Source organism: Pseudoalteromonas sp. MEBiC 03485, from assembly GCF_004195145.1.
Lineage (GTDB): Bacteria > Pseudomonadota > Gammaproteobacteria > Enterobacterales > Alteromonadaceae > Pseudoalteromonas > Pseudoalteromonas apostichopi.
Genome location: NZ_SGBT01000001.1, coordinates 1178238 through 1408923 on the forward strand (window position 1 = coordinate 1178238; position 230686 = coordinate 1408923).

General features: G+C 40.3%; 200 protein-coding genes, 2 tRNA genes, 1 other RNA gene and 1 pseudogene (2 of these 204 only partly in view). 150 read left to right on the forward strand and 54 right to left on the reverse strand.

All coding sequences use genetic code 11. From position 1 onward, the window contains the following. Window positions 1–199: the 5' portion of a transcription elongation factor GreB gene (gene greB / locus EVU92_RS05500; RefSeq protein WP_130050342.1), read on the reverse strand. It extends 284 nt beyond the left edge of the window; only the first 199 of its 483 coding nucleotides appear in the window; it begins with the start codon at window positions 197–199; its stop codon lies off the left edge, out of view. Window positions 200–355: 156 nt separating this feature from the next. On the opposite strand from greB, the gene ompR reads away from it, so the two are divergent. Continuing rightward, a complete protein-coding gene (ompR, locus tag EVU92_RS05505; protein WP_130050343.1) occupies window positions 356–1075 on the forward strand; it encodes a two-component system response regulator OmpR in 720 nt (239 codons plus the stop codon). A gap of 5 nt (window positions 1076–1080) precedes the next feature. Next, the gene (gene envZ, locus EVU92_RS05510; RefSeq protein WP_054562852.1) at window positions 1081–2376 is read left to right on the forward strand and encodes a two-component system sensor histidine kinase EnvZ; all 1296 of its coding nucleotides are present in this window, start codon (window positions 1081–1083) and stop codon (window positions 2374–2376) included. Window positions 2377–2697: 321 nt separating this feature from the next. Here the strand turns inward: envZ and EVU92_RS05515 are convergent, their stop codons facing one another. After that, window positions 2698–3402 carry a 2OG-Fe(II) oxygenase gene (locus EVU92_RS05515; RefSeq protein ID WP_054563475.1) on the reverse strand — a complete coding sequence of 235 codons (705 nt, stop codon included), beginning with the start codon at window positions 3400–3402 and terminating at the stop codon, window positions 2698–2700. A 36-nt stretch (window positions 3403–3438) separates the two neighbouring features. Here EVU92_RS05515 and EVU92_RS05520 point away from each other — a divergent pair, with 36 nt between their 5' ends. From EVU92_RS05520 to EVU92_RS05565, 10 genes are all read left to right on the forward strand, one after another. Continuing rightward, window positions 3439–3837, forward strand: a complete 399-nt coding sequence (locus EVU92_RS05520) for a thioesterase family protein (protein ID WP_130050344.1) — start codon at window positions 3439–3441, stop codon at window positions 3835–3837. Window positions 3838–3919: 82 nt separating this feature from the next. Further along, a complete protein-coding gene (locus EVU92_RS05525) occupies window positions 3920–4498 on the forward strand; it encodes an aminodeoxychorismate/anthranilate synthase component II (RefSeq protein ID WP_130050345.1) in 579 nt (192 codons plus the stop codon). A gap of 48 nt (window positions 4499–4546) precedes the next feature. After that, the gene (locus tag EVU92_RS05530; RefSeq protein WP_130052232.1) at window positions 4547–5707 is read left to right on the forward strand and encodes an HDOD domain-containing protein; all 1161 of its coding nucleotides are present in this window, start codon (window positions 4547–4549) and stop codon (window positions 5705–5707) included. Between the two features lie 369 nt (window positions 5708–6076). After that, complete coding sequence (locus tag EVU92_RS05535) at window positions 6077–7282, forward strand: aspartate aminotransferase family protein (RefSeq protein ID WP_054552417.1); 1206 nt, start codon at window positions 6077–6079, stop codon at window positions 7280–7282. An 80-nt stretch (window positions 7283–7362) separates the two neighbouring features. Then, window positions 7363–8379 (forward strand): arginine N-succinyltransferase, encoded by a 1017-nt coding sequence (gene astA / locus EVU92_RS05540; protein ID WP_130050346.1) that lies wholly within the window; start codon window positions 7363–7365, stop codon window positions 8377–8379. Between the two features lie 18 nt (window positions 8380–8397). Then, complete coding sequence (gene astD / locus EVU92_RS05545) at window positions 8398–9867, forward strand: succinylglutamate-semialdehyde dehydrogenase (RefSeq protein ID WP_130050347.1); 1470 nt, start codon at window positions 8398–8400, stop codon at window positions 9865–9867. A gap of 128 nt (window positions 9868–9995) precedes the next feature. Continuing rightward, entirely contained in the window at window positions 9996–10343 is a 348-nt protein-coding gene (locus EVU92_RS05550; protein WP_054563480.1) for a DUF3802 family protein, read from the forward strand. Between the two features lie 142 nt (window positions 10344–10485). Next, window positions 10486–10899: an OsmC family protein gene (locus EVU92_RS05555; RefSeq protein ID WP_130050348.1), complete on the forward strand. Its 414-nt coding sequence runs from the start codon at window positions 10486–10488 to the stop codon at window positions 10897–10899. A gap of 87 nt (window positions 10900–10986) precedes the next feature. Further along, window positions 10987–11799 carry an adenosylmethionine decarboxylase gene (speD, locus tag EVU92_RS05560; protein ID WP_130050349.1) on the forward strand — a complete coding sequence of 271 codons (813 nt, stop codon included), beginning with the start codon at window positions 10987–10989 and terminating at the stop codon, window positions 11797–11799. 128 nt (window positions 11800–11927) lie between these two features. Then, complete coding sequence (locus EVU92_RS05565) at window positions 11928–13436, forward strand: NAD(P)H-hydrate dehydratase (RefSeq protein WP_130050350.1); 1509 nt, start codon at window positions 11928–11930, stop codon at window positions 13434–13436. 16 nt (window positions 13437–13452) lie between these two features. Here EVU92_RS05565 and EVU92_RS05570 read toward each other — a convergent pair whose 3' ends face one another. Beyond that, on the reverse strand, window positions 13453–13902 hold the full coding sequence (locus EVU92_RS05570) for a response regulator (protein ID WP_130050351.1): 450 nt from the start codon (window positions 13900–13902) through the stop codon (window positions 13453–13455). Window positions 13903–14060: 158 nt separating this feature from the next. On the opposite strand from EVU92_RS05570, the gene EVU92_RS05575 reads away from it, so the two are divergent. Then, window positions 14061–14819 carry a LexA family transcriptional regulator gene (locus EVU92_RS05575; RefSeq protein WP_130050352.1) on the forward strand — a complete coding sequence of 253 codons (759 nt, stop codon included), beginning with the start codon at window positions 14061–14063 and terminating at the stop codon, window positions 14817–14819. A gap of 10 nt (window positions 14820–14829) precedes the next feature. Here EVU92_RS05575 and EVU92_RS05580 read toward each other — a convergent pair whose 3' ends face one another. The 14 genes from EVU92_RS05580 to EVU92_RS05650 form a co-directional block, all read right to left on the reverse strand. Continuing rightward, window positions 14830–17172, reverse strand: a complete 2343-nt coding sequence (locus EVU92_RS05580) for an ATP-binding protein (RefSeq protein WP_130050353.1) — start codon at window positions 17170–17172, stop codon at window positions 14830–14832. Continuing rightward, window positions 17169–17801, reverse strand: a complete 633-nt coding sequence (locus tag EVU92_RS05585; protein WP_130050354.1) for a biliverdin-producing heme oxygenase — start codon at window positions 17799–17801, stop codon at window positions 17169–17171. The genes EVU92_RS05580 and EVU92_RS05585 overlap by 4 nt, the downstream gene beginning before the upstream one ends. Window positions 17802–18147: 346 nt before the next feature. Beyond that, window positions 18148–18501, reverse strand: coding sequence for a hypothetical protein (locus tag EVU92_RS05590; RefSeq protein ID WP_130050355.1), 354 nt, complete (start codon window positions 18499–18501; stop codon window positions 18148–18150). Between the two features lie 75 nt (window positions 18502–18576). After that, window positions 18577–18804, reverse strand: coding sequence for a DUF2188 domain-containing protein (locus EVU92_RS05595; RefSeq protein WP_130050356.1), 228 nt, complete (start codon window positions 18802–18804; stop codon window positions 18577–18579). A 93-nt stretch (window positions 18805–18897) separates the two neighbouring features. Then, window positions 18898–20556, reverse strand: a complete 1659-nt coding sequence (gene ltrA, locus EVU92_RS05600; protein ID WP_130050357.1) for a group II intron reverse transcriptase/maturase — start codon at window positions 20554–20556, stop codon at window positions 18898–18900. Between the two features lie 1152 nt (window positions 20557–21708). Next, window positions 21709–23148 (reverse strand): hypothetical protein, encoded by a 1440-nt coding sequence (locus EVU92_RS05610; RefSeq protein WP_130050358.1) that lies wholly within the window; start codon window positions 23146–23148, stop codon window positions 21709–21711. Continuing rightward, window positions 23148–24584: a restriction endonuclease subunit S gene (locus EVU92_RS05615; protein ID WP_130050359.1), complete on the reverse strand. Its 1437-nt coding sequence runs from the start codon at window positions 24582–24584 to the stop codon at window positions 23148–23150. Before EVU92_RS05615 ends, EVU92_RS05610 begins: the two co-directional genes overlap by 1 nt. After that, on the reverse strand, window positions 24585–26768 hold the full coding sequence (locus EVU92_RS05620) for an N-6 DNA methylase (protein ID WP_130050360.1): 2184 nt from the start codon (window positions 26766–26768) through the stop codon (window positions 24585–24587). Continuing rightward, window positions 26765–26953 carry a helix-turn-helix domain-containing protein gene (locus EVU92_RS05625; RefSeq protein WP_130050361.1) on the reverse strand — a complete coding sequence of 63 codons (189 nt, stop codon included), beginning with the start codon at window positions 26951–26953 and terminating at the stop codon, window positions 26765–26767. Before EVU92_RS05625 ends, EVU92_RS05620 begins: the two co-directional genes overlap by 4 nt. 85 nt (window positions 26954–27038) lie before the next feature. After that, window positions 27039–29093 (reverse strand): AAA family ATPase, encoded by a 2055-nt coding sequence (locus tag EVU92_RS05630; RefSeq protein ID WP_168989997.1) that lies wholly within the window; start codon window positions 29091–29093, stop codon window positions 27039–27041. Continuing rightward, window positions 28988–29608 carry a MobF family relaxase gene (mobF, locus tag EVU92_RS05635; protein WP_130050363.1) on the reverse strand — a complete coding sequence of 207 codons (621 nt, stop codon included), beginning with the start codon at window positions 29606–29608 and terminating at the stop codon, window positions 28988–28990. Before mobF ends, EVU92_RS05630 begins: the two co-directional genes overlap by 106 nt. After that, entirely contained in the window at window positions 29605–31416 is a 1812-nt protein-coding gene (locus tag EVU92_RS05640) for a type IV secretion system DNA-binding domain-containing protein (RefSeq protein WP_130050364.1), read from the reverse strand. Before EVU92_RS05640 ends, mobF begins: the two co-directional genes overlap by 4 nt. Next, complete coding sequence (locus EVU92_RS05645) at window positions 31416–31697, reverse strand: hypothetical protein (RefSeq protein ID WP_130050365.1); 282 nt, start codon at window positions 31695–31697, stop codon at window positions 31416–31418. The genes EVU92_RS05640 and EVU92_RS05645 overlap by 1 nt, the downstream gene beginning before the upstream one ends. A gap of 161 nt (window positions 31698–31858) precedes the next feature. Beyond that, window positions 31859–32215, reverse strand: a complete 357-nt coding sequence (locus EVU92_RS05650) for a hypothetical protein (RefSeq protein ID WP_130050366.1) — start codon at window positions 32213–32215, stop codon at window positions 31859–31861. A 331-nt stretch (window positions 32216–32546) separates the two neighbouring features. Between EVU92_RS05650 and EVU92_RS05660 the strand changes: the two genes are divergently transcribed. Continuing rightward, on the forward strand, window positions 32547–33800 hold the full coding sequence (locus EVU92_RS05660; RefSeq protein ID WP_130050368.1) for a hypothetical protein: 1254 nt from the start codon (window positions 32547–32549) through the stop codon (window positions 33798–33800). A gap of 38 nt (window positions 33801–33838) precedes the next feature. On the opposite strand, the gene EVU92_RS05665 is transcribed toward EVU92_RS05660, so the two are convergent. The 4 genes from EVU92_RS05665 to EVU92_RS05680 form a co-directional block, all read right to left on the reverse strand. Then, entirely contained in the window at window positions 33839–35050 is a 1212-nt protein-coding gene (locus tag EVU92_RS05665; protein WP_130050369.1) for a tyrosine-type recombinase/integrase, read from the reverse strand. A 227-nt stretch (window positions 35051–35277) separates the two neighbouring features. Next, the gene (gene groL, locus EVU92_RS05670) at window positions 35278–36924 is read right to left on the reverse strand and encodes a chaperonin GroEL (protein ID WP_130050370.1); all 1647 of its coding nucleotides are present in this window, start codon (window positions 36922–36924) and stop codon (window positions 35278–35280) included. 51 nt (window positions 36925–36975) lie between these two features. Then, a complete protein-coding gene (locus EVU92_RS05675; RefSeq protein ID WP_063701599.1) occupies window positions 36976–37263 on the reverse strand; it encodes a co-chaperone GroES in 288 nt (95 codons plus the stop codon). Between the two features lie 143 nt (window positions 37264–37406). Next, window positions 37407–37883, reverse strand: coding sequence for an FxsA family protein (locus EVU92_RS05680; protein WP_130050371.1), 477 nt, complete (start codon window positions 37881–37883; stop codon window positions 37407–37409). A 162-nt stretch (window positions 37884–38045) separates the two neighbouring features. Between EVU92_RS05680 and cutA the strand changes: the two genes are divergently transcribed. From cutA to EVU92_RS05755, 15 genes are all read left to right on the forward strand, one after another. Next, complete coding sequence (gene cutA, locus EVU92_RS05685; RefSeq protein ID WP_130050372.1) at window positions 38046–38366, forward strand: divalent-cation tolerance protein CutA; 321 nt, start codon at window positions 38046–38048, stop codon at window positions 38364–38366. After that, window positions 38366–40192: a protein-disulfide reductase DsbD gene (locus EVU92_RS05690; protein WP_130050373.1), complete on the forward strand. Its 1827-nt coding sequence runs from the start codon at window positions 38366–38368 to the stop codon at window positions 40190–40192. Before cutA ends, EVU92_RS05690 begins: the two co-directional genes overlap by 1 nt. A 347-nt stretch (window positions 40193–40539) precedes the next feature. Further along, window positions 40540–40992: a type II 3-dehydroquinate dehydratase gene (gene aroQ / locus EVU92_RS05695; RefSeq protein ID WP_130050374.1), complete on the forward strand. Its 453-nt coding sequence runs from the start codon at window positions 40540–40542 to the stop codon at window positions 40990–40992. Between the two features lie 30 nt (window positions 40993–41022). After that, window positions 41023–41487 (forward strand): acetyl-CoA carboxylase biotin carboxyl carrier protein, encoded by a 465-nt coding sequence (gene accB, locus EVU92_RS05700; protein WP_130050375.1) that lies wholly within the window; start codon window positions 41023–41025, stop codon window positions 41485–41487. Between the two features lie 23 nt (window positions 41488–41510). Beyond that, the gene (gene accC, locus EVU92_RS05705) at window positions 41511–42851 is read left to right on the forward strand and encodes an acetyl-CoA carboxylase biotin carboxylase subunit (protein ID WP_130050376.1); all 1341 of its coding nucleotides are present in this window, start codon (window positions 41511–41513) and stop codon (window positions 42849–42851) included. Between the two features lie 142 nt (window positions 42852–42993). Continuing rightward, window positions 42994–43461 (forward strand): tRNA (adenosine(37)-N6)-threonylcarbamoyltransferase complex ATPase subunit type 1 TsaE, encoded by a 468-nt coding sequence (gene tsaE / locus EVU92_RS05710; RefSeq protein ID WP_130050377.1) that lies wholly within the window; start codon window positions 42994–42996, stop codon window positions 43459–43461. 72 nt (window positions 43462–43533) lie between these two features. Further along, window positions 43534–44841, forward strand: coding sequence for an N-acetylmuramoyl-L-alanine amidase (locus tag EVU92_RS05715; protein ID WP_233786811.1), 1308 nt, complete (start codon window positions 43534–43536; stop codon window positions 44839–44841). A gap of 23 nt (window positions 44842–44864) precedes the next feature. Next, the gene (mutL, locus tag EVU92_RS05720) at window positions 44865–46703 is read left to right on the forward strand and encodes a DNA mismatch repair endonuclease MutL (RefSeq protein WP_130050379.1); all 1839 of its coding nucleotides are present in this window, start codon (window positions 44865–44867) and stop codon (window positions 46701–46703) included. A gap of 15 nt (window positions 46704–46718) precedes the next feature. Then, complete coding sequence (gene miaA, locus EVU92_RS05725; RefSeq protein WP_130050380.1) at window positions 46719–47636, forward strand: tRNA (adenosine(37)-N6)-dimethylallyltransferase MiaA; 918 nt, start codon at window positions 46719–46721, stop codon at window positions 47634–47636. A gap of 80 nt (window positions 47637–47716) precedes the next feature. After that, a complete protein-coding gene (hfq, locus tag EVU92_RS05730; RefSeq protein ID WP_130050381.1) occupies window positions 47717–47980 on the forward strand; it encodes an RNA chaperone Hfq in 264 nt (87 codons plus the stop codon). Between the two features lie 17 nt (window positions 47981–47997). Further along, window positions 47998–49287: a ribosome rescue GTPase HflX gene (gene hflX / locus EVU92_RS05735; protein WP_130050382.1), complete on the forward strand. Its 1290-nt coding sequence runs from the start codon at window positions 47998–48000 to the stop codon at window positions 49285–49287. Between the two features lie 91 nt (window positions 49288–49378). Further along, the gene (gene hflK / locus EVU92_RS05740) at window positions 49379–50545 is read left to right on the forward strand and encodes an FtsH protease activity modulator HflK (RefSeq protein ID WP_130050383.1); all 1167 of its coding nucleotides are present in this window, start codon (window positions 49379–49381) and stop codon (window positions 50543–50545) included. A gap of 5 nt (window positions 50546–50550) precedes the next feature. Beyond that, a complete protein-coding gene (gene hflC / locus EVU92_RS05745) occupies window positions 50551–51429 on the forward strand; it encodes a protease modulator HflC (RefSeq protein ID WP_130050384.1) in 879 nt (292 codons plus the stop codon). Window positions 51430–51654: 225 nt separating this feature from the next. Further along, entirely contained in the window at window positions 51655–52968 is a 1314-nt protein-coding gene (locus EVU92_RS05750) for an adenylosuccinate synthase (RefSeq protein WP_130050385.1), read from the forward strand. 112 nt (window positions 52969–53080) lie between these two features. Beyond that, the gene (locus EVU92_RS05755) at window positions 53081–53689 is read left to right on the forward strand and encodes a tetratricopeptide repeat protein (protein ID WP_130050386.1); all 609 of its coding nucleotides are present in this window, start codon (window positions 53081–53083) and stop codon (window positions 53687–53689) included. A 203-nt stretch (window positions 53690–53892) separates the two neighbouring features. On the opposite strand, the gene EVU92_RS05765 is transcribed toward EVU92_RS05755, so the two are convergent. Beyond that, entirely contained in the window at window positions 53893–55752 is a 1860-nt protein-coding gene (locus tag EVU92_RS05765; protein ID WP_130050387.1) for a sodium:proton antiporter, read from the reverse strand. A 918-nt stretch (window positions 55753–56670) separates the two neighbouring features. On the opposite strand from EVU92_RS05765, the gene proB reads away from it, so the two are divergent. Together proB and EVU92_RS05775 are read left to right on the forward strand one after the other, a co-directional pair. Next, entirely contained in the window at window positions 56671–57777 is a 1107-nt protein-coding gene (gene proB / locus EVU92_RS05770; protein ID WP_130050388.1) for a glutamate 5-kinase, read from the forward strand. Beyond that, window positions 57774–59021 carry a glutamate-5-semialdehyde dehydrogenase gene (locus EVU92_RS05775; RefSeq protein ID WP_130050389.1) on the forward strand — a complete coding sequence of 416 codons (1248 nt, stop codon included), beginning with the start codon at window positions 57774–57776 and terminating at the stop codon, window positions 59019–59021. Before proB ends, EVU92_RS05775 begins: the two co-directional genes overlap by 4 nt. Window positions 59022–59192: 171 nt before the next feature. On the opposite strand, the gene EVU92_RS05780 is transcribed toward EVU92_RS05775, so the two are convergent. After that, window positions 59193–59268, reverse strand: a tRNA-Ala gene (locus EVU92_RS05780). A 166-nt stretch (window positions 59269–59434) separates the two neighbouring features. Here EVU92_RS05780 and EVU92_RS05785 point away from each other — a divergent pair. Next, the gene (locus EVU92_RS05785) at window positions 59435–59821 is read left to right on the forward strand and encodes a hypothetical protein (RefSeq protein ID WP_130050390.1); all 387 of its coding nucleotides are present in this window, start codon (window positions 59435–59437) and stop codon (window positions 59819–59821) included. Beyond that, on the forward strand, window positions 59822–60322 hold the full coding sequence (locus tag EVU92_RS05790; RefSeq protein WP_130050391.1) for a prolyl-tRNA synthetase associated domain-containing protein: 501 nt from the start codon (window positions 59822–59824) through the stop codon (window positions 60320–60322). On the opposite strand, the gene EVU92_RS05795 is transcribed toward EVU92_RS05790, so the two are convergent. Beyond that, window positions 60289–61425, reverse strand: a complete 1137-nt coding sequence (locus EVU92_RS05795; RefSeq protein WP_130050392.1) for an MFS transporter — start codon at window positions 61423–61425, stop codon at window positions 60289–60291. The genes EVU92_RS05790 and EVU92_RS05795 overlap by 34 nt on opposite strands. A gap of 232 nt (window positions 61426–61657) precedes the next feature. Between EVU92_RS05795 and EVU92_RS05800 the strand changes: the two genes are divergently transcribed. The 5 genes from EVU92_RS05800 (at window position 61658) to EVU92_RS05820 (ending at window position 68139) form a co-directional block, all read left to right on the forward strand. Continuing rightward, on the forward strand, window positions 61658–62197 hold the full coding sequence (locus EVU92_RS05800; RefSeq protein WP_130050393.1) for a DUF2058 domain-containing protein: 540 nt from the start codon (window positions 61658–61660) through the stop codon (window positions 62195–62197). Window positions 62198–62300: 103 nt separating this feature from the next. Continuing rightward, entirely contained in the window at window positions 62301–62624 is a 324-nt protein-coding gene (locus EVU92_RS05805; protein WP_130050394.1) for a c-type cytochrome, read from the forward strand. A 128-nt stretch (window positions 62625–62752) separates the two neighbouring features. Beyond that, a complete protein-coding gene (locus EVU92_RS05810) occupies window positions 62753–63520 on the forward strand; it encodes a class II aldolase/adducin family protein (protein ID WP_130050395.1) in 768 nt (255 codons plus the stop codon). Window positions 63521–63529: 9 nt separating this feature from the next. Continuing rightward, window positions 63530–64705: a mandelate racemase/muconate lactonizing enzyme family protein gene (locus EVU92_RS05815; RefSeq protein WP_130050396.1), complete on the forward strand. Its 1176-nt coding sequence runs from the start codon at window positions 63530–63532 to the stop codon at window positions 64703–64705. A 413-nt stretch (window positions 64706–65118) separates the two neighbouring features. After that, window positions 65119–68139: a TonB-dependent receptor gene (locus EVU92_RS05820; protein ID WP_130050397.1), complete on the forward strand. Its 3021-nt coding sequence runs from the start codon at window positions 65119–65121 to the stop codon at window positions 68137–68139. A gap of 81 nt (window positions 68140–68220) precedes the next feature. On the opposite strand, the gene EVU92_RS05825 is transcribed toward EVU92_RS05820, so the two are convergent. From EVU92_RS05825 to EVU92_RS05860, 8 genes are all read right to left on the reverse strand, one after another. Then, complete coding sequence (locus EVU92_RS05825; protein ID WP_205987921.1) at window positions 68221–68592, reverse strand: hypothetical protein; 372 nt, start codon at window positions 68590–68592, stop codon at window positions 68221–68223. 84 nt (window positions 68593–68676) lie between these two features. Then, window positions 68677–69519 carry an amidohydrolase family protein gene (locus tag EVU92_RS05830; RefSeq protein ID WP_130050398.1) on the reverse strand — a complete coding sequence of 281 codons (843 nt, stop codon included), beginning with the start codon at window positions 69517–69519 and terminating at the stop codon, window positions 68677–68679. After that, window positions 69516–70241, reverse strand: coding sequence for an SDR family oxidoreductase (locus EVU92_RS05835; RefSeq protein WP_130052235.1), 726 nt, complete (start codon window positions 70239–70241; stop codon window positions 69516–69518). Before EVU92_RS05835 ends, EVU92_RS05830 begins: the two co-directional genes overlap by 4 nt. A gap of 9 nt (window positions 70242–70250) precedes the next feature. Further along, window positions 70251–70739: a peptidylprolyl isomerase gene (locus EVU92_RS05840; protein WP_130050399.1), complete on the reverse strand. Its 489-nt coding sequence runs from the start codon at window positions 70737–70739 to the stop codon at window positions 70251–70253. Window positions 70740–70803: 64 nt separating this feature from the next. Beyond that, window positions 70804–72297 (reverse strand): LysM peptidoglycan-binding domain-containing protein, encoded by a 1494-nt coding sequence (locus EVU92_RS05845; protein WP_130050400.1) that lies wholly within the window; start codon window positions 72295–72297, stop codon window positions 70804–70806. 28 nt (window positions 72298–72325) lie between these two features. Continuing rightward, window positions 72326–73312 (reverse strand): MBL fold metallo-hydrolase, encoded by a 987-nt coding sequence (locus EVU92_RS05850; protein WP_130050401.1) that lies wholly within the window; start codon window positions 73310–73312, stop codon window positions 72326–72328. 68 nt (window positions 73313–73380) lie between these two features. Beyond that, complete coding sequence (locus tag EVU92_RS05855) at window positions 73381–73668, reverse strand: cell division protein ZapA (RefSeq protein ID WP_130050402.1); 288 nt, start codon at window positions 73666–73668, stop codon at window positions 73381–73383. Beyond that, the gene (locus tag EVU92_RS05860; RefSeq protein ID WP_130050403.1) at window positions 73668–73898 is read right to left on the reverse strand and encodes a DUF904 domain-containing protein; all 231 of its coding nucleotides are present in this window, start codon (window positions 73896–73898) and stop codon (window positions 73668–73670) included. Before EVU92_RS05860 ends, EVU92_RS05855 begins: the two co-directional genes overlap by 1 nt. 239 nt (window positions 73899–74137) lie before the next feature. Between EVU92_RS05860 and rlmJ the strand changes: the two genes are divergently transcribed. Then, on the forward strand, window positions 74138–74977 hold the full coding sequence (rlmJ, locus tag EVU92_RS05865) for a 23S rRNA (adenine(2030)-N(6))-methyltransferase RlmJ (protein ID WP_130050404.1): 840 nt from the start codon (window positions 74138–74140) through the stop codon (window positions 74975–74977). A 56-nt stretch (window positions 74978–75033) separates the two neighbouring features. On the opposite strand, the gene EVU92_RS05870 is transcribed toward rlmJ, so the two are convergent. From EVU92_RS05870 to EVU92_RS05880, 3 genes are all read right to left on the reverse strand, one after another. After that, window positions 75034–75843: an META domain-containing protein gene (locus EVU92_RS05870; RefSeq protein WP_130050405.1), complete on the reverse strand. Its 810-nt coding sequence runs from the start codon at window positions 75841–75843 to the stop codon at window positions 75034–75036. A 157-nt stretch (window positions 75844–76000) separates the two neighbouring features. Then, a complete protein-coding gene (locus EVU92_RS05875; RefSeq protein ID WP_130050406.1) occupies window positions 76001–76567 on the reverse strand; it encodes an alkylphosphonate utilization protein in 567 nt (188 codons plus the stop codon). Between the two features lie 80 nt (window positions 76568–76647). After that, on the reverse strand, window positions 76648–77412 hold the full coding sequence (locus EVU92_RS05880) for a transporter substrate-binding domain-containing protein (protein ID WP_130050407.1): 765 nt from the start codon (window positions 77410–77412) through the stop codon (window positions 76648–76650). Window positions 77413–77516: 104 nt separating this feature from the next. Here EVU92_RS05880 and EVU92_RS05885 point away from each other — a divergent pair, with 104 nt between their 5' ends. The 7 genes from EVU92_RS05885 (at window position 77517) to EVU92_RS05915 (ending at window position 86445) form a co-directional block, all read left to right on the forward strand. Then, window positions 77517–78794 carry an HDOD domain-containing protein gene (locus EVU92_RS05885; protein WP_130050408.1) on the forward strand — a complete coding sequence of 426 codons (1278 nt, stop codon included), beginning with the start codon at window positions 77517–77519 and terminating at the stop codon, window positions 78792–78794. Between the two features lie 54 nt (window positions 78795–78848). Further along, window positions 78849–79463 (forward strand): paraquat-inducible protein A, encoded by a 615-nt coding sequence (locus tag EVU92_RS05890; protein WP_130050409.1) that lies wholly within the window; start codon window positions 78849–78851, stop codon window positions 79461–79463. A gap of 43 nt (window positions 79464–79506) precedes the next feature. Further along, entirely contained in the window at window positions 79507–79869 is a 363-nt protein-coding gene (locus EVU92_RS05895) for a hypothetical protein (protein ID WP_130050410.1), read from the forward strand. A 104-nt stretch (window positions 79870–79973) separates the two neighbouring features. After that, window positions 79974–81296 carry a TolC family protein gene (locus EVU92_RS05900; RefSeq protein ID WP_130050411.1) on the forward strand — a complete coding sequence of 441 codons (1323 nt, stop codon included), beginning with the start codon at window positions 79974–79976 and terminating at the stop codon, window positions 81294–81296. Beyond that, a complete protein-coding gene (locus EVU92_RS05905; protein ID WP_130050412.1) occupies window positions 81289–82746 on the forward strand; it encodes an efflux RND transporter periplasmic adaptor subunit in 1458 nt (485 codons plus the stop codon). The genes EVU92_RS05900 and EVU92_RS05905 overlap by 8 nt, the downstream gene beginning before the upstream one ends. Continuing rightward, window positions 82743–85847, forward strand: coding sequence for an efflux RND transporter permease subunit (locus tag EVU92_RS05910; protein WP_130050413.1), 3105 nt, complete (start codon window positions 82743–82745; stop codon window positions 85845–85847). The genes EVU92_RS05905 and EVU92_RS05910 overlap by 4 nt, the downstream gene beginning before the upstream one ends. 142 nt (window positions 85848–85989) lie before the next feature. Continuing rightward, window positions 85990–86445: a hypothetical protein gene (locus tag EVU92_RS05915; protein ID WP_054563522.1), complete on the forward strand. Its 456-nt coding sequence runs from the start codon at window positions 85990–85992 to the stop codon at window positions 86443–86445. Window positions 86446–86482: 37 nt separating this feature from the next. On the opposite strand, the gene ppx is transcribed toward EVU92_RS05915, so the two are convergent. From ppx to EVU92_RS05935, 3 genes are all read right to left on the reverse strand, one after another. Then, entirely contained in the window at window positions 86483–87970 is a 1488-nt protein-coding gene (gene ppx / locus EVU92_RS05920) for an exopolyphosphatase (protein WP_130050414.1), read from the reverse strand. After that, window positions 87963–90044, reverse strand: a complete 2082-nt coding sequence (gene ppk1, locus EVU92_RS05925; protein ID WP_130050415.1) for a polyphosphate kinase 1 — start codon at window positions 90042–90044, stop codon at window positions 87963–87965. Before ppk1 ends, ppx begins: the two co-directional genes overlap by 8 nt. Before the next feature lie 404 nt (window positions 90045–90448). Continuing rightward, window positions 90449–90955, reverse strand: coding sequence for an ACT domain-containing protein (locus EVU92_RS05935; protein ID WP_130050417.1), 507 nt, complete (start codon window positions 90953–90955; stop codon window positions 90449–90451). A 348-nt stretch (window positions 90956–91303) separates the two neighbouring features. Here EVU92_RS05935 and EVU92_RS05940 point away from each other — a divergent pair, with 348 nt between their 5' ends. The 10 genes from EVU92_RS05940 to EVU92_RS05985 all read left to right on the forward strand — a co-directional run bounded on the left by EVU92_RS05940 (window position 91304) and on the right by EVU92_RS05985 (window position 102129). Continuing rightward, the gene (locus EVU92_RS05940; RefSeq protein WP_130050418.1) at window positions 91304–93538 is read left to right on the forward strand and encodes an ABC transporter permease subunit; all 2235 of its coding nucleotides are present in this window, start codon (window positions 91304–91306) and stop codon (window positions 93536–93538) included. A 15-nt stretch (window positions 93539–93553) separates the two neighbouring features. Next, entirely contained in the window at window positions 93554–95203 is a 1650-nt protein-coding gene (gene pstA, locus EVU92_RS05945) for a phosphate ABC transporter permease PstA (protein ID WP_130050419.1), read from the forward strand. Between the two features lie 26 nt (window positions 95204–95229). Beyond that, window positions 95230–96057 (forward strand): phosphate ABC transporter ATP-binding protein PstB, encoded by an 828-nt coding sequence (pstB, locus tag EVU92_RS05950; protein ID WP_130050420.1) that lies wholly within the window; start codon window positions 95230–95232, stop codon window positions 96055–96057. A gap of 47 nt (window positions 96058–96104) precedes the next feature. Then, a complete protein-coding gene (gene phoU / locus EVU92_RS05955; RefSeq protein WP_130050421.1) occupies window positions 96105–96806 on the forward strand; it encodes a phosphate signaling complex protein PhoU in 702 nt (233 codons plus the stop codon). A gap of 151 nt (window positions 96807–96957) precedes the next feature. Further along, window positions 96958–97635: a TIGR00153 family protein gene (locus EVU92_RS05960; RefSeq protein ID WP_130050422.1), complete on the forward strand. Its 678-nt coding sequence runs from the start codon at window positions 96958–96960 to the stop codon at window positions 97633–97635. 42 nt (window positions 97636–97677) lie between these two features. Continuing rightward, entirely contained in the window at window positions 97678–98946 is a 1269-nt protein-coding gene (locus EVU92_RS05965) for an inorganic phosphate transporter (RefSeq protein ID WP_130050423.1), read from the forward strand. Between the two features lie 76 nt (window positions 98947–99022). After that, on the forward strand, window positions 99023–99952 hold the full coding sequence (locus tag EVU92_RS05970) for a hydrogen peroxide-inducible genes activator (RefSeq protein ID WP_130050424.1): 930 nt from the start codon (window positions 99023–99025) through the stop codon (window positions 99950–99952). 132 nt (window positions 99953–100084) lie between these two features. Next, the gene (locus EVU92_RS05975) at window positions 100085–100627 is read left to right on the forward strand and encodes an RNA polymerase sigma factor (protein ID WP_130050425.1); all 543 of its coding nucleotides are present in this window, start codon (window positions 100085–100087) and stop codon (window positions 100625–100627) included. After that, a complete protein-coding gene (locus tag EVU92_RS05980; RefSeq protein ID WP_130050426.1) occupies window positions 100620–101219 on the forward strand; it encodes a hypothetical protein in 600 nt (199 codons plus the stop codon). The genes EVU92_RS05975 and EVU92_RS05980 overlap by 8 nt, the downstream gene beginning before the upstream one ends. A 1-nt stretch (window position 101220) precedes the next feature. After that, window positions 101221–102129 (forward strand): hypothetical protein, encoded by a 909-nt coding sequence (locus tag EVU92_RS05985; protein WP_130050427.1) that lies wholly within the window; start codon window positions 101221–101223, stop codon window positions 102127–102129. A 29-nt stretch (window positions 102130–102158) separates the two neighbouring features. Here EVU92_RS05985 and EVU92_RS05990 read toward each other — a convergent pair whose 3' ends face one another. Then, on the reverse strand, window positions 102159–102362 hold the full coding sequence (locus EVU92_RS05990) for a hypothetical protein (protein WP_054563535.1): 204 nt from the start codon (window positions 102360–102362) through the stop codon (window positions 102159–102161). Between the two features lie 234 nt (window positions 102363–102596). Further along, window positions 102597–105107 (reverse strand): EAL domain-containing protein, encoded by a 2511-nt coding sequence (locus EVU92_RS05995; protein WP_130050428.1) that lies wholly within the window; start codon window positions 105105–105107, stop codon window positions 102597–102599. A gap of 215 nt (window positions 105108–105322) precedes the next feature. On the opposite strand from EVU92_RS05995, the gene queA reads away from it, so the two are divergent. The 5 genes from queA (at window position 105323) to secF (ending at window position 110826) form a co-directional block, all read left to right on the forward strand. Beyond that, a complete protein-coding gene (gene queA / locus EVU92_RS06000) occupies window positions 105323–106354 on the forward strand; it encodes a tRNA preQ1(34) S-adenosylmethionine ribosyltransferase-isomerase QueA (RefSeq protein ID WP_130050429.1) in 1032 nt (343 codons plus the stop codon). 138 nt (window positions 106355–106492) lie between these two features. Continuing rightward, a complete protein-coding gene (gene tgt, locus EVU92_RS06005; protein ID WP_058583935.1) occupies window positions 106493–107620 on the forward strand; it encodes a tRNA guanosine(34) transglycosylase Tgt in 1128 nt (375 codons plus the stop codon). A 29-nt stretch (window positions 107621–107649) separates the two neighbouring features. Further along, window positions 107650–107988 carry a preprotein translocase subunit YajC gene (yajC, locus tag EVU92_RS06010; protein WP_036973302.1) on the forward strand — a complete coding sequence of 113 codons (339 nt, stop codon included), beginning with the start codon at window positions 107650–107652 and terminating at the stop codon, window positions 107986–107988. Window positions 107989–108010: 22 nt separating this feature from the next. Next, window positions 108011–109870, forward strand: a complete 1860-nt coding sequence (gene secD / locus EVU92_RS06015; RefSeq protein ID WP_130050430.1) for a protein translocase subunit SecD — start codon at window positions 108011–108013, stop codon at window positions 109868–109870. 8 nt (window positions 109871–109878) lie between these two features. After that, window positions 109879–110826 carry a protein translocase subunit SecF gene (secF, locus tag EVU92_RS06020; protein ID WP_130050431.1) on the forward strand — a complete coding sequence of 316 codons (948 nt, stop codon included), beginning with the start codon at window positions 109879–109881 and terminating at the stop codon, window positions 110824–110826. Window positions 110827–110888: 62 nt separating this feature from the next. On the opposite strand, the gene EVU92_RS06025 is transcribed toward secF, so the two are convergent. Both EVU92_RS06025 and EVU92_RS06030 read right to left on the reverse strand, forming a co-directional pair. Continuing rightward, window positions 110889–112385 (reverse strand): mannitol dehydrogenase family protein, encoded by a 1497-nt coding sequence (locus tag EVU92_RS06025; protein WP_130050432.1) that lies wholly within the window; start codon window positions 112383–112385, stop codon window positions 110889–110891. A gap of 17 nt (window positions 112386–112402) precedes the next feature. Further along, on the reverse strand, window positions 112403–114115 hold the full coding sequence (locus tag EVU92_RS06030; protein WP_130050433.1) for a hypothetical protein: 1713 nt from the start codon (window positions 114113–114115) through the stop codon (window positions 112403–112405). A gap of 612 nt (window positions 114116–114727) precedes the next feature. Between EVU92_RS06030 and EVU92_RS06035 the strand changes: the two genes are divergently transcribed. The 5 genes from EVU92_RS06035 to EVU92_RS06055 all read left to right on the forward strand — a co-directional run bounded on the left by EVU92_RS06035 (window position 114728) and on the right by EVU92_RS06055 (window position 120895). Continuing rightward, a complete protein-coding gene (locus EVU92_RS06035) occupies window positions 114728–116077 on the forward strand; it encodes a carbohydrate porin (protein ID WP_168989999.1) in 1350 nt (449 codons plus the stop codon). 392 nt (window positions 116078–116469) lie between these two features. After that, entirely contained in the window at window positions 116470–117426 is a 957-nt protein-coding gene (locus EVU92_RS06040) for a sugar-binding transcriptional regulator (protein WP_130050435.1), read from the forward strand. A 125-nt stretch (window positions 117427–117551) separates the two neighbouring features. Continuing rightward, window positions 117552–118103: a hypothetical protein gene (locus EVU92_RS06045; protein WP_130050436.1), complete on the forward strand. Its 552-nt coding sequence runs from the start codon at window positions 117552–117554 to the stop codon at window positions 118101–118103. Between the two features lie 87 nt (window positions 118104–118190). After that, window positions 118191–119981, forward strand: a complete 1791-nt coding sequence (locus EVU92_RS06050; protein ID WP_130050437.1) for a GGDEF domain-containing protein — start codon at window positions 118191–118193, stop codon at window positions 119979–119981. Window positions 119982–120064: 83 nt separating this feature from the next. Next, entirely contained in the window at window positions 120065–120895 is an 831-nt protein-coding gene (locus tag EVU92_RS06055; protein ID WP_130050438.1) for a transporter substrate-binding domain-containing protein, read from the forward strand. Window positions 120896–120931: 36 nt separating this feature from the next. Here the strand turns inward: EVU92_RS06055 and suhB are convergent, their stop codons facing one another. Next, entirely contained in the window at window positions 120932–121735 is an 804-nt protein-coding gene (gene suhB, locus EVU92_RS06060; protein WP_130050439.1) for an inositol-1-monophosphatase, read from the reverse strand. Window positions 121736–122004: 269 nt separating this feature from the next. On the opposite strand from suhB, the pseudogene EVU92_RS06065 reads away from it, so the two are divergent. From EVU92_RS06065 to EVU92_RS06120, 12 genes and pseudogenes are all read left to right on the forward strand, one after another. After that, window positions 122005–122351: pseudogene (locus EVU92_RS06065) on the forward strand (four helix bundle protein). 149 nt (window positions 122352–122500) lie between these two features. Further along, complete coding sequence (gene trmJ / locus EVU92_RS06070) at window positions 122501–123223, forward strand: tRNA (cytosine(32)/uridine(32)-2'-O)-methyltransferase TrmJ (protein ID WP_130050440.1); 723 nt, start codon at window positions 122501–122503, stop codon at window positions 123221–123223. Window positions 123224–123415: 192 nt separating this feature from the next. Beyond that, the gene (iscR, locus tag EVU92_RS06075; RefSeq protein WP_130050441.1) at window positions 123416–123907 is read left to right on the forward strand and encodes a Fe-S cluster assembly transcriptional regulator IscR; all 492 of its coding nucleotides are present in this window, start codon (window positions 123416–123418) and stop codon (window positions 123905–123907) included. Window positions 123908–123929: 22 nt separating this feature from the next. Next, window positions 123930–125147: an IscS subfamily cysteine desulfurase gene (locus EVU92_RS06080; RefSeq protein WP_036973293.1), complete on the forward strand. Its 1218-nt coding sequence runs from the start codon at window positions 123930–123932 to the stop codon at window positions 125145–125147. A 40-nt stretch (window positions 125148–125187) separates the two neighbouring features. Beyond that, a complete protein-coding gene (gene iscU, locus EVU92_RS06085; protein ID WP_054552501.1) occupies window positions 125188–125571 on the forward strand; it encodes a Fe-S cluster assembly scaffold IscU in 384 nt (127 codons plus the stop codon). An 11-nt stretch (window positions 125572–125582) separates the two neighbouring features. Then, entirely contained in the window at window positions 125583–125906 is a 324-nt protein-coding gene (gene iscA, locus EVU92_RS06090) for an iron-sulfur cluster assembly protein IscA (RefSeq protein WP_054552502.1), read from the forward strand. Window positions 125907–125984: 78 nt separating this feature from the next. Beyond that, on the forward strand, window positions 125985–126512 hold the full coding sequence (hscB, locus tag EVU92_RS06095) for a co-chaperone HscB (protein ID WP_130050442.1): 528 nt from the start codon (window positions 125985–125987) through the stop codon (window positions 126510–126512). Window positions 126513–126559: 47 nt separating this feature from the next. Next, the gene (gene hscA, locus EVU92_RS06100; protein WP_130050443.1) at window positions 126560–128422 is read left to right on the forward strand and encodes a Fe-S protein assembly chaperone HscA; all 1863 of its coding nucleotides are present in this window, start codon (window positions 126560–126562) and stop codon (window positions 128420–128422) included. Window positions 128423–128433: 11 nt separating this feature from the next. Then, window positions 128434–128772: an ISC system 2Fe-2S type ferredoxin gene (fdx, locus tag EVU92_RS06105; protein ID WP_130050444.1), complete on the forward strand. Its 339-nt coding sequence runs from the start codon at window positions 128434–128436 to the stop codon at window positions 128770–128772. Between the two features lie 111 nt (window positions 128773–128883). Next, window positions 128884–130311 (forward strand): NAD-dependent succinate-semialdehyde dehydrogenase, encoded by a 1428-nt coding sequence (locus tag EVU92_RS06110; protein WP_130050445.1) that lies wholly within the window; start codon window positions 128884–128886, stop codon window positions 130309–130311. 530 nt (window positions 130312–130841) lie between these two features. Beyond that, entirely contained in the window at window positions 130842–133490 is a 2649-nt protein-coding gene (locus tag EVU92_RS06115) for a family 20 glycosylhydrolase (RefSeq protein ID WP_130050446.1), read from the forward strand. 548 nt (window positions 133491–134038) lie between these two features. Further along, window positions 134039–135322 (forward strand): sugar MFS transporter, encoded by a 1284-nt coding sequence (locus EVU92_RS06120; protein WP_130050447.1) that lies wholly within the window; start codon window positions 134039–134041, stop codon window positions 135320–135322. 480 nt (window positions 135323–135802) lie between these two features. Here EVU92_RS06120 and EVU92_RS06125 read toward each other — a convergent pair. Further along, window positions 135803–135878 (reverse strand) — tRNA-His (locus tag EVU92_RS06125). 279 nt (window positions 135879–136157) lie between these two features. Here EVU92_RS06125 and EVU92_RS06130 point away from each other — a divergent pair. The 53 genes from EVU92_RS06130 (at window position 136158) to EVU92_RS06390 (ending at window position 196249) form a co-directional block, all read left to right on the forward strand. Continuing rightward, a complete protein-coding gene (locus EVU92_RS06130) occupies window positions 136158–136976 on the forward strand; it encodes a mechanosensitive ion channel domain-containing protein (RefSeq protein WP_054563554.1) in 819 nt (272 codons plus the stop codon). A 36-nt stretch (window positions 136977–137012) separates the two neighbouring features. After that, window positions 137013–137792 carry a DUF481 domain-containing protein gene (locus tag EVU92_RS06135; RefSeq protein WP_130050448.1) on the forward strand — a complete coding sequence of 260 codons (780 nt, stop codon included), beginning with the start codon at window positions 137013–137015 and terminating at the stop codon, window positions 137790–137792. A 107-nt stretch (window positions 137793–137899) separates the two neighbouring features. Next, window positions 137900–140581 (forward strand): SLBB domain-containing protein, encoded by a 2682-nt coding sequence (locus tag EVU92_RS06140; RefSeq protein ID WP_130050449.1) that lies wholly within the window; start codon window positions 137900–137902, stop codon window positions 140579–140581. Window positions 140582–140614: 33 nt separating this feature from the next. Then, window positions 140615–141682, forward strand: a complete 1068-nt coding sequence (wecA, locus tag EVU92_RS06145) for a UDP-N-acetylglucosamine--undecaprenyl-phosphate N-acetylglucosaminephosphotransferase (protein WP_130050450.1) — start codon at window positions 140615–140617, stop codon at window positions 141680–141682. A 20-nt stretch (window positions 141683–141702) separates the two neighbouring features. After that, window positions 141703–142098, forward strand: coding sequence for a type II secretion system major pseudopilin GspG (gene gspG, locus EVU92_RS06150; protein ID WP_130050451.1), 396 nt, complete (start codon window positions 141703–141705; stop codon window positions 142096–142098). Further along, window positions 142098–143747: a GspE/PulE family protein gene (locus EVU92_RS06155; RefSeq protein ID WP_130050452.1), complete on the forward strand. Its 1650-nt coding sequence runs from the start codon at window positions 142098–142100 to the stop codon at window positions 143745–143747. Before gspG ends, EVU92_RS06155 begins: the two co-directional genes overlap by 1 nt. Then, window positions 143747–144949 (forward strand): type II secretion system F family protein, encoded by a 1203-nt coding sequence (locus tag EVU92_RS06160; protein WP_130050453.1) that lies wholly within the window; start codon window positions 143747–143749, stop codon window positions 144947–144949. The genes EVU92_RS06155 and EVU92_RS06160 overlap by 1 nt, the downstream gene beginning before the upstream one ends. Then, complete coding sequence (locus tag EVU92_RS06165) at window positions 144949–145356, forward strand: type II secretion system protein (RefSeq protein ID WP_130050454.1); 408 nt, start codon at window positions 144949–144951, stop codon at window positions 145354–145356. Before EVU92_RS06160 ends, EVU92_RS06165 begins: the two co-directional genes overlap by 1 nt. After that, window positions 145353–145784 (forward strand): type II secretion system protein, encoded by a 432-nt coding sequence (locus EVU92_RS06170; protein WP_130050455.1) that lies wholly within the window; start codon window positions 145353–145355, stop codon window positions 145782–145784. Before EVU92_RS06165 ends, EVU92_RS06170 begins: the two co-directional genes overlap by 4 nt. Next, window positions 145774–146457: a prepilin-type N-terminal cleavage/methylation domain-containing protein gene (locus tag EVU92_RS06175; protein WP_130050456.1), complete on the forward strand. Its 684-nt coding sequence runs from the start codon at window positions 145774–145776 to the stop codon at window positions 146455–146457. Before EVU92_RS06170 ends, EVU92_RS06175 begins: the two co-directional genes overlap by 11 nt. Next, entirely contained in the window at window positions 146454–147311 is an 858-nt protein-coding gene (locus EVU92_RS06180) for a type II secretion system protein GspK (protein ID WP_130050457.1), read from the forward strand. Before EVU92_RS06175 ends, EVU92_RS06180 begins: the two co-directional genes overlap by 4 nt. Window positions 147312–147319: 8 nt before the next feature. Further along, window positions 147320–148459 carry a hypothetical protein gene (locus EVU92_RS21550; protein WP_168990000.1) on the forward strand — a complete coding sequence of 380 codons (1140 nt, stop codon included), beginning with the start codon at window positions 147320–147322 and terminating at the stop codon, window positions 148457–148459. After that, the gene (locus tag EVU92_RS06190) at window positions 148456–149016 is read left to right on the forward strand and encodes a GspMb/PilO family protein (protein WP_130050458.1); all 561 of its coding nucleotides are present in this window, start codon (window positions 148456–148458) and stop codon (window positions 149014–149016) included. Before EVU92_RS21550 ends, EVU92_RS06190 begins: the two co-directional genes overlap by 4 nt. After that, window positions 149016–149513: a hypothetical protein gene (locus tag EVU92_RS06195; RefSeq protein WP_130050459.1), complete on the forward strand. Its 498-nt coding sequence runs from the start codon at window positions 149016–149018 to the stop codon at window positions 149511–149513. The genes EVU92_RS06190 and EVU92_RS06195 overlap by 1 nt, the downstream gene beginning before the upstream one ends. Before the next feature lie 31 nt (window positions 149514–149544). Then, window positions 149545–151620 (forward strand): secretin N-terminal domain-containing protein, encoded by a 2076-nt coding sequence (locus EVU92_RS06200; protein WP_130050460.1) that lies wholly within the window; start codon window positions 149545–149547, stop codon window positions 151618–151620. Window positions 151621–152068: 448 nt separating this feature from the next. Then, window positions 152069–153394 carry a hypothetical protein gene (locus tag EVU92_RS06205; RefSeq protein ID WP_130050461.1) on the forward strand — a complete coding sequence of 442 codons (1326 nt, stop codon included), beginning with the start codon at window positions 152069–152071 and terminating at the stop codon, window positions 153392–153394. Window positions 153395–153561: 167 nt separating this feature from the next. After that, window positions 153562–154665 (forward strand): DegT/DnrJ/EryC1/StrS family aminotransferase, encoded by a 1104-nt coding sequence (locus EVU92_RS06210; RefSeq protein ID WP_130050462.1) that lies wholly within the window; start codon window positions 153562–153564, stop codon window positions 154663–154665. 26 nt (window positions 154666–154691) lie between these two features. Next, window positions 154692–155264, forward strand: coding sequence for an acyltransferase (locus EVU92_RS06215; RefSeq protein WP_130050463.1), 573 nt, complete (start codon window positions 154692–154694; stop codon window positions 155262–155264). A gap of 5 nt (window positions 155265–155269) precedes the next feature. After that, window positions 155270–156316: a TDP-N-acetylfucosamine:lipid II N-acetylfucosaminyltransferase gene (locus EVU92_RS06220; protein ID WP_130050464.1), complete on the forward strand. Its 1047-nt coding sequence runs from the start codon at window positions 155270–155272 to the stop codon at window positions 156314–156316. Window positions 156317–156322: 6 nt separating this feature from the next. Beyond that, on the forward strand, window positions 156323–157741 hold the full coding sequence (locus EVU92_RS06225; RefSeq protein WP_130050465.1) for an MOP flippase family protein: 1419 nt from the start codon (window positions 156323–156325) through the stop codon (window positions 157739–157741). A 1-nt stretch (window position 157742) separates the two neighbouring features. Continuing rightward, complete coding sequence (locus EVU92_RS06230) at window positions 157743–159521, forward strand: asparagine synthase-related protein (RefSeq protein WP_130050466.1); 1779 nt, start codon at window positions 157743–157745, stop codon at window positions 159519–159521. Window positions 159522–159585: 64 nt separating this feature from the next. Further along, window positions 159586–160677 carry a dTDP-glucose 4,6-dehydratase gene (gene rfbB, locus EVU92_RS06235; RefSeq protein WP_130050467.1) on the forward strand — a complete coding sequence of 364 codons (1092 nt, stop codon included), beginning with the start codon at window positions 159586–159588 and terminating at the stop codon, window positions 160675–160677. A 103-nt stretch (window positions 160678–160780) separates the two neighbouring features. Further along, window positions 160781–161701, forward strand: a complete 921-nt coding sequence (gene rfbA / locus EVU92_RS06240) for a glucose-1-phosphate thymidylyltransferase RfbA (RefSeq protein WP_240701300.1) — start codon at window positions 160781–160783, stop codon at window positions 161699–161701. Further along, the gene (locus tag EVU92_RS06245; RefSeq protein WP_130050468.1) at window positions 161698–162639 is read left to right on the forward strand and encodes a Wzz/FepE/Etk N-terminal domain-containing protein; all 942 of its coding nucleotides are present in this window, start codon (window positions 161698–161700) and stop codon (window positions 162637–162639) included. Before rfbA (EVU92_RS06240) ends, EVU92_RS06245 begins: the two co-directional genes overlap by 4 nt. A 22-nt stretch (window positions 162640–162661) precedes the next feature. After that, complete coding sequence (locus EVU92_RS06250; RefSeq protein ID WP_130050469.1) at window positions 162662–163951, forward strand: EpsG family protein; 1290 nt, start codon at window positions 162662–162664, stop codon at window positions 163949–163951. A gap of 27 nt (window positions 163952–163978) precedes the next feature. Further along, complete coding sequence (locus EVU92_RS06255; protein ID WP_130050470.1) at window positions 163979–164920, forward strand: glycosyltransferase family 2 protein; 942 nt, start codon at window positions 163979–163981, stop codon at window positions 164918–164920. A gap of 11 nt (window positions 164921–164931) precedes the next feature. Next, entirely contained in the window at window positions 164932–166434 is a 1503-nt protein-coding gene (locus tag EVU92_RS06260; protein ID WP_130050471.1) for a hypothetical protein, read from the forward strand. Next, window positions 166431–167483, forward strand: a complete 1053-nt coding sequence (locus tag EVU92_RS06265; RefSeq protein ID WP_130050472.1) for a glycosyltransferase family 4 protein — start codon at window positions 166431–166433, stop codon at window positions 167481–167483. Before EVU92_RS06260 ends, EVU92_RS06265 begins: the two co-directional genes overlap by 4 nt. Further along, window positions 167476–168195 (forward strand): WecB/TagA/CpsF family glycosyltransferase, encoded by a 720-nt coding sequence (locus EVU92_RS06270; protein ID WP_130050473.1) that lies wholly within the window; start codon window positions 167476–167478, stop codon window positions 168193–168195. Before EVU92_RS06265 ends, EVU92_RS06270 begins: the two co-directional genes overlap by 8 nt. A 51-nt stretch (window positions 168196–168246) precedes the next feature. Next, window positions 168247–169485, forward strand: a complete 1239-nt coding sequence (gene wecC / locus EVU92_RS06275; protein ID WP_130050474.1) for a UDP-N-acetyl-D-mannosamine dehydrogenase — start codon at window positions 168247–168249, stop codon at window positions 169483–169485. Window positions 169486–169546: 61 nt separating this feature from the next. After that, the gene (gene wecB / locus EVU92_RS06280; protein WP_130050475.1) at window positions 169547–170662 is read left to right on the forward strand and encodes a UDP-N-acetylglucosamine 2-epimerase (non-hydrolyzing); all 1116 of its coding nucleotides are present in this window, start codon (window positions 169547–169549) and stop codon (window positions 170660–170662) included. A gap of 471 nt (window positions 170663–171133) precedes the next feature. Then, window positions 171134–172249, forward strand: coding sequence for a polysaccharide export protein (locus EVU92_RS06285; protein ID WP_130050476.1), 1116 nt, complete (start codon window positions 171134–171136; stop codon window positions 172247–172249). An 8-nt stretch (window positions 172250–172257) separates the two neighbouring features. Continuing rightward, window positions 172258–172692 (forward strand): low molecular weight protein-tyrosine-phosphatase, encoded by a 435-nt coding sequence (locus tag EVU92_RS06290; protein ID WP_130050477.1) that lies wholly within the window; start codon window positions 172258–172260, stop codon window positions 172690–172692. A 13-nt stretch (window positions 172693–172705) separates the two neighbouring features. Continuing rightward, on the forward strand, window positions 172706–174940 hold the full coding sequence (locus tag EVU92_RS06295) for a polysaccharide biosynthesis tyrosine autokinase (protein ID WP_130050478.1): 2235 nt from the start codon (window positions 172706–172708) through the stop codon (window positions 174938–174940). Between the two features lie 202 nt (window positions 174941–175142). After that, window positions 175143–176222: a dTDP-glucose 4,6-dehydratase gene (gene rfbB, locus EVU92_RS06300; protein WP_130050479.1), complete on the forward strand. Its 1080-nt coding sequence runs from the start codon at window positions 175143–175145 to the stop codon at window positions 176220–176222. A 4-nt stretch (window positions 176223–176226) separates the two neighbouring features. Next, on the forward strand, window positions 176227–177096 hold the full coding sequence (rfbA, locus tag EVU92_RS06305; protein WP_130050480.1) for a glucose-1-phosphate thymidylyltransferase RfbA: 870 nt from the start codon (window positions 176227–176229) through the stop codon (window positions 177094–177096). Between the two features lie 2 nt (window positions 177097–177098). Next, window positions 177099–177989: a dTDP-4-dehydrorhamnose reductase gene (gene rfbD / locus EVU92_RS06310; protein WP_130050481.1), complete on the forward strand. Its 891-nt coding sequence runs from the start codon at window positions 177099–177101 to the stop codon at window positions 177987–177989. Further along, window positions 177986–178537 (forward strand): dTDP-4-dehydrorhamnose 3,5-epimerase, encoded by a 552-nt coding sequence (gene rfbC, locus EVU92_RS06315; protein WP_130050482.1) that lies wholly within the window; start codon window positions 177986–177988, stop codon window positions 178535–178537. The genes rfbD and rfbC overlap by 4 nt, the downstream gene beginning before the upstream one ends. Window positions 178538–178546: 9 nt before the next feature. Next, window positions 178547–179722: a hypothetical protein gene (locus tag EVU92_RS06320; RefSeq protein ID WP_130050483.1), complete on the forward strand. Its 1176-nt coding sequence runs from the start codon at window positions 178547–178549 to the stop codon at window positions 179720–179722. Continuing rightward, entirely contained in the window at window positions 179688–180266 is a 579-nt protein-coding gene (locus tag EVU92_RS06325; protein ID WP_168990001.1) for a CatB-related O-acetyltransferase, read from the forward strand. The genes EVU92_RS06320 and EVU92_RS06325 overlap by 35 nt, the downstream gene beginning before the upstream one ends. Continuing rightward, entirely contained in the window at window positions 180241–181464 is a 1224-nt protein-coding gene (locus EVU92_RS06330; protein WP_130050485.1) for a polysaccharide pyruvyl transferase family protein, read from the forward strand. Before EVU92_RS06325 ends, EVU92_RS06330 begins: the two co-directional genes overlap by 26 nt. Beyond that, window positions 181448–182632, forward strand: a complete 1185-nt coding sequence (locus EVU92_RS06335; RefSeq protein WP_168990002.1) for a Coenzyme F420 hydrogenase/dehydrogenase, beta subunit C-terminal domain — start codon at window positions 181448–181450, stop codon at window positions 182630–182632. The genes EVU92_RS06330 and EVU92_RS06335 overlap by 17 nt, the downstream gene beginning before the upstream one ends. Before the next feature lie 2 nt (window positions 182633–182634). Continuing rightward, entirely contained in the window at window positions 182635–183888 is a 1254-nt protein-coding gene (locus tag EVU92_RS06340) for a hypothetical protein (protein ID WP_130050487.1), read from the forward strand. After that, entirely contained in the window at window positions 183866–184939 is a 1074-nt protein-coding gene (locus tag EVU92_RS06345) for a glycosyltransferase family 2 protein (RefSeq protein ID WP_130050488.1), read from the forward strand. Before EVU92_RS06340 ends, EVU92_RS06345 begins: the two co-directional genes overlap by 23 nt. Beyond that, window positions 184932–185825 (forward strand): hypothetical protein, encoded by an 894-nt coding sequence (locus EVU92_RS06350; protein WP_130050489.1) that lies wholly within the window; start codon window positions 184932–184934, stop codon window positions 185823–185825. Before EVU92_RS06345 ends, EVU92_RS06350 begins: the two co-directional genes overlap by 8 nt. Continuing rightward, complete coding sequence (locus EVU92_RS06355) at window positions 185826–187022, forward strand: glycosyltransferase (RefSeq protein WP_130050490.1); 1197 nt, start codon at window positions 185826–185828, stop codon at window positions 187020–187022. Next, the gene (locus tag EVU92_RS06360) at window positions 187019–187795 is read left to right on the forward strand and encodes a glycosyltransferase family 2 protein (protein ID WP_130050491.1); all 777 of its coding nucleotides are present in this window, start codon (window positions 187019–187021) and stop codon (window positions 187793–187795) included. The genes EVU92_RS06355 and EVU92_RS06360 overlap by 4 nt, the downstream gene beginning before the upstream one ends. A gap of 210 nt (window positions 187796–188005) precedes the next feature. Continuing rightward, on the forward strand, window positions 188006–189412 hold the full coding sequence (locus EVU92_RS06365) for a mannose-1-phosphate guanylyltransferase/mannose-6-phosphate isomerase (RefSeq protein ID WP_130050492.1): 1407 nt from the start codon (window positions 188006–188008) through the stop codon (window positions 189410–189412). Between the two features lie 143 nt (window positions 189413–189555). Continuing rightward, complete coding sequence (locus EVU92_RS06370) at window positions 189556–190971, forward strand: phosphomannomutase (protein WP_130050493.1); 1416 nt, start codon at window positions 189556–189558, stop codon at window positions 190969–190971. A gap of 232 nt (window positions 190972–191203) precedes the next feature. After that, complete coding sequence (wecA, locus tag EVU92_RS06375) at window positions 191204–192271, forward strand: UDP-N-acetylglucosamine--undecaprenyl-phosphate N-acetylglucosaminephosphotransferase (RefSeq protein WP_130050494.1); 1068 nt, start codon at window positions 191204–191206, stop codon at window positions 192269–192271. A gap of 188 nt (window positions 192272–192459) precedes the next feature. Then, the gene (locus tag EVU92_RS06380) at window positions 192460–193626 is read left to right on the forward strand and encodes a nucleotide sugar dehydrogenase (protein ID WP_130050495.1); all 1167 of its coding nucleotides are present in this window, start codon (window positions 192460–192462) and stop codon (window positions 193624–193626) included. Between the two features lie 176 nt (window positions 193627–193802). After that, on the forward strand, window positions 193803–194711 hold the full coding sequence (galU, locus tag EVU92_RS06385) for a UTP--glucose-1-phosphate uridylyltransferase GalU (protein WP_130050496.1): 909 nt from the start codon (window positions 193803–193805) through the stop codon (window positions 194709–194711). 1166 nt (window positions 194712–195877) lie between these two features. Next, window positions 195878–196249 carry a GxxExxY protein gene (locus tag EVU92_RS06390; protein WP_130050497.1) on the forward strand — a complete coding sequence of 124 codons (372 nt, stop codon included), beginning with the start codon at window positions 195878–195880 and terminating at the stop codon, window positions 196247–196249. Window positions 196250–196481: 232 nt separating this feature from the next. Here EVU92_RS06390 and EVU92_RS06395 read toward each other — a convergent pair whose 3' ends face one another. Continuing rightward, a complete protein-coding gene (locus tag EVU92_RS06395) occupies window positions 196482–197891 on the reverse strand; it encodes an MBL fold metallo-hydrolase (protein ID WP_130050498.1) in 1410 nt (469 codons plus the stop codon). Between the two features lie 1122 nt (window positions 197892–199013). Here EVU92_RS06395 and EVU92_RS06400 point away from each other — a divergent pair. Continuing rightward, window positions 199014–201104, forward strand: a complete 2091-nt coding sequence (locus tag EVU92_RS06400; RefSeq protein WP_130050499.1) for a YjbH domain-containing protein — start codon at window positions 199014–199016, stop codon at window positions 201102–201104. A 301-nt stretch (window positions 201105–201405) separates the two neighbouring features. Continuing rightward, window positions 201406–203004 carry a hypothetical protein gene (locus EVU92_RS06405; protein WP_130050500.1) on the forward strand — a complete coding sequence of 533 codons (1599 nt, stop codon included), beginning with the start codon at window positions 201406–201408 and terminating at the stop codon, window positions 203002–203004. Window positions 203005–203791: 787 nt separating this feature from the next. Here the strand turns inward: EVU92_RS06405 and EVU92_RS06410 are convergent. Both EVU92_RS06410 and EVU92_RS06415 read right to left on the reverse strand, forming a co-directional pair. After that, window positions 203792–204871: an aminoglycoside phosphotransferase family protein gene (locus EVU92_RS06410; protein WP_130050501.1), complete on the reverse strand. Its 1080-nt coding sequence runs from the start codon at window positions 204869–204871 to the stop codon at window positions 203792–203794. 40 nt (window positions 204872–204911) lie between these two features. Then, window positions 204912–205799, reverse strand: coding sequence for an NTP transferase domain-containing protein (locus EVU92_RS06415; protein WP_130050502.1), 888 nt, complete (start codon window positions 205797–205799; stop codon window positions 204912–204914). Window positions 205800–206084: 285 nt separating this feature from the next. Between EVU92_RS06415 and EVU92_RS06420 the strand changes: the two genes are divergently transcribed. From EVU92_RS06420 to EVU92_RS06440, 5 genes are all read left to right on the forward strand, one after another. After that, window positions 206085–206558: a DUF721 domain-containing protein gene (locus EVU92_RS06420; protein WP_130050503.1), complete on the forward strand. Its 474-nt coding sequence runs from the start codon at window positions 206085–206087 to the stop codon at window positions 206556–206558. 752 nt (window positions 206559–207310) lie between these two features. Beyond that, on the forward strand, window positions 207311–210019 hold the full coding sequence (gene secA / locus EVU92_RS06425) for a preprotein translocase subunit SecA (protein WP_130050504.1): 2709 nt from the start codon (window positions 207311–207313) through the stop codon (window positions 210017–210019). Between the two features lie 62 nt (window positions 210020–210081). Next, window positions 210082–210483: an 8-oxo-dGTP diphosphatase MutT gene (mutT, locus tag EVU92_RS06430; protein ID WP_130050505.1), complete on the forward strand. Its 402-nt coding sequence runs from the start codon at window positions 210082–210084 to the stop codon at window positions 210481–210483. 644 nt (window positions 210484–211127) lie between these two features. Continuing rightward, window positions 211128–213200 carry a M13-type metalloendopeptidase gene (locus EVU92_RS06435; RefSeq protein WP_130050506.1) on the forward strand — a complete coding sequence of 691 codons (2073 nt, stop codon included), beginning with the start codon at window positions 211128–211130 and terminating at the stop codon, window positions 213198–213200. A gap of 387 nt (window positions 213201–213587) precedes the next feature. Beyond that, a complete protein-coding gene (locus tag EVU92_RS06440; protein WP_130050507.1) occupies window positions 213588–214034 on the forward strand; it encodes a transposase in 447 nt (148 codons plus the stop codon). 283 nt (window positions 214035–214317) lie between these two features. Here the strand turns inward: EVU92_RS06440 and yjgA are convergent, their stop codons facing one another. Beyond that, entirely contained in the window at window positions 214318–214839 is a 522-nt protein-coding gene (gene yjgA / locus EVU92_RS06445) for a ribosome biogenesis factor YjgA (RefSeq protein WP_130050508.1), read from the reverse strand. A gap of 137 nt (window positions 214840–214976) precedes the next feature. Between yjgA and pmbA the strand changes: the two genes are divergently transcribed. The 7 genes from pmbA (at window position 214977) to EVU92_RS06480 (ending at window position 221269) form a co-directional block, all read left to right on the forward strand. Next, window positions 214977–216314, forward strand: a complete 1338-nt coding sequence (pmbA, locus tag EVU92_RS06450) for a metalloprotease PmbA (RefSeq protein ID WP_130050509.1) — start codon at window positions 214977–214979, stop codon at window positions 216312–216314. A gap of 129 nt (window positions 216315–216443) precedes the next feature. After that, window positions 216444–216860, forward strand: a complete 417-nt coding sequence (locus tag EVU92_RS06455; protein WP_130050510.1) for a VOC family protein — start codon at window positions 216444–216446, stop codon at window positions 216858–216860. Between the two features lie 673 nt (window positions 216861–217533). Further along, a complete protein-coding gene (gene petA, locus EVU92_RS06460; protein WP_063702692.1) occupies window positions 217534–218124 on the forward strand; it encodes a ubiquinol-cytochrome c reductase iron-sulfur subunit in 591 nt (196 codons plus the stop codon). Beyond that, window positions 218124–219389, forward strand: coding sequence for a cytochrome b N-terminal domain-containing protein (locus tag EVU92_RS06465; protein WP_130050511.1), 1266 nt, complete (start codon window positions 218124–218126; stop codon window positions 219387–219389). The genes petA and EVU92_RS06465 overlap by 1 nt, the downstream gene beginning before the upstream one ends. Continuing rightward, the gene (locus EVU92_RS06470) at window positions 219386–220123 is read left to right on the forward strand and encodes a cytochrome c1 (RefSeq protein ID WP_130050512.1); all 738 of its coding nucleotides are present in this window, start codon (window positions 219386–219388) and stop codon (window positions 220121–220123) included. The genes EVU92_RS06465 and EVU92_RS06470 overlap by 4 nt, the downstream gene beginning before the upstream one ends. A 79-nt stretch (window positions 220124–220202) precedes the next feature. Continuing rightward, a complete protein-coding gene (gene sspA / locus EVU92_RS06475) occupies window positions 220203–220829 on the forward strand; it encodes a stringent starvation protein SspA (RefSeq protein ID WP_054554181.1) in 627 nt (208 codons plus the stop codon). Continuing rightward, a complete protein-coding gene (locus tag EVU92_RS06480; protein ID WP_130050513.1) occupies window positions 220829–221269 on the forward strand; it encodes a ClpXP protease specificity-enhancing factor in 441 nt (146 codons plus the stop codon). The genes sspA and EVU92_RS06480 overlap by 1 nt, the downstream gene beginning before the upstream one ends. Before the next feature lie 64 nt (window positions 221270–221333). Here the strand turns inward: EVU92_RS06480 and dolP are convergent, their stop codons facing one another. From dolP to EVU92_RS06500, 4 genes are read right to left on the reverse strand one after another with little or no spacing between them, the layout of a single operon-like run. Continuing rightward, the gene (gene dolP / locus EVU92_RS06485) at window positions 221334–221900 is read right to left on the reverse strand and encodes a division/outer membrane stress-associated lipid-binding lipoprotein (RefSeq protein WP_130050514.1); all 567 of its coding nucleotides are present in this window, start codon (window positions 221898–221900) and stop codon (window positions 221334–221336) included. Continuing rightward, window positions 221900–222487 (reverse strand): SIS domain-containing protein, encoded by a 588-nt coding sequence (locus EVU92_RS06490; protein WP_130050515.1) that lies wholly within the window; start codon window positions 222485–222487, stop codon window positions 221900–221902. The genes dolP and EVU92_RS06490 overlap by 1 nt, the downstream gene beginning before the upstream one ends. Window positions 222488–222519: 32 nt before the next feature. Next, on the reverse strand, window positions 222520–222891 hold the full coding sequence (locus EVU92_RS06495; protein WP_130050516.1) for a YraN family protein: 372 nt from the start codon (window positions 222889–222891) through the stop codon (window positions 222520–222522). A 39-nt stretch (window positions 222892–222930) separates the two neighbouring features. Then, complete coding sequence (locus EVU92_RS06500; RefSeq protein ID WP_130050517.1) at window positions 222931–224808, reverse strand: penicillin-binding protein activator; 1878 nt, start codon at window positions 224806–224808, stop codon at window positions 222931–222933. 61 nt (window positions 224809–224869) lie between these two features. Here EVU92_RS06500 and rsmI point away from each other — a divergent pair, with 61 nt between their 5' ends. Next, the gene (gene rsmI / locus EVU92_RS06505; protein WP_058585920.1) at window positions 224870–225727 is read left to right on the forward strand and encodes a 16S rRNA (cytidine(1402)-2'-O)-methyltransferase; all 858 of its coding nucleotides are present in this window, start codon (window positions 224870–224872) and stop codon (window positions 225725–225727) included. A 42-nt stretch (window positions 225728–225769) separates the two neighbouring features. Beyond that, an RNA gene (gene rnpB / locus EVU92_RS21535) (RNase P RNA component class A) lies at window positions 225770–226121 on the forward strand. Between the two features lie 134 nt (window positions 226122–226255). Here rnpB and EVU92_RS06515 read toward each other — a convergent pair. Next, on the reverse strand, window positions 226256–227935 hold the full coding sequence (locus EVU92_RS06515; RefSeq protein ID WP_130050518.1) for an MASE1 domain-containing protein: 1680 nt from the start codon (window positions 227933–227935) through the stop codon (window positions 226256–226258). Between the two features lie 17 nt (window positions 227936–227952). After that, a complete protein-coding gene (locus EVU92_RS06520) occupies window positions 227953–228498 on the reverse strand; it encodes a hypothetical protein (protein ID WP_130050519.1) in 546 nt (181 codons plus the stop codon). A gap of 145 nt (window positions 228499–228643) precedes the next feature. Here EVU92_RS06520 and EVU92_RS06525 point away from each other — a divergent pair, with 145 nt between their 5' ends. The 3 genes from EVU92_RS06525 to EVU92_RS06535 form a co-directional block, all read left to right on the forward strand. Then, a complete protein-coding gene (locus tag EVU92_RS06525; RefSeq protein ID WP_130050520.1) occupies window positions 228644–229282 on the forward strand; it encodes a response regulator transcription factor in 639 nt (212 codons plus the stop codon). 185 nt (window positions 229283–229467) lie between these two features. Then, a complete protein-coding gene (locus tag EVU92_RS06530) occupies window positions 229468–229710 on the forward strand; it encodes a DUF465 domain-containing protein (RefSeq protein ID WP_130050521.1) in 243 nt (80 codons plus the stop codon). Between the two features lie 181 nt (window positions 229711–229891). After that, window positions 229892–230686: the beginning of a S46 family peptidase gene (locus EVU92_RS06535; RefSeq protein ID WP_130050522.1), read on the forward strand. 1452 nt of this gene lie beyond the right edge of the window; the window shows 795 of its 2247 coding nt (coding positions 1–795); it begins with the start codon at window positions 229892–229894; its stop codon lies off the right edge, out of view.

The window sequence follows — 230686 nt, forward strand, 5'->3', positions numbered from 1 at the left end:
GAAGATAGCGTACACGGCGATCTATCTGTCGTAAAACACGTTTATTAAACTGATAATCTGCGTTTTCAGAGCGGTCGCCTAAGCTTGCTGCCCAAGTAACAATTTTAGTAATTTCAGGGCGCTTTTCATGCCATAAGTAATCATGTTCTTGTTGTAATTGCTGATACCCCTCTCGGGTTATTAAATTTGTCTTTGCCATTTTTATTTAGCCTAAAAAGAAAACCAGCCGCAAAGTATGCCTTTGTCGAGTCAGATTTTGAAATGTTCAGTAACAATCTAAGCGCGTAATTCGATTTTTATTCTTAACTTTTTCATTTATATTAATAAGTAACATATTACAAAAAGAATGAAAGTTATGGGACACGAAACGACAAAAGTATTGGTTGTTGATGACGATATGCGCTTACGCAGTTTGCTAGAGCGTTACCTTGTAGAACAAGGCTTTATTGTTCGCACAGCAGCAAATTCAGAGCAGATGGATCGCTTGCTGGAGCGTGAAAATTTCCACTTGATTGTATTAGATTTAATGTTACCAGGTGAAGATGGGTTATCAATTTGCCGTCGTTTACGTCAAAAAGAAAATGACATTCCAATTGTAATGCTTACAGCCAAAGGCGATGAAGTTGACCGCATAATCGGTTTAGAGCTAGGTGCTGATGATTACATTCCTAAACCATTCAACCCGCGTGAACTGTTAGCGCGCATTAAAGCAATTTTACGTCGTCGCGCTAAAGAAGTGCCGGGGGCTCCTGCTGCTGAAGAAAACGAAATTAGCTTTGGCGACTTCACGCTAAACCTTGCGACCCGCGAAATGAGCCATGGTGACAAAACAATGTCGTTAACCAGTGGTGAGTTTGCAGTATTAAAAGCATTGGTAACTCATCCTCGTGAACCACTTAGTCGCGATAAACTGATGAACTTAGCGCGTGGTCGTGATTATAGTGCGCTTGAGCGCAGTATCGATGTTCAGGTTTCACGATTACGCCGTATGATTGAAGTCGATGCGGCTAATCCGCGTTATATACAAACAGTATGGGGCTTAGGCTACGTATTTGTGCCAGACGGTGAAAAATAATAGTAATGGGCATGTTTCCACGTAGTGCGTTTGGACAAACAGTATTTTTGGTTGCGGCCTTGCTGTTAATCAATCAAATTGTCTCTTATATCACGGTCAGTTTTTATGTTGTTAAACCAACTATAGAACAAGTAAACCTGATCCTATCTAAACAGGTGAAAACCGTGTTTATTGAATGGGAAGAGGGGGTTGAGGTAAGTAAGGAAGCCTCTGACAAGTTTTTTGAGATCACTGGCATTGAAGTCATGACCCAGCGCCAAGCAATGAGTGAAGGCTTGGCTGAAACTCGTGAATACTCGATGCTATCGCGAAGCATGTCGAAAGAGCTTAACGGCTCTGCACGGGTGCGTATTAGCCAAACAGATCCTCTTGTTTATTGGGTTGAAGCACCGCAAGCACCAGGCTACTGGGTGCGTGTGCCGCTCACTGGATTGCAAGAAAACAACCTAAAGTTCTTAACCTTTTATCTATCAAGTATTGGTTTTTTAAGTGTTCTCGGTGGCTGGTTGTTTGCCCGCCATCTAAATAGACCTTTAAAAGCGCTGCAACAAGCGGCTGTTAAAGTGGGAGTGGGCGACTTTTCTACCAAATTAGAAGAGCAAGGCTCTACTGAAGTCATTGAAGTAACCCGTGCATTTAACCAAATGTCACGGGGTATTGCTGCGCTTGAGAATGACCGTCGATTATTAATGGCAGGCGTTTCTCATGATTTGCGTACGCCGCTTACACGGATTCGTTTAGCGACTGAAATGATGTCGGATGATGAAGATTACCTTCGTGAAGGGATCATTCATGATATTGAAGATATGAACGCCATTATCGACCAATTCATTGAATATTTACGTCACCACAAGCGCGAAGAACTTGAGCTAGAAGACTTAAATGCGATCGTTTCTGAAGTCGTTGAGGCTGAGCAAAAACATCACCGTACTATTACCTTTAAAGAGAATCCAAGCTTAAGCGAAGTGCCAGTAAGTATGGTGGCGATAAAGCGTGTTGTTACTAATATGATTGAAAATGCAATTCGCTATTCAGATGGTGATATAGAGGTCGAAACCCGCGTGAGCAGTAATAAAAAGTTTGCCATGGTAGTAGTTAATGATCACGGCCCGGGGATCCCCGAAAGTGAACTTGAAACTGTATTTGAACCGTTTAAACAAGGTGATGCCGCTCGCGGTAGTGAAGGCAGTGGCTTAGGTCTTGCGATAATTAAACGTATTGTCGATATGCACGGCGGTCGAGTGCAGCTACTTAATCGCCCAGAAGGTGGCCTCAGCGCACAAATCTATTTGCCGTTTTAAAAGTATTTAGCTGTAAGCCTTGAAAGGTGCTGAAGCAATGATGAAATTTAAAGAAAGTAACAAGATAACTATTAAGATAGTTAGCCAGTTTAAAGCCATTTGAATGAGAACAGCTAGTTCATAAAGTGCAAAATGCATGAAATCGGCAATTAAAATTTTATTTTCATAAATTTAGTAGTTACAGAAATTTCCAAGTGAACATAGCCATTACTTGTGCTCTCATTTATCAAAGCAAACAAAAAGCGCGGCATCAAATGCCGCGCTCTTTTAATTTAAAGCTTAAAACTTACAGCTTTTAGCTTAGATTATTATTGCTTACCGTCAGGATTGTGGTTGTCCATAAATTTGTTCTGCGCGGTTGAATAAAACCCACGACGTTAAAATATACTTATCATTTGAAATAGGCTTATTACCACGGTGAGTGTGGGTAAAGTAGCCCGGTGCTACGACCATAGAGCCCTGTTTGGGTGATATTTTTCGTTGTTGATAGTAAAATTCAGTTTCCCCACCTTCCTCTACATCATTTAAATAAAACATAAATAACAGCACGCGATGTAGGGCCTCGTTATGGCCAGCTTGCGGGTATACCTCGCTATGCCAATAAGGGTAGCCACCTTTATTGATATCGTATTTTTGTGCTTGAATTGGACCCATGCGGAAAATTTGCTGCACTAATAGTGGCAACTGTGGTTTACCGACTTCTTCAAAATTGTCTTGTGTTAGGTCAACAGGTTTGCCCGTTTGCGGATGGTAAACCTTTAAACCAAAGGCACCAATCATCATAAAAATATGCTCTTCAAGGTATTTGAAGACGTAACCCGCGGTCGTTTGTTGAATATGCTTTAGTTGCTCAGCGTATTCAGGGTGGTTATTAAGGTATAAATCGCGACTGTCTTTTTTCGCTAGATCGACACCACCTGAGGTAATGCCTTGTTTTAAATGCGGGCTTTGTTCAAATACCGTGATAAAGTTGTCGCAAAATTCTTTGCTGAGGGCGTTTTCGTATACGCGAATAAAGTCCGTCATGAGCTACCTTTAGTTTATATTTTTTATAGGGTTACTATGTTTACTGAAACTATCACACCACGCTTTAGCGAAACAGATGTGCTAGGGCACATCAACAATACCGTACTCCCTGTATGGTTTGAAGCCGCCCGAGCGCCTATTTTCAGGTTTTTTACGCCCGATTTAAACCCTTATGAGTGGAAACTGATCATTGCCAAGGTTGAAGTAAGCTTTGTGGGTGAGTTGTTTTATGGTCACGATGTTACAGTGAAAACCAGTGTTGAGCATGTCGGTTCTAGTTCATTTGTACTTCGCCAAGAAGCTTGGCAGCAAGATAATTGCTGTGCAGTTGGTAAAACGGTATTAGTTCGTTATGACTTTGCAAATAAATGCTCGAAAAAACTTGATGAGCAAGAAAGAGCTGCCCTTACAGCGCATTTAATCGCTGAGAAATAAACCATTTTTTGCCGACATTTATGAGTGCTTGGGGTAAAATGCGCCTTCATTATTTTGACTGAGTAATTTTGGGTTACACGCAATGCTGTTAATGATCGACAATTATGATTCGTTTACATACAACCTAGTGCAATATTTTCAGCGCTTAGACCAAGATGTATTAGTTAAACGAAACGATGAGATTAGCATTGCTGAAATTAAACAGCTTAACCCAGAGCATATCGTACTTTCACCCGGGCCATGTTCACCAAATGAAGCAGGTATTTCTCTGCAAGTGGTTGAACAATTAAAAGGGCAGTTGCCAATTCTTGGTATTTGCTTAGGGCACCAAACTATTGCTCAGGCTCTAGGTGCTGATGTTATTCGTGCCAAGCAAGTGATGCATGGGAAAACCTCGTTAGTTAAGCATACCAATCAAGGTGTGTTTAGCGGTTTGGCTAACCCGCTGACGGTATGCCGATACCACTCTTTAGTGGTGGATAAACAAAGCCTGCCTAGTGACTTCACTATTACCGCATGGACAGAACAAAATTCTGATTTTGATGAAATTATGGGGATCATGCATAATGATTTAGCACTTGAAGGAGTACAATTTCATCCCGAAGCAATTTTGACCCAACAAGGGCTTGAATTACTTGCTAACTTTTTAACTCGCTTCTAACCTTAGGCTAGTGAATTAACAAATATGAACGACAATACGCCTGTGCAAATGACCGAAGAAACCCGACAACAAAGGACTGCGATGGTGCTTAATGAGCGCGCACACGATCTTTTGCTTGGTCACAGTTTTGCACAGCGTCAAATTGGCTTTATTCATACCTTAGAAATTGATTATGGCGAGTCAATGGAGCAGCGTACTCTATTAGAAGTAGAGGTCGCTGCCGAGAAAAAGCGTCAAAAGAGCAGTACAGCTCACCATAAATACCGTGCTCAGGCGAGTAAACAGTTACACCAAGTAATTGAAGCTGCCATGCAAAAGCAGCTTGAAGATATTGATTCAGTTATCCACGAAACTATCGGTATCCAAGACAGTGTACCTGCTATTCTAGATATTCTAGCTGTGCGTTCAGCCTCAGTGGGTCGACTAGAGCCATTAGTTAAAGACTTAAGTTGGTTAGGTCGTGAGCTCGTTGCGTTTGTGAATTTACCTTTTTATCGAAAACAACGTAATAAACACACTTCAGTTCAAGTTGATAATCCATTATTAGCGCTGCGTTACATAGGCTTAGACAATTTAAAGTTTGTGGTGCCAACCTTTGCGGTACGCCATTGGATGCCACACAGCACAGAGCCATTTCCACTACTAAAACGTCGACTTCGTGATAACTCAATGGCATGTGCCATTGCAGCTCAAGAGCTTGCTAAGCTAAATGGTGTAAATGAGGTGCACGCCTTTACCTTAGGTATGCTACTCGATGTGGGTAAAATAGCGCTAGTACGTATATACCTTCGTATTTTCGAATTAGTTTGGCAGCGTCAAGTAACGAAAGCCCGTGATGAGCAAAAGAAAGACTTACACACTGCTTTATTAGAACTAAAACCTGATCCATTATTTTTAAGCACCTTGCTAAATAAGCAGTCGATGAAGGTAACAGCGACCGTGATTGAGCAAATGGACTTTAGATATTTGCCATTTAATGCGGTAATGCAGCAATTAACTACACCCTTAGCTAAAAACGATGAATATTTGCCACTTACTAAGGTGATTTTAAAAGCTCGTTGTTACGCGCAGTATTTAAGTTTAAATGAGCATCAATTGGTCGAAAATGACGAAACTGAACGTTGGTTTACGCACTTCGATTTCACCAAGGAAGAGCTTAATCAGCTAGCAAAATGCAATTTTGATCGCTTTCATATTCAAATTAATTAAAAAAATTGTTAATTTTTTTGCGACTATTCATTCATTGTTTATCAATCTGCAGCGACAAATTTTTTGTCATTAGCCTGTGCTTGGCTCACTAGCCGTACGCCTTTTTATAGTAATTAGACCAAAAAACAGCCTTCAAATAGTTATTCACTATCCATGAAAAAATATCTCAAGCCCTTTATTTTCAAGGGCTACATGAAAGTTTTCTAAGAGACAGGACGAAAATTTTCTGGAATAATGGATGAATGAAAATTGAACCAAAGAGTTATTTTGGTGATTTTGCGCTAAGCTCAATCGGCTAAGTAAAATGGCTTGGTTTGGCTTTAGAGCGCCACCTTGCTCTGTGTGTGCTTACAATTAAGAGGATATAAAATGACAGTCAATCGCGAATTATTTGATCAAGTAATGGTTCCTAACTATGCACCATCAAGTGTTATTCCAGTTCGAGGCGAAGGGTCTCGCGTATGGGACCAAGAAGGTCGCGAATTTATCGATTTTGCTGGTGGTATTGCTGTTAACTGTCTTGGTCATTGTCACCCAGCTCTTGTAAGTGCATTAAAAGAACAAGGCGAAAAAATTTGGCACTTATCAAATGTAATGACTAATGAGCCAGCTCTTCGCTTAGCTAAAAAGCTAACTGACGCAACATTCGCAGAAAAAGTGTATTTTGCTAACTCTGGTGCAGAAGCAAACGAAGCAGCACTTAAACTAGCACGCCGTTTTGCACTTGATAACTTTGGTGAGCAAAAGTCACAAATTATCTCATTTAACAAAGGTTTCCACGGCCGTACATTCTTTACTGTAACGGTAGGCGGTCAAGCTGCATACTCTGATGGTTTCGGTCCTAAACCGGGTGATATCGTTCACTGTGACTACAACGATTTAGCGGCATTTGAAGCGCTTATCTCAGACAACACGTGTGCGGTAATGATGGAGCCTCTGCAAGGTGAAGGCGGTATCATTTCTCCAACCGCTGAGTTTGTTGAAGGTGTTCGTGAGTTATGTACTAAGCATAATGCACTACTAATCTTTGATGAAGTACAAACAGGTGTTGGTCGTACGGGTGAGCTTTATGCTTATCAAGGTCTAAATGTAACGCCAGATATCTTAACGACTGCAAAAGCGTTAGGTGGTGGTTTCCCTATCGGTGCGATGATCACCACAACTGATATTGCTAAGCACTTAAAAGTAGGTACTCATGGCTCTACTTACGGTGGTAACCCACTAGCATGTGCAGTAGCAGAAGCAGCATTCGACACTGTTAATACGCCAGAAGTACTTAATGGCGTTAAAGAAAAGTCAGCGTTATTCCGTGAGTTACTAACTGCGATTAACGAAAAGTACAATGTATTCACTGAAATCCGTGGCGAAGGCCTATTAATTGGTGCTGTAGTAACAGAGCAGTTCAAAGGTCGTGCAAAAGAGTTTTTAGTGGCTGGTACTGCAGAAGGCGTTATGTCTTTAGTTGCTGGCGCTGATGTTGTTCGTTTCACTCCGTCACTTGTAATTCCAGAAGCAGATATCCGCGAAGGTATGGCTCGTTTCGAAAAAGCAGTTGCAAAAGTCGTTAACGGCTAAACGAAACTGTCATTTCAGGGCAAGCTAAGCTTGCCCACATTTCTTAATTTACCGTTATTTATAAGGGAGCAAGCGGACTTATGATGATCCTTCGCCCAATCCAGCAAAGCGATTACCAAGCGTTAGTAAAGATTGCTGATGAGTCAGGCCATGGCTTTACGTCTTTGCCTAATAATGAAGAGTTATTACAAAAGAAAATTGATCATTCTGTCAGCTCATTTGCTAAAGCAGCCCAGCAGCCAGGTGATGAAGGTTACTTGTTTGTTCTTGAAGATAGCGAAACGGGAGAAGTCGTAGGGACTTCGGGTATTGAAGCCGCCGTTGGTTTAGATGATGCTTTTTATCATTATCATTTAAGCAAAGTGATTCATTCATCTCGGACGCTAGACGTGTATAAAGCCGTTGATATTTTAACCCTGTGTAATGATTACACCGGTGCAACAGAGCTGTGCACATTATTCTTAAAAGATGGCTACCGTAAAAACAATAACGGTAAATTGCTTTCAAAAGCGCGCTTTATGTTTATTAACCAACATAGAGAGCGTTTTGCTGATACCGTAATTGCAGAAATGCGTGGTGTGTCAGACGAAAGTGGCGAAAGCCCATTCTGGCAATGGCTAGAAGAGCACTTTTTCTCAATGGACTTTCCAACGGCTGATTACTTGACGGGTATTGGCCAGAAAGTATTCATTGCAGAGTTAATGCCTAAATACCCAATTTACGTTAACTTACTGAGCAAAGATGCACAAGCTGTGATTGGTCAAGTGCATGACAACACACGCCCTGCGATTGAACTATTAAAGAGCGAAGGTTTTACCTTTAATGGTTATGTAGACATTTTTGATGCAGGCCCAACTGTTGAAGCAAAAGTAGATAACATTGCTACAGTAAGAAATGCCCACACGGTTAAAGTTGAAATAGGTGAAAGCCAAGGCGACACCACGGTATTGTTAGCAAATGATAAAATTGCTGATTTTAGAGCAACCGTGACTCAAGTTAGCCTATCATGCGATGCCGAGAGCATCACAATCTCAAGTGAATTAGCAAAAGCACTTCACTTAGAAGCGGGTGATTCAGTATCACTAGCAGAACTATAGAATTCAGGAGACATATTAATGACTCATGCAGCGCAATTTATTAATGGTCAATGGCAAGCAGGCCTTGGTCATACTTTTCAATCTGTAAACCCAGCAAATAATGATGTTATCTGGCAAGCAAATACTGCCACAGCTGAACAAGTAGACGGCGCAATCGCTGCTGCACGCGAAGCGTTTTACAGCTGGGCTGATAAAACATTTGCAGAGCGCTTAGCGATTGTAAAAACATTCGCAGAAACACTTAAAAAGCACAGTGAAGAATTAGCGATTGCTATCGCACAAGAAACGGGTAAACCACTTTGGGAAACACGCACTGAGGCAGGTGCTATGGTGGGTAAAATTGCTATCTCTGAAAAAGCATTTTTAGAGCGTACAGGTGATGTTGAAAACCCAATGCCACAAGGTCGTGCGATGATCCGCCACAAGCCTCATGGTGTTGTAGCTGTGTTTGGCCCTTACAACTTCCCTGGTCACTTACCAAATGGTCACATTGTGCCAGCATTATTAGCAGGCAACACTGTGGTATTTAAACCATCAGAGTTAACGCCAGCGGTTGCTGAATTAACTTTAAAGTTATGGGAAAAAGCGGGTCTTCCTGCGGGTGTAATTAACCTTGTGCAAGGTGAAGTTGAAACCGGTAAAGCGCTTGCTGCGCATAAAGGTATCGACGGGTTATTCTTTACTGGCTCTTCGCGTACTGGCCATATTTTACATGAACAGTTTGCTGGTCAGCCGGGTAAAATCTTAGCGCTAGAAATGGGTGGTAATAACCCGCTTATCGTTACTGATGTTGCTGACACTAAAGCGGCTATCCACGATATTATTCAATCAGCGTTTATCTCTACAGGTCAACGTTGTACCTGCGCGCGTAAGTTATTCTTACCTGCGGGCGAGCAAGGTGATGCCATCTTAGCGGGTCTTATTAAAGCAACTAAAGCTATTAAAGTCGGTGACTACGACGCAGAAGAGCAACCTTTCATCGGGTCAATGATTTCTGCTGCGGCAGCAGCTGGTATGGTCACAGCACAACAGCAACTTGTTGAGCTTGGCGCTGAGGTGTTAGTTGAGCTAACTCACAAAGAGAATACCGGCTTTGTAACACCGGGTATTTTAGAGTGTACAAATGTCGCTAACTTCCCAGACGAAGAGCACTTTGGACCTCTTCTTAAAGTATTCCGCTTTACCGATTTTGATGCCGCTATTGATAAAGCTAATGATACTAGCTTTGGCTTATCAGCTGGTTTGTTGAGTGACAGCGCAGCAGATTACGACCATTTCTTACGTCGTATTCGTGCGGGTATCGTAAACTGGAACAGGCCTATCACAGGTGCATCAAGTGCAGCTCCATTTGGTGGTATTGGAGCATCGGGTAACCACAGAGCAAGCGCATATTATGCCGCTGACTATTGTGCATACCCCGTAGCTTCGGTTGAGCTTGAAAAAGTAGCGATGCCAGCGACATTAAGTCCAGGCTTAAAAATCGATTAGTAATCGTAAATAACTATAAAAAGCAGCTTTGGCTGCTTTTTTTGTATGAGATGCGTGGCAAAGGTAGCAATTAAAAGCGCTTTCTGCTTAAATCTAAAGAGGTAGTTTTTTATTAGGTGTGAAGTCGTATGGTTTTAGATAGGCAAGGGTATGATGATCTTGTCATGTATCTCACTCAAAATTTAGCGCTTTTTGAGAAGCCGGGTCAAATTAAACCAGGAGCTCCAACAGTGTTAGAGCTGATTGAAGACGTGATAGCAGAAAACGTCATGTTACTTTGCGAACAACACACAGAGCTTAATACCGAACAACGCAGCCAAATTGTCCGTGAAGTCGACGGTATTGTATACGACTTACAAGAAGTGCTAAGTAGCGTTACAAATCACACAGTAACCGTTGAACAACATGCCTTTATTGACGAATTTGCCGGATTAGTGAAAAACTTATTCGATAGCGCTGTTGTAGAAAGCGCCTAATTTATAAATAACTACAAAATTCTAGTCTTTCAGCGAGTAGCTTGAAATAAGCTACTCGCTTTCATATAGCTTACCTTTTATCCCTTGCATCTGTGAGTGACTTGCTTACAATCAAACAAAATAACTTTAAGAGATAAAACACATGCAAGCGAATGTAAAATGGGTAGATGGTGATACGTTTATTGGCCTTTCAAATTCAGGTCATAATGTAGTTTTTGATGCAGGTAGTGATAGCGCAGCGCCAAGCCCAATGGAAATGGTCTTAATGTCAGCTGGGTGCTGCTCATCTGTTGATGTTGTTAGTATTTTAAAAAAAGCAAAACAATCATTTTCTGATGTGCAAGTTAAGCTAACAGCAGAGCGTGCTGAGTCAGCTCCTCGCGTGTTTACCAAGATTAATCTACACTTTGTGGTCACTGGTGATAATGTTTCAGAAAAGCACCTTGCTCGTGCCGTTCAATTATCTGCTGAAAAGTATTGCTCTGTAGCCTTAATGCTTGATAAGACAGTAGAAATTACGCATAGTCATGAAGTTGTGCAAGAACAGGTAAAATAACGCTTTTTCCGAGCAGAAAATTCGTATAAAATCCGCGAACTTTTATTTCTGCTGGTGCAGGTTCACTCGTTTTAAGGTTGGTTTAGCATGAATAAACCCTTCGATAAAATTAAGCTTCATGGCTTTAATAACTTAACTAAGAGCTTAAGCTTTAGTATTTACGATATTTGTTACGCAAAGACTGAACAACAGCGTAAGGAATATATCGAATATATCGACGAACAGTACAGTGCTGATCGCCTGACCGATATTTTAGGTGAAGTTGTGGATATTATTGGCGCAAACATTCTAAATGTTTCTCGCCAAGATTATGATCCGCAAGGCGCTAGCGTGACAATCTTGATCTCAGAAGAGCCAATTGAACAGCAAACGACGTATGAAGTTGATGAAGCGCCGGGCCCTCTTCCTGAAACAGTTGTAGCGCACTTAGATAAGAGCCACATCTGTGTTCATACATATCCAGAAGCACACCCTGATGATGGTATTTGTACGTTCCGTGCTGATATCGAAGTATCAACATGTGGCATAATTTCGCCATTAAAAGCGTTAAACTTCTTAATTCACAGCCTTGAGTCTGATGTTGTAACCATTGACTACCGTGTACGTGGTTTTACGCGTGACGTAGATGGTGTTAAACACTATATCGATCACGCAATTAACTCAATTCAGAACTACATGACTGAAGATACTAAAGAAGCGTACCAAATGATGGACGTGAATGTGTATCAAGAGAACTTGTTCCATACTAAGATGATGTTAAAAGAAACTGACCTGAATACTTATTTATTCGGTGTTTCTACAGCGGATTTATCTGAAGAAGAAGAAGAAGTTATCTACTCAAAGCTGACTCGCGAGATGCAAGAAATCTTCTACGGCCGTAACTTGCCAGATACAGAGTAAGTAACCACAAGCTTTAAAGAAACGGCGCGTAATGTAAGTTACGCGCCGTTTTTTATTCCTTAAAGCTGCTCATTGACTACATTAGCCTGTACTTATATGCTGGTTAAAAGGCCAATTTAAGGATAGACATGTCAGTTGTGCTCTCGCAGTCGGTATTTTTAGCAGAACAAGTTCGTGAAAATGAAGGCCCAGCAGCTAAGCGCTCTGGTGTAACTTTATATGAGCTTATGGAGCGAGCAGGGCTGGCTACTTATCAGCAAGCTATCAGCTATTTTCCTAAAGCAAGTACATTCGTTGTATTAGCTGGCGTTGGTAACAATGCGGGTGATGGCTATGTTGTTGCCCGCTTAGCTAAACAAGCGGGTAAGCAGGTTACAGTTATTGCTGGCTTACAAGATAAACCTCTCAAAGGTGATGCGCTGAGTGCTCAGCAAGCTTGGCTCAATGCTGGGGGAGCAATAACAACGGATGTTAGCGCTATTGAACAAGCAGATATCATCATTGACGGTTTGCTCGGTACAGGTATTCAAAGCGAGGTGCGCGAACCTTTCTCAGAGTTGATTAAAGCCGCTAATGAAAGTCAAAAGCCGATTGTTGCCATTGATTTACCATCAGGCATTCATGCAGACACAGGTGTAATACAGGGGATCGCAATAAAAGCGGCACTCACTGTTACCTTTGTGGGTATTAAACAAGGTTTAGTGACAGGACAAGGACGAGCACATGCAGGTAATCTTGAGTTTGCTGACTTAGGTATTGGAGATACCTTTTTAAAACTGACAGCACCCACTGCTGAGCTTATCAATTATCAAAGTCAATCACCGCTCTCTCGACGTGATAATAACAGTCACAAAACTAACCATGGTAAGTTGCTATGTATTGGTGGTAACACAGGGACAGCGGGTGCAATTCGTTTGACCGCAGAAGCCGCTCTTCGGACTGGCGCAGGTATGGTGAAGGTTTATACTCACAGCAGTTCTATTTTGCCAGTCAGTATTGGCCGACCAGAATTAATGGTGACTGATACAAACTTAATTAGTGCATTAGAATGGGCAAGTTGTATCACCATCGGCCCTGGGCTTGGACAAGACACTTGGTCAGAAACAACATTTGAAACTGTCATGCAGTATTGTTTCACTAATAATAAACCTCTGGTGATTGATGCTGATGCACTTAACTTAATGGCTCAGCATGCTTCGTCATTCCCATTAGTTAATACAGTTATAACACCACACCCCGGTGAGGCTGCAAGGTTACTCAATTGTCGCGCAAGCGATATTGAAGAAAATCGCTTTCATGCGGTAAAGCAGCTCGCACATAGCTATACCACTACTTGTGTACTAAAAGGTGCTGGTAGTTTAATTGCTGACACTAACCAAACATGGGTGTGTACAGATGGAAATCCTGCACTTGCGGTTGGCGGCAGTGGCGATGTTTTAACAGGCATCATAGCGGCCCTGATCGCACAGGGGCTTACTCCTCAGCAAGCAGCTTGCTTAGGCGTAACCTTACATGCAAAAGCTGGCGATATTGCCGCAGAGCGTGAAGGCGAAAGAGGCATGTTACCGAGTGATTTGTTTGTCGTTGTAAGGAAGCTGATAAAAGAGTTGGCAAGCAGTGCTGACTTGAGCAGGTAAGGCTAAATATTTCGCCTTAGTCTAAGACTATCCTAGCTTGAACAAGCCAATATTGAGTTAGCATTTTCATTGAATCAACTAAATCATAATAGCTAGAAGGCTTGGTCATAAAGGCGTTAGTACCTAAGCTATAACATTGCTTAATATCAACTTCTGAATCAGAAGTCGTAAAAATTATGATGGGAATATGGCGGTAACGCTCCGATTTTTTTAGTTCGACTAACGCTTCTTTTCCACCCTTTCTTGGCATGTTTAGGTCTAATAAAATAAGGCTTGGTAGAATTTTATTTTTATCGAGTGACTCAAGTAATTGCATGCCGTCATCAACAAATTGAATTTTATTTTCATCGACATTATTTTCAACCAGGGCATCACGGATGAGTTCTTGATCATCGAGGTCATCATCCGCAACTAAAATATAGCTCACAGAGCGTAACTTTTTGATAAATAATTTGTCGTTAAACATTAGCAACTCCTGATTAGCTTATCTTTTTCACGTAGATACTTATAAATAAAACAACAAATTAAATAATTAGTTAATCGAATAGTATATACTTTAGTTAAGTAGGTGTTATATTAACTTGCTTATACCCATAATACAAACATAAGTTTATTAATAACCCAATGACAGTAAATCTTACTAGTACTAATAGAGTGGTAGCTCTTCGCGAAAGTTTGAACCTTTCTCAACAAGAGTTTGCCGATAAAATAGGTATAACTCAGGGGGCTCTATCACAACTGGAGGCTGGCAAGTCGACCCTATCTCTCAGTACTATTATTAAAATCAGCAAAGTGTTTAATGTAGATTGTAACTGGCTTATTTTTGGTATAGAAGGATTTGATGACTCGAGTTTCCAGAGTTATCAAAAAGCCTTAGAGACTTCATTTATTCCACTTGTCAATGAAGAAGCTCAAGCTGGTTATATAGAACAGTGTAGTGATGAAGACTATATTAAAACTCTGGATGTTTATAAAATTCCGGGGTTTGAAAATGGCAATTATCGACTATTCGAAGTTGAAGGCGATAGCATGATGCCAACTATCCGCCCCAGAGAAACGCTGATCACTGAGCAAGTCAAGGATATTAATCAGTTAGAGAATGGTTCAGTTTGTGTTGCTGTCACTAAAGATGGCATTGTCGCAAAACGCCTCTTTAGCCACAAGACAGACCCCGTCAGTTACTTATTTAAGAGTGATAACCCTGAGTACAAAACATATTCAATTCAGGGAAGTGATATCTTAGAAATCTGGCATGTAAAAGCAAAAATAAGTTCTATAACCGATCAAGACTCACATATGCAAAGTCAGCGTTTTGAGTCTATTGAAAATGAAATTAGACAACTTAAAGAGCATATTAATAGAGTTTTACCGCCACAATCGTAGCGGTAAATTACTAAAACTGACTTAGTTTTATTTCTCTTAGTGGTAAGGTGACGTAAAACTGAGAGCCTTCATTGATATTTGCTTCTGCTGTAATTGTCCCATGGTGTCGTTCGACTATTTTCTTACAAATAGCTAAGCCTAACCCTGTTCCTTCGTATGCTTGTTTAGAGTGAACCCGTTCAAAAAGGTTAAATATTCTGTCTTTAAACTCGCTATTAAAACCTATTCCGTTATCAATGACAGCGATAACAAGATGCTCGTCTGTTCGCTCAACTGACTTAATCCCTATAATGGGTGCTTGATGTGGGTGACTAAATTTAAGCGCATTGAGAATTAAGTTTTGAAACAAACGCTGGATTTGTCGTTTGTCGCCATAGATTTCACCAATGTCTTCTATGTGAAACACCGCGTCCTTGTCAGCGATAATTAACTCAAGATCATCAAGAATATCATGAAAAACATCTGATGCTGAAAAGTGACGAAACTCTTCGCCTTTTCGATTGATTCTAGAAAAACTCAATACTCCTTTGATAAGTTTTTGCATTCTTTCGGCAGAATCCATCATACGAGAGATATAAGAAGCGTTTCTTTCTCCAATCTGTTCTTTAGAGTTTTGCAGGCGATCGCCGAACATTTGTATTTTTCGTAAGGGTTCTTGTAAATCATGAGACGCAACAAAAGCAAACCGTTCTAACTCTTGGTTAGACTCTTCAGATTTTCTAAGTGCGATTTCAAGGTCAAGCTCGGCTTGTTGTCGAGTGAGTATTTCCGCTTTTAAAGCGACAGTTCGCTCATTAACTTTAGTTTCTAATAAGTTGTTTAACTTTTTAAGGCGCTCAGATTTTTCAATAACATGATTAACCAAATGATTGCGAAACTTTATAGCGCAAGATATTTCGTTTGCCTTCCAAGGTGAGCATTTATTACGAACATTCTCTTGCCATAAACGAAATGAGCTACGAGGCATAAGGCGGTGACTACCGTCGTCAAGAAATTCGATTATCTTTTCAGGTTTCCCCCCCCAATTTTTTGTTTCAATCACCTCTTTACGAAACCACATAATAAATAGGTTTTCATTAGTAGAAACAGGCATAGCAAGTACGCCGCTTGCAATATTAGCAAACTTACTAAATTCAGCATTTTCATTAGACAAGTGATGGTTATGATACAGCAGTTCATCTTCTAAGTGGTTGCTTTTCAACCACTCAAATAAATGATAAATATCATCATTTGCGGGTACATCCCCGAAACTTTCAATATCTTTTTCTAGCCGCCATGCAACACCATCAGCACTTAGCATGCTAAGTAAAGCAGGAACTTGTTTGCGTAAGCCATCAATGAAAAAGACTTCTTCAGACATATGCTCTGCTATCTCTGCACTGATGGCGGTGGCTTTAGCTTCTTGAATCGCTTCGATTGATTGTGTTTTGAGGGAAATTATATATGAGAGCATCAACCCCATATACTGTGCAACTTGTCGTGCCTCAAAAGGGACAACATGGCTTGAATAGTGGTGACAAGCAATTAACCCCCATAATTTACCAGCAATAATAATACTGATAGACATTGATGCTTTAACACCCATATTGCGTAAATATTGGCAATGAATGGGGGAGACACTTCTGGTTATACACGTGCTTAAATCTACAGGCTTGTCTTGTGGGTAGATAGGTGATACTTCAGCATCCACATCTGCAAGTAACCTTATAGGATTACGCAAATATAAAGCGCGTGCTTGCTTTGGAATATCTGACTCAGGAAAATGCTGGTGTAGAAATGAGTTTAACTCACCTTTTTTGGCTTCTGCTACGACTTGACCATTATATTCATGGTCAAACTGATAGAGCATAACGCGATCAAAACCTGTTAAGTTCCGAACTTCTTCTACTGCTGTGTCGAATGATGAGTTTAGCTCTTTTTTGTCAGCTATTAGGTGAAGAGATTGCTTCATCAAGTAATTCATGGGGTCAATACTTGAGTGCTCTTTCTTTATATCAAACTCAAGTTCAATGAGTAAGTATTCATCGTTACGAGAAATAACACCTTTAATAGAGGTCTCAGGCGATTTACCTTTTAACTCAATCTTGAGTGGGTTAATGGCATGAAAGTCCTTTTGGGCTTTATTTTCCTCTATGATATTAGATGTATTCGCTTCAAAGAAATTAGTTATATGTGAGCCTACTAAGCGATCCTTTTGTGTATTTAAAAGCAATAAAATATTTTCGCTGAAATAGCATATTTTGAGTGTTTCAGGGTCAACAACTAGTAAGTACCCATGCGGTTGTATAGAGCCTGGAATATGAATAGGTTCTTTATGGCAATTGTCTAATGAGACTTTAAATGTATTGCTCAATTTATATCTCCAAGCGCTTGAGAGATTAAGCTAAATGCCTTATTTGCTCCCAATAAAATGTCATCTGCTGAGTTTGGGTTGTCGTTATGATACTGCTTTAGTGCGTGGATAAATTGAGCCCACTTTTGATTCCTAAGTTCACCATAACTATAAAAAAAACGGATCCCTTCAAGCTCATTTATCCAATTATGCTTTTTAAGCGCTTTAAATATGTGACCTCCACCCATGGTGGCTCCCTCCATTACATACATCATTCCAAATGCATGTGATACGTTGCAGATATTTTTTAAATCATCGTGTTTATATAATTTAACAGATGGAGCGTGTTGAGATGTTTGCAAATAAGCAATATCTTGATTTAACCAGCTTAGCTTGCTGCGGCCAACAAGTAGATGTTTTGTGGCACCATAGGTTGATATAGCATCCTCCATAATAGAATAGCTACTATGCATTGCGATTAAAATTTCTAAATACGATTGTTGGGTCATATTTTTATCGAATAATACTGCACCTAGTTGTTTTTCCACACGAGAGTGAAGGAAGTCGGTACTATTTTTTATAAAAGTATGAATATTATTTTGATCGCTATTGCAAGTTATTACAGTGGCGTTTGATAAAGCTGAACCCATTGTTATCCTGAACGTATTTGGAGCATTCTAGTAGTATTCGCACCAGTATATACTTAGGTACAAGTATGTAAAATACAAAATTAAGGGTGATTAGGAAAAGGCAACTATTTATTGCGGGTTCAAATGACTTGTAAAGTTAGAAGGTCTTTGTTTATTTACAGAGCAAGTAAATGAATGCAAAAAACCCAGCCGGAGCTGGGTTTTTTAAGCAAAGTGCTTGGGAGGGATGATGTCGGGTAGCAGCAGTGCATTACTGCACCGCCGCCCCCTAAGAACCGTACGAGCGAGTTTCCCCGCATACGGCTCAAGCCTTTATAAGTCAGTACCTAAATAAAGACCAGCGATTTTAACCGAAATACTTTCCAGCTAAGAAGGCCATAGCCAATGTAAAAAGCCAACCAAAAAACTTGGTTAACTTCATACCTCTGTCTATGTTCTCCCATCTTAGGGCTTTCTTGTACCAAGGTGCATGAGCCTTCTCATATGAAGAGATATACTCATGTCCCTTAGAGGTTATGAATAGCCCTCTGAATTGAGTAAATTCACTTACTGCTGTTCGTGATTTTGCTCTCGCTAAACCTTCATGAACAAGTAACTCTATTACATCGAAATCAACTCCACTATCAGTAGAGTAGATTTCTTCAATAATCATTCCCTTGTCTTTAAGGCTTAATAACGTCTGGTAGTACTTTTCGTCCATTCTCTTCTCTATTTAGCAAAGTAACATGAGTGATAAGACGGCAACTACTTAATGCCGTATTTATAAAACTCAGGGTTAGCTCTTATCTTTGGGTGGACATGGATCATTACCATAAGAATCTCGAGCTCTAATTTTTCCGTCTCGGCCTTTAATGAACAGTTCACTTTCTTGACGTCGAGCAGTTTCGCGCGCAGCATCAATGGCTTCTTTTTGCGTATCGTAGCGTCCTGATAACTTTTCATTACCTTCACCACGAACGCCCCAACCATCATCAGTTTGCACGACCCATTGGTTTTTACCCATGTTATTTGCCTCATATGAAAGAGCGACATTGCTCAAAATTTATATGTGGACATATATACAGTATTTCAAGAGCAAAGGTGAATAATTTTTAAACTACGTATTCACATGCAATTGCCTATGACAATTGGGATGCAACAACACTAAGTTACTTAGCTCATCAGAACCGCCTTTTACCCTTTCCACTATATGATGGATATTCCATCCTGTTTCTTTGGTAATTTTGTGGCGGCACATAACGCAGCATTGCTGCTGCCTGAGCCAGAGCATCAGCACTTTCCTTTTGCCCTGCATTGATTCACGCCAAGCTCGCTCTAAGCGTTGCTCGAAGTATTCCTCAAATGCCAAGTCATAAGGGTTGGCTTCTGCTTTTATCTTAGTATGTCGCTTTATCACCACATCGTTACATGAGAATAGGCGAAGTATTTTCGACTCCTCCCATTCACCGGAAAATACCCAGTTGCGTTTGCCCACTGTTTTAAAGTACTTAGACTTAACCCAGTGAAAGCGACGATTTTTATGTCGCCGTCGGCACCACTTCCAAAGCATTTTCCAAACCCGATAATCAACATAATTAAAGGTTTCCTTGGCAACGATATGTCTGTGATAGTTTGCCCAACCTCTAAGTACAGGGTTGAGCATGTATATCAACAAACCAGCCGTCACCGTTTTATTGCCGCTAATTATGTTTCTGACTTTATGGAGGAACGTTCGCAGGTTCTTTCGGCTTGGCTTAATTAAAAGCTTGCCTTTGTACTTGCGTAAGTTTTGCCCCAAAAAGTCAAACCCTTCATCAATATGGGTTATCACCGTTTTTTCCGGCGAAAGCGTCAGCCCCCGTTTCGCCATAAAGGCTTCAACGAGAGGTTTTACTTCATCTTCCAGCAACTCTTGCGAGATACCAGTAATAATGAAGTCATCTGCATATCGCACATAGTTAACCTTGGTCTTGTAGCTGGCTTTAGTGTTCTTCTTCCCAAAACGGGATTCAAGCACCGTTTCCAAACCATCAAGCGCCATATTGGCCAACACAGGAGAAATAATTCCCCCTTGCGGTGTCCCTGCTTCAGTCGGATTCAGTTTACCGGATTCCATGTAACCGGCTTTCAGCCATTTTCCGAGTACTCGTTTATCCAATGGAATGTTGGCGAGTAACCAGTCATGACTGATGTTATCGAAGCACCCTTTGATGTCCCCCTCTAACACCCATTTGGCAGAATGCTTGCGACTGAGGTTCACAAAACATTGCTCAATCGCATCTGCCGTTGAGCGCATCGGGCGAAAGCCATAGCTATTTCTATCGGCGGTTGTTTCCGACACAGGCTCTAGCGCCAGCAGGTATAAAGCCTGCATAGCTCTGTCGAACATGGTCGGTATCCCAAGCGGTCGACGCTTACTGTTCGCTTTTGGAATATAAACCCGCCTCAACGGTTTGGGCTTATAGCCCTTACGCGTTAATCGAAATAGCGCCAGCCATTTACTCTCAGGTGTACTCCATAACTCCCCATCGACACCGGCAGTCCTTTTGCCTCGATTTTCAGTTACCCGTTTAACCGCCAATGCCTTGGCAGCAAACGAGCGCACCAACATGCGTTGCAGGGCTTTCACCTTGCGCCACTGTTGCTGCTTCGTCGCCTTCGCGATCCGTACTTGTAGCCCTCTCACCTTGCGCTCAACCGAATACCAATCAATGGTATGCCAGCTGTTTGCTTGGTGGGAGAACGCAGGTACATGGAACATACATTTCGTACTCATCTTGCTTTCCTCCATAACCACAGAACGGAGAAAAGCCAAGCCCTTACGGGGATAGCTAATCCCCGCTTGGGTTAATTTGTAAGATGGCTTTACACGCCTTCACACGATTAAAGACCAGTCTGAATTTGGCACTCTTTCGAGTTAGGGCAAAGTTAGAACCCCTATCCGAACCATTACAGTTCAGCCTTCGCTTGGTCAGACATCCTTTACCCGCTTATCCAACAGCGCTCCTTACGGATTGCCTGCCTGTGTTACTGTTACCAGCAATCAGGCGAATAATCGGGCTTACCGAGTTCCATTGCAGTTACACGAGCAACGTAGGTTCTGTCTATCTACCGGTGGTCATAAGACGGCGTAATCCCAGATGTAAAAGGATTAACCGACCACGTACCTTTTGGTCAGAGCGCATCAACAATATTTCGCTCTTTGCGGTTGACGGTATTTATCAACAGTTCACTTACGTTAACCATATTGCCCAGCCTAGCCCCCAGCCAGCTTATTGTTAGCCAACTATGCCCACTCTCACGAGTTAAGACACCGTTTACACAGGGGTACATTGTCAGGAAGCTTTGCACCATGCCGTTACCAGCATCGCACTATCCCTAGGCTACTGTTAGCCGTATAACAGGTCTCTCTACCGAAATGCTGAAACAAAGCGGTGAGACAATAACTACAACAGCTTACGCCGGAGATCGCTCCAGCAGCAAAATTCCAATAAGTCGTGCCAGAAGTGGCAAGCAGACGGGAGTATCCTAGAAGGTTAAAATTGTCGGCAGGCTGACGCCGCCGTTCTTTTTCCCTTTTGCACAAAAGACTATGCTTCTAGATACCTACGTGTTGAGGGCAGCGCAGACATTAACACTTTGCGCCCGTTTTCTTTATGCTGACCGACAATAACGATCAGGCGAACATTCTCTTTCGAGAATGCCGTTGATCGGATTGTGCGATCCGACCAACGGATTTCGACTACTAATTTTTGCAGGTGGGTGAGCAAGTACATAAGTACTTGCTTACGGTGTAGCCTGCTAGGTTAGCGACCTACGCGACTCTCGTCGCACTACATCATGCCGCCCATTAAGGCGGTAAGATATTGATTTAATGGCGTTTATGGGTTGTGTTTAGATGAGGTACCCTTGGTTATACCCCAAGCTATTAAAGGCCATAGTAAATTTTTATTTGCTCTTTCAACTTCAAGCGTAATGAATTAGTGTCATTGACCCTAAGCTGCTTAATTGAAACTAAGTTAAATCCCACATCCTGAGAAGCATTTCCTACAGAACTATTGTGAATCAATATAAAGTTATCGTGATTCAGGCCTTGACCTTTGTTCAAGCCCATCAAATACCCAATTTCATGATAAACGTTCTTATTACCCTTTGATAAGTCTGCAACCAATAAGCCACAGGTTTCAATTAAAGAGAGAATTTCATCATTAATGTCATAGGAATAGCCGGTATTAAATTGGTCTATTCTGATTTCTCTAATACCAATATTTTCATTAAATTCATCATTAATTTCATCTATCGCGTTTTTAATAGCTTCAAAGTTTTGTTGTGTATCATCTGAGAATTGCATGGAAATAAAGACCTCTTTTCTCTTGGATTCAGCTATCTTGTCAAATATTTTGATAAATTCGTCAACTCTCATGTCAGTCAATTCAAAAATATGGTTCTTGACTACCCAATTTGAAAATAGATGAACTTTTTGAGGGGACATATGTTGATAATAGATAAACGCAGATAGCAAACCTGAACTCTTAATTTGGGCTAATTCCGTATTATCGAACAAGCTGTTTACGCTGCTAAGTAATGAAAGAAATTGTCCTGTACCTGATTCCTCTTTTGGGAGAACTTCCTTTTTTAACATCAAGTTAATTGTGTTGACTAAAAATGATCTTAAATTAGGTAGTATGGAACTTTTTAAGTTTGGCAGTAGAGTAAAGTTAATTTGTTTTTTTATTTCTCTGGCAAAGTAGTATTGCCAACCAAATGAAGGATTATTTTGCAGTTCACTAGAAGAAAAGTTCATTTCATCATCAATAATGGATTTCAATGTCTCTTCAGTAGTTAATGGCCTTCCTTTAGAGTTTATATTAAAAAATAATGATTTTTCATTTTTTTCTACAATATCTGAATTGAAAAGGACTATACAGAAAGGAATTTCTTCAGTTAAAACGTTGCTCGTGTTTTGTGCACTTAGCCTATGATTTCCATCAATTCGACCAAATGGAATTAATCCATCAGGAATTGAAATAGTTGCAAGCCCGCTTTTGGTAGGACTTACGAGAATATCATTCACATTTGACTTAAACTTCTCTCCCATAAGAACGTGATTCGTTGGACTTCCGTTTAAGCTCGGTGCAGAATTATCATTGAAGTCAAACTTCAACTCCAATGACAATATAACTTCAGGAAAGAAGACAGCTTCACCTCTGTCATAAAACTGCTCAATATCCCGTAAATGTTCAGGAATAGTGTCTCTTTGATAATCTTTAGGCTCAGAGAGTGCAACAATATCGCTAAAAGTTGCAGTCCCTCTAACAGTTAAAAAACCACCAAATGTATTACTAAGTGTTCCTTTTAAATTTTTCACTACATATCCTTTAAGATCATTTGTTCGACTTCTTTAAATGTTAAGTCCAAAATAGAATCAGCTTCTTTTTTAAGTGCTTTTGCTTTATCTCTTATTCTGTCAATAACACCAACTATCCTGACTTGTTCTGACAATGGGATAAGAGGGATTTTAACATTTTTTAATACGTCATTACTTATTCCTGACTGATTATTCCAATTTGTGCATAAAGTAAAAAATACTTTGTTACGTTGATAGCAATTAAACAAGTGAGAATAAAACCTACCGTCATGATCTTTTTTAAACTTAACTCTAGTAATATGATTAGATGAAAAATAATCTCCCTCTAAATCGAAAAGAATAGTTTTACCTACTAGCTCTTGACTGTTTGTATTGTTAAACAGTAGCTCCCCTTTTTTTAATAAATCTTTTTTATGAGGTTCTAACTTTATTCGATCAATATATACATTTTTATCAAATACAAACTCTCTTTCATTACTGATATTCGTAGGTCGTATTTGGACGATATCCTCCTTGAGAGATGATTGTTCATCTTTACCTGCTGCAAAGCCAGACTGTAGAGATGAAATTACAGAGTTTAGAGTTACAATAGGGTAAGTAGATTTATCTAAAAGAGTGTAGATCCCACCTAAATGATATAAAGGATCAAATCTTCCTTGACTAACTTCACTAAAGTTTTTGAAGTACATTTTGTTCGTATTGGAAGCTTCATTTTGTTCAATAAAAGGTATACCAAGCTCTTTCATTAAAATATCATCTATGCTCTCGATTAATCTGTTAGCCTCTTTTTCTTTGTTCCGAGATTCATCAAGCTTCTTGAAATAATATTCAGAAACTCTCTTCTGGTTTTTTAAGTCAGGTAGAGGCATTTTAATTTTTCTAATATCCTCTAGGTGCAGATCTGGTACACCAGAACCTTTTACGACTCTATGATACTGAAGGTAAGCTAGGTTTGAGTTTAAGAAAATTTCTAAAAAATCTGACAAAACGACTTTCTTTGGTCGTAGGAGTGCAACACTAACAAATAATTGAAATCTTTCGGTGGATTTAACAACGCTTGCGTATCCATATGTTCCAATCTTTGTAAGTAAAACATCTCCATTTTTAGGCTTACATCTTTTATCTAGTTCATCAGCTTCCTGTTCGGAAATAAACTTTGTTTTTTCTAAATTAATAAATGATTTCCTGACATTTTTTACACTTACGAATTTAACCCCACTATTTGTGTATGATGGAGTATGATGAGTACCATCACTTATCAGTGTTGTAATATCTTTCAAGTTAACCAAAGGGAAATCAGCACTCTCTAGCCTATTAATATTTTCCTCGTAAATAGATGAATAGAATTTGGGTTCTAGTCGCTCTCCCGTAACGTGGCTCCATTTAGTTATGAATATATTGCTACATTCTTTTTCAGAGGTTGACCCGAAACTCATTCACGAATCCTCCAATTCAATCGAACTAATAAATTTACGAAGTTCTACTGATATAGGAACTAAGTCATTCCGATTGGTTTCTTTTCCTGTTGAATCAAAACCTATATCTTCAGCAATAGCCATAAAAACAGGATAATCGTGATTCTCAGAGATAGCAGCTTTCCAAAGCTCATCAAATACACTTAGTGTTTTATCTTTTAAAGAATCTAATTGCTCTGCGTACTTTGCGTTTAGCTCTTTTCTCCAAATTTTGAAACTTTCGTCCTCTTTATTACCAGAGTAAGACTTTAATTCTTCCGCCTTTTCTTTATTAATACGCAAATATTCACTATCAAAACCCGAAATCGTCTTAGCTTTTGATCTGATATCACTCTTTAATGTCTTTAATATCTCTCTTTTCTTCGCTGAATACTTTTTAACAATCAGAACAGAACTTTTGACACCAGCTCCATTTGCTGCAAATGCCGTTTGAGGCATACTTACAACAGCTACTAGTCTGAAATCTGCTTCTATTTGATCTCGGACATTTTTGAGTGACGTGTTTGTCAAAATTCCATCAGGAATTACAACGGCCAAGTATCCACCTTCTTGTAAGAAATTAAAATCTTGTTCAATAAAAAGTACCTCTGTTGATTGGTTTGGTCTAAGTGCCGCCTTACTTTTAGGATTCAACCAATCAACTGATTTATTGCCTAGCCTATATTGATGCAGGTACGCTTTTTCGGTTTGTTTAACAACTGAGCCGAATGGTGGATTAGTTATAACAAATTTAAATGACTCTTCTTCAAACCCGCCATTAGTTGTTTTATCTTGAATCGTATCTCCTTGATAGCTTTCATCTAACCCTTTTCGTGAGATAGGTAATAGTCCATCCGAACTAATCACATTTGTATGGCCGTCATCATGAATAATCATATTCATTTTTGCAGTACGAGATATTTGTTCGTTTATTTCTATTCCAAACAGCTTCTTCTCCGCGAAGTCATGCCAAAAATCAAAGTGTGCTTTGTATCCTTTTGGCGTATCTAAATCGTAGTATCCGTCTTCAGCTCTTTTATCGGCTTGTTTTCGAACTTTATCTAAGGCATGTAATAAAAAGCCACCACTGCCACAAGAAGTATCTAGTACCTTATCTTTATTCGTAATAGGAAGAACATCAACGATAAACTTAACAATTGGTCTTGGGGTAAAATATTGGCCAAAATCTCCTCGGAAAAAGCTGCCCATAAAGGTTTCGAATGCTCTTCCTTTACTATCTAAATCAGTTTCGCTTAAATTTATCCCTTCAAGATAACTTACTACCGCTCTGCACTTTTTGGCATTAAGCCTAACTCCTTCTTTGAATACCTCTGGATCTTTTTCTTTTCCCTTTTCATAAAGGCCATGAATACGCTTTAATAATGATTCATTGATCTCTTTTTCTTGTTTTACTTTTTCTTCTTCAGTTTTAGCTAATTCTCCAGACGTAATTATCTGAAAGTCATAAGGCTCTCCACTTCGCCTGTCAGCTCTCTCATCCCAAATTTTACAAAAAATTAATTTATCAAGCTCATCGAATGCTTCTGACGGGTTTAGCTCACCACCTCCCCACAAAGCTTGGTGTGCCTGCTTAAATAAACTTGTTAAATCTGCTTCCGATACCTTTTCTAAGTCTGATAGTTTTTGACCATTTTTTACGCCGCCATTTTTTGCATATTTGAATGGGGATAGTTTAGTTACGCCTTTTTGAGGGATGTCAGTAATTGAATTTCGACTATGGCGATCTTTGTCAACTTGAAAGTATTCGTTCTTTAACTGTGAAGTAACCCAAAGGTATTTTATCGTGCCTGCTAGGGCTTGAGCGTATGAAAGCCCCTGATTGATGGCCTGATCAAACTCCATTTCTGAAACTTCTTGTTTTTTGCACTCCACTATTATGTGAGGCTTGGTGCAAGCATTATCATTATAAACAACAATATCAGCTTCACGCACAGAAGACCCCATGGTTACAGGTACAAAGTTTCGAATTTGCTTAGGTGAGTAATAGTATTCAAAAATTAGAGACAAGTACGCCTCTGCTTGAACTTGCTCCTCTGGATTCTGATAGTTTCTTGATTTATTTTGTTCTGTATATGTAATAGTTTTTTTGTCTTCACTATCAAACTTGATATAGCCTTTAGCTAAACCTTGCTCTATTAAATTCATGATAATTTATCCGTATGATACTTTTGGTTTTCTATCCACTGGTCAAGATCTGTTCTCTTAAACCGCCAACTGCCGCCTACTTTAAATCCCGGCAGCTTACCTTCAGCAGCCAACCGATAAGCAGTTTTTTCTGTCAACTTAAGATATTCAGCCAATTCTTTTAATGTGAGTATTTCGTCAGACATTTGGAATCCCCAATTTTCTTGATGAGTAGATTATGAGAAAATTGGGGAATAAACAAGAATATTACGGATGTAAATTTAGCGCTCTTTACAAATCTGACGATAAGCACAAACCGTGTTCAATGAAGTGTTTGGACTCTTTTTCCTGCATAATATTTTTCTGCTCATCAAGGTATTCTATAGCCATGGTTTTGTGTCGGTTAACCTTCATGTTGCGGGTGAGCCCATCTAACCGTGCGGCCATGTCGGGCCTATCCCCGTTGTCACTGACGCCGCACTGTGCATCCAGCTCTTGGCCATTGACAAAAAACCATGCCCTGTCTTTCGCTCGAGAGCCTGCGACGTAGCTAGCAGCTCTATCCATGGTGGTGCTGTAGTACGTGAAGGTATCTCCATCAATGGTCGCACCTTGGGCACTATACACGGTGGAAGCGTAAGCCTGAACCACATGAAAACGCTTCTCTTCATCACAGTAATCCGATTGCTTAATCCTAACAGTGCGCCCGTCATCTAGCGCAATGGTTAAGCGCACATCGTCTTTTAGCTGTACAACCGCAGTAACGGTGCCTTGCTGGCCATTGGTAAGGTTACGGGTGTAGTCGTTTTTGGTGAGCCGTACCCGCTCCCCGGTGGAGAACGCAAAATGCAGGGTTTGATTGGACACCACACACTCGGTGATGACGTTTTCATTGCCTAATAGCCCGCGCTCTTGATACACAGTTCGCATCAAATCGTTTAATGGCTTTACGTCCTTCCAGCGCTGCGCCATGACCAGCGATTGTTTATCCGGGTTAGCCTTGGTGTAGGCCGCCCACTGATTGACGAGCGCCTCACGGGTATCGTGAGCGGTGTCTTTGATGTGAAGTAAGCCTTTGCCTTGTAGAGTGCCTAATGCGGCTTCTGCATTGCCGCTACGCAAATCATTAACCAGTGTTTTTGCCCAGACCTCACGCTGGCGACGAATGGTGTTGATACGGGCACAGCCTTGCCTCTGACTGAGATAGCGCAAGCTTCCTCCAAACGTAATACTATCAAGCTGTTCTTGCTCTCCCACGAGGACTATTTTTGCGTTGGCTTTGTGGGCGGCGCTCACCAATTCCAGCACATCCGGAGTGGCCATCAGGCCTGCTTCATCCACCACAATCACGGTGTCTTTAAAGCGCTCTGTGTTGCCTTTGCCTAAATCATTGAGCAAGCTTGCCAGTGTCCCACTTTCAATGCCGGTATCATGTTGTAATTGCAGGGCGGCTTTACGTGCCACGGTAGCCCCACGCACGGTCATGCCTTGGGACTCATAGGCCAAGCGCAAGGCTTTCAGTGAGGTACTTTTCCCAGCACCTGCTTTGCCCTGAATAATGCCCAAACTGGACTGACACACCGCGTGCACGGCCTCGTGTTGTTCATCGGATAATGTAAAGCCTTGAGCATGTTGCTGCGCCTCAATGGCCTTATCAATAACAGCGGTATCCAACTTGTAATGGGTGCTCACGTGCATGGCATCAGCGGTGGCAACCAGCGCTTGCTCGATGGCGAGCATGGCTTTAGTGGTATAAATGGGGTTTTGATTGATATCTTTGCCTAAGCTCACCATCGCTTCATCGGTAAGCAGCTCACGCACCGTATCTTCGATGTCCTGCACCGTTGAATGGGTGTACTGGGCTTCCTTAGCAACCTGGGCATAGATATCTTGTAAGCGAAACACCGCTTTGTCCTCAATCAGGCCATTAAGCACGGCAGAGAGCGGCAGCGCTTCGGGGAAGGGTTCGGCTGCAATATCACGAATGTCTGCCACTTTATCAGCGGTAAACCCGCGCTCGTCCATCTCTTTTTCCCACTTGGCAAAGAGCGCCGGTCGGTCGATGGCTTCTTTATAGTCACGGGAGTTTACTGCAATGGTATCGCCGATTTTAGAGCTGGCGTTAGTTACACCCATAGCCTCCATTTGGGCGCGGATGGCATCGGCGCGTTTAGAGAAGAACGCGCACAGCTGTTGACAAATACCTTTGACTTCAAAAGCCGGTTTGTTATCAATGGCCTCTACGGCAAAGCCCAATTCACGCAGGCCATTGGCAAGCTGAGCGCGGTAAATGCCACTGGCGGCTTTTTGCCAAAAAAAAACTGTTTGGATTCCAGCGTACCCCACGTGCCGTCTTGCCTCTCTGCGAGATTCGCAATTAGACAGTGGGTATGAAGCTGGGCGTCCTGTGCCCGTGAGGTTGAATGTTCAAATGTCGCCCCAATCAGCCCGGTGACCCGCTCTAGTGTCTTGCCGCCTTTGCCGCGCCGTGTGGTGGCTGCGTGCTCCTCAATGAAGGTCAGCGCCTGCTCGACCGCCGCTTGTTGGGCGGCCTGAATAGCTTTGCGTACGTCCTCATCAGCGCGCGCCCAAAGTACGGACACTGACTTGGGTGCAGAAAACGTGACATCCCATCCGGGGCGGTGATTATCTCCAGCGTTCTCACAAAGCTTTTCGCCATCAGGACCAAAACCGTTGAAAATGCGCCGGTAATCGACCGTCTCAATGATGGAGCTTAACTTCAGCGCCCGTGCGCCTCGGCCAATCCATTTGCCGGGCGGCTCGCCGCCTTGGGTGTAGTAATCTTCCTTGGCTAACTCTTCATAATATTCAATCGAATTAATGGGGTTGATGGACATCATGCGGCGTTCCTCCTTGCTTTGAGTTTGTCCACGACACGGGAATTCGTGTCGCTGTTTATTTGTGTCGAGGTTTGTTGATCAGACTCAGTGTCTTCGGTCATCAGCTCCGGCCGCTTGCCTATCCACAGGGCAGGACAGTGCTCCTGTTCGCTCGCACGCTGTTTGGGGTACGGCCAGCGCAGCCGGTATACCGCATCATAGGCCGGTAACATGAGATACCCTTCTACGCCTTTCTTGTTTGGCTGGGGCAACTGCACCAAGTCGCTGCTGGTCACCAGCGGTAAGGTTTCCCGGTGCCAGTTGGGGGTTGTGCCATCGCCTTGCCCCGCGCTTGAGTTAAGGCGCTCGACCACACGCTCACCGAACACGTTCGCGGCTTCTTTGCTGGCCTCACCAATTGCACCGACTCGCATACTGATAAACATCGTAAACATATTGAGCATGGCTTCGGCTTCCTCGCCGTCAAAGTCCCGTTTGATTTGGGCAAGGCTTTGGGTACCGGCAATGATGCGCGAGCCTTTGGAGCGTCCTAGCGACATCCATTCGAGCAAAGCGGGATTCTTAGGTAGGTTGCCAAGTTCATCAATGAACAGCCACAACTCACGACCCGGCGTATTGTTGAGCGCCAGTGTGTGACTGGTCATCAGTGCAATGAGCGCATTGCACAGCGGTGCCCCGATGTCCTTGTAGCGCTTGTCTGCTTGAATGATCAGCACGGGTTTGTCGGTGTTATCGTTGACTACCCAATCCCGCAGGCAAAACCCGTTTTTGTAGGACGTTGGCCATGCCTCACTTAAAGTATAAAGCCAGCCAAGGCAGCCAATGAGCTGGGCGAAAAACGACTGGGTGGTTTTACTGCCTTCCACAATAAACCGCGCAGCACGTGGATAATAAGTGGTTAATTGTGCATGCAAGGTGGCCTCATCAAGGCTTAGCATGTTCGCCAGCTCTTGCCAGCCCCAGCGGCGCTGGGTCCGGTTTAAAATCTCAATCATGCCGGTGAATAACATCCGTGCACCTGATGACCACAGCGGGTCGCGGGTTTCACCGGTCATGCGCTCGCTAATAAGCTGAGCAAGGGTTGCATTATATGCATCAGCTTGGATATTCCACGGGGTAGAACGTGTGTCCCATGGCGCGAGCAATACGGTCGTCTCTGGCTTGAAAAACAACCCGGTAAACTCACGTTTTTCATCATAGATAAACGCTCGCTCACCGCGCTCAATCACTTCATTCATCATCGGCGTGAGCACCACGGTTTTCCCAGCACTAGGGGTGCCGATAACGAGCAGGTTGGCCAACTCCCGCATTCGCGAAATACGCATTTTAGGGTGCAGATGCAGGCCATCATAGGGCTTGCCTTCGGGCGGCTTAGCGGCTTTGCGCTTCTCTTGTTTATACACGCGCTTAGCATGGCGAAGTGCTGTAGCAAACCAGTAGCACCTTGGCCCGTCGATATGCCGATAACCATCTATACCTCCGTTCACATAAAAACGCCGTGCAGCCAAAAAGGCCAACAAAGCCGCAAGCGCAAATGTAGCGCTGATATGCCCGACAAAAGCAAGGTGCCAGTCTCGTTCAACTAGCGTTTGCCAGTAACCCTGCCACGGGGCTAGGGACTGGTCAAAGACAAGGCCATTGAGGGCATCTAACCAGTACGAGGCATGCACACCCATGGCAGGCCATGGCATCAGCCATGACCATGTTAAGATGAGCAAGCTGATGAAGGTCGGCACGCCCACAAGGGCGGCCATGAAGCTGATAGTTGCCCAATCTTGGCGACGCAGTGATGCAGGATGTGTACGCATTAGAACTTCACTCCATTGTCTTGCAAGGTCGCAAAGGCGCTCTTGCGTTCATCGGTGTTCAGTCCAAGCAGCGTGCAAAGCATTTCAAATTGTACTTTGCGCTGGCGCTGCTCCATTTTGAGCAAATGCTGTTGCAATTGCTGCTGTTGCTGATAATGTGTCCAAGATCCTCGAATAACATCAGCAATGGCGCAGCCTCTGCGCTCCGCTTCAGTTTGAAGGCGAAGATAATCTTCGTTGGAAAATCGGGCCGTGACGGCCTTGTTTAATATTTTATTCATAATAGAAATCTCTTGTTTCGTGAATAAAGTTGAGGGTTAAAAGCTTTGTGCGCCGTTGCAGCGGTGCACATAGCGGATTCTTTACGGCAGCGCAAAGTACGGTAGCTTAACTGCGATGACGCTGCGCCAACGCAGCCACCGCAGGTGAGTAGCGTTTGTGCTCATAATTTTAAACTTCCACTCCGTACTGATTTATCAATAGCGGTTTTAGCTAATGAGCGGATGTCCTCTGAATATTTGTAATAAAGCGTCATATTTAGAAGACTGAACAATGGGTTAGGGTGTCTATATGCCCACATGTATTGCAAAGCAGCTTTTTGACATACAACAAACATTTTTTCTGTAATTTTATTAGGGGGTACTGTTGCCACTAGCTCGCCATATAAATCTAAAGAAAGTGATTCAAATTCATGTAAATATGACGCCTTAATTGAATCTGGTTCGCTTTCATAAAGCTTTAAAATTGTGTCTTCAATTTCTTTCGGAACAGCCGCGTATTTCATAATAATCATTGCCACTTACTCCACGTCTTCTCTGCTATCTAGCCACTCTTGAACGTCCTCGTAGCGCCACCCAATCGCACGAGGGCCGAGTTGAACTGGTTTGGGGAAAACACCTGAACGACACCAGCGCCAGATGGTACTTTTACTCGCTGGCACATAGTCTCTGACTAACTCGTTATATCTAATGATATTTGTATTACTCATATTCATATCCTCTTGTATGTTTGAATATGAGCTAATTGTGACTCAAGAAACCCGTAAGATAACCATGTAGAGCGAATGCTTTTTTATTGACAAGGAGCAACGCTTGTTGCAGTTTATAGTTGGTAGCAAAAAGGAATTCTGTATGGTGGAAGGTACGACTTTAAACTCAACTGATTTAGTTGAGCAGACAAAAGATGCGTTAGATAACGCTTTAGATCTGTGCAAGCTGAATAATTTGAGATTAACAGTGAGAAAGTCAAAAAATAACTTGTCTCTAGTTGAAGTATTTGAATTAGTAATGCTCGACTACTCGTTCTTTAACGAAATTGAGTATTTACTAAGAAAATACAAATTGCAGCGTATGATTAGCTCGAAAGAGCGCTGTACTTTGGGAAATTTCTTATCAATATGTCGATCACTCACCAATGCCAAGAGAGTCGCACTGTCATTACGATTAGACCTAAAAAATCGAGGATACGAGGAGGATGAGGTGGGATATTTTGATGAATTAATATTCTGCCTTGAGCGAAGCGTAAATATTTCTCGACTCGTAAGCCCAATTAAAAGAACTTCTAACCAACATTTTCAAGAGCATTGTTCTCTTTGTTGGAGATTAGTAGATAAGTACAGATTGATCGACTTCTCAGATTCGGAAAACTATTCTTTATATTACTGTCACGTACATCACCCTTCACTCAATACAAATGAGTACCATAAATTTAGAAACAAGTTGTTTCGCGCCGTCAGACACAGGGGTATAAATGAGGAATTAAGCTTGATAAAAGATATCAAGAGTAAAAAGCTACCCAGAGACAGCGCAGCAAGGCACACCCATCGGCTACTATCGAGTTTTTCTAAAAAACCTAGCATTCCTGTTTTGCGTTCGAAGTTAGAAGAAAAACGGTCTTGGAATGAGTTCACGTTATCGTTCCTTAAAGAGGTTTATATTTTCTTTCCTGCTGTTGAACGAATACTAAATAGAACGTTGCTAAGTAATTACTGCTCTTGGAAAAGTTGGTTTCTAGCTGTGATTAAATTGTTGGGCAACTCTGCTGATTTGGAGGCTTGGAAAGACTGCGGGGATTTTGAACTTCTGGAATCATATGAGCCTCATAAAATCAATGAAAAGTGGGTAGACTCGACAATCGGTTGGATTGCTTTATTGACAATATTCGCCAGATATCAAGCACATCAAAACGTTGTTGCTTTAAAGTTAAAAAAAGGGCGTAAAGCTGGAATCTCCGCCGAGGGTGAAAAACTAAGAGAAAAAATCAGAAACTTAGCGTCTGAACAGATAGAGGAGAAAGACAAAATAAATGCTGCTGAGATCGGCAGAAAAGTGTCTCTTTCACGCGAGCGAGTTTCTGTCTTACTGAAGGAACTAGGTTTAAGATAGCTACTTTTTATATCATACTGCGAGATAACGGATTTTCGTTAGCTACCAGTAGTTACTTCACCGGACAATGATTCAAGAAAATCTGACCAAAACTGCATAAGCTTTTTGCGTTTCGGCAAATGAGCAGCTCTGTTATATGCTCGTGAAGTAGCAGTGCCGGTTAAATGCGCCAGCTGGGTTTCAATTACTTCAGGTTCCCAACCTTTCTCATAAAGTATGGTAGAGGCTGTACTTCTAAACCCATGAGCTGACATTACATCAGCTCCATAGCCTAGCGCTCTTAACCTATTAACTAGGACGTTCTTACTTATTGGCTTACTACTGTCGTTTGTTGAGGGAAAAACAAATGCAGAGTACCGGGTCACTTTGTGGATATCCCTTAGCTGAGCTAGCACGTGCGAGGATATTGGCACTAGATGTTCCCTGCCTCGCTTCATCTGTTCCTCCGGAATTCTTATTAACTTTTCCTCGAAATCTACATAATCCCATTTCAGAAACCTAATTTCCTTCGGCCGCAAGAATAAGCGTGGGATTAACTTCAAAGCTTCAATAGTACAGTATGTTCCTGAATCGTTACTATCAATGTCATATATTAACTTTGCTAACTCTGAAAGGCTTGTAATAGCAGCCCTATGCTGCACCTTTGGAAGAGGGCCGATGATATCTTTCAAAGGCAAATTTTGCGCTGGATTGGATCTGGTCATTCTATGAGAGAGCGCGAAGCCAAAAACTCTGTTTATTACCGACAAAATAGGTGGTGCCTTTTTTGGGGTCTTAGCTTTCGCAAGAGCGAGCATAATCTCAGTAATGTCAGCCTCATCTATCTGATCGATACGCTTTTTAGAGATGCTATTACAATCTTTAGTAAGCCAACGTTTTATTTTGACTGCATTGTCTTCAGTCCATGTACTTTTCTGTTGTTCCCACCATCGTAACGCTACTGAATTGAAGGCCAAATCTTCGGAACCTGCTGACCGCTTCCTTTCCCTACGAACATCCATTGGGTTTATGCCCTGAGCAAGTAAAACACGAGCATCATCGGCAAGCTCTCTGGCCTTAGTAAGACTTATAGTGGGGTACTTTCCGAAAGCCATCTCTTGGTGCTTTCCAGCGTACTTGAATCGAAATCTCCACAATTTTGATCCGCTATTTTTTATTAGTAAAAACAGTCCATTACCGTCAGACTTTTTGATCTGTAACTTACCTTCAGGACAATTTAAGCTCTTAACTTCGAGCGCACTTAAAGCCATTTCACACCTCATACCCCACATCGATATAGGGGTATCTTACCTATGCAAGGCATAAAATCTCAAGGGTTAAAACTTGAATACCCCACTTTTGACCCATGGAAAAGCGCAAGTTTATGAAAATATTTGCAACCAGTTGCAATAAAAAACTTATAAAAAAAGCCCGCAAGTCTTTGCCTTGCGGGCTTATTAGTTTCTTATGAAACTCTATGAAGGCATAGAGCGGATGATTACATCATTCCGCCCATACCACCCATGCCGCCCATGCCGCCCATATCTGGAGCAGCTGGCTCATCTTTCGGGATTTCAGCAACCATTGCTTCAGTTGTGATCATTAGACCTGCGATTGAAGCTGCGTACTGAAGTGCAGAACGCGTTACTTTCGTTGGGTCTAAGATACCCATTTCGATCATGTCGTTGTACTCGCCTGATGCTGCGTTGTAACCGTAGTTACCTTCACCGCCTTTTACTGAGTTAACAACAACTGATGCTTCGTCACCAGCGTTCGTTACGATTTGACGAAGTGGTGCTTCCATTGCACGTAGTGCAACTTTAATACCGTGACTTTGGTCTTCGTTGTCGCCAGCAAGTTCAACAAGTTTGCTTGCTACGCGAACTAGTGCAACACCACCACCTGGTACAACACCTTCTTCAACCGCTGCGCGAGTTGCGTGTAGTGCATCTTCAACGCGGTCTTTTTTCTCTTTCATTTCGATTTCAGTTGCTGCGCCAACTTTGATTACTGCAACACCGCCAGCTAGTTTAGCCATACGCTCTTGTAGTTTCTCTTTATCGTAGTCAGACGTCGCTTCTTCGATTTGTGCTTTGATTTGTGCAACACGACCATTGATGCCGTCTTCTTCGCCTGCACCGTCGATGATTGTTGTATCATCTTTAGTGATTACAACGCGCTTCGCTGTACCCAGGTCTTCGATAGTTGCTTTTTCTAGCTCTAAACCGATTTCTTCAGAAATTACAGTACCACCTGTTAATACAGCGATGTCTTGAAGCATTGCTTTACGACGGTCGCCAAAACCAGGGGCTTTAACTGCAGACACTTTAACGATGCCGCGCATGTTGTTCACTACTAGTGTTGCAAGTGCTTCACCTTCAAGGTCTTCAGCAATGATAAGTAGTGGCTTGCTTGCTTTAGCAACTGCTTCTAGTGTAGGTAGTAGCTCACGGATGTTAGATACTTTTTTGTCTACAAGTAGAATGAATGGGTTGTCTAGCTCTACAGCGCCTTTTTCAGCGTTGTTGATGAAGTATGGAGAAAGGTAACCGCGGTCAAACTGCATACCTTCAACTACGTCTAGCTCGTTTTCTAATGACTGACCTTCTTCAACAGTGATAACGCCTGAGTCACGGCCTACTTTTTCCATTGCTTGTGCAATGATGTCACCGATTTCTTTATCAGAGTTAGCAGAAATAGTACCTACTTGTGCAATTGCTTTAGTGTCTGCACATGGAACAGAAAGTGCTTTAAGCTCTTCAACTGCTGCAGTAACTGCTTTGTCGATACCGCGCTTAAGGTCCATTGGGTTCATACCCGCTGCAACTGCTTTTAAGCCTTCGTTTACGATAGATTGCGCTAATACTGTTGCAGTTGTTGTACCGTCACCTGCAGCGTCATTCGCTTTAGACGCTACTTCTTTAACCATTTGTGCGCCCATGTTTTCGAACTTGTCTTCAAGCTCGATCTCTTTAGCTACAGATACACCGTCTTTAGTGATCACTGGAGCGCCGAATGATTTGTCTAATACAACGTTACGGCCTTTAGGACCTAAAGTTACTTTTACTGCGTTTGCTAAAATGTTTACGCCAGTTAGCATTTTGCCACGTGCGTCACCTGCAAAAAGTACTTCTTTTGCTGCCATGATTTAATTCCTCTTAAATTCTGTAAACGGGTTGCTAAACGAAAAGTAGGATTAGCCTACAATGCCTAGAATGTTATCTTCACGCATGATCAGGTACTCTTGACCTTCGATCTTTTCAACTTTTTCAACATAAGAGCCGAACAGCACAGTGTCACCGGCTTTAACTTCTAACGCTCTTACTTCACCGTTGTCTAAAACACGGCCATTACCAACAGCGATAACTTCTCCGCGAGTTGATTTTTCAGCTGCAGAGCCAGTTAATACAATACCGCCAGCAGACTTAGTTTCTTCTTCTAGACGCTTAACGATGACGCGATCATGTAAAGGACGAATGTTCATTTATTTAGTTCTCCTAACAGTTTCTGAACAGTACAGAAAAAATCTTGTGTTATTGCAGGGGAGTGCTTAGCCACCCGCTGCGTTTCATTGCATTCATTAATGGGGGTGGCTTAAAAAAATCCAAGTACAAAAATTAAAAAATTTTAATCTTTTCGCTCAAATTCACCATCAATAGTTGTCGGTTGGTGGTTTGGCTCTTCGTGAGTTGTTGTTTTACTGTGATATTGGAAGTGTGCAGAGCCTTGATTTGTCTGCGAACTCATGCGCACAGTGGCTTGACTGGCAAGGCCTGCAGCTAGCTTGTTTCGTATTGCTGGGGTGAGTAATAAAAAGCCAAAAAAGTCAGTCATAATCCCCGGAGTCATCAATAAAACACCGGCGATAATCACACATAAACCCGTAAACAATTCTTTGGCAGGCATTTGCCCTTGTGCCATTTGTAACTGCACGTTTTGAATCGCACCTATACCTTGTTGCTTAACTAATTTTGCACCGACAATCGCGGTTACAATCACAAGCGCTATGGTGGCAAAGCCACCGATCACTTCACTCACTTGAATGAGTAATGCAATCTCCACAATCGGCACTAAAATAAATAACAAAAACAAAAATCTAAACATAAGGCTCTCTAAAAAATGTCATTCTCTTTCGAGTCAGTGAAATATAAATAGGGGTGAGCAGGTCATTTTTCAAGGTGGAACCTAGGATCGCCTTGCTCGCTACACATTATAGTTACTATCGGCTACTATGGTGCGACTCACGTAATCAAACAAAGGTTCCTTATGACTACGCATTTTCGACTTATTTTTACTACTTGTGCAAATGAGGATGAAGCCCGTCAGTTGGCACAACATCTAGTTAAAGAAAAGCTAGCGGCTTGTGTGAACATTATGCCTACAATTGAATCTATCTACATGTGGGAAGGCGAGATAACTCAAGCTATAGAAAGTAAGTTACTGATCAAAACTAAGTCAGAAAAAATGAATGAAGTGATCCAAACTATCAAGAAATTGCATAGTTATGAGATACCAGAAATTCAGGTCGTTGATGTTGCTACAGGCAATTTAGCCTATTTTAATTGGATGGATGAGGTACTTAATTAATGCGATCGTTCCTTTTATTACTTTGTGCACTGTGGCTTGTGCCGGCAAGTGCAAGTAATAACAATTTACTTGGAAATCTACTGCAGCCCGCAGAGCAAACATTTCTGCCGGTTGAACAGGCCTTTGTTTTCGATTTTGACCAGCAAGGCAAAACCTTATTTATTGGCTGGGATATTGCGCCTGATTATTACCTTTATAAAAAGAAAGTCGAAATAATCGCTAAAGGCGCTGATATTGAAATACCTGATCTTGGTAAAGGGCAAATTATAGAAGATGAGTTTTTTGGTAAGACAGAGGTCTTCTTTGACTCGTTAAGTGTGGTTACTAAGGTCAGTAATGTCACTGAAGGGGCGGTTGTTAAAATTCGTTTTCAAGGCTGTGCCGAGGCGGGGTTATGTTATCCGCCAGAAGTTAGGACCATTCCGTTATCTGTGATTGCAGGTGAGCGAGTATCAGAGACTGCAGATGCGGGGAACGCATTAGCAGCATTAACACAAGCAGCTGATACAAATGAAGCGTCATCAGCGCCTTCTCAAGAAGCATCAAAACCAGCTGGTGAGCAGTCATATACCGATAAACTGGCATCGCAAGGCTTATTGACGAATCTTGTTATTTTCTTTTTAGTCGGTGTTGGTCTTGCTTTTACACCTTGTGTATTTCCAATGTTTCCAATTTTATCGAGTCTTATCGCGGGACAGCAGAATTTATCGACCAAAAAAGCGTTTTCGCTGTCGTTCGTTTACGTACAAGGTATGGCCGTTACGTATGCAGCACTGGGCTTAGTGGTTGCATCATTAGGTGGTCAAGTCCAAGGATATTTGCAGCATCCAACGGTGCTAATCAGCTTTAGTATTTTGTTTGTATTGCTGGCAATGTCGATGTTTGGCTGGTACGAAATCAAATTACCTAGTGGCATGATGAATAAGCTCACTCAGGTTAGTAACCAGCAAAAAGGCGGCAACTATGTTGGCGTATTTATGATGGGTGTACTGTCTGGTTTGATAGCTTCACCTTGTACAACCGCGCCGTTGTCTGCTGCTTTACTCTACGTGGCGCAAAGTGGTGACTACCTAGTGGGTGGTTTAACACTCTATGTACTAAGTTTAGGCATGGGCTTACCACTGTTATTATTGGGTACTTCTGGTGGTAAATTACTGCCAAAAGCCGGTGGTTGGATGGAGCAAGTAAAAACCTTATTCGGTTTTATCATGCTGGTTGTGCCACTTATTCTGCTTGAACGTATTGTTGATATCGAACTCATCTGGTTGATGGCTGGTTTATTAGCACTTGCAACAGCGCTGTATTTACACCACTGGCAAAGTGCGCAATCGCAGGGCAAGCTAAAAACAGCATTGTGGTTTGCTGCAACATTACTTGTTGTGACAGGGGCTAGTTTAACGAAAAATTATTTCTGGCCTAGTAAAGCGGTGGTTGCTGAAGCTGCCGTACAAACACATCGTTTTAAACACGTTGCTAATTTAAGTGAATTGAAAGAAGAAATTGCTGCCGCAAGTAGCGAAGGGCGTTTAGTGATGGTCGATTTATACGCTGATTGGTGTGTTGCGTGTAAAGAGTTTGAACACTACACCTTTCCTGACGCTAAGGTGCAAGAGCAGTTTGCTCACTTTGAGTTAATCCAAATTGATTTAACCGAAAGTGATGCAAAAACTATTGAATTAATGGAAGAGTACACGGTATTCGGTTTACCGAGTATTTTGTTCTTTGATACCCAAGGTAATGAGCTTTTAGAGCAACGTGTAACTGGGTTTTTAAACGCGAAAGACTTTACTGAACATTTAGCAAAAGTAAGAAATACTGCCAAATAAACGCAAACGTGCAGGAAAATAGCAAAACGCCACTCATTAGAGTGGCGTTTTTGTTTCTAGCTAAGAAAAATGCTTTTATTAGCTAAAAATCAGCGCTTTTTCTTGTAAATGTTTAATTACACAACAAGCAAAGACAGTGATTAACTTACTTGAGTGCCTTGTCATGCCTGCATTTGCCGTAAGTAGGTAGTGATTAGACCAGTATTTTGCTGCTATTTACGTCGAAATATCTATAATAGGTGGTTAACGTGAGAAATAGTTGCTATTTTACATCAGCACGCTTAGGTTAAGCGTGGGTTTATGATGAATATGGTTAAACTGCTTACTTATAGGATATATCGCGTATTATGGCTGCAAAATTCAAACTTTTAGTTCTAAATGGGCCAAATTTAAACATGCTTGGCAAGCGTGAACCAGAAAAGTACGGCACTCAATCTCTTGATGAGATTATAGCTGAACTTAGTCAGGTTGCTGCAGGTCTCAATGTTGATTTAACGCATTTCCAAAGTAACAGTGAAGCTGCATTAATAGAGCGCATTCACGATGCATGGCAAGAGGTTGATGCAATTATTATTAACCCTGCTGCATTTACGCATACAAGCGTAGCCTTACGGGATGCATTACTCAGTGTAAACATTCCCTTTTACGAGGTGCATTTAACTAATGTGCATGCTCGCGAAGCATTCCGCCATCATTCGTATTTTTCGGATTTGGCACAAGGCGTCATTATTGGATTAGGAGCAATGGGTTATAAGGTGGCACTAGAAGCTGCAGTTAACCAATTGCAAAACACACATTAATTTTTAAATAACTAACAGGCGGGTCGTTCAATGGATATTCGCAAGATCAAAAAACTTATCGAACTAGTAGAAGAATCTGGTATTGCTGAATTAGAAATCACTGAAGGTGAAGAGTCAGTACGCATCAATCGTAACAACATGGCTGCAGCACCTGCAATGCAATATGCTCCACAACAGTTTGCAGCACCTGCGCCTGCAGCGGCGCCAGCTCCAGTAGCAGATGCTCCAGCAGCAGAAGCGGCTGCTCCAGCTGCACCGACTGGTCACCAAGTTAAATCACCTATGGTTGGTTCATTCTACTCAGCGGCTTCTCCAGAAGCAGCACCTTATGTAGAAGTAGGTTCTAAAGTAAATGTTGGCGACACGTTATGTATCGTTGAAGCAATGAAAATGATGAACCAAATCGAATCTGATAAAGCAGGCACAGTAAAAGCTATCTTAGTTGAAAATGGCGAGCCAGTAGAATTCGATCAACCTTTATTCATCATTGAATAATAGCGCAACAAAAGGCCAACTCTATGTTAGATAAAGTAGTCATTGCAAACCGAGGTGAAATTGCACTTCGCGTACTGCGCGCCTGCAAAGAGCTTGGGATCAAAACTGTTGCTGTGCATTCAACGGCAGACCGTGATCTTAAGCACGTGTTACTGGCAGATGAAACAATTTGTATTGGTAAACCATCAGCGACTGAAAGTTACTTAGATATTCCGCGCATTATTGCAGCGGCAGAAGTAACAGACGCAGTTGCTATCCACCCAGGTTATGGTTTCCTTTCTGAAAATGCAGACTTTGCTGATCAAGTTGAGCAAAGTGGCTTTGTGTTTATCGGTCCTAAAGGCGACACGATTCGCTTAATGGGTGATAAAGTTTCTGCAATCGAAGCGATGCGTAAAGCAGGTGTACCTTGTGTACCTGGTTCAGATGGTCCATTAACGGCAGACAGCGAACGCAACATTCAAATCGCAAAACGTATTGGTTACCCTGTAATTATTAAAGCAGCAGGCGGCGGCGGCGGTCGTGGTATGCGTGTTGTTCGCAGCGAAAAAGAACTAATCGATTCAATCGCTCTTACTCAGCAAGAAGCAAAGCAGTTCTTCGGTAATGGTATGGTTTACATGGAAAAATTCCTTGAAAACCCACGTCATATCGAAGTTCAAGTACTTGCAGACGGTCAAGGTAACGCAGTTCACTTAGGTGAGCGTGATTGTTCAATGCAACGTCGTCACCAAAAAGTTGTTGAAGAAGCGCCAGCGCCAGGTATCACAGCTGAAATGCGTAAGTTCATCGGTGACCGTTGTACTCGTGCATGTATCGAAATTGGTTATCGTGGTGCAGGTACGTTCGAGTTCTTATACGAAAACGGCGAGTTCTATTTCATCGAAATGAATACTCGTATTCAGGTTGAGCACCCAGTAACAGAAATGGTAACTGGCGTTGACTTAATCAAAGAACAGCTAAAAATTGCAGCTGGCCAGCCATTATCATTCACACAAGAAGATGTGGTTATTCGTGGTCATGCAATTGAGTGCCGTATTAATGCTGAAGACCCAGAAACCTTTATTCCATCACCAGGTAAAATCACGCGATTCCACCCTGCTGGCGGTTTAGGTATTCGTTGGGACAGTCATATCTATGCAGATTACACCGTACCACCTCATTACGATTCAATGATTGGTAAGCTGATCTGTTACGGTGAAAACCGTGATGTAGCCATTGCTCGTTCACGCAATGCGTTAAACGAATTAGTGATTGACGGTATCAAGACCAACACACCACTACACAAGAAAATCTTGGCAGATGAGAACTTCCAAAACGGTGGTACAAACATCCACTACCTTGAGAAGAAGCTAGGTCTGTAAACAAAATTCTGTTTAAGCTAAAAAGCCGGCAACTTTGCCGGCTTTTTTTTGTCAAATTAGGCATAAGAGCGGCTCTCGCCTTACAAAAATATTCTGGTATGATTAATAAAGTAATGTGTTTTTAGTTTTTCATGAGGTAATAATGACCGACAGTGTTGGTTTTCCACTCGCTGATGAAGCGGCAACGGTTAATATGGGTAAGCAACTTGCAGCCTTAATGGAGCAAGGAGCAGTCATCTATTTACATGGTGACTTAGGTGCCGGTAAAACGACATTAACCCGTGGTATCGTGCAAGGTTTCGGTCATCAAGGTAAGGTTAAGAGTCCAACTTATACACTGGTCGAGCCTTACCAATTAACTAAAGCTGATGTCTATCACTTTGATTTATATCGCTTAGGTGATCCTGAAGAACTTGAATATATGGGTATTCGTGACTATTTTTCACCACAGGCTATTTGTGTTGTGGAATGGCCCGAAAAAGGCGGCGAATTTATTCCAACACCGGATCTTGATATCACCCTGCGCTATGAAGGCGAGGCGCGTGCTATTTTAATTAACAGCTTAACCGACCGTGGTCAGGCAATTGTTCAGCAACTTAAGAGCGCGTAAGAATAAACATATAAAAATAAAGGTGTATTAGTAAAAATGGCTCGTTGTACATTTAAACTATTAACTATATTGATGTTTTTGTTTGTGAGCCAAGTTGCGCTTGCACAAAATACGATTAATAGCGTACGTGTGTGGCCCTCACCTGACAGCACTCGTGTGGTCTTTGACTTAAACGATAAGCCAGATTTTAGCTACTTCATGTTGAAGAACCCAGCTCGTTTAGTGATTGACTTAAAAAATACCGACAAACTAGATAGCTTGCCTGCTATTCCTAAAAAGCATCAGATCGTTTCAAAACTGCGTTATTCAAAACCAAAAGATAGCAAGAGTGTGCGTTTTGTTTTTGAACTAGCTCGTGCCAGTAAACCAGTCGTGTTTGCTTTATTACCGACCGATCCATATAAACACCGTTTAGTGGTTGACCTTGTGGATAAAACGCCGAAGGCAGAACCAGTTGCTTCAACCAATACCAGTGTTAAAAAGCGTGAGCTTCATCAAGAACGCGATATCGTCATTGCGATTGACGCAGGCCATGGTGGTGAAGACCCGGGCTCAATTGGTCCGTCAGGCACGTATGAAAAAGATATCACGCTGCAAATAGCGAAGCGCCTGGAGCGAATGATAGATGCTGAAAAAGGCATGATTTCGCGCATGGTTCGCCGTAGTGACTACTTTGTCAATTTAAACACCCGTACTAGCATTGCTCGAAAGAAAAAAGCAGACTTCTTTGTGTCGATTCATGCTGACGCATTTACCAGCCCGCAGCCAAACGGTGCTTCTGTCTGGGTGCTATCACTGCGTCGCGCTAATTCTGAAATTGGTAAATGGATTGAGGATAAAGAAAAACACTCAGAGCTTTTAGGTGGTGCTGCTGGGGTGTTAAAAGATACTGCTAGCGAAAAATATTTAGCACAAGCACTGCTAGATATGTCGATGGATCACTCAATGAAAACAGGTTTTAGTGTTGCGGAAGAAGTGGTTAGCGAATTAAGAAAAGTTGCTAAAATGCATAAGAAGCGTCCACAAGCGGCGAGTCTTGCAGTATTAAAATCACCGGATATTCCGTCTATTTTGGTAGAAACAGGGTTTATTTCGAACCCGCGCGAAGAGCGAATGCTAAAAACGGCGCAGCATCAGGAGCGTTTAGCAAAAGCAATTTTCACTTCGATTAAAAATTACTATATGCAAAACCCGCCAGATGACTCGTTATTTGCTAAGTTAAAAGCGCAGTTTCCGACTAAACATAAAGTACGTCCCGGTGAGTCGTTAAGTATTTTGGCAAGCAGATACAACACCTCTGTTAGTAAGCTAAAAACGGCCAACAAGTTAAAATCGAATACCTTGTTTATTGGTCAAGAGCTTGATATTCCTCAAAGCTAGTCAATTTTCGTGTTAGGAACACTATGAGCATAGAAATACTACCCGCGCGATTGGCTAACCAAATTGCTGCGGGTGAGGTGGTTGAACGCCCCGCATCTGTTGTTAAAGAGCTAGTCGAAAACAGTTTAGATGCCGGCGCAACGCGCATTCAAATCGATATTGAGCGCGGTGGTCATAAGCTGATTCGCATTCGCGATAATGGTTCGGGCATTAATAAAGATGAGCTGACATTAGCTTTGTCGCGCCATGCTACAAGTAAACTTAAGTCACTCGATGATTTAGAGAACATCTGTTCACTGGGTTTTCGTGGTGAAGCACTCGCTTCTATTAGCTCAGTATCACGGCTAACTTTGAGTTCAAAACCAAAACAACAAGAAGCCGCATGGCAAGCGTTTGCTGAAGGACGCGATATGGCGGTGCAAATCAAGCCAACTGCACATCCCGATGGCACCACCATTGAGGTAAAAGACTTATTTTTTAATACCCCTGCGCGGCGAAAGTTTCTTCGCACCGAGAAAACTGAGTTTTCACATATCGATGAGCTAATAAAGCGTATCGCGTTGAGTCGCTTTGATGTATCTATTACTCTTACACACAACGGCAAAGTTGTGCGTCAATACCGTGCAAAGCCAAACCCTGAGCACGCAATAACACGTGTAGCACAAGTTGCTGGTAAGGCGTTCAGTGAGCAGGGTTTGCATATTCAATCAGGTGAAGCAGGCTTGATGCTACGAGGCTGGGTATTACCAGTGGGTTCAGCAAATAGCACTCAATATACCTATGTCAATAATCGCATGATGCGCGATAAACTCATTTTGCATGCGATTCGCCAAGCTTTTGAAGAAGTTGCTGGATCAGAAGAGCTTCCAGGATTTGTAATTTATATTGATATTGATCCACGCCAGGTCGATGTTAATGTGCACCCGGCTAAACATGAAGTACGGTTTCATCAAGGTCGCTTAGTACATGATTTTATTCTGCAGGCAATAAAACAAGTTGTAGTGCCGCTTCAGCATGAAGCCAATTTTACCGAACATAATGAAACTGCTTTTCAACATGCTTCGTTTGATGAGACAAACCTAAGCAGCACGCAGCCAAGTTTGAATCAATCAGTGCCAGCAGAGCAGTATGATTACCCCAAATCTGAATTACAACCGACACGTTTAACAAGTTATTCTGGGACAACAGGTCGTTCTGGAGGTGGTTTTGGTAGCGACAGCCAAGGGCGCAGTAAAACATCGCATCAAGATGTGAATGCTTTTTATCAAGGGATCAGTGAGCAACATGCCGCGCATTTTGACCAAGTACGCCCTGAACCAAGCATTGCAGCACCGGTTGCAGAGCAAGCTAAGCTTGCCAAACTCATTCACGTACGAGAAGGTGAATGCGTATTTAGTGAAGATAACCAGCTATTTGCTGCGCACTTTAAGTATGCTTTAGCACTCGACTGGCAAGTGCAAGTAGAACAAGCTGGCAGCCTTGATGGCAAAGCTTTGTTGTTGCCTGTGCGAGTGAATGCAAGTGCTGATGACATTAGCGCCTTAAATGCTCAGCAGTCGTGGTTTACCTTACTCGGTTTTGATTTGGTTATTGAAAAGCAATTTGTGATGGTTAAAAAGCTCCCGCCTTGTGTGTATTTACTTGATGTGAGTCATGCTATTGAGTGCCTGATTAGCGGCTGCAAATCATCGCTAAGTTCACTGGATAAATGGCTAGAATGGTTAACACAGCAAATTCCAAAACGCTATTACGCAAGTCAAGCCTTTATGGAGCAAGTGACTCGGTTAGAAAATAATCCACAAACTATGCAACGTTTACGTCAAAAAGCAGTTAAAATAGATCTATCTCAGTTTTTAAACTAAGCAAGGTATTTAGGCTTGAATAACTTACCCGTCATTTTTTTAATGGGACCAACCGCTGCAGGGAAAACAGACTTAGCAATTTCGCTGTGTGAGCATTTAAACACAGAAGTAATCAGTGTTGATTCAGCATTAGTCTATAAAGATATGGATATCGGCACTGCAAAACCAAATGCAGAAGAGCTAGCTCGTGCGCCGCATCATTTGATCGATATTATTGACCCAGCAGATAGTTATTCAGTAGCAGATTTTCGCCGTGATGCCATTGAAAAGATTGATCTATTTCATAAGCAAGGTAAAGTACCTGTATTGGTTGGCGGTACAATGATGTATTTTAAGTCGCTTATTGATGGCTTATCACCGCTACCAGAGGCATCACCTGAAGTACGTGCCGAGCTTGAAAAAGAAGCAAAGCAGTTAGGCTGGCCACATTTGCATAAAGAGCTTGTGAAAATTGATCCTGATGCAGCACAAAAAATAAGCGAAAATGATTCGCAACGAATTAATCGCGCATTGGAAGTGTATCGTATAACAGGTAAAACAATGACTGAGCTGCAAAAACAAAAACAGCCTGAGCTTCCTTATACTTTCCATCAATTTGCCATTGCGCCTGATAATCGCAGTGAATTACATCAGCGAATTGAGAAAAGGTTCAAAATAATGCTCGATCAGGGGTTTGAAAATGAAGTTTCATCCCTATATAAACGTAAGGATTTACACCCAGACCTACCTTCGATTCGTTGTGTGGGTTATAGACAAATGTGGGATTACATTGCTGGCGAAATTGACTATGATGAAATGGTCTTTCGCGGTATTGCAGCCACACGGCAGTTAGCCAAGAGACAACTGACTTGGTTAAGAGGTTGGCCTGATGTAACTTGGTTGACTTCGGGTGATGAAGAAAACTTGCAACGTGTAGTAAGTTCGCTAAGCTAGTAGTAGCTGAAAGTTTTTTAGCTTTGTTAAATTAGTTCAGCTACTTAATTATAATAACACCTAGAACGAAGGAAAATAACATGGCAAAAGGCCAGTCGTTACAAGACCCATTTTTAAATGCGTTACGTCGTGAGCGCATTCCAGTATCAATCTTTTTGGTTAATGGCATTAAATTGCAGGGTAAAATCCAGTCATTTGACCAATTTGTTATTTTACTTGAAAACACCGTTAATCAAATGGTGTATAAACACGCTATTTCAACTGTTGTTCCAGCGCGTTCTGTTAACTTCCAAGGTGTTCAAGGAAGTGATGATTCAGAAGAGCAAGAACCTGGAAATTTTTAAACTTAGGAGCGTAATGCTTGTTTGACCGTTATGAAGCCGGCGAACAGGCAGTTTTAGTTCATATCGACTTACCTAAAGAGGGGGATCGTGAAGATCTCCACGAATTAGAGTTGTTGGTATCTTCTGCTGGTGTTAGTAGTTTGGCGATTGTGCAAGGCAGTCGTCAAGCACCACATCCGAAACTTTTCGTCGGGACCGGAAAAGCAGAAGAAATCGCTGAAACTGTCAAAATCCACAATGCAGATGTCATCATTTTCAACCATCAACTTAGCCCGTCACAGGAGCGCAACTTAGAACGCGTTTGCCAGTGTCGTGTTCTTGATCGTACGAGTTTGATCCTAGATATTTTTGCGCAGCGAGCGCGTACTCACGAAGGTAAACTTCAGGTTGAGTTAGCTCAGTTACGCCATATTTCTACTCGATTGATCCGTGGTTGGACCCACCTTGAAAGACAAAAAGGGGGGATAGGTTTACGTGGTCCGGGTGAAACCCAGCTCGAAACCGATAGACGATTATTGCGCGCAAGAATTAAAAATATTCGTGCCCGTTTAGATAAAGTCGCTGTTCAACGTGAGCAGGGTAGGCGTGCACGAACGCGAAATGAAATTCCAACGGTTTCACTAGTTGGTTATACCAATGCTGGTAAATCAACGTTATTTAACCGCATTACAGATTCTGATGTGTATGCAGCCGACCAGTTATTCGCAACCCTAGATCCAACCTTACGTAAGTTGGATATTGGTGATATAGGTCCGGTTATTTTAGCTGATACGGTAGGTTTTATACGTCACTTACCGCATGACCTTGTTGCAGCGTTTAAAGCAACCTTAACAGAAACCCGTGAAGCTGATTTGCAGCTACATGTTATTGATGTGGCAGACCCTCGTCGAAAAGAAAATATTGAGCAAGTACAGTCTGTTTTAAAAGAAATTGAAGCAGATGAAGTGCCTCAGTTATTGGTTTATAACAAAATAGATGCACTAGATGACGTTGCGCCACGTATAGATAGAAACGATGAAGGTCAACCAGTACGAGTTTGGTTATCTGCGCGAACAGGCGTAGGCTGTGAGCTACTGTCTGAGGCAATTAATGAGTTACTTGCCAAGAAGATGTTTGCTGATGAACTAAAATTAGCACCACAATATGGTCGTATTCGTGCAGCATTATTTAACTTAAACGCAGTTCATCAAGAGAGTTTCGATGAACAAGGAAACTGGTTACTATCGGTACGCTTACCAATGGCAGACTGGAATCGCTTGAAAAAAGAGATGGGACAAGAGCTCGACTCTTTCGTAGTGACTAATTAAAAATCACCGGCATTTGTCTTTTTTAGTATGAGAAACGCTGTAGATTTGATAGATTTAACCTAATTCATTTAGATAACAATGGAGTATAGCTATGGCCTGGAATGAACCGGGTAATAATGGCAATGATAAAGATCCGTGGAATAATAAAGGCGGAAAAGATCAAGGCCCACCTGATTTAGACGAGGTAATGCGTAAGTTCGGCAACAAGTTTGGCGGTTTATTTGGTGGTAATAAACCAGGTAAAAGCGGCGGCGGACTTGGCGGCGCAGGCATTTCTTTCATCCTCATTATTGCCATCATCGTATGGGCATTAAGTGGTATTTACACGGTAAAAGAAGCTGAGCGCGGTATTGTTTTACAGTTTGGACAATATGACCGTATTGCAGAGCCTGGCTTACGTTGGAAAATGACTTTCATTGAACGTGTGATTCCGGTTGATATAGAAGCGGTTCGCTCTCTATCTGCAAAAGGCTTCATGCTAACCGAAGACGAAAACGTGGTTAATGTTGAGTTTGAAGTACAGTACCGTGTTATCGATCCACACCTTTACAAGTTCAGTGTTACTGATGCTGACCACAGCTTGCAACAAGCGCTTGATAGTGCACTACGTTATGTTATTGGCCATGTAAAAATGGACCAAGTGTTAACGACTGGTCGTGAGTTAGTGCGTCAACAAACGTGGGATGAGCTTAACAAAATCATCGAGCCTTACAATCTAGGTATTATTGTGAGCGATGTGAACTTTAAAGATTCACGTCCGCCGGGTGAAGTAAAAGATGCCTTTGATGACGCTATCGCTGCACAAGAAGATGAAGAGCGTTTCATCCGTGAAGCCGAAGCGTACGCTCGTGAAATTGAACCTCGTGCTCGTGGTCAAGTAACACGTATGACACAAGAAGCCGAAGCATACCGTGAACGTATTACACTTGAAGCACAAGGTGAAGTGGCTCGATTTGAAAAGCTATTACCAGAGTATCAAGCGGCAAAAGAAGTTACACGTAATCGCTTATATATTGATGCAATGGAAGAAGTGCTAAGTAACAGCTCTAAAGTGTTAGTTGATGTGAAAGGTGGTAACAATATGCTGTATTTACCACTTGATAAAATCATGGAAAAGCAAGGTACAGCGACACGTGTTGCATTACCAAGCTCAAGTGATATTAAAGATCTTCGCAACAAAATAAACACTTCACGTAACAGTACGGTAAATTCAAGTAATGACCGTTTCGCAACTGACCGTTTCAATGAGGGGAGATAAGCAAGATGAAAAATTTTAGTTTAGTAATACTTGCCCTTGCAGTTGTGCTGTCTTTCTCTTCGATTTTTGTTGTACAAGAAGGCGAGAAGGCAATCGTTCTGTTATTCAGCAAAGTTGAAAAAGATAGTAATGACAACGCGGTGGTATATGGTCCAGGATTACACTTAAAAGTGCCTTTCTTTAGCCAAGTACGTCGTTTAGATGCACGTATTCAAACGCTAGATGGTGCACCAGATCGCTTTGTAACAAGTGAGAAAAAAGATTTAATCGTTGATTCATATGTAAAATGGCGAATTAATGACTTTAGTGCTTTTTATCTTCGTGCTCGTGGTGATAAGCAATATGCAGAAACACTACTAAAGCAAAAAGTGAATAATGGCCTGCGTACTAACTTTGGTTCTCGTACTATCAGAGAAATTGTCTCAGGTGAGCGTAGTGAACTGATGGAAGAAGCATTAGTACAAGCTTCTGAAAGTGCACAAGAGCTAGGCATTGAAGTACTTGATGTGCGTGTAAAGCAAATTAACTTACCGCAAGAAGTGAGTAGCTCAATCTTCCAACGTATGCGAGCTGAGCGTACTGCGGTAGCTAAAGAGCACCGTTCTGAAGGTCAAGAAAAAGCTGAAACGATTCGTGCCGAAGTGGACCGTCGAGTCACAGTTATGCTTGCAGATGCTGAGCGTAATGCGCGTACTGTTCGTGGTCAAGGTGATGCAGATGCCGCTGCTATTTACGCGAATGCCTATAGCAAAGATGCAGAATTCTTTGGTTTTGTGCGTAGCCTAGAAGCGTATAAGAAGACTTTCAAAGATAAACAAGACGTGATGGTGCTTTCACCAGATAGCGACTTCTTTAATTATATGAAAGGTACAAAAGCACAGTAATTAAAATTTGTGTGATGAAAAGCCCTGCATTTTGTAGGGCTTTTTTGTTTCTGTGAATGATTAATTTTCATCCTCAACTTTTTTATAAACCTCTGTTCTGCCTGTAGTTGTTGAATTATTAAAGAAGGTAAAAATTCAGGCGCAGAAAAAATAAGCTAAACGGGGTGATCTTTCACCTCGTTTTCTGATAAAATCTCGTCCTAATTTTTTCTAAGTGAATTTGCAATGGGTAAAAACGTTGTTGTACTAGGCACCCAATGGGGTGACGAAGGTAAGGGTAAGGTAGTTGACCTCCTTACAGACAAAGCATCTTTAGTAGTTCGTTATCAAGGTGGTCATAACGCAGGCCATACTCTGGTAATCAACGGTGAAAAGACGGTTTTACACCTTATTCCATCGGGTGTATTACGTGACAATGTTAAGTGTGTGATCGGTAATGGTGTTGTTTTATCACCAGAAGCATTAATGAAAGAAATCGGCATGCTAGAAGAGCGTGGCGTACCAGTACGTGAGCGCTTATTAATCAGCGAAGCATGTCCATTAATTTTACCTTTCCACATTGCATTAGATTTAGCCCGTGAAAAAGCACGTGGCGATAAGCCAATTGGTACTACAGGTCGTGGTATCGGTCCAGCTTATGAAGATAAAGTAGCACGTCGTGGTTTACGTGTAGGTGACCTATTCAACCCTGAACAGTTTGCTAGCAAGCTTAAAGAAGTATTGGAATACCATAACTTCACATTAGAGCATTACTACAAAGCTGAACCAGTTGACTTCCAAAAGACATTTGACGATGCAATGGCTATCGCTGATATCTTAAAAGCAATGGTTGTTGATGTTACTGAGCTTCTTGATCAAACTCGTTTAGCTGGTGATAACATCTTATTTGAAGGTGCACAAGGTACATTACTTGATATCGACCATGGTACATACCCGTACGTAACATCATCAAATACGACTGCTGGTGGTGTAGCAACTGGTGCTGGTTTTGGTCCACTACACCTTGATTACGTATTAGGTATTATCAAAGCATACACGACACGTGTAGGTTCAGGTCCTTTCCCTACAGAGCTTTATGACGGTCTTGATAAACAAGATCCAGTTGGTAAGCACTTAGGTGATAAAGGCCATGAGTTCGGTGCAACGACAGGTCGTTTACGCCGTACAGGTTGGTTAGATGCAGTAGCAATGCGCCGTGCAGTTCAAATCAACAGCATCTCAGGCTTCTGTTTAACTAAACTAGATGTATTAGACGGTTTAGAAACATTAAAAATCTGTACTGGTTACCAGTTAGAAGATGGCACTGTAACGAACGTTACACCATTAGCTGCTGAAGGTTACGAGAAAGTAACGCCAGTATACGAAGAAATGCCTGGCTGGTCTGAAAACACAGTAGGTGTAACGTCAGTTGATCAATTACCACAAGCGGCACTTGATTACATCAAACGTATTGAAGAAATCACTGGTGTTCCAGTTGATATTATCTCTACAGGTCCTGACCGTGTAGAGACGATGGTATTACGCAACCCGTTTGCATAATTGCCATAGTGACTAAAAAAGCTGCTTCGGCAGCTTTTTTTGTGCCTAAAATTCACTCTGGAATGATAATTGTATATTATTTGCTAAGACCGACTTTTTTTAAGTGATTTTGATGCGTGTTTTATTGCCTTTAACATTACTCTTTTCCAGCCTGAGCATGGCTGAAGAGCCCATTGCAGCAGTACCTCTGTACTCAGAGAGCGAGTTAATTGGCTTGATCAATAAAAATGCACACCTAGCACGTGTAAAGGCAGATGATTGCCAGTTAGTACAAGATATCGAAGCACGAGCCAATAAAATGGCACTACCATCGTATCAGTTCTTGTATGGTGATATGTTAGCTTATGCGGTGTGTGTAGACCGCAATGTAGAATTAGGGGTTTATTATATGCGTCAGGCCGCTCAACAAGGGCTAAGCGCTGCATTAGAGCAACTTGGCCGCTACTATGATACAGGACGGCTCGTACAGCAAGATAAAGCCATGGCGGTAACCTATCTGCGCGAAGCGTCTGCGCAAGGCAACTTAAAAGCGCAAATGCGTTTAGTAAATCTGTTTAACCAAGGTTATGGCAGTCCACGTGATTATGAAGATGCCTACCGTTGGTTATTTCATTCAATGGTTGCTGATAAAGCTACTCACAAAAAAATCGAAAACTTACTAGCGAAGCTTGCCGAAAAGATGCCAGACAGCGTCGTTGAGCGCGCGCGTTTACCTATGTAGAAACATACAAATAAAAAGGCCAGCTGATGCTGGCCTCTTGTTATACCAATCCGCAATAATACTTAATCATTTTGAGGGATTAAACCTGTCGCTACCTGCGTTAAAAATTTCTCATTTAGAACAACTGAATAACGAAATTTTTGCCTTGTTATCAACAAGATTTTCTTGCCTCAAAATAGACTATTTAATTAAGCGAATTGGTATTATTTCTCTTCTTTACTTTCTTTTGGTTTGCCGTTGTTTGGGTCTTTTAACACCGACAACTTAGGTGGTTGTAGCGCAACGATACGCTCACCTACTTGTGGTGTCTTTTCCATACTTGTCGTAAATGGGCGAATTTTAATTGGTGAATCGTCATCATCATTTTTTTCACCATTTAAAATGAACAGTGGGATTGCTTCGCTATTGACCTCTTTGTATTGCTCCCAACTAAATTCCTCAGAAATGCGAGTTGCACTGACTTTGCCGCCTTTGGCTATTAAGCTACTTAAGCGAGCGTACGCACCATTGTCTCCAAACAAAATCTGACGTGATAAGAACGTCGCACTGTCTTTGTTTGCTTTAGCATGGTTAGTTGAAGAGCGCAGTGAAAACACGTCTTTTTCGTCGAGTAAATGCGAGAAATATTGCACGCCCAATGCGTTGTGATGACGGTTAGGCGATAGCGCTAATACGCTACGAATCGTCGTTAATGGTAAATAACGCTCTGCATGTTCTGATTGCGGGTTACCATAGTAACAAGGTAAGCCGTCCATGCGCGCCATTTTACAGTTTTCCCATGCAGGATCAGACAAGTGCACCGGAATGTTTTGATCTTTTAAGCCACAAGCAATAGCACGTGCTACATGGTTTGCACCAATAATTAATATGGTATTTGGAGCAGGCTGGCGTACTTTTAATAGTTTAGCTAATGGCGTTGCTGTCAGGCTTTGTAGTACCACTGTTACTATGATCACAGTGAATATGAGTGGCACTATTTTTTCGGCGTCGGCAATGCCTGCTTCTACCATACTCAAAGCGAATACAGAGCCTACCGCCGCTGCAACAATGCCTCGTGGCGCAATCCACGATAGCACTAAGCGAGACTTTAGCGGTAAATCGGTTTTAAAGGTTGATATTGCAATACATGCTGGACGTGCCACGAAGAGCACGATAGCTAAGAAAATAAATACATCGCTATGTAGCATCATTAAATCAGATAACTGTAGGCGGGCTGCAAGTAAGATGAATAGCGATGAAATTAAGATCATCGAAAGGTCTTCTTTAAACTCAAGTACTGAGTCAATTTCGAGCTCATCTTGATTAGCAAGCCAAATACCAAATACGGTTACAGCCAATAGACCAGATTCATGACTTAAGTGGTTAGACACAGTAAAACTAATTAAGACTAAAGCTAAAATACCAAATTTATGTAATTCGAAAGGGAGCCATTCGCGGCGTATCAGTAATGTAGTAAGCCAACCTGCAACCACACCAATTGTTAAACCCACCCCTAAAGTTTTAAATAGGGCGATAATGGTATGGCTTAGTACTTCGCCTTGACCTACAAGCATTACAGCTTCGAATACGAGTACAGCGAATAATGCGCCAATTGGGTCTATTACTATGCCTTCCCAGCGTAAAATACGATCGATATCTTGAGTAGGTCTCATAGAGTTTAACAGCGGTGCGATAACCGTAGGACCAGTAACGACAAGAACTGCACCAAGTACAGCGGCAACCCGCCAATTCAGCTCTAAAATCCAATAAGCACTTAGGCTTACCACCAAGCAAGTTGTGATCATCCCGATGGAGCAGAGGTTGCGAACAACCTTGCCGATACCTTTGAGCTCTCTAAAGTGCAGGGTAAGTGAACCCTCGAATAAGATCACCGCTACGCTTAAAGAAACCACAGGAAATAATAAATCCCCTAACAGTGCGTCAGGTTCAAGCACACCACTAAATGGTCCAAGTATTAAACCTGTTAGTAGTAAAAATAAAATAGCCGGTACACGAAACGCCCATGCTACCCACTGTGCTAATACAGAGCACAAGGCGATCCCTGCTATATAAATTGCTGACATAGAATGAATTATCCTTTAGTTACTACTATTTAAAAAATACCAACACCTTAGATAATCGTGTTTGAAGACGATAAACAGCCGCTGAACTTTTAAAAAATACTTATCTATTAAAGCCTACTCACCGTCATGGATACAAGCAAACTTGTTGCTTCAAATACGATTTTAGTCGTTATTACTACTTTTTGGGCTATTTTGAAAACAAAAATCTGATTTGTTAATGAAAAATCATCAGGTCTAAGATGTTGCGTCCTAAGTTACTGTTAAAAAATGTCTATTTTTACCATTTATGGTAAGTATAAAAGCCATGATTACTTTTTACACTTGATCTTTGACCCTGATTTCCCGTATTATATTTCGTGTTCAAACAATTTGATATCTAAATATTTATAAGCGTTGTCTTATACTTTCAGAGTTCTACCTCTAAATAATCAATTGTTTGTAACAGTTTTAGTGTTTTATACACTTTGTTTTCTAATTAAATAGAAATGAGCTTGTTAGTGTTCAGTGTGTATTTATTACGTGTTGAATAGAATTAAAGTTCATTATCTGGTCAATGTTTAGCTCCCATCGTGGCAGCTAAATCTCGGTCATACAATCTACACCCTATCTGTTGGTGTACCAGATTGTATAGGCTCTATGTATGTTGTTATTAATAAAAGCCGCACACAGCTTTTTACAGCGATACATAAACAACACTTATCTTTTTTTATCAACTTATGGTTTATAACCGTTTGGTCTACTGACTGAATAAAAGTTGTGCTATATCTAATCGCAGTATTTGCGTGGCGTAGTCGTGTGCATAGATAAGTCGTTTGGCAAAGTGATAATAGTCAGTGCGTTTAGTTGTGCTAAACGCGAGTCTTTTAATCAGTGGCAAATTGGCACTGAACAGATAGTAAAATGGAAAGTTGAACAGTTATGCAAAAGTTAAATTGGCGACGTATAGTACTAAAAGTAGGTAGCGCATTAATCGCACCCGAACAAGACGGGTGTCGCTCACGTTATTTACTGACCATTGCACAGTTCATCGTTCGCTGTCGAGCGCAAGGTATCGAAGTGATTTTAGTATCATCAGGTTCGGTAGCTGCTGGTTCGCATTTATTCCCAGAACAAGAAAAACGTTCAGTGACGATGAAAAAAGCAATGGCTGCTGCCGGTCAAACAGAAATGATGGCAATGTGGGATCGATTTTTTGATTTTCCTTCGGCACAGATTTTATTAACCCACGGTGACTTACGTGACCGTGAGCGTTACACCAGTATTCGTGAAACAGTTTTCACCTTACTTGAACATGGTGTATTACCTATCATTAATGAGAATGACACGGTAACGACCGATGATTTAAAAGTTGGCGACAATGATAACCTGTCGGCAATGGTCGCCGCAGCTGCGGATGCAGATGCATTGATGATTTTTTCGGATGTTGATGGTCTTTATGACAAAAATCCGAATTTACATGAAGATGCTGTGTTGCTTCCTGAAATTGAAAATATTGATGAATCAATTTATGCCATGGCCGGTTGTGCAACCAGTGCCGTTGGTACAGGTGGTATGAAAACGAAAATTGAAGCGGCTGAAAAAGCCACTTCACATGGTATTACAACTTTTATCTTAAATGGTTTTAAAGAAGAGACGTTTAATCGACTACTAGCGGGTGACAACCCAGGTACTATCTTCACACCATATGAAAAACCAATGCAAGAGGCTGTGCATTGGATGACTCACACAGCGAATGAGCAAGGTGAGGTTGTAGTTGAAGGTTCATTTGATGAATCATTAAAAGATGAAGACGGCTGTATTCGTAGCGACGAGATCGTTGCGGTGCACGGAGAATTTGGCGTAGGCGATACTATACTAGTTCGTAGTGATGATGGTACGCGTCTAGCAAAAGCAACAGCGAATTACAGTAGCTGTTTATTGAATTTTATTGCTGACAACGAGCAAAGTGAATTTAGCGAAAAAATGCAAGATTCAATCGGCCCAGTTGTTTCAGAGAAAGATATCGCATTATTGGAGAAGTCATGAGTTTAATTACGGATATTTCGAGTCAAGCTGCCAAAGCTGCAACCCAGTTAGCTTTACTTGATACTGCTACTAAGAATCAAGTTTTAGCTGAGATGGCACAGGCATTACGTGAAAGCAAAGCCTTTATCATCAAAGAAAACGAAAGCGATTTAGCGGCAGCACGTGATAATAACCTTGCTGCATCTATGATTGACCGATTAACGCTTAACGATGAGCGTATTGAAGCGATGGCTGAAGGTATTGAAGTCATTGTTAGTCTTGATGATCCTGTGGGTCAATTACGCGAAATTTCAGAGCGCCCGAATGGTATCAAGATCAGCAAGATGCGCGTACCACTTGGTGTTGTGTGCATGATTTATGAAGCACGTCCAAATGTGACGGCTGATGCTGGTGCATTATGCTTTAAATCAGGTAATGGTGTTATTTTACGTGGTGGTAAAGAAGCACTACGTAGTTCACAAGCGATCGCTAGCGTGATGCACAAAGTACTTGAGAAGCATGGTTTACCAGCAGCGTTGATTTCAGTGATCCCAGATCCAGACCGTGGTCTACTAATGGAACTGATGCAACAACGTGACACTATTGATTTAATCATCCCGCGTGGTGGTGAGGGTTTAATTAATTTTGTAACAGAAAACAGTACCATTCCAGTAATTCAGCACTTTAAAGGTGTTTGTCACCTTTATGTCGATAAAGACGCTGATCTGAATGTCGCTATCAACTTATTATTAAATGGTAAAACTCAGCGTACCGGTGTGTGCAATGCCCTAGAAGGTTTAGTGGTACACCAAGATATTGCAGATGAGTTTTTAAATCTATGTGCAGTGGTACTTCGTCAAGAAGGCGTAAAAGTAAACGCAGATGCTAAAGCTGCTGAATACTTTGATAATGCTACTGTGCTTGCTGATGATGAATTTGGTGAAGAGTATTTAGATTTAGAAATCGCAATCAAAGTTGTGCCTGATTTTGCTGGTGCAATTGATCATATTGCTAAGTTTGGTTCAAACCACACTGAAGTGATTTGTACTAAAGACCAAGCTGCGGCTGAGCTATTCCAACGCAGCGTTGATGCCTCTGTTGTGATGGTTAATGCGTCATCGCGTTTTTCTGATGGTTCACAGCTAGGTCTAGGTGCTGAGATTGGTATTGCGACAACTAAGCTACATGCTTACGGTCCAATGGGTCTTGAGTCACTTACGACTGAAAAATACTTAGTGAATGGCGAAGGTCAAATTCGTGAGTAACCGATAACAGGTGATCATTTTAAAAGCCGGGCTCTGCTCGGTTTTTTTATGTCTAAAACAAGTTTACTTTAATAAAGTAAAACGTATAAACGACTAGAAATATAAAAATTGGTTAGATAACTTAGTTTTGATTATTAAATTCGGCAGGTTGCCTAAAGAAAGGTAGGAAAGTGGTGGAGCTAAGCAGGATCGAACTGCTGACCTCCTGCGTGCAAGGCAGGCGCTCTCCCAGCTGAGCTATAGCCCCACATTCCTAAAATACAGGATGCTTAAGTCTTGCGTCTCAAGCGGGGTGAACTTTAAATATTTTTACATATTTGGTCAAGTATTTTTTTTAAAATGTTCGAATTTTTACTCTATTGTTTTATTTTTGGTAGACTAAAGCGCATTCACTGTACAAGGCTTATCCAATAATGAAAAAAATAGCATGGCTTTTGGTTGTTTTACTTACCGGTTGCGCAAGCCAAGGAGAAGCACCTCCATTTGAAATTAATAATAAGCAGTTTTATGAAAAAAATGACGACCAAGGCAATAAAATTTTTGCCTATGTGGTGTCAGTTAAAGCACAAGGAAGACAGCCAATTAACCTTGATAAGCCAATGACACGCAGGCAGTTTAAAGACTTTGCCGAGCAAGAAGTATTTGAAGAATCGAGCAACTTAAAACTTATGCTCGAAGATCAAGCGGTCGAATTATTAAATAAAGAGCTTAAAGAACGAAAGTACTGCGACGATAAACACGTTATTGACGAAGTATTATGGCGTGATTTAAGTGTGCAATTACGAGGACGTTGTTTGTAAATGTATGCAGATAAAAATAAGTTAGCTGCTACGCTAGCTCAATTAGATATTAACTATGATGTGATTGAGCATCCACCGTTACATGGTAGTTTAGATGCCGATAAATTTATGCTCGATAGACCGGGCACACGATTAAAAAACCTGTTTTTACGAGATAACGAAGGCAAGCGGCATTTTTTAGTGATCACTGCCCATGACAAGCAGCTTGACTTAAAAGCCATTGCTCAGCAGCAAGGGTTATCTCGTTTAGGATTTGCATCTGATGAGCGGTTAGCGCGTTATCTGAAAGTGCCACCGGGCTGTGTTTCTATGCTGGCACTTTTAAACGACAAACAAAATAATGTTACCCTTTGGCTAGACCAAGAAATTTGGTTCAACGAGCTTTTTCATTGTCACCCTTTTGAAAATACCGCGACATGGTTGATGAAAAAAGATGACTTAGAGCTATTTTTTGCAAGTACTGGGCATCAGCCTCGTATCGTATTTCTTCCAGCCAAATAAACTAAGCTTAAACCCACTAAGCAAACTAAAAGTAGCACGGTCATAAAGGCAACTTGGCCGTGTTGCTGATATACCAGTCCAGGCAATAACGAACCGAGTGCGCCACCGCTGTAATAAAACGATACATAACCCCCATTGGTGACACTTGCAGGTGCACTGCTGATTTTATTTACTAATGGCGCCGCACTTGAGTGGATCACGAACATTGCGCCACAAAAGCCGGTAAAAGCAATAACAAAAAGTATTAACTGCTGACTCATCAGTAGCACCATGGTCAGACTATAGAATACAAATACCCAAGTTAATAAACGCCAAGGTGTTGATGACTTTCGTAACAGCCAAGGTGTAGCTATGGATGCGAGTGCACCAAGCAAGTAACCGCTGTAAACCAGCCCGATGTCTCGGGTATTAGTGATAGCAAAACTGTCTTGTAGGATGAAAGGTAAATAATTCAATAGCGCTGCAAAGCAAAAGAACATACAAAAAATCGCTCCATATAGCTTTAATACCTGCGGATCTTTTAATTGTTTTAGATACAACAGAGGCGATTTGGCTGCATGAATGCTCGCACCTTTGCTTGATTTTGGAATGGTGATTGCAAACAGTACTAACCCTAACGCAATCACATAATAAAAGCTTTGCCAGCTCAAAAAGTCAGTAAATAAGGCCGCGAGTATACGTCCAAAGTAACCGCCGACGATGGTGCTGCCAATGTATAGGGTCATATTACGCTGTAATTGGTCGGCCTGATAAGTTACACCAATATAACTGGTCATGGCTGTGAGAGCCGCTGGGAGAGTGAGCCCTTGAATAAAGCGAACCAGTAATAGCAATTCAAAACTAGGTGCTAAGGTAAAAGCGACACAGCTTATTGCTAGCACAAACATAGCAATCTTTAAAATTGTTAATGGATTTCGTTTTGCTAAAAACAAGCCATACACTAAAGGGGCGATAGCCAATGGCAGCATGGTCGCTGTCATTAAGCTACCTGCAGTGGCTGGCAATACAGAAAAATAGTTGGCAAATAATCCAAGCAAGGGTTGTGGGGCGTATAAAACAAAGAAAATAAATACAGAGCAAAGTAACAAATGTCGCAGCTGCATTTTAAGCTCCCGAGAGGAAAAGCCCTAGCTTATCGGGTACAGGGTTTTTTACAAGTTCAAAGGCGACTAAAATTATAAATCTTGCGTTAAATCAATATGTCATGATTTCATCGCGTGTTAATCTCACTGCAATATACTCGATTGCTGTGAATCAAGTGGGCTCAGTACTGTTATTTGTTGGCAGAGCTGATTAAAATAACCCTAATACGCATTAATAAATTGGAATTTCGTCATGGGTTCATTACAAGATCAATTACTTAAGGCTGGCCTTACTACGTCACACAAAGCTAAAGTAGCCAAAACAGAGAAGCGCAAGCAGCAAAAGAAGAAAAAGAAAGGCGCAACGAGTAATCCTAGCGATCTACAAAAACATATAGAGCAAACTAAGCTAGAGCAACAGAAAAAAGCTGATGAGCTTAATCAAGCGCGTTTAGAAGAGCAGAAACAACGTGAGCAAGTGGCTCGCGTTAAGCAGATTTTAGAGCATCACAATCAAGAAGAGATCCGTGGAGATCGTACATTTAACTTCACTTATCAAAATAAAGTGAAAGAGCTCGAAGTAAACGAAAAAACACAGAAGGCCCTAGCTGGTGGCCGTTTAGCAATTTGTGTTTTAGAAGGCCAATTTTTTGTACTGGAAGACGAACCAGCACGAAAAGTCGCTGAAGTCAGCGAAGATTATATAGTGTTCCATGTTGAGCCTGAAGATAAGCAAAAGGATGAAGATGATCCGTATGCTGATTTTGAAGTACCTGATGATTTAATTTGGTAGTTATTGTTTCGATTGCCATTACAATTTTCGGGTGCAATATTGTTAAATCATGGTCTACACTAAAGAAAATGTTTAATAACCCGTCAAAAAAGAGAAGATACAAATGAGCAAGATCACGAAAATTTTATGTGGGGCTGGCATTGCAATGGCTGCAAGCCTATCTTTTAATACTATGGCTGCCGATGGTGCAACACTTTACACAGCTAAGCTTTGTCAAACTTGTCATGGTGCAGAAGGTAAAGCACCTATCATGCCTCAGTACCCTAAGTTAAACGGTCAAAATAAAGAGTACTTACTAGCCCAAATGAAAGATATCAAATCAGGTGCGCGTAGTAACGGTATGACTGCTGCAATGAAAGCGATGGTTGCAAATGTATCTGAAGAAGAAATGTCTGCAATTGCTGATTACTTATCTCAAGTAAAATAAGCGCTAATTGAGTGAAAAAGGCCACATCAATTGATGTGGCCTTTTTGTATCAACTATTGATCATCCATTAATAGTAATTTAGACTTCTATACATCTATTTGTGCAGTGTCACATATACAAGGTTTTCCATGTTTGACTTACCAAAACTCGATTTAAAAAATAAAGTATCTGAACAAGAATGGCAGCTACGTGTTGATCTAGCTGCATGCTACCGTTTAGTTGATCATTTTCGATGGGGTGATTTAATTTACACCCACCTATCGGCGCGTTTACCAGGCACAGATCACTATTTAGTTAATGCATTTGGTTTAAGTTTTGACGAAGTGACTGCATCAAATCTTGTGAAGGTAGATTTAGCTGGCAATATTCTTGATGACACGCCGTTTAAAATTAATCCGGCAGGTTTTACCATTCACAGTGCTATTCATGAAGTACGTGATGACGCTCATTGTGTAATTCATTTACATACAAAAGAGACCATTGCCGTTGCAACGCAAGAAAAAGGCCTGTTACCACTAAGCCAATACTCAATGTTCTCATTACCATCATTGTCTTATCATGGCTACGAAGGGTTAGCGGTAAACAGTGACGAGAAAAAGCGTTTACAGGATGACTTAGGCACCACTAATCACATGCTATTGGTTAACCATGGTGGCTTAACCGTGGGACCAACAGTAGGTGATGCCTTTATGCGCTTTTATGATTTGCAGCGCGCCTGTGAAATTCAATTGGCTATTCAAGCCAGTGGCCAAACGGCAATCCCAGTACCACAACCTATTATCGATAATATTTATAATCAAGCGAATGTCGTGCATAGCGGCAGCACCGGTGGCCAGTTAGCTTGGCCAGCAATGCTACGTAAAGCTTATCGTCTTGATCCTAGTTTTGCTCAGTAAGGAGTAGCCATGAAAGTTAATCGCGTCGAAGTGTTCGATATTCATTGTCCAGAAAGACCAGCTTGGACACCTGTTTTTGTGCGTATTCACACTGATGAAGGTATTAGCGGTGTGGGGGAAGCGGGTCTTGCTTATGATTTAGGTCATAGCGCAGCAGCGGCAATGATCAAAGAAATGGCTGATGCCTTTTTAATTGGTCATGACCCATTTCAAACAGAAAAACTGTGGTCACGAATGCTACGCGAAAGCTTTTGGGGTTTAGGTGGTGGTCCTGTTGTGTATGCAGCAATGAGCGCCATTGATACTGCGCTTTGGGATATAAAAGGTAAAGCATTAGGTTTACCTGTTTATCAGCTATTAGGCGGTAAAGTTAACGATAAGCTACGTACTTACGCATCACAATTACAGTTTGACTGGGACAGCGAATTTAAAGCGCTTGTTCACCCAGAAGAATACGCAGAAGCAGCGCTTAAGGCGATGGCTGAAGGTTATGATGCGGTAAAAGTTGATCCAATTCAGTACGATAAAAACGGCAATACTTATTATGATCGTACTAACATTATTTCTCGTGCAGAAATGAAGTTATATCGTGCGCGTATGCAAGCTATTCGTGAAGCGGTCGGTGACGAAGTTGATATTATTTTTGAGTGTCACAGCTTACCTGGTGCAACATCAGCAATTCAAATTGGTGAGATTGCTGAAGAGTTCGATTGTATGTATTACGAAGAACCTGTGAATTACTTAAATCATTCATTACACGCAAAAGTTGCCGACAAAGTTGCTGTGCCAATTGCAGGTGGTGAACGTTTGTATAACCGATGGGGTGTGCGTCCATACTTAGAAGATCAAAGTATTGATGTGCTACAGCCAGACTTAGGTCTATGTGGTGGTTTCACAGAAACTAAAAAAGTGTGTGATTATGCAGATATTTTCGATGTGCGCATTCAAGCTCACGTGTGTGGTGGACCAGTAGCAACCGCAGCTTCGTTACACCTAGAAACCGCAATTCCTAACTTCTTAATTCACGAACATCACACCTATGCGATTAAAAAGTGGAACCGTGAGTTATGTATTCAAGATCCACAGCCTAAAAATGGTTTCTTCCAAGTATCAGAAGAGCCAGGGATCGGTATTGAGCTGAATGACGAAGTTATTATGCGCTCACAACGTGTTGAGATTAAGTAATACTAATTCACAATATCAGAGTTAAAATTAAATGTTGAATATTGAAAAAGGCCCGTTAGGGCCTTTTTTGTGAAAAAATGTAATTGTTAATATTTATGCATTAGGCTTTTTTATTAAATAATAGGTATGTTTAAGCTGAATGCCTAATCAAAGTTTGCTGGTTTTAATGTTAAATGTTTTGGTTTATTTTGATGTTTTTAATATAATCCATCTCTGTATTATTTATGTTTCTGAAATTATACCAGTTAAAACCCTGTGATTACATAAAGTTACATTTAGTCCCTGATTCTAATAAATATGGTTTTTTTGTAATATATTTGTGTTTTTTAATTTACATTCTTGTTTCATTTTACTAATGTAATTGTGCCTATTTTATAGGCGCAAATAATTATAATTTAAACAGGGATACAAAAATGAAATCAATGTTTCGGAAAAGCATAACAGCGATAGCAGTTACTGCATCGCTAGGTTTAGCCCTTCCTGCATCTGCATCGGACGTAATTGGTTCTGTTCAGAATGTGGCAAATACCTCTTCTTACACTGTAAAAGTTAAAAACCCAGCAACAGGTTTAGAACGTACTTTAAATATTTCAGAAAATGGAACGTTCCGCTTTGCATCATTACCTTCAGGTAACTATGACATTCAGATTCTAAAAGACGGTAATATTGTTGCTGAAGACAAAGTGCGTGTTTCTTTAGGTGCTAACTCAAAGGCAAACTTTGATTTAGCAAGTGTTGCAAGCTCAGGCCCTGAAGTTATTCAAGTTGTTGGTGCACGTATTTCATCAATAGATTTATCGACAGCTGACTCAGGCTTGGTTATTACCGATGCTGAAATCGATCGTATGCCTATCAGTCGTGATCTTACTTCGGTTGCATTATTAGCGCCTGGTGCAGTTAAAGGTGATAGTGCATTTGGTAACACTGCGTCATTTGGTGGTTCATCTGTTGCGGAAAATGCTTGTTATATCAATGGTCTTGAAGTAACAAATACACGTCAAGGTCTAGGATGTGGTGAAGTACCATTCGAATTTTATGACCAATTCCAAGTAAAAACGGGTGGTTACTCAGCGAAGTTTGGCCGTGCGACGGGTGGTACGATTAACACCACAACCAAAAGTGGTACCAATGAATGGGAATTCTCTGCAGTTGTACAATATTCTCCTGACTCACTTCAAGAAGAGGGTTCTATTTCACGTGGTAACCAAGGCGCCGGACAAATTTTCCGAGACGAAAGCGTAGCTTCTGATAATAGCGCGGATGTCACTTTAGCAGTGGGTGGTCCGTTAATTGAAGATACTTTATTCTTCTATGGCTTAGTAAACCCTCGTGATACAGAGTCTACATACACTTGGGGAGGTGACGAATTCTCACCAAACGATCAATATCGTAAAGAATCAGCATCAGGCGGTGATAACCTTTTCTGGGGTGGTAAGCTTGATTGGGATATTACGGATAACCATCGCTTGAGCTATTTTGCTTACTCAAACCGTCGTGATATTGAGCGCTCTGTTTTTGAGTATGACAATGGTGCGATTGGTGAGCGTATTGATGGCGCACTTCTAAAACGTGGTGGTAAAGCACAAAGCTTAAGCTATACAGGTATCTTAACAGAAGACCTAGTAGTTACAGCAATGGCTGGTAATATCAAAACTGAATATGAAACTCAGTCTGAAAATCTAGTTTGTCCAAGTGTCACTGACTCGCGTGGTACTTCAAACCCAATCACTGGCTGTGGTGCTGGTGGTAGTTTTGGAGCAAATAACGATGACAACACACAATACCGCTTAGATGTTGAGTATGTGTGGGATGCACACGAAATTAGCTTTGGTATCGATTATCAAGAGCGTAAATCAGAGCGAATCAGCCAACCAATTGGTGGCCATAGCTATGATTATCGTACGCTTGCAGATAATGGTAGCTGGCAAGCTGATAATGGTGCACTAACCAATAACACAGGTGCTGCACTTGATTATGTTGAAGATCGTATCTTTGACGGTGGTGGTAGCTTTGAGTCAGAATTAACCGCTTACTACCTTGAAGATCACTGGCAAGTAACTGATGATTTTGCTGTTAAAGTTGGCCTACGTATCGACGAATTCGATAGCTGGGGTACGACAGGCAAGTTATTAACAAGCTTTAAAACAGACATTGCTCCTCGCTTAGGTTTCACATGGGATCCAACAGGTACGGGTGATACGAAAGTGTACGGTACATATGGTCGTTACTATTTACCAGTTGCTAATAATACGATTTTCCGTGCGGCATCAGGTGTAAGTGATATCACGACTGCTTATACGTATACGGGTGTTGATCCAACAACAGGCGCACCAACAGGCCTTGCTCCTTTAGCTGATACTATCGGTAGTGGTGGTTTAGCAAACTCACAACAAGTGAGTGGTGTACCTGTTATTCCGGAAAAAGATATTTTCCAAGCAAAAGAAGCGGATCCGTTCTCTAAAGATGAGTACATCATTGGTGTGCAACAAGCACTTAATGATGAATACACTGTTGGTTTAAAAGGTACGTATCGTGAAGTTGCAACTGCACTTGATGATTACTGTGGCCGTTACGCATATCCATACTGCGTCATGATCAACCCTGGCTCTACATCAAGCTGGTACAGCGATGGTTATTACTGGAATGGTACTGATTGGGGTGATTCAAGCTTTGATAATGACGGTGTTCCAGATGCAGGTTCACTAACAACTTACTCAGCTGAAACAATCGGCTTACCGAAAGCAAATAATGAGTATACGTCAGTTGAATTTAGCCTAGATTACCGCGCGGAAACTATTCGTTACCAATTTGGTTATACTTGGGCACGTAGTGTAGGTAACTTCGAAGGTGCTGTTAAGTCTGACATCGGCCAAGCTGATGCGGGTATTACACAAGACTTCGACTTCCCAGCAGTAATGGATGGTTCACAAGGTTATCAACCTAACGATCGTCGTCACACATTTAAGTTCTTCGGTAGCTGGGAACCAGTTGAAAACTTAATTGTTGGTTGGAATGCAACACTACAAAGTGGTCGTCCACAAAGCTTGTTCGGTCAAGGTTATCCATCAAAAGATCCAAACCTAAATGGTGGCTGGGGTGATACTTTCTACATCTATACCAATGATTGTCCAGACACAAATGGTGATGGCGAATGTCAACAAGACGAAAAAATCTATGAGCAGCACACTCGTGGTACAGCGGGTCGTACTCCTTGGACGTTTAACTTAGATTTATCAGCTGCATATGACTTTACAGTATCTGATATTGATATGCGTGCAACTATTAACGTATTTAACGTACTTAATAGCCAAGAGATGACATCTGCGAATGAGCATTATGAGCAAAATGAGGGTGAAGTTAACTCTTATTATGGTTCTGCGTATACATGGCAAGCACCTCGCTCTGTTCGTTTAGGATTTGAAGCTCGCTTCTAATCATAAGAACAATCAATTTGATTGTCCCCCGACTAAAAAAGCCCGTAAGGGCTTTTTTTATATCTGTTTATTTAGTTTAGATTAGTCTGTCGGTTTGCATTTTACCAAAGGAAGAGGCTCGGTGGCTTTACTATCTAAATGGCGTACAAAACACATTTGGTTTTTTATTAACAGCTCAAAACGTTCAGGCATATCTGGGTAAGACCCATGGTTGGACTTCTCTGGTATAGCAGCGTTATTCAAGCTTTCAATAACAAGTATGCTGCTATTGATAAACGCATCTTCGGCTACGTTAACAGGCTTACTGTGCATTAGCCTTGCTATGCCAAGTGCTATTAGCTCACTTTGCGGCTCTGTTAGCTGTGCATGTTGTAGTTTTGGAGTGGGTTCTTGCTTAGAACTACAGCCAAATAAGACACTAACTAGTAAAAGGCTGGTAATAGAGGCTTTCATTAATACTCCTGAACAAGCAAACAGATTTTAGACTTGATGCTTGTTCGCTTTATAAGTTTTAACTTTATTGAATATAGCTATTTTTTAAACAATTTGATAGATTTCACGGGCGTTTTTATAGCTTAGTTTTTGCCATAAACTCTGCTCGGAGCACAATGAGTGATAGTGATGCCAACAGTTTTCGTAACTGGTATTTATTTGGCAAACAGGGAAATTACTTGCAAACATCACACGATGTTCACCAAAGTACTTAACTAAATTATTAACCAGCCAAAGGTGTTTGTTTACGGCTATTTGCGTGAATTCTAAGCCTGAGAACTTTATCGCGATATTATCGCAGTGGCTGAGTTTAATGATTGCTTCAAGCCATGTTTTCTCATCACTAATAAAGCCTAAATGATTAATAACCACACGTAATGATGGCAGGGCTGTGCAATACTTAATAAGCTGCTCAGTTGTCTGCATGTTTTCAATTTCAAACTGTGCTTCAAAGTGTAAATTTTCGCCTGCGAGCATGGCTAGGTTGTCTTGGCAGTGAGGAGTTAATAAGCGCTTGGCTTCATCACCTTCGGTTATATCGCGAATACCAACCAAAGATGGATGATCTAACTCATTGAGTGACGCTTCAAAGTGTTTGGTAGATGCGTCAATCACACTGTAGCTGATTGCTCGATAGGGAATGTCATTTAAATGCGTTGCAAGCCAATTAAGCTCATTCACTGGCGCTTGATTATCAAAGCCAGCTTCAATATGCACCAAGGCTTCTAGTTGAAATGGACAAGCGGCTTTAAGTTCTGAGCTAGTAATTTGCTTTTTAATTTTATCTAGATTTGGCCAAGAGGGGGGATTGCTACCTTGTAGCCAAGTGTATTGACCCTCAGTGAGGTTAAAAAAGTGCACATGGGGGTCAATTATTTTGTCGCTCATTGCGTGGTGTATCCACCATCAATACTTTGTAAGCTACCAGTAATAAAGCTCGCTTCTGGGCTTATTAAAAAGTTCACCAAAGCAGCAATTTCTTCTGGTTGACCTAAACGCCCTAGCGGTTGCAGCGCGGCTTCTTCAGCAACAACCTCTGCTTTATCGGCACCACTGCGTTTACAGTAGGCATCAATCGCATTATGAAACAGTGGTGTTTCTATTGTACCCGGACACACTGCGTTAGCACGAATATTAAACGCGGCATAATCGAGTGCTGTCGTTTTTGCCATGGAAGCTAGCGCGTGCTTGGTTAGGTTATAAGCAAACGAGTTTGGTTTGCCAATAATTGCCTGATCAGAGGCAACCAACACGATACTGCCGCTTTGCTGGATTTTCATACTAGGTAATACGGCTTGAATTGCTGCATAGGCACCTTTCACATTGAGCGCAAACAGGGCATCAAACGTTGCTTCATCGGTGTTTTCAATGTTGGCACTTAGATGACGACCCGCATTAGAGATTAAGGCATCGACACGGCCCGTCTGTGCAATGATATCGGTGATAACCGATTTCACCTGCTGAGTATCACTGACGTCACAGTGGTGATAATTGCCCTCAGACGGGGTGATATCTAAGTTGTAAACGGTGTATGCTTCACGTTCTAAACGCTCTACTATAGCTTTGCCTATGCCTTTACTGCCACCTGTGACAATTGCAACGTTTGTCATCATTTACCCTTAGTGGCTGTGGCCACAACCGCCTTCACCGTGCACGTGGCCGTGTGATAATTCGTCGGCTGTTGCTTGGCGAACATTGACTACTTCAACATCAAATGTCAGGGTTTTACCTGCAAATGGGTGGTTTAAGTCACAATCTGCATTGAAGCGACCCACTTTAACGATAGTCACTTGGTGACGGCCTTGGTTAGAATGAACAATAGCAGTCATACCTGGCTTCCACACTTTTGTGTTGCCTTGTAAGTGCTTAAGTGGAATACGTTGGATTAGGTTGTCAACGCGCTCACCGTAAGATTCGCTAGGCTCAAGTGTTACGCTGAAGTTATCACCAGCTGCTTTACCTTCAAGCGCTTTTTCAAGACCCGGAAGCATGCCTTCAGTACCATGGATATATGAAAGTGGCTCGCCATCTTTACTTGATTCGACTTGCTCGCCTGCTTCACTAAGTGTGTAGTGAAATTCAACCACTGCGTCTTTACTGATTTGCATGTTATTTCTCTTTAGAATTTAAAATATAGGCGGTGATTTTACGCTAACCGTTAAGACTGAGCAATCAAGGCTTTTTCAACGAGCCTTCTATTCTTGACAGCATGGCTTCACTGGTTGGCGTTTGTCGCTCTGCAGGTTTTGCTTGCGGTAAGTGAAGTGTCAAAATCGTGCCTGGTCTTAATATGCTGGTGGCACTCAGTTTATTCCAAGTTGCAATGTCTTTGTGTGGCACGTCGTATAATTGGCTGATACTCCAAATTGAGTCACCTGGCTTTACTAGGTAATCAACCGCAATGGTTGCGATAGTTTCTTCATGCTGTTCGAGGTAGGGGCTAATATTGTAATCAACCAGTAATGATTCTGGCATGGTTTGTGGCTGTGATAAACGCAACTGCTCACCAACTTTGATTAGGTTGCTTGTTTTGCTATTGAGTGCTTTTAGATCCTTTACAGACATATTAAAGCGTCTAGAAAGACTGTAAAGAGTATCGCCTTTTTGCACTATATACTCACCAGCAAAGTTATTGCGAAACAATTTGCTTTGTAATAGCGTACGCTGGTCAAGAGGCAATAGCAGGGTATGTGGACCATTCGGGGAGCTTTGGTTTTTTAAATATCCTGGATTTAATTTATGGAGCTGGTTATGTCCCACGCCAGATAAGTTAGCTATTACTGAAAAATCAAACTGCTGGCCAACATCAAACTCAGTAGTGAGTGCTTTATTAACCAATTTAGGCCGTTTTAAGCCTTGCTCAGGATGTTTCAGTAAATAACTTAGTGCTAATAGTTTAGGAATATAATCGGCAGTTTCTTTTGGTAAAGATAACGACCAATAGTCAGTTTTTTTACCTATTTTTTTATTCTTTTCAATGGCTTTTTTTACACGTCCCTCGCCACTGTTGTAAGCGGCAAGTGCATGTAACCAGTCACCATCAAAGCGCTTGTGTAAGTAACTTAAATAAGCCAAAGCGGCATCGGTTGAGGCGAGAATATCTTGGCGTCCGTCATACCATTGATCGCTTTGTACGCCAAAATGATAAGCTGTTGCGCCAACAAGTTGCCAAACACCTACAGCATTCTTTGATGAGCTTACTGTCGGTCTAAAATCACTCTCGACAAATGGCAGCAAGGCCAGCTCCATAGGTAGCTTTTGTTGTTCGATCCGTGTCACGATATGATACAAGTAAGGTGCTGCACGTTTGTTTACTTTTATGAGGTAATGAGGCTGTTTTAAATACCATTTTACACGTGCAGAAGTATGCTTATTAGTTTGAAAGACGAGTGTTAAATTGTTGGCGATATGCTGCCAAAGATCGTTCGAACGAGGTGTTGGTAACGGAGTGTCACCAGCTGGCAGTGGCGCAACTGTAGCGGGTGGTTCAACAGCCGTTGAAGCCACATAGTCACTAGTTGCTTGCTGGGTTGCTAAGTCGGGCTCATAATGGTTAAAAACCGCTGGCCTTTCCCGCTCATCTGTTTTCTGCTGAGTTAGTTGGCATCCCTGTAGACCAATAACTAAGCTCAGCCAAAGTAAATATCTCAAACTTACTCGAGCCATATAATAAAATCCTTTTACTATTTTAGCTCTATTTTGACAACTTGCTCTGTTTTAGTCCAGCCTCTAGAAACATAGAGAAAGCCCTTTCACCTATTTCATCAAGCTGATATTGCTGTTTTATCTCGGCAGGAAAAAGCGGAATTAATTCACTAACTGATTTATCTGGCGCTGATTTTGTCATCTCTTTAATCGTTTTTAAAAACCTTAAAGGGAGCGCAAGATCTTGTGGCGATAGTGGCTTGCCATGACCAGGTAAAATAGTTACGAGCGTGGTATTTTTTTGAATATCTTGCAGTACTGTGATCCAGCTAGTAAAGGTACCATGCCCGGGGTAGGGTAAGCTGTCGACTATATCTGCGCCTAACAGAACGCGGCCTTGATCTGCACTTAAAGTAAGATCGCCTTTAGTGTGCGCTTGGTAAGGTGTAATAACTACGGGATAATCACCAAGGTCTAGCTGTGTTGATTCAGTAATGCTAATAGCCGGCGGGTTTAAGGTTAACTCCCGCCAGCGAAATAAACGCTTTTTAGCAAGTTCTAGTTTGTCACGCCAAATCACTTGTTGATCTTCTGGTTGATTGGCAAGGCGTTGATAGCTCAGCTCTATGCTTTTTTCATAGCCATCTAATTTATCAGTTAATGCTTGCTGCATGGCGACAAACTCAGTTTCTACTTGTTGATGAACTATCAGTTTGGCTTTAGGGAATTCAGCCTGTAAAACCGCTAATCCTAGTAGATGATCATCATGATAATGACTGGCCACTAAATAACATAATGGTGTTTTTAGGTGTTCTTTTAGCTGCTCTGCGAGCATTTCTACTTCGGCAAAGTTACCGCTGGCATCAAACATTAAGGCGCACTCTTTACCTTCAATTAGCACTTGATTCGAATCGTAAAAGCGCAGTTTATTTTGTTGTTGAAGAAATTGAATTTCGGGAGTGATGCTATGCCAGCTAACGCTTGATTGGGCGCTATAGCTTACAAAAAGACAGATCAAAAAAGCACAAAATCGCATGGTGTTCCGCTCGAATAATAGTCAGTGCAGTTGATTGTAAACAAAAAAAGCGCTGGATGCGCTTTTTTCTAAATACTAAGATGTTGGCTGAGCTTATCTATTAGTTTGTCATGTTGTTGCTCTTGTTCTGCTTGTTGCGATTTAACTTCGAGTAATTCATGACTTAAATGTAATGCGGCCATCAGCAGGGCTTTTTGGTCATTTCGAACCGATGAGCGTTGTTTCATTTGCTCCACTAAGTCATTCAAATTTTGTGCAGCAGCAACTAGGGCGTGCTCTTGCCCTGGTGGGCAAGAGAACTCATGTTCTTTACCTAGTAGCTCTACGCTGACCCGCTGACTTTGTGGGCTGCTCATTAGCTAGCCTGTTGTACGCTTTGTAATTTCTCAAGCAGGCCTGTTAGTGTACTGCTTGCATCTTTTTGCTTCTCTTCGTTTTCTAGCACTTCAAGTTGCAGAGTTTCGTTCTCATCTAAAAGCTTAGCTGTTTGCTCTTGTAGGCTTTTAACTTCGCTTTCAAGTTCGCTATTGCGAAGGATTAATTTGTCGATCAGTTGTTCGAGTTGGGAAAGAGTTTCGTTATTCATAAATGCGCTCATAAAACTGTGGTTATTGTCATGCAAATGTAAAGGAAAGTGTCTTGATATGCCAGCATTTACGGCTGTTTTAGCGTATTTTTATTTATTATTAAGGCTTAATTCAGCGTAATGGCTTTTTTATTCATTTATGGTTCATGGAATAGCCTGAACTTAGGATCATTTGTTGTTTATCATGTACAATAAAACTATTCATTTTTAACGCAGTTTGCATCTGGCGAATTATAAATATGCTTAGTTATCGACACTCTTTTCATGCGGGTAACCCTGCTGATGTGCTAAAACATCTTGTTCTAGCTGAAGTACTTAAATACCAAACAATCAAAGATAAGCCACTTGATTATGTAGACACGCACTCAGGTGCTGGTTTTTTTGAACTTGCAGGCAGTGACGCACAAAAAACACAAGAATATTTAGAGGGTATTGCTAAGCTTTGGCAGCATAATAGTGAGCATGATGCACTTAATGAATATATTGAGCTAATTAAATCATTTAACCAAAACGGTAATTTAGATTTTTACCCAGGTTCACCAAAAATTGCCGAGCACTTTTTGCGTCGCCAAGATAACGGTTGGTTTTTTGAGTTACACCCACGAGATCTACAATTACTGCAAGACAATATGAAAGGTAAACGTTCTATTCGTGTTCGTGGCGAAAACGGCTTTCAAGGCTTAGTTGGTTTGTTACCTCCAGCATCACGTCGAGCTTGCGTGCTTATTGACCCTCCATACGAAATTAAAAATGATTACGACACGGTTGTTAACACCCTTGTTAAAGCATATAAGCGCTTTGCAACGGGAACATATATGATTTGGTATCCGGTTGTTGACCGTGAACGAATCGATAGAATGGAAGCGGGTTTAATTGCATCGGGTATGCGTAACATTCAGCTTTTCGAGCTCGCAACACAGGCCGATACTGACGTTCATGGAATGACAGCGTCGGGTATGATAGTGATTAACCCACCATGGAAATTAAAGCAAACAATGGATGCGGTATTACCAGAACTTGTTTCATTATTAAGCGACAGCAGTGGTTTTTATCGTAGCGAGCAATTAGTTGAAGAATAATTCTTTTTCAATACAAAACGCCCAGCAATTGCTGGGCGTTTTTAATTTTACCGCTATTAATTCATGTAAGTAGCTGCAAAGGTCGCTAGTGGCTCGTCACTATCATCTAGCAAGGTTAATTGCTCACCATTGATAGAGTATTTAGCAGTGGCTGCTAGTGTTGCTGACATGGCTGCTTCGATATCCATTTGTGCTACACACATTCTTTCGGTGATAGCTAATGGTTTGAAGGTCAGCATTTGCTCATTAACTTCGTAATTACCTGAGAAGTTATTACAGCCTAAGTAACCACTGGTTGAACCATCGTCTTTAAACTGCACGAAGGGTTCTTTATTTTCAACAGTGATTGTTTCACCGCTAATTGTAACTGCTTTCCAGTAGGTATTTGTTAAAGTAACATCGGGTTTTTTAGCCGATACTTTTGTCACTGTTACCTTGTAAACATCGCCCGATACATCTTCAGCAAATGGGTTATTGTGAGTGGTGCTAATGTAAAGTAATTTACCTTGATTCTCTATGCGCGCACTTACACTATAACGGTGACGGTCAGCAATTTTGCTTTCATCATATTCGAGTTCCACGCTGTATGGTGGGGCGCCGTTTAATTCAATTTCTTGTTCGCTGAGTACGTCAGCTTTGGCATCCATTTTTGAAACATCAGCCAACTGTACTTTTAATACCGAACCAGGGGGGAGCATGCTACGGTCTAAATAAGTAACTTGAGTATTTAGGGTTTTCATTGTTGATTGTTCAGCCTGTGGTGCACTTGAGTCTTCACCACAACCTGTTAATACTAAGCTGCTCCCTAAGATCATTAAACTGCATAGAGAAGCGCGTTTGAAAGATGAGATGGTATCCGAAGCCATGATTGTTTCCTTGCGTTTTTAGGGGTATGCGTCTTTGTTTTAAAGTTAGCATAAAGTTCGCTGACTTAATCATAGCTTAATTAACAAAAAATGGGCACTAGGCCCATTTTCGTCATAACGAGTCGCTTTATGAAAATAAAGCGTATTAGAGTAATCGTTACTTTTTCACGTATTTAGTGAGGATAACAATACGCTGCCCGTCAACACGACCTTCGATGTGCTCAGGGTTGCTTGTTAAACCGATGTTTCTTACTGCTGTGCCACGTTTAGCAACAAGGCTACTGCCTTTAACATCAAGATCTTTAATTAGAGTTACAGTGTCACCTGCTTGAAGTACAACGCCATTACTGTCGATGTGTTTAATATCATCGTCTTCCGCAAGTGCTGTTTGTGCCCACTTTAGCGTGTCTTCTTCTAAATAAATCATGTCTAGAGCATCTTGTGCCCAGCCGTTATCAGCCGCTAAACGTTTTAACATGCGATAAGCCACTACTTGTACTGCAGGTGTTTGACTCCACATACTATCATTTAAACAATGCCAGTGGTTTGCAGTTAGATCGGCATTATTCTCAATTTGATCTTTACAAGTTTGGCAAACATAAATGCATTTATCAGAATGAGCCTCTGTAACAGGTGGCACCTCGTAAACAGATAGGTTATCTGTAGCGGTGCAAAGTTCACATTGGTTATTACTGCGTTCGATTAGTGCTTGTTCAATGCTCATAGGAGACTCTTTTTAGTTAACAAGGTAAGAAAAACAGCGCGCATTATAGCAAAAGCAGGTCCAAAGCGGAATATCCCTAATTATTGTAGGGATATGCTTTTTGTGTATTTATTGATTATGGCATCTAAGCTGCCAGAGTTTTTAAGCTCTTTAATAGCTGCATTTATTTTTGGTAGCAATAGCTGATGTTCACTACGCAGGCGAATTTTTAAGTTTCCCAGCGAATGTAAAGCGCCAAAGCCAATATCAACATTAAATTGCTCAGCCCAGTATTGTGCCGGAAGTTTGTCTATTATGACAACTTCGATACGCTGCATTTTTAATGCTTTTATTAGTTGTTTTTCAGAATGAAAATCAACGCGCTTAAAGCGATTGTCATCGTAGTAGTAATAGCCTAAGACAGTACCCACTGGCTGATTATTAATATTGTTAAGTTGCTGCCATTGAGTCACAGAGTTTTTTAAACTGACCAGGTACTCCTCAATGACAAACAGGGTATCTGAATAAATAAATTGCGGGTTTTGTTTTTCTGCTTGGCTTAGCCATTCAGGGCTAAGAACATCAAAGTCGATGTCTCCTTGGTGTAGGTATTTTACAGTCCTTTTTGCAGGAAGTTCGATATGCTGCACTTGAATATCAGCAAGCTGCATAACTTGCTTAATCATTTCGGGTAGGATCCCAGGGGTGTTGTTGTCGTTGATGTAATAAGGATAATAGTTACCCGAGCCAGTAACATTGTATTTTAATACCCGTTGCTGCTCAGCAAAAACTACTGGTGAGAGCAAAAGTAAAATTAATAAAGTCGAGTTAAAAAAGTTCAATGGTCTGATTGAATACGTTTTCATGTACCTAGTTTGGTTGGGTTTTTGTTTTTTAGCAAGGTAAACATCTTTCACTATACTTATAACAATAGTAATGTGGAGATAGCCACATCCAAGTGAGAAGTAGAATGTCAGAATTAAGTATTGAAGGTAACAAAAGTCAGAGTGTGACTCAGTATATAGCACGGCAGCCAATATTTAATGCTGATAGAAGTTTGTATGCATACGAATTACTGTACAGAGAATCGAGCGACAATGTTTTTCCGGTAGGCACGAGTGATGGTCAAGCGACAGGGCGGCTGTTCTTTAATGCGTTGATGCTGATGGGGCTCGAAAAGCTAACGGGGTTTCAACCCGCGTTTATCAACCTATCAACCGACGCTATTTTGGATGACTTTCCAAAGCTGTTGCAACCACGCAGTGCGGTTATCGAAATCGTTGAACGAGCGACGAGTATTCCTAAAGTAGTGAACCGCGTTAAGCAGTTAAAGCAAGAAGGCTACTTGTTCGCTTTAGATGATTACGATGGCACTGATAAATGGCAAGATATCTTACCTTTGATGGATTTTATTAAGCTTGAAGTAACGCAGCCGATTATCAAAACCAACATGATGATCAAAAAACTAAAACGCAGCTTCCCTGATACCACTATCATAGTTGAACGTATTGAAAATTATGAAGACTTTGAGCAGTTAAAAACCGCTGGTTGTGATCTGTTCCAAGGGTACTTTTTTGCCAAACCAGAACTTTTAAGTTTTGGAAATGTTGAACCATCAAAAGTTGCCGTACTTGAATTACTCAATTGCACCGCACAAACTGATTTAAATTTTGATGCTATTCAACAACGAGTTGCTAAAGATTTAGGGCTTACCGCACGCATTTTAAAGTTAGTTAATGCGCGAGCTAGCAGCACCCAACAAACTATTCGTTCGATCTCGCAAGCGGTTATTTATCTTGGTGAAGATGCGATTAGGCAATTTGTGCGTGTATTAGCACTTAGCGAATTAGGTAATGATAAACCGCAGGAGCTGACAAAACTTGGTTTAACAAGGGCAAAATTTATCTCTTTGATGCTTGAGCCAGGTGGGAAAGAGCTTGCTGAGCAAGGGTATTTGGTTGGGCTACTTTCTGTGCTTGATGCTATTTTAGATATGGAACTTGATACCATAGCAAAAGAGTTTTCGCTTGGTAGTGAGCTCTCTAGCGCTCTTTTAAACTTTAATGGGATGCAAGGTGCAAGCTTACAACTCACGAAAGCGGTAGAGGAAGAGCAATGGGAAACGGCTCATGAGTTGCTAATGATGATTCGTCCTGCCTCAAAAATGGATGTAGTTTTTCAAGCCATGTACGATGCTCGTGCATATGCAGATGACGTTTTCGTAAGCTTATCTTCGGTTACAGACTAAAAGTGCAGAGTTCGCTATGATGCGGGCTCTGTGTATCAAAAAGGTTTGTAAATAATGCGTTTAGCTTTACAGGTAGTGACCATCTTAGTTGCTTTGGCGTTACTTATACCAGGAGTAACCCAGCCGGTACTTACCCTTGAAGGAAAAATCGATAAATCTAAGCTTGCTAAAACAGGTATTGAAATGATTGCCGATGAAGGCGACCGGAATACCCGTAGTGTACTAATGATGGCATCAAGCATGTTGGGGCTTGATAGGCTTGAAGGTGAAATTGATGCCTATAAAAAAACACGCAGCATTTGGGGTACCGTGAATGAGCTTGCTAATAACAAAAACTACCTTGTCGCCGCGCTTGTTGCCGTGTTCTCCATAGTGATCCCCACTTTAAAATTGCTGATGCAATTGTTTTATTGTTTCTTACCTATGAATAAAATTAAACATTTACTCGGTCAACTCATACAAGGACTAAGTAAATGGAGCATGGTCGATGTGTTTGTGATTGCATTGATCGTGTCTTATTTAGCTGGCAACGCCGATGGGCAAATGGGCGAACTTATAAAAATGCATGCCGAACTGGGGGATGGATTTTGGTATTTTACTGGTTACTGCCTGTTTGCTATTGCTGCCAGCAATAGTATTAAAATAGATAAACCCTTGTCGAGCGCGTAAATTTCGGGCTACAATTTGGGCAATTAATTTTTAAGGTATGATGATGACGCGACTTTCAAGCTACTTATTGATAGCTATGATGCTGCTCACTTTTGTGGGTCAGTCAGTTGCGTCTGTTGCTATGGTATGTGATATGCCACATGGCAGCATGCAAATGGATCATCATGCTAATATGAATGCTGACAGCGACATGAGCGACATGAGTGATATGGATTGTTGCCATGAAGATGCAATGGATAACAGCGATTGCGCGTGTCCGTTTAATGCCTGTACAGCTCACTCACTCCTTCCGTTAAATGATTTAGTTGTTAAATCAATTAAGCAATCCGAAAAAGTCACAGTGTTAGGCGCCAGCCAGCTTAGTTTCCACGCAAGTTCTTTATATCGTCCACCTATTACTGCTTAAGCAGGATAGGTCTGTCTAAAATTCAGTAAAACGCTGAAATACACCTCATTCTGCACCCAAAATCTATTGTTTTTTAACCATTTTTAAGATTTTTGGAGCATGTGATGACTCACAGCAAATTGATTAAGGCGCTTTCTCTAGGCGTAGTATTGATAACCTCAAGTTTAGTGAAAGCAGAGCCGTTGGCACTCAATCAGGTGATTGATTATGCACTGACTCACGAGCCTTGGTTGCAGGCGAATAAATACCAGCAGCAGGCGATAGAAGCGCAAAGTATTGCTGCAGGCACTTTACCAGACCCAGTATTAACTGTCGGACTAATGAATTTACCAACCGATGGCTTTGCCTTTGATCAAGAAGGTATGACGCAATTTAAAGTGGGCTTGTCGCAGCAGTTTAGTCGAGGTGATAGCCTTGCCTTGCAGCAGCAGGCATTAAGGCAATCAGCTGAGCAATATCCCTGGCTTAGAGCAGATCGTCAAGCCCAGGTTAAAGCCATTGTTAGCGAAGCCTGGCTAAATGCCTATCGCGCGCAAAAAAGCATTCAATTAATCAACCAAGATAAAGCTTTATTCAATCAATTAATTGATATTACTGAGGCAAGTTACGCCAATACACTTGGTGCGACTCGCCAGCAGGATATTATTCGCGCTCAACTAGAGCTCACTCGTCTTGAAGATAAGCTAGTGATGTTAGAGCAGCAGTTTGATAGTGCCAAAAAGCGACTAGCTCAATGGCTACCGATTGACATGTTAAACGGTGCTGTAAGCGATGAAAATATAAAGGTGGCCGCATTAATGCCTTATCAAGAGCTTGCTCCATCAGGGGTGATAGAAGTGTTGATGGCTCATCCCGCAATTATTGCTATTGAGCATGCTTTGCGTGCTAAGAATACACAAGTGCAAGTGGCAGAAGAAGCGTATAAGCCTCAATTTGGAATGAACCTAGGCTATGGCTATCGTGAAGACACGCCTATGGGGGACTCGCGCGCTGACTTACTCTCAATAGGGGTTAGTGTTGATTTACCTCTCTTTACAGATAACCGTCAGGACCAACAAGTTAATGCTGCGATAGCTAGTGCAGAGGCGGTAAAAACTAACAAACTTATTACCCTACAAAAACTACAAGGTCAGTATTTTAAAGAGTTAAGCCAGTTAAGCCGGCTAGCCCAGCGCAAAGCGCTGTATCAGCAACAGCTATTACCGCAAATGGCAGAGCAAGCTGAGGCGACATTAAATGCTTACACTAACGATGCTGGTGACTTTTCAGAAGTGATGCGTGCACGCATCAGCGAACTAAATGCGAAAATTGATGCGTTAAATATCGAAGTAGATAAACAAATAACCCTCGCTCGCCTTAACTATTACGCGGCGGCAAAAGATAGCCAAATAAATGCGGCACAAAGCCAAGGAGTTACCTATGAATAACACAGTCAAATTAGTTGTCGCTTTGGCGGTAGGTGCTGCATTGGCAACGGCTGTAAACAAACTTGCTGAGCAAGATCATGCAACTATGCCTAGCGCTGAAAAAAAGCCGCTATATTGGGTGGCACCTATGGATAGCAACTACCGTCGTGATGAGCCAGGTTTATCGCCGATGGGTATGGAATTGGTGCCTGTTTATGAGGAACAAAGCAGCGCTGAAGACAGCCCAGGTACTGTGAGAATCTCACCAGCCGTAGTGAATAACTTAGGGGTAAGAACAGCGCCAGTGCGTTTTAAATCATTACAAAGCACAGTTGATACGGTTGGCTATGTGCAATATGACCAAGACCAATTAGTGCATATTCATCCTCGTGTCGAAGGCTGGATCGAAACTTTATATGTAAAGGCTGCGGGTGACCAAGTTAAGCAAGGCGAGCCTCTTTATACCTTGTATTCTCCACAGTTAGTGAATGCACAGGAAGAGCTACTGCTTGCCCTTAAACGTAACAATGCGGTACTTATTCGTGCGGCTAAAGCGCGCTTAGCCTCATTAAATGTTTCTGACGATTTTATTGCGCGATTAGAGCAAAGCCAAAAGGTTAGGCAAAACATAACCTTTTATGCCAAGCAAAGTGGCGTATTGGATGAGCTAAATATCCGCGAAGGTTTTTATGTGAAACCGGGCACCACCATGATGAGTATCGCTCACCTAGAAGAAGTGTGGGTTGAGGCAGAAGTTTTTGAGCGTCAAGCTGGCCTTATTCATAAAGGCTTGCCAGTTACCATGAGCTTAGATTATTTACCGGGTAAACGTTGGCAAGGGAAGGTCGATTACATCTATCCAACCCTTGATGAGAAAAACCGTACTCTTCGTGTACGCCTTCGCTTTGCTAACCAAGATGGCCTACTAAAACCGAATATGTTTGCTGAAGTGAGTATTATTACTAGGCCGACTGAGCCGCAATTAGTCATCGCAAAAGAAGCGGTGATCCGCACTGGTAGCCAAGACCGTGTCGTGATTGATTTAGGCGAAGGCCGCTTTAAGTCAGTCGCTGTGACGTTAGGTCGCAGTGATAATCATGACGTCGAGATTTTATCAGGCTTACTGAAAGACGATAAGGTGGTTATTTCAGCGCAGTTCTTAATCGACTCAGAATCAAGCAAAAGCTCTGACTTTATGCGTATGCAAGAACCAGATAGTGACAGCGCAATGGTGAATGGCGTGATCAACAGCATTGACCGTGAAGCCAGAACTGCTGTAATCAGTCGTGAAGCCATCCCCAAGTGGGGCCGAGAGGCCGCAACTATGGAATTTCACTTTTCGCCGCGCATTGATATGTCTAGTTTGCAAAGCGATGATGAAGTGCATTTTACTTTTAAGTTAGTGGACGGTGAGTTTATGATTTTTGACATCATGACCATGAGCCATCCTATGCAAGGAGAAATGCAATGATAGCAGCCGTGATCCGTTGGTCAGTCGGGAATCGCTTCTTTGTATTACTGCTGTCTTTAATGTTGGCAGGTTTTGGGGTTTTTTCTTTAAAGAATACCCCAGTTGATGCCTTACCTGACTTATCTGATATACAGGTTATTGTAAAAACCTCTTACCCAGGACAAGCGCCGCAGGTAGTGCAAGACCAAGTGACGTTTCCGATCACTACGGCAATGTTGTCGGTGCCGGGGGCTGAAACGGTCAGGGGTTTTTCGTTCTTTGGTGACTCTTACGTGTACGTTATTTTTAACGAAGATACCGACCTTTATTGGGCTCGTAGTCGAGTACAAGAGTATTTGAGTCAAGTAAGTGCTCGCTTACCCGATTCAGCTAGGCCAGAACTTGGCCCAGACGCAACAGGTGTGGGTTGGATTTACCTTTATGCGCTGGTGGATAAAACTGGCAAACACGATATTAGCCAGCTACGAAGTCTGCAAGATTGGTTTTTAAAGTTTGAACTGCAAACTGTGCCAGGTGTATCAGAAGTGGCTTCTGTTGGTGGTATGGTTAAGCAGTATCAGGTTAATGTCGACCCCGACAAATTACGAGCATATGGTATTCCACTGAGTTTAATTCAAACAGCGATTAAACAAGGTAACCAAGAGCGCGGTGCCTCAGTGGTCGAAATGGCTGAAGCCGAATACATGGTATCAAGCACAGGTTATATTAAAGGTGTTGCCGATTTAGAAGCCATCCCACTTGGTACCAATGCCAATGGTACACCACTGCAATTACGCGATGTGGCCGATATTAAACTTGGGCCGCAAATGCGCCGTGGGATTGCCGAACTTAACGGCGAGGGCGAAGTGACAGGTGGTGTGGTGGTGATGCGCTTTGGAGAAAACGCTGAAGCGACCATCAAACTAGTAAAGGAAAAGCTAGAATCGCTCAAAAAAGGCCTGCCAGAGGGCGTTGAAATCATCCCTGTGTACGACCGTTCAAACCTTATTACACAAGCACTTGATAACTTAAGTTCAAAGTTAATTGAAGAATTAATTGTCGTGGCCTTAGTGTGTGTGGTGTTTTTATTCCATATACGTTCATCGATAGTTGCCATTATCACGCTGCCAATGGGGATTTTAACGGCTTTTGTGGTTATGTATTGGCAAGGTATAAATGCCAACATCATGTCGCTTGGCGGGATAGCGATTGCGATTGGTGCAATGACAGATGGCGCTATCGTGATGATAGAAAATATGCATAAACATATGGAGAAAACTCCACTGACCGACGAAAACCGCTGGCAAGTAGTGATGGACTCAGCCGCAGAAGTGGGGCCCGCGTTATTCTTTAGTTTATTAATTATCACAGTCAGTTTTATGCCAGTGTTTATTTTAGAAGCACAAGAAGGGCGTATGTTCTCGCCGCTGGCTTACACAAAAACCTATGCAATGGCGGCCTCGGCTGGTCTAGCGATTACACTGGTGCCGGTATTAATGGGCTACTTTATTCGCGGTAAGGTTATTTCGGAGCAGAAAAACCCTGTAAACCGCTTATTGGTGGCAGCGTATAAACCCTTGTTAAATGCGGTGTTAAAAGCGCCGAAAACAACACTGGTACTGGCTTTAGTTTTGGCAGTTATCGGCTTTTACCCGGTTAATAAAATTGGTAGTGAGTTTATTCCTCCTCTTGATGAGGGGGACTTGATGTATATGCCAACTACTTATCCTGGTATTTCAATTGGTAAGGCCCGTGAAATTTTACAACAGACCGACAAATTAATTGCCAGTGTGCCAGAGGTTGAGTCGGTATTTGGTAAAGTTGGTCGTGCAGATACTGCGACAGATCCAGCGCCGCTAACCATGATCGAAACCTTTATTCAGTTAAAGCCAAAGTCACAGTGGCGCGAGGGTATGACAACCGAGAAACTTAAAAAAGAGCTCGATAATCTGGTTAAGTTCCCAGGGCTCACCAATGCGTGGGTTATGCCAATCAAAACGCGAATCGACATGCTTGCCACTGGTATTAAAACGCCTGTGGGGATCAAAGTTGCAGGGCCAAAGCTGAGTGAAATTCAAAAAATCGGTGAGCAAATTGAAGTCATCTTAAAAGATTTACCGGGCACAGCTTCGGTTTACTCAGAGCGCGTTGCCGGTGGTCGCTACATCAAAGTCGATATCAACCGTGAAAAAGCAGCACGGTACGGTTTGAACATTGCTGATGTGCAACAGGTCGTTGCCACCGCTATCGGTGGTATGAATGTGACCGAAACGGTTGAAGGGCAAGAGCGTTACCCTGTTAACTTGCGTTACCCGCAAGATTATCGTGACTCGCCAGAAGAGCTGAAGTTGTTACCCATTGTGACGCCAAATGGACAACGTATTGCATTGGCTGACGTTGCTCATGTTTTTATTGAAGATGGTCCGCCGGGTATTAAAAGTGAAAATGCACGTATCAATGGCTGGAGCTTAATTGATATTGAAGGCAGTGATATCGGCAGTTATGTTGAGCATGCGCAACAAGCACTGCATGAGCAACTCGAGCTACCTGCTGGTTACTCAATTACATGGGCGGGGCAATATGAATATATGGAGCGCGCAAAAGCCAAACTCAGTTACGTATTGCCACTAACTTTGGCAATCATTGTGGTGCTGTTATATCTCAATTTTAGAAGTTTTATTGAGGTGGCAATGATCATGCTGACCTTACCACTTGCGATGATAGGCGGTATTTGGTTGATGTACCTTGAAGGCTTTAATTTCTCGGTCGCTGTTGGGGTTGGCTTTATTGCCCTAGCAGGGGTTGCCGTAGAAATCGGCGTGATCATGCTGGTTTATCTCAATCAAGCGTATCAAGATGCCAAAGCGCAATCAGCACAGTTTACGGTTACAGAGCTGCGCCAAGCAATTATCAATGGTGCAGGCCTTCGGGTTAGGCCTGTGATGATGACAGTTGCCACTATTATCATAGGTTTATTACCTGTGCTGTATGGTACTGGAACGGGAAGCGAGGTGATGAGCCGAATTGCAGCGCCGATGGTTGGCGGGATGCTCAGTGCCATTGTTTTAACGCTACTCGTGTTACCTGCACTTTATTTTATATGGCGTAAACGCCACCTATAAATTTTACAGTCAGTGTGTAACTTGTACGCTTTTACTTGCTTCAAGTTACACTTTTTATTTTTAAGGCGCTGATAATTAATGTTTTTTCTAATGGTGTGATTTATGCAAAGTCATATTAAATTGATTTTGATAAGGAATACACATGCAAGTTAAAACAATACAACAAGTTTATGATTGGACCGTGTTATTTCATACTCAAATGGCAGCCAATTTCCACAGCGTTAAAGATTTACTGGACGAGCATAATCAAATGCTGGTGGATTATTATCTGCAATATGAGAAGAAACTAGCAGAAGATCTCGTTGGCTTTAAAGCAATTACTGAGATAAACACGCTAGATACGTATTGCTATGAGTATTTTGCTGAAAACCCTGAGCTAATTACCTTCAACGATATCAGCACAGATCAGCAAATTGATGAAAAGGCGATTCAGGTTTACTTAACCACGCAACACCAAAAAGTAATCGACTTATACGAGTACTTGGTATCGCGCGCTGATACAGAGCAAAGCAAAGAAAAGCTTGAGCGATTGCTAGAGCTTGAGCATCAAGGCCTTAAGCAAATGATGCAAAGCTCAAACCGCCATATGGATATGTAATCGATTAATCTATTAATCTATTAATCTATTAATCAGCTTAATGAAAATCGAGTAAGAAGCCGACCTTCTTAAGGTATTTTTGCTCTTGCTGTAAGTCAGCTAAAAGCAAGGTATGTTCTTTGAGCCACTTATTGTGAAACTTTAGGAACATACTATTTTGCTTAGCTGTTATCTCAAGCTTAAAACCTTGATCGGTAATACGCTTTTGATTCAACAGTACCGCTAAGCGCAAAATCACAATAAGTTGTAATATTTCATAATGCTGCATTGTATGCAGTGCCGGAAACTCTTCTAAACGGATCTTTTTCCGATAAAAGCGGATCATGCAACTGAGCAAGGTTTGCTGTTGCTGCGTAAACCCTGGTAATTGGCTATTCGCAACGATATACGCACTATGCTTATGTATTCCTGATGAATTTACCCCTAAGCCAATTTCATGCAGCTGCGCGGCCCAATCCAGTAAGTTGATATAGTCCGGATCAGTAAATTGCCATGCACCTTTTACTTGTTCAAACAGCCATTTTGCAGTTTTAGATACGCGGTTAGCATGCTCTTTATCTATGGCGTTACGTTCAGACAGGTTCTCTATGGTATTAGTGCGAATATCTTTATGGGCGAGCTTTTGCTGCATTTCATGAAGTAAACCTTCACGAAGAGAAAAGTCGCTGTATTGCATTGCTTCTATTTTAAATAGCTTAAATACTGCAATCAATATCGCTAAACCACCACAAATACTGACTTGTCGCTCAGCTGTGAGACCTTCAATTTGTAGCGACTGAATTTGTTTAGCAGCAATAAACTGGGTTTTTAATTCTAGTAATCTCTCAAGCGTGATTAACTGTTGCTCGGCATCATTGGCGTTAATCATGGCAAGGATTGATTTAATTGTGCCAGATGTCCCTACTACAGATTGCCAGCCAGCCGATAAGTAGTTGGCAAAGATCACTTCGAGTTCTTGTTCTGCGCGAACCTCTGCTTTATCAAAGCGCTTAGCTGTAATTTGCCCATCAGCGAAAAATTGCTTGGTATAGCTGACACATCCCATGTTTCGACTAGCTAGTAGCTTGTGTTTAAAATGTTTGCCAATTATGAGCTCAGTACTGCCACCACCAATATCAATAACTAAGCGATTTTCATCATGATGAATGTAATGGGCGACACCTTGATAAATTAAGCGCGCCTCTTCTTGCCCTGAGATCACTTCAATCGGGTAGTTAAATACCCTACTTGCTTGGGTTAAGAACGAATGAATATTTTTAGCGCGGCGTAATGTGTACGTCGCGGCAACTTTGACATTCTCGATGGGAAAGTCCTGTAAGGTGGTCGCAAATTGTTTAAGGATGGCTAGAGCACGTTCAATAGCTTCTTGGCTTAAGTGATTTTTATCATCCAAACCGTCAGCTAAGTAAACGCGCTGCTTTTCTTTGTGTAAGATCTGCAAAGAGCCATCGACCTCTCTTGCCACCACTAAATGAAAACTGTTTGAGCCTAAATCAACGGCAGCTATTGAGGGATAATCATTCATTATTATAGTTACTTTCCCATTTTTTAAGGTGGTCATAAATGGCAATTTGTGAGCGAATTTTCTTACGATTACCACGGCGCACATAGCTATTTTTTTGCTCACTATCGATTATGCGTGCTTTTGTTCTATCTTTAAACTGTAGTTCAAGAATATCAATGATAAGCTGTTTTAATTTTTTATCATAAATCGGAGTGGCCACTTCAACACGATGATCTAGGTTACGGGTCATCCAGTCAGCTGATGAAATATATACTTTTTCATCACCATTATTATGAAACACCATAACCCGCGGATGCTCTAAAAAGCGGTCAACAATACTAATGATACGAATGTTATCATTTGCGACAGAGGGTACTAACGAACACATACCACGCACTATAATACGAATTTTTACGCCACGTCTTGCGGCAAAATAAAGGTGATCAACCAGCTCTTTATCGACAAGGTTGTTTATTTTTAAAGTAATTCGCCCAGCCTTACCGTGCTCTACATTGCTAATTTCTGCATCTATCAGTGAGATGATAGTTTGCCTTGCATTGACTGGCGAGATCATCAAATGATCAAACTGAAATGGCTTATAACTACTTTCAATGAATTTAAAAACGCTATCGCATTCTTCGCTAATACTTTCATGCTTAGTGAATAAGCTAAAGTCAGTGTATATTTTGGCTGTTTTTTCGTGAAAGTTACCTGTGCCAATGTGTGCGTACTTCACTATGTTGTTTTTTTCTTTACGGTGAATGACACATAACTTGCTGTGTACTTTAAGTGCTGGGATACCAAAGATCACTTTAACACCAGCATTACTGAGTGTTTTTGCCCATTCGATATTATTTTGTTCATCAAAGCGCGCTTTAAGCTCGACCATGACAGTTACATGTTTGCCATTTTTGGCGGCATTAATGAGCGTAGAAACTAGACGAGACTGACTGGCTACACGGTAAATATTGACCTTAATTTGTGTCACATCCGGATCAAAGGCTGCTTGGCGTACAAACTCAAGTAAATGGTTAAAAGTGTGATATGGGTAATACAGCAAAATATCTTGCTCTGAGATGGCATCAAACACACTCGAGTGATTATTAAAGGCCGTGCTTTGTAACGCTGGTAGTGGTTTGTTTTCTAAGTACTGGCGGCCAACATTCGGAAACGCAATAAAATCGCGGAAGTTACGGTAACGACCACCGGGGATCAGCGCATCATGTTGACTAATATTAAGGCGTTTTTTCATCACTTTAAGCATTTCAGCTGGCATACTTTCGTCATAAACAAGACGCACAGGTTCAGCATAAATACGTTGCTTTAGTCCTTTCGACATTTTATCGAGCAAGCCTTCTTCAAGCTCGTCATCTAAATTGTACTCGGCATCACGAGTTAGTTTAATGGCATAACATTGAATATCATCAAAGCTAAAGAAGCTGCTAAACACATCGCGAATAAAGTAGGCGATGATGTCATCAAGCATCACAATAGTTTTATGACGGCGTGTTTTCTCTGGTGGCAAAATAACAAAGCGAGATACGCGGTCAGTTGGCACCTCCATCATGGCATAATGACTTTTTTGATTGGTCATTTCGACAAACAAATAGGTCATGGTGTCGTTTATTTGATCTGAATAGTCTTTCTTTTCAGTGAGTAAAATTGGCAGTATATGTTGTAGCACATTGTCGTGGAAAAACTTTTTCAGCCAGGTTAAATGAAATTCAGATAGTTTCTCTGGTAGCTCTACGTGAATATTGTGCTCGTTTAAATCATTCAAAATATCTTTATGAATTTGATTAAACTTTTTACCAAGCAGTAGCACTTTACTTTGGATCTGATGAAGTAGTATTTCGTCTTCTTCAAAGTTCGCATCAGGAATTTTATTAAGTAAAATTCGACGCTTTACATCGGCTACACGTACTCTGAAAAACTCATCCATGTTGTTTGAGTAAATACCTAAAAAGCGCATGCGCTCAATAATCGGGTTCGATTTATCTTTGGCTTCTTGCAGCACGCGTTCATTAAAAGACAGCCAACTAAGCTCTTTAGCAAAGTAGTTTACAGCTTGAGAAGAAGAATGTGATGCGTTCATCTGGTTTTCCAACGTTTATAACTAGTTAGAATATAGAGGATGCAGATGACGGTTGTATTAAAATACTCAAGCTGCCTCTAGATACCGTTTCAGTTGGAATTAAAAGCGATTTAGGCAAGGCATTGAATGCAAAGAATGGTTGCTCCCTTGTTAAATTCAATAACGCAGAATAAATCGCTTTTAAACCAACCCATAGGGCGATTCTCTGGGGCTTACTCTCTGCGTTGTTACTTTTTAAAAGGGAATGCCATTCCTGCAAAGTAACGCCTTGATATTAAACCCCAGAGAAACGCTGAATTCTGTATCTAGAGGTAGTTTGAGTATTAAACATGTCGGTTTTGTGACATGTATGTCATTAATTTTAAAGCTTAGTTTAAGCTCGGATGTCCCTATAAACTTGTTTGTTATGCGTCCTCAATATCAACAATTAGGTCTGTGGTAATAGACTCAAGTGCAGTGATTACTTCGTCTTTGTTCATGCCTATTGGTAAAGCAACGGTGGCAACAGCACTAAAAATAGGTACCCCCCAGTTAGGTGCACTTTGTTGTTTTGAATTTAGATGAGTGATATTCGCACCTTTATGGCGAATAACGCTGGCTAACTCTTGCACAATGCCTGGTCTGTCATTTCCTGTGATAACAAAATTAATCTGTTCAGACTTTTCTTCAGGTAGTATTTCGGCACCGCGTTCAATTCTAATTTCTAAATACGGCAGGCTATGTAGTGCATCTTGCAGCTCTTGCAGATGTTCTTCGGGGACTGCGGCTTCAATAATTCCTGCAAAGTGGCCTGCAAGATGGCTCAAGTTACTGCTTAACCAATTACCATGGTGGTTTAAAATCGTAGCTGAGAGGTCTTCAACCAGGCCGGGTTTATCTGGTCCTAAAATAGTAATTACTAACTGCTTCATACTTATATCTCTATAAAAATGCCTCTGAAAAATGCGAAAAAAGGAAGGAGGCGTTGGTTTAAAAATGATTCTTATTGTCGAAAAAATAAGTCCTATTGAGTATTGATGTAGTTTTATTGTTTGTCCAATTTTTTCCATATAGTTATAAAAAATTAGTTATAACAATTTGTTAGCTTGTGAATTTGGTCGTTATAAATACGCAGAACAATGTCGCAATTTGGTCATTTGTTAACGTTAAAATACGTTCCTTAAATACATGCTTTATTACACTGAATTATGACGTTTGTAACATTACTGTCATCTTGGTGAAATATAATGCGCGCAACGTTAAGTTTTAAGGGTGTTTTGATGACTTCCAATCCGAATAAACCTACCTTTCATACGGATAGAAGCCGTCTATTTAAAGACAGGTTTGCCAAGTGGGGTATTTCCGCAGGTGGCGTAATGGTGCTAGTAGCACTACTACTCATATTCTTTTACCTTCTTTATGTTGTTCAACCTATTTTTGAGTCAGCAAAAGTAGAGACACGTAACAGTGTAAAACTACAAAATGCGTCAGAAGTTGTTGGTCTTGGCATTGAAGAGCAAACAGAAGTTGCCTTTTTACTTGGTGAAAAAGGAAATGTTGACTTTTACAGTGTTGAAAAAGAGCAGTTTGGTAAAAAGATCACCACTCTTAATACAGAATTACCTAGCGATGTAAGCAGCTTTGCAAGCTCTGCACCGTTCCAAGGTCAATACGCATATGGCCTTGAAAATGGTTCTGTTGTTGTGGTTGCACCAAAATTCTTAGTGACATTCCCTAACAACCAACGTCAATTAACACCACGTTTAGATTACCCGCTGGGTGATTTGGCGCTAGAGGTCGATGACCAAGGTGCGGCAATCACTAAATTTGCATTTAGCCACTATGAAGATAAAACAGCGGTTGTTGCTTTAACGGCTGATAGGCGCGTTTTGTTTAGCAGCTTTGTAGGTGAAGAAAACATGTTCACTGGCGAAGTTGAGTGGGTTGTTGAACGAACTGAGCTTGATATTGAAGGTCGTGTTGATGAGCTATTAATCTCACCTGATACAACACGTACATTCGTGCGTTCAGCAAATCAAATTTACGTATACGATACGCGTTACCCTTCAGAGGTTGAGCAAATCCAACTGCTTGCTGCGAACGAAGAAAACGCGAACCTAGTTTCAACTCAACTATTAGCTGGTGCAAACTCACTGATGCTTGCCAACGATAATGGTGAAGTATCTCAGTGGTTTGAAGTAAACACTGAAGATGGCCGTGAGTTCCAAAAGATTCGTGCATTTGAAACCAGCAAGCAATCTAAACTAAACATTTTTACAGAATTCTACCGACGTACTTTCTTCACAACAGGTGCTAACGGTGAGCTAGGTATTTATTACACAACTAGCGATGCCAAACTGTGGCAAGGTAAAGTAAGTGAAGGTCCAATTCAAAACTTTGCAATTGCACCACGTTCTAACGCGGCATTGATTCTTGCAGATGACGCGTTGAAAGTAATTGAAATTCATAATGAGCATCCAGAAGTAACTTGGTCTGCACTATGGCAAGAAGTATGGTACGAAGGTTATCCAGAGCCGGGTTATATCTGGCAGTCAACGTCGGCAAGTGATGACTTTGAATCTAAGTTCTCATTAGTGCCAATTTCATTCGGTACGATTAAAGCTGCAATGTACGCGATGTTATTTGCGGTACCCATTGCACTTTCAGCGGCAATTTACACGGCGTACTTTATGTCGAGTGAACTACGTAAAGTAGTTAAACCGACTGTAGAAATCATGGAAGCATTACCAACGGTAATTCTAGGCTTCTTAGCAGGTCTTTGGTTAGCACCATTAATTGAAGAACATTTACCAGCGATTGTCGGATTATTAGTGTTGCTGCCAATTGGTATCTTATTAACCGCATTTGGCTGGAACAAATTACCGGCGTCTATCCGTCACCGTGTTCCTGAAGGTTCTCACTCAATATTACTGATTCCAGTTGTTATCTTTATTGGTTGGCTATCGTTTGCGATGAGTAACTCAATTGAGTTATGGATGTTTGACGGTAATGTGCGTCAGTACTTAACCAATGAATTAGGTATGACATTCGACCAACGTAACTCGTTAGTTGTTGGTATTGCAATGGGCTTTGCTGTAATCCCAACTATTTTCTCAATTGCTGAAGATGCGGTATTCAGTGTTCCAAAGCACTTATCAAACGGTTCATTAGCACTAGGTGCAACGCAATGGCAAACATTGGTTCGCGTAGTACTACTAACAGCAAGCCCAGGTATTTTCTCAGCAGTGATGATGGGTCTAGGCCGCGCTGTAGGCGAAACAATGATTGTTCTAATGGCTACAGGTAATACACCTATTATGGACTGGAGTATCTTCCAGGGTATGAGAACACTTGCTGCGAATATCGCGGTAGAGATGCCAGAATCTGAGGTAGGCAGCTCGCATTATCGCATCCTATTCTTAGCAGCATTTGTATTATTCATATTCACATTCGTTTTCAACACAGTGGCTGAGTTTGTTCGTCAGCAACTGCGCGAAAAATACAGTTCAATGTAGGTGGAGAAACACGACATGGTAAAGCAGTGGTTTAAGTCTGGTTCTCCTTGGATTTGGATGACCGGCGGTGCGGTAAGCATCAGTTTAATCTCGGTTCTTGGCTTACTAGCCATGATTGCTTGGAAAGGTTTAAGCTTTTTCTGGCCATCAGAAGTAGTGCAACTTGAGCTGCAAGGTTCAGTAGCAAAGCAAACAGTGATCGGTGAAGTTTATGACCGAGAACTAGTTGCAAAATCACGTATTGAGGCGACGGGCGTTGATTTATCTGATTACGACAAAGAGCAACTAGAGCGCTTACTCATTAAAACAGGTAACCGAGAGTATGTAGATCTAGATTTCCGTTGGGTACTAGAGACAGATATTACATCACGTACTACGCCAGCTGAGCTTGCTGTATTCGAGCGTAGCAAAAACGGTAACTTTTACGGTTATGTTGAACAGGTTATTAAAGACGGTGAAGTTATCACAGATAACAAAATCGAAGAGCTTTATGATCTTGTTGACCGCGCAGTTGACCTGAATGACCAAGCCTTAGATTTACAAAATGGTGAAATTGGCCATATCAACTATGAGCTTGAGCGTTTACGTTTAAAAGAAAAAGCATACCAGCTTGATAACGAACTAACAGATGAGCGTGTTGCAGAGCTTGCACAAGCGCGTGCTGAGCTACGCGCTGAGTACACTGTATTAGAAAAACAGTTATTCGCACTTCGCAAAGCAGCTAAGCGTGACCAAGTAACGGTTAAAGACATGCGTGGTGAAGTGGTTACTTTGCCACTTTATCAAGTTCTTGATGTGTGGTTCCCTAATGACATGGGCTTCTTTGCTAAGCTTGGTCATTACTTTGTACAACTTGGTAAATTTGTTTCGGATGACCCTCGTGAAGCCAACACTGAAGGGGGTGTATTCCCTGCGATTTTCGGTACTGTGTTTATGGTCTTACTAATGGCAGTGATTGTGACGCCATTTGGTGTAGTCGCAGCGATTTACTTACATGAATACGCAGCAAAAAACGCCATTACTAAGATGATCCGTATCGCGGTAATCAACCTTGCCGGTGTACCTTCAATTGTATACGGTGTATTTGGCCTAGGTTTCTTTGTATATATGCTAGGCGGCAGTATTGACCAATTGTTCTACCCTGAGTCGTCGCCAAGCCCTGTATTTGGTACGCCAGGTGTTATTTGGTCAGCATTAACGCTAGCAATTCTAACGCTACCCGTTGTAATTGTTTCGACTGAAGAAGGTTTATCACGTATTCCTAGTACAGTGCGCCATGGTTCACTTGCACTTGGCGCAACAAAAGCAGAAACGCTATGGCGTATCATCATTCCGATGGCAAGCCCAGCGATTATGACCGGTTTAATCTTAGCGGTTGCACGTGCAGCCGGTGAAGTAGCACCACTAATGCTTGTTGGTGTTGTTAAGATGGCGCCAACACTGCCACTTGACGGTAACTTCCCATACATACATTTAGATAGAAAATTTATGCACTTAGGTTTCCACATTTATGATGTTGGTTTCCAAAGCCCTAACGTAGAAGCGGCACGCCCGCTGGTATATGCCACGGCATTCTTACTGGTATCAGTAATTATCGCCCTGAATATCACCGCGATTGGTATTCGTAACCACTTACGCGAAAAGTTTAGAGCTCTTGAGCATTAATACAGAATTTTTATAGGTAGACAGAGATGATTACAGTTGCACCACAAGTAAACCAAGCGAAAAGCGCGGCAAAGCTAGATTTAGATAACCTAACTGCAGAACAAACTGCGTTAGAAATTAAAAACTTAGATCTATACTACGGTGATAAACAGGCACTTAGCAGCGTAAATATGAACATTCCGAAGGGTCAGGTAACGGCATTTATCGGTCCATCGGGTTGTGGTAAATCAACACTTTTACGTTGTATCAACCGTATGAATGACCTAGTTGATAGCTGTCGTATCGATGGTGAGATCTTACTACATGGTCACAATATCTATGATAAGAATGTAGATGTTGCTGCACTACGAAGAAATGTCGGGATGGTATTCCAACGTCCTAATCCATTTCCAAAATCGATCTACGAAAATGTCGTTTATGGCCTACGCTTACAAGGTATTAAAGAAAAGCGTAAACTAGACGAAGTGGTTGAACAATCTTTACGTGGCGCAGCGTTATGGGATGAAGTGAAAGACCGCTTACACGATAGCGCATTTGGTCTATCTGGTGGTCAGCAACAGCGTCTTGTTATTGCTCGCTCAATTGCTATCGAGCCTGAAGTACTACTTCTGGATGAGCCTACATCGGCACTAGATCCAATTTCTACTTTAGTTATCGAAGAGCTAATTAACGACTTAAAGAACAAGTTTACCGTGGTAATCGTTACTCACAACATGCAACAAGCCGCTCGTGTATCTGACCAAACTGCGTTTATGTACATGGGTGAGTTGATTGAGTATTCAGATACCAATACGTTATTTACAACACCAAGCAAGAAGAAAACAGAAGACTACATTACAGGCCGTTACGGTTAGTCAATAAAGTCACTTGGTCTCGTAGACGAAATTTATAGAGGTAGACAATGGAACATAATATCAATAAACACATTTCGGGCCGTTTTAATGAAGAGCTTGAAAATGTGCGAAACCATGTATTGAACATGGGAGGGTTAGTTGAGCAACAACTAAACAGTGCACTAGATGCTGTTAGCAATGGTGATGCAGAACTTGCACAAAAAGTACGTGAAAACGACTATAAAGTGAATGCAATGGAAGTGAACATCGACGAAGAGTGCACGCGCATCATTGCTCGTCGTCAGCCAGCAGCAAGTGACCTACGCCTCGTGATTGCAATTGCTAAAACAATTGCTGATTTAGAGCGTATTGGTGATGAAGCTGAGCGCATTGCTAAAGTAGCGCTGGACTCATTCACAAAAGATCAGCAAGACCTACTGGTGAACATTGAAAACATGGGTCGCCAAGTATCGAAAATGCTTCACGATGTTCTTGATGCATTTGCACGTATGGATGTGCAGTGTGCGTTTGAAGTACACAAAGAAGATGCCAAAGTTGACCGTGAATATGAAGCAATTACACGTCAGATCATGACATACATGATGGAAGATCCACGCTCAATTCCGAAAATTATGGATTTAGTGTGGTCAGTTCGTTCATTAGAGCGAATTGGCGATCGTTGCCAAAATATAGCTGAATACATCATCTATTTTGTAAACGGTAAAGATATTCGTCATACATCTCAAGAAGATATAGAAAAGTCGCTGTAAATTAAGCCGCTCCTTTTCATTATTAAATCGAGCGGCCCTTGGGCCGCTTTGTGTTTTATTGGTGATGTAAGGCAGAAAAAGCGTTCACAATCGAACACAATGCTGTAAAATTCGCAGCTGCCAAAGCATACTAATTTATAAAGGGTCAGTTATGCCTACAAATGCATTTTTAGGGGTTTTTGCTAAATCACCTATTAAGCCTATGGAAGATCACATTAAGAAAGCACATCAAGCAAGTAAAGCATTGATACCTTTCTTTAATCACGTTTTTAAAGCAGAGTGGCAAGAAGCGGAAGAAATCCGCCTAAACATTCGCAATTTAGAGCGTGAAGCTGATGAAATGAAACGTAACATCCGCCTTCAACTACCACGTGGTTTATTCATGCCCGTTGAGCGTACCGATTTGCTTGAGCTTGTTACCCAACAAGACAAAATTGCTAACAAAGCAAAAGACATTGCAGGTCGTGTAGTTGGTCGTGAGATGACTATTCCCACTGAAATACAAGAAGATTTCCTTGTTTATTTAACGCGTTGTGTTGATGCGACTAAACAAGCATCAAAAGCAATCAATGAGCTAGATGAGCTGCTAGAAACTGGCTTCAAAGGTCGCGAAGTTACTTTAGTTGAGAAAATGCTCGTTGAATTGGACGCTATTGAACAAGACACGGATGACATGCAAATCAAAATTCGCCGTCAATTGCGCGCCATCGAAAATGAACTTAATCCTGTCGACGTAATGTTCTTATACAAGATCATTGAATGGGTAGGCGAGCTTGCAGATATTGCTGAGCGCGTAGGTTCTCGTCTTGAGCTGATGTTAGCTCGTTAATTTCAAATCAGTTCAAAAACGAAAAAATTAAAGGTTCACACAATGGATATCATTGCAAATTACGGCACGATACTGGTTTTAACTGCCGCCGCAGTTGGTTTCTTCATGGCTTATGGTATTGGTGCAAATGATGTTGCCAATGCGATGGGTACATCAGTTGGCTCAAAAGCACTTACAATTAAACAAGCAATCATCATCGCGATGGTGTTTGAATTCGCTGGCGCATACCTTGCTGGTGGTGAGGTTACATCTACAATCCGAAAAGGAATTATTGATGCGACGCCATTTATGGACATACCGGAACTTATGATCCTTGGTATGATTGCCGCACTATTCGCTGCGGGTAGCTGGTTATTGATTGCCTCTTTCTTAGGCTGGCCTGTATCTACGACTCACTCAATCATTGGTGCCATCATTGGTTTCGCTCTGGTTGCTGTCGGTAGCGAAGCAATCCAATGGAACAAGGTAATGGGTATTGTTGGTAGCTGGATTGTTACCCCTGCTATTTCTGGTTTTATTGCATACCTGATCTTTATGAGTGCGCAAAAGCTAATTTTTGACACTGATGCACCACTTAAAAATGCTAAGCGTTTCGTACCTGTGTATATGGGTCTAGCAGGCTTTATCATGTCACTGGTAACAATTAAGAAAGGCTTGAAGCACATTGGTATTGATTTAGGTGCTGTTGAAGGCTACGCGCTTTCTATCGCGATTGCAGTTGTCGTAGCTGTTATTGGTAAGATTGCTATTGCGCGTCTGAAAATCGATCCTAAAGCTGACAAAGCAATGCAATTTAACAACGTTGAGAAAGTGTTCGCAGTACTTATGGTACTAACAGCATGTTGTATGGCTTTCGCACACGGTTCAAACGATGTTGCTAACGCGATTGGTCCACTAGCTGCTGTTGTAAACATTGTTGAGCACAACGGTGAAATCGCTAAGAAAGCGGCTATCGCATGGTGGATTTTACCACTAGGTGGTTTAGGTATTGTTGCTGGTCTTGCTATCTTAGGTAAGAAAGTAATTAAAACAATCGGTGAAGGTATCACGCACTTAACACCAAGCCGTGGTTTTGCTGCAGAACTTGCTGCGGCTTCTACAGTTGTTATTGCTTCAGGTACTGGTTTACCTATTTCTACTACACAAACACTGGTGGGTGCGGTACTAGGTGTAGGTATGGCACGTGGTATTGCGGCACTTAATATGGGTGTTGTAAGAAACATTGTAGTTTCTTGGGTAATTACATTGCCAGTTGGCGCAGCCCTTGCTATTGTTATTTTCTACGTACTGAGAACTGCCTTCGGGGTATAAAAAGTACTAAAAGACTTTTAGCTTGAAAAGATCTCAATGCCTTAGGTATTGGGGTCTTTTTATTTTCAGGTAGAGTATGAATAACTTACCAAGTATAAAACAACTACAGTATTTACTAGCAGTCCATCAACATCAACACTTTGGCCGCGCAGCCAGCGCCTGTTTTATTGGTCAATCTACATTAAGTAGTGCAATTCAAAATCTAGAAGAAACTTTAGGTTGCCAGCTCATAGAGCGCGAAAACCGCAGTTTAATGTTTACAGCTATTGGTGAGGAAGTTGTAGAGAAAGCCCGTAAAATTATTGACGACACTCTTAGTCTAAAAGAGCTTACAAAGAGCTTTTTAACGCCTTTAAGCGGGACACTTACTCTTGGTGTGATCCCAACGATTGCCAGCTTTATTGCTGCGCCCTTATATCATTTCTGCAAACAAACCTTTACTGAGTTAGAGTTAGTCTTGGTTGAAGATACCAGCGACAAGCTACTCGATAAGCTAGAGCACGGACAAATTGATATGGCTTTACTGGCCTTGCCATTTGATACTGAAAAGTTTCATACCCAAGTACTTGCCAAAGATCACTTCAGTCTAGTGCATCATAAAGATTACACTCCAGCGGATGGTGTAGAAGATTTTAATCTGTTACCTGATGCTAGCGTGTTTTTACTTGAACGTGAGCATTGTATGACTGGGCACGCGCTAAGTGCCTGTCATTTAAATCGCTCAAGCTGTATTAATCCATTTGAAGCGGCAAGCTTACATACTTTATTAAGTATGGTTGAACACCAACTGGGTGTTACTTTCCTACCTCAAATGGCCATAAATGCCGGCATTTTAGATAAGAAAGATATGGTCGCAACGCCATCTCAAGGCGATGCTTACCGAGAAATAGGTATCGTGTGGCGTAAAACCACAGGCCGGATCAGAGACTTTAGGCTGTTTAGCCAACAGTTAGAGCTATTTCTTAACAAGCAATGTAGCTTAGACGGTCAGTGTGACAACGAATAAAGCCTCTACCTCTAAATAAAACCCCAAATAAAAAATTTGGGGTTTTTTATTATTTAAACAAACTATTTTTTTCCTTCCCTCGACTAACATAATAACAAAACCATAAAAGGCAGATCAGATGACGAGGCTAGTGTGTTTTTTCAATCACTTGAAACATTAATTGCTAAAGCGCAGCAAGGTAATAAACGGGCGTGGTTGAAATTAGTCAAGCAGCACGAAACACAGGTGTATAACTATTGTTTAAGGATGCTAAGCCACCCTGATGATGCAATGGATTTGATGCAAGAAGTGTTTATTTCTGTATATAAAAGCTTGCCAAGTTTTCGCGGGGAATCGAGTTTTAACACTTGGCTCTATCAAATTGTGCACAGGCGCAGTGTTGAATATTATCGCCGCCGTAAGCTGCATCAGAGCTTGGATTCTGTACCAGAAGAAAGTTGTGAGCAGAGTGAGTTAGAAACCAATCGACTGCAATCCGAGCAGCATTATGAGCTCAAAGAAATGATGAATAATTTACCCTGGGAGCAACGCTTGGTGGTGGAGTTAAAATTTTTTCAGCACTGTACGTTTGAAGAGATAGCTGAGCAATTAGGTATTTCAACCAATACAGCTAAATCGAGACTATACAGTGCACTTGGTAAGTTAAAAGTGCATTTGGAGGCCGTAGATGGCTAATTTAGATTCATTGTTTAGCGCATGGTTAGAAGGCGAAAGTCTTACAGATGAGCAAATTGCGTTGCTACAGGCCAATGCTGAATATGCATTAATGATGAGTAATGCAATGCAATGGCAACAGCAAAGTCAGAATTATGAAACGGTGTCAGTACCAAACTGGGATCGAGAGTCCAGTATGCCAAAAGTACAAAAATCGAATCTGTTTTTTGGTTCAGGGATGTGGGCAGTGGCTGCATCAATTGCATTTTGCGCGTGGCTTTTTGTTAGTAATCCACAGCAAGGAAATCAGCAATTACTCGAGCAAGTGGCCAAACAAACCAATTTATTAGAGTCACAACAAAAGCAAATAGATCAATTGCAAAATATTATCACTGCGCAAAATGAAGTGCAGCAGCAACAAATGTATCAGTTAGCAAAAGAAGCTATTAAGACGGGGCGAGTAGAGCGTCAGGAAGATATTGCCAGTGTGCTTGCATATATTAAAACGCAGCGAGCCCAAGACCAAGCGTACTTACGTATGCAATTAAATGATTTAGCAGAGCAAGTGGATGGTAGCCCATTGCCAACCGTTGCCAATAACTTGGAGTATTAAGATGTCAAAATACAAATCAACCACAGCTGCCTTATTGCTTTGCACAGTAGTAAGCTTATCAGCACAAGCAAGTGATGAATTAGATCAAATTCAGCGAGAAGTAGGCATAATGGAAAAAATCCTAACAGCCGCATTAAAACAAGATACCGATAACAAGGTAAGAAACGTGTCTTCAAGTTATTTGCAGCACCAAGGCGTGGTGTTTAGCTTTGATGTGCGAGGTAGCTCACGTTGGTCTTCAGTATTTGCGACTGTGCCTGATGCCCCCCTTCCACCACTGCCAGATATCGATTTTGAAGAGCTGGCTGAAATAGAAGTGCTGGGCGAACATGTGCAAGTGATTAGCGATGCTGTCGTAGTGAAAACCCAAGAGGCCTATCAACAAGCCATGGAAGTAATGCGAGAAAGCGCTGAACGAGTTCGTGAAGTAGCTGAACAAGAGCGCGATGTTAGCCGTGAAATCCGCGACCTTGAACGTGAAAAGCGCGACCTTGAATTTGACCGCCGTCACGATAAAGATGCGAAAGAGCAAGAGCTCGAAAAGCGTAAACAGGCTTTGCAAGCATCTATCAAAGAGCTTGAAAAACAGCAGCAAAAGTTGTCATTAAAACAGCAAGAAATGCGCAAAGAGTTAGCTGAGAAGAAGCAAGCGCGTGTTAAAGAACAAAAACAGCAATTGGCCGCCTTAGCTCAGCAAGTAGATAAAAGTTTATCACAGACCTTATGTGATTATGGTAGCGGCTTAAGAAGTCTGCCTAATGATGAGCATGTCAGTTTTATCATTCGTGGTGTTAGCGAAGGTAAAAGTGAGCAAGTAAAAGTGTTTAAAAAATCAGATATTAAAAAGTGTGTGGTTGGTGATATAAAAGCCGCACAATTACTTGATAAAGCATCAAGTTATAGCTTTTAAGCTTTCACACTTCCAACTAAAAAAGCAGCCTAAAGTGGCTGCTTTTCATTCATTGAAAATGGTTTTAAGTCGGGTAAAAACAACAAGTAAACCCACACGACTAAATTAAAGTAAGGTACTAACCCTAGCCCTGTAAATGTTTTTACCGGATACCCTTTAAAGGTCGCATTACGGTAACATTGATACGCTATCCCTAGATTCACAATCAGTAACAAAACGATTAGTTGTGTCATCACTTTTCTCCTTTATACCGTCAATACATGGACTTAACGATGTTAAGTTATATTATGTATGTTTAATATAATATGCAATGTCATGTTTTTTTTTGGATAATCACCATAAATGCATGACATTTCATCTTGCTGTGGATTTAAGTATAGATGAGTATTGTCAGTATGGAAGTTTAAAAACTAATAAAAAATGTTTAAAAATGTATTTAATTTAAGCTTTTTAAGGCTAGATAATTGTTAGTTAAACAGATTATTTTCAGATATTTTTTTAAGCTCGTCGTTTATTTTTTCAACCGGTACAGGACGAGCAATAAAGTAACCTTGACCATAGTCGACACCAATCTCTTTTAGCGCTAAGAATATCTCTTTATTTTCAACATATTCAGCAACAGAGCGTTTATCTAAAGAAGTACTAATGTCATTAATCGCTTTCACAAGCGCTAAATCGATGGGGTCATTCAACATGTCGCGGACGAATGAGCCATCAATTTTTACATGCTGAGCAGGTAATTGTTTAAGGTAGTTAAAAGTACTAAAGCCAGTTCCAAAGTCATCAATAGAGAAGTGGCAACCTAAGCCGTTTAATCGCTCGATCATGGCACGGGTAGCAGCAAGGTTATTGATACTTGCAGACTCAGTGATCTCAAAAATAATGCGTGTTGGTTCAACACAGTATTCTTTTAAGCTCGACTCAATATGTGGCAGCAAGCGCTCATCTAAAAATGACTGTGCAGACAAGTTAATCGCAACTTGATTTAGTTCGGGGTACTTGGCAACGCTTTTAATAGCATTACGAATTACACATTGATCCATCAAAAAGGTATCGTTTAAAAGCTCTAGTGCAGGAATAAACTGGTTAGGGTAGATGAGTTCATCATCAAGCGTTAAGCGTAATAAAGCTTCAAAATAGGCAACGTGACCTTGCTTGAAATCCCAAATCGGTTGATAGTGTAATTCGATAGCATCATGTTGTAATGCTTGGCGAATACTGTGGCCCCACTCAAGGCCAGCTTGTAAACTGTTGTGGCTAGAGTCTTCCTTCGAGTAGCAATGAACTAGATTTCGGCCTAAGCTCTTTGCCACATACAGAGCAATATCAGCTTGCTTTAAACACTCACTTGGATCGTTATTTTCAGCGGTTATTTGGGTTAAACCTATCGAGCAGCTAATTGAGTATTCTTGACCTTCTGAGTGAAAACGGTGTTTTTCAATCGCCATACAAATACTTTCTGCAACTAAGTGCGCATCGAGTAAGTTGGTATTTTTTAAGATCACGGCAAATTCATCACCACCTATACGGCAGATCAGGTGCTCCTCACTGATATTTGTAATGAATAACTGAGCAACCTCTTTTAAAACGATATCACCTTGTTGGTGACCTTTACTGTCATTGATAATTTTAAAGTGATCTAAGTCGATATAAATGAGCGCATGCTCGGTATCATTACTGGTGTATTTAGCTTTACAAATACGTTGTAATTGTTGGTCAAAGTAGTAGCGGTTATGCAGCTCTGTAAGCGTATCATGGAGCGCTAAGTGACGTAGTTGCAGTTCAGCTTGCTTACGTTCATGGATGTTATCGATAGTAGCAGTTATGGTTGCTGAGTTTTGGCTATTTTTAATCAGCTGTAAGCGGCACTCAACCCAAATTGCATTGCCATTTTTGTGCTTTAACTGAATTTCAACTTGTTGCTGTAACTCGCCACCACGCAAGATACTCTGAATTGTAGCCTGCAGCTTTGTTTTGCACTCAGGCAAACAAAAGTCAGTTAATGATTTCGCCAAACTAGACTTAATGCCGTAGCCCGTTAGGTGCTCCCAGGCAGGGTTAATAAAGCGAATATTACCCTCTTGGTTAAACTCAAGTACCACAGTATTGAGATGTAATAAAATACGTTGGTGGGCAGAAAACAGCTCTTTATAACGGCTTTGGCTCTGACTTAGTTGTTCTACTTTTTGCGCAAACTCTGCGTAGCTCACCATAAAGTCTTCACGACGGGCGGCATGGTCGCAGACTTTACTCAATAACGAATGATCGTAAGGTGCGCGAATAAAATCAGTGACGCCAGAAAGTAACAATTGCTCAGCGTAATCTGCATCATTGTTATCTATGATGGTTACAATTGCTTGTTTAGGGTTGTGCTGTAAAATTTCACTAATCAATCCGGCTGCGGTATCAGAGTGAGATTCAGTGGCATCTATCAGTACAATGGCAAACTTTTGCTGCAAATAGGTGGCAAGGGCCGCTTTTGTTGATGTGGTATGGGTAATAGCGAAGCTGAGTTTTAGCTGTTCGCTAATGTCATTTGCTTTACGGTTATCTGTTTCAAGTAGTAATAAATTAAGGCGACTACTTTTTTCAAGGTGAGTTGATAACACGTTTGCCAGTACTTGCGGTAGCATATCTTGGCGCTCAAACGGCAGTACGGCATCAATACCATAGCTTCGTGCAGTGGTTTCGGCTATACGTTCACAATAAATTGGAGGAGTAAGTAAAATCGGTGTGTTTTTTGGGGTCTTTAATAACCCAGAGCGAATCATGCGCGAAAAGCGCCAACCATCAATCTTACCGACTTCAAGGCCTGTAATGATAATATCCACAGGGTGGCTTTTGAGAATTTTTAGCGCATCTTGAGAGTCACTAGCTTCGATAAAGGTGAAGACATTAAGCTTATTTAATGTAGTCTTAATTGTTTCACGCTCAGCAACGCTCGCGTTCAAAATTAGCAGCTTTAACTGCTTTGCCATGGCGCTACTACCTCTTACTTAACCCATGTTTAGTGAATAAGCTAGAATAATGACATTTTGCCTAATCTACAAGCAAACTTTACCTAAAAGCGGTTATTAAGCACTTAAGTCTAAAATCGCCTTTAGCGAGCGCTAAGATGGTGCAGGGCTTTGCTTGAGGTAGTGGGCGTATCAGAGTAAACTTGGCGCGTTTTTATTAATGAGAGATATGCTCCATGCGCGTAGCTGATTTTAGCTTTGACCTTCCTGATGAATTAATTGCTCGTTTTCCTAAAGCAGATCGAACTAGCAGCCGTTTACTGACGCTTGATGGCCCGTCAGGGCAAGTTGAGCACAAAGTATTTAGTGATATTTTATCGCTCGTTAACGAAAATGACTTATTAGTTTTTAATAACACCAAAGTGATCCCTGCTCGCATGTTCGGGCAAAAAGAGTCGGGTGGTAAGCTAGAGGTATTGGTCGAGCGTGTGCTTGATGAGCACCGAGTGCTGGCTCATGTACGTGCCAGCAAATCACCAAAACCAGGATCAAAAATCATTCTTGAAGGTAAAGCTGAAGCAATCATGGTTGCCCGTCACGGTGAGCTATTTGAACTTGAATTTGCCAAAGACGAAAATGTACTTGATATTCTTAATGACATTGGGCACATGCCATTGCCACCCTATATTGACCGCCCTGATAACGAATCAGACCGTGAGCGGTACCAAACAGTATATGGTGAAAAACCAGGTGCAGTTGCAGCCCCAACAGCAGGCCTGCATTTTGACGATAAGTTAATGGCAGCCTTAAAAGATAAAGGCATTAACATGGCGTTTGTGACTTTGCATGTTGGTGCAGGTACTTTCCAGCCTGTGCGCGTTGACTCAGTTGATGAGCATGTCATGCACTCAGAGTACATCGAAGTACCAGATGAAGTGGTTAAAGCGGTAGCTGAAACGAAAGCAAAAGGTGGTCGTGTAATTGCGGTGGGTACTACGTCAGTGCGTTCGTTAGAGTCAGCTGCTAAAGTGCACGGCGGCAAATTAGATACATATTTTGGTGATACCGATATCTTTATCTACCCGGGTTATCAGTTCAATGTGGTTGATGCCATGGTGACAAATTTTCACTTACCTGAATCAACGTTAATCATGTTAGTGAGTGCTTTTGCTGGCCAAGAGAACATTATGGGTGCCTACCATACGGCTATTGAGCAGCAGTATCGCTTCTTTAGTTATGGTGATGCGATGTTCTTAACGCGCAAATAACTATAAAAAGCCCAGTTTTTTAACTGGGCTTTTTATTTTCGAATTTAGCCCAATTTATAGTAATAAACCCGCAAACAGGGTAGAATCGAGCGGTTAAATTATAGCTTGTTGGACTGTTTTTCCGACACTGAGGATAATATGAAATTTGAATTAGACCGCACTGACGGTAAAGCGCGCCGCGGCCGCTTGATTTTTGAACGTGGTGTTGTAGAAACGCCAGCATTTATGCCAGTAGGTACTTACGGTACTGTTAAAGGCATGACGCCTGACGAAGTGAAAGATACCGGCGCGCAAATTTGCCTAGGTAACACTTTCCACTTAATGCTGCGTCCTGGTACAGAAATCATTAAGCAACACGGTGATTTACACGACTTTATGAATTGGGATCGTCCAATCCTAACTGATTCAGGCGGTTTCCAAGTATTCAGCTTAGGCGCAATGCGTAAAATCACTGAAGAAGGCGTAATGTTCAGCTCACCAGTTAATGGTGAAAAGATCATGCTTTCGCCAGAAAAAGCGATGCAAGTTCAGCGTGATTTAGGCTCTGACATCGTGATGATTTTTGACGAATGTACGCCATACCCTGCGACAGAAAAAGAAGCTAAAGATTCTATGGAGTTATCACTTCGTTGGGCTAAACGTTCAAAAGAAGGTCATGGCGATAACCCAGCTGCGCTATTTGGTATTATTCAAGGTGGTATGTATCCTGAGCTTCGTGCACAATCACAAAAAGGCCTAGAAGAAATCGGCTTTGATGGTTATGCATTAGGTGGTTTATCGGTAGGTGAGCCGAAAAATGAGATGATTAATATTCTTGATCACTGTGCTTACAAAATGCCTGAAGACAAGCCTCGTTACTTAATGGGCGTTGGTAAACCAGAAGATTTAGTTGAAGCGGTTCGCCGTGGTATCGATATGTTTGACTGTGTAATGCCTACGCGTAATGCTCGTAACGGTCATTTATTCGTAACTGGCGGCATTGTTAAAATCCGTAATGCAGTCCATAAAACAGACACGGGTCCACTGGATCCTGAGTGTGATTGTCATACTTGTAAAAACTATTCACGTGCATACTTGCATCATCTTGATAAATGTAATGAAATCTTAGGCGCACGTCTAAACACGATTCATAACTTACGTTATTATCAACGCGTGATGGAAGGCTTACGTAATGCCATTAGCAATGGCAAACTAGACGAATTTGTTGCAGATTTTTATGCACGCCGCGGCCAAGAAGTGCCTGAGCTTGCAGATACATCAGATTAAATTTTTAGAAAAATTAAAGAGGAAGTGAAATGAGTTTATTCATCTCAAACGCCCACGCAAGTGCGGCAGGTGCAGCACCAGCAGGTGGTGGCATGGAAATGCTGATCATGTTGGGTATTTTCGGTCTGGTATTTTATTTCTTAATCTACCGTCCACAAGCTAAGCGCGTAAAAGAGCATAAAGCACTAATGAGCGCAATGGCAAAAGGCGACGAAGTACTAACGCAAGGTGGTTTAGTGGGTAAGATTGCTAAAATCGCTGATGACAAAGACTTCATCGTGATTTCATTAAATGACCAAGCAGAAGTAACAGTACAAAAATCAGCTGTTTCTGCAGTATTGCCTAAAGGCACTATGAAGTCGCTATAACAATAAAAATAAGGACTCACACGTGTTAAACAAGTTTCCATTATGGAAGTATTTACTTGTTCTTGTAGTGTTAGTCGTTGGTATTTTATATGCCTCTCCTAACTTGTATGGCCGTGACCCGGCCATACAAGTATCGGGCACTAAAGGTACTGATGCTGACCTCAGCGTACTCGATAAAGTAAATGCGACTCTCAAAGAACATAACGTTACTGTTAAATCAAGTAAACTTGAAGACGGACAAATTCTGGTTCGTTTTAAGAATGTTGAAGACCAACTAAAAGCGCAAGATCTACTGCGTGATTCCCTTAGTGAAGATTATATCTCTGCAATCAATATGGCTCCTGCTCAACCAGAGTGGTTAAAGTCACTGGGTGGTAACCCAATGAAGCTAGGCCTAGATTTAAGCGGTGGTGTTCACTTTACTATGGAAATCGACATGGCGACGGCGGTTGATACTCAGCTTGAGCAAATGGAACAAGATTTCAAAAGTGACTTACGTGAAGAAAAACTACGTTATCGTACTGTTCGCCGTGTAGCGAATAGTGAGCGATTACGTGTTGAAATGCGTAACGAAGAAGATAAAGACGCTGCAGAGCGTTTCTTATCAACACGTTACCCATTAAACGTTTATGTTGATGATAGCAGCAGCGATAATGCTTTTTATGCCAGCATGAGCGAGCAAAAGCTTAAAGAAATTCGTGATTACGCTATCAAACAAAACGAAACGATTATTCGTAACCGTATTAACCAGATTGGTGTTGCAGAGCCGAACGTACAGCGTCAAGGTGCTGAGCGCATTATCGTGCAGCTTCCGGGTGTTCAAGATACAGCTCGTGCAAAAGAAATTCTTGGTGCAACAGCAACATTAGAATTCCGCGAAGTTGATGAAAACGCAGATGCAAGTGCTGCGCTTCAGGGCCGTTTACCGCCTGGTACTGAAATGATTATGGCTCGTGAAGGTTACCCTGTGGTACTTAAGCAACGCATCATCCTTGAAGGTAGCCACATTACTGGCGCGCAATCAGGTATGGATGAGTATCAACGTCCACAAGTTAGCATCACGCTAGACAGTAAAGGTGGCGCGAAAATGAATGCGTTCACTAAGCGTGCGATCGGTAAACGCATGGCAACGGTATTTATCGAATATAAGCCATCAGGTAAAACAGATGAAAATGGTAAAGCACTTCCACCAATTAAAGTTGAAGAAGTGATTAACGTGGCGACGATTCAAGCGCGTCTAGACCGTTCATTCCGTATTACTGGTATCGATAACCCAGCTGAAGCACATAATCTTAGCTTATTACTACGTGCGGGTGCACTTGTTGCGCCAATTCAAATTGTTGAAGAGCGCACGGTAGGTCCAAGCTTAGGTCAGGAAAACATTGAAGCGGGTATGACCGCGGTTGTGCTTGGTTTCGTGTTTGTACTTTTATTTATGCTTGTTTATTACAAAGGTTTCGGCATGGTGGCGAATATCGCCCTAGGTGCCAACTTAGTACTAATCGTCGGTGTAATGTCGCTTATCCCAGGTGCAGCGCTAACGCTACCGGGTATTGCCGGTATCGTACTAACCGTAGGTATGGCCGTTGATGCCAACGTACTTATCTTCGAACGTATTCGTGAAGAACTTGCAGATGGCCGCAGTCCACAACAAGCGGTTCATTTTGGTTACGACAGCGCGTTTAGCACAATTTTAGATGCTAATATCACAACGCTTATCGCAGCAGTGATCCTATTTGCAGTGGGTACTGGTCCTATTGCTGGTTTCGCAGTAACGCTAGCGATTGGTATTATCACCTCTATGTTTACAGCCATTGTTGGTACCCGTGCGGTAATCAACTTGTTTATTGGCGGTAAGCGCGTTGAGAAGTTGTCGATTTAGGAGTCAGCATGCAAATTTTAAAACTCGGTGGTAAAACACTCCCGTTTATGAAGTTAAGAAAGTTTGCCATGGCACTATCAACTTTGTTGATTTTGGCTTCTTTCGTATCGTTTTTTACTAAAGGCTTAAATTTTGGTCTCGACTTCACTGGCGGTACCGCTGTTGAGGTAGGCTTTACACAGGCACCTGATCTTAAAGAAGTTCGTGATGCAATCACTGAAAGTGGCTTTGAAGATTTTTCGGTGCAACTGTTTGGCTCAAGTAAAGAGATTCTAGTGCGTCTTGCTCCGCAAGGTCCTGGCGTAAAAGCAGAAGTAATTGGTAACCAAATCATCACGGCATTACAAAAAGTTGAGTCGACAGTAGAAATGCGTCGTATCGAATTTGTTGGCCCAAGTGTTGGTGAAGATCTGAAAGAGCAGGGTGGCCTTGCCATGTTAACTGCGCTTATCTGTATCTTAATTTACGTTGCGTTTCGTTTTGAATGGCGTTTTGCGGTCGGTGCAGTATCAGCACTATTACACGACGTTATCATTACATTAGGTTTATTCTCAGTGCTTGGCCTTGAGTTTGACTTAACGATTCTTGCGGCAATTTTGGCGGTAATAGGTTACTCACTCAACGATACCATCGTTGTATCTGACCGTATCCGTGAAAATTTCCGTAAGGTGCGTATTGATGACACGATTGAAATTATCGATATTTCATTAACGCAAACGTTAAACCGTACCCTAGTAACTTCAATCACCACTATCTTAGTATTGATTGCGTTATTTGGCTGGGGTGGTCAAACGATCCACGGTTTCGCAACTGCATTACTATTTGGTGTATTCATCGGTACTTACTCATCTATCTATGTTGCCTCAGCTGTAGCAATTGCAATGGGTGTAAGTAAAGAAGACTTAATTCCAGAAGTAATAGAAAAAGAAGGTGCGGATCTCGATCCTATGCCTTAACCAGTGTTACAAAGAAAAACCGCCATAGGGCGGTTTTTTTTTTGAATAATATCTTTTTAAACTTACCTTACCTGATCCTTACTTAACAATGCTTCCATAATGTGCTCTATCGCCACTCCCGCATAAAGTTTACTGATGTAATATTTATATTCATCACAAAATGACTTGTTTTCAATAATTGGGCCGAAAATGCTCGGTTGCTCAAGAAAAGCGAGTGGTGAGATTCGTGATGCATGAGCTGCCTGCTGTAATGTTTCAGCTATATCATCGATAACCTCTAAAGGCTTACCTTGTTGCGATGAATGAGTGTCGCTGTATAAGCACCAAGCTGCAATCACTAAATTAGCAATTGGAGTATTCCCACCAATTTTAAAGTTTTCTAAAATAGTAGGCACTAAAAAGGTAGAGACCTTACTTGCGCTTTGAGAGCAAATTCGTGTAAGGCTGTCTTTGATGTTAGGGTTTGCAAATCGAGCTATCAGCGTTCGCTTATAATCACTTAGATCAATACCGGGCACGTCATCTAAAATAGGTGTTACTTCGTTATCCATGAAATTGCTTATTAGTGCTGCAAATAAGGGATCTGAAATTGTTTGTTCTATGGTTTGATAGCCACGCAAAGAACCGAGTATTCCCAAAACAGTATGACTCGCATTTAACAAGCGAATTTTCATGGTTTCATAAGGAGTTACATCAGTTACTACTTGTGCACCTACTTTCTCCCAAGCTGGGCGTTGTTGACAAAACTTCTCCTCGATGACCCATTGGTGAAAAGGCTCACAAGTGACAGGCCATGAATCGATTACTCCCATTTGTTCAGCTAGAGCAATATCTTTATCAGTGGTTGCAGGCGTTATACGATCGACCATTGCATTAGGGAAGCTAACTTGACTTACTACCCAATCAGCAAGCTCTGAGTCAAACGAACTAATGTAAGTAACTAACATTTTCCGTATTACATCACCGTTGTGTTGAACATTATCACAAGACTGAATTGTAAATGGTTTTTTGCCACTTTTTCTACGGCGATCTAAAGCAGCAGCAAGGTAGCCAAAAATCAGCTTTGGCTTGTTTGGGTTTGCTAAATCATGTTGTATATCGGGGTTTGAAAAATCGAACTCGCCGGTAGATGGGGCATAATTATAACCCCCTTCTGTTATTGTTAATGAAACAGTCTGAGTTTCATCAGCGGCCATTTTATTTATTACGGCTTCTGGATCATCCGGCGCTAAGAGAAAATCGGTTAAACAGCCAATTACTTGCACATCAGTTTTGCCACTTGGGTGTTTTACTAATAGAGAGTACAGATAATCTTGTGCTTCTAGAGATTGCTTAATAGCCCGATCAGCCTCGCGTAAGCCTATACCGCATATGCCCCAACCTAAATCTCCCGTATGGTTGATGTAGTTATCAGTATAGAAAGCTTGATGAGAGCGGTGAAACCCGCCCACACCAACATGGACAATCCCGGCTTTTAGTGATTGTCGGTTATAACGCGGCACCGATATAGATGTAGGAAATGAGCTCAGTGTTGAGTTATTTAAAGAAAGTGCGCTCATGTTTTGCCTCCGAGCAGTTAAACGGCTGAAAATTGTTTTTTACGTTGCATAGCCCAGTACGCACAAACGAAATAAATGATGGTACATGCGAATCCACTATTGAAAAATAATGTTCTATTGTATTCATATGAAGCAACATCAGGTGAGTAGAACATGGTATTTGCTGCTAGCACCACAGTGATACCTAAACTTAACCAAGCAACCGAAGTGAGTACTTTGGTTAGCAGACGTTTATCAAGAATAAATGATGGCTCATTGGCTGCTTGCTCGGCGTGAAATCTTTCTACTTTTTTATCAAAATTAGCAAGATCTGCTTCTTCTTCAGGATATTTATGTGCAGCTCCACTTCGTTTTGCTAAAAATATATATACGACAATACTGAAAACCCAAGTCGGTAAGAAAAGGTAGTAGAATGGGATTATATTGATCGCGTTTAATGTAAATCCGAAAACCAAACCAAGTGCCCACGCAATCACAGCCGCAGAGCTATGCTCAAGCTTTTTATAGGTAACCCAATAACGAGTTAGCCCTATCTTTGGAAATAAAAAGTGTTCAGCAAAAACGATGGCACCTACAGGTACGACTAAAAGCCCTGCGTATGTTAGTAATGGGAGTAACTTAGTAAATACAAATGGAAAGCAAGCAATTAAAACAGTAACTATGCCCACCAAAAATGTCGTTCTGGTACGCGAAAGGTTACTAAATATAGCTTGTGCAGCAAGACCTGCTCGGTATAAGTTTGCATTTGCTGTTGTCCAGCCTGCAACAATAACAATAACTAACCCAGATAATCCAAGAGCATGGAACGCAACATCACCTGGATCTAGCTCCGTAATAGACTTTTTCACAAGGACAGCTGTGCCCGCACCCATAATACCAGCGGAGATCCAAGCGATATAGTGACCAAATAACATACCTGCTGATGTACATAAGCCATAGCTTTTTTTCTTCGCGTAACGTAGTAGGGCCATGTCTATTAAACCAAAATGAGTAATCGTGTTCGCTGCCCAAGAAAAACCGATGACTTCTAACAGCCCAATGCCTGGCTCACCATTAGCATCTAACCCAGTCCATACGGAGACACTGCCAATGTGCATAAAGTCTCTCCAGCTAGAGACTGAGGTTTCACCAATTACAGAATTTGCAAGTTCAGGCATGAGTACTAATGGACCGCTGATGAACATAACAAATAACCATGGAGCACAAATACCTGAGAATTGCGATACAGCATTAAAACCATACATGGCAACCAATACAACGATAATGCCAACGGCAAGAACGACCATGACAAACCATGCGTTTGTTGGATACCAATTTAATTGAGCGGGAATATCAAGTGCAAAGCGAACAGCCGTTGCAGAGACGGTGATCATAGCTGCAGAAATGACTGTAAAGATTATTACGTTCGCCCAGTTATACAACCGGGTCATAGAGTTTCCTGCTATTTTTTGAAGGTAAGTATATAGACTCAGGCGTGTTTCAACCGCTATTGGGGTTGTGATTAGTGTCCAGCTCAGCACGGCGAGAATATTACCTATTAGTAAACCAAGCAGAATATCTGTCATGGTTGCACCAAGTGCAACAAAGGTTGCACCAAATACAAATTCGGTGGCAGCAACATGCTCACCAGCGTATAAACCTAAAAAATGTCTCCATCCTTTGAGCTTATGTTTTGCAATAGGCAATTGTTCTTCTTCTATGTGGTTTAGGTCTTTATGATCACTTTTCATAAGTAACGATCCCAGTACTTTTTAGGCATGCTGATTTGCAAGTGAATAGCTTAAACCGCATTTTTATTTGTGTGCTTATTGCTTAACACTTAAAACTTTTTATTAGACAAATAGAAAATTTCAAATTCAACATGCCCATGATTGTTGTCATTGAGCATTTACATAAAAGCAAATGCTCTCTTGGGCAAATCTATGCCTGTTGGGCATAATCCTGCGGTGTTTGTTTTTTGTCAATGTTAATAAACTAGTCTGCTCAATCGGTTAATTGTTAATAATAAGTCGAAGTAATTACACTTGTTTAGCAAACTTAAACCTCATTAAATTATGCTTAGTTAAGCTATTAAATTTTATTTATTCTCATCAGTGCTTTATTTGTTTTTGGTTTTGTCTGCAAGCACTGGTCGCATTAACGAGGATTAGTTTTATCCATTCCAATTTATCTTTGGTAGATTTCAATTTCTTTTTATTAGAATTTAGGCTCTATTTTTTGATGTTGACAAATATAGTGTGTGTTAGGAATATGCTCATGATGGTGTCATTTGCTCTTGCTGCGAGCGCTAGACACCAAGATACTGATTAAGCTAGGACAATTTTAAAATGGAGAGCACGCATATGAACAAAAATCAACAACCTAAGTTTTGTCGTATATTGAAAGGGAGAAGCTATCGCTATTCTAATGTAGCTAGACTTCAATCTATTGCAGCCATTATGTTGCTGTATTCTCAGTCAGGACATACAGCTAATAGTTTTGATGTTCACAGCCATTTAAGTGGCGATTGGCTAGGGGCAAGAGATAAGCTAGCAGAGCAAGGAGTGAATATTCGTTTAGGCTACTTCAGCCAAACAGCGCATAACTTAAAAGGAGGAGAAAGCACAGAAACAGCCTATGCAGATCAGTTTTTTGTAGGTGGCTACTTTAATTTAGAAAAATTGGTTAATTGGTCTGGCGCCGAATTTAAAGTGGAGCTTACTAATCGTAATGGCGAGCTTATTAATGAAAAAGCAAATTTGCCTGTTTTGCTGCAATCGCAACAAATTTATGGTCGAGGCAATGTAACTCGTTTAACCCAATTTTCGTTAACTCAGCATTTATTTGAAGATCAACTTAGCATTAAAGTGGGTCGAATTTACCCAAGTGCTGATTTTTTTGCGATGAGTTGTGCCTTTCAGCACCTGACATTTTGTAGTGGTGGTTCATCTAATTATTTGAGTAGTAGCTGGTATGGTGACCCTCTTAGTGCATTAGGAATGCAATTAACATACAAAGTGACTGATAATTTGCTTTTTAAACTAGGCAGTTATGATGCAAACCCTGCAACCATGTCATTAAATCAGGGGCTAAAATTAACAACATCAGGTGAAATTAACGGAACGACCTTGGTTAGTGAGCTGGAATATAAAAGGGATTACAAAAATGGTTTAGATGGCGATTATCGGTTTGGCATTGTCCGTAGTAGTTTAGATAAAACTAAACTAGTCAATAACGCTGGTTATCCTGCAGGCACGACAAACGATATGGTTGCTATAGAGGATACTGATAACGCATTTTATTTTAATATTGAACAACAGCTTACTCGTAATGTATCAGGAGGTGGCTTACGTATATTTGCGAGTATGATTCATGCAGATAAAAGCATCAGTGCTATTGGCGAAGTTTTGGCTTTTGGCGGATATATTGATGCACCATTGGTTAGTAGGCCAAACGATCGTATAGGTTTTGCAGTAGGTCGAAACAGTGTGAGTAATGATCTTAATGATGCTCAGCGCTTTTATAATGCTAATTTTTTAAATAATGAATTAATAGTAAGGGATCATGAGTACCCGATTGAGTTAAATTATAATTATGTTGTCACCCCGGCAATACAGTTAATGCCTAGTATCCAGTATATCATCGACCCTAATGGTGATAATGATGCTGAGAATGCAATGATTGCTGGTTTACAGTTGAGCTTAAATTTCTAGCTAAACCTTTTAAACCGAAGTTATTTGACTGCAAATTCTTGATTTTGTCGTTCAGATGCTAATAGCTTCAGGTTATTCACACTTTGTGAAATGCATAGGCACCTCACTAATTTTGAAACAAATTTAGTTAGGTGCTTTTTTAGTTTAGAGTGTGAACCCTAAAATTGTTATTCATGACAGATTATGTATAAAATAGCCGCTGCATAGCTGATTCTAACTTAACCTGAGAAGCAATATAGAGTCGATTTTAAACTTTGTTTGCAACCCAAGGGATGAGTACAGCACAATTATATAAATGTATTTAAAAATCCCTAAAAAGTAATAAATCTCTTGTTTAGCAGACTGATTTTGCTAATTATTTACCTCATTTATTGTTTAAACAGGCGTATAAAATGGCTTCAATTTCTAGCAGTGATAATCAAAAATTAGAAGAAGCAGCGAGGGCTGGCTGGCTCTACTATGTTGCTGGTAAAACTCAAGATGAAATAGCCAAGCAACTTAATACATCTCGCCAATCTGCGCAAAGGCTTGTTGCTTTGGCAGTATCACAGGGGTTAATAAAAGTACGATTAGAGCATCCAATTCGACGCTGTATGGAGCTTGCTGATGCACTGCAAAATCGATACGGTTTGCTTAGTTGTGAAGTGGTGCCTAGCGAGAGTAACGATATAAATTCTACTGTTGGCTTGGCTCAAGCGGGTGCTGCAGAAATCGAAAGACAGCTAAAACAACGTCAGGCAAAAATCATAGCGTTTGGTACAGGTAGAGTGTTGCGTGCATGCGCAGAAGAGCTCCCAACAATGCATTGTCCACATCATCGTATTGTATCTTTAGTTGGAAATATTGCTCAAGATGGCTCAGCAAGTCGCTATGGAGTTGCAATTCATGTTGCAGAAAGAGTTGGTGCGCAACATTTTCCTATGCCAGTACCCGTCATTGCAGGATCTGAAGCTGAGAAAGTAGGCTGGCAGCAATTAACGCATGTTAAAAATGTACATCAACTTGCATCACAAGCTGATGTTTCATTTGTTGGAATTGGTGATTTAGGAACTAATTCACCCCTTCACTTAGACGGCTTTGTTACTCGGCATGAACTGGCTGCGCTTGACGCTATTGGTGCTACAGGTGAAGTAATTAGCTGGATTTATAATAATGAAGGTAATCTTGTCGAATCAGAAATAAATAATCGAGTGACGAGTGCAGTACTTTCTCCCAGCAATGAAAAACGTGTTATTGGGATTGCAGCAGGTAACAATAAAGTGCCAGCCATTGCTGGAGCGATAGAATCTGGAATGATCAATAGTCTCATTACGAACGAACTAACTGCAGAGGCACTGTTGCTGAAGTAAATCTTGGTGTTATGAAATTGACTATACTTAACGAGTTACATGTTTTCAGTTGTTCTTGCATTTATGGTTACTCTTGCTACTAATGATTGTTTTAAAATGAGTTAAATCAGACTCTCGGAGAAATTATGAAACACCTGATGTTTGGTGTGTTTATACTTTTAATGCTTAGCGCTTGTGGCAAAAAAGCAGAGCCAGAACAGACTGAAATACAACAATCACCTGAGGTGACTCTAGGGCAGCAGTTCGACAGCTATCAAGGGTTGGCTTGGCAAGTTGTAGAAGCATTACAAAACCAATCAACTGCTCAGCACTTACAAGATCTGACGCTTAAGCTAATTAGTTCATCAACTGGTTTGTTTTTAAACCTTAAAGCACAGCTGCCAGAATGTGAGGCAAGTTTGCAAGCGATGGCAAACGTAACAGAGTTTCAGCAACAGCAAAGTGATGATACAGAAGCGTTGAAGAATGAAATTACAATTAACTTAGAACCGGAGCTTCCAGAATTTGCAGCTGCAAGTTGCTATCACGCGCAGCAGTTATTACTTAACCCCCTTGCAATTTATAAATTAGCTCAACAAACAGGTTTAGCACAGGATGATTACCAGAGCGCCAAACTAAAAATGATTGATAGTTTTGCCCGTATTAAACAGCTTGAGCTGATCACTGCCATTGACTAGTCTGCACTCGTCATCGCCTTGCCATAAAATTGTCATACAAGGTTGCTAATTTAGCCTTCTATTTGTATTTTTTAGGCTAGGTGTAAGGTGAACGCACAACTACAGCAGATCTTAGATAACAGTGCAATTGAAACCTTGTTTCAACCTATCTTTGACATTTCTAATCAACATATTTTGGGCTACGAGGCGTTAAGTCGCGGCCCGAAAGGGTCTGAGTTAGAAATGCCGAGTAGATTGTTCAGCGCAGCCATTGATTGCCATAAGATCTCTGAATTAGAGCTACTTTGCCGCAGTAGAGCAATTGAAAACTTTGTTAAGCTCAATCTTGAGGGTAAGTTGTTCTTAAACGTAAGTCCTAAAACTTTACTCGACCCTTGCCACCCTAAGGGTGAAACATTACATCTAGTTGAACACTTTGGTCTTGCAACTAATCGCGTGGTTATTGAGGTTACAGAGCAAGAAAAAGTGGATGATGGCTTTTTATTGTTAAAGACCATTGCCCATTATCGTGAGTTAGGTTTTTCGATTGCCATTGATGACTTAGGCGCTGGCTATTCGGGTTTAAAGCAATGGTCTGAGTTATGTCCTGAGTTTGTAAAAATAGACCGCTACTTTATCGATCATTGTGACCAGAGTGTCGTTAAAAAAGAGTTTTTAAAGTCAATTATTGAGCTTGCAAAAGCCACCAATACGCAAGTGATAGCAGAAGGCATTGAGAGGGCTGAGGAACTTCGTCTACTCGAAATTTTGGGCGTGCAGCATGCACAAGGTTTTTTACTGGAAAGGCCGAGCTTGCAGCCTAGTTACGAAATTAATATCCACTGCTTAAAGCACTTGGAGTCATCAGACAATAGCAATACATTTGAGCAGTCAATGGCGATTGGTTGGTTAGCGGTAGAGCACGCTAATATTGAAGCAACAACACGCTGTAAAGATGCTCACAGTATTTTTGAACAAGATAAAACCCTAACTAGCCTTGCCGTACTAGAGCACAATATCCCCGTTGGTTTATTACATCGAGATCAACTCACTGAAGTATTTGCCGCTCCTTATGGCCATGCACTTTACGACAAGCAACCAGTTACTTCTTTAATGGATAAGCAGCCGTTAGTGGTAGACGAAAACGAGTTACTCGATACGGTGAGTCAGCAAATTACCGAATTTGAGTTTGATATTCGACGTCACATTGTGATCACCCGTAATGGCGAATACTTAGGCTTGGCACCACTACGTAATATCTTAAAACACATTACAGAAGAAAAAATCCGCCATGCACAACATGCCAATCCGCTAACTATGTTACCGGGTAATGTCGCTATTAACGAAGCAATTGAACTGAGACTTCGCAATAATTACCCATTCTCGTTAGCCTATGTTGATTTAAACCACTTTAAACAATTCAATGACCTGTATGGGTACGCCAGTGGTGATAGCGTTATAAAGCTGCTTGCAGAAGTAATCGTAGAGGCCTGTAGTACTAGCAAAGGCTTTGTGGGTCACATTGGTGGTGATGACTTTATGGTAGTGTTTGATAAAAATGATGCAGAGCAAGTATGCCATGACATTATCGATAAATTTGAGCTGCAGTCTCGCGCCTTTTTCACCCCAGAGCATATGGAGCAAGGGGGTTACTGGGCAAGTAACCGAGAAGGTAAAAAGCAGTTTGTGCCATTACTTACACTATCAATAGGTTTGGTTAAGCCTGATTTGGAGCTTTGCATCAACAGCCACCAAGTTGCAGCGTTGGCTACTGATGCGAAAAAAGAGGCCAAGCGCTATCAGAGTAGCCACTTGTTTGTATGTAAACGTAGCCGGCCAGCTCCTGCAGTGGTGCGTTTAAGCAGCCAAAAAGATGAAGCACTTACTATTAACTCATGAAGAAATTTGAAGTTTGCTTAATTTTACTTGTGTCCCTGTTTAACTGGGTGTAGCTTAAAAAAAACACATTAACAAAAATAACAATGAAGCGACTATGTAGTGCAATATTAATATTGCTGAGCCTAGGATACAGCCTTGCTACTGAAGCTAACAATGTGGTGAATTTAGCGGTTGAGCAACGCCCATTTTATAAACGTGATTATTATCTTCATGAATTACTGACAGCGGCGTTACGTGCCGGTAATTACCAAGCAGAAATCAATGAAGTACTTGTTCATCCTCACCAACAGCGTACTTTGCTTATGCTTGATGCAAAGCAAGCCGATTTGTTTTGGAGTATGACAAGCCCAGAGCGTGAACACTTAGCCATTGCTGTACCCGTCCCTTTGTTTAAGGGTTACATAGGCAAACGAGCGCTACTTACCAAACGAGCGTTTGTGCCTCGTTTTAAAGATGTAAAAACGAAACAAGATTTAGCACCGTTTACAGCCATACAGGGTCATGATTGGCCTGATACTAAAATTCTTGCGCAAAATGGTCTATCTGTCAGGCCGTTAGCAAATTATCAAGCAATGTTTAGTTTAGTGATCAGAGGGCGAGTTGATTATTTTCCGCGTTCGTTCATTGAAGTCATTTCAGAAATGGAACAAGTAAAGAGTGACGAGCTGGTTATAGTGCCTGACCTTTATATTAGTTACCCAACAGCATTTTACTTTTTTGTCAGCAACCACAGGCCAGAACTCGCTGAGGTGTTATTGAAAGGACTCACCAAGATGAAAAGCACGGGCGAGTTTGAGCAATTATTTGCGAGCTACTTTGCTGAGGACTTAGCCAAATTGCCATTTAAAGAAGGTGAAGTAACAGAGATAGAACTCGATAACGATTATTTTCAGCCACAAAAAAAGGAGCCTTAGCTCCTTTTTGTATGTAAATCTGTATTACAACCGCTATTAGCGAAGTAGTGATTCAGTTAACACTGGGCGAATTTCACGAATGATCGCTTGAGTTAACTTAGGTGCGCCACAAATGATGTTGCCGCTTTGGTTATAGTTAATACCACCTGCGAAATCAACAACCATACCGCCAGCTTCTTTAACTAAAAGCTCGCCTGCCGCTGTGTCCCATGGCTTAAGGCCAATTTCAAAGAAACCATCAACACGACCCGCAGCAACATAAGCCATATCTAACGCAGCAGAACCTGCACGGCGGATATCAGCAGTTTGAATGAAAAGTGCTTTAAACGCTTCAGAGTATGCGTCTAAGTGGTGCTTTTGTTTGAATGGGAAACCAGTTGCAAGTATAGAACCTGCTAACTCGTTAGTTTTAGTTACGCGTAAACGCTTGCTGTTAAGCTGTGCGCCTTGACCACGTGAAGCTGTGAATAATTCACCGCGAATTGGATCATAGATAACAGCTTGATCTAAACGACCTTTAACTTTAAGTGCAATTGATACTGCGAAATGAGGGATACCCTTGATGAAGTTAGTTGTGCCATCAAGTGGATCAACAATCCATTGGTAATCTGCATCTTTACCTTTGTGCTCACCAAGCTCTTCACCTACGATACAGTGATCAGGGTAAGATTTTAAAATGGTATCACGAATTGCGGCTTCAGCTTCTTTATCGATGTTAGTCACTAAGTCGTTAGTGCCTTTTTGTTGTACATCAACTTTTGATAAATCTTCACTTGCACGAAGTAAAATTTTGCCTGCGTTACGCGCAGCGCGAACCGCAATGTTTAACATTGGATGCATAGCATTACCTTTGGGTTGTAAAAGAACGAATATATTTAAGCCGGCGTATTCTAGCGATTTCTAGCGTAAAGTAAACAATAAACTCGAATAAATTAGGTTGTTTTTTGTACAGTTCTGATTTTGTTATTGATTTAATTTCAGAAGAATGGGTTAGTGGTCAGCCGTCAGCCGTCAGCCGTCAGCCGTCAGCCGTCAGCCGTCAGGTTTGAAATTTGCATTCTGAAAAATTCGTGCCTATATAAAGTTTTTATACTTAAAAGGATGCAAGTATGAATTTTGAAAAATTAGAGGTATGGAAGCGTTCAGCAAGATTAAGTGCTGAAATCTACAAAGAAACGACAGATCTAAATGATTTTGGCTTTCGCAATCAGCTCACACGTTCTGGTTTATCAATACCGAGTAATATCGCAGAAGGTATGGCGGGGTCAGCAAAAAAGAGCGGGTACGTTTTTTAGATATATCAAGATCGTCAATAGCAGAAACACGAACGCAAATTTATATCGGAATTGAGATTAAATATATTGATGCTGCCATAGGTAGAGCTTGGGTGAGTGAAACGGAAGAGCTATCAAAAATGTTGACATCTCTTATGCATAGGATCGAGGCTGATAGCTGATAGCTGATAGCTGATAGCTGATAGCTGATAGCTGATAGCTGATAGCTGATAGCTGATAGCTGATAGCTGATAGCTGATAGCTGATAGCTGATAGCTGATAGCTATGTTATAATCCCCGCAATTTTTGACTTTCAGTAAGTAACAACGCAATGACACTTGATGATATTCGTATCGTATTAGTAAACACATCACATTCTGGTAATATTGGCTCAGCGGCACGTGCTATGAAAACGATGGGCTTATCAAATTTATATCTTGTTGATCCTGCTTGTGAAATTGATAGTCATGCGAGTGCACTTGCTGCAGGTGCCACGGATGTTTTAGGTAAAGCTGTGGTTGTTGATACGCTAGCTGATGCAATTGCTGATTGTAGTTTAACAATTGGTACGAGTGCACGCTCACGTACTTTATCTTGGCCTATGGTTGAGCCGCGTGAATGTGGTGAAAAACTAGTGGCTGAAGCTGAGCATGGTCCAGTAGCATTAGTATTTGGCCGCGAAAATAGTGGTTTAACTAACGAAGAACTACAACAATGTAACTACCACGTATGTATTCCTGCGAACCCTGAATACAGCTCGCTAAATCTAGCAATGGCTGTGCAAACATTGTGTTATGAAACACGTATGGCTTATTTAAACAAACAGCCAAAAGCACAAGAAGAAGACGAAGCAACCTACCCAAATGCAAAGCAAACTGAGCTGTTTTACGAGCACTTAGAGCAAACTCTAAATGATACAGGTTTTATCATCAAGCAACACCCAGGTATGGTGATGACAAAACTTCGTCGTTTATTCAACCGCGCACGCCCAGAAGAAGCAGAGATGAACATCTTACGCGGTATTCTTACCTCAATTAATAAGTCTATAAAATAATCACAGGTTATAAGTATAATACTTGACTAAATTACTCAGGTAATTAGAATAGACCTAGTACTTGACCATTTTTGTCAGGTATTAGGTTTTATCAGTGGCAAGTATCAATTTTTATCAAGTGATAATACTTGACTATTTTGGTCTGGTAATTAAAATTTGCACACCTTAGCGTGCAGTAACATCGGGGGCTCTATGAAGTTAACATCAAAAGGCAGATACGCAGTAACCGCCATGTTGGATGTTGCACTACATACAAATGTGGGTGCAGTTCCCCTTGCCGATATTTCTGAACGCCAAGAGATTTCGCTATCTTATCTCGAACAATTATTCGCCCGTTTACGTAAAAACGGCCTTGTGACCTCTGTGCGTGGCCCAGGTGGCGGATATTTACTTGGTAGAGAAGCAAACGAAATTTCTGTCGGCGATGTGATTAATGCCGTAGATGAGTCTGTTGATGCAACACGTTGTCACAATGCAACGGGTGGTTGCCAAAGCGGCATGCGCTGTTTGACTCACACCCTATGGTCGGACTTAAGCGCACGTATCGAAGATTTTTTAAATAGTATTACCCTTGCTGAATTGGTGGAAAAGTCAGATGTGAAAGAAGTCGCATCTCGCCAAGATAACAGCATCAACACTGCAATTAAGCAACTGGAAAACATTCAAGTAAGCTGTCAACTGTAGCTTGACGAAAGCGGAGAGAGAAATGAAGTTACCGATTTATTTAGATTACGCAGCAACCACGCCTGTTGATGAACGTGTGGCAAAAGAAATGATGCAATGCCTGACTATGGACGGTAATTTTGGTAACCCTGCATCACGCTCACACCGTTTTGGTTGGCAAGCAGAAGAAGCGGTTGATCAAGCGCGTACAGATATTGCTGATCTGATCAACGCTGACCCGCGTGAAATTGTTTTCACTTCAGGTGCTACAGAATCAAATAACCTAGCAATTAAAGGTGCTGCGCAGTTCTATAAAAAGAAAGGCAAGCACGTTATCACTGTTAAAACTGAGCACAAAGCAGTGCTTGATACGTGTCGTGAACTAGAGCGCCAAGGTTTCGAAGTAACCTATATGGACGTTGAAGAAAACGGTTTACTTGACCTTAAAAAGCTTGAAGCTGCCATGCGTGACGACACGGTGCTTGTGAGTGTAATGCACGTAAATAACGAGCTAGGTGTTATCCAAGATATCGCGACAATCGGCGAAATGTGCCGTGAGCGCAAAATTATGTTCCATGTTGATGCTGCACAAAGCGCAGGTAAAGTACTTATCGACGTGCAACAGTTAAAAGTAGATTTTATGTCGTTCTCTGGCCACAAAGTATATGGCCCGAAAGGTGTAGGCGCACTTTATGTTCGTCGTAAGCCTCGCGCACGTTTAGAAGCACAAATGCACGGTGGTGGTCATGAGCGTGGTATGCGTTCAGGCACACTTGCTACTCACCAGTTAGTAGGTATGGGTGCGGCATTTAGAATCGCTAAAGAAGATTTCGAAAAAGACCATGCACACATCAGCGCACTTCGTAAGCGTTTGGTTGATGGCATTATGGCTGATATGGACGAAGTTTACTTCAATGGTGAACCAAGCCAGTCAGTTCCGGGTATTGTAAACATCAGCTTCAACTTTGTTGAAGGTGAGTCGTTATTAATGGCTGTTAAAGACATTGCTGTTTCATCAGGTTCAGCCTGTACCTCAGCAAGCTTAGAGCCTTCTTATGTACTACGTGCATTAGGCCGTAATGACGAGTTAGCACACAGCTCAATTCGTTTCAGCATTGGCCGCTTTACGACTGAAGAAGAGATTGATTACACCGTTGAACTAATCAAAAACTCGATCGGCCGTTTACGTGAGATGTCTCCTTTATGGGAAATGCATCAAGAAGGTATTGATTTAGATTCAGTTGAGTGGGCGCATCACTAATCAGTGATTGCCGCCGCTAGCAGGTAGTGAGGATAGTATTATGGCTTATAGTGATAAAGTAATCGATCATGTTGAAAATCCACGTAACGTGGGTGCTTTAGACAAAAATGATCCGTCTGTTGCAACAGGCATGGTGGGTGCACCAGCATGTGGTGACGTAATGAAATTGCAAATCAAAGTATCACCAGAAGGTGTAATTGAAGATGCAAAATTCAAAACATATGGTTGTGGTAGCGCAATCGCTTCTTCTTCACTTGTAACTGAGTGGGTAAAAGGCAAAACATTAGATGAAGCTGCAACAATCAAAAACACTGATATCAGTGCTGAGCTTGAATTACCACCAGTGAAAATTCACTGTTCAATTTTAGCAGAAGACGCGATTCAAGCAGCAATTGCTGACTACAAAAGCAAACAAGCGAAGTAAGAGATAAATTCATGGCAGTGACATTGACAGATGCGGCAGCAAACCGCGTAGAATCATTTTTAGCAAATCGCGGCAAAGGCATTGGCCTACGCGTTGGCATTAAAACGACGGGCTGTTCAGGTCTTGCTTATGTTCTTGAATTTGTTGATGAGTTAGCTGACGGCGACGAAATTTTTGAAAGCCGTGGCGTGAAAGTTATCGTTGATGCCAAAAGCTTAGTTTACATTGATGGTACTGAGCTTGATTACACCAAAGAAGGTTTGAATGAAGGGTTTAAATTTAACAACCCGAACCAAGCCGATGAGTGTGGTTGCGGCGAAAGCTTCACCGTTTAAGCTTAACAAACTTTCTTTGCTTGAAGCCCTGCCTATGTAGGGCTTTGTTATTTCCTGTTTACCGAGTTGGATTATGTAATGCGTTACTTTGAGTTATTTGCAATTCCAGTAGATTACAACATTGATTTAGCGACTATTAATAAAAACTACCTCGAGCTGCAACGCGCAGTTCATCCAGATCGCCACGCAAGCTCCAGTAGCCGCGATAAACTACTCGCTGTGCAAAATGCAGCTGAAATCAATGATGCATTACAAACTTTAAAACACCCGGTAAAACGTGCTGAATACATGCTAAGTGAACTAGGTGTTGATATTCGCGCCGAGCAACAAACATTGCAAGATCCGTTATTCTTAATGCAGCAAATGGAACTGCGCGAAGAATTAGAAGAACTTGAAAATGCCGCAGATCCTGATGCAGCAATTGCCCAGTTTGAAGCGCAAATTAAACAACTCGATAAACAATACAGCAGCGAATTAGCCGCTCAGTTGGCAAGTAACGACGAGCAACAATGGCAAGCTGCCGCTGACAATATTCGTAAATTGAAGTTTGTTTATAAGTTACGCGATGAACTAGAGCGTATTGAAGACAGTTTATTTGATGATTAATCGTTAGTTGTTTTAAAGCAGCTATTTAAGAGTTTAAAAAGAGCATTATGGCATTATTGCAAATTGCTGAGCCGGGGCAGAGCGCGGCACCACATGAGCACAAATTAGCAGTCGGTATAGACCTTGGTACGACTAACTCGTTAGTTGCAACAGTGCAAAGCGGCGAAGCTCGCACACTGACTGATTTAGCGGGCAATGCGATGCTTCCATCGGTTGTGCAATACCAAACTGATAGCATTATTGTAGGTGAACGAGCAGCGGCTGCTGCTACTCAAGACCCTGCAAACACATTAATCTCGGTGAAACGTTTCTTAGGTAAAACGCAGGCTGAAATCGAAAAAAGCTATGGTCAACTGCCTTATGAATTTTGTGAGCATGATGGCTCATTAGCAATCAGCACAGTTGCGGGTGCAATTAGTCCTGTCACTGCATCGAGTGAAATTCTAAAAGCATTAAAACTGCGTGCAGAAGACAGCTTTGCAGGCCAAGATATTCTAGGTGCGGTAATTACTGTACCAGCGTATTTTGATGATGCGCAGCGACAAAGCACAAAAGATGCTGCAGAGCTTGCCGGTATTAAGGTTTTACGTTTATTAAACGAGCCAACGGCTGCGGCTGTTGCTTACGGCCTTGATTCGGGTCAAGAAGGTATTATCGCTGTATACGATTTAGGTGGCGGTACCTTCGATATTTCTATTTTACGTTTACACCAAGGTGTATTCGAAGTGCTTGCCACTGGCGGTGACTCGAGCCTTGGTGGTGACGATTTTGACTCGCTATTAGTTGATTACTTTAAAACACAAACTGGTGTGAGTGAGCTTTCTGCATCGGTATTACGTTTATTCATCAACAAAGCCAAAGCATGTAAAGAAGCATTAAGCCAATACCAAACTGTTAATGTCGGTTTAGAGTTTGATGGTCAAAGCCACAAAGTTGAAGTTACCCGCGAAACCTTTGATGAGCTCGCTCTTAGCCTTGTGAAGAAAACACTCCGTTCTTGTCGCCGTGCCGTAAAAGATGCCGGTATCGAGAACGAAGAAGTACTACAAGTTGTAATGGTTGGCGGCTCGACTCGTATGCCAATTGTACGCTCTCAAGTTGCTGCATTTTTTGATAAAGAGCCACTGACTTCTATTGACCCAGATCGCGTGGTTGCACTTGGTGCGGCACTTCAAGCAGATGTACTGGTTGGCAATAAGCCTGACTCAGACATGCTGCTATTAGATGTATTACCACTGTCACTAGGTCTTGAGACTATGGGTGGCTTGGTTGAGAAAATCATTCCACGTAACACCACGATTCCTGTTGCACGTGCCCAAGAGTTCACCACTTTCAAAGATGGTCAAACAGCTATGTCACTGCATGTATTACAAGGTGAGCGTGAGCTAGTTGATGATTGTCGTTCATTGGCTAAATTTAGCTTAAAGGGTATTCCGGCAATGGCTGCAGGTGCTGCGCATATTCGCGTAACCTTTAAAGTTGATGCTGATGGCTTATTAAGTGTATCGGCAATGGAAAAATCAACTGGTGTACAAGCTGAAATTCAGGTGAAACCATCATTTGGTTTATCGGACGACCAAGTTGCAAACATGCTTAAAGAATCAATGACTAACGCTAAAGACGATATGCAAGCGCGTATGCTTAAAGAGCAACAAGTTGAAGCGTTACGTGTTGTTGAAGCGCTTGAAGCATCACTCGCAACCGACAGTGCATTACTTGATGAACAAGAATTAGGTGCGTTAAAAGCAGAAATTGCTAAACTTGTTGCCGTACGCGAAAGCGCAACAACACCTGCAGAAATTAAAGCAGCGATTGAAGCTGTAGACAATGCAAGTAGCGAATTTGCTGCTCGCAGAATGGATGCATCAATCAAAAAAGCGCTGCAAGGGCAGTCAGTAGACGAAGTTTAACGAGGTAAGGTATGCCACAAATTATTTTTCTTCCACACGAAGAGTTATGCCCAGAAGGCGCTGCAATTGAAGCTCCTGCAGGTGAAACAGTATTAGATGTTGCGCTAAAAAATGGTATTAGCATTCCACATGCGTGTGAAAAATCATGCGCGTGTACAACATGCCACTTAATCATCCGTGAAGGTTTTGACTCTCTAGATGAAAGTGATGAGTTAGAAGACGACATGCTTGATAAAGCATGGGGTCTTGAGCCAGAGTCACGCCTTGGTTGCCAAGCAGTGATTAAAGATGAAGATTTAGTGGTTGAAATTCCAAAGTATAATCTCAATATCGTTAATGAAGAGCATTAATTTTTAACGGCTTTGATTTCGTAAAAACCGCTGTAGTTGCTTGGTCTCTACAGCGGTTTTTTGTTTTTAGAGCTGATAGCTGATAGCTGACAGCTTTTACTTGGAGGTTCTATGTCTGATTTGGTTTTTTCTGATTCGTTTATCGACGGTGATTTTTACTCTACAAGCCAGCGTTTTAGTGTAGATAACCCTGCAACTGGACAAGCAATTACGCAGGTCTCTAATATTGATGAGGCTGGCGTTGAGCAAGCAATAAAAAGTGCTGACGAGGCATTTAGCAAACTAAAGCAAACAACTGCAACCGAACGTAGTGAAACGCTGCGCCGATGGTATGAGTTGGTTATTGAGCACAAGCAACAGCTTGCTGAGTTAATGACTAAAGAGCAAGGTAAGCCTTTAAAAGAAGCCTTGGGCGAAGTGGAATACGGTGCAGGCTTTATTAAATGGTTTAGTGAAGAAGCTAAGCGTAGTTACGGCGATAATATCCCTGCCACCGACAGCCAACATCGTTTATCAACCATAAAACAACCAATTGGTGTGGTTGCTGGGATCACACCTTGGAATTTTCCGATCGCGATGATCACACGTAAAGTGGCACCAGCATATGCGGCAGGTTGTAGTTTTGTGATTAAACCTTCTGAGCATACACCATTGTGCGCCATTGCCTTGGCATACCTTGCTGATAAGGCTGGATTTGTGAAAGGGGCGTTGAATGTTGTGGTCTCTGAAAATGCAAAAATGGTTGGCGAAATCATGACAGAATCTGAGCGAGTGCGTAAGTTTACCTTCACGGGGTCAACTGGTGTAGGTAAGCAGTTACTTTCGCAATGTGCCTCAACTATTAAGCAAACTTCGATGGAGCTTGGTGGTAATGCGCCGTTTATTATTTTCGAAAATGCTGACTTAGATGAAGCTGTTGCTGGCCTCATGGGTGCAAAATTTAGAAACGCCGGCCAAACCTGTGTAGCTGCTAACCGAATTTTTGTGCAACGTTCAGTACTTGAAACGGTGCTTGAAAAACTTGCAGACAAAGTGGCAGAGTTAAAAGTTGGCAATGGCCTTGATGAAGGGGTGGATATTGGCCCACTAATTTATCCTAAGGCTAAAGAGAAAGTACAAACTCTCTTAGATGATGCAGTTAATAAAGGCGCGTCATTGATCGGCGATAACAGCGAACTTGAAGGCAGCTTTCAAGCACCGCTGATTTTAACGGATGTGACACCAGAGATGGATATCTATCATGATGAAGTATTTGGTCCAGTGGTAAGCATTATCGCTTTTGATGATGAAGAAGAAGTGTTGAAGTTAGCAAATGATGTGCCTTATGGTTTAGCTGCATATTTTTATAGTGAAAATATCAAACAAGTTTATCGCGTAAGTGAAGCACTCGAGTACGGCATGATTGGTATTAACGAAGGTTTAATCTCAAATCCAGTAGCGCCATTTGGCGGTGTTAAACAGTCAGGCTTAGGCAGAGAAGGCGGCCATCAAGGGTTAGATGAGTACCTAGAAGAGAAGTATCTTTGTATTAAGGTTTGAGCGATAAGTGCGCGCGAAATAAATTTCACGCCTACAATACCTCGCACCTCGTAGGAACGGCTTTAGCCGTGAATAGGTCAAATCTATTCGGCGTTAAAACGCCTCCTACCATGTAGGCGTCACGTTTGCTTGGCGCATTTTATATTCAATACCATGACGGTAAATCCGAAGATATCGCGCGAAATAAATTTCACGCCTACAATACCTCGCACCTCGTAGGAACGGCTTTAGCCGTGAATAGGTCAAATCTATTCGGCGTTAAAACGCCTCCTACTTTGTAGGCGTCACGCTTGCTTGGCGCGTCTTATATTCAACACTCTTTCGATGGACTAACGCCTTACCAACAAACAACACAATTCGGCTTCAAACTTACAGTTTGGGGCTTAAAGCTTCTAACTCCTCACCTATATTTTTCATAAAATGATAGCGCTGTCATTTTAGTTTTTATATGATAGGAACGAATTATTAACAAAAATGACAAATAGTACGCAGAAATACCGTACACTCAGGGCTTAAACGAGGAGAATGTAATGGGCTTTAAAAGGTCAGTATTCGCGGTAATGCTAGCAACTGCGCCTGTGATGGCAAATGCAGCGTTGACCCAATCGCAAGTTAATCACTTTGCTAAAGATACCGAGTTATTATTTTCGGTTGAAGATAACTTTCGTAATAAAGATGCGGGCTTTTTAGGGAAAATTACCCTCAATAATCGTTCTGATGTGCCATTACCTGCGGGTGAAAGCGACTGGCAACTTTATATTCACTCAGTGCGTAAAATTTCGACAGAGCATGTTGCTGGCCTTAATATCGAGCACGTTAATGGCGATTTACATCGCATTGTACCAACCAGTTCATTTAAAGGTTTAGCGGCTGGCGAGAGCTTAGAGCTGCCGTTTGATGCACAAGTGTGGATTGTCGCTTACAGTGACTTTATGCCACGTGCGTTTTTTGTTTCAGGTAAGAACAAACCCGCGGTATTCGCAAATACCGACACTGAAGACTTTAAACAGTTTGTTACGCCATTTACCCGCGAAAATCAGTTACGTCGTTACAATGAGCCAAAAGATTTATCGGTTTTAGCAACAGCTAAGATCCGCTATGAACGTAATAGTGCTGATAAGTTTTCGGTCAGTAAAGACGATGCTTTAAAGCGTATTATTCCTAAACCACGTAAAGTCGATTTTAACCGTGGCAGCGCGACGCTAAACAATAATTGGCAAATCAGTTATCAAGGTCAGCTTAAACACGAAGTTATGGTGTTTATGCAAGACTTACAAGATGACTATGGCATTAGCCTTAAAGCACAACCTGACCATATTAATGTAGGCAAAGACAAAGTTATTCGCCTGAAAGTTGACCCTAAGCTCAATAATGCAAAAGCAGAAAGCTATACCCTTGAGATTGATGATGAAGTAATCACAATCGTGGGTAGTGATAACGCAGGTGTATTTTATGCGATGCAAAGTTTATTGAACCTGATCCCTGCAAACAGCCAAGGTAGTGCGAGTTTACCGCAGTTAGAGTTAGAAGATTCACCGCGCTATGGCTGGCGTGGCATGCATTATGATAACGGTCGTAACTATCATGGCAAAGAAGCCATGTTCAAGCTTGTTGAGCAAATGGCACGCTACAAAATGAATAAGCTGCATTGGCACTTTTCAGAAGATGAAGGTTGGCGACTTGAGATCCCTGGTTTACCTGAGCTCACTGACGTTGGCGGTTATCGCTGTTTTGATTTAGAAGAGCGCGAGTGCTTATTAACTCAGCTTGGTACTGGGCCATTTAAATCTGGCTCAGGTAATGGCTATCTGAAACGTGAAGAGTTTGTCGAGTTACTAAAGTTTGCCAAAGATCGCCATATTCAAATTATTCCTGAAGTTGAAGGCCCGGGCCATGCGCGTGCCTCAATCAAAGCGATGGAAGCACGCTATCACAACATGCTAGAGCAAGCTGAAAAAGCCGCTAAAAATAATATTAAAACTCGTTCAGCGAACAAAGAAGTTCAGCACATCGATATGGGACCAGCAACACAATACTTGCTAACCGATCCTAAAGATACCTCTGTGTACATGACGGTACAAAACTACAAAGATAACTCAATGAATGTGTGTATGGACTCGACCTACGCATTTTTAGATAAAGTGACCTATGAGCTTCAGCAGATGTATCGCGAAGCAGGTGTTCAGTTAAAGAACCTGCACATTGGTGGTGACGAAGTAGGTGCTGGTTCGTGGATTGGCTCACCAATCTGTCAGGCGCTATTTGCAGATCCTAACAATGGTGTGTCTGGCCCCGCTGATTTAAAGCCTTACTTTACCCAGCGTGTTGCAACCTTACTTGAAAAGCGCGGTATTTCTCCGGGTATTTGGGAAGACGGCATCATGTATGACCGCGAAAATTCGTTTAAACGTGATGAGTTCCCTAATAAAACTTTTACCGTTAATACCTGGGATAATATTTGGGAGTGGGGTGTTGCAGATAGAGCATACCGCCTAGCCAATGCAGGTTACCAAGTGGTGCTATCACATGGTACGCACTTGTATTTTGACCACCCATATGAAGCAAGCCCAGAAGAACGAGGTTATTACTGGGCAACCCGTTACACAGATACTAAAAAAGCGTTTAATTATATGCCAGATGACGTGTATGCAAATGCTGATTACACGCGCACCCGTGAGCCAATCGTTAATTTAGAAGCTTTGGTTGGTCGTCCATTACCTAAACTTGAAAAGCCTGAGAACATTTTAGGTATGCAAGGTCAGGTATGGTCAGAAACGATTCGCACTGAAGATCAAGTATTAGCAATGATCTTCCCGCGTATTCTGTCAGTAGCAGAGCGCGCATGGCATAAAGCCGATTGGGAAGGTGAAAGTGTAGATACTAAAAAACAAGCAAAAGATTGGGCTGAATTCTCAAGTGCAGTAGGCTTAAAAGAGCTTGATAAATTAGCTAAAGACGGCATCAACCTGCATTTACCAATACCGGGTGGTGTGATTGAAAATGGTAAGTTATATGCCAACAGTGCATTTGCTTATTTGAGCATTGAATACAGCTTAGATAACGGCCAAAGCTGGCAAACTTACGCTGAACCAGTCAAAGTTGATAGCAATGCAAAAGTTACGTTACGCACTCGCTTAAACGCACAGCAAGCCAGCCGCGCCACAGTTGTAGGTGAGTAATATCTTTGTTTTTGCGATAAATAAACATGACGCCTGCAGTAAACCGCAGGCGTCATTTTTTGTTTTAAACCACTTATATTCACAAAGAGGATAAGAGACGCTACGCTTAAGAGAAAGTAATGTTTTGGTTTCCTCATTCTTTTCTCATTCATTACTCTTTGTGCAAAAAATTATTGAACCACAGAGTACACGGAGGCGCTGCGCGCTTCACAGAGAAAGCCAAATGATTACAAAGAGGGTAAGAGAGCGCTACAAAAAGCATTATTAGTACTTCCTCATTCTTTTCTCATTTACTTCTCTTTGTGAATAAATCTTCGCGCGAAATAAATTTCACGCCTACGGTATTGACTATCACTTCAGTTACGTATCCGCACATTCGGCTCAAAACTGACAGCTGAAAGCTGACCGCTCCTAGAAACCACTTAAAAGAAATATGTCAGCGCTGTCATTTTTGTTGCAGTAGTGTTATAAATATTTAATATACCTTTTATATAATCATCTAAATGAGCAGCGCTATAGAATTGAACTGTGCTGTTACGGGAAATGTTATGTCTGAAATGAATAAACAAAGCAGTGTTGTGCCTATGGCAATTGTTGCCACGCTGTTTTTTATATTGGGTTTTGCTACGTGGTTAAATGGCTCATTGATGCCGTTTCTACAGCAAGTTTTACAGCTGTCACCTTTTCAGGCATCGCTGATTATTTTCTCATTTTATATTGCAGTGACCTTTACTGCCCTACCTTCAGCAATGATCATCAGAAAGGTCGGCTATAAAAATGGTATGGCACTGGGTATGGCAACTATGATGGTGGCAGGCTTGCTATTTATTCCTGCTGCAAAAACGCAGGTGTTTGCGCTATTTTTATTTGCGCAACTTGTTATGGGAGCTGGGCAGACATTGCTACAAACAGCAGTTAACCCGTATGTTGTAAGAATCGGCCCAGAAGAGTCAGCTGCAGCCAGAGTAAGTATTATGGGTATATTAAATAAAGGTGCTGGTGTTGTTGCGCCGATTGTATTTACCGCATTAATACTGAGTGATTTTAAAGGTTTTGTCGGTAAAGAACTTAGCCAAACTGATATTGATGCCATGGCTAATGGCTTAATATACCCCTATTTAGGAATGGCACTTTTTATTGGTATACTTGGTTTTGCAGTAACGAAAATGCCACTGCCAGAACTTATTGATGATGCTGATGAACAAAAACCAGGGCAAGTAAAAGAAGCACTAGCGCATCCAAGCCTTGCTTTAGGTATTGTAGCATTATTCGTCTATGTTGCTGTTGAAGTGATAGCAGGTGACACAATAGGCAGTTTTGCGTTGTCGTTAGGTGTTGAAAAATATAGCGTGATGACCTCGTACACCATGGGTTGTATGGTGTTAGGTTACTTTTTAGGGATTTTACTTATCCCACGAGTACTGTCGCAGCAAACAGCGCTGACTATCTCAGCAATATTGGGTTGTGTGTTAACGTTAGCGATAGTCACAGGTAGTAATGAATCTGTATTTATATCAACATTATTTGGCCTAAAATCGGTACTGCCTGATACCCTATTGCTCATTGCTGTGCTAGGCTTTGCTAATGCGATTGTTTGGCCAGCCGTTTGGCCGTTAGCACTATCTGGTTTAGGCAAACTTACAAGCGTAGGTTCTGGTCTGCTTGTTATGGGTATAGCCGGTGGCGCATTTGGCCCATTATTTTGGGGCCTTGCAAGTGGTGGTGTAAAAAGCGCTGAAGCGCAACAAATGGCTTACATTGTTATGTTGCCTTGTTATTTATTCATACTTTTCTATGCTGTGAAAGGCCACAAGATGAAAAGTTGGAAGTAATTATGAGCTTGAGGCTAGATGTAAAACCTAATGGCCTTGAGCTTTGAAAAGCATTTCTAGTAAATAGAAATAATCCCGTGTGTAATGCCACCGAAAGGTGGCATTTTTTTGTTTGGGATTTGAGAGATTAGGTTGTAGGCTTTCGCGCGAAATAAACTTCACACCTACAATATCTCGCATCTCGTGGGAAGGGCTTTAGCCGTGAATAGGTCAAATCTGTTCGGCGTGAAAACGCCTCCTACCATGTAGGCCTCACGCTTGCTTGGCGCGTCTTCCATTCAATACCCAGGCGGCAAAACAATACGGTTCCAACAAACAAAACAATCTAGCTTACAGCCAACCGCTTAAAGCTATTACCCACATACAATACAGTTCGGCTCAAAACTGACAGCTGACGGCTTTTTGAATTGAAAGCAGGTGTTAAAGATAGATCTTGGAACTTAAAATAGAAAAATATATGGATTTACTAAGGGAGAGAAGTGGGGCGACTGATGGGGCTTGAACCCACGACAACCGGAATCACAATCCGGGGCTCTACCAACTGAGCTACAGCCGCCACTGAGATACACCTCGTTTGGTGTGGCGCGCATATTACATAATTAAGTTTAGCTTGTGAACCCCTAAAATGAAAAAAGTCGAAAAAACTTACTTGTCTCAGAAAATTCAGAAATAACCCTTTGGTCAGCTGGCGTTCAGTTTTGCAGATTAGACTTGCGTTTTTTGTAATTGAGCAAATACTCATTTCTTAGTTTTGCGTGTAATTTAATGATTTTTTAACCAAAGATCATATATAATTTGCACAGCGTCATGCTACAAATGAACTTCAGGAGAGAACATGGATACAATAATGAACTGGATCAACGAGAATTCAGGTTTAATCATACATTACGCCGTTCAGGCGGTTCTAGCGCTAATCATTTTCTTCATCGGTGGTCGCATCGCTAAATTCTGCGAAGGCTTAACCGAAAAAGCATTTGATAAAAAGAAAGTCGATAAAGCTGTAGGTTCATTTGTTGCTAGCATTGTCTATGCAATTGTATTTGCTGCAACAATCTTAATGGCATTATCTCAACTTGGTATTGAGACAACATCGTTCATTGCTATTTTAGGTGCTGCAGGTCTAGCTGTAGGCTTAGCACTTCAAGGTTCACTTTCTAACTTTGCATCAGGCGTTTTAATCATCTTACTTCGCCCTTTCAAATCAGGTGACTATGTAGAAGCTGGTGGTAAAGCGGGTACAGTTAAGAAAATCGAAATTTTCTCTACAGAATTACGTACACCAGATAACAAAGTAATTATCATGCCTAACTCATCAATTATGGGCAGCCCAATTACTAACTTCTCTCGTGAATCAACTCGTCGTATCGATTTAGTTATCGGTGTTGGTTACGATGCAGATCTTAAAGAAGCGAAAGCAGTACTTAAATCAGTTTTAGATAAGGAAGAGCGCTTATTAAAAGACCCAGCATACACAGTAGCTGTATCTGAGCTTGCAGATTCAAGCGTAAACTTTGTCGTTCGCCCTTGGGTTAACTCAGCTGACTACTGGCCAACGTATTTCGACTTAATGGAAAACATTAAGATCGCATTAGATGATGCCAACATCACAATCCCATTCCCGCAAATGGATGTTCATTTGCACAAAGAAGACTAATAAGTCTAACGTACAAGCAGTAAAGGTTATTTTTTAATGAAATTAAAAGCTTTATCAGTTCTCGTTGCAGCAAGCGCTGCAACTAGCGCATTCGCAGCAGATGAAACCAAAACTTGGGATGTAACCAGTGAATTAGGTGCTATCGTAACAAGCGGTAACACTGAAACAACCACACTTAAAGGTGGTATCAAGGTTCTACATAACCTAGAAAACTGGAATAACGAGTACAAGTTAGACGGTCTTTATAAAGAAGATGAGATCGAAAACGACCAAGGCGTTAAAGAAACACAGCGCACTAACGAAAAGTACTCAATCTCTGCACAAGGTAACTACAAGTTAAACGAAAAGCATTCACACCTATTCATTTACGGTTCGCACGTATCTGATTACTTTGGTGCATATCGCAACGAATCTGTTATCTCAGCGGGTTACGGTTTACGCTTAATCGACCGCTCTGATATGTGGTTAAACGCTGAAATTGGTCCGGGTTATAAATACTTCCAATACCCTGATAACAGCACAGAAGTTGATGACAACGGTGAATCACTTGCTGGTGAGCGTGAAGGCGAAGTAATCGCTTTAGGTAAAGTTGACTATAACTGGCAAATTTCAGACAGTGCACGTTTTACTCAGTTAGTATCAGTTGAATATGGTGATACCAACACTAAAACACGTTCAGAGTCTGCAATCCTTGCTAAGATCAACGGCTCACTACAAATGAAAGTAGCATACAACATTACTCACAACTCAGATGTTGCGGATGATAAAGAAAACACAGATACAGAAACGTCACTAACGCTAGTGTATAGTTTCTAATGTTTTTCAGTTGAGAATGAATGGGTAAACTTGTTTACCCATTTTTTTTGTTTATAAAATGATGTAGTATGCCGCGGTTATCTTTATTTTCTTAGAAGGGAAACTTTGTGAAGTTTTTTAGACTTGTAATTGCGCTTTTTATCTCGCTTTTATTTATTACTGAAGCTCATTCAGTCACTCCAACTAAGCAACAAATCGAACAATTTAAAAAACTCCCCAAATCTCAACAAGAAGCACTTGCTAAGAAGTACGGCTTAGACCTCAGTATGTTAGTCTCGGCAGACCAAAACGAAAATCAATCTACGAATGAAGTCTCAGATACTGTAATGCCTAGAGGCATGTTTGACGATAACGAAGATAACAAAAAAATTACAGCAGAAGAGAAGTTCAAACCAGAAGAAGATGAGTTAAAACCATTTGGGTATGAGCTTTTTTCTGGCGAACCAACCACTTTTGCTCCGTCAGAAAGTGCACTTGTACCTGATAGTTACATTGTTGGGCCTGGTGATACTTTTACTATCAACTTGTTTGGTAAAGAAACGTCCGCAGAAGAGGTTATTATAGATCGCGAAGGTCGCTTAACTATTAGTAATCTTAAGCCGGTTACAGTTAGTGGCATGCAGTACAGTGATGTCGTGAGCTTAATAAAAGCGAAAGTTAAACAGGAAATCATTGGTACAGAGGCTTATGTATCAATGGGAAAAACGCGCTCAATCCGCATAATGGTTTTAGGTGAAGCTTATAAGCCTGGTGCATATACAGTTCCTTCTCTAGCTTCAATTACACATGCATTATTTGTGAGTGGTGGCGTGTCTGATATTGGCTCACTTAGAAATATACAATTAAAGCGTGCAGGAAAAACAGTAACAACTCTCGACTTATATAACCTATTGATAAAAGGTGATAGTAGTAACGATGTCATTTTAAAGCCGGGTGATGTTGTATTTATTCCACCAGTTGGTATGCGAGTGAGTGTTGAAGGTGAAGTACGTAGACCAGCCATTTTTGAGCTTAAAAAAAATGAATCTAGTCAAGATTTAATAGCTATGGCAGGTGGCTTTAATGCAGCTGCATATCCGCAGAAAACAGTTGTAGAACGCTACACAGGTAATAGTTCGAGAACCGTCCTGCAACTTAACTTATCTAAAAGAGATGCATATAAACCAAATGATGGAGATGTAATTCGCGTTCCATCTTCTAGTAAAGAATTAGACAATGCAGTGACTCTGCTTGGTGCTGTTGCTCATCCAGGTAACTACGCGTGGCATGAAGGAAAAACTGTCAGTCAGCTATTTGGTTCTCTAAAAGCAGATTTACTGCCAATTGCAGACTATGATTATTCATTAATTGTTCGCGAGACTAACTTACGTGGTGATATTGAGTTACATCAGTTTTCCCTCATAAATGCAGTAAGTGGTGAAGAAGACCTAGAGCTAAAGCCTCGCGATATTGTTGTTGTATTTAGTCGTTTCCAATCTTTAGAAAGTGAAGAAAATGCCCTCGCAGGCATGGCTTTGACTAAAGAGCAGTTAAAACAACAAGAAAAAATCAAGCTTTGGGATGAGTACGAAGAGCGAAAGTTTTATGAATTTATCGATCTTGGTTCAGCTTTGGATAAGGAACTAGCTGAGACACTCTCTAAAGAAAAAGAGCAAGAAGTTCTTTCTATCACAGAATTGCTCACAAGTAAGGAAGAATTAGAAGAGCATGAGTATGCTGTTTTTAGTAGAAAAAGGTTGCTTAAACCTATTTTGGCTAAACTGAACCAGCAAGCAAATTCTGATGACGGATTACAAATTATAGGTATTCGTGGTGAGGTATTTTACGAAGGTGTATATCCAAAACCTGTGAATGCATCAGTGAAAGGAGCGCTGCTAGCTGCTGGTGGCCTAAAAGAATCTGCCTATTTGAAGAGTGCTGAAATTACTCGCTTTGCAGGGAAATCTAATTTGGAACACATTAGTATTGATTTAGCTAGATTAGTTAATGATGAGTCAAGCTCATCATTTGAGTTACAAAGCAAAGATACAATTAATATTTACCCGATTCCAAATTGGCAGCAAGATAGAAAAATTAATATTGTTGGCGAAGTAAAATTCCCTGGTGTTTATAGTATTTCAAAAGGCGAAACATTAGCCGAAGTAATTGAGCGAGCAGGCGGTTTTACTGAGTTTTCTTATCCTGAGGGGGCTATTTTTACGCGTGAGGAAACTCGAAAACAACAGCAGCAACAACTAAAGAAGTTATCTGAAGACTTACGCCGAGATATTGCTTCTAAAAGTTTTAACAACTCTATCACGGATGCGTCACTATCGTATCAAGATATGAATAATTTAATAAATGACTTAGCGAATGTTAGGGCCGTTGGTCGTTTGGTTATAGATCTACCATCAATTATGAATGGCCAGCGTTATTTAGAGGTAGAAGATCAAGATGTACTATATATACCTTCAAAACGCTCAAGTGTAAGTGTTGTAGGTGAGGTTAACTTTTCAGGCTCACACCTTTATCAGGAAGAGCTTAGCCTTAATGACTATTTAAGCCGCAGTGGTGGTTTAAAGCAACGTGCTGATGAAGACCGTATTTATATCATTAAGGCAAGTGGTTTAATTGAAGTGCCAAATGAAGGGTCTTGGTTTGCGGTTAATAATAATTCTCAGTTATCGCCAGGTGATACTATAGTAGTACCTTTAGATTCTGATTATATTGATAACCTGACTCTTTGGAGCACAGCAACACAAATAGTGTATCAAATGGGCGTAGCTGTAGCGGCTATTAGTTCATTATAACAATGAAGTATGTTTCTTAATTAAGGCTTCATAATGACCTTTGAATTCATAACATTGATGTTTGCATTTGTTTTTTCATACATCATAATTTTGGCGATTACGCCATTAGCTGTAAAATTTGGCTTAGTCGATAAACCATGCCTGCGTAAACAGCATACCGGCACCATCCCTTTAATTGGTGGATTGTCAATCTTTTTGGCTGTGGCAATTTCGATTATGGCATTTCACCCACTAACAGTGAAAATTGTAAGTTACTTAGCTTGTGCTGCGGTTATTGTAGTTTTGGGGGTTATAGATGATTACCGTCAATTAGGTGTAAAAATTAGGTTAGGCGTCCAAGTTCTAGTTGCTCTTGTGATGATCTATAGTAGTGAAATATACATTCATAATCTGGGCAATCTATTTTTAATGGGTGATATTGACCTTGGTTGGTTTGGTATAATATTTACAGTGATTAGTGTCATAGCTTGTATTAATGCCTTTAATATGATCGATGGCATTGACGGTTTAGCTGGCTCACTTAGTATTCTCACCTTATTATCTGTTTTTATTTTAATGCTGTTTAGTGGTAACTATGCTTTGGTTTATTTACCGCTTATTATTGTTGCGACCGTACTACCTTATTTAGCGTTTAATTTAGGTATTAAAGGCCATAGAAATAAGAAAATTTTTATGGGTGATGCGGGTTCTATGTTTATTGGTTTGAGTGTTATTTGGTTTTTAATGGTAGGCACTCAGACAACCGAATCAGCATTTAGACCTGTAACAGCGTTATGGATTATTGGTGTGCCTTTAATGGACATGATGGCAATAATAATTCGCCGTAAACGTAAGGGGCTATCCCCGTTTAGTGCTGACCGCGATCATTTGCACCATATCTTTATGCGGGTAGGATTTAGTCCTCGCAGGGCGTTGAGCTCAATATTGTTTTTTGCCATAATTTTGAGCGGTGTTGGTATTCTAGGGGAAGTTTTAAATGTTCCTGAATGGATAATGCTTGCCCTATTTTTGATTGTATTTGTGTTTTATTCTTTAGCACTACAACACTGTTGGAAAGTAGCAAGATTTCTAAGACGAAAAAAAATAGACGTCAAAAAATAACTAAATTTAAAGAGAGTTTTATGAAAAAAAATAATGGTTTTACGATGATGGAGCTACTTGTTGTTATTGTCATCTTAGGGCTTTTAATGTCACTGGTCGCGCCTAAGTTTTTTTCTAAGTTAAGTTCATCAGAGCGTAAAATAGCAGCAGCACAAATGTCATCATTTGAAACCGCTATTGATACTTATCGACTTGATTTAGGTAAATACCCAACAGAACTTTCTCAGTTACGTAAAAGTGATGATCCACGTTGGGATGGTCCTTATTTACCAAAAGATATCCCGTTAGATCCTTGGGGAAACCCTTATGTCTACAAGACCCCTGGTGAAAATGGCAATCCATATTCACTAAAATCATACGGTAGTGATGGTAAAGAGGGTGGTACCGACAACAACGCGGATATAATACATCAATAATGCAATTACATGATTTATTAATAGAAAAGTTTAGTGTTGACCCTCAAGATCTTACTCGAGCCTTAAATTATCAGGCAAAATATAGCGGAAGGTTAGAACAAGTACTTGTAAACATGGGGAGCTTGCCAGAAGATCAAGTTCCTTTGTTACTAAGTGAATATTTAGGTATCCCACTGTTTACTAGTGAACAATACGCTAACTTTTCTGCACTAGTCATCGATAAGCCTATGCTTGATATGTTTGTTGAGCAAAGCTGGTTACCAATAACTGACAATAAAGAGCACATTTCCTTTGCTTGTAAGGATCCACTTAACCAAGTAATGAATGATTGGTTAAGTAAAAATAATCAATCTTATTCTTTATTCATTGCGAATGAAGTTGATATTCAATTATTAGCAGCAAAGTACGAAGAGCCTTTAACAGATATCGATGATGATAGTCCTTTAGATGAGGAAGAACGCCTAAAAGAATTAGCTACAGAAGCCCCTACAGTAAACTTACTAAATTCACTAATTAGTAGAGCATTACGCCAAGGTGCATCAGACATGCACTTAGAGCCTTACCAAGGCCGCTACAGGGCGCGTTTTAGAATTGATGGTGTGTTGCATGAAGCTGAAACTATTTCGGCTCGTAAACAACTGCCAATAATTACGCGTTTGAAAATCTTGTCGGGAATGGATATCGCTGAAAAGCGCCGCCCGCAAGATGGCAAAATCGAAATGAAAATTGCCAATCAAGAGCTTGATATTCGTGTATCGTCATTACCATTAAATGATGGTGAATCAGTCGTTATGCGTTTTCTAAGAAAAGAGAACGTACGTTACGATATGTCCGTTTTGGGTTTATCAGATGACATTGATGAATTGATCCGCGAAGATATCAAAACAACAGCAGGGGTTGTGTTATTAACCGGCCCTACAGGTTCTGGTAAAACAACAACCTTATATACATTTTTGAACGCACTAAATAATGATGATGTAAAAATTATTACTTTAGAAGACCCGGTAGAATACCAATTACCAGGTATAAATCAGGTGCAAGTTAATAGTGATATAGGTTTTGACTTCTCAGCGGGCCTGCGCTCTATAGTTCGTCAAGATCCTGATGTAATTATGTTGGGTGAAATACGAGATAAAGAAACTGCTCAAATTGCATTACAGTCTGCATTAACTGGACACTTAGTATTTAGTACTGTTCATACAAATGATGCTGCAAGTGCTTATACTCGATTACTTGATCTTGGTGTAGAAGAGTTCTTGCTCAATGCTGCACTGGTGTCGATAGTTGCACAGCGCTTAGCACGAAAAGTATGTAGCAATTGCAGTGAACCTGATCCTGATGCACAAAAGCTTATAGAAAAATATAACCTGAATCAGTTTGCTGAACGCTTTAGTATCGATACGATTAATTTAGTTCGAGGTAAAGGTTGTGAGCATTGTGCTCATACCGGGTATAAAGGCCGAATGGCCGTAACAGAGTATTTACGCTGTGATAATGAAATTAAAGCAATGCCAAAAGATGCTGATTTCATACCTAAAGCTAAAAATCATAACCACTCGCTTAATCGCCGAACCTTACTCGAGGATGGTTTACACAAAGCGGTACTAGGTCATACAACTATTGATGAAGTAATACGGGTCGCAGGTTAATGGCGCTTTTTAATTACAAAGCCTATGACTCATCTGGCGCAAAATCAGAGGGGCTTATTGAAGCAACCTCTGAGCAAGATGCAATTAACAAATTAAAAGTTCAAAAGTTACTGCCATTTGAAGTTAAAGAAGAGCAAAAAAGAGCAACGACCGGTGTGCTTTTTCAAAGCAAGGTATCCTTAGCCGACCTAGAATTTTTAACAGCAGAGTTAAGTTTGTTACTTGCAACTGGAGTTAGGATTGATCGTGGCCTAGACATTATTAGGCGAACAAAAGCTAAAGCTGCATTAGCACAAATGCTTGCTAACATTAGCAGTAGCATAAAGAAAGGGAGTAGCCTTTCTCAAGCACTCAGAGCTTATCCTGATGTATTCGATAACCTTTATTGTAACTTAATTGAATTAGGTGAAGCTTCAGGAAACTTAAGCGAAATATTTGCTGGTATCGCCAAAGATCTTAAGTTTAAACGTGAACTACAACGAAAAATTGTAGGTTCACTTACTTATCCATGCGTTATTTTATTTGTTTGTATTTTAAGTATTTTTTTCATATTTAATTTCATCATTCCAAAAATGGCTGATATGTTTGGTCAATTAAGCTCGCTTCCTTGGTATACCCAGCTTATGTTATCTATTAGTGAGTGGATGAATGACTATCAAGTGTTCTTGGCATTAGCAGTTATTGCTTCAGTCCCTGCCCTTATTTGGGCAAGTAAACGTAAAGGTTTTCAGCATTGGTGGCATAAAACAGCACTAAAATTACCTGTAATAGCGAATGCGAGCGCCACAGTTGAGCGCATACGTTTTAATAGTGGTTTAAGTTTGATGTTGAAAGCTGGTGTACCCATTGACCAAGCATTAGAACTGGCTGCGGGCAATATCAAAAACCATGTACTACATCACGAAATGACAATTGCGCGAAAAAAAGTAAAACGTGGTAGTCAATTGACCCCAGCATTACAGCAAACTTCTTTATATCCACCATTTTATATTTCACTGCTTGAAGTGGGGGAAGAGTCCGGTAATTTAGATATCGTATTCGATGAAATAGCAAATCGTTCACGACAAGATTTTGAAACCTGGACAGACAATATGACGTCGTTGATTGAACCATTAATGATTTTATTTATGGGTGGTTTCGTCGGTGGTATCGTCGTTATCATGTTGATGAGCATGATCTCTTTAAACGACGTAGGCTTCTAATGACGGGCGCAAATAATAAATTTGCACATGGCTTTACCTTGATCGAGTTAATCATTGTATTAAGTATTGTCTCCTTATTACTTTCAGTTGTAGCTCCAATCTCTGTTAAAGCTGTCGACAAAAGTGCAGCTAGAACAGAGCTACTTGAAACGCGCAACTGGATAAAAAGCATAGCTTTTCAATCATTTATAGAATCGAGGGCGTATCGACTTGAATTGAAAGATAATACGCTTAATTTGTACACTCTTGATGAACAAGAAATAATAAAAACCAAAAAGCTTGAGTCATTACGATTTGAAGCTCAGTGGGTTAACTTTAATAAAAACGGACTCACTTCTCCTAATGAAATTCAAGGTTATGTACGTGGTGAACCATTAATGATTAGTCTGCAACCAACACCAAGATGAAACAAAAAAAACAGATAGGCTTTACATTAATTGAGCTTCTCATAGCTACTATAATTCTTTTCTCTTCGCTTGCCGCGGTTTCACTAATTTACCGAGGGGCATTTATTGCAAGTGAGAAAGCAAGTAATCATGTTAATGTAGTCGCAAACCTCCCTGCATTAATATCGCGCATTCAACTGCAGATCCAAGCTGCATCTTCAGAACAATCACAACTATCAGAGCAAGGTAATGCTTGGGGGGGGGAATATCAATGGCAAGCCTCAGTAGTGCAAAGTAAAGTTATTATTAATGAAACTATGGCTCTAGAGTTTGCAGAAGAAATAGCAGATAAAAAGCAAATCAAGCTCTGGCGCATTTCTCTTATCATTAAACGTAACGGGATTGAGAAAAACTACATTTTAAATGAAGTGAGCTGGCATGATGCGTAAACAGCAAGGCTTTACATTAATTGAGTTATTGATTTCAGTGACATTGCTATCACTCATTATGTTCACTGGTAATTATGTCTATATGCAGCTTGCCTCTCGTTGGGATAAAGAATTAGGTAGCTTTGAGCGCGATATTGAGCAAGCAAAAGCAATTTACATTTTACAGAGCTTATTAGAAGGGGTTGAGCCATACCTAATAAAAAATAGTAAAGGCCAGCCAGAAATGTTTTTTGTTGGCGGTGAAGATAGCCTACTCATGATGACCAAAAATGGATATACAGATACCAAAAATCCAGAGCTTGTGAGATTAACCGCTGTGCAAAATAAGCTGGGCCGTTTTGACCTTGTCTACCAAGCAATTTCAAGTGCTGACATGTTGCTAATTAACTCAGAGCAGAACATAGAATTTACGAATCAAAAAACGCTACTTAGCGACTTAGATAGAGTTACTTTTAGCTATTTTGGTTGGGAAAGTCTAGAGCAAAAAGCGTTGCAAGAGCCTGGCTCAACACCTACTTGGCAGGCTACATACTCTGGGTTAGAGCAACAACTAACTCCTCAGAAAATAAGGTTGACACTATTAAAAAATCAACAGCCAATGGACTTTTATTTTCAGTTAGATGAAGAGCCAAATCGTTGGTATGGTAATTACATACAAACGGGAGAGCTGTGATGAAACAGCGAGGTATTGCATTAGTACAAGTACTACTAATCGTTGCTGTAGTGTCTATTTTAGCTTTGTATTTTACTCAGTCAGCACGCCAACAAGTTAAAAATGCAACTATGATGATTGATAAAGCACAAGCTTTAGTTGAGCTTAACAATGCTGAGGCGAGCATATTATTTTCATTACTCACTGAAAAACTAACACCTATGGCTACTCCGCCCGTTAATAATCCTCTTATCACATCTTGGAATTTTCATGGGGAGCCTTTTAAAACAACAAATAATGTAGAAGTTCAGTTACAAGATCTTCGAGGCTTGTTAAATATCCACTACCCAGAAGAAACACGATTAAAGCGATTGTTGACCTACAGTGGCTTAAATGATTATGATGCCCAGCTTGCAGTGTTGCAGATCATGGCTTGGCAAAGCTTAGACACACATTCTGATTATATAAAAAATGATGTAATTGCACGAAATGCCGCAATTCATGATATCGAAGAACTAAGTCATTTAGGTTTGCAACCAGCACAATTGAAAGTACTTGCAAATAATACAACACAATATAAAAAAGGTGCGTTCAATCCGATGAATTCACCCGATACCCTGCTATACGCTTTATTGAGCGAAGATGTTGCAGAATATGTTATTATGCAACGCAGGGCTAACAGGTTAACAGTTAATGATTTTGTGCGTGCAACGGGCATATCTGAGAGTGGCGATATTATTTTATATCCATCCAATTTATTCAAAATAACGTTAACAGTTAAGGTTGGAGAAGCGGTAGTAACCAAAACAACTTACTATCATTTACAACCAACAAAAGATCCTGTGGTGAATAAACTAGCTGTAAAGGCTCGGTAGAGAACATAATGATTAATAATAATATTAAGTTATTGCTGAAAAAATGGCTGTGCAAAGTGGTTGCTTTTTATACCGATCAACCTTACCAGCTTGTACTAGATCAACATCAGCAATTTGCTTTAAAGCCAGCATCAATCAATGAAGAAACTAAATGGTTACTTATTGTTGGTCGCCAACATTACAATGAGCAATTATTTACTTATCCAATTGGCAATAAGAAAGAGCTAAAACAATTAATTGCAATAGATCTAAAAAATACAGAGCAACAAGGCATAACCCATACATTAGTAACGCAAATTGAAGCAGAGCAAAGCCAAGTAATGCAGTGGCGTTTTGCTGAGTATCTTCCTAAAGCCTGGATCACATTGCCTGAATCACTTCTTTTGAGCCAAACAGTGACAAATGGTGAAGTCATTTCTAATCAAGTTAAAACGGCTAGCTTCGTTACTAAACATCAAAACAATGTCTGTTCGTTGCTGGTTAGTAAACTAATAAATGACCCAGACCGCTTCACAAGTATGTTTGGTATTCCATTAAAAAAGGTTATCAGTATAGACACGGAGCAAGAGTATACAGCTCGTATAATTAAAGGTTTATATGCACTTCCAAAACAATATCTACAAACATTTTTTAGCTTACCAAACAATGTATTTAACAAACGCATTGCGCTACGTTACAGTGGTCTATTTGCTGGGTTATTTGTTACATACGCACTATTAACGAGCACTTACCTTTTTTACAAAACATATCAATTAGAGAGTCAACTCGAAATCAACAAGTCATCCGTTAATACTGCACTAAATACTTTGAATGCATACTTAACAAGTAGTGAGACACTCCAACAGCGTCAGCAATTATTACAGCAATTTTCAATTACTAGCCCCGTTTTTTTAGTTATAAGCGATTTATTTGAGAATACACAACTTAGCAGTATCAGTTGGCAAGAGGGGCGATTTGTTTTAAGAGGAAAAGCAAATAGAGCAACAGATGTGCTTGCTACCATAATGAAAGATAAGCGGGTCGAAGATGCTAGATTTGATTATCCATCACGCAAGGAGCGCGGTGGTGAAAGCTTTGTTATCAGCTTTATGTTAAACACACATGACGATCAGGTAACTTCATTTGCCTCTAATCAGGAGGGGAAATGAATAAACTTGAACCAAAGCAGCAAGTTGCCTTAGGAATTATAGGCGTATTACTTGTCTTGAAGTTTATCGTTGTGCCTTTAGTTGATTGGCAAGCAGAGCAGGTTAATTTGATTAGTAACTTGCAAAAGCGCGCCGCTAAATCACAAAGTGTGATCAAAAATCAAACAGCAATTGATGCTCAGCAACAGCAAATAACTCAGCAGCTTGAGCAAATTAATCGTTTATTTGTAGCACCTCAAAAAGATACAGAGTTTAAACTGGCCATGCAGCAACAAGTTGAACAGTTAATGGCAAAATATCAATTGCAAATAAATAACAGTAATTGGTTAGTAAGTTTAAAGGTTGCAGATAACACATTAATGCGCCATCAACTAACACTGAATATAAGCGGTAAGTTATTAAACTTTCAAAAGATATTAGTTGAACTTGAAACAAGCACCCCGATTATCCAAGTAAGCGACTTTAATATGCGTATTAAAGGACAAAGTGAGCAGGAGTTAGGGCAGGTTGATGGCACAATCGAATTAAGTTTTTACATGCAACAAGGAGAAGCGTAATGAATAAAACGTTACTAATCTCGGTAGTTGTAATTGCGTTAATTTTAGTAGCAGATTTCAATAGTCGTTTAAGCTTAAAATCAACTGAAAAAGATAGTGATTTTAGTCAGCAAAGTTTAGTTGAAGTTTCGCTTCCTTTACTTTCTGATAGTTCAAAACAAGGGTTAGAGAAAGTATATAAAAAATACACTCAGCCAGAGCAAAGCAGTAAAGTACAAGAAAAGGGCTTGTCAGCCGCTAAACAAGCCGAACAAAATGGCGAATTGGTTACTGTATTTGCAGATAATTATGAGCTTAGGTTAAAGGCCGTTATATTCACAATTAAGCCGTATGTGCTTATAGAGCAAAAAGATATCAATGATGGTAGTAGCCAGCTTGTCAAATATAATGACATGCAAACAGTGCATGGTTATAGCTTAAAAATACTGTCAAATACCGAGGTTGAGCTTAGCAAAGATCAACAAAACATTACTTTGACCATGTATAAACGTGGTTAATAAACAAATAGTTATAGTGTCTGGATAATTTATGAAACACAGTAAGGTTCTTTTTTTAGGCATAGTGACGATGAGTGTGCTAACAGGTTGCGCTAGAAGCAATGGTGGAATTACACCTACACCATCGTATTTAGAAAAAGTACAAACAAAAAAAGTCGCAGCAGGTGAAGTAGAAACCACCACAGGCGCTGAACAAGTAGCCCCTACAAATCAAGGTATTGTGTACGTTGAAGCGCTACAAAACGATAGCAGGCTAAAGTCAGAGCAAACGGACCTTGCGAGTAAGTTTAGTGATGTTGAACAAGTTAAGTTAACAGCAGATAGCCTATTAATTAAAGACTACTTACACTATGTTTTTGGTGAATTACTAAATGTTAATTATATTTTGGGTGAACAGCTAAATAATAGTAAAGCTCAAGTTACCTTAAATCTGCAAGATCCGCTCAGCAAACGTAAATTGTTTTCTCTTAGTGAGCAAATGCTGCAAGAGCGTAATATTGTAATTCGCTTTCAAGACGGTATTTATTACATTCATCAGACTGAGGGGGGCATCGCTAATAATCTAGTTTACGGATATGGTGCAAACCCTGAGGATGTTCCAAACACCGCAAATGAAATAATACAACTAGCGCCTTTTAAAGCAGGAATGCAAACTCCGCTTGCTAATACAATTCGTCAGCTCACTAATGTAAATGCGCAACCTATGTTTGAACAACATGCCATTATGTTTAAGGGGAAGCGTAACGATATAGTGAAGGCGCTTGAGTTTATGCAGTTGGTTGATCAACCAGCATTTCGTAATCGATCAATTGGTATGTACAAATCAAGCTTTGTGCCGGTTGACCAATTAAGTAAATTATTACAAGACTTAATGAAACAAGAAGGGATCTCGGTCAGTATTAATGCCACAACCGAACAAGCCATATCTATTGTGCCTCTAGAGCGCATTAACACAATGGTCTTTTTTACAAATAATAAAGAGTTTTTAAAACGAGCAACTTTCTGGGCGAGTAAGCTAGATCAGCCAGCTGATGGTAATCAAGAGCAATACTTTGTTTTTGTGCCTGAATTTGCCAGAGCAGTCGATTTAGGCACGAGCCTACAAAACTTATTAGTAGGGAATTCAGCTGAACCTCTAGGAAGTAGTACTTCAGCAAGTAGCCAGAACCAGCAAATTAAAAATAATCAACAATCGAATAAGCGACAAGCCCCAAGTAATATTTCTGTCCAAACTGAAGGTATGAAGATGGTAGTTGATGAGCGTTCAAACTCATTGATCTTCAAAACAACGGGTGATGCATATCGAAATTTATTACCTATGATTAAGCGCCTGGACATTATGCCAAAGCAAATAATGCTTGAAGTAATGATAGCAGAAGTAAGCTTAACTGATGAGTTTAAACAAGGTGTTGAGTTTGCATTGACAAATATGGGAGCGACGTCTGTTGGAGGGTTTAATTTACAATCGAATGGTACTGGACTGACTTATGCTCTAAGTGGAGCGACAGGAAGGTTAGCCGTTAATTTGTTGCAAACAAACAATTATGTCAATGTTCTATCACGACCAACATTGGCAGTAAGAGACGGCGTTGAGGCAACAATTAGCGTGGGTGATCGCATCCCTGTTGTTGGAGAAATAATTACAGATACCACAGTTGGTTCTCGCTCATCTGTCGACTACCTTGAAACAGGTATAGATTTAAAAGTTACCCCAACGGTTAATGCAAAAGGTGTGGTGGTTATGGAAATCGCCCAAGAAATAAGTAACCAAGCAGATGGGACTGGTGCCGAAGGTAACCCTATCGTTTTTGAACGAAGTCTACAAACAGAAGTTATAGCGGCTGATGGTCAAACCATTATGTTAGGTGGTTTGATTAGTGAAAATAGCACTTTGGGCGATAAAACTGTGCCATTCTTCTCAACCATTCCATTATTCGGAAAGCTTTTTGACAGTACTAACAACAATAAAACGAAGACAGAGTTAGTAGTGTTAGTTACTCCACGAATTATTGGTTCAACGGCTGAGTGGGAAAGTGTATATGAGCAATTCAAGCAGGGCTTAAATGAGCTCAAATTGCCTGAAACTACGAAAAATCCTGTACAGTAGTAAAACTTAATTGCTTATTTAAAAAATCAGTCCTTTTATGTGTGTTTTAACCTTTAGGGTGGCGCTTTGGTACGAATTAATTTTATGAGCTATTGTTAAGATAGTTTTGCAAATAAATTGACAGAATATGTATAGGTTAAAATGTATACAAATTGGGTATTGTAAACAATTGTAACGAAAGGCTTTTTTTTTTACTGAAAATTAGAGTGCGAATATAACCTTATGAAAATTAAGGTTTTTAAATAGTGTACATAGATTACATAAAACGGTAATATAATTAAGTTAGTGTAACGACTGTTAATTACTTGACAATAAACTAACATTCATTAGACTGAATCTGAATTCGACTAGTAGTCACTTAGGTGACGGCCTATGGTGCATGGTCATTCATACTAAAAAAAAAGGAACAATGAACGTTCCTGTTTCATGAAACTTTGGAGAATATATAATGTTCAAAAAATCATTACTAGCAGTTGCTCTAGGCGTTGCTGCATTTGGCGCAAACGCTGCGACTACTACAGCTACTCCTTCTGTTGTATCTTTAGAAGGTGCTGTTGGTCAAACAACTGTTGCTGTACCTCAGCTTACAATCAAATTAGCTGCAGAATACGCTGTAGGTGATACATTCACTATCACTTTAACTGGTGCTGAGTTCGATACTACATCTAACCCTGCTATCACTTTCTCTGGTTTTACTAACAACCCAACTGTTGGTCTGTTATCTAAAACTGCTACTACAGCTACTTTCCGTGTAACTGCAGTTCCTTCTCCAGTTGAAGTATTCAGCGGTAAGAGCTTCCTATTAAACGGTGCGCTTCTTAAAACTACTACAGTAACTGACGCTGCTGGCGACATCAAACTAACTTACGCTGCTAAAACTTCAACTGGTCTAGACCTAGACAACGTTGGTACAGCTACTTCAACTGTTGTAACTTCTAAAGCTCAACTTAGCTCTTCAGTTACTAAATCACTTAACGGTGTAATCGACGTTGAAAACGAGCGTAAGCAATTCACTGCTGGTAACGACACAATCACTACTGACGTACTAGAAGTAACTCCAGTAGTTGCTACTGCTGGTACTCATGACGCAGTTTACACTGGTGCTACTCACGTGATCAAAGGTGACTTCTCTTGGATGGACACTGACGGTACTACTGGTGTTAGCGCTACTGAACTAGCTGCTGCATTCAAAGCAACTGGTACTGCAGACACTTACACAAGCACAATCAACACAGCTGGTGATGCAATCACTGTAACTGTTGCTGACGCTGCTGGTAACACTGCAGAAGCTATGACAGCTACTTTCACTGTATTAGGTAAAGCAAACTCTAAAGCGCCTATCCTATCTACACAAAAGTTCACTGTTGATTCAACAATCAAGTACAACACAGCTGCTGGTACTGCTTCAACTAAAGCAATTGCTTCAGCTTCAGCTGGTTCTTGGACTCTAAATGGTTTCGATGAAAACATCGTATTCATGCCATTTGGTACTCAGTACGCACAGTCAATCAATGTTTCTAACACTGGTTCTGTTGCTGGTGCAATCACTGTAGATATCACAGCTGACGGCAAAACTTACACTAAAACACTTACAGCTACAGCTACTCCTAAAGCGACTACTAACATCTCTCAAGAAGTTAAAGCATTCGCTGCAGAAAGCGGTGTAACTGGTAACGCACACATCAAAGTAGTAGTTAACTCTCCAACTGCTGACATCGATGTAACTGGTGTTTACTACTCTAAATCTGACGCTGACCGTGTAAAAACTAAGTAATTAGTTTACATAGCCAGTTATGGTTTTAAAAAAGCGAGCCCTAGGCTCGCTTTTTTTATGTATAAAGTTTACTAACGATTGCTCAATCAAAAATTCCTTTCTCCGCTAGCCCCTGTAATCGTTGTTTGCTACACTTCGACACTGTTTTTGTTTTGTGAGCATGATGAGTGAAGTATCCAATAGTAAAACCGTTTTTGCCTTCAATCGACGCGTACAAAGCGCAAATTGATGGTATATTTGAGCGCTGCTGGTTAACAAATAATGGCCAGTGTTTACAAGAGTTTGAACGTCAATTAGCTAGCTATTTTGGTGTAAAGCATTTATTACTAGTTGCCAATGGTACACTTGCTTTACAAGTCGCTTTTGCTGCGCTAAATATCAAAGGGAAAGCAATAACAACACCATTCACATTTGCAGCAACTGCTAGCGCGTTAAAATTCGCTTGTGTAGAACCAGAATTCGTCGATATAGATCCAGAAACTTATAATTTAGATTTAAATAAAGCAACGGCTGAACAATTATCTGAGGCAAGTGCAATAGTCGGTGTTCATGTCTTTGGCAATCCATGTGATGTAGAGGTGATAGATAGAAAGGCAAAAGAATATGACTTAAAAGTTATATATGATGCTGCTCATGCTTTTGCGAGCAATATCAGCGGGAATACAGTGCTTGAACATGGAGATGTAGCAACGTTAAGCTTACATGCTACAAAGTTATTCCATAGTGTAGAAGGCGGTGCCATCATCTTTAAGCATGAGTCTGATTATTTAAAAGCTAAACAGTTAATAAACTTTGGCTTTAATTCTGACTTTTATCCTGAATTAGTGGGTATCAATGCCAAGATGAGCGAAATGCATGCCGCTATGGGATTATGCTTACTAGAGTATTTGCCTTTTATAACCCGAAAAAGGTGCGAACTAATAGGACATTATCAAAAGTGCTTATCGAGACCTCTCAATCAAGGTTTGTTGAGTTTTCAAACGTGGCACTCCAAAGGTAATAATAATGGTGCATATATGCCTGTAGTCCTTAAAAGTGAACAACAATTGTTACAAGTACAGGCTAAGTTGCTCGAACAAGGTATTCAAACAAGACGTTACTTTTATCCAAGCTTGTCTACAGTTCCTGCGTATGGAATGCAGGGCAGCACGCCACATGGTAATGAGTTAAGTTTACGAATTTTATGTTTACCTATGTTTACTGATTTGACATTAGAAGGCGTTGAACAGATTTGTAGTAGTTTAATTTCAGCACTTGAAAGCAGTTGTTAATATACACCCATTTAATAGGAAGCTAGATGGCAATTTATACGCGAGATGAATTACTCAGCCTGGGTCTTTCAAAACTCGGTGAGAACGTAAAAATATCAAAAAAAGCGTCTATTTACGGTGCTTCAAGAATCTCTATAGGCGACAACGTCCGTATCGATGATTTTTGTGTTCTTTCAGCAGGAGAGGGCGGTATTACACTAGGAAGTCATATTCATCTAGCTGTATACAGCTGCCTTATTGGCACTGGGCATATTCAATTAGACGATTTTTGTAATATTTCTTCAAGGGTTGCTATCTACTCAAGCAGTGATGATTATTCAGGGGCTTTTTTAACTAACCCGACTATTGATCGTGAGTTTACTAACGTTGAACATGCCCCTGTAACACTAGCTAAGCATGTAATTGTTGGAAGTGGCAGTGTTATTTTCCCAGGGGTTACGTTAGAGCAAGGCGTTGCTGTTGGTGCATTAACTATGGTGAATCGTTCTTTAGCTGCTTGGGGGATTTACGCAGGTCAGCCTGCAAAATATATTAAAGCGCGAGAAGATGGCTTACTTGCGCATGAAAAATCTTTCCTAGCAGCCTACCAAACTAAATAATCGATATGACAAAACGTATAATCCATATCTTTGCTGATACGCCGCATCACTATAAACCGATGCAACAATTTTTTGAACAACAATGTAGACCAGACGCTGAACAATTGTTTTGGGTTAAAACACCCGAATCGATACCAAACTTTGTAAATTATAAGAATAATGCAGAGCTTTTTGCTTTGCTTGAGAGTACAGCTAAAGAAGACCAAATAGTATTTCACGGCTCTTTTGACATGCATGTTTGGAAAAAACTCTTGCTTAGTTCGGTTACAAAACGCTGTAGTTGTGTACTTTGGGGGGCTGAGCTCTATCGTCACACAAGGCGGAAGCGCACCATAAAAGAACGTGTCGTCCATGTTTTACATGCATTAGTGATTAACCGATATAAGCAAGTATTTGCTTTAAATAAAGGTGATGCAAAACTTGCTCAACGCGTATTATTTAAGCGAAATGTTAAAGTGCTGCCATATCCACTCATCGGGATGAAAGTTGAACAAGACCGCGAGCAATTAACTTCTGAAAAACCACTTAAAATACTCGTAGGTAATTCGGCATCAGCGAGTAATAACCATATTGACGCTTTAAACAAGCTTGCTCATTTGGCCAATGAAAATATCGAAATTATCATGCCACTTAATTATGGTGGTGAGCAAAGTTACATTGATGAAGTGGTTAAACATGCAACGACACTATTTGGTGATAAATTTATTGCTATCACTGAAATGCTTAACAAGCAAGACTACGATAAATTACTAAATGATGTGCATTTAACGGTGTTCGCTCAACATCGTCAACAAGGGTTATATGTTGCATATGCCATGTTATTAATGGGTAAACCCATGTTTTTGCTTTCAGACACATCTAGTTATAACTACTTAACTGAGCTTGGCTTTGAAATTTACAAAACTGATGAAGTAGCCAGCATGAGTTATTCAGAGCTAAATAATTTAATTAGCAAAGATAATAACCGTAACCCTGACTTGATGAACCAACATTTTACTGAGCAAGCATTAGCACCTAAATGGCGCAATATGTTAGAGCAGCTCCATGGATAAATTAGTATGAGTGTCGCACGTGATGCTGTATCTGGCGTATCTTGGACTGCCTCTGCCACACTTATTAAAGGTGGCCTTCAGTTAGCGCAGCTAGTTGTACTTGCTAGGTTCTTAACGCCAGCAGAGCTCGGTGTACTGGCAATTATACAGTTGGTGGTAGGGTTTGCCCAAATCTTTGGCGATGCAGGCATTTCAAACGCCTTGATATTCCATAAACAGTTAGAAAAATCACAACTCAACCAGTTATACCTAGTCAATGTAATTTTAGGTATCGTTATTTCTTTGCTAGTGCTTATGATGGCTGTGCCTACTGCGTCTTTCTTTAACATGCCACAACTGTCTTTGTTGTTATGTTATTTGTCTCCGGTATTTTTTATTCGCAGTTTAGGGCAGCAGCAGTTAGCCTTGTTACAGCAAAAAATGCACTTTAATAGTATTGCCAAAATTGAAGTATTCGCCAGTGTGGCAAGTTTTATAGCATTAATTATATTGTTAGCAGTTGATTTGAGATTAGAGTCAGTTGTGTTTTCTCAATTGCTGAATGCTCTGCTTTTAAGTACCTGCTTTTTAGTTGGCTTCCCTCTTTTAAGGCCTGGGTTTAGCAAGTTAAGTTTAAACAGCATTATCGCACCAATTAAGTATGGTCTATATCAAACAGGTGAGAGCTTCGTAAACTTTATAAGTGCCCAGCTTGATCAGTTGCTGATCGGTAAATTACTAGGGCCAGAAGTTCTTGGTATTTATGCTTACGTTAAAGCCCTTGTATTTAGACCTGCATTACAATTGATTAATCCAGTGGTAAATAAAGTGGCCTTCCCGCTTATTGTTAAACATAAAGAAACGCATAGCTTAGCTATTTTATATGGCATGGTGATTAGGCTACTTAGCTTAATCAATATACCTTTGTACTCTTTAGTTGCTCTATTCCCTGAGTTTATTTTAGGAATGGCTTATGGAAATGAGTGGCTGGAACATGCTGAGCTTCTTCGTTGGCTTGGCTTATATATGCTTATCATATCTATGATGAACCCTATCGGTGTGCTGTTGCGTTCTAGTGGTGAAGTAAAACGTGGTTTTTGGTGGAATATTGCTGTAACAATTGTGCGTCCCTTAGTTATCGTACTTTCAATTAATGAAGGTATTACGGTAATGGTGCAAGCGCTGGTTGCGTTACAGGTTTTATTATTTTTACTGCACTGGAAACTTCTTATTAAGCCTATTAGTGGTTTGTCTTTTTTCCAGTTTGCTGCCGCACTCGGGCCAGCATGCATAGCATTTTTTGCGATAGCAGCCTTGTTGTTACTACTTATACAGCCATTATTAATATTAGCTCCAGTATATTTGTTTGTGCTTATTTGTGTAGGTTACTTAATCGCAATTACACCGCAACTACTCAAGTTTTACAGTTTTATTCGAGGTTCTTAGTATGCCCGGTATGATCGGTTTTATTAGCCCAGACCAAGTAGCAGAAGATCATGATTGCTTTGCGAATGTAGCAGGCGATAAACATAGTTATTTTGTTTCGCAGCACTATCAGCACATGCTTAAAAATGTTGAGCATATAGCGTGCTACGAATATAGCGATGATCGTTTGCACGTCACTATTTGGGGCGATATCTTTTCAATCAATGGTAATGACTGTAAAACTGAAGATGCGCTACAGAATCTTTGCGAGCAGTACCTAATTGATAACCTACTTGAGTTTTGTCATGGCTTAAATGGTTACTTTGTTTTTTCGGTATATGATAAACAAACACAAGCACTTCATTTGGCAACAGATCGCTTCGGTATTAAACCACTTTACCTATGGGTTGAAGGTGATCGTATAAAAGGGTTTGCAAGTGAGCCAAAAGCCATACTACTGCACCCAGACTACACACAAGAGATCGATCAGTCGGCTTTAGATACCTATGTTGATGTAGGGCACATGCTTGGTGAGCAAACTTTATTTAAGAATATACGACGTGTGCCAGCGGCAACATTAGTCACTATTAATACCCAAGCAGAACACTATCAGCAGCAACTCTATTGGCAATGGTCAGAGATTAAACCACTAAATGACATCTCGTTTGATGAGGCTGTTGATAAATCTTATCAGCTTTTTGATGCTAGTATGGCTCGATGTATGAGTGTGGTAAAACAGCCTAAATTAGCGATCACGCTAAGCGGAGGCCTTGACTCTAGAGTTTTACTAGCAGGAGCCAAGCAGCATTATAAAGGCGAAATTAAAACATTTACCTTTGGTGAACCAAGCTGTGATGACGCCGTTATAGCCAAACAAGTGGCAGATTTCGCAGGGGTATCTAACCAGTTGGTTGCAATTGATCAAAGCAATTGGTTCTCTGGCAGAGAACGTGGTGTTTGGTTGACTGATGGCTTGAAGAATATTTTACACATGCATGCACTTAGCTCTGTAGAGTTGATTGCGCAAGAGTCTAATTATTTACTCAATGGTTATTTAGGTGATGTGACTTTTGGCGGGAGCTATTTATTCCCTGAGTCGCAAGCAACAATCTCAAAGCAGAAAAGAATTGCAACTCGCTACACTAAGCATGTTCAACATGCAAACATTGATCATGACTACTTTACACATGAAAATGATGATCCAGTGCTTATCTATAATCGCGGAGTACGCTTTATTGGCGCTGGAAGTGATTTATTGAGTCATCAGTTACATAACCTTAAACCGTTTATGGATAACGATTTGGTTGAGTTTCTTTATTCTCTACCAGAAAGCTTTAGACGTAATGGTAAGTTATACCACGCAATGTTGTTACGTTATTATCCTGACTATTTTGCAGCGATCCCTTGGCAACAAACAGGAAAACCAATTTCATTGACCGAAAATCAAGTTGAGCCAAAGGTAAATCCAGTTAAGCAACAATTAGTAAAGCTAATAAAAGGTTCTCTGTTTGAAAGAGTGGCACGCAAGCTATATCGCTCAATTGCCCCTAAGCGACACTATGTAGCCTACGACACTTGGCTCAGAGAAACGCAATTTAAGCAGTATCTTACAGATATGTTATGTATGCCAAATAGCCGAGTCGCAACATTAATTGGCAATGACCAAGTTAATAAAATTCTATCCAAGTTCTTTGCAATGGACGACTCAATTCGCCCTGAAAAAATAGGCAGTTTATTAACGTTAGAATTGTATTTAGAACAGTTAGAAAGCGGCAAAAAATCGGCAGGTTATAGCAAATAGGCTGTATATTTGCGATAATTCGCCGCTGTTGAAAAGCTAATTAATTTAGTTAAAAAGGGTGTGGATGAAAACTATTATAGTAACAGGTGGTGCAGGGTTTATTGGAAGTGCCGTGGTACGTTTTTTAATAAACGAAACAGCGCATAAAGTTATAAACCTAGATAAGCTCACATATGCTGGAAATTTACAGTCACTTAAAAGCGTAGAAAATAACGAACGTTATACCTTCATTCAAGGTGACATTTGTGATCGTGCAACTGTCGACTCACTTTTCCAATCATATCAGCCTGATATTATAATGCACCTAGCTGCAGAATCGCATGTTGATCGCTCAATTGATGGGCCTGGCCAATTTATTCAAACAAATATTGTTGGTACATATACCCTACTTGACGCAGCACGAGGTTATTGGGCAAGCTTAGATACCAATAAGCAACAAACCTTTAGATTTCACCATATTTCGACAGATGAAGTTTATGGTGATTTACCTCATCCAGATGATGTAGAAAATAGCTCAAGTTTGCCTTTATTTACAGAGCAAACATCGTATGCGCCTAGTAGCCCTTATTCTGCCAGTAAAGCAAGCTCTGATCATTTAGTGAGAGCGTGGCACCGCACTTATGGTTTACCTGTCGTTGTTACCAACTGCTCGAATAACTATGGCCCGTTTCATTTTCCTGAAAAGCTGATCCCACTAGTCATTTTAAATGCGTTAGAAGGCAAGGCATTACCTATTTACGGTGATGGGTCACAAATTAGAGATTGGCTATTTGTTGAAGATCACGCGCGTGCTTTATACACCGTTGCGAGTGAAGGTAAAGTAGGTGAAACATACAACATTGGTGGACATAACGAAAAAACAAACCTTGAAGTAGTAAAAACTATTTGTAGTTTGTTAGATGAGTTAGCACCAAGTAAAGATTTAGCAGAAGGGTATGCTTCACTAATTACCTATGTTACAGACCGTCCTGGCCATGACCGTCGTTATGCAATCGATGCAGCTAAAATTGCTGACCAACTAAATTGGACACCTCAAGAAACGTTTGAGTCTGGTATTCGAAAAACAGTGCAATGGTATTTAGACAATCTAGATTGGTGCCAAAATGTTCAGGATGGCTCATATCAACGTGAGCGACTAGGTGCAGCCGAAGAATAATTGCTAGCTTTTGCAGCCTAAATTGGACGTTTCGATAAAGAAAGTTGAGTGTAAAGTAAGCATACCTAAGCGCTCAGAACTGACCATTAAATGAAGTATGGAAATGAGTAATTCACAAATGAACAATGACAATTCATCATTACGCAAAACAAAAGGCATCATACTTGCCGGTGGTAGTGGTTCACGCTTACACCCGATAACTCAAGGTGTTTCTAAGCAAATATTACCGATTTACGATAAACCGATGATTTACTATCCATTATCGGTGCTAATGCTTGCTGAAATTAAAGATATACTCATCATTACTACACCTCAAGATCAAGCGCAGTTTAAAACTCTATTAGGTGATGGCAGCCGTTTTGGTATCAATTTGAGCTACGAGGTACAGCCAAAACCTGAAGGCCTAGCACAAGCTTTCATTATTGGTGAAGAATTTATTGGCGACGATAACGTTTGCCTTATTTTGGGTGATAATATTTTTTATGGTTCTAACTTTTCACCAAAGTTAAAAGCCCATGCAAAACTTGACCAAGAAGCATATGTTTTTGCATATCAAGTAAACGACCCTGAAAGGTTTGGGGTTGTTGAAGTAGATGAAAACTTTAATGGTATTTCAATTGAAGAAAAACCGTTAGAGCCCAAATCTAACTATGCAGTAACAGGATTGTATTTTTACGATAACTCAGTTATTGAAAAAGCCAAAAAGGTCACTCCTTCAGCTCGTGGCGAGTTAGAAATTACAGCAATTAACCAAGCATATTTAGACGAAAACCGCCTTAAAGTTGAAGTGCTAGGGCGAGGCTTTGCATGGCTAGACACAGGCACGCACGATAGCCTGATGGAAGCGTCGCTCTTTGTACAAACAGTTGAAAAGCGCCAAGGCTTCAAAATAGCCTGTCTGCAAGAAATTGCTTATAAGCAGGGGTGGATCACTAAAGAGTCTTTAATAGAGCAAGGGCAAGCTTTAAGTAAAACAAGTTATGGTCAGTATTTATTAAAATTGGCAGCAGGGAAAGCGCAATGACAGGCACTGTAAATCAGAACGTAAGTTCACAAAAGCCCTTTGATCTGATTGAGCTTTGGTTAGTACTTTGGAACAAAAAGTGGTTAATCATATTTTTATCAATCGTTTTTAGTGCAGCAATTTTAGCCTACTCGTTAACCTTGCCAAATATGTATAAGTCGACGGTACTGTTAGCGCCGCAAAAGCAGCAAGAAAGTGGCGCCTTAGCATCACTAGGGCAGTTGGGTAGCTTAGCAAGTGTTGCAGGTATCAATTTAGGTGGTGCTGGTGACGACACTGCTGTGTATTTAGAGATCATCAAATCAAAAGACTTTCTATATAAATTTATTGAGCAAAATAACGTAAAAGTGAATTTATTCGCTGTAAAAGAATGGAATAGAGATTCTCAGCAGCTGGTAATCGATCCTGCGCTTTATAGCGACGGAAAATGGAAAGTAGACGAAGAGACAAAAGAAAGTCTAGAACCTTCAATGTTCGAAACATACGAGAGACTACTTAAAAAGCTTTCTGTACAACAAGACAAAGTAAATGGTTTAGTTAAAATTTCATTTGAGCATATCGACCCTCGCATTTCTAAGCAGTATGTAGAAAATATCGTTGCATTGATTAACAAATCGGTTAGAGAGCGTGAAATAGCTGAGAAAAAAGAAAGCATAAAGTACTTAAATGAACAGCTATCAAAAACCAATGTAGCCGAAATGCAAAACGTATTCTACACAATTGTAGAAGAGCAAACCAAAGCAATGTTACTTGCCGAGGTTCGTAAGGATTTTGCGTTCAAGATTATTGAAAGCCCTATCATTGAAGAACGAAAGTCATCTCCTAACAGAGCGGTTATTTGTATTCTTGGAGCAATTTTTTCAGGGTTCTTTGTTTGTGTAAGCATCTTATTGCTACATTTTGTTCGTATTAATAATCGTCAGCACAAAGGTGATTAAGCCAAAGTGATAAGGTTATAACTTGAACGCTGACGACTCTCTCGGCTTTGCTGAACAACAGCAAGTAGTAAATACCAAGCTATTAATCACTGGCTGCCTGTTGCTTGCAGGCTGGTTATTTTTGCCATTTTTAGCTTGGGTTGCAGGCGTATTTATTTACGCCTTTGCAGTACAAAAAACCAAGCTTGATAGTGCAATCGTCTTTTTTGTTGTGTTCTCGTTATCTGTGCTGATCGCTTCGCGTCATATAGGCTATCTTTGGGGGGGAGCAGATGATATGCCCTCTTACTTAATGGCTTATGAGCGTTATAGCAGCTTTTCTAGTATGTTACCCACCTCATTACTGTATGCAAAGCATGCAGATTTCTTGTTTGCTTTATATAGCTGGGTTGTAGCGAGCCTAACTAATAATCACTCATTCCTTTACTACTTTACAACGCTAGCGGTTACCTACCTGTTAATTTGGAAATTTTGTAAGTTAGTTGATAATCCTAGCCCACTGCTGTGCTTTTTAATGATTGTATTTTTTTATAAGTTCTTTCAAAGTCAGTGGCACTTGATCAGAGCGTGTATGGCTGTGCCAATTTTACTCTATGGAATTTGGTACTCACAAACGAATAAGAAACATGGCATAGCCATTTTTTTCTTAGGAAGTTTAATGCACTTTTCAACAAGCTTTTTACTACTCCCTTTGCTTATTTTTAGTAAGCATTTAAATCGACGTTGGAACATTGAACAATTAATCTTGTTGATCTTAGGGTTTGTTTTTGCAGCAATTTTTGGGGTGTTAGCAATTAAAGGGGTAGGTTCTGTTATTAATCATTACATGATTAATAAAATTTTAACGCGTTTAGTTTTTGAACCTAGTTTTTCAAAACTACCTTCTTTGTTGTTTTTTATTTTCGTCACGATTATCGCATTACCTGGCTATATAAAAACAACAAGCCCAACGTATATTCGATTATTTAATATGATGAGCTTTTTGACATTGCTCAGCTTTATTGCGCTGTTTTTTATAGGTGATGAGTTACATCGCATTTTATTGCCGTTGTATCTTTTGTATGCCCCTTTAATGTTGTTAGCATTTCAGTACATAACACCCAAAATAATAACAGGCACCTTTTTATTTTTAGTTATCGCTTTTCATATGGCCGCATTTTCTTATGTGCTCCTGATTAATGAAAGTAACTTTTTTTATCAAGATGAAATACATAGACATCCGATAGAAAACAAAGGGTTAGATTACTTCTTAACCTTTAAGCACTATAGCGAAACAGATATTACTTATTACGATGGTTATCGAAATAAGTAAGCGCGATATATTACCTAGGCTTTTAAAATGAATAAATTAATTACTGTCATCATACCAACGTACAAACGTGCGCATGCATTACCTAAAGCAATCGCAAGTGTACAGGCTCAAAGCTATGAGAACTGGGAAATAGTGATTGTTGATGATAATGATCCTAGTAGCAATGCGCGTGCTCAAACCGAAGCTGTAATGGAACAATATGCTGATGAACAGCGAATTAAATATATTCGCCATAGTGCGAACAAAGGAGCTTGCCAAGCGCGCAATACCGGTGTTGATTTTGCGCAAGGCGAATATGTAGCATTTTTAGATGATGATGATCTGTGGCTACAAACTAAACTTGAACAACAAATTGACGCATTAGAGAAAAGCAATGCAGCTATTTGTTATTCCGATATGTATTTGGAGTATCAAGGTTGGAAAAAGTACTTTGGCTGCCTTGGAGCCAATAACTTATACGAATCTTTACTAAATCAAGGTTATGGTATTTGCACATCAGTCTTATTAATTGCAACGGATGCTATCCGCGATGTTGAAGGCTTTGATAACAGTCTACCAAGCATGCAAGACTATGATTTACTACTACGTTTATCAAAAAAATACCCTGCAATTCACTTAGCCGAAGCACTTATTACGTACCAACTTGCTGATGATGGTATTTCATGTAACCCGGTATCAAAAGCGAATGGTCATCGTGCAATTATAGATAAATACGAGGCAGAGTATCTTCACCTTGGCTTAAATACTGGCTTATCAAGACAGTTCGAAAGTTTGGCAGACTTTGAGTTACGTAGCGGTAACCGAATGATGGCAATAAAAAAATACATCCATGCTTTAAAGTTAAAGTTATTAAACCCACGCGTAATAGTCAAATTACTGGTTGGGGCGGTGTTTGGTAAAAAGCCTCTTGAAGCCTACCTACAACGACGTCAACAACGTACGTCTGTTAATACAAATGCAGCGTCATAAGGATAAATAAAATGCGTGGCATGTATTTAAATTGCGATCCAAAGTCATTACCGGCTTCTTTTGCTGCAATGTCCGACAATAGCAAGCTATATAAATTTCCTGAAAATATAGCCCAAGGTTATTTGATTTACGATACCAATGCTTGGTCGACTGCGCCGATAGAGATATATCAAGAGCAAGTATTTATTGCTTCAGGTTGGTTTATCTATAAACAAAAGTTAAACCCGCTTGCTTTACTTGCTAAAGACATTGTTGAACACGGACCAAGCGTATTAAACGATATTTTGGCAGGTGTATTTGTCATTTATTGGAAAAATGGTGAGCAAACTACTTTGCTAACGGATGCACTAGGTTTATCAACTCACTATATCGATAGACTAGCGAGTGAACTTCGTATTGCGCCAAGTGTTAAAGCACTTCTTACTGACAAGCATACATTAAATAATGATATGCAAAGCATTCTTGGTAAAAAGCAGCATTTGTTTGGTAATTTCACGCTTTATAATGAAATTGAGCGCCTACAACCTGGTGCGGCAATTACTTCTGGAACAGAGCAGAGTTACTTTACATTTTATGACGGCAAAGCAATAGAAGACCTTGGAGAGTATGTAAATACATTAACTGAATTCTGGCCTTATGATACTCGCATTTTGCCTTTAAGTAGTGGCCTTGATTCTCGTTATTTATTAGCGAATGGCACTTATAAATATGGTTTTACTTACGGACCCGAAGGTTCGCCAGAGCGCAAAATAGCAGGGCATTACCAGCAAGACTTTGAACACTACCACGCTTTTGATTTTAATGAGCAGCTACTTCATGAACAAGAGCAAGCAATTTTGGATGAAATGGCGTTTGCCACATTAAAGCCTATTAATCGCTTGTATACCAATTATCACTACATTGCAAAGCACTATAACCAAGCCTCTACTTTTTATGACGGTTACTTGGGTGATTTATTTCAGCGCGGCACCTACATTAACTTTAAGGGAAAGCGAGGTGAGCTATTAAAGTTAGTGCCATTTGTTTATCGTTTTATCAACTTTAGCGCACATAAGTTACTTCGGTTACGCTATAAAGAACTGACTAACGGCGAATTTGAGATACTGTGGCAAGATTATAAAGTTAAAACTGCTAACTTAGCATTAAATGATTATCAAAAAGTGACTTACTATGAGTTTGTGTATGGTAGAGGTGGTCGCTATACCGTATTTGGTAGCAATGTATTAGCCGCACAATTTTTTACAATAGTCTCACCATTTGCCTCTCGAATAGTATTTGACTCATTTATTCAACAAGACTATTCACGAGCGGTGTCTTATCGTAATTTAAAGAAAATATGGTCAAAAACAGCTTCAAAGTATAAGAGTCAGGTTGTAGAGTCGGGTTATTCCCCACAGACACCAGCAGCTTTTATACCTTTTATACAGCTAACATACCGATTAATGTTTCACTTTATACCGTCGCGTGCCAACTATGGCGTTAAGCTCAAGCGTATGGAGAAACAAAAGAAGTGAGCGATTTTCGTGTATTACTCTTATCGAACATGGGGCCAAGTAAAAACAAGCCAAATTCAGGGCGGTTTGTTTATAACCAATATGTGAGCTTAAAAAAGCAGGGTAATTGCCATGTTGACTTTTATTATTTAGATCAAGAAGAAAAGTCGGGTATTGCTAAGTTATTGCGTTATCCTTTGTTCTTTTTACGTTTTGTACTTAGCTATATTTTTTCATTTAAAAAGTACGATATCATTCATGTTCATTTTTATTTTCCGAATGTTTTATTAGCTATTGCTTATAAGCTTTTTCGAAATTGGCGAGCAAAAATCGTTGTTACCTTCCATGGTAGCGATATTTATTTGTATCCAACACCTGGGCCTGTTTATCGGTATAGCTCAGGTTTTGTTGATAAGTTTATTTTTGTGAGTGAAAAATTAAAGCAGCGATTTTTTAAGCCTGTTTCTGCAAGTGTGCTAAGTGCGGGTGTGAATGACCTATTTTATGAGCCACAGACAACCGCAATAAAGCATTTCGATTTTGTTTTTGTAGGGAATTTAAATAAAAACAAAGGCATTGATAGGCTCGAAGCAATTTTAGAAAATTTTCAGCGTAAGTTAACGGTAGCGATAGTAGGGTCAGGTGATAGTTCGTTTATAGAGCGTCTCGCTAAAAACGAGAACGTGAGCATTCGTTATTTTGATTACTGCAGTGCACAACAGCTGGTTACAATTTATAACGAAAGTTACATGTTGATTAATTTATCATATAATGAATCATTTGGTTTGGTAATGGCGGAAGCTATGGCGTGTGGGTTACCTGTAATCGCAACGCAGACCGACGGTAGCACCGCGCAAGTACTAAATGGCGAAAATGGCTTTTTAATTCCAAATGACGAAAACGTATGTGTTAACGCAACGTCTGCAATAGAGCAAGTTTTGGACTTATCAGAACAAGACTATTTAACAATGCGCCTCTGTGCAATAAACTCTGCCGCACCATACCAGTTATCCTCTGTAACAGAGGAAGTTTTAAAGATATACGCTAAATTGAGAGTTGATAATGAATAGTGTAAATGTAGGTGGGATTGACGTATTAGCCTACCAATCAATTGATGAACTTATTGATACTTCAATTTTAGTACCTGAGGGCGTAAAGCCAGGTGTTGCAGTTGCAATAAACCCTGAAAAGGTAATGGCAGCGAATATTGATCAACAGGTTATGAGCACATTGCAACAAGCTACTTTGAGATACCCAGACGGTATTGGTGTGTCTTATGTAATGTCAAAGCGATTAAAACAGCCTGTGGCGCGCATTCCTGGTTGTGAGCTTTGGGAGCGATTAATGTTACGTTCTGCAGAGAATAATGTGCCAGTATTTTTATTAGGCGCAAAAGAATCTGTGGTGCTTGAAGCTTATAGCAAATTGCTAGCGCAAGGCGTAAATGTTGTTGGTTATCGAAACGGTTATTTTTCTGCTAGCGAAGAGCAGCAAGTTATTGAAGAAATAGCTAGCTCAGGAGCAAAGCTTGTAAGTGTTGCTCTAGGGTCGCCTCGTCAAGAGTTATTTATTTTTGAGTGTCAGAAGTCGTGCCCAACTACCTTTTTTATGGGAGTAGGCGGCACTTATGACGTGTTTACCGAAAATGTAAAACGAGCACCTGCCGCTTTTAGAGCCGTAAACTTAGAGTGGCTCTACAGATTATTAAGCCAGCCAACAAGGATATTGAGGCAAAGTAACTTAATTAAGTATTTTTATTACTACCTTACAAAAAAAGTTTAAAGTTGCCCAGGGCTGGGTTTTTACAAAAGTTAATTTAAATTAGGGGTTTAAATGTTATTTAAAACTGTATCAGTCGTTGGGCTTGGCTATATAGGCTTACCAACTGCAGCTGTTATTGCATCACGCGGAATTAATGTTATTGGGGTTGATGTAAGCCAACATGCTGTAGATACAATTAATGCAGGGAATGTGCATATTGTTGAACCAGACCTTGATATGGTGGTACGCAGCGCAGTTAAAGCCGGTAATTTAAAGGCAGTAACAAAACCAGAAAAAGCAGAAGCATTTATGGTGGCTGTTCCAACCCCTTTTAAAGAAGACTACCAAGCAGATTTGAGCTACATAGAAGCTGCAGCAAAAGCAATAGCGCCAGTACTCGAAAAAGGCAATTTAGTTATTTTAGAGTCAACTTCACCTGTTGGGGCAACAGAAGAGCTTGCAAACTGGTTAGCCGAAGCACGCCCAGACCTAACTTTTCCACAAACCGCTGGTAACGAAGCTGATATAAACATTGCACATTGCCCTGAGCGTGTATTGCCAGGTCACGTTTTGCGTGAACTTGTAGAGAATGATCGCGTTATAGGCGGTATGTCGGAAGAGTGCTCGAAAAAAGCAGTTGCCTTGTATAAAACCTTTGTTGTGGGTGAATGTTTACTAACAAACGCCAGAACAGCAGAGATGGCAAAGCTAACAGAAAACTCATTTCGCGATGTAAATATTGCGTTTGCAAACGAGCTATCAATGATATGCGATAAGTTAGATATTAATGTTTGGGAGCTTATAAAACTTGCAAATCGTCACCCGCGAGTAAACATTTTAAACCCAGGCCCTGGTGTGGGTGGTCACTGCATTGCTGTTGATCCATGGTTTATTGTTAGTTCTGCGCCAGAAACTGCAAAACTAATACGTCAGGCTCGTGAAGTTAACGACGCAAAGCCTCATTATGTTTTAAAGCAAATAACTGATGCAGCTGATCAATTTAAAAAGCCAGTGATAGCGTGTTTAGGCATTGCATTTAAAGCTGATATTGATGATTTACGCGAGAGCCCTGCACTCGATATTACCAAAATGCTAGCACAAAACAATGAAGCAGAAGTGCTAGTTGTTGAACCAAATATCAACGAGCTACCAGAAGCTCTAGCAGCGTTAGGCGTTAAATTGGTTTCAATTGAAGAAGCGCTTGAGCGAAGTAATACACTAGCAGTGTTGGTTGATCATAAAGAATTTAAGGCCATACCTGCAGAGCAAGTAGCCAGAAAAGTGGTTGTTGATAGCCGCGGAATTTTTTAACTCAATAAGTAGATTTAGTAAGCCTGCCATTTTTGGCAGGCTTTTGTGTTTAGGATAATAGATGAAAGTTTTAACCGTATTTGGTACCCGCCCCGAAGCAATTAAAATGGCGCCGTTAGTTCTTGCGCTTGAAAACGATGCAAGAATTGAAGCTAAAGTGTGTGTAACAGCACAGCACCGAGAAATGCTTGACCAAGTACTGGATCTTTTTCAAATAACGCCAGATTATGACTTAAACATAATGAAAGCAGGGCAAGATTTATACGATATTACGAGTAAGATCTTACTTGGCTTACGTGATGTGCTTGATGAGTTTAAACCTGACTGGGTGCTTGTTCATGGCGATACAACCACGACATTTGCAGCATCAATGGCCGCGTTTTACAAGCAAATTAAAGTAGGTCATGTAGAAGCAGGTTTACGCACAGGTAATTTGTATAGCCCATGGCCAGAAGAAGCAAATCGTACCTTAACAGGTGTACTAACAGCTAAACATTTTGCCCCTACGCAAGCGTCTGCCGATAACTTATTACGTGAACACGTATCAAAAAACGCTATTTTTGTAACGGGTAACACGGTAATAGATGCATTACTGCAAGTTAAAAATAACGTACTGCCAAAAGTAGATGTGCAACAACAATTAACCGAAAAATTTGCAGATATTCTTGATAAACCTTATGTACTTATTACAGGTCATCGTCGCGAAAGCTTTGGTGGTGGGTTTGAGCGAATTTGCCAATCAATTTCGTCGCTGGCCTCAAAATACCCTGATTATAATTTTGTGTACCCTGTGCATTTAAACCCAAATGTACAAGAGCCAGTTAAGCGTTTGCTTGCAGATAAAAGCAATGTAAAACTTATCGACCCACAAGACTACTTGCCATTTGTGTTTTTGATGAACCAAGCATATTTAATTTTAACAGACTCAGGTGGCGTACAAGAAGAAGCGCCAAGTTTAGGCAAACCAGTGTTAGTAATGCGTGATACTACAGAACGCCCAGAAGCGGTAGCTGCAGGTACCGTTAAGTTAGTAGGCACAGACACCGATAAAATTATAAACGCGGTGAGTGAGCTAATTGATAATAAAGAAACATATACACAAATGAGCTTTGCACATAACCCATACGGTGATGGAAAAGCGTGCGAACGTATCATTGAGGGTTTATTTACCAGTTAAATATTTTTTAGCTGGTCTAAAGGCGAACAGAACAGCAATTATCAGTGAAATTAGAGCTGCTTGTTAGCATAACTACTTAGCTAACAAGCAGTTTTGTTATGGGTTATATTAAAACCGCTTTTAGAAACAAAACCAAGCTTGAAATATAGCGAGCCGCCTGTATAATGCCCCTACTTAAGGATGTTCCAATGTAAATGGATAGTAATGCAAAGTTGCTAATTTACGAATAAACAAGTCATAAAAGTCTTCGACTTTAATTACTCCTAAAAAGAACTCCATATAAATTGTAAACCTCATACTGCTAATGCGTTCTAATCGCCACTTTAGTGGTCAGGTTTATGTATAAAAATAGCTATGTTTAGCCTTGATTCAAGGCCTTGTTAACTTGCGTATAACAAGCCGTCATGCTTTAATTGATCAGCTTTAAAATAAGTAAGTGTAAACTTATATAATAATCTTTTAGGAAGAAGAATGGCGTTCAAATTTAAACTCCTTGCAGCATCTTTATCTCTCCTCTCTGTAAGTGCATGTACAATCATACCAGGTAGTCATTACGAAGGTATAAACTCAGGGTCTCAAGTAGAAAACTTAGAAAAAGATCTAGAAAAAGTAAACATTCAAGTTATTGATTCCTCTTTGATTAATATTCAAAAGCGTGAAACCAAAAAAGTTAATACCAGTAATACGCAAGGTATTGATACATCTGATTACCAATATCGTTTAGGGGTAGGTGACGTTCTAACAATTGGTGTATGGGATCATCCAGAATTAACCATTCCTGCGGCTGTACAACGTACGGCAGAGTTTGATGGTTTTCGTGTAGCAGAAGATGGCACAATCACTTATGCCTATGCTCCTAAAATACCAGCAGCAGGGCGCACTGTTGCCGAAGTGCGCGAAGACCTTGTAAAGCGCTTAAGCCGAGTAATCGAAAACCCACAAGTTGATATAAAAATAGTTGGTTTTAGAAGTCAAAAAACTTATGTAACAGGCGAAGTAGAAAACCCTGGTGTATACCCAATTACAGAAATTCCGCTCACAATTATAGACGTTTTAAACAACGCGGGTGGTATTACAGAGCGCGCCGATTGGCGTGAAGTAACCTACACCTCGGGTAATAAAACAGAAATAATTCGCCTTGATGACTTTTATAGTTATGGTGATATTTCGCAAAACCGGTTATTAAAACATGGTGATATTGTGCATGTTAGCCGTAACGACAAACACCAAGTGTATGTATTGGGCGATGTAATTAAAGCTGGCACCGTAGATATTGACCGCTATGGCTTAAACCTAGCACAAGCATTAAGCGACACGGGCGGTATTAGAGAAGCAACCGCCGATGCAAACGGCATTTTTGTACTGCGTAAACGCGACTTAGCCAAAGATGGTGTAATTGCAGATGTGTACCAATTACATGCTAAAAATGTAGCTGCACTGGTTTTAGCAGAGCAATTTGAACTTAAACCGCACGATATTGTATATGTAACCGCTGCACCTCTTGCACGCTGGAACCGCGTAATCAGTTTATTGCTACCATCTATTTCTACGGTTGACTCAATTAACGATGTAGCCAATACAAACTAAGGATAAGTATGTTTGACTCAGTATTAGTAGTGTGTGCTGGCAACATTTGCCGAAGCCCAACTGCAGAGTATGTACTTAAAAGTAAGTTACAAAACAAAGGGATTACTGTTACTTCAGCTGGTTTAACTGCATTAGAAGGTAAACCAGCCGATGCTACTGCTCAGCAAATTGCTGAGCAGCATGGCATTAACATGGCAGAGCACCGTGGCCAACAAATTAATTCAGCATTAGTACAGAACAACAGCGTTATTTTAGTAATGGAACAACGTCATCTAACTGACTTATGCACGCGTTACCCTCAAGCAAGAGGTAAAACGTTTTTGTTAGGCAAATGGTTAAACGACGCCGAGATCCCCGACCCATATCGTCAAAGCTTAGAAGCATTTACCCATGTTTATGAGCTAATAGACAGCGCATGTAGCGCTTGGCAAAAGTATTTATAAGGAAACTGCATTAATGAATGCTCAGCCTTCAACGCTAAATAAAAGTAACCGACCAACACAAATTAGCCAGCAAGAGTCGCAAGAGATAGACCTAATGGCGCTATTGGGTGCTTTACTCGACCGTAAATTATTTATTATGGCCATTACCGGTGTGTTTATGATGCTGGGTGTTATTTATGCTTTGTATGCAGCACCTGTTTACCAAGCTACCGCCATGATACAGGTAGAAGACAACAGCGCCACGGTACCGGGCTTTGATGACATGAGCGGCATGTTCGAAAGTACCTCGGCAGCAGTAACCGAAATAGAGCTATTAAAATCGCGCTCTGTTATTGGCGAGGCAGTCGATAAACTAAACCTAGATACGGTAGTTAAACCTAAATTGTTCCCATTAATTGGTAACCGTGCCTACAGAAGCTTTAAACCGAGCTCACCAGGTGAACTAGCTGAGCCGAGCTTTGGCGCAAGCTCGTATGCTTGGGGTGGCGAAAGCATTGACGTATTTAGGTTTGATGTACCTAGCTTTAATATTGGTTCTGAGTTTGTTGTTGTCGCCCAGCAAAATAACCAATTAGAATTGTTAAACGAAGAGGGCGAAACAGTATTAACAGGCCCTGTTGGGCAAGAGCTTACTAACGGTGTTATTGAGCTAACGGTACGTAGTTTAAATGCACGCCCGGGTACCGAGTTTATAATTACCAAACGTGACCGCTTAAATACCATTTTAGACTTACAAACAGCTATAGGTGCCAGCGAAAAAGGTAAAGACTCAGGTATTATTGATTTAACTTTACAAGATACTGATTTTAAATACGCCGAGAAAGTACTTGAGCAGGTGGCGGGTATATACGTACGCCGCAATGTAGAGCGCAACAGTGCAGAGGCACAAAAGTCACTTGAGTTTTTAGAAATACAATTACCTGAGGTTAAAAAACAGCTTGAGTATGCCGAAAAGCGCTTTAACGATTACCAAATTAAGCAGAAATCAGTAAATATTACGCTAGAAACACAAGGTGTACTTGATCAAATTGTACAGCTAGAAACTAAATTACAAGAACTAGAATTGCAACGCTTGGAGCTTAGTCGTAAATTTAAAAAAGGCCACCCTGCTTACCAAGGTATACTTGAGCAAATTAAAGCTGTAAAAAAACAAAAAGACGACTTAACTGGCGAAGTAACTAACTTACCATCTACCCAGCAAGAGTTGTTACGCTTAACGCGGGATGTAGAGGTAAGCAACCAGATATACACTATGTTACTTGCTAAAACTCAAGAGCTCGATATTGTGCGTGCAGGTACCGTAGGTAATGTTCGTATTATTGACCACGCTGAGGTAAATACATCAAAACCGGTTAAACCTAAAAAAGCGCTAATAGTGGTTATGGCGACTATGCTTGGTGGCATGCTTGCAGTTGCAATTGTGTTAGTGCAAAAAGCACTGCATAAAGGGATTGAAGACCCAAGCGAAATAGAAGCTATGGGTTTACCTGTTTATGCAAGCGTACCGTATTCTGACCATCAGGATAAGTTGGTATCGTTTGGTAAATTAAAAAATAAAAAAGCGACCCAGGCAAATACGATATTAGCGGTTGAAAACCCTGCTGACTTAGCAATTGAAGCACTACGTAGCCTACGTACTAGCTTACACTTTGCGATGATGGAGGCAAAAAACAACGTTATTGCGATATCTGGCCCAAGCCCAGGTGTGGGTAAGTCATTTATATCGGTTAACTTAGCAACCGTATTAGCGCAAAGCGATAAAAAGGTGCTAATAATCGATGCAGATATGCGTAAAGGTTACTTACAAAAAGCCTTTAACGAAAAATGGGAAAACGGCTTAAGTGATTTTTTATCGGGCCGATTAGAGCTTAAAAATGTAATTAAACAAACCACAGTGGCAAACTTACATTTAATTACTCGCGGTCAAGTACCACCAAACCCATCTGAGCTATTAATGCATGAGCGCTTCTCAAAATTAGTAGACACCATTAAAGAGCATTACGACTTAATAATTATAGATACGCCACCTATTTTAGCAGTAACAGACCCTGCAATAGTGAGTGCCCATGCAGGTAGCACTTTACTAGTAACTCGCTTTGGGCAAAACCATGTACGTGAGCTTGAACTTACGCGTAACCGTTTTGAACAAAATGGTATAGATGTAAAAGGCGTGGTATTTAACGGCGTACTTAAAAAAGCCAGCAATGCATATGGGTATTATGGGTATTACAACTATGAATATAAATAGGGATAGAAGTAGTTCTTAATTGGTTGCTTTTTAGATAGCGTGGAATAATTAATTACAAAAAAATGGTTACATTCGGTTGGCTCAAAATGAAAAACGTGTCTCAGTAGAGTATTTAGTACCAAGACATTTTTTAAATTCAGAGAGTAAGGCTGGGTAATGTAGCCTTTACATGGAAAATATAAAGTATAAAAAGGCTTTTATTGTGAAAATTTTAGTAACCGGCGGCGCTGGTTTTATTGGTAGTGCGGTTATTCGACATATCCTTGCAAACACTCAAGATCATGTAATTAACGTTGATGCGCTAACTTATGCTGGTAATCTGAAGTCTCTTAGTATTATTCAAGAGTCCGAACGTTATTTTTTTGAACATGTGAATGTATGTGACCGCTCGGAATTAGAGCGAGTATTTAATACTCATAAACCAGATTTAGTAATGCATTTAGCAGCTGAGTCTCATGTTGATCGCTCAATTACTGGCCCTACTGAATTTATTCAAACAAACATCGTAGGAACTTACACTTTGCTTGAGGTTGCTAGAAAATATTGGAGTCAACTGGGTACTGATAAGCAAGCATCATTCAGATTTCACCATATTTCAACAGATGAGGTGTATGGAGATTTGCCACATCCTGATGAAGTTGTGGATGGAGAATTGCCATTATTTACTGAACAAACATCGTATGAGCCTAGCAGTCCCTATTCAGCAAGTAAGGCATCAAGTGATCACTTAGTACGTGCTTGGTTACGTACATATGGTTTACCAACGATCGTGACCAATTGTTCAAATAACTATGGACCTTACCATTTCCCTGAAAAGTTGATCCCTTTAGTCATTTTGAATGCTCTAGATGGTAAAGAATTACCAATATATGGTAAAGGTGATCAGATCCGTGATTGGTTATATGTTGAAGATCATGCCCGTGCACTTTATAAAGTTGTTACTAAAGGTGTCGTCGGTGAAACATACAATATTGGTGGTCACAACGAAAAGCAAAACATTGAAGTAATAAAAACTATTTGTAGCATTTTAGATGAATTGGTACCTAAACAGGCTAAATACTCAGAGCAAATTACTTTTGTATCTGACAGACCAGGTCATGATAGAAGGTATGCAATTGATTCTAGTAAAATGCAAGCTGAATTAGATTGGGTTCCTGAAGAAACATTTGAAACAGGCTTACGTAAGACAGTTCAGTGGTACATAGAAAACCGTGAATGGTGTGAGGATGTGCAAAGTGGTTCATATCAGCGAGAGCGTTTAGGCGAAATAAAAGGTAAATAGTAATATGAAAGGAATTATATTAGCCGGTGGATCTGGCACGCGATTGTATCCACTTACACGTGGAGTTTCTAAGCAGTTACTGCCAGTTTATGATAAACCAATGATTTATTATCCACTTTCGACGCTTATGTTAGCGGGAATTCGAGAGGTATTAATAATTACAACTCCTGAAGATAACGATAGCTTTAAACGCTTATTGGGTAATGGCTCTGATTTTGGTATCAGTCTTACCTATGCCGTGCAGCCTTCTCCAGATGGGCTGGCACAAGCATTTCTCATCGGTGAAGAATTTATTGGTAATGATTCTGTTTGCTTGGTTTTAGGCGACAACATTTTTTACGGCCAATCATTTAGCAAAACATTAAAAAATGCGGCAGAGCGTGAATCAGGCGCAACGGTATTTGGTTATCAAGTTAAGGATCCTGAAAGATTCGGTGTTGTTGATTTTGATGAAAATATGAAGGCAATCTCAATTGAAGAGAAGCCAAAGCATCCTAAATCAAATTATGCCGTTACGGGACTCTATTTTTACGATAATCGAGTAGTTGAGTTTGCTAAACAGGTAACTCCATCAGAAAGGGGCGAATTAGAAATTACCTCTTTGAATGATATGTATTTGAAAGATGGATCACTCAATGTAGAGCTTTTAGGTCGCGGTTTTGCTTGGTTAGATACAGGTACGCATGAAAGCCTACATGAAGCATCTTCATTTGTAGAAACAATTGAGCATGTTCAAGGTTTAAAAGTGGCTTGTTTAGAAGAGATTGCCCTAAGAAATGGGTGGCTATCAAAAGAAAAGGTACTTGAGATGGCTAAACCTATGTTGAAAAATGAATATGGGCAATACCTTCAACAACTTGCATCTGAGAAATAAAAATGAAGATATTGATTACCGGTAAAAATGGTCAAGTTGGTCAATGTTTAAAATTAGCATTGCAGGCATTCCCAAATGTCGATGTGCTAGCATATGGCCGCGAAGAATTAGATATTACAAATAACCATGCCGTTCAGGAAGTCGTAAGTCGCTATAAGCCTAATGTTATTATCAATGCAGCTGCTTATACCGCTGTAGATAAAGCTGAATCGGAGCAAAGCTTAGCGTTTGATATTAATGCTACTGGTCCAAAAAACCTTGCTATGGCGGCAAATGATATAGGTTCAAGTATTATCCATATATCAACTGACTATGTATTTGCGGGTAATCATGTTGACGAATACAAAGAAGCAGAAGAAACTTCTCCAAAAAGTGTGTATGGTCAAAGCAAGCTTGCTGGTGAAGTCGCTGTAGCAGAAGCATGCGAAAGGCATGTTATTATCAGAACTTCTTGGGTGTTTTCAGAGTTTGGTAATAATTTTGTCAAAACGATGCTTCGCTTGGCTAAATCAAATAATTCCCTAAATATTGTAGGTGATCAATTCGGTGGGCCAACCTATGCGGGCGATATTGCGAGTGCGATACTTCAGATTGCCTTTTCGCTTTACAACGGCAATGATGCTTACGGTATTTATCATTTTTCAGGTTACCCGACGGTCAACTGGGCTGATTTTGCACAGGCTATTTTCCAGCAGGCACATACTAAAGGGCTTTTTGAATCGGCTGTTGTGGTTAATTCTATATCAACAGAACAGTACCCAACGCCTGCTAGCAGACCAAAAAATTCACGTTTAAATTGCGATAAAATTTACAGTGAATTTAATGTTTCCGCAAGCAATTGGCAGGCAGCTCTTAAGAACATAAGCAAATACCAAAAAGAAATCGAACAATGAAAATAATTGATACGTTAATTCCGGATGTAAAAATATTAGAGCCAAAGGTTTTTGGTGATGACCGAGGTTTTTTCATGGAAACATTCCGTGATACCTGGTTCAGAGAAAACGTGGCAGATGTTAACTTTGTTCAAGATAATCACTCAAAATCTAAACAGGGTATTTTGCGTGGTTTACATTATCAGACAGAGAACACACAAGGTAAATTGGTTCGAGTTACATCTGGTGAGGTTTTTGATGTAGCTGTAGATGTTCGCAAAAATTCCCCAACTTTCGGACAGTGGGTTGGGGAATATTTATCTGCAGAAAACAAACGTCAGTTATGGATACCAGCTGGTTTTGCACATGGTTTTTATGTAACTAGTGAATCAGCTGAGTTTGTATATAAGTGTACAGACTATTATAACCCTCATGCCGAGATATCGATTGCTTGGGATGATTCTGATTTAGACATTCACTGGCCCTTAAAAGGGGCTTCTTTAATGCTATCCCAAAAAGATCGCGAGGGCCTAAACTTCAGGTCGATTCGTTTAGAAAATGAAATGTAGGGTCTTGAGTTGAATAAGCTAAAGATTATATCAATATCACAAAGTATTATAATTAAACTAGTGATGAATTTTGGCTTGTTCTTCTTATTAGCTAAACAACTTGAATTAGGTGAATTTGTAAATGTATCTTTTTGCTTGTCATTGGCTTCACTTTTATTAGTTTTATCGGAGTTTGGACAAAGAAATAGTATTCTTGTTTCTAGTGAAATGACAGTTCAAGCGAGTCTGTCGAAAGCAATGAAGATATTTGTAGTTAATTCATTGGCTTCATTTCTAGTTTACCTAATAATAGTTGGTGTTGATTTAAACGGAAGTTATTTTACTGCTATATTGATTTTCTTTTATAGCTTTGTTTTGAGCTTTAGTGAATTGTTAGCTATTTGTGCAAGAGTTACCAGTAAACACAAGTTTGAACTAAAGTTCAGCTATTTAAGTTTTCTTGCAACCGCTTTGGTGCTTGTTTTTTCTTTTGTGTTCGAGCAAGGTGTTTTTACAATACTCTATATTATAATATTTAGAGTTATGTTGTTATTTGCTTTGATTAAAAGTATAGGCCTAGCTTTGAAGATGGAAAGTACTTCCTATTTTTCATTAATTAGAAAAGAGTTTACATTTGCAATAGACTCGGTGGCGTCATCAATGTATGGACCCTTAGAGCTAACAATATCGAAAGTATTTTTATCACCATTACAATATGCAACTTTCCAAGTGTGTCAAAAATTTTGTCAGGCTTCATTTGTGTTAATTCAATCTCTTAGTAATGTATATATACCTATAATATCGAAGGAACAGAAACTTAATTGGGTGTATGTGTTTGTTTCGATCTCTCTTGGTGGTACTTGCTCAATAATTCTGTATTTTGGAATGGAGTTTTTTTTGGGACTAATATTAGATAATGTTGATGATTACAAAATTATTCCATTTTATATTTCATTATATGTTTTTTTACGTTATGTTGCGGCTGCTTTAGGTAGTCACTTATTGGCATTTGGATATAAAGGATTGAGAGTTTTTGTAAGTATAACTCTGATTTTTAATTACTTGATTGCTATAACTTATTTTAATCCAAGCAGCTCTAATGACGCTTTTGTCATATCGTCTGTAATATTTTCAATCTCAGTTGTATTGTACTTTTTAGTGATGGTGTATCGTGGATTTAATATACAAAATAAGAAGGTTTATTGAAAGAAAGAATGACTTAGAGTCACTTGTGAAGAGGGAGTATTTCAAAGATAAATATAATATTGATATAGGGCTTTATAGTTATGGTTGTTTCGATATAAAAAGAATACCTAATAATACAAAGATTGGTCGTTACTGCTCATTTTCTAATAGCTGTTACATATTAAATGGAAACCATGGGCTTCAATATATTTCACTACACCCATATTTATACAACACATCGCTTGGTATTGTCTCGGAAGAGAAAATACAGAGGACTGAATTAGTCGTAGAGGATGATGTGTGGGTTGGACATAACGTAATAATCACTCCATCAGTCGAGTTTATAGGTCGTGGTGCTGTTATAGCTGCTGGTGCTGTAGTTACAAAAAATGTCGAAGCATATTCGATAGTTGGGGGGAACCCAGCAAAACTTATTAGATACCGATTTAATGCAGAGACTATAGAAAAAATAGAATCTACAAAATGGTGGACAATGGACAAAAATAAATTTTCTAGCATAATTATATCAGGCATGGCATATGAACCAGAAAAAATTTCAACGTAGTATCGAAGTGGCTTTGCTGTGGCATAGCTTAGACTCTGACAATTTGGGAGTTGGGGCTTTAGCTATTGGGCATATATACTTAATTAGTAGTGTTGCGAAAGAAGCGGGTTATGAAGTTAAGTTTACAACCGTTGGGACACCTAATTCAGATGGAAAAAACGCAAGGGTTGAAGTTGAGCGTATAGTGGGCCATAAAATAGAGCATGTTGTATATTCTCCAAGAAAGATTATTTCAAGTATAAAGAAACTTAAACTTGATAAACTAGGGTTGTTTAATAAGTTTGATGTCGTTTTTGATATTGGGGAGGGTGATAGTTTTACTGATATTTATGGAACATCAAGGTTTTTAAGGTTGTTTTTTTCAAAGCTCCATGTGCTTGTAAATAAAAGACCTCTTATAATAGCTCCCCAAACTATAGGGCCTTTTAAAAAAAGAAAAAGCAGCTTAATGGCTAAATTTATCTTAAAAAATGCAAGTAAAGTATTTATTAGAGATATAAAATCAAGAGATGTTTTTCAGAGTTTACTTCCTAATTCTAAGTCTATTCAAGTAATTGATGTTGCGTTTGCAATGCCATTTACAAAAAATATTGAGATTGCCTCACAAACAGTAGGTATTAATGTATCTGGGCTATTGTTTAATGGAGGTTACACTGGTGGCAACCAATTTGGTCTGAAAGATGATTATCCTGAGTTTATTGAGGAACTGATTCGTTATTTTGTTGAAGAAACTGCTTATAATGTCGAGTTGGTATCCCATGTAATATCAGATGAGCAAGCTCTTGAAGATGATTATAGAGCCTGCGTTCATTTAGCTAAGATGTTCAATGATGTAAAAGTAGCTCCTAAATTTAATAATCCAATCGAAGCAAAATCTTATATTTCAGGCTACTCACTATTTCTTGGCTCGCGGATGCACGCAACTATTGCAGCTTTTTCAACTAGCGTTCCAGTAATCCCTTTAGCATATAGTAGAAAGTTTGACGGTTTGTTTAGAACATTAGGCTATGAACATAGTTTAGATTTAAAAGAGCTAACGAAAGAATCTTTAATGTCGGAAATAAAAGACAAAATTTCAAAAAATGAAAGTTTGGCATTGGACTTAAATCTTGCAATTAAAACAGCTAATAATTATCTGAATGAATACAAAAGAGGTTTACTGGAGGTATTGGAGCTTTCTTATGAAAACAATAAGTGAGGTGATTAGTTCTGGTATGTGTATTGGATGTGGAGCTTGTAATATTTATTCAAAATTCAATGCAATGCAGTATGACAGTGACGGGTTCTTAATACCGCAAGACATCCATACAACGAATATAGCTGACTTTTGTCCTGGTATTGAAACTAAACCTTTAAAAGGTAATTTTACTCATAACTTATGGGGAAATGTTGAGTGCTCACTAACAGGTTTCTCTAAAAGTGATGAGGTTAGACACAAAGGTTCTTCAGGAGGAGTATTAACTCAGCTCGCAATATACTTATTAGAGACAGGAAAAGTGAGTGGGGTTCTTCATGTTGGTGTTTCAGACAGTGATGGTGTAACAAACAAAACATACATTAGTAATGATGCAAAAAGTGTTTTAGCTAGGGCTGGTAGTCGGTATTCGCCATCATCTGTTTTGAGTTCTCTTAAAAATTTAATCGATGCGGATGGCACTTATCTAGTTATTGGAAGACCATGTGATATTAGCGCTATCCGAGCTATGATGGAAAAGGATAGGCGACTTGCGGATAAAGTTTATATGTTAGCATCCTTTTTCTGTGCTGGAACACCGAGCCAAAATGCAACACAAGATCTTATCGCAATGTTCACTCTTAACCCTGATGAAGTTAGCCATATTTCGTATCGTGGCAAAGGGTGGCCAGGTAAGACAGAAATAAAAACGCAAGATTCTACTTACCAATTAGACTATGAAGAATCGTGGGGTAATGTATTAAATAAAAAGCTTCATACTCGTTGTAAAATTTGTGCTGATGGTGTGGGTCAATCTGCTGATATCGTTTGTGCGGATGCTTGGGAAAGTGACGAAAGGGGGTATCCTCTTTTTAATGAAAGTAAGGGGAGAAGCTTAATACTTGCTCGAAGCACGTTTGGAAAAGCGGTTCTGAATCAAATGATAAGCGCGGAAGTTCTGGATGTAAAAGACTATTGCTTAGATAATTTAGAGAAAATACAACCATATCAAGTTAACAGAAAACGTAACATATTTGCTAGAACTTTAGCATTTAAAGTGTTAGGGAAGTATGTAGTAAAACAAGGTGGTTATAGCATTTATAGGAATGCGTATGAGAATGGTTTTTATAAAACATGCTCAAATTTCTATGGGATGTTTAAGCGTTTAATAGGCAAAGCTAAAGGTATATGAATGTGAGTTATGTACTTACGGTAATATTTTTAATTCAAATTCAATTTCTCAACATGGCTATTCCAGGAAGGTTTAGTCATGTTGTTATTACATTGTTTGTATTTATTCTTATTTTCATATTTAAAAAAAAATTAAACTTTTCGGAAAAAAAGCTTTTAATAATTTCGGTGCTTGTTCTTTTATATGGTTTTATAGTTTCTGCAGTAGGCTTTTTAAGCTACTCAGTTTCTAAAACTAACCTTTTTTATTTGTCTGACTCTGTTGTGGCGCTAATATATTTAACTATTTTTATTGTTACTCCCGCTATAATTTATTTTCAATTCAGTAGTTTAAATGTTGAAAGATTTTGTTATTTAATTCTATTTTTACACAGTGTCACTTTAATTTCCGCGATACTGCAAGTTTTAAACTTGTTTCCAAATGAAACTATTCTTAATGCTAATGATGTATATGTTTATGGAAGAATTTCTATTTTAGATAAAGAACCCTCCGTAGCTAGTTATAGGCTTTTTTTTCTTTTGTGGTTAGTTTTTTTTATTAAGCAGTCTTTTTATTCATCTGGTTTTAAATTTTATAGTTTGTATTCTTTTGTTTATATGATTTTGCTGGTTTTTTCTATTGTCAGCGTGAAATCTAAACTTGTTGTACTACTCATACCTATAATATTAGTGGTAGCTACATTTCATTACTTTTTTTCTAAAAGAAAAATTAGTTTCAAAAAGTTGTTGCTCTTTGTTTTTATTTTTTCATTCTTTTTATATTTTGTAACTGAAAGTGACTACTTTAACTATGCTGTACAGTATACATTTGTTCATTCAGATGGTTCTTTCTCTACTCGTGCATTAGTTGCAATTGAAAGTGTGAGGATGCTTTTATTTAATCCGTTTGGTGTGGGTATGAGTTATCCTCTTTATCTTCAGGAGTATATAGAAAACTCTAGCTTGCTTAGCTATTTTTATAACAGCGAAATTAAATCCTACGTTGATACCAGTACTTACAGTACGCTTATTTCTCCAAAAAGCTTTTTGTTGACTTCTTTACTAATTTTGGGATTTCCATTTGTTTTTTTAGTCATTTTAATAGTTAGAAACATTGTTAAGCTTTCCATTAATACAAACTGTTTTTTTATTAATTTAGCTTTTATGTGGTTTTCTATATTTTATATGGTGGTTTCTGATTTTAATATTCAACCGCTATTATATTTCTCAATTTATATGGTTATAATTAAAAGTTATGAAAGAAAAAACTATTGTTAAAAGAAAGATCTTCATATCCCTGGTTAATTACAAAGCTGTGGATTTGACAATTAATTGTATAGAGTCAATTTGTAATTCATTGCAGAGCTGTAATGTTTTTGTAAGTGTAAATATTTATTGTTGTGATGTTAGCGAGGATGAAAGTAAGACATTTAAAGAGACGAATTTAAGATTGCACAAGTTAGGATTTAAAGCATTGTGCGGCGATGAGTTCATGTATCAAAAAAATGGCCGTAGTGTTTTTTTTAATCATCATAGAAAACCTAATTTGGGGTTTGGGTATGGTAATAATAGGAATTTTGAAAAAATAAAAGCCGAAGCTTCTGAAAACGATATCATATGGATTTTGAACAATGACACATTGATAGGTGTCCACTCTCTCTCTGAAATAGAAGCTGCTTTTAAGCTAGATGATAGTGTGATTTACGGATGTACTTTAATTAAGGAAAGTACAGGTAAAATTCAATGTTTAGGTGGTACTAATGAAATTACTTGGCGTAGTCAAGGTAGTCTAATTGCTGAAAATGAGGCGATTGAGAGTGTTTTAGATAGCTACTCTGATATTAATGGATATGTAAATGGGGCTTCTATGCTTATGACATACGATACTCTATCTCAAGTCAAAGGGTTTGATGAGTCTTATTTTATGTGGTGTGAGGAAGTTGATTTTTGTCTCCGTGCTAAGTCTTTAAATATATTATTCAAAAATATTTGTAAAGCACATATTGTACACAGGGTTGGAGGTAGCTCTGAGGGTAATAATATAAAATATTTTCTTGGAAGAAGTAGTGATAGAAATACATTGCCGAGGTTTATAATTAGATATTATTATAATTATAGAAATAGGATTTATCTAATACGGAAGTTTTTTCCTAATAAGCTAATTTTCTCTTTAATGTACCTTGCAAGTGATGCGGTAACTAAATCTGTTGGTGTTATGTTGTATGATGATAAAAAATTAATGCGCTTATTTCTACTCCTGAAAGCATTTAATGATGGGGTGAGGAATAAACTAGGAAAAACTATTGAACCCCAGGATTACAATGAGTAATAATATTTTTTTTGAGTTAAATAGCTACCATGATGAAGTTTTATATGGACTTGTTGGAGAGTTAGGAGGCGAAGGGGATTGTGTGATAGTAAACCCAAATTTAACACAATCAGATTTAATCGAAGATTTAAAGTCGACTTATGATGTGAGGTTATCAAAAAGCTTTCTCCATGTATTGTCAATTTTAATAAAAAATAGACGGTCATCTAAAAATGCTATATTTAACACGCTTGAGACTCCCAAGGCATTGTTTTATTACGTTTGTTGCTTTTTTTTGGGGTATAATCTTAGTTTTGTTTCGCATAATTTCGACACATTTTTAGATTTTGGTGGAACCGTGAAATTAAAGAAAAAGATATTTAGAAATATATTTGGTAACTTTATTATTAAAAGTAGCTATAAAATCTATGTTTTATCACCAGGGGTTAAGGCCTGGCTTTTAAATGATGAGTATATTTCTAGAGGTTGCTTGGTAGGTAAGTTGGAGCTGCTTTCCTGTAAAAATCTTTTAAATTTTATAGCGGATGGTTTGGATTTTGAAAGGAAAGAACAAAATTATTATGTTGTAGTTGGAAGTGTTGATTACTCAAAAAGGAATTATGAATCAATAATTGATTTTGTAAAAGGTAAAAGTGTCAAAGTGCGTATTCTTGGTGATATAAATCGTTTAAATGGTATTGAATTTATAGAAGAAGTACGTGCATTAGGAATAGAAGATAAGTTTGTATTTCATGACGGGCGTTTAAGTTATAAAGATATGCTAACACAGGCCTTTTACTCGAAAGGAATTTTAATGTCTACTAATAGAGGCGAATACGGTAAAGTGAAGGTATCAGCTAGTGAAGTGTTTTCTCTGGGACTTAACATTGAGTGTGTAGAGGTTTAAATGAAAATACTATATATAGCTTATGAAAATGTTTTTTCTACAGGTATTCTTCAAGCGCAAGTTATAACTCAGTTTGAATTTATAAACAGGAAATACAATGTAAGTTACGATTTAATATCAACATTAAAAGTGGAAGAGTCAAAAGATCCATTATATATAAAGAATAGAAATGAGACATTTGACCGTGTTGGAGCGTTTGTTAACATTCATGAGTTCTCTAAAACTGTGTCAAAAACCCAGTCCGTAATATCTTTTATTATAGATAGTTTCAAGATATTAAGAAGTTCTTTATATCTTGCTAAGGAAGTTGATATTATCCATGCAAGAAGTTATGGAGGAGGAATGTTGGCATATGTCCTGTCTTCAATATTAAGAAAGCCCTTCATATTTGATATGAGAGGTATTCTTCCTGAGGAAACAGTCCAAGTTGGTAAAATTAAAAATGGATCTTTTAAATATAAATTGCTTAAATTTTGTGAGCGTTTGTTGATAAATAAAGCAAGCTCTGTTTTTACTGTATCAAATAATTTTTCATCATATTTGCTAAGCAACTTTTCGATTGAAAAAAATAAAATATTTAATATCAGTAATCCAACTGTTTATGATAATTCCGTTTCCTTAAATAAGAGAACTGATATCGTCAACTTTTTATATAGTGGTTCATGCCAAGAATGGCACTGCCCAAAAGAAACTTTGCTTTTATTCAATCAGTTAAGAAAAAAATATCGGGATAAGGTTTTTTTAAGGATATGTTCGGCGGATGATGAGAAGTTTATAAAATTAGCAGATGAAGTTGGTTTACCTAAAGATTCTTTTTCAATATCTAGAGTTCCTTTTATTGAAATGAAAGATGTTTATAAAGAGGCGCATATTGGTTTTTGCTTTAGAAGGAAAGGTCTAACATCTCTTGTTAGTTGCCCCGTTAAATTTGCTGAATATATTTCATCCGGTATCTATGTAGTCTCTAATAAAGGTGTAAGTGATTTTGATGTTTTGTATCGAGATAATCCAGGGGTTGGTCTGATATATGACGAATTGTCAGATAATATGGATACCAGAGATCTCGAATTATACGTCGATAAGATTTTATCTGGTGGAGTCGATTTTAAGGCTTTGCATATACCTGAATTCGATTGGGATTATATGTCTGAACAGGTTTATAAGCAATATAAAAAAATATTAGGTGCTGACCTATGATTTATATATCTGTTGTATCTCATGGCCATTTTGATGTCATTAATAGAATTAACACACTCCCAAGTTTGGCTTTTAATGGAATTAAAGTTTTAGTTGTTGATAATATTGGTGAAGTTGCATTGAAGCTCTATTGTGAAAAGTATAATTTATGTTACTTTTTTGATGGTAAAAGAAGAGGTTTTGGTGCTAATAATAATTTAGCTTTTGATTATTTTTCTGATAAATTTGACCTTGGTTCTGAAGATAGTTTTATTTGTCTCAATCCAGATATAATAGTCTCCGCAGATTCAATTTTTCGCTTAGTTTATTTTTCTCAAGAAAGTAAATCAAAACTTTCTACTTTGAACTTGTATTTAGATGATAATTACGAAGATTGCGATCAATGTATAAGGAAGTTTCCTACCTTTAGTGATTTTTTTTACTCTTTCATCGGCTATAAGAATGACTATATTATAAATAAGAATGATATACTTGATAGCAAGCTTTATGTGGATTGGTGTGCTGGTTCGTTTTTATGTTTCAATGTCAACGCTTATGAAGATTTGAAAGGGTTTGATGAACGTTATTTCATGTATTGTGAAGACATAGATATATGTTATCGATTCTATAAAAAATTTAACGAAAAAGTGCTTTTTTTTAAAGACATTAAAGGGATACACTTGCGAGGCTTAGAAAATCGTAAGGTTTTTTCTCGTCATTTTTATTGGCACTTAAAGAGTATAATCAGGTTTGTTATGATGAGCCGTCGTTTTTTCAAAAGAACTCTATTTTAGCTTTTTATATTTTAATGGCTGTTTATCTTATTTTCGGAAGTTTGGTTAAGTTTTTAAATGCTGTATCTATTGTTTTAAATTTAAATTTATTATGTCATCTATATATGTTTTTCTAGGTTTTAGGGTTGTAGGTTTTGTGTTCGTCATTTGAGTTTTTATTGGATTGTTTTAAGCGAAATTAGTTTAAATATATTATGCAAGGTTTTTATAATGATTTTACCAGTAATAATGGCAGGTGGCTCAGGCACCCGTTTATGGCCGCTATCTCGCGGTAATTACCCGAAGCAATTTTTAAAGTTAAGTGGTGACTTTACGATGTTGCAAAGCACACTAAGTCGTTTGAATGGGATATTACATTCACCTGCTTTGGTTATTTGTAATGAAGAGCACCGCTTTATTGCTGCAGAGCAAGTTCGTCAATTAGGTGCAGAACATGGCGGTATTTTTTTAGAGCCAGTAGGACGTAACACGGCACCTGCAATAGCCCTAGCTGCTTTTAAAGCGATTGAAAATGAGCAAGACCCACTGTTACTAGTTCTTGCTGCAGACCATGTAATTGAAGATTCAGCAGCATTTCAGGCTAGTGTCAATAAAGCAGCTGCATTAGCAAATCAAGATAAACTAGTGACATTTGGCATTGTCGGTAATAGCCCTGAAACAGGTTATGGCTATATCAAACGTGGTGAAGCGGTAGAGCATGGCTATGTTGTTGACAGTTTCGTTGAAAAGCCAAACCTAGACACAGCCAAACAGTATATTGAAAGCGGTGATTACTACTGGAATAGTGGTATGTTTTTATTTAAAGCAAGCCGCTATCTAGAAGAATTAAAAGCATTCCGCCCAGATATCTATGCAGCTTGCGAAAAAGCCATTGCAGTACAAAGCAGCGATATGGACTTTATTCGCGTAGATAAAGCTGCTTTTGAAGCCTGCCCAGATGAGTCGGTTGACTATGCTGTAATGGAGCACACAAAAGATGCAGTTGTTGTGCCTATGGATGCTGGTTGGAGCGATGTAGGTGGTTTTGCTGCCCTTTGGGAAGTGTCTTCACAAGATGAAAATGGCAATGCTTTTAAAGGTGATGTAAAAGCGGTAGATACAAAGAATACGCTTGTATTTGGTGAAGACAAACTTGTTGCAACAGTAGGTGTTGAAGACCTAGTAATTGTAAATACGAAAGACGCTATTTTAGTTGCCCATAAAGATAAATCACAAGAAGTTAAAGCGATTGTAAATCAGCTGAAAGCTGAAGAGCGCTCTGAAGTTACTTTCCATCGTGAAGTATATCGACCATGGGGAAAATATGACTCAGTTGATAATGGTGAGCGCTTCCAAGTAAAACGTATTACCGTAAAACCTGGTGCTAAGTTGTCGGTACAAATGCATCATCACCGCGCAGAGCATTGGATTGTGGTATCAGGTACAGCAAAAGTACAAATTGATGATACTGAGCAATATGTAACAGAGAATGAGTCTGTTTATATTCCAATTACAGCGGTTCATGCTTTAGAAAACCCTGGTAAAGTTGACTTAGAGTTAATCGAAGTGCAATCGGGTTCGTACTTAGGTGAAGATGATATCGTGCGTTTTGAAGACCGTTATGGTCGAGTGAAATAGGCAAACTCGAGATATTAGATGTAGGTAAACATAATAGATGGTTGTTATCAGGTTTTTAGCCGTCAGTCGTCAGTTTTACAGCTAGTACAACTTACTTTGCACTAGCTGTGTACTTATTGAAGAATTAATTAGATAGGTTTTTTATGGATAGCCAGTTAGTCTGCTCTGAAGTCATTGCAAAGAGCGGTGTTGCGTTTGGTACCAGTGGTGCGAGAGGTCTTGTAAAAGATTTCACCCCAGATGTAAATGCGGCATTTGCTGTTGCCTTTATATCAGCGATTGAAAATGTATTTTCATTTGATACAGTTGCGATTGCTATAGATAACCGCCCAAGTAGCTATGGAATTGCACAGGCATGTGCTGAGGCACTAAAACAGCGTGGCTTGAATGTTGTGTATTATGGTGTAGTACCAACCCCAGCACTTGCTTACAAGGCAATGCAAGATAATATGCCGTGTATTATGGTTACAGGTAGCCATATTCCATTTGATCGCAATGGCTTAAAGTTTTACCGCCCTGATGGTGAAATCACAAAAGTTGATGAGCTAACTATTCTCGCAAGCAATGCTGTATTCACCGTTTTACCAGAAAACCTTGCAGAGCTTACATTGGATACTGCCGCAAGTGAATCTTACATTCAGCGTTACACCTCACTTTTTAATGCTGATACGCTTAAGGGCAAGAAAATTGGTATTTATGAACATTCAAGTGCTGGGCGTGATATTTATAAGGTATTATTTGAGCAATTAGGTGCTGAGGTTGTTAGCTTAGGCCGCAGCAATGAGTTCGTACCAATTGATACTGAGGCAGTATCAGATGAGGACAAACAAAGAGCACTAGATTGGTCAAAAGAGTTTAGTTTTGATGCTATTTTCTCAACAGATGGCGATGGTGATCGCCCATTAATTGCTGATGAAAATGGCAATTGGTTACGTGGTGACATTTTAGGACTGTTATGTAGCCAATTATTAAATATCGATGCACTTGCTACACCGGTAAGTTGCAATACAGCAATTGAAAAAACTAAAAGCTTTAAAGAAGTTAAGCGAACTAAAATTGGCTCTCCCTATGTAATTGCAGAGTTTGTAAATTTAGCTAAGCACTACGCATCAGTCGCTGGCTTTGAAGCAAATGGTGGTTATTTACTGGGCTCAGATATTAACTATAATACAAAGCTGCTAAGAGCTCTACCTACAAGAGATGCGTTATTGCCTGCACTTATTTTATTTTCTCAGCAAAAGGATATTTCGAAACTTTTAGATAACTTACCACAGCGCTTTACTGCAAGTGATAGGGTGCAATGTTTTCCTCGCGAACGTAGTTTAAGTCTACTAACAGAGCTCAAGGAAGATGCGAGTGTATTCTTATCTAAATTAGGTTTTGAAGGAAGTTATGAAATAGACACAACTGATGGGCTACGCATAACGCTAAACGCGGGATACATTGTTCATCTTAGGCCTTCAGGTAATGCACCTGAGTTAAGGTGCTACGCAGAGGCTGAAAGTTACGAGTCAGCCCAAGAAATCGTGAAACAAGTATTAAAATTAGTAATTCAGTAACTCTAAAATTACACATTCATAAATGTGTTAGGTAGCTTTAGCACTGTACTTAATTTTGCAACTATTTTTGTTGCAGGCATTGCTAAAGCTACTTTTATAATGCTTACAATCAGTTAAGTTTCTCACGTAAAAGTTTTGATTATTTAAAAGAAAGAAGCGTAGCGAAAACAATCTTTTTGTATTAGAATTTTATCATCAATAAATTATAGACAATCAAATTCAAGGAAGGATTATGTTTATCGACCTCACATTTACTTTTTTAATTGCCTTTGCAATTCTATTTCTAATGCGCAAAGTAGCTAAAACCATTGGTTTAGTGGATAAACCATCTGGCAGAAAGCTACATACTGGCAATGTTCCGCTTGTGGGCGGAATATCAATTTGCATTACAATAGTTCACTATATATTTTCTCATCCCGGAATGATCCCTCATGCTGATCTTTTCATGATGTCTATTACTGCGTTAACAGTAGTTGGGGCAATAGATGATCGTTTTGATTTAAGTGTTAAAATACGCATGGGAGTGCAGGCTATTGTGTCGTTAGTTATGATATCTTTCGCTGACGCTGAGTTGAATAGCTTAGGAAACTTACTCGGCTTTGGGGGGATTCAACTAGGGGCAATAGGAGGTGTTATTACCGTTTTTGCAGTGATAGGTTGCATTAATGCTTTTAACATGGTTGATGGCATAGATGGCTTATTAGGGGGCTTGTCAATTGTTACGTTTGGTAGCATTGGTCTGTTATTAGCTATTGGTGGCGAGCAACATTTGAGCTATTTATGTTTGCTTTTAGTGGTTTGTATGTTGCCGTACATTACTATGAATTTAGGTCTTGTTGGCCGTAGACGTAAAGTGTTTATGGGCGATGCGGGAAGTATGATGATAGGCTTCACCGTGATCTGGCTTCTTATGGGGGCAAGCCAGAATGAAGGTAGCCCTCTGTTACGCCCTGTTACTGCATTGTGGTTGATTGCTGTGCCATTAATGGACATGGTCGCAATTATGTTCCGCCGTATCAAACAAGGCAAATCGCCTTTTAGGCCAGATCGCGAACACCTTCACCACATTTGCCAACGTTTAGGTATGTCGCCGCTGCAAACACTTTTGTTTATTTGCACTATTGCAGCATCATTTGCAGGAATAGGTATTTTAGGTGAAGTTCTAAAAATTCCTGAATTCATCATGTTTTATGGGTTCATTGCGTTATTTGTAGTTTATTTGGCAACTCTCCTAAATTATTGCAACGTTGTGAATTTCTTTCGCAAAAAACTAAACCTCCCTGAAAAAGTTTATACTTAGGGCTGATTTACATGATTACAGCCGTTAGTTATACACTTCCTAAAGGATCAAAGTTACATTATTCTTGGCATATATTTGCGTAATATACCTACGCTGGGTATTAGTGTTTCAAAGGTGAAACTTAAGAACTATAGTTCTAAGTAATACAGGCTTAGTGCTAGACAAACAGAAGTTTAAGGAATTTCATAATGAAAATTGCAGTTGTTGGTACAGGCTATGTTGGTCTGTCGAATGCAATGTTATTAGCACAAAATAATAAAGTAGTTGCATTAGATATTGATGAACAAAAAATTAGTTTATTGCAAGACAAGCAATCACCGATTGTTGATACTGAAATAAGCGATTTTTTAGTTAATAAACCGCTTAACTTTACTGCTACCACTAACAAAGAGTCAGCCCTGTTAAATGCTGAATTTGTTGTAATTGCTACCCCAACAGACTACGACCCAGATACTAATTACTTTAACACTCGCTCTGTTGAGTCGGTAATTAGCGATGTTTTGGCAATTAACCCAACCGCAACTATGGTGATTAAATCAACCGTACCTGTTGGTTACACTAAATCGGTTAAAGAGCAGTTTGGTACAGATAATATTATTTTCTCGCCAGAGTTTTTACGTGAAGGTAAAGCACTTTACGATAACTTACATCCATCACGCATTATTGTTGGTGAACAAAGTGAGCGTGCAAAAACATTTGCAAATTTACTTGCTGAGGGCGCCTTAAAAACTAACATCGATGTTTTATTTACTGACTCAACCGAAGCAGAGGCTATTAAGTTATTTTCGAATACTTACCTAGCAATGCGTGTAGCCTACTTTAACGAGCTAGACAGCTACGCCGAAAGTCATGGCCTTGATGCAAAGCAAATTATTGAGGGCGTGGGGTTAGACCCTCGCATAGGTAAGCACTATAACAACCCATCGTTTGGCTATGGTGGTTACTGTTTACCTAAAGATACTAAGCAGCTACTCGCTAACTACCAAGATGTACCTAACAATATGATTCGCGCGATTGTAGATGCCAATACGACCCGTAAAGACTTTATTGCAAATTCAATTATTAAGCAAAACCCTAAGGTAGTTGGTATTTATCGTTTAGTAATGAAGTCGGGCTCAGACAACTTTAGAGCATCTGCTATTCAAGGCATTATGAAACGCATAAAAGCAAAAGGTATTGAGGTGGTCGTTTACGAGCCGAGCTTTGAAGGAAATGCGTTCTTCAATTCGCGTGTAATTAGAGACCTTAATGAGCTTAAAAGTATCTCTGATGTAATTGTATCGAACCGAATGGCTGATGAGCTGCAAGATGTAGCCGACAAGGTTTATACCCGTGATTTATTCGGAAGTGATTAAGGAAAAGGCGGTATCGTAGGCGTGAAATTTATTTCTTTGGTAAGTCGTATCTCTTTTACTCTTTGTAAACATCAGTATTAAAGAAAAATAAAATTAAAAAACATTCAGCTTGTATCTACTTTGGTACTGTTAGTTTGGTGTTATTGTAGATTTAATTATTAAATAAGGGACTAATTATGAAAGCTGTGATTCCTGTTGCGGGCCTTGGCACCCGTATGCTTCCAATGACTAAAGCTATTCCAAAGGAAATGTTACCTATAGTTGATAAACCGCTTATTCAGTACATTGTTGACGAATGTATTTTGGCCGGTATAAAAGAAATTGTATTAGTTACACACAGCTCTAAAAACGCCATTGAAAACCACTTTGATACCAGCTTTGAGCTAGAAGCAACACTTGAAAAGCGTGTAAAACGTACACTTCTTGAAGAAGTGCGTTCTATTTGCCCTCCAGATGTAACCATTATGCATGTTCGCCAAGGCGAAGCTATGGGCCTAGGTCACGCAGTGTTATGTGCAAAACCTATCGTGGGTGATGACGACTTTGTTGTAGTACTGCCAGACGTGATTTTAGATGGTTACACCGCGGATCAAAAAATCGAAAACATTGCCGCGATGGTTAAGCGTTTTAAAGATGTTAAAGCAAGCCAGATTATGCTTGAACCAGTACCGCAAGAAAGTGTTCACAAGTACGGTATAGCTGATATCGGTGGCGTTAAAATTAAAGCGGGCGAAAGTGCGCCAATTAAAACTATGGTTGAAAAACCAAAAGCTGAAGAGGCACCTTCTAACTTAGCGGTTGTTGGCCGTTATGTGTTATCAAAAGCTATTTGGCCTTTACTTGCTAAAACACCTGCGGGAGCTGGTGGCGAAATTCAATTAACCGATGCTATTGATGAGCTGATGAAAACCGAAGTTGTGGAGGCTTTCCACATGAGTGGCCGAGCTCACGACTGTGGTGACAAGCTAGGTTATTTAAAAGCGATTATTGAGTACGGTATGCGTGATGAAAAACTAGGTGATGAGTTCTCTGAGTTTTTAAACGATATCGTTTCACCTAAAGTGAGTCATTTGAAAGCAGTTTAACCTGTTTTTGAGTTTCTGAAATATTCAAACGCCTACACTGTGTGTAGGCGTTTTTGTTTATTAGATAGAATTTTAAACACAAAGGGGGCGAGGATTACAGATTGAGATAATTAATAGACTTAAGGTGAATGTGTAGACTCTTTACTAAAGTGATATTTGATACCGTAGGTCTGAAATTTATTATGCACGTAAGATCTCTTTTGAACCACAGAGAGCACAGAGGTAAATACGGCAAGACTAAAAACTCAGAAAGAGCTGTTTGGTAGTGTTATGTTAGTTTGTGGGATGTTTTGGATACCAAAATTTTAAGAGCTTTGAACCACAGAGGGCACAGAGGAAGAGAAAGAGGTATAAGGTGCTTTATCTTCAGCCCGGTGTTTTATGAGCTTTAGAATTAATTTAATTTTCTCTATGTAGCGCGTAGCGCCTCGGTGTGCTCTGTGGTTCAGAGTGTTTATGTCTTTAATCTAATTAGAACCGCAGAGGGCATAGAGAGCACAGAGGAAGAGAAGGAGGTATTTAAGCTTTTTTCTCTAAAGCGAAGCGTCTAATAAACTATTTGTGAATCAAAGATCTTTTTATAACCACAGAGGACATAGAGAGCATAGAGTGAGAGAAAGAGGTATAAGGTACTTTCTCTTCTGTTTGGTGTTTTATGAGTTTTAGAATTAATTTGGTTATCTCTGTGTAGCGCGAAGTGCCTCGGTGTACTCTGTGGTTCATAGTGTTTACCCTGAAGAGAAGAAGCTTTAAGCTAAATAAGCATATTCGCCGCTTAGGTGATGGGCGACACCGTAGGCGTGAAATTTATTTCGCGCGGAGATCTTGATTGAACCACAGAGGGCATAGAGAGCACAGAGGAAGAGAAGGAGGTATTTAAGCTTTTTTCTCTAAAGCGAAGCGTCTAATAATTTATTTGTGAATCAAAGATCTTTTTATAACCACAGAGGACATAGAGAGCATAGAGTAAGAGAAAGAGGTATAAAGTACTTTCTCTTCAGTTTGGTGTTTTATGAGTTTTAGAATTAATTTGGTTATCTCTGTGTAGCGCGAAGTGCCTCGGTGTACTCTGTGGTTCATAGTGTTTTTCTATATTATTCGTTAAATAAATTAAGATATGCTTTAATATAAAATAATAGTTTTTCAATATTAGCAAGGATGGCTATATGGAAATGGATATAATTACCCGTAAAGTAATAGCGTGTGCTATTGAAGTACACAAACAACTAGGGCCAGGTTTATTAGAGTCTACCTATGAAAGTTGCTTGGTATATGAATTGCTGCAAGTTGGCTTTTCACCACTTAACCAAGTTGAGTTACCTATTTCATACAAGAGTGTCTGTTTAGATGCTGGGTATCGACTTGACATATTGCTTCCAAAGTCGCTAATTATCGAATTGAAAGTAGTAGAAAAGCTTTTACCCATTCACACAGCACAGTTAATTACATATTTAAAATTAACCGACATCAAAACAGGTTTGCTTATTAACTTTAATGTTACAAGGTTAGTGGATGGTATTAAGCGAATTCAAGTTTAGTTTTTCTCTTGGCTTCAAATCTAATTGTAACCTCAGATTTATTAGGTAAAACGTTCTCTTAATTAGAGTTTTCTTCTCTATGTAGCGCGCAGCGCCTCTATGTACTCTGTGGTTCAAATTATTCAAATCGAATTACACCACAGGCGGCACAGACTGTTCTCTAAGGTAAAACCTCTTATTACAATTTTTTCTCTGTGTAATCTGTGGTTCAAAGCAATATAAATAGATAAATCTAAGTAGCTATTTCAATCTTGGTTTTATCGCCTAATAGGGCTTGGTATTTTTTAGCCAGGGTTGCTTTAGCTTCGTCATCGCCGTGAACAATTTTGATTAACTTAGGCTTCTTTTTCATACCCATTACAAACCTAATTAGCCCGTTTTGATCTGCGTGGGCGCTGTAGCCACTGATAGTATGTATTGCTGCATTTATATAAATCTTCTCGTTATTAATATAAACGTAGCCACCTCTAGGCCCATAAGTTTGAATATCGCGCCCTAACGTGCCCTTACCTTGATAACCCACAAAAATAATATCGGTTGTTTTGTCTGGTAAAAACCGCTCTAAATAATTAACGATTCTACCACCGGTGCACATGCCACTGGCTGCGATTATAATTGCTGGCTGTTGCCTTGAACTTAAAAAGTTAATGAGTGCCATGTGCTCTTGATGGGTATCAATTGTATGCAGCTGGCTAAAGTCTAACGGGTGGCGGCCTTGTTTTATGCGCCTTTTTGCCTCGTTATCCCAAAGGGTTTTAAAGTGTTGGTACTCAGCAGTGAAATTAGCAGCCATCGGCGAGTCAACAATAACTTGCAGCTTATGCCACATTGAATTTTTGCGTGCAGAGTGAATAATTTGCTCAAGCTCATATAGTAGCTCTTGCGTACGGCCAATACTAAACGCAGGAATAAGCACCACGCCGTTATCTGCAACGGCTCGCTCTATAATATTTTTTAAAACCTTTACCCGTGCCTTACGGCCATCATGGTTTTTATCACCATAGGTAGATTCAATCACAAGCGTATCGGCACGATAGGGCGGTTTAGGCGATGGCAATAACGGTGTGTAAGGCGCACCCAAATCACCAGAAAATACTACTCTGTGGTTATTTGGCTTTTTACCAAGCTCAATTTCTAAATAGGCAGAGCCAAGAATATGACCGGCGCGTTGTAGGCGGATTTTAAATAAAGTTTCTTGGCTTTGGGAGCTCAAGGCTGCTTTTTCGGGGCTAAAGCCCACTCCTACAGGTATGGAGTACCATTTATTAAAATCTAGACTCACTATTTGCTGTTTTAGTCTTCTTATACAGGTGTTTATTATGGCTTCATCACGTGTTACGCCTAGTTTTAAGGCGTCTTCAATAACGAGTGGTAATAGTTTTGCGGTAGCAATAGAGGTATAAATTGGCCCTTTAAAGCCAGCTAAAAATAGGTAAGGTATGCGACCTACATGATCAATATGGCAGTGGGTAATTATAAGCGCTTTTACTGTAGATATATCAAAGTCGATGTTGAGATCTTCGTGGCTGTCTTCGCCCTGAAACAGCCCACAATCAATGAGTATTGAGTTGTTGTCGTCAATAATAAGCTGGTGGCACGAGCCTGTAACACCGTTAACTGCTCCGTGGTGTTTGATATGCATAATTATATCCTTATTTTTGAAGCACATGTTCAGCATAGAGGTTATTGATTACAACGGCAACGAGCAAAGTTCAACATGGAGTGATGGAATTTTCATAAATCACGGGCCATCAGTTTTCAGCTGTCAGTTTGAGGCTGAATGGTGTTGCTTGTTGGTGATGTGATAATTTGTTAGTAGGTTGCTGAATTCAGCCTAATTTTTAAAGAACATTTGCACAAAGAGAAGTGAATGAGTAAAGAATGAGGAAACCTTAATATTGTTTTCTTTTAAGCGAAGGATTTATAACTATTTTTAAGTTTTTAACTTTTTCTGACCACAGAGTACATAGAGAGCATAGAGGAAGAGAAGGAGAGACCAAACCTCTTTTAAATATTGGTTTCTCTGTGTAGCGCGCAGCGCCTCGGTGTTCTCTGTGGTTCAAATATTGTTTTTACACAAAGAGAAGTGAATGAGAAGAAAAAGAGGGATCCTATAAATCTTATAAGTTGTTTTCTCTTAAGCGCAGCGTCTCTTATCCTCTTTGTAAATTAAAGATCTTTTTTCTAACCACAGAGGGCACAGAGAGCACAGAGGAAGAGAAGATTAGACCAAATTTTTTAAATAATGGTTTCTCTATCTAGCGCGCAGCGCCTCGGTGTTCTCTGTGGTTCAAATATTGTTTTTACACAAAGAGAAGTGAATGAGAAGAAAAAAAGGGATCCTATAAATCTTATAAGTTGTTTTCTCTTAAGCGCAGCGTCTCTTATCCTCTTTGTAAATTAAAGATCTTTTTTCTAACCACAGAGGACATAAAGAGCATAGAGGAAGAGAAGGAGAGACCAAACCTCTTTTAAATATTGGTTTCTCTGTGTAGCGCGCAGCGTCTCGGTGTTCTCTGTGGTTCAAATAAGTTTTTCACAAAGAGAAGTGAATGAGAAGAAAAAGAGGGATCCAATACATCTTATAAGTTGTTTTATCTAAAGTGCAGCGTCTCTTATCCTCTTTGTGATATTTTGGTTTTATCTATGATTTAAATTTCATTTTTGTATTAACTTTTTAAAGATGAATAACTAACTAAATTAATTAATTAATGCTATATTGGCGTTAACAAAAAATTCTAATAATTCTTCATGGATTCGAGTTATGCTAAAGGCGAACACTTTACTCATTAGCGGGTTAGCTACTCTTTGCGCTCCTGTGCTAGCTTCAGAAAAAATAAATAACTATCAATCTTTTACTGGCTATACAGGCCTAATTAATACTCCTAACGCAAGTGTTATTGATGTTGGCAATATTGATATTGGCTACAACAATATGCTTGACCTAAGAGGTAAAGAGTATGTTGATGGTCATAATTTTATTTTTTCAGCTGGTTTATTTGATGGCCTTGAGGTAAGTGGCCAAATAGCAGCCGAATCAATGAATGACAATTTGTTTTATACTGAAGGCAGTGGTCAACTGCGCGATTTATCATTTAATGCTAAGTATCAATTACCTTATATACCTAAAGAGTGGTTTACTGTTGCAATTGGTGCAAAAGATATCGGCGGTGCAGCAAATAACTACGAAACCTATTATGCAGTTGCCTCTAAAGAATTATGGGATTTTAGGTTCTCAGCAGGTTACGCTGTAAGTGACCGTATTAGCGGCCAAATGGATGGCCCGTTTGCGGGGGTTGAATGGCAACCATTAGACTGGTTTGCACTACAAGCTGAACATGACGCAGATGCTTTTAATGCCGCAGCAAAAGTTACGGTCCCTAAAAAGTGGCTATATGATATAGGTGAATTAACATTCACTAGCCGTTTTTATAGCAATACAGACTACAGTGAAGAAGACACTTTATGGGGCGTTAATTTTAAAATGCCTTTATTCACAAAACCTGAATATGAGGCTATTGAAAGTGCGCCAGAACCCGTTTTATCAGAAAGTGACGAATTAGCATACTTTAAACTAACGGCTAATAAAGAACCTGTAACCATTAAAGACCCAAATGCACACCGTTATTTCGAAAGCAATAAAGAAATGACCAAACAAGCAGCTACTTTAAAGCATGCTTTGGTTAAAGATGGCTTCGAAAGTGTACAAGTCGGTTTTAACAGTGATAAGCAAATTGCAGTAAAATTTGAAAACTCAGTATTTAACCGTAACGACCTTGATGCTATAGGCCTTGTGCTTGGGCGCATTTCTCAATATGTAACCAGCGAAGGTGCTGAGTTTAATGTAATGATGTCTAAGCAAGATATTCCTCAGCTTAGCTTAAAAGGTAATGTAGACGAATACCGCGAATTTATTCTTGCGAAAAAACACCCAGAAGTAATTGTTTTTCAAGGCTCAATGCCGTTGCCAAGAGCATTAACTTGGGTTGGTTTAATGAATACAAGTACGCCTTATTTTAAACCAAGAGTGTCACTAAGCCCTGTGCTTAGAAATAACTACGCCACTGAACTTGGCGTATATGATTTTTCATTTGCGGTGCGTGCAGACGTTGATGTGCCATTATGGCAGGGAGCTGGGCTTAATTTTGGTGGCCAAGTGCACGTAGCCGACAGTGATGACTACGAAAAAGATGCACCGTTTAGATATTATCGCGAAGAGTCAGAGTTCGACAGAGCAACACTTTATCAAACATTTGCATTGCCTTACGGTATTTATAACCAAACTCAGCTTGGTTATTTTAAAGATTACCAAGACTATATGGGTATTCAAAACGAAACAACTTGGTTAAGCCCTGAAGGCCGACATAAAGTGAGTGCCAATATAGGGTATTTCGATTATCAAGATTATGATGCACACAAAGATATCCAGGTAGTTTCTTATCAGTTTAATTGGGTTGAACAAGACATTACCTTGCATGCTGAGGCTGGTAATTACTTTTATGACGACTCTGGTTTTAAAGTTGAAAGCCGCTTTTGGTTTGGCGATAGTTATCTTGCAGTTTATGCGCAAGACACGAGCGTGAAAAAAATTGGCTTTGCTTTTAGCATCCCGCTTACACCAAGAAAAGACATGAGTGTGAGCCGCTATGGCCAAATTAAAGGTAACCAAGCATGGCGTCACGTAATTGATACTCAAGTGGGTCAATCTCATAATAATGTAGTATTTAACCGTGCGTACACGCCATTTAATAATATAAGCTTAGACCGCAAGTTCTTAAATCAAGGTCGTTTATCAAAAGCTTATGTGTATGCTAACTTTAGCCGCTTGCGAGATGTATACCTAGAATATAAGTAACCAATTTACCTATGTTTTTTTTCTGTTAATTTGAATACACAGAGAATGAAATTATTTTTTGTAATCATAATTGATGGATTGTAAATATTACCTATAATTCACATTGAGCCTTTTTAGTGAAAAATAAAGGCTCAATATGCGAAATGACTGTTGCAAATGTTGTGATTGTTATTTAACCTACTAGGTAGCTGTGTAAAGTTGTTACCTAATAACTCTTAGATTAGAGTCGGGCTAATAACTTTTCATTATTAATCGACCTTATTTGATACGTTTATTTAAAAAAGGAATAAAAGGACTCCCTATGTTTACTAACAAAAAAACGCTACTAGCAATGTCTGTAGCATCTGTTTTTGCTCTTTCAGGCTGTTCGAGTGATGACGACAAAAATGAGGTCGTACCTGATCCGGTAGATCCACCTGTAACCGTCATTGTTCCACCTGAAGCGCCTGCTGAACTAGGCCTAGTTGTTAACACTAGTGTTATTGATTCTGCTACAACTGATGTGGTTGATGCTACCGTAACATTTTTAGAAGACGGTGTTGTATCTAGTAACATCGTTGATGTTGATGGTGAAGCGTTAACAACTACTACAACTGAAGACGGTAGTGTTACTTTCACCGTTAAAGACGGTGCAACACTTGAAGAAGTAACTGTAAACGTAACTGCAGATGGTTATGTTGGTAAAACATTCGCAGTTAGCCTAGTGGCTGAAGAAGGCGAAACTTCAATTGATCAAGTTTTACCTCTTACATCAAAAACTGCTGAAGGTATTGCCGATACTGTAGTTGAAGCTACAGTTGAAGCGGGTGGTACTACTTCTGCACCAATCGAAGCAGCTACTGAAGAAGGCGCTTCAAGTGCGTCTGCAACTGTACCAGCGGGTGTTATTTTACTTGATGAAAATGAAGAACCTGTATCTGGTGAAATTTCATTAAACGTAACAGGCGCTGATGCTACATCTTCTGCAGCACAATCTATTGTACCAGCAAATATTAATGACGCTGATGCAGAAACAACAGTTAAAGCTGTTGGTGTTGCTAATGTTACAATGACAAACAGCGAAGGTAAGAAAATTAAGAAATTCTCTGACCCTATCACTGTTTCAATGGCTATTCCATCTGACACTATGATCAATGGTGAAGCTATTCAAACTGGCGATATGCTAGGTCTTAAGTCTCATAACGAAGACACGGGTTTATGGCAGTCAGAAACTAATATGGTAACTGTAGGTGCTCTTAATGCAACTTCAGGTACTTACACTGGTAGCTTCCAAACAAGCCACTTAACATTCTTTGCTTCAACTGCACCGGTAGATGTTTGTAGTTCGGGTATTTCTGTAGCTGTTAGTGGTGATGATGTTCCAGCTAAAGGCTTAACGGTTTCTCTAGATTCTTCTGATGCAAGCTACACTAGTAAAATTAGCTCAAACAGCTCAAATAATATTGTAGTAACTTCGGGTCAAGCTAAGAAAGAAGGTATTTCTTCTAGTGCAACTGCATCTGTAACTGTAACTGACGGTAACGGTCAAGTTTGGTTTGAATCTAACGGCGAAGTTGATGTATGTGGTGAGGTACCTGTAGTACTAGCTAATCCAGTAACTTACACTTCAGAAGATTTCACTGTAACGGCTGCATGTTCTAACGATTCTACTCAAACAATCGATATGAGCGGTGCTCTAGTTAAGTATAGCTTAGCTAACAAGAAGAAAGTTGTTGCTTCAGGTTCAGGTGGTACATTCTCACTAGCTGACCTTGTTGAAGGTAGCACTTATAATGTAACTGTTAATGCACGTATCCCACTGTCTACAGGTGGTTCTACTGCAACTACAACTATTACTGCTGACGGTACTGCTGAGTCAATCGCATTATCTGCAGTTTGTGAAACAGTAACTGGTAGCTAATATATTTGTTAGTAATACTCAGGGTTTAATCCCTAAATAAAAAGCCGCTTTAAGCGGCTTTTTTTTGTCTGGATTATAGTAGCCGTCAGCCGTCAGGCTGAATTGCGATGTGTTTGTTTACTGCTATTGTGGTAAATGCCATCCGAGCCAAGCAAGCGTGACTCCTACGATGTAGGAGGCGTTTTAACGCCGAACATCTTTATTTTATTCACGGCTAAAGCCGTTCCTACGTATTGTTGTAGGCGTGAAATTTATTTCGCGCGTTATGTTTTGCACAAAGAGAAAGACTAGCCATCAGCTTTCAGCTGTCAGTTTGGAGTCGAACGGTGTGGTTTGTGGGCCTACCTCGTAGGAGGTACTTTAGTGCCGAAAATAATTGCACAAAGAGAAGTGAATGAGTAAACCAAAAACATCTTAATTTATTCCTCTGAAGCGAAGCGTCTCTTATCCTCTTTGTGACAATTTGGTTTCTCTGTGTAGCGCGAAGCGCCTCTGTGTACTCTATGGTTCAAATATGTTTAAAGACTAGCCATCAGCTTTCAGTTGTCAGTTTTTACCCGAGGGGCATTGTTTGTGGGTTCTTTATTAATTTGCAGGCTTGGTGCTGAATTAAGACGCGCCAAGCAAGCGTGAAGCATACGGTGAATGTAGGCGTGAAATTTATTTCGCGCATAAGATCTTTTTTGCGAAAAGAGAAGTGAATGAGGAAAGAACGAGAAGACAATAACATACCAAATTGTGTTTCTCTAAAGCGTAGTGCCTCTTATCCTCTTTGTGAATATAAAACCTAGCCCTTGTTTATATCTAAAATCGCTTTTAATGTGTGCTCTTTTTCAAGAATATCGCGATATAGAGCAAACTGGTTGCGGGCGCGCTCAAGGTTGTGGTTTGCATGTTTGGTGGCAAAGTAATTATCGCCATCAATAAAGTCTGTTAAAAAGCGCAGGCCAATCATAAAGGTCATGACTTTGGTGCCTAACCAGAAGCTTTCTTTTTCGGCATCGGTGATCACATCTTGTAGTGGTTCAACATAACCTTTAACTATGGCGGCGAAGATTTCTTCACGAACACGTACATTACTTAGGTTGGTTGAATCTTCTTGCTCAGGAGAGCAGAAGGTACGCACCATATCGCCAAAATCAAATAGCCAATAACCTGGCATACAGGTATCTAGGTCGATAACTGCTTTTGCATCATCTGACTGTGTGCAGAAAAGCATATTATTGATTTTTGTATCGTTATGGCATGGTCTTAAAGGAATGTTACCTTCAAGCTGTTTTAGCTCTTCAACAAGAGATTGCTGAGCTAAACAAAAGTCGATGTCGTCTTGGCAAAGTGCTACACGATTTACAGGATCTTTTTCGATTACCTTTTTAAAAGCGTCAAAGCGCATTGCTAAGTTATGAAAATCAGGGATCACATGATGTAGCTGTTCAGCCTGAAAATCTTGTAAAGCCAGTGCGAATTGGCCAAATGCATTGGCTGCAGTTTGTGCTTGCGAGATAGTTGCTACAACATCTTCACTATAACTGCCGCCAATAAATTCGAGTGCACGCCAAACACCTTGATCGCATTCAACTAAAAAGTCATTTTCGAGAGTTGGAATATGTCGAATAATTTCGAGGTTATATTCACCATTGCTAAGCTTTTCGCTTAGGTGTTGCTCAATTAGCCGTGCATTTTCAACTAGGTGCTCAGGATTAGGGAACACATCGGTATTTAATTTTTGCACAACTAAAGCGTTTTCTTCAGCTTTAAGCAACATGGTTGTGTTGATATGGCCATTGCCAATTGGCTTTAGCGTTACGTTATCTGTACCTAAGCCAAAGTGCTCAGAAAGATAAGTTGCAACAGGATTCGACTTCATTAATTTTCCATTACTTATTTTTTGCAAGAAGAGGCGAGGGCTAATCGTTTTGTTTTTGACGTAACTGACATAAAGTGTGTGCTATTGCATCCAATTCAGCTTTGTAGGTCACGCCATACCATGGCTCTTTTGCAGTATAAACGGTTACAGCTTGGCGGTTATCTTTAATCGCGAGTTGTATCTCATTGGGTAAATAGTACTCTTTAATGACACCGTTGTCAGTATTTTCTAAAAACTCAATAAAGCCTTTTTCTAAGTCTTTAAATAAACTTGGTGTTATTCCCCAAAAGCTCATTGAGCCAAGTGAATCGTCAGCTATTGCTAACCTTTCACCATCTGGGTTGTTACCCTTTAAAACATTATTTTCGAGTTTAATATCTAGGTACTCAACCACATCAGTCAAGTGCTGCAGGCTATTAACAGAGCATACACCACGGTTTACACCACCCTGTGCCGAAAGAGTGTCTTTTATCGGGTAACCTACCATGGCCCAGTTACTATGCTGTTTGAAGTGTTCGCTAAGAATAGCAAAAGAAGACTCGCCATAATAATCATCGGCAGTAATGACAATAGCAGGGTTATTAACATAGGGTTTTGCGCAAAGTAAAGCATGGCCTGTGCCCCACGGCTTTTGGCGTTCAGCGGCTAGGTGCTCATAACCATTTGGCACTGAGCTAATTGCTTGCTCAACTAGAATTACTTCAAGCGATTCAGGCAGGCGCGGTAAAATTGTTGCCTCAAACTCAGCACGAATTTTTTTATTAATGATGATCACCGCTTGGCTCACACCTGCTTTAACCGCATCTTGAATACTAAGCTCCATGATGGTACAGCCCAGCCCCGGAATTTCGGCAATTTGTTTGTTTCCGCCAAAGCGGCTACCCAGCCCGCCGGCCAATACGATTAAAGTAAGAGAGTGTTGAGTCATCGCGCAAGTTAAATAAAAAACAAAGGAAAAGTGTACCAGAAACAATCACGCAGGAGGAAGAGGAAGGGAGCTTTAAGCTTTAATTCATAAGTTTTAAGTCGTGCGGTGTTGTTTGTTGGCTCTGTATTAATTTGCAGGCTTGGTACTAAATGCAAGACGCGCCAAGCAAGCGTGACGCCTACGATAACTCGCATCTCGCACCTCGCATCTCAAACCTAATAGCTTCATATTTACGTAGGTGGTATATTCTCTTTGTGGTGATTAACCCTTTTAGGTAGAAGATTAATGGCAAAAGATAGATACGCGCCAAAGGCTGTTGGCGATATTATGGCGGACTTGAGTGGTCGCTTAGCATCTTATGCTGGTAAAACCCAAGGCTTGTCTTCTCAACAAACTATTCTTGATGACTTTTTAGGTGAAGCGCTTTCAAAAAAATGCCGAGTAAGTAATTACCGTGATGGTACTTTGATGATCGAAGCGGTTTCGGCACCGATTGCGCTGCGTTTAAATTACTTAAAAATGGATATGCTTTCTCATTTTCGTGCCGCAGGCATGATAGAGCTTGGGCAAATTAAAATTACCGCAAACCCACAGGCAACGCAGCGCTTATCATCAACAAATAAGCCAGAGCAAAAGCCTGTTTCTAAACGTCAAATGAGCGAGCAAACTGCTGATTACCTCAGCGCCATTGCCGCAGACGCCCCCCCATCTTTAAAAGCCAAATTAGAGCGCTTAGCCCTGCATGGGCGGAAGAAGTAAATAAAGCCGTCAGCCGTCAGCCGTCAGCTTTCAGCTGTCAGTTTGAAGCCGAATAGTCGCGTTTGTTGTAATGCATGTAGGAGGTACTTTAGTGCCGAAGTGTTTAGAGCAATTCACGGCTAAAGCCGTTCCTACGAACTTAAAAACTTTTACGCAAAGAGAAGTGAATGAGAAGAGAATGAGGAGACCACGAGATTATTTTTACTTCCTCTGAAGCGCAGCGTCTCATAATCTCTTTGTGATAATTTGGTTTCTCTATGTAGCGCGCAGCGCCTCTGTGTTCTCTGTGGTTCAAATATTTTTTTCGCAGACTGAGCAAGTAGGTCGTGCTTTAGCACGTCATTGGTGAAGGATATATAATATATTGTCGCCATAAATGACTACCTACATTTACAAAATCGAATTTCGTCACTCTAATCGCCTTTTTTCTTCGCTGATCTTGATTTTATTTCGATTGTCGCCATATCTACTCAGTGGTCTTGTTTTCACCTTTTTTATGGGGTTAGATCAAAGATTATGGCTGATTTTTAAATTTTCTTGCCGAAATTCCATATCTTCACACACAGAAGGTTTGATGTTGCGCAGACTCTGGTATGATAGCGCACGAAATAAGCGGTGTTTTAAACAGCGTACTGACAAATTGTTAATTAATATGCCCTACATCATGAGCATAAGCGCATATTAATTATCAATTGAAGAAAATGGGTTGGCTAATGACTAGCTAACAAAGAACATATTGTAACGGTTTTATCATGATATCTAATTTATTTACCAAGATTTTTGGTAGTCGCAATGACCGCACTATTAAAAACCTAAGAAAGACGGTCGCTCTAATTAATGCGCTTGAAAAGCAATTAGAAGCGCTTTCTGATGAAGATTTAAAAGCAAAAACAGCTGAATTTAGAGAGCGTTACGATAACGGACAAAGCCTAGATGATATTTTACCAGAAGCATTCGCTGTGGTACGTGAAGCATCTAAGCGTGTAAATGGCATGCGTCACTTCGACGTACAGCTACTAGGTGGTATGGTTTTACATCAAGGCCGCATCGCAGAAATGCGTACTGGTGAAGGTAAAACATTAACAGCAACATTACCTGCATACCTTCGTGGTTTAACAGGAAAAGGTGTTCACGTTATTACCGTGAACGATTACCTTGCAAAACGTGACGCCGAAACTAACCGCCCACTATTTGAATTTTTAGGCCTAACAGTCGGTTGTAACGTACCTGGCATGATGCCACAGCAAAAGAAAGTAGCTTACGCTGCTGACATCACTTACGGTACTAATAACGAATTTGGCTTTGATTATCTTCGCGATAACATGGCATTTAGCATTGATGAGCGTGTGCAACGCCCACTTTACTACGCAGTAGTGGATGAGGTGGATTCAATTCTAATCGATGAAGCGCGTACGCCGCTGATTATCTCAGGTCCAGCTGAAGACAGCTCTGAGCTTTACATCGAAATTAATAAAATTGTGCCAGAACTTGAGCTACAAGAAAAAGAAGATGAAGAAGGCGTTGAAGGCGACGGCGACTTCACTATCGATGAAAAGTCGAAACAAGTTCACTTAACTGAACGTGGCCAAATTAAAGTTGAAGAGCTACTGATTGAGCGTGGCTTAATCCAAGAAGGTGATTCACTTTACTCTGCATCAAGCATCACATTATTAAGCCATGTGTATGCAGCACTTCGTGCTCACAAGCTTTATCAAAAAGACGTTGATTACGTTGTTAAAGAAAACGAAGTTATCATTGTTGATGAGCATACAGGCCGTACAATGGAAGGTCGTCGTTGGTCAGAAGGTTTACACCAAGCTGTTGAAGCGAAAGAAGGTGTACGCATTCAAAATGAAAACCAAACTTTGGCATCAATCACATTCCAAAACTACTTCCGTTTATACGACACTCTAGCGGGTATGACAGGTACTGCAGACACTGAAGCGTTTGAGTTCCAGTCTATCTATGGTCTAGATACAGTTGTAATGCCAACTAACAAACCGATGATCCGTGACGATCGTGCTGACCTTGTATACTTAACACAAGAAGAAAAGTACGAAGCAATCCTTGCAGATATCAAAGATTGTCAAGAACGAGGTCAACCGGTACTTGTTGGTACTATTTCTATCGAAAGTTCTGAGTACTTATCGCAGTTCTTACGCAAAGAAAAAATTAAGCACAACGTACTTAATGCTAAGTTCCACGCGCAAGAAGCAGACATTGTCGCCGATGCTGGTTTACCTGGCACAGTAACCATTGCAACTAACATGGCCGGTCGTGGTACCGATATCGTGTTAGGTGGTAACTGGAATAGCGAAGTTGAAAAGCTAGAAAACCCAACGGATGAACAAATCAAAGCGATTAAAGATGAGTGGCAAAAACGCCACGATGCGGTAATCGAAGCGGGTGGTCTACACATCATTGGTACTGAGCGTCACGAATCTCGTCGTATCGATAACCAGTTACGTGGTCGTTCAGGTCGTCAAGGTGATGCAGGTTCAAGCCGTTTCTACTTATCAATGGACGACGCGCTAATGCGTATCTTCGCTGGTGAGCGCATGACTAACATGATGCGTAAACTAGGTATGCAACGCGGCGAAGCGATTGAACACCCTTGGGTTAACCGCGCAATCGAAAACGCACAACGTAAAGTTGAAGCACGTAACTTCGACGTTCGTAAGCAATTACTTGAGTACGATGATGTAGCAAATGACCAACGTCGTGTTGTTTACTCACAGCGTAACGAACTACTTGAAGAAGGCGATATTTCAGAAACTATCACTGCAATTCGCAGCGATGTTCTAAACGGCACGATTGACCAATACATTGCACCGCAAAGCTTAGCGGAAATGTGGGATATCCCAGGTCTTGAAGAGCGCTTAAAACAAGATTTCTTAATTGAGCTGCCAATTTCACAATGGCTAGCTGACGATAGCAAATTATACGAAGAGAAACTTCGTGAGCGTATCGAACAAGCGGTTGAGCAAGCATACAAGCAAAAAGAAGAGATGGTAGGCGAGTCAGTTCTACGTCAATTCGAAAAAGCGATTATGCTACAAAGCCTAGACCAACATTGGAAAGATCACTTGGCAGCGATGGACCACCTTCGTCAAGGTATCCACTTACGTGGTTACGCTCAGAAGAATCCTAAGCAAGAGTACAAGCGTGAATCGTTCGAGCTATTCTCTGAAATGTTAGAGAACTTAAAAATCGATGTTGTAGGTATTTTAAGTAAAGTACAAGTTCGCGCTGAAGAAGATGTTGAGAAAGTTGAAGAGCAACATCGCCGTAGCGAAAATGCACCTCGTGAATATCAACACGAAGAAGCTGAGCACATCGGTGGCGAAACACCAGAAGGCGCAGTAGTTACTCAACGTGCAGAGCCTAAAGTTGGCCGTAACGAGCCGTGCCCATGTGGTTCAGGTAATAAATATAAGCAGTGTTGCGGTAAATTAAAATAACCAAAACATGGTGATAAAAAGCGACGCTTGCGTCGCTTTTTTTATGATTAAGGAAACAACAAATGACTAAAAAAGTAGTGCATGTTGCTGTTGGCGTTATTTATAAAGATCAGCAGTTATTTATTTGTAAGCGTCCAGATGACAAACACCAAGGCGGCTTATGGGAATTTCCTGGCGGTAAAGTAGAGCAGGGCGAGAGCGTATTTGCAGCGCTAAAGCGTGAGCTGTTAGAAGAAGTAAACCTAACGGTTAATGGCAGTGAAGAGCTGATGGTTATTGAGCACGACTATGGCGATAAATGTGTGCGCTTAGATGTGCACATTGTAGATGATTTCTCAGGTATTGCTCATGGCGCAGAAGGCCAACAAGGCAAATGGGTTGCACTCAGCGAGCTTGATGATTACAGCTTCCCAGCTGCCAATGTTGAGATTATCGAAAAGATAAAGCAGAGATTTGAGCAATAATAGCCGCCAGCCTTCAGCTGTTAGTTTGAAGCTTAATGTAATACGCGCCAAGCAAGCGTGACGCCTACGGTTTGATGTAGGCGTGAAATTTATTTCACGCGAAAATAATTGCACAAAGAGAAGTGAATGAGTAAAGAATGAGGAAACCTTAATATTGTTTTCTTTTAAGCGAAGGATTTATAACTATTTTTAAGTTTTTAACTTTTTCTGACCACAGAGTACATAGAGAACATAGAGGAAGAGAAGGAGAGACCAAACCTCTTTTAAATATTGGTTTCTCTGTGTAGCGCGCAGCGCCTCGGTGTTCTCTGTGGTTCAAATAAGTTTTTCACAAAGAGAAGTGAATGAGAAGGTAATGAGCAAGCCAAAAGACAAATTCTCTTAAGCGGAGCGTCTCTTATCCTCTTTGTGAGTATTAAGAGCACTTTGCGATATAAAATCGCGCCTACAATGCTCACTTACTGTTTATTTTCCCCTCCCACCGCTCAAAAATGCGGCTCACCTTGTTTTGATAAGAATTGTTACATATTAGGTTTTATTGTTTAGCGCGAGAGGTTTATTATGGGGAAAGCGAAAAACTAATGATTAATTATGTTTACTAGTTTTTCGATAAATACTTCAAAAATAATTAGTACGGGACTCCCATGAAAAAAGTAACACTTACCGCGGCAAGTATCGCACTTGCGCTCGGTCTTGTTGGTTGTGGTGAAAAAGAACAAGAAACTAAAGCACCAGCAACTGCGGCCGTAACTGAAGCAAAAGCACCTTTAAATTCAGGTATTGAACTTGCGAACATGGACAAGTCTGTTCGCGCACAAGATGACTTTTACTATCACGTAAACGGCGAATGGTTAGAGAAAACTGAAATTCCAGGTGATAAATCAAACTACGGTTCATTTACTCAGCTTTACGATGATTCGCAAAAAGCGATGAAAGAAGTGCTAGAAAAAGCAGCGGCAAACAAAAATGTTAAGCCGGGCTCTGATGAAGCTAAATTAGCTGCATTCTATAACAGCTATATGGATGAAGCGGGTCGTGAAGCGGCAGGCATCAAACCATTATCGCCAGTTCTTGAAAGCGTTGATGCAGTAAAAAACAAATCTGATCTTGTTGCTTTAATGGCTGAGCTTCGCATTAAAGGCGGTAGCTTACCTTTTGGTTGGTACGTAAACAACGATGCGAAAAACTCTAGCGAAAACGCGATGTATGTTTATCAATCAGGTTTAGGTTTACCAGATCGTGATTACTACTTAAAAGATGACGAGAAATTCACAAAAATTCGTGAGGCTTATCAAGAATATGTAACAGCTATCTTAAGCAAAGCGGGTGTAGCTGATGCAGAATCTGCGGCTAAAGCTATTATTGATCTTGAAACAAGCATTGCCGAGGCGCAGTGGAGCCGTGTTGAAAGCCGTGATGCAACTAAGTCTTACAACAAGATGAGCGTTGCTGATGCGAACAAACTGACAGGTGACTTCGACTTTGCTGCTTATCTTGATGCGTCTGGTATCAAAACAGAAGACGTAATTATTCGCCAGCCTAGCTACCTAGAAAAGTTCGCGGGTATTTACAGCGATACAGACTTAGCTACTTGGCAGAACTACCTTAAGTTCCACTTTGTTAGTAACTATGCAGGCCTTTTAGATAAAGAGTTAGTAGACCTTAACTTTGATTTCTACAGCACAACACTGCGCGGTGTAACAGAGCAATCACCACTTTGGAAAAAAGCAGTTGATGCATCAAACGGTGTGTTAGGTGAAATACTTGGTAAAGTATACGTGAAAGACAACTTCCCACCTGAAGCGAAAGCACGCATGGAAGAGTTAGTTGATAACGTAATCAAAGGTTACGCAGTTGCGATTGAAAACCTTGAGTGGATGAGCCCAGAAACAAAAATTGCTGCAAAAGAAAAACTTGATAAGTTCACGCCAAAAATTGGTTACCCAGATAAATGGAAAGACTACTCAGCACTTGAAGTAAAAGGTGATGACTTAGTAGGTAACTACATTCGCCACAGTGAGTGGGAATATGCAGATATGACCGACAAACTAGGTAAGCCAGTTGACCGTTCTGAGTGGCACATGACACCACAAACAGTAAACGCTTACTACAACCCTGTGAACAACGAAATCGTATTCCCAGCGGCTATCTTACAACCGCCATTCTTCAATCTAGAAGCTGATGATGCTGTTAACTACGGTGCAATCGGTGCGGTAATCGGCCACGAATTAGGTCACGGTTTTGATGACCAAGGTGCGAAGTACGATGGTGACGGTAACTTACGTAACTGGTGGAGCGAATCAGACCTTAAACAGTTTGAAGAGCGTACAGGTCAGCTAGTTGCTCAATATAATGAGTACAAGCCATTTGAAGATGCAAGCGTAAATGGTCAGCTTACATTAGGTGAAAACATTGGTGACTTAGGTGGCTTAACCGTTGCTTATACTGCTTACCAGTTATCACTTGGTGATGAAAAAGCACCTATCATTGATGGTTACACAGGTGATCAACGTTTCTTCATGGGTTGGTCGCAGATTTGGCGTCGTAAATATCGTGACGAAGAGTTACGTAACCGTCTAATGACAGACCCTCATTCACCAAGCCATTACCGTGTAATCGGTATTCTTTCAAACATGCCAGAGTTCTATCAGGCATTTGATGTGAAAGAAGGTGACAAGATGTATATCAAACCAGAAGATCGCGTAAAAATTTGGTAATTGATTATCGATTTAAAAAAGGCTCTGAGTGAACGCTCAGAGCCTTTTTTGTTTTAGTAGCTGTCAGCTTTCAGCTGTCAGTTTGAAGCTGAGCTGTGGTGTATGTTGGTTATGTGTTTATGTGCATGACTCGCGATGTATGTCAGACGCGCCAAGCAAGCGTGACACCTACGGTGATGTAGGCGTGAAATTTATTTCGCGCGATGGGTTGTTTGTTGTGTGGTATTTCAGACGCGTTAAGCAAGCGTGACGCCTACGGTGATGTAGGCGTGAAATTTATTTCGCACGGAGTTTTTGTATTGCGAGGTTCAAACATTTTTGGTGTAAATTGGCTAGGTGTATTATTAAGTTCTAAGATCAGGTTTTACCTTCAGGATTGATAGGTTTATGTTTTCGTCAAGGAAGAGACTTAAAGGGCGTACCTCACATTCAAATTGCTATTATTCAGTAACACTTTGTTGTGAGAATCGAGTACCTATATTTGCCAACTACTTATATGCAGTTGATGCTTCCAAAGCAATTTACTATTTAGAAGATAAAGTAGAGACAATCTGCTTTGTCCTCATGCCAGATCATTTGCATTGGATATTTCAACTTCGCCCTCAGCAAAACTTATCAGCAGTAATTAAGCTGTATAAAAGCATGGTAACCATGTCTATTCGTAAGAGAAAGGGGCGTAAAGTCGTGGTCTGGCAAAGTAATTTTTATGATCATCAAATCAGAGATGAAAACGACCTAATACATCAAGCTCGATATGTAGTGGCAAACCCTCTACGCGCAAAATTAGTTAAGCACGTTGGCGATTACCCGTTTTGGAATTGTATTTGGTTGTAGGTGTGAAATTTATTTCATGCGATGGTTGAATATTGTGTGATGTTTAATACGCGCCAAGCAAGCGTGACGCCTACGTTTGAGGTAGGCGTGAAATTTATTTCGCGCGGTGGTTGTTTGTTGTGTGGTATTTCAGACGCGCCAAGCAAGCGTGTCGCCTACGTTTGATGTAGGCGTGAAATTTATTTCGCGCGATAGTTGAGTATTATGTGATGTTTAAGACGCGCCAAGCAAGCGTGACGCCTACATTTGATGTAGGCGTGAAATTTATTTCGCGCGAAGGAGATTAAACCATAATCGCATCTTTTAGATACTGGAATAACTCTTTGTAACCTTTGGCAGGCTTTTCTGCTTTTACTTCTTTTGCGGCGCTACGCACTAACTGGCGCATTTTTTGGCGCTCAAGAGCAGGGTATTGATCAATTGTTGAATTGATCAACTCATCACCTTGTTTGATCAGATTATCGCGCAGAGTTTCGATTTTGTTCATCAAAACATCGGCTTGATTGTTTTTGTTAAGCATGATGTCGATCATTGCTTGGATTTCATCAACGTTTTCTGTTGTACGTAATACTTTTGCGATGTAGTTTAAGTTACGACGATAAGCATCACTTTTATCACTGACTTTATCCGAAACAACTAACGCTTCTTTTAATTCATGATTGAGTGGCAAACGATCGCGTTGCTTTTTCGGCATTTTTGCGATTTCAGCACCCAAACCATGATATTGCATGGCTTCACGTTTTAATTCGCTTTTTGATACGTAAATAATTTCTTCTTCAATTAGTGGCTTTTTCTTCTTCGCCATAAGGATGCTCATTCAGTAAACTTAACTATTCACTATTATACGTCATTTAGTTAATGATTAATATTAGCTGATGCACGTCTCTCAGTGTGTTAGCATTCGCTACACTATAAAAAATATCAGAACCTAGGACACACAAGATGAAAGATCCTATTTATCAACACATTTCTGAAGTGAAAGACGCGGTAAGCGAAGTACTAGAGCATGCAAAAAAGTTAGGTGCTACTGCGGCTGAAGCGGCAATGTCGAGTACTTCAGGTTTGTCTGTCAGCACGCGCATGGGTGAAGTTGAAACAATAGAGTTTAACCAAGATGGTGGCTTAGGTATCAGTGTTTATGTCGGTAATAACAAAGGCTCTGCATCTACAGCCGATTTAAACCCTAAAACGTTACGTACAGTGGTAGAAAAAGCCATTGATATTGCTAAGTTCACTTCTGACGACCCATTTAATGGCATCGCTGATAAAGAGTTGCTTGAGTTTGCACCGCAAGATTTAGATTTATACCACCCGTGGGAAGTAAGCCCAGAGCAAGGTATTGAACTTTGTCATCAAGCAGAGCAAGCAGCGCTGAATGCCGATGAACGCATTGTAAATTCGGATGGTGCGAGTTTTTCTTCTCACCAAGGTTTACGTGTTTATGGTAACAGCCATGGTATGATTGCAGGTTACCCACGCACTCGTCATAGCATTAGCACTATGGTGATTGGTAAAGAAGGCGAGCAAATGCAGCGCGACTCGGCTTATACCGTAGCGCGTCATAAAGATGATTTGAATGACGCTGCAAAAGTAGGCCTAGAAGCGGCAACAGAAACTCTGGCTAAGCTTAATAGCCAAAAGCTTGGAACCATGAAAGTGCCTGTTATCTTCAGAGCAGATATTGCTAATTCATTATTTGGCCACTTAGTGTCGGCGATTGGTGGTGGAGCGCTTTATCGTAAATCAAGCTTTTTACTTGATAGCTTAGGCACAAAAGTATTCAGTGACTGTGTGAATATCTCTGAGCGCCCACATTTATTGAAAGGCTTAGCGTCTTCACCGTTTGATGCTGAGGGTTTAAAAACTGTAGACCGTGAAATTATTCAAGGTGGTGAGCTGCAAACTTACCTTTTAGCAAGCTACGCAGCACGCAAACTGTCTATGGCACCAACGGGTCATGCTGGTGGTATTCATAACTGGCTAGTTGAGCAAACTCATGCTGACTTAAAAGCATTATTAAAAACCATGGGTACAGGTTTATTAGTAACTGAACTTATGGGTCAAGGTGTAAATACCGTAACTGGTGATTACTCGCGTGGCGCGGCTGGTTTCTGGGTCGAGAATGGCGAAATCCAATATCCAGTGAGTGAGATCACGATTGCTGGTAACTTAAAAGATATGTTTAAAGCGGTAGTTGGCTTAGGTGGTGACATCGAGCGTCGTGGCGGTATTCAAACAGGCTCTGTATTGATTGAACAAATGCAAGTTGCTGGTAGTTAATTCATAAATAACAAATCATTTTTAAAAGCCTCACTTTAGTGGGGCTTTTTTATTTGAAAAAGTGCTTTACCTAAACTTAACTTGAGGTTTTATCTTAGTGGTAGTTTAAAAATAAAAAGGAAAACTGCCATGTATTTAGAACACGTAAACCTTGTTGTTAGTAATGTTGATGCCATGCTGCACTTTTATAAAGCGGCATTCCCGCACTGGCGTGTGCGTAGCCAAGGCGATAGCAAGTGGTCTGGCAAACCGCGTAAATGGTTGCACTTTGGTGATGATTACCAGTATCTAGCATTAAGCGATAACGGTGAAGCTGAAAACCGTGATTTAGCAGGACATCAAGTTGGCCTTGCCCATTTTGCTTACGTGACAAACGATATTAATGCTGTCATTGAACGTCTAGTTTCAGCCGGTTATGAGATTGATAAGCACGGCCCAGACAACCCTTATCGTAAAAATGTATATTTCATTGATCCTGCAGGTTTCGAGGTGGAATTTGTCGAGTATTTCAGCGATATCCCAAGCGAAAGGAATAATGAGCTTTGAAGCTTTAAGCTAAATACGTCGTAGGAGGTTCTTCAGTGCTGAAAAAGAGAATGCTTTGCATGGCTATAGCCGTTTATATGGACTCCTCCTATTGCACGAATACCCTTCGTTAATTTTGTCAGACGGCGTACTCCTACGTTTGATATAGGCGTGAAATTTATTTCGCGCTTAAGTTGTTATTTAATGCGTAATCCAGAATAGTGTTTGTAATGCCTGCTTATATCTACTAGCAAAAACCTAGCTTTTTTTCGTTCGATATTTAACCACCAGTAATAATTACTGCGTATTACAGTAAAAAAACTTCAAGATTTAGCAAAATTAGCTTAAATCCATCAGTTAATTGATGAATTTTTTTGCTACAATTGGGGGGCAAGTAATGTGAGTGAGTTCAACAACAGCTAATGCAGAATTCTGTTTCCTCTTAGTGAGGTTGATCTTGGTCAGTATATTGTTTTTTTATATGCGTTATCATAACCAGCGGCTTCATACTCGAGCTAACCTAAATTAATAATTCATTAAATAGGGTTTATTCGAGCATGAGACTGTGAATAACCTTGTTTTAATCAAGGCTTTTAATTATGATCGCGTCTATTTTGAAATTTCTAAAAATTAACCTGCTGTAACTGATGTTCTCAATATGGCAAGTGTTGGGAATCATAGTGGAGATAAGTGGATGAGCAATGCGCCTGTAGACAATGGCCGACGTCGCTTTTTAACCATAGCTACCTCTGTTGTTGGTGGTGTTGGTGCGGCTGGGGCTGCTGTTCCTTTTATTGCGTCTTGGAATCCAAGTGAGCGAGCTAAATCTGCGGGTGCGCCTGTAGAAGTAGATATCAGCAAGCTTGAGCCTGGACAATTAATACGTGTTGAGTGGCGAGGAAAACCTGTTTGGGTTATTAATCGTACACCTAAAATGCTTGAACAGATGAAAGAACACGAAGGTCAACTTCGTGATCCTGCGTCTGAAGAGCCTCAACAACCTGAATCATCAACCAATGAATACCGTTCGCAACGTCCTGAGATCTTCGTTGCTGTTGGTATTTGTACGCACTTAGGTTGTTCTCCTAGCTTCCTACAAGGTGGCTTTGGTGAAAAAGTAGAGGGCACAGACGACGGTTTCTTCTGTCCGTGTCACGGTTCTAAATTTGATATGGCTGGTCGTGTATTCCAATCTGTACCTGCTCCATTAAATCTAGAAATCCCTCCATATACCTTCCTTGATGACACGACTATTTTGGTCGGTGAAGAAAAAGGAGTGGCGTAATGTTTGGTAAAATTATTGGTTGGATCGACGATCGTATTCCAATGACACGTGTTTGGAACATGCATATTGCACAGTATCCAGCACCAAAAAACTTTAACTTCTGGTACTTCTTTGGCTCACTAGCCATGTTAGTACTTGTTAACCAAATCGTAACTGGTATCTGGTTAACAATGAACTTCGTACCGTCTGCTGAAGGTGCTTTCGCATCTGTAGAATACATCATGCGTGATGTTGAATACGGTTGGTTACTTCGTTACCTTCACTCAACAGGTGCTTCAGCGTTCTTTATCGTTGTATATCTGCACATGTTCCGTGGCATGATCTACGGTTCTTACCAAAAACCACGTGAATTACTGTGGTTATTCGGTATGTTCATTTTCTTAGCGCTTATGGCTGAAGCTTTCATGGGTTACTTACTTCCTTGGGGACAAATGTCTTTCTGGGGTGCACAGGTAATCATTTCACTATTCGGTGCGATTCCGGTTATTGGTGATGATTTAACGCTTTGGATCCGTGGTGACTACGTAATTTCAGGTGCTACGCTTAACCGCTTCTTTGCACTACACGTAATTGCATTACCTTTAGTTATTGTTATCTTAGTATTCTTACACATTGTTGCACTACACGAAGTGGGTTCAAACAACCCTGACGGTGTTGAAATCAAGCGTAAGAAAGGTTCTGTAGCTGAAGAAGATAAGCCTAAATTCAAATTCCACGAGTATTACACCAACAAGAAAGACATTGTTGATGCAATCCCGTTCCACCCTTACTACACAGTGAAAGATATTGTGGGTGTGGTTGGTTTCTTAATCTTATTCTGCTGGGTTGTATTCTTTATGCCTGCGATGAATGGTTTCTTCTTAGAAGCGCCAAACTTCGAAGCAGCTAACCCACTGAAAACACCAGAGCACATTTTCCCTGTTTGGTACTTTACGCCATTCTATGCAATCCTTCGTGCAATCCCTAACAAGTTAATGGGTGTTGCGGCGATGGGTGCATCTATCGTAGTGCTTGCGTTACTACCTTGGATTGACCGTGGCTCGGTTCGTTCTATTCGTTATCGTTGTGGTTTACACAAGTTAAACATCGCACAATTTGTGGTAACTTTCGTTATCTTAGGTTGGGTTGGTGCTACTCCACAAACTGATTTCAAAACGCTGTTATCACAAATCACGACTGTGACATACTTCATGTTCTTCGTATTGTTATTTGTTTACAGCAAGAATGAGAAAACTAAGCCATTACCAACGAGGTTGACGAAATGATGAAAAAGCTAATTATCGGTTTATTCGCATTATTGCCATCGTTGACAATGGCAGCAGGTCCTTCGGTTCCTTTAATGGATGCGAACATTGACCTTAAAGATAACGCGTCTTTACAACGCGGTGCTAAATTGTTCATGAACTACTGTCTTGGTTGTCACCAAATGCAGTATCAACGTTATGAGCGTACGTTCCGCGATATCGGTATTCCTACTGAGATTGGTCAAGAGCAACTAATTTTTGATGGCTCAAAAGTTGGTAGCCACATCAAAAATGCGATTGGTAAAGATGACGCAGCTAAATGGTTTGGCGCAGCGCCACCGGACCTTACGCTTGTAGCGCGAGTTCGTGGTACTGACTGGATCTACACTTATCTGAAGTCATTCTACAAAGATGAATCTCGTCCGTTTGGCGTAAACAATATTGTTTTCCCATCGGTAGGTATGCCGCACGTTCTTCAAGAACTACAAGGTTTACCAACACCAATCACTGAAGAAGTGGAAGAACACGGTCACACTGTGACTAAAGTTGTTGGCACTGAAACAGATGGTTCTGGTGAAATGAGTGACGACGAGTACGATCGTGCTGCTCGTGACTTAACTAACTTCTTAGCTTACGTTGGCGAACCGTCACGTTTAGAGTCAGAAGCGTTAGGTCTTAAGGTAATTGGTTTCTTAGTGATTCTATTTATCTTGGCATTCATGCTGAAGAAAGAATACTGGAGAGATGTTCACTAATCCTGGGCATTTTGAAAGGTAATTTTGTGATAGGGGCTTAAGCCCCTATTGCTGTTTTTGTAATATAATGGAGGTAGGCATGGCCGTAGCTGCCAATAAGCGCCCTGTAATGACCCTGTTTTCTGGTGCTAACTGTATGTATAGCCATCAAGTACGTATCGTACTTGCTGAAAAAGGTGTAAGTGTTGACATTCACCTGGCTGAAAAGGATAACCTGCCAGAAGCACTTCATGAGATTAACCCTTACGGTACAGTACCAACACTGATCGATCGTGAGCTTGGTTTATATCAGGCAAACATCATCATGGAATACCTTGATGAACGTTTCCCTCATCCTCCACTAATGCCAGTTTATCCGGTTATGCGTGGCCGTAGTCGTCTAATGATGCATCGTATCGATACTGATTGGTATAGCCTAGCTAACAAAATCACTAGCGGTAGCAGCGAAGCTGCGCAAGCACGTAAAGAGCTTACAGAAGCGTTACTTGCAATTGCACCGATCTTCTCTGAAGCTCCTTACTTCATGAGCGAAGAGTTCAGCTTAGTTGATTGTTACTTAGCACCGCTACTTTGGCGTTTACCTGAGCTTGGCATTGAGCTTAATGGTGCTGGCGCTAAAGAGCTTAAAGAATACATGTTACGTTTATTTGAGCGTGAATCATTCCAAGCTTCACTAACTGAAGCTGAGCGTGAGATCCGTTTATAATGACGCCTAATCGTCCTTATTTACTACGCGCCTTCTTTGATTGGATTGTTGATAATCAGTGCACACCACACTTAGTGGTTAACGCTGATTTTCCTGCTGTACAAGTACCAACACAGTTTGTGCAAGACGGCCAGATCGTTTTGAACATAAGCCCATCAGCGGTAACACAATTTGCAATGGACAACCAACAACTTAGCTTTAATGCGCGTTTTGGTGGTCAACCAATGCAAGTTTACGTACCAATGGGTGCTGTGCTCGCAATTTATGCACGTGAGAATGGTGAAGGGACTGTATTTACTGCAGAAGAATTCATCGAGGACGAAGACGATTTTACTCCGGTATTAGAAAGTGTTGAAACACCTGACGATATTACGCCAGATGATGAACCACCGACAAAACCAGAGAAGAAAAAAGGTGCTCACTTACGAGTGATTAAGTAACCTTATTCAAATACAAGAAACCCGCTTATTAGCGGGTTTTTTATTATCAATTTACGGTTTGAGATTATAAATATTCAAACACTTTAATAACACGTTCAACGCCTGATACGTTACGTGCTACATCAACTGCTAAATTTGCTTCAGAGTCGCTCACTAAGCCCATTAAAAAGACTTCGCCATTCTCTGTAACTACTTTGATGTTATTACTGCTGATGCTCTCTGTGGTGAGTAATTGGGTTTTAACTTTAGAGGTAAGCCATGAGTCATGAGTTTGTGTGCTTATACCAATATTTGAGCCAATGCGAATTTGGTTGTGTATCTTACGAATGCCATCAACGCCTTCGATAGCACGTTGTGCTTCGTCTTTCATTTCTTGATTGGCAACTTGACCAATCATAAGCACAATACCATTAACGCTAATGACGTTAACGTTAGCATATTTATGTAAGCGCTCATTTTCACTGATAGCAATTGAGCTTTTAATTTCGATATTGTTATCGTCGATTTGTGAACCAATTGTGCGACGATCATTCGCGGCTGTTACAGCACCCGCTGTACCAGCCACGACAGCAGCTGCACAGCCCTGCAGCAATAAAACGGTACCAAATACAATTAAAGACTGTTTAAACATTAATTTTCTTCCTGTGGGAATAGGGTTAAATCGATAAGCTCACTTAGACAGTGTAAGTTGACTAAGTGCGACTCAACAATGCGGCTTGGGCGTTTTGAAGGCACACGAATTTCAACATCATTTGGCCCAAGTAAACCGACTAATTCACCGCCATCATCGCCAACAAGCACAATGACTTTCATATCACGAGTCAGTGCAGCTTCGACTGCTGAGATAATCTGCTTTTCATTACCATTCACCGCAATTGCTAGTAAAAGGTCACCTTGTTGTGCAAATGCTCGAATTTGTCTGGCAAAAGTTTCGTGCTCATCGTTATTTGCCGTTGAGCCTAAGTTAACTTGATCTTGTGCAAGCGCAACTGCTGGAAGACACGGGCGCTCGGTCTCATAAAAGTTAATTAATAACCCTGCCATGTGCTGTGCCAACATATGACAGCTAGGGGTACCACAGCATAGTAATTTATTGCCGTTAATTAGGCTTTGCGCGATGGTGAACGCTGCTGATTCAAGTGCGCTCGGAAGTACTTCACCTGCAGCTATTTGAACTTGAATATTTTCGGTAAAGATTTTTTTAATCGTTTCTTGCATAACCTACCAAATTAAGCCGACGCCAGAAGGCGTTAGTAAACATTTTTAAACCAGTTAAGGCTGCTATTAAGCTCACCCGTTATAGCGACATAATCTATCCGCATTAACTGATTTGAGATCTTTTTTTCGGCAAGATAATGGCTAATCGTTCGCCTTAATCGTTGCTGTTTTAGCTTGCTGAGCGCGTAGTTTGCGCCGCCACGAAGGGCGTTTTTCCTAAATTTCACTTCTACAAATACCAGTGTTTGCCCGTCGCGCATTATCAGGTCGAGCTCACCGTATTTACAAAAATAATTACGCTCAATGGTCTTTAAGCCATGTTGTATTAAATACTGTTCAGCCTGTTTTTCGTAATACAGGCCTTTTTCGCGGCTATTTTGCCACAATTGCTTAAACCACGACATAGCTTCATCCTTGAGCTAGTAGTATTTTGAAATAACCGTTTATTTAGCAGCGTTAATCCCAACAGCAGATTGCATGAATAGTGGAATTGGTTGCTCTATTGCTAAATCAACAGCAATAATTTTTTTGTTCTTGTACTGTGCCCAATCTAAAGAGCGTGTTACATAACCATTACTGGCAATGCTTAATTGACCACTAATACCACTAAAGCGTTTGCCTTGTACCATGCTCAACTGCTTTACATCACCAAACATACTGGCTGCATCGAATGCCATTGCGAATAAGCGCTGACTTATATCAGCGTTCTCTGGCCATAAACTATCGTATTGCTGGCGTAAATTATGTTGTGCAATTTGACCGTCAAGCATCCAAGGTAGTTCCGTAAAATAAAGGCCATCTAAATCGCCTTTATCGGTTCTATCGATTTGTTTACTGTGGCTTTTTGAGCTGGCATAAAGCGGAATACGATCAGCAAAAGTACTCACGTTAACGTCTAAATATGGTTTAATTAGGCGTGTTTCGGTGGCATCCCCTAAAATATAAACTACATCGATATCACTGCGTGAGCGGGTTTCGCTTTCAACTTCTTGTTTAAATAATGATTTTACGACTTTTATGCGCTCTTTACTTTGGTCTACTTCTAAGAGGCCTGTAATAGTCTTAGGCATATCGTCTTTGCCGGAATAAAATCCGATTTGTGGTTTAACTTCGCTATAGCGTTGCCATTGCGTATTGAAGTATTCAACTAAGCGTTGACCGTTACTGTTATTCGGTGCCAAAAGCATAGGTTTTTGATAGCCTGCAGTTAAAAAACGTTCTAAGGCTTGTTGAACTTCATGCTCAGGGTTTAATGCAAAGAAAAAATGCTGCTGAGAAATACGCTCACCATCAAAGGTGTTTAAATGCATTACCGGGTAATCAACAAGTGTTTGCGCGCTGGTCAACTTTTCAATGTTACTTTTTAATAATGGGCCAATAACAAAGTCGGCTTTAAACTCGCTGAGTTTAAGTGCAATTTCTGGAGCAGATAGTGACTCATCAATAAATAATGTTTGTTCTAATGATTGTCCATCGAGGGCCGCGAGAACACCCGCTTTTAAAGCATCACCTAATCGCTCATTGGCACCTGATTGTGGAAGTAATACAGCTAGGCGTTTTACATTTAAAGGCTCAATTTGTACCAGCTCAGTCACTTTTTTTGGAAGCACTTCTGCTGCCGGGTGGCCAGGGTAGCGGCGCAACCAGTTATTCATTGCTTGGTGTAATTCGACCGGCGCACCCAAATACACTTGGTGGTAAAGCGCTAGATTAACCCAACCTTGTTGTACCACAGAACCACGATTAAAGCGTTCGAGTGCGTACGAAGAAAGCTGGGTTAGGCTTTGCCATAAATCTTTATTGAGATTCGCAACGGTAAAGTTGTTTTTGCTGCTAAGTGTTGATGCCTTAAAAAAGTAAGTCATTGCTTGTTTTGGCATACCTTGCGATGCATAAACGCGACCTGTTAAGTATTGGTGCCATGCCAGATGCTCAGGTTGACTTAGCTGTGGCTCGAGCTGTTTTAACTGAGCTAAAGCTAAGTCGCTTTTGCCTTGATGCTCTTGTGCAAGGGCAATGTAAAGTTTGTTTTGAATTTGGTCTACACTTGGGGTCGCTTCTAGTTCGAAACAGATTTTTTCTAGTAGCGACCAACGTTCTTCGCTGATAGCCGCATCACGAGCGGTGTATAAAAGCTGGATTTTATCGGCGCCTTGACGGTTTAGTGCCACTTGGTACATAGATTGTGCGTCGGTTAGCTGTGATAGAGCCGTACTCGATTGGCCCGATTGATTTTCTGCACTATTTCGAGGTTTTTCGGTTGTGCTACAAGCCGATAACCCTGACAATACAATTAATAGACTAACAAGTTTAAGTCGCACAATGATTTCCCGATACGTTAACGCGATTTGCTTATATTACTGACTGACGCAGGAGACCTCAATGTTAAATGAGGACAATTCAGATAAAATCGGCACTCTTTACATTGTTGCCACGCCTATTGGTAACTTTGATGACATCAGCCAGCGTGCCATCCAAACCCTATCTGAGGTTGACTTAATAGCCGCTGAAGATACTCGTCACACAGGAAAGTTGTTAAGCCATTTTAATATCAAAGCAAAAACCTTTGCTTTACATGACCATAACGAGAAACAAAAAGCGCAACAAATTGTTGATTGGTTAGAGCAAGGAATGAACATTGCGCTGGTATCTGACGCCGGCACGCCACTGATTAGCGACCCAGGTTATGCGGTAGTCAATTTATGCCGTGAACAGGGCGCGCATGTCACGCCAGTGCCGGGAGCATGTGCAGCAATTACCGCTGTGTGTTGTTCTGGTTTACCGACAGATCGTTTTCAGTTTATTGGTTTTACACCTGCAAAGAGTAAAGCAAGGCAGAGCTTTTTTATCGAAGCGGTAAACTCAGGTATTACTAGCATCATGTATGAAAGTACCCACCGTATAATGGCGAGCCTTGATGATTTAGAAGCAGCTCTCGGTGCAGAGCAGCCAGTGGTGTTTGCGAAAGAACTGACTAAAACTTTCGAAACTTTTTTCAATGGCACGGTTGCCGAGTTAAAACAGTTTTTAACGGATGATCCAACTAAGCAACGCGGTGAAATCGTACTGATGTTACCGGGTAAAGCGAAGCAAAGTGACGATATTCCAGAAGATGCGCGTCGTATGCTAGGTTTGCTTGAAGCTGAAATGCCACTGAAAAAAGCTTGCGGTGTGGTGGCTGAGTATTTTGGTTTGAAGAAAAACGCACTTTATAAAGCAATTATTGACGAAAAAGACTAATTCTTTACTGCATAGAAGTGCGCGCTCAGGTATACTGCGCGCCGAGTCAGCCGAGATAATCGCTGCCTGCAACGAAAATGCGCAGGGGGAGGAAAGTCCGGGCTCCACAGGGCAGGGTGCCAGCTAACGGCTGGGGGGCGCGAGCCTACGACAAGTGCAGCAGAGAGGAGACCGCCAACTTCGGTTGGTAAGGGTGAAAGGGTGCGGTAAGAGCGCACCGGGCCACTGGTAACAGTTGGTTGCAAGGTAAACTCCACCCGGAGCAAGACCAAATAGGGTTCCTTATGGCGTGGCCCACGTTGGAACCGGGTAGGTTGCTTGAGCCATAGAGCAATTTATGGCCTAGACGAATGATTATCCACGACAGAACCCGGCTTATTGGCTGACTCACCAAATTATACAAGAGCCTCGGTATTTACCGAGGCTTTTTGTTTTTAGGGTGGAGAAAATCCACTCCGCTCATACAAAAAGTGGTTTACTGGCTTTGAATAAGAGTATTAAAGGGAGAGTGTGACGAGTTTTCACTGTTTAGTTTATGGCTACTGCGGAGTAACCATTATGTGTAGTAGTGAAATTTATCATTATTGTTAAACCACCAAATTCACCATTTTTAAACTGTGTTTTACCATTAAGAACTGAAACACGTTCAACAATTCCTAACACTCCAAACCCTCCTTTTGAATTAGAATTTGGCTGTGCAGATAAGCCAATACCATTGTCATTAATGATTACTTCAAGCTTATTTTGTAGATAAGTTATATCGATTGAAAACTCTGTGGCCAGAGAATGCTTAACAGCATTGGTTGATGCCTCTTGGCATATACGGAATATAGCTATTTTAAAATCATCATTTAAGTTATCTATCGGTCCACTTATTTTGCATTGATAAGCTATTCCAGCTTCATTTAGGTGCTCAGAGAATAACTCGCTTTTTAATGCTGCTTCTAAACCCAATTCGTCTAATAGACGAGGTCTCAGCCAGTGCATTAACCTATATACCGAGTCATACATATGGCTTGAAACGTTTTGGAGTCGTGTAATTGTCGATGCTAGCTCGTTATGGTTGGCTGTTTTCTTTTCTAATATTGCAATATTTGTTTTTAAAGCTGTTAGGTTTTGACCTATATCATCATGTAATTCTTGTGAAAGCTGGCTTCGCTCAGATTCTTGAACATTGACAACTTTAGAGGCTAAGTTTTGAGTTAGCGTGCTAAGTTCAATTAATTCTTTATTTTGCTCTAATAATGCGGATTTAGACTTATTTAATTCAGTAACAAATGCACTGAGCAAAAGAGCCAGAACGCTGTAACTTATTATGTAAAGTTGCGTAGTCAGGAGTAACTCGGTTTCATTCACACCATAGACGTTAATGAGTAAGGATATAACAGTTACACTTGCATAGCTCAGAGCCCCTAAGGCCCCGTATCGATAGCTAAACCATATCAATGGAAATATAGCGAGCATTCGCAAGAGATAAAGTGATTTAGGTTCAAACAAATAAACCCCAATAAAAACAGTGAGGCAAAAACACAGCTGCACTAAGAGAGTACTAACCTCTTTAGTTATGAGTTTATTTAATTGCTGGTAAATTGTTTTAGCATGAAACGCGAAAAGCAACATGATAAGTGTCGTTATGATACCGCCAAGCTGATGAGCTAACATCATTTCAAAACGATCTTCATCAGCAATAAGCCGGTACTTGTTTTGGCTATCACTCGGTAAGATAATGAGCATTGATCGTATAAAGCGATATGAAATTGCAATAAATAATACTGTAACAGCACTTTTAACAGTTTGAATATCTAATCGAACTTTGAAAAGCTTTGCCAGCAGAAGAGGAGTAAGAATCAAAAACTCTCGGCATGCAAAGCTAACAAGCCTATAGAGGGCATCATCAAGAGGAACATCATAAAAATACCAAACATAACTGATTTGTCCTAATGTAAAACCGACTGCTAATGCTGGCCAATAACGCAAAGGAAAAAACAGATAACAAACTACTCTAAAGCCAACCGGAAAGTACCAGCTAACAAAGTCCTCATACACAACATAGTTAAAGGAAAATAAATAAAGACTATTTTCGATAATGGGTGCAATTAAAACGATTAAGCACGATAACAGTACAAACTTTACAATTTCAGTGCGCTTGATGCTTTTAAAGTGAGAAGCAAGAGTACCAAAAGAACTTTTGTTGAAGACTCTATCCATGAGTAAGCATAACCTTTTTATAATATGTAAACTTGCGTCGTATCAAACTGTTGTTTGGCGCTAGGGTTGCACAAAGTATAACGTTGTGTAACTTGGATTTCAGCTTTATTACCAATAAGTTGTAATAAATGCCCTTTAGCAATATCAGACATATTACGCTTATGCTTCACAATCACTTCACGGCCTAGAGCCCCTTGCAAGCGTGGTTTAGGGAAAGCTGTTTTGGTTACTGGCTTGATATGCTCGCACTGAGTAAAATAATCTAAACATCGCTGTTTGGCTTTATTGATGGTTTCATCGTTACTTTTAATTATGTCTACATTTTTGATGAAATGAACAAAAGCGGCATTACGTGAAGTAAAGTTAGCTGCAACATCCGTTAAGGCTTTCGCTTCTGGCCATTTTCGCATTACTACGTATTTATTTTTACCTGTTTTGACTAGGTTAGTAGACCCTTTTGTCATTTTACTTGTCCACTCAATACGATAATTTGACTCACCTATGTAATGTAGTAATACGGTGATGTTTTGAAAGTGGCTTGTTTCCCCTGCGAATTTATTCATGGCTATTTCCTTATCATTTAGGGTTAGTTTACTAGGAGGGCATCAAAAAAATTATTTCCACTTTTCTTAGGCTTATAAGAATTTTTCTTACCTGAGTGCGTTTTTACCGCGTTATAATGGGGATTAATCAATACATGGAGTTGTTATGAAATTTGCGCTTATTGACGATCATCAAATGGTAAGAGAAGGTTTTAAGGCTCTTATCGAAGAAGAAGACCCTGATTGGCAAGTTTCTTTTGAAGCTAGTAGCTACAGTGAGTGTCTACACAAAATAGATGATATTGATATCGATTGCTTCGTTATCGACATTTCTCTGCCAGATAGAAATGGGTTAGAAGTCGCTCAACTAATTGGCAAGAAGTTACCAAGTGCTAGGCGTATCATTTTGAGTATGTATGAGGAAAAGTCTTACATTCAAAGAGCGTTAGACTTAGGTGTTGATGCTTATCTATCGAAACGAGATGCAGCTGAAGAGCTAATAACTGCAATACATTCTATCGTTAAAAACCAACTATTTTTAAGCCCATCAATTAACACGCATTTCTTGAAACCTCAAAAAACTGACAATGTATTAAACAAGCTTACGCGAAGAGAGTTAGAAGTTTTTAAGCTACTTGCGCAGGGCTTTAATGCGAAACAAATTTCACAAGTGATTGATATAATGCCTAAAACGGCTCATGTTCATCGTGCTAGCATTATGAGCAAACTGAACTTAACTTCGCAAATTCAAATTACTAAACTAGCTCTTGAAAAAGGGGTAATTCTTATTGATGACATAGGGTAAATCCATCCCCGTTTTGTATGCTGTTTATCAATTGCTTAAGTTATCAAAAACGGAAATTTCTAGTTTGAACGCTATATTTTCTGAATCGTTGTGATTATTGATCTCGGACAAGGTTGCTGCGTTGACTCTGTTTGTTACAGTGATACAGTGAAATTGAACTTAAATTCTAGCCAAAGGAGTTGCCCATGCTAGGCGAAAAACACTCGTTATTGAACGAATTCCCGGAGTTTAATGAATTAATCCATAATCTTGCTAAAAATGATGCTCACTTCAAGAAAACCATGCAGCGTTATGATGAGATGGATAAAGAAATTCGTGAGCTTGAATTGCAAAATTCGCCAATTGAAGATGCGGATATGCATGAAAAGAAACACCAACGCGCCGCGCTAAAAGATGAACTTTATGACTTTTTAAAAGCCAACACTTAACAATTTAAAAAGCTAATGCCCCTACCAATTGCATACTCATAGTAGGGGCTTTTTATTTTCTGTTTTTACTACTCAATCGTAGTTAATCGCAATATCCCTTTACTCAATCAAGGTTATGGTAGTCTTAGCGCGATTTTTTCAGGCAACAATAGAATAGTGCTTTGCACTGACTAGGATTAACATGATTAAAAAAAATATTATTACTACTTCATTAGCACTAATGGGTGTTGTCGCTGTAGGTAGCGCATACGCTGATGAAGGGCAGTGGCAACCGCATCAATTAAAACAATTACAAAGCGAGTTTGACCGCGTTGGTATCGAATTACCGGCTTCACAAGTGGCAGATCTCAACCAATACCCACTCAATGCAGTGGTTGGTTTAGGTTATTGCTCTGCGTCATTTGTGTCACCAAAAGGCTTGGCGGTAACTAATCATCACTGTGCTTATGGCGCGATTCAAAATAACAGCACACCAGAAAACAACTTAATTGAAAAAGGCTTTTTAGCAGCTGACTTATCAAAAGAGCTACCTGCAGGCCCACAAGAGCGTTTGTATGTAACAGAACAAGTGGATGATGTCACTGAGCGCGTACTGGGTAACTTACCCGCAGAACTACACGGCAAAGCGCGTTATGAGGCGATTCAAGCGAACCGCAAGGCGTTGATCAGCGAGTGTGAATCAGATCCTAACTACCGTTGTACGGTTCGAGATTTTCACCATGGCTTAGAGTACTTCATGATCAAGCAACTAATGATCAAAGATGTGCGCTTAGTTTATGCCCCAGCAGAAGCATTGGGTAATTTTGGTGGTGACATCGATAACTTTGAATACCCACGTCATACAGCTGATTTTACGTTTGTACGTGGCTATGTCGGTAAAGATGGTAAACCTGCAGATTACAGCGAAGATAACGTACCTTATGAGCCAAAGTCGTTCTTAAAAGTGAATGCGAGCGGCGTAAGCTTAGGGGATGGT

Excerpts from the sequence above, each read along its gene's own strand:
- ompR (WP_130050343.1), top strand. The coding sequence starts at position 356 with ATGGGACACGAAACGACAAAAGTATTGGTTGTTGATGACGATATGCGC.
- envZ (WP_054562852.1), top strand. The coding sequence starts at position 1,081 with ATGGGCATGTTTCCACGTAGTGCGTTTGGACAAACAGTATTTTTGGTT.
- EVU92_RS05515 (WP_054563475.1), bottom strand. The coding sequence starts at position 3,402 with ATGACGGACTTTATTCGCGTATACGAAAACGCCCTCAGCAAAGAATTT.
- EVU92_RS05520 (WP_130050344.1), top strand. The coding sequence starts at position 3,439 with ATGTTTACTGAAACTATCACACCACGCTTTAGCGAAACAGATGTGCTA.
- EVU92_RS05525 (WP_130050345.1), top strand. The coding sequence starts at position 3,920 with ATGCTGTTAATGATCGACAATTATGATTCGTTTACATACAACCTAGTG.
- EVU92_RS05530 (WP_130052232.1), top strand. The coding sequence starts at position 4,547 with ATGACCGAAGAAACCCGACAACAAAGGACTGCGATGGTGCTTAATGAG.
- EVU92_RS05535 (WP_054552417.1), top strand. The coding sequence starts at position 6,077 with ATGACAGTCAATCGCGAATTATTTGATCAAGTAATGGTTCCTAACTAT.
- astA (WP_130050346.1), top strand. The coding sequence starts at position 7,363 with ATGATGATCCTTCGCCCAATCCAGCAAAGCGATTACCAAGCGTTAGTA.
- astD (WP_130050347.1), top strand. The coding sequence starts at position 8,398 with ATGACTCATGCAGCGCAATTTATTAATGGTCAATGGCAAGCAGGCCTT.
- EVU92_RS05550 (WP_054563480.1), top strand. The coding sequence starts at position 9,996 with ATGGTTTTAGATAGGCAAGGGTATGATGATCTTGTCATGTATCTCACT.
- EVU92_RS05555 (WP_130050348.1), top strand. The coding sequence starts at position 10,486 with ATGCAAGCGAATGTAAAATGGGTAGATGGTGATACGTTTATTGGCCTT.
- speD (WP_130050349.1), top strand. The coding sequence starts at position 10,987 with ATGAATAAACCCTTCGATAAAATTAAGCTTCATGGCTTTAATAACTTA.
- EVU92_RS05565 (WP_130050350.1), top strand. The coding sequence starts at position 11,928 with ATGTCAGTTGTGCTCTCGCAGTCGGTATTTTTAGCAGAACAAGTTCGT.
- EVU92_RS05570 (WP_130050351.1), bottom strand. The coding sequence starts at position 13,902 with ATGTTTAACGACAAATTATTTATCAAAAAGTTACGCTCTGTGAGCTAT.
- EVU92_RS05575 (WP_130050352.1), top strand. The coding sequence starts at position 14,061 with ATGACAGTAAATCTTACTAGTACTAATAGAGTGGTAGCTCTTCGCGAA.
- EVU92_RS05585 (WP_130050354.1), bottom strand. The coding sequence starts at position 17,801 with ATGGGTTCAGCTTTATCAAACGCCACTGTAATAACTTGCAATAGCGAT.
- EVU92_RS05590 (WP_130050355.1), bottom strand. The coding sequence starts at position 18,501 with ATGGACGAAAAGTACTACCAGACGTTATTAAGCCTTAAAGACAAGGGA.
- EVU92_RS05595 (WP_130050356.1), bottom strand. The coding sequence starts at position 18,804 with ATGGGTAAAAACCAATGGGTCGTGCAAACTGATGATGGTTGGGGCGTT.
- ltrA (WP_130050357.1), bottom strand. The coding sequence starts at position 20,556 with ATGAGTACGAAATGTATGTTCCATGTACCTGCGTTCTCCCACCAAGCA.
- EVU92_RS05615 (WP_130050359.1), bottom strand. The coding sequence starts at position 24,584 with ATGAGTTTCGGGTCAACCTCTGAAAAAGAATGTAGCAATATATTCATA.
- EVU92_RS05620 (WP_130050360.1), bottom strand. The coding sequence starts at position 26,768 with ATGAATTTAATAGAGCAAGGTTTAGCTAAAGGCTATATCAAGTTTGAT.
- EVU92_RS05625 (WP_130050361.1), bottom strand. The coding sequence starts at position 26,953 with ATGTCTGACGAAATACTCACATTAAAAGAATTGGCTGAATATCTTAAG.
- mobF (WP_130050363.1), bottom strand. The coding sequence starts at position 29,608 with ATGATGTCCATCAACCCCATTAATTCGATTGAATATTATGAAGAGTTA.
- EVU92_RS05640 (WP_130050364.1), bottom strand. The coding sequence starts at position 31,416 with ATGCGTACACATCCTGCATCACTGCGTCGCCAAGATTGGGCAACTATC.
- EVU92_RS05645 (WP_130050365.1), bottom strand. The coding sequence starts at position 31,697 with ATGAATAAAATATTAAACAAGGCCGTCACGGCCCGATTTTCCAACGAA.
- EVU92_RS05660 (WP_130050368.1), top strand. The coding sequence starts at position 32,547 with ATGGTGGAAGGTACGACTTTAAACTCAACTGATTTAGTTGAGCAGACA.
- EVU92_RS05665 (WP_130050369.1), bottom strand. The coding sequence starts at position 35,050 with ATGGCTTTAAGTGCGCTCGAAGTTAAGAGCTTAAATTGTCCTGAAGGT.
- groL (WP_130050370.1), bottom strand. The coding sequence starts at position 36,924 with ATGGCAGCAAAAGAAGTACTTTTTGCAGGTGACGCACGTGGCAAAATG.
- EVU92_RS05675 (WP_063701599.1), bottom strand. The coding sequence starts at position 37,263 with ATGAACATTCGTCCTTTACATGATCGCGTCATCGTTAAGCGTCTAGAA.
- EVU92_RS05680 (WP_130050371.1), bottom strand. The coding sequence starts at position 37,883 with ATGTTTAGATTTTTGTTTTTGTTATTTATTTTAGTGCCGATTGTGGAG.
- cutA (WP_130050372.1), top strand. The coding sequence starts at position 38,046 with ATGACTACGCATTTTCGACTTATTTTTACTACTTGTGCAAATGAGGAT.
- EVU92_RS05690 (WP_130050373.1), top strand. The coding sequence starts at position 38,366 with ATGCGATCGTTCCTTTTATTACTTTGTGCACTGTGGCTTGTGCCGGCA.
- aroQ (WP_130050374.1), top strand. The coding sequence starts at position 40,540 with ATGGCTGCAAAATTCAAACTTTTAGTTCTAAATGGGCCAAATTTAAAC.
- accB (WP_130050375.1), top strand. The coding sequence starts at position 41,023 with ATGGATATTCGCAAGATCAAAAAACTTATCGAACTAGTAGAAGAATCT.
- accC (WP_130050376.1), top strand. The coding sequence starts at position 41,511 with ATGTTAGATAAAGTAGTCATTGCAAACCGAGGTGAAATTGCACTTCGC.
- tsaE (WP_130050377.1), top strand. The coding sequence starts at position 42,994 with ATGACCGACAGTGTTGGTTTTCCACTCGCTGATGAAGCGGCAACGGTT.
- EVU92_RS05715 (WP_233786811.1), top strand. The coding sequence starts at position 43,534 with ATGTTTTTGTTTGTGAGCCAAGTTGCGCTTGCACAAAATACGATTAAT.
- mutL (WP_130050379.1), top strand. The coding sequence starts at position 44,865 with ATGAGCATAGAAATACTACCCGCGCGATTGGCTAACCAAATTGCTGCG.
- hfq (WP_130050381.1), top strand. The coding sequence starts at position 47,717 with ATGGCAAAAGGCCAGTCGTTACAAGACCCATTTTTAAATGCGTTACGT.
- hflK (WP_130050383.1), top strand. The coding sequence starts at position 49,379 with ATGGCCTGGAATGAACCGGGTAATAATGGCAATGATAAAGATCCGTGG.
- hflC (WP_130050384.1), top strand. The coding sequence starts at position 50,551 with ATGAAAAATTTTAGTTTAGTAATACTTGCCCTTGCAGTTGTGCTGTCT.
- EVU92_RS05750 (WP_130050385.1), top strand. The coding sequence starts at position 51,655 with ATGGGTAAAAACGTTGTTGTACTAGGCACCCAATGGGGTGACGAAGGT.
- EVU92_RS05755 (WP_130050386.1), top strand. The coding sequence starts at position 53,081 with ATGCGTGTTTTATTGCCTTTAACATTACTCTTTTCCAGCCTGAGCATG.
- EVU92_RS05765 (WP_130050387.1), bottom strand. The coding sequence starts at position 55,752 with ATGTCAGCAATTTATATAGCAGGGATCGCCTTGTGCTCTGTATTAGCA.
- proB (WP_130050388.1), top strand. The coding sequence starts at position 56,671 with ATGCAAAAGTTAAATTGGCGACGTATAGTACTAAAAGTAGGTAGCGCA.
- EVU92_RS05775 (WP_130050389.1), top strand. The coding sequence starts at position 57,774 with ATGAGTTTAATTACGGATATTTCGAGTCAAGCTGCCAAAGCTGCAACC.
- EVU92_RS05785 (WP_130050390.1), top strand. The coding sequence starts at position 59,435 with ATGAAAAAAATAGCATGGCTTTTGGTTGTTTTACTTACCGGTTGCGCA.
- EVU92_RS05790 (WP_130050391.1), top strand. The coding sequence starts at position 59,822 with ATGTATGCAGATAAAAATAAGTTAGCTGCTACGCTAGCTCAATTAGAT.
- EVU92_RS05795 (WP_130050392.1), bottom strand. The coding sequence starts at position 61,425 with ATGCAGCTGCGACATTTGTTACTTTGCTCTGTATTTATTTTCTTTGTT.
- EVU92_RS05800 (WP_130050393.1), top strand. The coding sequence starts at position 61,658 with ATGGGTTCATTACAAGATCAATTACTTAAGGCTGGCCTTACTACGTCA.
- EVU92_RS05805 (WP_130050394.1), top strand. The coding sequence starts at position 62,301 with ATGAGCAAGATCACGAAAATTTTATGTGGGGCTGGCATTGCAATGGCT.
- EVU92_RS05810 (WP_130050395.1), top strand. The coding sequence starts at position 62,753 with ATGTTTGACTTACCAAAACTCGATTTAAAAAATAAAGTATCTGAACAA.
- EVU92_RS05815 (WP_130050396.1), top strand. The coding sequence starts at position 63,530 with ATGAAAGTTAATCGCGTCGAAGTGTTCGATATTCATTGTCCAGAAAGA.
- EVU92_RS05820 (WP_130050397.1), top strand. The coding sequence starts at position 65,119 with ATGAAATCAATGTTTCGGAAAAGCATAACAGCGATAGCAGTTACTGCA.
- EVU92_RS05825 (WP_205987921.1), bottom strand. The coding sequence starts at position 68,592 with ATGAAAGCCTCTATTACCAGCCTTTTACTAGTTAGTGTCTTATTTGGC.
- EVU92_RS05830 (WP_130050398.1), bottom strand. The coding sequence starts at position 69,519 with ATGAGCGACAAAATAATTGACCCCCATGTGCACTTTTTTAACCTCACT.
- EVU92_RS05835 (WP_130052235.1), bottom strand. The coding sequence starts at position 70,241 with ATGACAAACGTTGCAATTGTCACAGGTGGCAGTAAAGGCATAGGCAAA.
- EVU92_RS05840 (WP_130050399.1), bottom strand. The coding sequence starts at position 70,739 with ATGCAAATCAGTAAAGACGCAGTGGTTGAATTTCACTACACACTTAGT.
- EVU92_RS05845 (WP_130050400.1), bottom strand. The coding sequence starts at position 72,297 with ATGGCTCGAGTAAGTTTGAGATATTTACTTTGGCTGAGCTTAGTTATT.
- EVU92_RS05850 (WP_130050401.1), bottom strand. The coding sequence starts at position 73,312 with ATGCGATTTTGTGCTTTTTTGATCTGTCTTTTTGTAAGCTATAGCGCC.
- EVU92_RS05855 (WP_130050402.1), bottom strand. The coding sequence starts at position 73,668 with ATGAGCAGCCCACAAAGTCAGCGGGTCAGCGTAGAGCTACTAGGTAAA.
- EVU92_RS05860 (WP_130050403.1), bottom strand. The coding sequence starts at position 73,898 with ATGAATAACGAAACTCTTTCCCAACTCGAACAACTGATCGACAAATTA.
- rlmJ (WP_130050404.1), top strand. The coding sequence starts at position 74,138 with ATGCTTAGTTATCGACACTCTTTTCATGCGGGTAACCCTGCTGATGTG.
- EVU92_RS05870 (WP_130050405.1), bottom strand. The coding sequence starts at position 75,843 with ATGGCTTCGGATACCATCTCATCTTTCAAACGCGCTTCTCTATGCAGT.
- EVU92_RS05875 (WP_130050406.1), bottom strand. The coding sequence starts at position 76,567 with ATGAGCATTGAACAAGCACTAATCGAACGCAGTAATAACCAATGTGAA.
- EVU92_RS05880 (WP_130050407.1), bottom strand. The coding sequence starts at position 77,412 with ATGAAAACGTATTCAATCAGACCATTGAACTTTTTTAACTCGACTTTA.
- EVU92_RS05885 (WP_130050408.1), top strand. The coding sequence starts at position 77,517 with ATGTCAGAATTAAGTATTGAAGGTAACAAAAGTCAGAGTGTGACTCAG.
- EVU92_RS05890 (WP_130050409.1), top strand. The coding sequence starts at position 78,849 with ATGCGTTTAGCTTTACAGGTAGTGACCATCTTAGTTGCTTTGGCGTTA.
- EVU92_RS05895 (WP_130050410.1), top strand. The coding sequence starts at position 79,507 with ATGACGCGACTTTCAAGCTACTTATTGATAGCTATGATGCTGCTCACT.
- EVU92_RS05900 (WP_130050411.1), top strand. The coding sequence starts at position 79,974 with ATGACTCACAGCAAATTGATTAAGGCGCTTTCTCTAGGCGTAGTATTG.
- EVU92_RS05905 (WP_130050412.1), top strand. The coding sequence starts at position 81,289 with ATGAATAACACAGTCAAATTAGTTGTCGCTTTGGCGGTAGGTGCTGCA.
- EVU92_RS05910 (WP_130050413.1), top strand. The coding sequence starts at position 82,743 with ATGATAGCAGCCGTGATCCGTTGGTCAGTCGGGAATCGCTTCTTTGTA.
- EVU92_RS05915 (WP_054563522.1), top strand. The coding sequence starts at position 85,990 with ATGCAAGTTAAAACAATACAACAAGTTTATGATTGGACCGTGTTATTT.
- ppx (WP_130050414.1), bottom strand. The coding sequence starts at position 87,970 with ATGAATGATTATCCCTCAATAGCTGCCGTTGATTTAGGCTCAAACAGT.
- ppk1 (WP_130050415.1), bottom strand. The coding sequence starts at position 90,044 with ATGAACGCATCACATTCTTCTTCTCAAGCTGTAAACTACTTTGCTAAA.
- EVU92_RS05935 (WP_130050417.1), bottom strand. The coding sequence starts at position 90,955 with ATGAAGCAGTTAGTAATTACTATTTTAGGACCAGATAAACCCGGCCTG.
- EVU92_RS05940 (WP_130050418.1), top strand. The coding sequence starts at position 91,304 with ATGACTTCCAATCCGAATAAACCTACCTTTCATACGGATAGAAGCCGT.
- pstA (WP_130050419.1), top strand. The coding sequence starts at position 93,554 with ATGGTAAAGCAGTGGTTTAAGTCTGGTTCTCCTTGGATTTGGATGACC.
- pstB (WP_130050420.1), top strand. The coding sequence starts at position 95,230 with ATGATTACAGTTGCACCACAAGTAAACCAAGCGAAAAGCGCGGCAAAG.
- phoU (WP_130050421.1), top strand. The coding sequence starts at position 96,105 with ATGGAACATAATATCAATAAACACATTTCGGGCCGTTTTAATGAAGAG.
- EVU92_RS05960 (WP_130050422.1), top strand. The coding sequence starts at position 96,958 with ATGCCTACAAATGCATTTTTAGGGGTTTTTGCTAAATCACCTATTAAG.
- EVU92_RS05965 (WP_130050423.1), top strand. The coding sequence starts at position 97,678 with ATGGATATCATTGCAAATTACGGCACGATACTGGTTTTAACTGCCGCC.
- EVU92_RS05970 (WP_130050424.1), top strand. The coding sequence starts at position 99,023 with ATGAATAACTTACCAAGTATAAAACAACTACAGTATTTACTAGCAGTC.
- EVU92_RS05980 (WP_130050426.1), top strand. The coding sequence starts at position 100,620 with ATGGCTAATTTAGATTCATTGTTTAGCGCATGGTTAGAAGGCGAAAGT.
- EVU92_RS05985 (WP_130050427.1), top strand. The coding sequence starts at position 101,221 with ATGTCAAAATACAAATCAACCACAGCTGCCTTATTGCTTTGCACAGTA.
- EVU92_RS05990 (WP_054563535.1), bottom strand. The coding sequence starts at position 102,362 with ATGACACAACTAATCGTTTTGTTACTGATTGTGAATCTAGGGATAGCG.
- EVU92_RS05995 (WP_130050428.1), bottom strand. The coding sequence starts at position 105,107 with ATGGCAAAGCAGTTAAAGCTGCTAATTTTGAACGCGAGCGTTGCTGAG.
- queA (WP_130050429.1), top strand. The coding sequence starts at position 105,323 with ATGCGCGTAGCTGATTTTAGCTTTGACCTTCCTGATGAATTAATTGCT.
- tgt (WP_058583935.1), top strand. The coding sequence starts at position 106,493 with ATGAAATTTGAATTAGACCGCACTGACGGTAAAGCGCGCCGCGGCCGC.
- yajC (WP_036973302.1), top strand. The coding sequence starts at position 107,650 with ATGAGTTTATTCATCTCAAACGCCCACGCAAGTGCGGCAGGTGCAGCA.
- secF (WP_130050431.1), top strand. The coding sequence starts at position 109,879 with ATGCAAATTTTAAAACTCGGTGGTAAAACACTCCCGTTTATGAAGTTA.
- EVU92_RS06025 (WP_130050432.1), bottom strand. The coding sequence starts at position 112,385 with ATGAGCGCACTTTCTTTAAATAACTCAACACTGAGCTCATTTCCTACA.
- EVU92_RS06030 (WP_130050433.1), bottom strand. The coding sequence starts at position 114,115 with ATGAAAAGTGATCATAAAGACCTAAACCACATAGAAGAAGAACAATTG.
- EVU92_RS06035 (WP_168989999.1), top strand. The coding sequence starts at position 114,728 with ATGAACAAAAATCAACAACCTAAGTTTTGTCGTATATTGAAAGGGAGA.
- EVU92_RS06040 (WP_130050435.1), top strand. The coding sequence starts at position 116,470 with ATGGCTTCAATTTCTAGCAGTGATAATCAAAAATTAGAAGAAGCAGCG.
- EVU92_RS06045 (WP_130050436.1), top strand. The coding sequence starts at position 117,552 with ATGAAACACCTGATGTTTGGTGTGTTTATACTTTTAATGCTTAGCGCT.
- EVU92_RS06055 (WP_130050438.1), top strand. The coding sequence starts at position 120,065 with ATGAAGCGACTATGTAGTGCAATATTAATATTGCTGAGCCTAGGATAC.
- suhB (WP_130050439.1), bottom strand. The coding sequence starts at position 121,735 with ATGCATCCAATGTTAAACATTGCGGTTCGCGCTGCGCGTAACGCAGGC.
- trmJ (WP_130050440.1), top strand. The coding sequence starts at position 122,501 with ATGACACTTGATGATATTCGTATCGTATTAGTAAACACATCACATTCT.
- iscR (WP_130050441.1), top strand. The coding sequence starts at position 123,416 with ATGAAGTTAACATCAAAAGGCAGATACGCAGTAACCGCCATGTTGGAT.
- EVU92_RS06080 (WP_036973293.1), top strand. The coding sequence starts at position 123,930 with ATGAAGTTACCGATTTATTTAGATTACGCAGCAACCACGCCTGTTGAT.
- iscU (WP_054552501.1), top strand. The coding sequence starts at position 125,188 with ATGGCTTATAGTGATAAAGTAATCGATCATGTTGAAAATCCACGTAAC.
- iscA (WP_054552502.1), top strand. The coding sequence starts at position 125,583 with ATGGCAGTGACATTGACAGATGCGGCAGCAAACCGCGTAGAATCATTT.
- hscB (WP_130050442.1), top strand. The coding sequence starts at position 125,985 with ATGCGTTACTTTGAGTTATTTGCAATTCCAGTAGATTACAACATTGAT.
- hscA (WP_130050443.1), top strand. The coding sequence starts at position 126,560 with ATGGCATTATTGCAAATTGCTGAGCCGGGGCAGAGCGCGGCACCACAT.
- fdx (WP_130050444.1), top strand. The coding sequence starts at position 128,434 with ATGCCACAAATTATTTTTCTTCCACACGAAGAGTTATGCCCAGAAGGC.
- EVU92_RS06110 (WP_130050445.1), top strand. The coding sequence starts at position 128,884 with ATGTCTGATTTGGTTTTTTCTGATTCGTTTATCGACGGTGATTTTTAC.
- EVU92_RS06115 (WP_130050446.1), top strand. The coding sequence starts at position 130,842 with ATGGGCTTTAAAAGGTCAGTATTCGCGGTAATGCTAGCAACTGCGCCT.
- EVU92_RS06120 (WP_130050447.1), top strand. The coding sequence starts at position 134,039 with ATGTCTGAAATGAATAAACAAAGCAGTGTTGTGCCTATGGCAATTGTT.
- EVU92_RS06130 (WP_054563554.1), top strand. The coding sequence starts at position 136,158 with ATGGATACAATAATGAACTGGATCAACGAGAATTCAGGTTTAATCATA.
- EVU92_RS06135 (WP_130050448.1), top strand. The coding sequence starts at position 137,013 with ATGAAATTAAAAGCTTTATCAGTTCTCGTTGCAGCAAGCGCTGCAACT.
- wecA (WP_130050450.1), top strand. The coding sequence starts at position 140,615 with ATGACCTTTGAATTCATAACATTGATGTTTGCATTTGTTTTTTCATAC.
- gspG (WP_130050451.1), top strand. The coding sequence starts at position 141,703 with ATGAAAAAAAATAATGGTTTTACGATGATGGAGCTACTTGTTGTTATT.
- EVU92_RS06155 (WP_130050452.1), top strand. The coding sequence starts at position 142,098 with ATGCAATTACATGATTTATTAATAGAAAAGTTTAGTGTTGACCCTCAA.
- EVU92_RS06160 (WP_130050453.1), top strand. The coding sequence starts at position 143,747 with ATGGCGCTTTTTAATTACAAAGCCTATGACTCATCTGGCGCAAAATCA.
- EVU92_RS06165 (WP_130050454.1), top strand. The coding sequence starts at position 144,949 with ATGACGGGCGCAAATAATAAATTTGCACATGGCTTTACCTTGATCGAG.
- EVU92_RS06170 (WP_130050455.1), top strand. The coding sequence starts at position 145,353 with ATGAAACAAAAAAAACAGATAGGCTTTACATTAATTGAGCTTCTCATA.
- EVU92_RS06175 (WP_130050456.1), top strand. The coding sequence starts at position 145,774 with ATGATGCGTAAACAGCAAGGCTTTACATTAATTGAGTTATTGATTTCA.
- EVU92_RS21550 (WP_168990000.1), top strand. The coding sequence starts at position 147,320 with ATGATTAATAATAATATTAAGTTATTGCTGAAAAAATGGCTGTGCAAA.
- EVU92_RS06190 (WP_130050458.1), top strand. The coding sequence starts at position 148,456 with ATGAATAAACTTGAACCAAAGCAGCAAGTTGCCTTAGGAATTATAGGC.
- EVU92_RS06195 (WP_130050459.1), top strand. The coding sequence starts at position 149,016 with ATGAATAAAACGTTACTAATCTCGGTAGTTGTAATTGCGTTAATTTTA.
- EVU92_RS06200 (WP_130050460.1), top strand. The coding sequence starts at position 149,545 with ATGAAACACAGTAAGGTTCTTTTTTTAGGCATAGTGACGATGAGTGTG.
- EVU92_RS06205 (WP_130050461.1), top strand. The coding sequence starts at position 152,069 with ATGTTCAAAAAATCATTACTAGCAGTTGCTCTAGGCGTTGCTGCATTT.
- EVU92_RS06215 (WP_130050463.1), top strand. The coding sequence starts at position 154,692 with ATGGCAATTTATACGCGAGATGAATTACTCAGCCTGGGTCTTTCAAAA.
- EVU92_RS06220 (WP_130050464.1), top strand. The coding sequence starts at position 155,270 with ATGACAAAACGTATAATCCATATCTTTGCTGATACGCCGCATCACTAT.
- EVU92_RS06225 (WP_130050465.1), top strand. The coding sequence starts at position 156,323 with ATGAGTGTCGCACGTGATGCTGTATCTGGCGTATCTTGGACTGCCTCT.
- EVU92_RS06230 (WP_130050466.1), top strand. The coding sequence starts at position 157,743 with ATGCCCGGTATGATCGGTTTTATTAGCCCAGACCAAGTAGCAGAAGAT.
- rfbB (WP_130050467.1), top strand. The coding sequence starts at position 159,586 with ATGAAAACTATTATAGTAACAGGTGGTGCAGGGTTTATTGGAAGTGCC.
- rfbA (WP_240701300.1), top strand. The coding sequence starts at position 160,781 with ATGAGTAATTCACAAATGAACAATGACAATTCATCATTACGCAAAACA.
- EVU92_RS06245 (WP_130050468.1), top strand. The coding sequence starts at position 161,698 with ATGACAGGCACTGTAAATCAGAACGTAAGTTCACAAAAGCCCTTTGAT.
- EVU92_RS06255 (WP_130050470.1), top strand. The coding sequence starts at position 163,979 with ATGAATAAATTAATTACTGTCATCATACCAACGTACAAACGTGCGCAT.
- EVU92_RS06260 (WP_130050471.1), top strand. The coding sequence starts at position 164,932 with ATGCGTGGCATGTATTTAAATTGCGATCCAAAGTCATTACCGGCTTCT.
- EVU92_RS06270 (WP_130050473.1), top strand. The coding sequence starts at position 167,476 with ATGAATAGTGTAAATGTAGGTGGGATTGACGTATTAGCCTACCAATCA.
- wecC (WP_130050474.1), top strand. The coding sequence starts at position 168,247 with ATGTTATTTAAAACTGTATCAGTCGTTGGGCTTGGCTATATAGGCTTA.
- wecB (WP_130050475.1), top strand. The coding sequence starts at position 169,547 with ATGAAAGTTTTAACCGTATTTGGTACCCGCCCCGAAGCAATTAAAATG.
- EVU92_RS06285 (WP_130050476.1), top strand. The coding sequence starts at position 171,134 with ATGGCGTTCAAATTTAAACTCCTTGCAGCATCTTTATCTCTCCTCTCT.
- EVU92_RS06290 (WP_130050477.1), top strand. The coding sequence starts at position 172,258 with ATGTTTGACTCAGTATTAGTAGTGTGTGCTGGCAACATTTGCCGAAGC.
- EVU92_RS06295 (WP_130050478.1), top strand. The coding sequence starts at position 172,706 with ATGAATGCTCAGCCTTCAACGCTAAATAAAAGTAACCGACCAACACAA.
- rfbA (WP_130050480.1), top strand. The coding sequence starts at position 176,227 with ATGAAAGGAATTATATTAGCCGGTGGATCTGGCACGCGATTGTATCCA.
- rfbD (WP_130050481.1), top strand. The coding sequence starts at position 177,099 with ATGAAGATATTGATTACCGGTAAAAATGGTCAAGTTGGTCAATGTTTA.
- rfbC (WP_130050482.1), top strand. The coding sequence starts at position 177,986 with ATGAAAATAATTGATACGTTAATTCCGGATGTAAAAATATTAGAGCCA.
- EVU92_RS06330 (WP_130050485.1), top strand. The coding sequence starts at position 180,241 with ATGAACCAGAAAAAATTTCAACGTAGTATCGAAGTGGCTTTGCTGTGG.
- EVU92_RS06335 (WP_168990002.1), top strand. The coding sequence starts at position 181,448 with ATGAAAACAATAAGTGAGGTGATTAGTTCTGGTATGTGTATTGGATGT.
- EVU92_RS06345 (WP_130050488.1), top strand. The coding sequence starts at position 183,866 with ATGAAAGAAAAAACTATTGTTAAAAGAAAGATCTTCATATCCCTGGTT.
- EVU92_RS06350 (WP_130050489.1), top strand. The coding sequence starts at position 184,932 with ATGAGTAATAATATTTTTTTTGAGTTAAATAGCTACCATGATGAAGTT.
- EVU92_RS06355 (WP_130050490.1), top strand. The coding sequence starts at position 185,826 with ATGAAAATACTATATATAGCTTATGAAAATGTTTTTTCTACAGGTATT.
- EVU92_RS06360 (WP_130050491.1), top strand. The coding sequence starts at position 187,019 with ATGATTTATATATCTGTTGTATCTCATGGCCATTTTGATGTCATTAAT.
- EVU92_RS06365 (WP_130050492.1), top strand. The coding sequence starts at position 188,006 with ATGATTTTACCAGTAATAATGGCAGGTGGCTCAGGCACCCGTTTATGG.
- EVU92_RS06370 (WP_130050493.1), top strand. The coding sequence starts at position 189,556 with ATGGATAGCCAGTTAGTCTGCTCTGAAGTCATTGCAAAGAGCGGTGTT.
- wecA (WP_130050494.1), top strand. The coding sequence starts at position 191,204 with ATGTTTATCGACCTCACATTTACTTTTTTAATTGCCTTTGCAATTCTA.
- EVU92_RS06380 (WP_130050495.1), top strand. The coding sequence starts at position 192,460 with ATGAAAATTGCAGTTGTTGGTACAGGCTATGTTGGTCTGTCGAATGCA.
- galU (WP_130050496.1), top strand. The coding sequence starts at position 193,803 with ATGAAAGCTGTGATTCCTGTTGCGGGCCTTGGCACCCGTATGCTTCCA.
- EVU92_RS06390 (WP_130050497.1), top strand. The coding sequence starts at position 195,878 with ATGGAAATGGATATAATTACCCGTAAAGTAATAGCGTGTGCTATTGAA.
- EVU92_RS06395 (WP_130050498.1), bottom strand. The coding sequence starts at position 197,891 with ATGCATATCAAACACCACGGAGCAGTTAACGGTGTTACAGGCTCGTGC.
- EVU92_RS06400 (WP_130050499.1), top strand. The coding sequence starts at position 199,014 with ATGCTAAAGGCGAACACTTTACTCATTAGCGGGTTAGCTACTCTTTGC.
- EVU92_RS06405 (WP_130050500.1), top strand. The coding sequence starts at position 201,406 with ATGTTTACTAACAAAAAAACGCTACTAGCAATGTCTGTAGCATCTGTT.
- EVU92_RS06410 (WP_130050501.1), bottom strand. The coding sequence starts at position 204,871 with ATGAAGTCGAATCCTGTTGCAACTTATCTTTCTGAGCACTTTGGCTTA.
- EVU92_RS06415 (WP_130050502.1), bottom strand. The coding sequence starts at position 205,799 with ATGACTCAACACTCTCTTACTTTAATCGTATTGGCCGGCGGGCTGGGT.
- EVU92_RS06420 (WP_130050503.1), top strand. The coding sequence starts at position 206,085 with ATGGCAAAAGATAGATACGCGCCAAAGGCTGTTGGCGATATTATGGCG.
- secA (WP_130050504.1), top strand. The coding sequence starts at position 207,311 with ATGATATCTAATTTATTTACCAAGATTTTTGGTAGTCGCAATGACCGC.
- mutT (WP_130050505.1), top strand. The coding sequence starts at position 210,082 with ATGACTAAAAAAGTAGTGCATGTTGCTGTTGGCGTTATTTATAAAGAT.
- EVU92_RS06435 (WP_130050506.1), top strand. The coding sequence starts at position 211,128 with ATGAAAAAAGTAACACTTACCGCGGCAAGTATCGCACTTGCGCTCGGT.
- EVU92_RS06440 (WP_130050507.1), top strand. The coding sequence starts at position 213,588 with ATGTTTTCGTCAAGGAAGAGACTTAAAGGGCGTACCTCACATTCAAAT.
- yjgA (WP_130050508.1), bottom strand. The coding sequence starts at position 214,839 with ATGGCGAAGAAGAAAAAGCCACTAATTGAAGAAGAAATTATTTACGTA.
- pmbA (WP_130050509.1), top strand. The coding sequence starts at position 214,977 with ATGAAAGATCCTATTTATCAACACATTTCTGAAGTGAAAGACGCGGTA.
- EVU92_RS06455 (WP_130050510.1), top strand. The coding sequence starts at position 216,444 with ATGTATTTAGAACACGTAAACCTTGTTGTTAGTAATGTTGATGCCATG.
- petA (WP_063702692.1), top strand. The coding sequence starts at position 217,534 with ATGAGCAATGCGCCTGTAGACAATGGCCGACGTCGCTTTTTAACCATA.
- EVU92_RS06465 (WP_130050511.1), top strand. The coding sequence starts at position 218,124 with ATGTTTGGTAAAATTATTGGTTGGATCGACGATCGTATTCCAATGACA.
- EVU92_RS06470 (WP_130050512.1), top strand. The coding sequence starts at position 219,386 with ATGATGAAAAAGCTAATTATCGGTTTATTCGCATTATTGCCATCGTTG.
- sspA (WP_054554181.1), top strand. The coding sequence starts at position 220,203 with ATGGCCGTAGCTGCCAATAAGCGCCCTGTAATGACCCTGTTTTCTGGT.
- EVU92_RS06480 (WP_130050513.1), top strand. The coding sequence starts at position 220,829 with ATGACGCCTAATCGTCCTTATTTACTACGCGCCTTCTTTGATTGGATT.
- dolP (WP_130050514.1), bottom strand. The coding sequence starts at position 221,900 with ATGTTTAAACAGTCTTTAATTGTATTTGGTACCGTTTTATTGCTGCAG.
- EVU92_RS06490 (WP_130050515.1), bottom strand. The coding sequence starts at position 222,487 with ATGCAAGAAACGATTAAAAAAATCTTTACCGAAAATATTCAAGTTCAA.
- EVU92_RS06495 (WP_130050516.1), bottom strand. The coding sequence starts at position 222,891 with ATGTCGTGGTTTAAGCAATTGTGGCAAAATAGCCGCGAAAAAGGCCTG.
- rsmI (WP_058585920.1), top strand. The coding sequence starts at position 224,870 with ATGTTAAATGAGGACAATTCAGATAAAATCGGCACTCTTTACATTGTT.
- EVU92_RS06515 (WP_130050518.1), bottom strand. The coding sequence starts at position 227,935 with ATGGATAGAGTCTTCAACAAAAGTTCTTTTGGTACTCTTGCTTCTCAC.
- EVU92_RS06520 (WP_130050519.1), bottom strand. The coding sequence starts at position 228,498 with ATGAATAAATTCGCAGGGGAAACAAGCCACTTTCAAAACATCACCGTA.
- EVU92_RS06525 (WP_130050520.1), top strand. The coding sequence starts at position 228,644 with ATGAAATTTGCGCTTATTGACGATCATCAAATGGTAAGAGAAGGTTTT.
- EVU92_RS06530 (WP_130050521.1), top strand. The coding sequence starts at position 229,468 with ATGCTAGGCGAAAAACACTCGTTATTGAACGAATTCCCGGAGTTTAAT.